General features: G+C 62.2%; 221 protein-coding genes, 1 tRNA gene and 2 pseudogenes (2 of these 224 only partly in view). 119 read left to right on the top strand and 105 right to left on the bottom strand.

The window, feature by feature from the left end:
- Positions 1 to 639, bottom strand: the 5' portion of a protein-coding gene (locus tag ACEN84_RS14155; protein WP_413711307.1) for a LysR family transcriptional regulator. The gene continues 216 nt to the left of window position 1, outside the view; 639 of the gene's 855 nt are visible here — the first part of the coding sequence; the start codon lies at positions 637 to 639; the stop codon falls past the left edge of the window.
- Between the two features lie 89 nt (positions 640 to 728).
- Between ACEN84_RS14155 and ACEN84_RS14160 the strand changes: the two genes are divergently transcribed.
- Together ACEN84_RS14160 and ACEN84_RS14165 are read left to right on the top strand one after the other, a co-directional pair.
- A complete protein-coding gene (locus tag ACEN84_RS14160) occupies positions 729 to 1,430 on the top strand; it encodes a haloacid dehalogenase type II (RefSeq protein ID WP_413711224.1) in 702 nt (233 codons plus the stop codon).
- A 20-nt stretch (positions 1,431 to 1,450) separates the two neighbouring features.
- On the top strand, positions 1,451 to 2,242 hold the full coding sequence (locus ACEN84_RS14165) for an aldolase (protein ID WP_413711225.1): 792 nt from the start codon (positions 1,451 to 1,453) through the stop codon (positions 2,240 to 2,242).
- Positions 2,243 to 2,291: 49 nt separating this feature from the next.
- Here ACEN84_RS14165 and ACEN84_RS14170 read toward each other — a convergent pair whose 3' ends face one another.
- The gene (locus ACEN84_RS14170; protein ID WP_413711226.1) at positions 2,292 to 3,107 is read right to left on the bottom strand and encodes a hypothetical protein; all 816 of its coding nucleotides are present in this window, start codon (positions 3,105 to 3,107) and stop codon (positions 2,292 to 2,294) included.
- Positions 3,108 to 3,262: 155 nt separating this feature from the next.
- Here ACEN84_RS14170 and ACEN84_RS14175 point away from each other — a divergent pair, with 155 nt between their 5' ends.
- Complete coding sequence (locus tag ACEN84_RS14175) at positions 3,263 to 3,622, top strand: ribbon-helix-helix domain-containing protein (RefSeq protein ID WP_413711227.1); 360 nt, start codon at positions 3,263 to 3,265, stop codon at positions 3,620 to 3,622.
- Positions 3,623 to 3,913: 291 nt separating this feature from the next.
- Here ACEN84_RS14175 and ACEN84_RS14180 read toward each other — a convergent pair whose 3' ends face one another.
- A complete protein-coding gene (locus ACEN84_RS14180; RefSeq protein ID WP_413711228.1) occupies positions 3,914 to 4,777 on the bottom strand; it encodes a hypothetical protein in 864 nt (287 codons plus the stop codon).
- Positions 4,778 to 5,058: 281 nt separating this feature from the next.
- Complete coding sequence (gene arr / locus ACEN84_RS14185) at positions 5,059 to 5,487, bottom strand: NAD(+)--rifampin ADP-ribosyltransferase (protein ID WP_413711308.1); 429 nt, start codon at positions 5,485 to 5,487, stop codon at positions 5,059 to 5,061.
- 150 nt (positions 5,488 to 5,637) lie between these two features.
- Here arr and ACEN84_RS14190 point away from each other — a divergent pair, with 150 nt between their 5' ends.
- The 3 genes from ACEN84_RS14190 to ACEN84_RS14200 all read left to right on the top strand — a co-directional run bounded on the left by ACEN84_RS14190 (position 5,638) and on the right by ACEN84_RS14200 (position 7,475).
- Positions 5,638 to 6,084 (top strand): DUF2721 domain-containing protein, encoded by a 447-nt coding sequence (locus tag ACEN84_RS14190; protein ID WP_413711229.1) that lies wholly within the window; start codon positions 5,638 to 5,640, stop codon positions 6,082 to 6,084.
- Positions 6,085 to 6,137: 53 nt separating this feature from the next.
- Positions 6,138 to 7,109 carry a DMT family transporter gene (locus tag ACEN84_RS14195; RefSeq protein ID WP_413711230.1) on the top strand — a complete coding sequence of 324 codons (972 nt, stop codon included), beginning with the start codon at positions 6,138 to 6,140 and terminating at the stop codon, positions 7,107 to 7,109.
- A 90-nt stretch (positions 7,110 to 7,199) separates the two neighbouring features.
- Positions 7,200 to 7,475, top strand: coding sequence for a hypothetical protein (locus tag ACEN84_RS14200; RefSeq protein WP_413711231.1), 276 nt, complete (start codon positions 7,200 to 7,202; stop codon positions 7,473 to 7,475).
- 83 nt (positions 7,476 to 7,558) lie between these two features.
- Here ACEN84_RS14200 and ACEN84_RS14205 read toward each other — a convergent pair whose 3' ends face one another.
- Positions 7,559 to 7,966, bottom strand: coding sequence for a hypothetical protein (locus ACEN84_RS14205; protein WP_413711232.1), 408 nt, complete (start codon positions 7,964 to 7,966; stop codon positions 7,559 to 7,561).
- Positions 7,967 to 8,261: 295 nt separating this feature from the next.
- On the opposite strand from ACEN84_RS14205, the gene ACEN84_RS14210 reads away from it, so the two are divergent.
- Positions 8,262 to 8,582, top strand: coding sequence for a DUF3592 domain-containing protein (locus tag ACEN84_RS14210; RefSeq protein ID WP_413711233.1), 321 nt, complete (start codon positions 8,262 to 8,264; stop codon positions 8,580 to 8,582).
- Positions 8,583 to 8,607: 25 nt separating this feature from the next.
- Here the strand turns inward: ACEN84_RS14210 and ACEN84_RS14215 are convergent, their stop codons facing one another.
- Positions 8,608 to 8,982, bottom strand: coding sequence for a VOC family protein (locus ACEN84_RS14215; protein ID WP_413711234.1), 375 nt, complete (start codon positions 8,980 to 8,982; stop codon positions 8,608 to 8,610).
- Positions 8,983 to 9,095: 113 nt separating this feature from the next.
- Positions 9,096 to 9,452, bottom strand: a complete 357-nt coding sequence (locus ACEN84_RS14220) for a hypothetical protein (protein ID WP_413711235.1) — start codon at positions 9,450 to 9,452, stop codon at positions 9,096 to 9,098.
- Between the two features lie 202 nt (positions 9,453 to 9,654).
- Here ACEN84_RS14220 and ACEN84_RS14225 point away from each other — a divergent pair, with 202 nt between their 5' ends.
- Both ACEN84_RS14225 and ACEN84_RS14230 read left to right on the top strand, forming a co-directional pair.
- Positions 9,655 to 10,461 carry a class I SAM-dependent methyltransferase gene (locus ACEN84_RS14225; RefSeq protein WP_413711236.1) on the top strand — a complete coding sequence of 269 codons (807 nt, stop codon included), beginning with the start codon at positions 9,655 to 9,657 and terminating at the stop codon, positions 10,459 to 10,461.
- Positions 10,462 to 10,577: 116 nt separating this feature from the next.
- Positions 10,578 to 12,170: an EAL domain-containing protein gene (locus ACEN84_RS14230; RefSeq protein ID WP_413711237.1), complete on the top strand. Its 1,593-nt coding sequence runs from the start codon at positions 10,578 to 10,580 to the stop codon at positions 12,168 to 12,170.
- A gap of 10 nt (positions 12,171 to 12,180) precedes the next feature.
- Here the strand turns inward: ACEN84_RS14230 and ACEN84_RS14235 are convergent, their stop codons facing one another.
- The gene (locus tag ACEN84_RS14235; protein WP_413711238.1) at positions 12,181 to 13,086 is read right to left on the bottom strand and encodes a DUF1003 domain-containing protein; all 906 of its coding nucleotides are present in this window, start codon (positions 13,084 to 13,086) and stop codon (positions 12,181 to 12,183) included.
- A gap of 184 nt (positions 13,087 to 13,270) precedes the next feature.
- Here ACEN84_RS14235 and ACEN84_RS14240 point away from each other — a divergent pair, with 184 nt between their 5' ends.
- From ACEN84_RS14240 to ACEN84_RS14250, 3 genes are all read left to right on the top strand, one after another.
- On the top strand, positions 13,271 to 14,992 hold the full coding sequence (locus tag ACEN84_RS14240; RefSeq protein WP_413711239.1) for a diguanylate cyclase: 1,722 nt from the start codon (positions 13,271 to 13,273) through the stop codon (positions 14,990 to 14,992).
- A 133-nt stretch (positions 14,993 to 15,125) separates the two neighbouring features.
- Entirely contained in the window at positions 15,126 to 16,541 is a 1,416-nt protein-coding gene (locus ACEN84_RS14245) for a DUF1254 domain-containing protein (RefSeq protein ID WP_413711240.1), read from the top strand.
- A 299-nt stretch (positions 16,542 to 16,840) separates the two neighbouring features.
- On the top strand, positions 16,841 to 17,125 hold the full coding sequence (locus tag ACEN84_RS14250) for a hypothetical protein (RefSeq protein WP_413711241.1): 285 nt from the start codon (positions 16,841 to 16,843) through the stop codon (positions 17,123 to 17,125).
- Between the two features lie 95 nt (positions 17,126 to 17,220).
- On the opposite strand, the gene ACEN84_RS14255 is transcribed toward ACEN84_RS14250, so the two are convergent.
- Complete coding sequence (locus ACEN84_RS14255; RefSeq protein ID WP_413711242.1) at positions 17,221 to 17,535, bottom strand: hypothetical protein; 315 nt, start codon at positions 17,533 to 17,535, stop codon at positions 17,221 to 17,223.
- A gap of 107 nt (positions 17,536 to 17,642) precedes the next feature.
- Positions 17,643 to 18,371 (bottom strand): SDR family oxidoreductase, encoded by a 729-nt coding sequence (locus ACEN84_RS14260; protein ID WP_413711243.1) that lies wholly within the window; start codon positions 18,369 to 18,371, stop codon positions 17,643 to 17,645.
- 166 nt (positions 18,372 to 18,537) lie between these two features.
- Between ACEN84_RS14260 and ACEN84_RS14265 the strand changes: the two genes are divergently transcribed.
- Positions 18,538 to 19,431, top strand: a complete 894-nt coding sequence (locus ACEN84_RS14265) for an AraC family transcriptional regulator N-terminal domain-containing protein (protein ID WP_413711244.1) — start codon at positions 18,538 to 18,540, stop codon at positions 19,429 to 19,431.
- Positions 19,432 to 19,435: 4 nt separating this feature from the next.
- Here ACEN84_RS14265 and ACEN84_RS14270 read toward each other — a convergent pair whose 3' ends face one another.
- Both ACEN84_RS14270 and ACEN84_RS14275 read right to left on the bottom strand, forming a co-directional pair.
- Complete coding sequence (locus ACEN84_RS14270; protein ID WP_413711245.1) at positions 19,436 to 19,858, bottom strand: SufE family protein; 423 nt, start codon at positions 19,856 to 19,858, stop codon at positions 19,436 to 19,438.
- 208 nt (positions 19,859 to 20,066) lie between these two features.
- Positions 20,067 to 20,582 (bottom strand): DUF5330 domain-containing protein, encoded by a 516-nt coding sequence (locus ACEN84_RS14275; RefSeq protein ID WP_413711246.1) that lies wholly within the window; start codon positions 20,580 to 20,582, stop codon positions 20,067 to 20,069.
- A 452-nt stretch (positions 20,583 to 21,034) separates the two neighbouring features.
- On the opposite strand from ACEN84_RS14275, the gene ACEN84_RS14280 reads away from it, so the two are divergent.
- From ACEN84_RS14280 to ACEN84_RS14295, 4 genes are all read left to right on the top strand, one after another.
- Positions 21,035 to 22,576, top strand: a complete 1,542-nt coding sequence (locus ACEN84_RS14280; protein ID WP_413711247.1) for a sensor histidine kinase — start codon at positions 21,035 to 21,037, stop codon at positions 22,574 to 22,576.
- Positions 22,548 to 23,480, top strand: coding sequence for a peptidoglycan-binding protein (locus ACEN84_RS14285; protein WP_413711248.1), 933 nt, complete (start codon positions 22,548 to 22,550; stop codon positions 23,478 to 23,480). The genes ACEN84_RS14280 and ACEN84_RS14285 overlap by 29 nt, the downstream gene beginning before the upstream one ends.
- A gap of 475 nt (positions 23,481 to 23,955) precedes the next feature.
- The gene (locus ACEN84_RS14290; RefSeq protein ID WP_413711249.1) at positions 23,956 to 24,717 is read left to right on the top strand and encodes a hypothetical protein; all 762 of its coding nucleotides are present in this window, start codon (positions 23,956 to 23,958) and stop codon (positions 24,715 to 24,717) included.
- 395 nt (positions 24,718 to 25,112) lie between these two features.
- Positions 25,113 to 26,207 (top strand): porin, encoded by a 1,095-nt coding sequence (locus ACEN84_RS14295; protein ID WP_413711250.1) that lies wholly within the window; start codon positions 25,113 to 25,115, stop codon positions 26,205 to 26,207.
- Between the two features lie 126 nt (positions 26,208 to 26,333).
- Here ACEN84_RS14295 and ACEN84_RS14300 read toward each other — a convergent pair whose 3' ends face one another.
- Positions 26,334 to 26,969 carry a TetR/AcrR family transcriptional regulator gene (locus ACEN84_RS14300; protein ID WP_413711251.1) on the bottom strand — a complete coding sequence of 212 codons (636 nt, stop codon included), beginning with the start codon at positions 26,967 to 26,969 and terminating at the stop codon, positions 26,334 to 26,336.
- A 224-nt stretch (positions 26,970 to 27,193) separates the two neighbouring features.
- Here ACEN84_RS14300 and ACEN84_RS14305 point away from each other — a divergent pair, with 224 nt between their 5' ends.
- From ACEN84_RS14305 to ACEN84_RS14315, 3 genes are all read left to right on the top strand, one after another.
- A complete protein-coding gene (locus ACEN84_RS14305) occupies positions 27,194 to 27,760 on the top strand; it encodes a TetR/AcrR family transcriptional regulator (protein WP_413711252.1) in 567 nt (188 codons plus the stop codon).
- A 97-nt stretch (positions 27,761 to 27,857) separates the two neighbouring features.
- Positions 27,858 to 29,294 (top strand): methyl-accepting chemotaxis protein, encoded by a 1,437-nt coding sequence (locus tag ACEN84_RS14310; RefSeq protein ID WP_413711253.1) that lies wholly within the window; start codon positions 27,858 to 27,860, stop codon positions 29,292 to 29,294.
- Between the two features lie 33 nt (positions 29,295 to 29,327).
- A complete protein-coding gene (locus ACEN84_RS14315) occupies positions 29,328 to 29,684 on the top strand; it encodes a DUF1491 family protein (protein ID WP_112719138.1) in 357 nt (118 codons plus the stop codon).
- Positions 29,685 to 29,690: 6 nt separating this feature from the next.
- On the opposite strand, the gene ACEN84_RS14320 is transcribed toward ACEN84_RS14315, so the two are convergent.
- Both ACEN84_RS14320 and ACEN84_RS14325 read right to left on the bottom strand, forming a co-directional pair.
- On the bottom strand, positions 29,691 to 30,761 hold the full coding sequence (locus tag ACEN84_RS14320; RefSeq protein WP_413711254.1) for a DUF2336 domain-containing protein: 1,071 nt from the start codon (positions 30,759 to 30,761) through the stop codon (positions 29,691 to 29,693).
- A 243-nt stretch (positions 30,762 to 31,004) separates the two neighbouring features.
- Positions 31,005 to 31,211, bottom strand: a complete 207-nt coding sequence (locus ACEN84_RS14325) for a hypothetical protein (protein ID WP_112719136.1) — start codon at positions 31,209 to 31,211, stop codon at positions 31,005 to 31,007.
- A 511-nt stretch (positions 31,212 to 31,722) separates the two neighbouring features.
- Between ACEN84_RS14325 and ACEN84_RS14330 the strand changes: the two genes are divergently transcribed.
- Positions 31,723 to 31,893 carry a hypothetical protein gene (locus ACEN84_RS14330; RefSeq protein ID WP_165402615.1) on the top strand — a complete coding sequence of 57 codons (171 nt, stop codon included), beginning with the start codon at positions 31,723 to 31,725 and terminating at the stop codon, positions 31,891 to 31,893.
- A 3-nt stretch (positions 31,894 to 31,896) separates the two neighbouring features.
- Here the strand turns inward: ACEN84_RS14330 and ACEN84_RS14335 are convergent, their stop codons facing one another.
- The gene (locus ACEN84_RS14335; protein ID WP_413711255.1) at positions 31,897 to 32,448 is read right to left on the bottom strand and encodes a DUF1254 domain-containing protein; all 552 of its coding nucleotides are present in this window, start codon (positions 32,446 to 32,448) and stop codon (positions 31,897 to 31,899) included.
- On the bottom strand, positions 32,441 to 33,028 hold the full coding sequence (locus ACEN84_RS14340; protein WP_112719134.1) for a DUF1214 domain-containing protein: 588 nt from the start codon (positions 33,026 to 33,028) through the stop codon (positions 32,441 to 32,443). Before ACEN84_RS14340 ends, ACEN84_RS14335 begins: the two co-directional genes overlap by 8 nt.
- A 563-nt stretch (positions 33,029 to 33,591) precedes the next feature.
- Here ACEN84_RS14340 and lpxK point away from each other — a divergent pair.
- Positions 33,592 to 34,632: a tetraacyldisaccharide 4'-kinase gene (gene lpxK, locus ACEN84_RS14345; RefSeq protein WP_413711256.1), complete on the top strand. Its 1,041-nt coding sequence runs from the start codon at positions 33,592 to 33,594 to the stop codon at positions 34,630 to 34,632.
- Here lpxK and ACEN84_RS14350 read toward each other — a convergent pair.
- The 3 genes from ACEN84_RS14350 to mutL form a co-directional block, all read right to left on the bottom strand.
- Positions 34,627 to 35,310, bottom strand: coding sequence for a GNAT family N-acetyltransferase (locus tag ACEN84_RS14350; protein ID WP_413711257.1), 684 nt, complete (start codon positions 35,308 to 35,310; stop codon positions 34,627 to 34,629). The genes lpxK and ACEN84_RS14350 overlap by 6 nt on opposite strands.
- A gap of 9 nt (positions 35,311 to 35,319) precedes the next feature.
- Positions 35,320 to 35,550, bottom strand: coding sequence for a DUF2093 domain-containing protein (locus tag ACEN84_RS14355; RefSeq protein WP_112719132.1), 231 nt, complete (start codon positions 35,548 to 35,550; stop codon positions 35,320 to 35,322).
- A gap of 81 nt (positions 35,551 to 35,631) precedes the next feature.
- A complete protein-coding gene (gene mutL, locus ACEN84_RS14360) occupies positions 35,632 to 37,458 on the bottom strand; it encodes a DNA mismatch repair endonuclease MutL (RefSeq protein ID WP_413711258.1) in 1,827 nt (608 codons plus the stop codon).
- 181 nt (positions 37,459 to 37,639) lie between these two features.
- Here mutL and ACEN84_RS14365 point away from each other — a divergent pair, with 181 nt between their 5' ends.
- From ACEN84_RS14365 to ACEN84_RS14375, 3 genes are all read left to right on the top strand, one after another.
- Positions 37,640 to 39,361, top strand: a complete 1,722-nt coding sequence (locus tag ACEN84_RS14365) for a response regulator (RefSeq protein WP_413711259.1) — start codon at positions 37,640 to 37,642, stop codon at positions 39,359 to 39,361.
- 125 nt (positions 39,362 to 39,486) lie between these two features.
- Positions 39,487 to 40,845 (top strand): putative bifunctional diguanylate cyclase/phosphodiesterase, encoded by a 1,359-nt coding sequence (locus ACEN84_RS14370; RefSeq protein WP_413711260.1) that lies wholly within the window; start codon positions 39,487 to 39,489, stop codon positions 40,843 to 40,845.
- A gap of 98 nt (positions 40,846 to 40,943) precedes the next feature.
- A complete protein-coding gene (locus ACEN84_RS14375; RefSeq protein WP_413711261.1) occupies positions 40,944 to 42,989 on the top strand; it encodes an FAD-dependent oxidoreductase in 2,046 nt (681 codons plus the stop codon).
- A 71-nt stretch (positions 42,990 to 43,060) separates the two neighbouring features.
- On the opposite strand, the gene ACEN84_RS14380 is transcribed toward ACEN84_RS14375, so the two are convergent.
- The 5 genes from ACEN84_RS14380 to ACEN84_RS14400 form a co-directional block, all read right to left on the bottom strand.
- The gene (locus ACEN84_RS14380; RefSeq protein ID WP_199626503.1) at positions 43,061 to 43,678 is read right to left on the bottom strand and encodes a PRC-barrel domain-containing protein; all 618 of its coding nucleotides are present in this window, start codon (positions 43,676 to 43,678) and stop codon (positions 43,061 to 43,063) included.
- A 244-nt stretch (positions 43,679 to 43,922) separates the two neighbouring features.
- Positions 43,923 to 44,813: an SMP-30/gluconolactonase/LRE family protein gene (locus tag ACEN84_RS14385; RefSeq protein WP_413709048.1), complete on the bottom strand. Its 891-nt coding sequence runs from the start codon at positions 44,811 to 44,813 to the stop codon at positions 43,923 to 43,925.
- Between the two features lie 5 nt (positions 44,814 to 44,818).
- The gene (locus tag ACEN84_RS14390; RefSeq protein WP_112719125.1) at positions 44,819 to 45,451 is read right to left on the bottom strand and encodes a 2-dehydro-3-deoxy-6-phosphogalactonate aldolase; all 633 of its coding nucleotides are present in this window, start codon (positions 45,449 to 45,451) and stop codon (positions 44,819 to 44,821) included.
- A gap of 13 nt (positions 45,452 to 45,464) precedes the next feature.
- On the bottom strand, positions 45,465 to 46,382 hold the full coding sequence (locus ACEN84_RS14395; protein ID WP_112719124.1) for a 2-dehydro-3-deoxygalactonokinase: 918 nt from the start codon (positions 46,380 to 46,382) through the stop codon (positions 45,465 to 45,467).
- Complete coding sequence (locus ACEN84_RS14400) at positions 46,382 to 47,152, bottom strand: SDR family NAD(P)-dependent oxidoreductase (RefSeq protein ID WP_413709049.1); 771 nt, start codon at positions 47,150 to 47,152, stop codon at positions 46,382 to 46,384. The genes ACEN84_RS14395 and ACEN84_RS14400 overlap by 1 nt, the downstream gene beginning before the upstream one ends.
- A 111-nt stretch (positions 47,153 to 47,263) precedes the next feature.
- Here ACEN84_RS14400 and ACEN84_RS14405 point away from each other — a divergent pair, with 111 nt between their 5' ends.
- Both ACEN84_RS14405 and ACEN84_RS14410 read left to right on the top strand, forming a co-directional pair.
- Complete coding sequence (locus ACEN84_RS14405) at positions 47,264 to 48,058, top strand: IclR family transcriptional regulator (protein WP_413709050.1); 795 nt, start codon at positions 47,264 to 47,266, stop codon at positions 48,056 to 48,058.
- Positions 48,059 to 48,285: 227 nt separating this feature from the next.
- Positions 48,286 to 49,014: a helix-turn-helix transcriptional regulator gene (locus tag ACEN84_RS14410; RefSeq protein ID WP_112719121.1), complete on the top strand. Its 729-nt coding sequence runs from the start codon at positions 48,286 to 48,288 to the stop codon at positions 49,012 to 49,014.
- A gap of 45 nt (positions 49,015 to 49,059) precedes the next feature.
- On the opposite strand, the gene ACEN84_RS14415 is transcribed toward ACEN84_RS14410, so the two are convergent.
- The gene (locus tag ACEN84_RS14415; protein WP_413709051.1) at positions 49,060 to 50,034 is read right to left on the bottom strand and encodes a small ribosomal subunit Rsm22 family protein; all 975 of its coding nucleotides are present in this window, start codon (positions 50,032 to 50,034) and stop codon (positions 49,060 to 49,062) included.
- 477 nt (positions 50,035 to 50,511) lie between these two features.
- Here ACEN84_RS14415 and apbC point away from each other — a divergent pair, with 477 nt between their 5' ends.
- The 9 genes from apbC (at position 50,512) to ACEN84_RS14460 (ending at position 59,294) form a co-directional block, all read left to right on the top strand.
- Positions 50,512 to 51,681: an iron-sulfur cluster carrier protein ApbC gene (gene apbC, locus ACEN84_RS14420; protein ID WP_413709052.1), complete on the top strand. Its 1,170-nt coding sequence runs from the start codon at positions 50,512 to 50,514 to the stop codon at positions 51,679 to 51,681.
- A gap of 417 nt (positions 51,682 to 52,098) precedes the next feature.
- Positions 52,099 to 53,076 (top strand): magnesium transporter CorA family protein, encoded by a 978-nt coding sequence (locus ACEN84_RS14425; RefSeq protein ID WP_130278700.1) that lies wholly within the window; start codon positions 52,099 to 52,101, stop codon positions 53,074 to 53,076.
- Positions 53,077 to 53,095: 19 nt separating this feature from the next.
- Entirely contained in the window at positions 53,096 to 54,994 is a 1,899-nt protein-coding gene (locus ACEN84_RS14430) for a potassium transporter Kup (protein ID WP_112719117.1), read from the top strand.
- 171 nt (positions 54,995 to 55,165) lie between these two features.
- A complete protein-coding gene (locus tag ACEN84_RS14435) occupies positions 55,166 to 56,347 on the top strand; it encodes a cell wall hydrolase (protein ID WP_413709053.1) in 1,182 nt (393 codons plus the stop codon).
- Positions 56,348 to 56,623: 276 nt separating this feature from the next.
- Positions 56,624 to 56,965: an AtpZ/AtpI family protein gene (locus ACEN84_RS14440; protein ID WP_112719115.1), complete on the top strand. Its 342-nt coding sequence runs from the start codon at positions 56,624 to 56,626 to the stop codon at positions 56,963 to 56,965.
- Between the two features lie 72 nt (positions 56,966 to 57,037).
- A complete protein-coding gene (locus ACEN84_RS14445) occupies positions 57,038 to 57,790 on the top strand; it encodes a F0F1 ATP synthase subunit A (RefSeq protein ID WP_112719114.1) in 753 nt (250 codons plus the stop codon).
- Between the two features lie 67 nt (positions 57,791 to 57,857).
- Positions 57,858 to 58,085 (top strand): F0F1 ATP synthase subunit C, encoded by a 228-nt coding sequence (locus ACEN84_RS14450; protein WP_003588243.1) that lies wholly within the window; start codon positions 57,858 to 57,860, stop codon positions 58,083 to 58,085.
- Positions 58,086 to 58,163: 78 nt separating this feature from the next.
- Positions 58,164 to 58,805, top strand: coding sequence for a F0F1 ATP synthase subunit B (locus ACEN84_RS14455; protein ID WP_112719113.1), 642 nt, complete (start codon positions 58,164 to 58,166; stop codon positions 58,803 to 58,805).
- A gap of 3 nt (positions 58,806 to 58,808) precedes the next feature.
- Entirely contained in the window at positions 58,809 to 59,294 is a 486-nt protein-coding gene (locus ACEN84_RS14460; RefSeq protein ID WP_112719112.1) for a F0F1 ATP synthase subunit B, read from the top strand.
- A 653-nt stretch (positions 59,295 to 59,947) separates the two neighbouring features.
- Here ACEN84_RS14460 and ACEN84_RS14465 read toward each other — a convergent pair.
- Complete coding sequence (locus tag ACEN84_RS14465) at positions 59,948 to 60,637, bottom strand: ribonuclease HII (protein WP_413709054.1); 690 nt, start codon at positions 60,635 to 60,637, stop codon at positions 59,948 to 59,950.
- A gap of 213 nt (positions 60,638 to 60,850) precedes the next feature.
- Positions 60,851 to 62,008, bottom strand: coding sequence for a PA0069 family radical SAM protein (locus ACEN84_RS14470; protein WP_413709055.1), 1,158 nt, complete (start codon positions 62,006 to 62,008; stop codon positions 60,851 to 60,853).
- A gap of 138 nt (positions 62,009 to 62,146) precedes the next feature.
- Here ACEN84_RS14470 and ACEN84_RS14475 point away from each other — a divergent pair, with 138 nt between their 5' ends.
- Entirely contained in the window at positions 62,147 to 62,665 is a 519-nt protein-coding gene (locus ACEN84_RS14475) for a glycosyltransferase family 2 protein (protein WP_413709056.1), read from the top strand.
- A 2-nt stretch (positions 62,666 to 62,667) separates the two neighbouring features.
- Here the strand turns inward: ACEN84_RS14475 and moaB are convergent, their stop codons facing one another.
- From moaB to ACEN84_RS14495, 4 genes are all read right to left on the bottom strand, one after another.
- On the bottom strand, positions 62,668 to 63,213 hold the full coding sequence (moaB, locus tag ACEN84_RS14480) for a molybdenum cofactor biosynthesis protein B (RefSeq protein ID WP_413709057.1): 546 nt from the start codon (positions 63,211 to 63,213) through the stop codon (positions 62,668 to 62,670).
- Position 63,214: 1 nt separating this feature from the next.
- Positions 63,215 to 64,096 (bottom strand): 4-(cytidine 5'-diphospho)-2-C-methyl-D-erythritol kinase, encoded by an 882-nt coding sequence (locus tag ACEN84_RS14485; protein WP_413709058.1) that lies wholly within the window; start codon positions 64,094 to 64,096, stop codon positions 63,215 to 63,217.
- A gap of 6 nt (positions 64,097 to 64,102) precedes the next feature.
- Positions 64,103 to 65,935 (bottom strand): tetratricopeptide repeat protein, encoded by a 1,833-nt coding sequence (locus tag ACEN84_RS14490; RefSeq protein WP_112719106.1) that lies wholly within the window; start codon positions 65,933 to 65,935, stop codon positions 64,103 to 64,105.
- Between the two features lie 129 nt (positions 65,936 to 66,064).
- Positions 66,065 to 67,081 (bottom strand): polyprenyl synthetase family protein, encoded by a 1,017-nt coding sequence (locus ACEN84_RS14495; RefSeq protein WP_413709059.1) that lies wholly within the window; start codon positions 67,079 to 67,081, stop codon positions 66,065 to 66,067.
- Between the two features lie 108 nt (positions 67,082 to 67,189).
- On the opposite strand from ACEN84_RS14495, the gene ACEN84_RS14500 reads away from it, so the two are divergent.
- Both ACEN84_RS14500 and ACEN84_RS14505 read left to right on the top strand, forming a co-directional pair.
- Complete coding sequence (locus ACEN84_RS14500) at positions 67,190 to 67,417, top strand: DUF2007 domain-containing protein (RefSeq protein ID WP_112719104.1); 228 nt, start codon at positions 67,190 to 67,192, stop codon at positions 67,415 to 67,417.
- A 4-nt stretch (positions 67,418 to 67,421) separates the two neighbouring features.
- Complete coding sequence (locus ACEN84_RS14505; protein WP_413709060.1) at positions 67,422 to 68,198, top strand: tRNA1(Val) (adenine(37)-N6)-methyltransferase; 777 nt, start codon at positions 67,422 to 67,424, stop codon at positions 68,196 to 68,198.
- Here ACEN84_RS14505 and ACEN84_RS14510 read toward each other — a convergent pair.
- Positions 68,195 to 69,535: an Nramp family divalent metal transporter gene (locus ACEN84_RS14510; protein WP_112719102.1), complete on the bottom strand. Its 1,341-nt coding sequence runs from the start codon at positions 69,533 to 69,535 to the stop codon at positions 68,195 to 68,197. The two genes, ACEN84_RS14505 and ACEN84_RS14510, sit on opposite strands and share 4 nt — an antisense overlap.
- Before the next feature lie 188 nt (positions 69,536 to 69,723).
- On the opposite strand from ACEN84_RS14510, the gene ACEN84_RS14515 reads away from it, so the two are divergent.
- A complete protein-coding gene (locus ACEN84_RS14515; RefSeq protein ID WP_199626518.1) occupies positions 69,724 to 70,584 on the top strand; it encodes a S49 family peptidase in 861 nt (286 codons plus the stop codon).
- Positions 70,585 to 70,605: 21 nt separating this feature from the next.
- Positions 70,606 to 70,797 (top strand): NfeD family protein, encoded by a 192-nt coding sequence (locus ACEN84_RS14520; RefSeq protein ID WP_112719101.1) that lies wholly within the window; start codon positions 70,606 to 70,608, stop codon positions 70,795 to 70,797.
- A gap of 19 nt (positions 70,798 to 70,816) precedes the next feature.
- Here the strand turns inward: ACEN84_RS14520 and ACEN84_RS14525 are convergent, their stop codons facing one another.
- Positions 70,817 to 71,122, bottom strand: a complete 306-nt coding sequence (locus ACEN84_RS14525; protein WP_413709061.1) for a hypothetical protein — start codon at positions 71,120 to 71,122, stop codon at positions 70,817 to 70,819.
- The gene (locus ACEN84_RS14530; RefSeq protein ID WP_112719099.1) at positions 71,119 to 71,394 is read right to left on the bottom strand and encodes a type II toxin-antitoxin system ParD family antitoxin; all 276 of its coding nucleotides are present in this window, start codon (positions 71,392 to 71,394) and stop codon (positions 71,119 to 71,121) included. The genes ACEN84_RS14525 and ACEN84_RS14530 overlap by 4 nt, the downstream gene beginning before the upstream one ends.
- A 101-nt stretch (positions 71,395 to 71,495) precedes the next feature.
- Here ACEN84_RS14530 and ACEN84_RS14535 point away from each other — a divergent pair, with 101 nt between their 5' ends.
- The 8 genes from ACEN84_RS14535 (at position 71,496) to ACEN84_RS14570 (ending at position 82,765) form a co-directional block, all read left to right on the top strand.
- Entirely contained in the window at positions 71,496 to 72,455 is a 960-nt protein-coding gene (locus tag ACEN84_RS14535; RefSeq protein ID WP_112719098.1) for a glycine--tRNA ligase subunit alpha, read from the top strand.
- A 104-nt stretch (positions 72,456 to 72,559) separates the two neighbouring features.
- On the top strand, positions 72,560 to 73,111 hold the full coding sequence (locus ACEN84_RS14540; RefSeq protein ID WP_413709062.1) for a LemA family protein: 552 nt from the start codon (positions 72,560 to 72,562) through the stop codon (positions 73,109 to 73,111).
- 74 nt (positions 73,112 to 73,185) lie between these two features.
- Positions 73,186 to 74,448, top strand: coding sequence for a 3-phosphoshikimate 1-carboxyvinyltransferase (locus ACEN84_RS14545; RefSeq protein ID WP_413709063.1), 1,263 nt, complete (start codon positions 73,186 to 73,188; stop codon positions 74,446 to 74,448).
- 40 nt (positions 74,449 to 74,488) lie between these two features.
- Positions 74,489 to 76,420: a DUF2207 domain-containing protein gene (locus ACEN84_RS14550; RefSeq protein ID WP_413709064.1), complete on the top strand. Its 1,932-nt coding sequence runs from the start codon at positions 74,489 to 74,491 to the stop codon at positions 76,418 to 76,420.
- A 239-nt stretch (positions 76,421 to 76,659) separates the two neighbouring features.
- Positions 76,660 to 77,931 carry a phosphoribosylamine--glycine ligase gene (gene purD, locus ACEN84_RS14555; protein ID WP_413709065.1) on the top strand — a complete coding sequence of 424 codons (1,272 nt, stop codon included), beginning with the start codon at positions 76,660 to 76,662 and terminating at the stop codon, positions 77,929 to 77,931.
- Between the two features lie 107 nt (positions 77,932 to 78,038).
- Positions 78,039 to 78,506, top strand: coding sequence for a plant virulence effector HPE1-like domain-containing protein (locus tag ACEN84_RS14560; protein ID WP_112719274.1), 468 nt, complete (start codon positions 78,039 to 78,041; stop codon positions 78,504 to 78,506).
- 348 nt (positions 78,507 to 78,854) lie between these two features.
- Entirely contained in the window at positions 78,855 to 80,675 is a 1,821-nt protein-coding gene (locus ACEN84_RS14565; protein WP_413709066.1) for a methyl-accepting chemotaxis protein, read from the top strand.
- 266 nt (positions 80,676 to 80,941) lie between these two features.
- The gene (locus ACEN84_RS14570; protein ID WP_199626536.1) at positions 80,942 to 82,765 is read left to right on the top strand and encodes a methyl-accepting chemotaxis protein; all 1,824 of its coding nucleotides are present in this window, start codon (positions 80,942 to 80,944) and stop codon (positions 82,763 to 82,765) included.
- 66 nt (positions 82,766 to 82,831) lie between these two features.
- Here ACEN84_RS14570 and ACEN84_RS14575 read toward each other — a convergent pair whose 3' ends face one another.
- Positions 82,832 to 83,752, bottom strand: a complete 921-nt coding sequence (locus ACEN84_RS14575) for a LysR family transcriptional regulator (RefSeq protein ID WP_413709067.1) — start codon at positions 83,750 to 83,752, stop codon at positions 82,832 to 82,834.
- Between the two features lie 95 nt (positions 83,753 to 83,847).
- On the opposite strand from ACEN84_RS14575, the gene ACEN84_RS14580 reads away from it, so the two are divergent.
- On the top strand, positions 83,848 to 84,057 hold the full coding sequence (locus ACEN84_RS14580) for a tautomerase family protein (protein WP_112719292.1): 210 nt from the start codon (positions 83,848 to 83,850) through the stop codon (positions 84,055 to 84,057).
- Positions 84,058 to 84,105: 48 nt separating this feature from the next.
- Here the strand turns inward: ACEN84_RS14580 and ACEN84_RS14585 are convergent, their stop codons facing one another.
- The 3 genes from ACEN84_RS14585 to glyS form a co-directional block, all read right to left on the bottom strand.
- Positions 84,106 to 84,483: a cupin domain-containing protein gene (locus tag ACEN84_RS14585; protein ID WP_413709068.1), complete on the bottom strand. Its 378-nt coding sequence runs from the start codon at positions 84,481 to 84,483 to the stop codon at positions 84,106 to 84,108.
- A 70-nt stretch (positions 84,484 to 84,553) separates the two neighbouring features.
- Positions 84,554 to 85,459, bottom strand: coding sequence for a hypothetical protein (locus ACEN84_RS14590; RefSeq protein WP_112719279.1), 906 nt, complete (start codon positions 85,457 to 85,459; stop codon positions 84,554 to 84,556).
- 22 nt (positions 85,460 to 85,481) lie between these two features.
- Positions 85,482 to 87,677 carry a glycine--tRNA ligase subunit beta gene (glyS, locus tag ACEN84_RS14595; protein ID WP_413709069.1) on the bottom strand — a complete coding sequence of 732 codons (2,196 nt, stop codon included), beginning with the start codon at positions 87,675 to 87,677 and terminating at the stop codon, positions 85,482 to 85,484.
- A 395-nt stretch (positions 87,678 to 88,072) separates the two neighbouring features.
- Here glyS and ACEN84_RS14600 point away from each other — a divergent pair, with 395 nt between their 5' ends.
- The 3 genes from ACEN84_RS14600 to ACEN84_RS14610 all read left to right on the top strand — a co-directional run bounded on the left by ACEN84_RS14600 (position 88,073) and on the right by ACEN84_RS14610 (position 92,398).
- The gene (locus ACEN84_RS14600) at positions 88,073 to 90,379 is read left to right on the top strand and encodes a Tex family protein (RefSeq protein WP_413709070.1); all 2,307 of its coding nucleotides are present in this window, start codon (positions 88,073 to 88,075) and stop codon (positions 90,377 to 90,379) included.
- A gap of 134 nt (positions 90,380 to 90,513) precedes the next feature.
- Positions 90,514 to 91,773: a class I SAM-dependent methyltransferase gene (locus ACEN84_RS14605; RefSeq protein ID WP_413709071.1), complete on the top strand. Its 1,260-nt coding sequence runs from the start codon at positions 90,514 to 90,516 to the stop codon at positions 91,771 to 91,773.
- 49 nt (positions 91,774 to 91,822) lie between these two features.
- Positions 91,823 to 92,398 carry a histidine phosphatase family protein gene (locus tag ACEN84_RS14610; protein ID WP_413709072.1) on the top strand — a complete coding sequence of 192 codons (576 nt, stop codon included), beginning with the start codon at positions 91,823 to 91,825 and terminating at the stop codon, positions 92,396 to 92,398.
- Between the two features lie 174 nt (positions 92,399 to 92,572).
- On the opposite strand, the gene ACEN84_RS14615 is transcribed toward ACEN84_RS14610, so the two are convergent.
- Entirely contained in the window at positions 92,573 to 94,699 is a 2,127-nt protein-coding gene (locus ACEN84_RS14615) for a transglycosylase domain-containing protein (RefSeq protein ID WP_413709073.1), read from the bottom strand.
- Between the two features lie 185 nt (positions 94,700 to 94,884).
- Here ACEN84_RS14615 and ACEN84_RS14620 point away from each other — a divergent pair, with 185 nt between their 5' ends.
- Positions 94,885 to 95,361 (top strand): YcgN family cysteine cluster protein, encoded by a 477-nt coding sequence (locus ACEN84_RS14620; protein WP_112719293.1) that lies wholly within the window; start codon positions 94,885 to 94,887, stop codon positions 95,359 to 95,361.
- Between the two features lie 17 nt (positions 95,362 to 95,378).
- Here ACEN84_RS14620 and ampC read toward each other — a convergent pair whose 3' ends face one another.
- Both ampC and ACEN84_RS14630 read right to left on the bottom strand, forming a co-directional pair.
- Positions 95,379 to 96,554, bottom strand: coding sequence for a class C beta-lactamase (gene ampC / locus ACEN84_RS14625; protein WP_413709074.1), 1,176 nt, complete (start codon positions 96,552 to 96,554; stop codon positions 95,379 to 95,381).
- Between the two features lie 119 nt (positions 96,555 to 96,673).
- A complete protein-coding gene (locus ACEN84_RS14630) occupies positions 96,674 to 97,240 on the bottom strand; it encodes a TetR/AcrR family transcriptional regulator (protein ID WP_413709075.1) in 567 nt (188 codons plus the stop codon).
- 104 nt (positions 97,241 to 97,344) lie between these two features.
- Here ACEN84_RS14630 and ACEN84_RS14635 point away from each other — a divergent pair, with 104 nt between their 5' ends.
- Positions 97,345 to 98,259 carry an SDR family oxidoreductase gene (locus ACEN84_RS14635; protein ID WP_413709076.1) on the top strand — a complete coding sequence of 305 codons (915 nt, stop codon included), beginning with the start codon at positions 97,345 to 97,347 and terminating at the stop codon, positions 98,257 to 98,259.
- Positions 98,260 to 98,281: 22 nt separating this feature from the next.
- Here the strand turns inward: ACEN84_RS14635 and ACEN84_RS14640 are convergent, their stop codons facing one another.
- The 3 genes from ACEN84_RS14640 to ACEN84_RS14650 all read right to left on the bottom strand — a co-directional run bounded on the left by ACEN84_RS14640 (position 98,282) and on the right by ACEN84_RS14650 (position 100,536).
- Positions 98,282 to 98,614 carry an MmcQ/YjbR family DNA-binding protein gene (locus ACEN84_RS14640; protein WP_413709077.1) on the bottom strand — a complete coding sequence of 111 codons (333 nt, stop codon included), beginning with the start codon at positions 98,612 to 98,614 and terminating at the stop codon, positions 98,282 to 98,284.
- A 67-nt stretch (positions 98,615 to 98,681) separates the two neighbouring features.
- Positions 98,682 to 100,040 (bottom strand): HD-GYP domain-containing protein, encoded by a 1,359-nt coding sequence (locus ACEN84_RS14645; protein ID WP_413709078.1) that lies wholly within the window; start codon positions 100,038 to 100,040, stop codon positions 98,682 to 98,684.
- Between the two features lie 208 nt (positions 100,041 to 100,248).
- A complete protein-coding gene (locus ACEN84_RS14650) occupies positions 100,249 to 100,536 on the bottom strand; it encodes a DUF3892 domain-containing protein (RefSeq protein ID WP_413709079.1) in 288 nt (95 codons plus the stop codon).
- Positions 100,537 to 101,343: 807 nt separating this feature from the next.
- Between ACEN84_RS14650 and ACEN84_RS14655 the strand changes: the two genes are divergently transcribed.
- The 3 genes from ACEN84_RS14655 to ACEN84_RS14665 all read left to right on the top strand — a co-directional run bounded on the left by ACEN84_RS14655 (position 101,344) and on the right by ACEN84_RS14665 (position 104,318).
- The gene (locus tag ACEN84_RS14655; protein WP_413709080.1) at positions 101,344 to 101,985 is read left to right on the top strand and encodes a hypothetical protein; all 642 of its coding nucleotides are present in this window, start codon (positions 101,344 to 101,346) and stop codon (positions 101,983 to 101,985) included.
- Between the two features lie 103 nt (positions 101,986 to 102,088).
- Positions 102,089 to 103,378 (top strand): DNA-packaging protein, encoded by a 1,290-nt coding sequence (locus tag ACEN84_RS14660; RefSeq protein WP_413709081.1) that lies wholly within the window; start codon positions 102,089 to 102,091, stop codon positions 103,376 to 103,378.
- A 91-nt stretch (positions 103,379 to 103,469) separates the two neighbouring features.
- Positions 103,470 to 104,318 carry a hypothetical protein gene (locus ACEN84_RS14665; protein ID WP_413709082.1) on the top strand — a complete coding sequence of 283 codons (849 nt, stop codon included), beginning with the start codon at positions 103,470 to 103,472 and terminating at the stop codon, positions 104,316 to 104,318.
- A 138-nt stretch (positions 104,319 to 104,456) separates the two neighbouring features.
- On the opposite strand, the gene ACEN84_RS14670 is transcribed toward ACEN84_RS14665, so the two are convergent.
- Positions 104,457 to 104,588, bottom strand: coding sequence for a hypothetical protein (locus ACEN84_RS14670; protein ID WP_281438210.1), 132 nt, complete (start codon positions 104,586 to 104,588; stop codon positions 104,457 to 104,459).
- A 170-nt stretch (positions 104,589 to 104,758) separates the two neighbouring features.
- On the opposite strand from ACEN84_RS14670, the gene ACEN84_RS14675 reads away from it, so the two are divergent.
- The 24 genes and pseudogenes from ACEN84_RS14675 (at position 104,759) to ACEN84_RS14790 (ending at position 126,454) form a co-directional block, all read left to right on the top strand.
- Positions 104,759 to 105,442: a hypothetical protein gene (locus ACEN84_RS14675; RefSeq protein ID WP_413709083.1), complete on the top strand. Its 684-nt coding sequence runs from the start codon at positions 104,759 to 104,761 to the stop codon at positions 105,440 to 105,442.
- Between the two features lie 20 nt (positions 105,443 to 105,462).
- Positions 105,463 to 105,774 (top strand): Dabb family protein, encoded by a 312-nt coding sequence (locus ACEN84_RS14680; RefSeq protein WP_199626581.1) that lies wholly within the window; start codon positions 105,463 to 105,465, stop codon positions 105,772 to 105,774.
- Between the two features lie 266 nt (positions 105,775 to 106,040).
- The gene (locus tag ACEN84_RS14685) at positions 106,041 to 107,189 is read left to right on the top strand and encodes a phage portal protein (RefSeq protein WP_413709084.1); all 1,149 of its coding nucleotides are present in this window, start codon (positions 106,041 to 106,043) and stop codon (positions 107,187 to 107,189) included.
- Between the two features lie 54 nt (positions 107,190 to 107,243).
- Positions 107,244 to 107,810 carry an alpha-ketoglutarate-dependent dioxygenase AlkB gene (locus ACEN84_RS14690; RefSeq protein ID WP_413709085.1) on the top strand — a complete coding sequence of 189 codons (567 nt, stop codon included), beginning with the start codon at positions 107,244 to 107,246 and terminating at the stop codon, positions 107,808 to 107,810.
- 59 nt (positions 107,811 to 107,869) lie between these two features.
- Positions 107,870 to 108,130: a CopG family ribbon-helix-helix protein gene (locus ACEN84_RS14695; RefSeq protein ID WP_413709086.1), complete on the top strand. Its 261-nt coding sequence runs from the start codon at positions 107,870 to 107,872 to the stop codon at positions 108,128 to 108,130.
- Between the two features lie 42 nt (positions 108,131 to 108,172).
- Complete coding sequence (locus ACEN84_RS14700) at positions 108,173 to 108,433, top strand: type II toxin-antitoxin system RelE/ParE family toxin (RefSeq protein WP_413709087.1); 261 nt, start codon at positions 108,173 to 108,175, stop codon at positions 108,431 to 108,433.
- Positions 108,434 to 108,559: 126 nt separating this feature from the next.
- Positions 108,560 to 108,682, top strand: a pseudogene (locus tag ACEN84_RS14705) (phage tail assembly chaperone); the annotation flags it as partial.
- A 47-nt stretch (positions 108,683 to 108,729) separates the two neighbouring features.
- The gene (locus ACEN84_RS14710; protein WP_413709088.1) at positions 108,730 to 109,737 is read left to right on the top strand and encodes a serine hydrolase domain-containing protein; all 1,008 of its coding nucleotides are present in this window, start codon (positions 108,730 to 108,732) and stop codon (positions 109,735 to 109,737) included.
- Between the two features lie 25 nt (positions 109,738 to 109,762).
- Positions 109,763 to 110,308 carry a phage tail tape measure protein gene (locus ACEN84_RS14715; RefSeq protein WP_413709089.1) on the top strand — a complete coding sequence of 182 codons (546 nt, stop codon included), beginning with the start codon at positions 109,763 to 109,765 and terminating at the stop codon, positions 110,306 to 110,308.
- A 7-nt stretch (positions 110,309 to 110,315) separates the two neighbouring features.
- Positions 110,316 to 110,450, top strand: a pseudogene (locus tag ACEN84_RS14720) (DUF2460 domain-containing protein); the annotation flags it as partial.
- A 7-nt stretch (positions 110,451 to 110,457) separates the two neighbouring features.
- On the top strand, positions 110,458 to 111,582 hold the full coding sequence (locus ACEN84_RS14725) for a hypothetical protein (RefSeq protein WP_413709090.1): 1,125 nt from the start codon (positions 110,458 to 110,460) through the stop codon (positions 111,580 to 111,582).
- Positions 111,583 to 111,603: 21 nt separating this feature from the next.
- A complete protein-coding gene (locus ACEN84_RS14730) occupies positions 111,604 to 111,810 on the top strand; it encodes a hypothetical protein (RefSeq protein WP_413709091.1) in 207 nt (68 codons plus the stop codon).
- A 192-nt stretch (positions 111,811 to 112,002) separates the two neighbouring features.
- Positions 112,003 to 112,251 (top strand): hypothetical protein, encoded by a 249-nt coding sequence (locus tag ACEN84_RS14735; RefSeq protein ID WP_025555383.1) that lies wholly within the window; start codon positions 112,003 to 112,005, stop codon positions 112,249 to 112,251.
- A 49-nt stretch (positions 112,252 to 112,300) separates the two neighbouring features.
- Entirely contained in the window at positions 112,301 to 112,963 is a 663-nt protein-coding gene (locus tag ACEN84_RS14740) for a response regulator transcription factor (protein ID WP_025555382.1), read from the top strand.
- Complete coding sequence (locus ACEN84_RS14745) at positions 112,963 to 114,366, top strand: ATP-binding protein (RefSeq protein WP_025555381.1); 1,404 nt, start codon at positions 112,963 to 112,965, stop codon at positions 114,364 to 114,366. Before ACEN84_RS14740 ends, ACEN84_RS14745 begins: the two co-directional genes overlap by 1 nt.
- A 118-nt stretch (positions 114,367 to 114,484) precedes the next feature.
- On the top strand, positions 114,485 to 114,910 hold the full coding sequence (locus ACEN84_RS14750) for a membrane protein (protein ID WP_025555380.1): 426 nt from the start codon (positions 114,485 to 114,487) through the stop codon (positions 114,908 to 114,910).
- 229 nt (positions 114,911 to 115,139) lie between these two features.
- Entirely contained in the window at positions 115,140 to 116,273 is a 1,134-nt protein-coding gene (ccmI, locus tag ACEN84_RS14755; RefSeq protein WP_413709092.1) for a c-type cytochrome biogenesis protein CcmI, read from the top strand.
- Entirely contained in the window at positions 116,270 to 116,722 is a 453-nt protein-coding gene (gene ccmE / locus ACEN84_RS14760) for a cytochrome c maturation protein CcmE (RefSeq protein ID WP_025555378.1), read from the top strand. Before ccmI ends, ccmE begins: the two co-directional genes overlap by 4 nt.
- Complete coding sequence (locus ACEN84_RS14765; protein WP_413709093.1) at positions 116,719 to 118,716, top strand: heme lyase CcmF/NrfE family subunit; 1,998 nt, start codon at positions 116,719 to 116,721, stop codon at positions 118,714 to 118,716. The genes ccmE and ACEN84_RS14765 overlap by 4 nt, the downstream gene beginning before the upstream one ends.
- 173 nt (positions 118,717 to 118,889) lie before the next feature.
- Positions 118,890 to 119,363, top strand: coding sequence for a cytochrome c-type biogenesis protein CcmH (locus ACEN84_RS14770; RefSeq protein ID WP_246777501.1), 474 nt, complete (start codon positions 118,890 to 118,892; stop codon positions 119,361 to 119,363).
- Between the two features lie 179 nt (positions 119,364 to 119,542).
- Positions 119,543 to 121,141 carry a Do family serine endopeptidase gene (locus ACEN84_RS14775; protein ID WP_112719650.1) on the top strand — a complete coding sequence of 533 codons (1,599 nt, stop codon included), beginning with the start codon at positions 119,543 to 119,545 and terminating at the stop codon, positions 121,139 to 121,141.
- A gap of 103 nt (positions 121,142 to 121,244) precedes the next feature.
- Positions 121,245 to 121,991 (top strand): response regulator transcription factor, encoded by a 747-nt coding sequence (locus tag ACEN84_RS14780; RefSeq protein ID WP_281438209.1) that lies wholly within the window; start codon positions 121,245 to 121,247, stop codon positions 121,989 to 121,991.
- On the top strand, positions 121,988 to 123,397 hold the full coding sequence (locus ACEN84_RS14785; protein WP_112719649.1) for a sensor histidine kinase: 1,410 nt from the start codon (positions 121,988 to 121,990) through the stop codon (positions 123,395 to 123,397). The genes ACEN84_RS14780 and ACEN84_RS14785 overlap by 4 nt, the downstream gene beginning before the upstream one ends.
- 102 nt (positions 123,398 to 123,499) lie before the next feature.
- Positions 123,500 to 126,454 carry a bifunctional [glutamine synthetase] adenylyltransferase/[glutamine synthetase]-adenylyl-L-tyrosine phosphorylase gene (locus tag ACEN84_RS14790; protein WP_413709094.1) on the top strand — a complete coding sequence of 985 codons (2,955 nt, stop codon included), beginning with the start codon at positions 123,500 to 123,502 and terminating at the stop codon, positions 126,452 to 126,454.
- On the opposite strand, the gene ACEN84_RS14795 is transcribed toward ACEN84_RS14790, so the two are convergent.
- Together ACEN84_RS14795 and pepN are read right to left on the bottom strand one after the other, a co-directional pair.
- Positions 126,451 to 128,769, bottom strand: coding sequence for a PAS domain-containing sensor histidine kinase (locus ACEN84_RS14795; RefSeq protein WP_413709095.1), 2,319 nt, complete (start codon positions 128,767 to 128,769; stop codon positions 126,451 to 126,453). The genes ACEN84_RS14790 and ACEN84_RS14795 overlap by 4 nt on opposite strands.
- A 182-nt stretch (positions 128,770 to 128,951) precedes the next feature.
- On the bottom strand, positions 128,952 to 131,600 hold the full coding sequence (gene pepN, locus ACEN84_RS14800; RefSeq protein WP_413709096.1) for an aminopeptidase N: 2,649 nt from the start codon (positions 131,598 to 131,600) through the stop codon (positions 128,952 to 128,954).
- Positions 131,601 to 131,881: 281 nt separating this feature from the next.
- On the opposite strand from pepN, the gene ACEN84_RS14805 reads away from it, so the two are divergent.
- Together ACEN84_RS14805 and ACEN84_RS14810 are read left to right on the top strand one after the other, a co-directional pair.
- Positions 131,882 to 132,814, top strand: coding sequence for a DMT family transporter (locus tag ACEN84_RS14805; RefSeq protein ID WP_112719645.1), 933 nt, complete (start codon positions 131,882 to 131,884; stop codon positions 132,812 to 132,814).
- 209 nt (positions 132,815 to 133,023) lie between these two features.
- A complete protein-coding gene (locus ACEN84_RS14810; protein WP_413709097.1) occupies positions 133,024 to 133,914 on the top strand; it encodes a hypothetical protein in 891 nt (296 codons plus the stop codon).
- Here ACEN84_RS14810 and ACEN84_RS14815 read toward each other — a convergent pair.
- The 8 genes from ACEN84_RS14815 to ACEN84_RS14850 all read right to left on the bottom strand — a co-directional run bounded on the left by ACEN84_RS14815 (position 133,911) and on the right by ACEN84_RS14850 (position 143,236).
- Entirely contained in the window at positions 133,911 to 134,060 is a 150-nt protein-coding gene (locus tag ACEN84_RS14815) for a hypothetical protein (protein WP_165402614.1), read from the bottom strand. The two genes, ACEN84_RS14810 and ACEN84_RS14815, sit on opposite strands and share 4 nt — an antisense overlap.
- Before the next feature lie 41 nt (positions 134,061 to 134,101).
- Positions 134,102 to 134,293, bottom strand: coding sequence for a hypothetical protein (locus tag ACEN84_RS14820; protein ID WP_112719643.1), 192 nt, complete (start codon positions 134,291 to 134,293; stop codon positions 134,102 to 134,104).
- Positions 134,294 to 134,427: 134 nt separating this feature from the next.
- Entirely contained in the window at positions 134,428 to 135,312 is an 885-nt protein-coding gene (locus tag ACEN84_RS14825; protein WP_413709098.1) for a uracil-DNA glycosylase, read from the bottom strand.
- A 57-nt stretch (positions 135,313 to 135,369) separates the two neighbouring features.
- Complete coding sequence (locus ACEN84_RS14830) at positions 135,370 to 136,665, bottom strand: Hsp70 family protein (protein ID WP_413709099.1); 1,296 nt, start codon at positions 136,663 to 136,665, stop codon at positions 135,370 to 135,372.
- 142 nt (positions 136,666 to 136,807) lie between these two features.
- A complete protein-coding gene (locus tag ACEN84_RS14835; RefSeq protein ID WP_112719640.1) occupies positions 136,808 to 137,689 on the bottom strand; it encodes a LysR family transcriptional regulator in 882 nt (293 codons plus the stop codon).
- 109 nt (positions 137,690 to 137,798) lie between these two features.
- A complete protein-coding gene (locus ACEN84_RS14840) occupies positions 137,799 to 140,930 on the bottom strand; it encodes an efflux RND transporter permease subunit (protein ID WP_413709100.1) in 3,132 nt (1,043 codons plus the stop codon).
- A complete protein-coding gene (locus ACEN84_RS14845; protein WP_413709101.1) occupies positions 140,927 to 142,258 on the bottom strand; it encodes an efflux RND transporter periplasmic adaptor subunit in 1,332 nt (443 codons plus the stop codon). Before ACEN84_RS14845 ends, ACEN84_RS14840 begins: the two co-directional genes overlap by 4 nt.
- Positions 142,259 to 142,447: 189 nt before the next feature.
- Complete coding sequence (locus ACEN84_RS14850; RefSeq protein ID WP_413709102.1) at positions 142,448 to 143,236, bottom strand: SDR family oxidoreductase; 789 nt, start codon at positions 143,234 to 143,236, stop codon at positions 142,448 to 142,450.
- A gap of 256 nt (positions 143,237 to 143,492) precedes the next feature.
- Here ACEN84_RS14850 and ACEN84_RS14855 point away from each other — a divergent pair, with 256 nt between their 5' ends.
- Positions 143,493 to 145,157, top strand: a complete 1,665-nt coding sequence (locus ACEN84_RS14855; RefSeq protein ID WP_413709103.1) for an electron transfer flavoprotein-ubiquinone oxidoreductase — start codon at positions 143,493 to 143,495, stop codon at positions 145,155 to 145,157.
- A 68-nt stretch (positions 145,158 to 145,225) separates the two neighbouring features.
- Here the strand turns inward: ACEN84_RS14855 and ACEN84_RS14860 are convergent, their stop codons facing one another.
- Complete coding sequence (locus tag ACEN84_RS14860) at positions 145,226 to 145,453, bottom strand: type II toxin-antitoxin system VapB family antitoxin (protein WP_413709104.1); 228 nt, start codon at positions 145,451 to 145,453, stop codon at positions 145,226 to 145,228.
- Between the two features lie 174 nt (positions 145,454 to 145,627).
- On the opposite strand from ACEN84_RS14860, the gene ACEN84_RS14865 reads away from it, so the two are divergent.
- Entirely contained in the window at positions 145,628 to 146,242 is a 615-nt protein-coding gene (locus ACEN84_RS14865; protein ID WP_413709105.1) for a L,D-transpeptidase, read from the top strand.
- Between the two features lie 49 nt (positions 146,243 to 146,291).
- Here ACEN84_RS14865 and ACEN84_RS14870 read toward each other — a convergent pair whose 3' ends face one another.
- Complete coding sequence (locus ACEN84_RS14870; protein ID WP_413709106.1) at positions 146,292 to 147,194, bottom strand: DMT family transporter; 903 nt, start codon at positions 147,192 to 147,194, stop codon at positions 146,292 to 146,294.
- Positions 147,195 to 147,337: 143 nt separating this feature from the next.
- Between ACEN84_RS14870 and ACEN84_RS14875 the strand changes: the two genes are divergently transcribed.
- From ACEN84_RS14875 to ACEN84_RS14895, 5 genes are all read left to right on the top strand, one after another.
- Positions 147,338 to 147,811 (top strand): Lrp/AsnC family transcriptional regulator, encoded by a 474-nt coding sequence (locus ACEN84_RS14875; RefSeq protein WP_112719631.1) that lies wholly within the window; start codon positions 147,338 to 147,340, stop codon positions 147,809 to 147,811.
- Positions 147,812 to 147,913: 102 nt separating this feature from the next.
- A complete protein-coding gene (locus ACEN84_RS14880) occupies positions 147,914 to 148,843 on the top strand; it encodes an ABC transporter substrate-binding protein (protein ID WP_413709107.1) in 930 nt (309 codons plus the stop codon).
- Positions 148,844 to 148,890: 47 nt separating this feature from the next.
- Entirely contained in the window at positions 148,891 to 149,865 is a 975-nt protein-coding gene (locus ACEN84_RS14885) for a FecCD family ABC transporter permease (protein ID WP_413709108.1), read from the top strand.
- Entirely contained in the window at positions 149,862 to 150,863 is a 1,002-nt protein-coding gene (locus ACEN84_RS14890) for a FecCD family ABC transporter permease (protein WP_413709109.1), read from the top strand. Before ACEN84_RS14885 ends, ACEN84_RS14890 begins: the two co-directional genes overlap by 4 nt.
- Positions 150,856 to 151,665 carry an ABC transporter ATP-binding protein gene (locus tag ACEN84_RS14895; protein WP_413709110.1) on the top strand — a complete coding sequence of 270 codons (810 nt, stop codon included), beginning with the start codon at positions 150,856 to 150,858 and terminating at the stop codon, positions 151,663 to 151,665. Before ACEN84_RS14890 ends, ACEN84_RS14895 begins: the two co-directional genes overlap by 8 nt.
- On the opposite strand, the gene mgtE is transcribed toward ACEN84_RS14895, so the two are convergent.
- Positions 151,646 to 153,019, bottom strand: a complete 1,374-nt coding sequence (gene mgtE, locus ACEN84_RS14900; RefSeq protein WP_413709111.1) for a magnesium transporter — start codon at positions 153,017 to 153,019, stop codon at positions 151,646 to 151,648. The genes ACEN84_RS14895 and mgtE overlap by 20 nt on opposite strands.
- Before the next feature lie 295 nt (positions 153,020 to 153,314).
- Entirely contained in the window at positions 153,315 to 154,328 is a 1,014-nt protein-coding gene (locus ACEN84_RS14905) for a zinc-binding alcohol dehydrogenase family protein (RefSeq protein WP_413709112.1), read from the bottom strand.
- Between the two features lie 103 nt (positions 154,329 to 154,431).
- On the opposite strand from ACEN84_RS14905, the gene ACEN84_RS14910 reads away from it, so the two are divergent.
- Positions 154,432 to 154,827 (top strand): winged helix-turn-helix transcriptional regulator, encoded by a 396-nt coding sequence (locus ACEN84_RS14910; RefSeq protein ID WP_413709113.1) that lies wholly within the window; start codon positions 154,432 to 154,434, stop codon positions 154,825 to 154,827.
- Here ACEN84_RS14910 and ACEN84_RS14915 read toward each other — a convergent pair.
- Positions 154,795 to 156,012, bottom strand: a complete 1,218-nt coding sequence (locus ACEN84_RS14915; protein ID WP_413709114.1) for an MFS transporter — start codon at positions 156,010 to 156,012, stop codon at positions 154,795 to 154,797. The genes ACEN84_RS14910 and ACEN84_RS14915 overlap by 33 nt on opposite strands.
- 303 nt (positions 156,013 to 156,315) lie before the next feature.
- On the opposite strand from ACEN84_RS14915, the gene ACEN84_RS14920 reads away from it, so the two are divergent.
- Positions 156,316 to 157,260, top strand: coding sequence for a diacylglycerol/lipid kinase family protein (locus ACEN84_RS14920; protein ID WP_413709115.1), 945 nt, complete (start codon positions 156,316 to 156,318; stop codon positions 157,258 to 157,260).
- A 269-nt stretch (positions 157,261 to 157,529) separates the two neighbouring features.
- On the opposite strand, the gene ACEN84_RS14925 is transcribed toward ACEN84_RS14920, so the two are convergent.
- Positions 157,530 to 158,882, bottom strand: a complete 1,353-nt coding sequence (locus ACEN84_RS14925) for a glutamine synthetase family protein (RefSeq protein ID WP_413709116.1) — start codon at positions 158,880 to 158,882, stop codon at positions 157,530 to 157,532.
- Positions 158,883 to 158,965: 83 nt separating this feature from the next.
- On the opposite strand from ACEN84_RS14925, the gene ACEN84_RS14930 reads away from it, so the two are divergent.
- Positions 158,966 to 160,333 carry an aspartate aminotransferase family protein gene (locus ACEN84_RS14930; RefSeq protein ID WP_413709117.1) on the top strand — a complete coding sequence of 456 codons (1,368 nt, stop codon included), beginning with the start codon at positions 158,966 to 158,968 and terminating at the stop codon, positions 160,331 to 160,333.
- Here ACEN84_RS14930 and ACEN84_RS14935 read toward each other — a convergent pair.
- Genes ACEN84_RS14935 through ACEN84_RS14945 form a run of 3 tightly spaced genes read right to left on the bottom strand, consistent with a single transcriptional unit; the run spans position 160,330 to position 164,351 of the window.
- Positions 160,330 to 161,841, bottom strand: a complete 1,512-nt coding sequence (locus ACEN84_RS14935) for a glycosyltransferase family 39 protein (RefSeq protein WP_413709118.1) — start codon at positions 161,839 to 161,841, stop codon at positions 160,330 to 160,332. The two genes, ACEN84_RS14930 and ACEN84_RS14935, sit on opposite strands and share 4 nt — an antisense overlap.
- A 1-nt stretch (position 161,842) precedes the next feature.
- Entirely contained in the window at positions 161,843 to 163,363 is a 1,521-nt protein-coding gene (locus ACEN84_RS14940; protein WP_413709119.1) for an ArnT family glycosyltransferase, read from the bottom strand.
- Complete coding sequence (locus tag ACEN84_RS14945; protein WP_130278611.1) at positions 163,347 to 164,351, bottom strand: glycosyltransferase family 2 protein; 1,005 nt, start codon at positions 164,349 to 164,351, stop codon at positions 163,347 to 163,349. The genes ACEN84_RS14940 and ACEN84_RS14945 overlap by 17 nt, the downstream gene beginning before the upstream one ends.
- Before the next feature lie 83 nt (positions 164,352 to 164,434).
- Here ACEN84_RS14945 and ACEN84_RS14950 point away from each other — a divergent pair, with 83 nt between their 5' ends.
- Positions 164,435 to 165,397: a lysylphosphatidylglycerol synthase domain-containing protein gene (locus tag ACEN84_RS14950; protein ID WP_413711309.1), complete on the top strand. Its 963-nt coding sequence runs from the start codon at positions 164,435 to 164,437 to the stop codon at positions 165,395 to 165,397.
- Here ACEN84_RS14950 and ACEN84_RS14955 read toward each other — a convergent pair.
- Genes ACEN84_RS14955 through ACEN84_RS14970 form a run of 4 tightly spaced genes read right to left on the bottom strand, consistent with a single transcriptional unit; the run spans position 165,365 to position 167,701 of the window.
- Positions 165,365 to 166,603: an RNA polymerase sigma factor gene (locus ACEN84_RS14955; protein ID WP_413709120.1), complete on the bottom strand. Its 1,239-nt coding sequence runs from the start codon at positions 166,601 to 166,603 to the stop codon at positions 165,365 to 165,367. The two genes, ACEN84_RS14950 and ACEN84_RS14955, sit on opposite strands and share 33 nt — an antisense overlap.
- A gap of 3 nt (positions 166,604 to 166,606) precedes the next feature.
- Complete coding sequence (locus ACEN84_RS14960) at positions 166,607 to 166,966, bottom strand: YciI family protein (protein WP_413709121.1); 360 nt, start codon at positions 166,964 to 166,966, stop codon at positions 166,607 to 166,609.
- 4 nt (positions 166,967 to 166,970) lie between these two features.
- The gene (locus tag ACEN84_RS14965) at positions 166,971 to 167,330 is read right to left on the bottom strand and encodes a YciI family protein (protein ID WP_413709122.1); all 360 of its coding nucleotides are present in this window, start codon (positions 167,328 to 167,330) and stop codon (positions 166,971 to 166,973) included.
- On the bottom strand, positions 167,327 to 167,701 hold the full coding sequence (locus ACEN84_RS14970; RefSeq protein WP_413709123.1) for a YciI family protein: 375 nt from the start codon (positions 167,699 to 167,701) through the stop codon (positions 167,327 to 167,329). The genes ACEN84_RS14965 and ACEN84_RS14970 overlap by 4 nt, the downstream gene beginning before the upstream one ends.
- A 152-nt stretch (positions 167,702 to 167,853) precedes the next feature.
- Here ACEN84_RS14970 and ACEN84_RS14975 point away from each other — a divergent pair, with 152 nt between their 5' ends.
- Positions 167,854 to 168,072, top strand: coding sequence for a hypothetical protein (locus ACEN84_RS14975; protein ID WP_413709124.1), 219 nt, complete (start codon positions 167,854 to 167,856; stop codon positions 168,070 to 168,072).
- A 2-nt stretch (positions 168,073 to 168,074) separates the two neighbouring features.
- Here ACEN84_RS14975 and ACEN84_RS14980 read toward each other — a convergent pair whose 3' ends face one another.
- The 3 genes from ACEN84_RS14980 to ACEN84_RS14990 form a co-directional block, all read right to left on the bottom strand.
- Positions 168,075 to 169,577, bottom strand: coding sequence for an AMP nucleosidase (locus ACEN84_RS14980; protein ID WP_413709125.1), 1,503 nt, complete (start codon positions 169,575 to 169,577; stop codon positions 168,075 to 168,077).
- A 62-nt stretch (positions 169,578 to 169,639) separates the two neighbouring features.
- The gene (locus tag ACEN84_RS14985; protein ID WP_112719611.1) at positions 169,640 to 169,819 is read right to left on the bottom strand and encodes a hypothetical protein; all 180 of its coding nucleotides are present in this window, start codon (positions 169,817 to 169,819) and stop codon (positions 169,640 to 169,642) included.
- 360 nt (positions 169,820 to 170,179) lie between these two features.
- On the bottom strand, positions 170,180 to 170,518 hold the full coding sequence (locus tag ACEN84_RS14990) for a DUF2147 domain-containing protein (RefSeq protein WP_112719610.1): 339 nt from the start codon (positions 170,516 to 170,518) through the stop codon (positions 170,180 to 170,182).
- Between the two features lie 440 nt (positions 170,519 to 170,958).
- Between ACEN84_RS14990 and ACEN84_RS14995 the strand changes: the two genes are divergently transcribed.
- Complete coding sequence (locus tag ACEN84_RS14995) at positions 170,959 to 171,225, top strand: sel1 repeat family protein (RefSeq protein ID WP_112719609.1); 267 nt, start codon at positions 170,959 to 170,961, stop codon at positions 171,223 to 171,225.
- Between the two features lie 127 nt (positions 171,226 to 171,352).
- Here the strand turns inward: ACEN84_RS14995 and ACEN84_RS15000 are convergent, their stop codons facing one another.
- The 3 genes from ACEN84_RS15000 to ACEN84_RS15010 form a co-directional block, all read right to left on the bottom strand.
- A complete protein-coding gene (locus ACEN84_RS15000) occupies positions 171,353 to 172,462 on the bottom strand; it encodes a pyridoxal phosphate-dependent aminotransferase (protein ID WP_413709126.1) in 1,110 nt (369 codons plus the stop codon).
- A gap of 89 nt (positions 172,463 to 172,551) precedes the next feature.
- Entirely contained in the window at positions 172,552 to 172,959 is a 408-nt protein-coding gene (locus tag ACEN84_RS15005; RefSeq protein WP_112719607.1) for a PilZ domain-containing protein, read from the bottom strand.
- Positions 172,960 to 173,113: 154 nt separating this feature from the next.
- Positions 173,114 to 173,515 (bottom strand): DUF2177 family protein, encoded by a 402-nt coding sequence (locus ACEN84_RS15010; RefSeq protein WP_413709127.1) that lies wholly within the window; start codon positions 173,513 to 173,515, stop codon positions 173,114 to 173,116.
- A gap of 162 nt (positions 173,516 to 173,677) precedes the next feature.
- Between ACEN84_RS15010 and ACEN84_RS15015 the strand changes: the two genes are divergently transcribed.
- On the top strand, positions 173,678 to 174,124 hold the full coding sequence (locus ACEN84_RS15015) for a host attachment protein (protein WP_203429214.1): 447 nt from the start codon (positions 173,678 to 173,680) through the stop codon (positions 174,122 to 174,124).
- A gap of 65 nt (positions 174,125 to 174,189) precedes the next feature.
- On the opposite strand, the gene ACEN84_RS15020 is transcribed toward ACEN84_RS15015, so the two are convergent.
- Positions 174,190 to 174,522, bottom strand: a complete 333-nt coding sequence (locus ACEN84_RS15020; protein WP_112719681.1) for a hypothetical protein — start codon at positions 174,520 to 174,522, stop codon at positions 174,190 to 174,192.
- 351 nt (positions 174,523 to 174,873) lie between these two features.
- On the opposite strand from ACEN84_RS15020, the gene ACEN84_RS15025 reads away from it, so the two are divergent.
- Positions 174,874 to 175,311: a glyoxalase superfamily protein gene (locus tag ACEN84_RS15025; protein WP_413709128.1), complete on the top strand. Its 438-nt coding sequence runs from the start codon at positions 174,874 to 174,876 to the stop codon at positions 175,309 to 175,311.
- Between the two features lie 29 nt (positions 175,312 to 175,340).
- Positions 175,341 to 176,708, top strand: coding sequence for an MATE family efflux transporter (locus ACEN84_RS15030; protein WP_413709129.1), 1,368 nt, complete (start codon positions 175,341 to 175,343; stop codon positions 176,706 to 176,708).
- Positions 176,709 to 176,900: 192 nt separating this feature from the next.
- Here ACEN84_RS15030 and ACEN84_RS15035 read toward each other — a convergent pair whose 3' ends face one another.
- The 8 genes from ACEN84_RS15035 to ACEN84_RS15070 form a co-directional block, all read right to left on the bottom strand.
- Positions 176,901 to 177,056, bottom strand: coding sequence for a hypothetical protein (locus tag ACEN84_RS15035; RefSeq protein WP_165402613.1), 156 nt, complete (start codon positions 177,054 to 177,056; stop codon positions 176,901 to 176,903).
- Between the two features lie 87 nt (positions 177,057 to 177,143).
- The gene (locus ACEN84_RS15040; protein ID WP_112719602.1) at positions 177,144 to 177,980 is read right to left on the bottom strand and encodes a helix-turn-helix domain-containing protein; all 837 of its coding nucleotides are present in this window, start codon (positions 177,978 to 177,980) and stop codon (positions 177,144 to 177,146) included.
- A gap of 38 nt (positions 177,981 to 178,018) precedes the next feature.
- Entirely contained in the window at positions 178,019 to 178,246 is a 228-nt protein-coding gene (locus tag ACEN84_RS15045; protein ID WP_130278597.1) for a DUF1127 domain-containing protein, read from the bottom strand.
- Positions 178,247 to 178,337: 91 nt separating this feature from the next.
- Complete coding sequence (gene iolB, locus ACEN84_RS15050; protein ID WP_413709130.1) at positions 178,338 to 179,132, bottom strand: 5-deoxy-glucuronate isomerase; 795 nt, start codon at positions 179,130 to 179,132, stop codon at positions 178,338 to 178,340.
- A gap of 197 nt (positions 179,133 to 179,329) precedes the next feature.
- The gene (gene iolE, locus ACEN84_RS15055; RefSeq protein WP_413709131.1) at positions 179,330 to 180,250 is read right to left on the bottom strand and encodes a myo-inosose-2 dehydratase; all 921 of its coding nucleotides are present in this window, start codon (positions 180,248 to 180,250) and stop codon (positions 179,330 to 179,332) included.
- Between the two features lie 200 nt (positions 180,251 to 180,450).
- Positions 180,451 to 182,301, bottom strand: coding sequence for a 3D-(3,5/4)-trihydroxycyclohexane-1,2-dione acylhydrolase (decyclizing) (gene iolD, locus ACEN84_RS15060; RefSeq protein ID WP_413709132.1), 1,851 nt, complete (start codon positions 182,299 to 182,301; stop codon positions 180,451 to 180,453).
- 88 nt (positions 182,302 to 182,389) lie between these two features.
- The gene (locus ACEN84_RS15065; protein WP_413709133.1) at positions 182,390 to 184,324 is read right to left on the bottom strand and encodes a bifunctional 5-dehydro-2-deoxygluconokinase/5-dehydro-2-deoxyphosphogluconate aldolase; all 1,935 of its coding nucleotides are present in this window, start codon (positions 184,322 to 184,324) and stop codon (positions 182,390 to 182,392) included.
- A 92-nt stretch (positions 184,325 to 184,416) separates the two neighbouring features.
- Positions 184,417 to 185,292 (bottom strand): MurR/RpiR family transcriptional regulator, encoded by an 876-nt coding sequence (locus tag ACEN84_RS15070; RefSeq protein ID WP_413709134.1) that lies wholly within the window; start codon positions 185,290 to 185,292, stop codon positions 184,417 to 184,419.
- Between the two features lie 209 nt (positions 185,293 to 185,501).
- Here ACEN84_RS15070 and ACEN84_RS15075 point away from each other — a divergent pair, with 209 nt between their 5' ends.
- The 7 genes from ACEN84_RS15075 to ACEN84_RS15105 all read left to right on the top strand — a co-directional run bounded on the left by ACEN84_RS15075 (position 185,502) and on the right by ACEN84_RS15105 (position 191,636).
- A complete protein-coding gene (locus ACEN84_RS15075; RefSeq protein WP_413709135.1) occupies positions 185,502 to 186,614 on the top strand; it encodes a Gfo/Idh/MocA family protein in 1,113 nt (370 codons plus the stop codon).
- A gap of 76 nt (positions 186,615 to 186,690) precedes the next feature.
- On the top strand, positions 186,691 to 187,908 hold the full coding sequence (locus ACEN84_RS15080; RefSeq protein WP_413709136.1) for an NAD(P)/FAD-dependent oxidoreductase: 1,218 nt from the start codon (positions 186,691 to 186,693) through the stop codon (positions 187,906 to 187,908).
- 84 nt (positions 187,909 to 187,992) lie between these two features.
- A tRNA-Ser gene (locus ACEN84_RS15085) sits at positions 187,993 to 188,082 on the top strand.
- A 291-nt stretch (positions 188,083 to 188,373) separates the two neighbouring features.
- Positions 188,374 to 188,949, top strand: a complete 576-nt coding sequence (locus ACEN84_RS15090; RefSeq protein ID WP_413711310.1) for a DUF4145 domain-containing protein — start codon at positions 188,374 to 188,376, stop codon at positions 188,947 to 188,949.
- A 453-nt stretch (positions 188,950 to 189,402) separates the two neighbouring features.
- Complete coding sequence (locus ACEN84_RS15095; protein WP_413709137.1) at positions 189,403 to 189,687, top strand: hypothetical protein; 285 nt, start codon at positions 189,403 to 189,405, stop codon at positions 189,685 to 189,687.
- A 165-nt stretch (positions 189,688 to 189,852) separates the two neighbouring features.
- Positions 189,853 to 191,136, top strand: coding sequence for a DNA sulfur modification protein DndB (locus ACEN84_RS15100; protein WP_413709138.1), 1,284 nt, complete (start codon positions 189,853 to 189,855; stop codon positions 191,134 to 191,136).
- A gap of 89 nt (positions 191,137 to 191,225) precedes the next feature.
- Positions 191,226 to 191,636, top strand: a complete 411-nt coding sequence (locus ACEN84_RS15105; RefSeq protein ID WP_413709139.1) for a hypothetical protein — start codon at positions 191,226 to 191,228, stop codon at positions 191,634 to 191,636.
- Between the two features lie 5 nt (positions 191,637 to 191,641).
- On the opposite strand, the gene ACEN84_RS15110 is transcribed toward ACEN84_RS15105, so the two are convergent.
- The 13 genes from ACEN84_RS15110 to ACEN84_RS15170 all read right to left on the bottom strand — a co-directional run bounded on the left by ACEN84_RS15110 (position 191,642) and on the right by ACEN84_RS15170 (position 204,417).
- Positions 191,642 to 191,956, bottom strand: coding sequence for a phage head closure protein (locus tag ACEN84_RS15110; protein WP_413709140.1), 315 nt, complete (start codon positions 191,954 to 191,956; stop codon positions 191,642 to 191,644).
- 317 nt (positions 191,957 to 192,273) lie between these two features.
- Positions 192,274 to 193,929, bottom strand: coding sequence for an IS66 family transposase (gene tnpC / locus ACEN84_RS15115; RefSeq protein WP_413709141.1), 1,656 nt, complete (start codon positions 193,927 to 193,929; stop codon positions 192,274 to 192,276).
- Positions 193,930 to 193,974: 45 nt separating this feature from the next.
- Positions 193,975 to 194,322 carry an IS66 family insertion sequence element accessory protein TnpB gene (tnpB, locus tag ACEN84_RS15120; protein ID WP_008536653.1) on the bottom strand — a complete coding sequence of 116 codons (348 nt, stop codon included), beginning with the start codon at positions 194,320 to 194,322 and terminating at the stop codon, positions 193,975 to 193,977.
- Complete coding sequence (gene tnpA, locus ACEN84_RS15125; protein WP_413390885.1) at positions 194,319 to 194,726, bottom strand: IS66-like element accessory protein TnpA; 408 nt, start codon at positions 194,724 to 194,726, stop codon at positions 194,319 to 194,321. Before tnpA ends, tnpB begins: the two co-directional genes overlap by 4 nt.
- 191 nt (positions 194,727 to 194,917) lie before the next feature.
- Entirely contained in the window at positions 194,918 to 195,382 is a 465-nt protein-coding gene (locus ACEN84_RS15130) for a hypothetical protein (protein ID WP_413709142.1), read from the bottom strand.
- Positions 195,382 to 195,987, bottom strand: coding sequence for a hypothetical protein (locus ACEN84_RS15135; RefSeq protein WP_413709143.1), 606 nt, complete (start codon positions 195,985 to 195,987; stop codon positions 195,382 to 195,384). The genes ACEN84_RS15130 and ACEN84_RS15135 overlap by 1 nt, the downstream gene beginning before the upstream one ends.
- A 45-nt stretch (positions 195,988 to 196,032) precedes the next feature.
- Complete coding sequence (locus tag ACEN84_RS15140) at positions 196,033 to 197,286, bottom strand: phage major capsid protein (RefSeq protein WP_413709144.1); 1,254 nt, start codon at positions 197,284 to 197,286, stop codon at positions 196,033 to 196,035.
- Between the two features lie 10 nt (positions 197,287 to 197,296).
- A complete protein-coding gene (locus ACEN84_RS15145) occupies positions 197,297 to 197,968 on the bottom strand; it encodes an HK97 family phage prohead protease (protein WP_413709145.1) in 672 nt (223 codons plus the stop codon).
- On the bottom strand, positions 197,965 to 199,212 hold the full coding sequence (locus tag ACEN84_RS15150; protein WP_413709146.1) for a phage portal protein: 1,248 nt from the start codon (positions 199,210 to 199,212) through the stop codon (positions 197,965 to 197,967). The genes ACEN84_RS15145 and ACEN84_RS15150 overlap by 4 nt, the downstream gene beginning before the upstream one ends.
- Positions 199,213 to 200,877: a terminase TerL endonuclease subunit gene (locus tag ACEN84_RS15155; RefSeq protein WP_413709147.1), complete on the bottom strand. Its 1,665-nt coding sequence runs from the start codon at positions 200,875 to 200,877 to the stop codon at positions 199,213 to 199,215.
- A gap of 61 nt (positions 200,878 to 200,938) precedes the next feature.
- Entirely contained in the window at positions 200,939 to 201,259 is a 321-nt protein-coding gene (locus ACEN84_RS15160) for a hypothetical protein (RefSeq protein ID WP_413709148.1), read from the bottom strand.
- A 468-nt stretch (positions 201,260 to 201,727) separates the two neighbouring features.
- Complete coding sequence (locus ACEN84_RS15165) at positions 201,728 to 202,054, bottom strand: hypothetical protein (protein WP_413709149.1); 327 nt, start codon at positions 202,052 to 202,054, stop codon at positions 201,728 to 201,730.
- Positions 202,055 to 202,068: 14 nt separating this feature from the next.
- On the bottom strand, positions 202,069 to 204,417 hold the full coding sequence (locus ACEN84_RS15170; RefSeq protein ID WP_413709150.1) for a tape measure protein: 2,349 nt from the start codon (positions 204,415 to 204,417) through the stop codon (positions 202,069 to 202,071).
- 204 nt (positions 204,418 to 204,621) lie between these two features.
- On the opposite strand from ACEN84_RS15170, the gene ACEN84_RS15175 reads away from it, so the two are divergent.
- Complete coding sequence (locus ACEN84_RS15175) at positions 204,622 to 205,230, top strand: hypothetical protein (protein WP_413709151.1); 609 nt, start codon at positions 204,622 to 204,624, stop codon at positions 205,228 to 205,230.
- Here the strand turns inward: ACEN84_RS15175 and ACEN84_RS15180 are convergent.
- The 5 genes from ACEN84_RS15180 to ACEN84_RS15200 form a co-directional block, all read right to left on the bottom strand.
- Positions 205,208 to 205,510 (bottom strand): DUF6074 family protein, encoded by a 303-nt coding sequence (locus ACEN84_RS15180; protein ID WP_413709152.1) that lies wholly within the window; start codon positions 205,508 to 205,510, stop codon positions 205,208 to 205,210. The genes ACEN84_RS15175 and ACEN84_RS15180 overlap by 23 nt on opposite strands.
- A 78-nt stretch (positions 205,511 to 205,588) precedes the next feature.
- On the bottom strand, positions 205,589 to 206,176 hold the full coding sequence (locus ACEN84_RS15185; RefSeq protein WP_413709153.1) for a hypothetical protein: 588 nt from the start codon (positions 206,174 to 206,176) through the stop codon (positions 205,589 to 205,591).
- 12 nt (positions 206,177 to 206,188) lie between these two features.
- The gene (locus ACEN84_RS15190) at positions 206,189 to 206,662 is read right to left on the bottom strand and encodes a hypothetical protein (protein WP_413709154.1); all 474 of its coding nucleotides are present in this window, start codon (positions 206,660 to 206,662) and stop codon (positions 206,189 to 206,191) included.
- Positions 206,663 to 206,693: 31 nt separating this feature from the next.
- Positions 206,694 to 206,885: a helix-turn-helix transcriptional regulator gene (locus tag ACEN84_RS15195; protein ID WP_413709155.1), complete on the bottom strand. Its 192-nt coding sequence runs from the start codon at positions 206,883 to 206,885 to the stop codon at positions 206,694 to 206,696.
- A gap of 209 nt (positions 206,886 to 207,094) precedes the next feature.
- On the bottom strand, positions 207,095 to 208,312 hold the full coding sequence (locus tag ACEN84_RS15200; protein ID WP_413709156.1) for a tyrosine-type recombinase/integrase: 1,218 nt from the start codon (positions 208,310 to 208,312) through the stop codon (positions 207,095 to 207,097).
- 710 nt (positions 208,313 to 209,022) lie between these two features.
- Here ACEN84_RS15200 and ACEN84_RS15205 point away from each other — a divergent pair.
- Positions 209,023 to 210,129 (top strand): porin, encoded by a 1,107-nt coding sequence (locus tag ACEN84_RS15205; protein ID WP_413709157.1) that lies wholly within the window; start codon positions 209,023 to 209,025, stop codon positions 210,127 to 210,129.
- Between the two features lie 104 nt (positions 210,130 to 210,233).
- Here ACEN84_RS15205 and ACEN84_RS15210 read toward each other — a convergent pair whose 3' ends face one another.
- Together ACEN84_RS15210 and ACEN84_RS15215 are read right to left on the bottom strand one after the other, a co-directional pair.
- Complete coding sequence (locus tag ACEN84_RS15210) at positions 210,234 to 211,121, bottom strand: alpha/beta fold hydrolase (RefSeq protein WP_413709158.1); 888 nt, start codon at positions 211,119 to 211,121, stop codon at positions 210,234 to 210,236.
- A 56-nt stretch (positions 211,122 to 211,177) separates the two neighbouring features.
- Positions 211,178 to 213,244, bottom strand: a complete 2,067-nt coding sequence (locus ACEN84_RS15215) for a lytic transglycosylase domain-containing protein (RefSeq protein ID WP_413709159.1) — start codon at positions 213,242 to 213,244, stop codon at positions 211,178 to 211,180.
- 216 nt (positions 213,245 to 213,460) lie between these two features.
- On the opposite strand from ACEN84_RS15215, the gene dapA reads away from it, so the two are divergent.
- On the top strand, positions 213,461 to 214,345 hold the full coding sequence (dapA, locus tag ACEN84_RS15220) for a 4-hydroxy-tetrahydrodipicolinate synthase (protein ID WP_112719588.1): 885 nt from the start codon (positions 213,461 to 213,463) through the stop codon (positions 214,343 to 214,345).
- Between the two features lie 111 nt (positions 214,346 to 214,456).
- Entirely contained in the window at positions 214,457 to 214,936 is a 480-nt protein-coding gene (gene smpB, locus ACEN84_RS15225) for an SsrA-binding protein SmpB (protein ID WP_413709160.1), read from the top strand.
- Between the two features lie 136 nt (positions 214,937 to 215,072).
- Here smpB and ACEN84_RS15230 read toward each other — a convergent pair whose 3' ends face one another.
- Complete coding sequence (locus tag ACEN84_RS15230; RefSeq protein ID WP_112719586.1) at positions 215,073 to 215,657, bottom strand: NYN domain-containing protein; 585 nt, start codon at positions 215,655 to 215,657, stop codon at positions 215,073 to 215,075.
- Positions 215,658 to 215,950: 293 nt separating this feature from the next.
- Between ACEN84_RS15230 and rpoZ the strand changes: the two genes are divergently transcribed.
- The 8 genes from rpoZ to era all read left to right on the top strand — a co-directional run.
- Positions 215,951 to 216,355, top strand: coding sequence for a DNA-directed RNA polymerase subunit omega (rpoZ, locus tag ACEN84_RS15235; protein ID WP_112719585.1), 405 nt, complete (start codon positions 215,951 to 215,953; stop codon positions 216,353 to 216,355).
- Between the two features lie 126 nt (positions 216,356 to 216,481).
- Positions 216,482 to 218,716: a RelA/SpoT family protein gene (locus ACEN84_RS15240; protein WP_112719584.1), complete on the top strand. Its 2,235-nt coding sequence runs from the start codon at positions 216,482 to 216,484 to the stop codon at positions 218,714 to 218,716.
- A gap of 165 nt (positions 218,717 to 218,881) precedes the next feature.
- Entirely contained in the window at positions 218,882 to 219,031 is a 150-nt protein-coding gene (locus ACEN84_RS15245) for a DUF3563 family protein (RefSeq protein WP_413709161.1), read from the top strand.
- 160 nt (positions 219,032 to 219,191) lie between these two features.
- On the top strand, positions 219,192 to 219,782 hold the full coding sequence (locus ACEN84_RS15250; RefSeq protein ID WP_112719582.1) for a DUF2062 domain-containing protein: 591 nt from the start codon (positions 219,192 to 219,194) through the stop codon (positions 219,780 to 219,782).
- 25 nt (positions 219,783 to 219,807) lie between these two features.
- Positions 219,808 to 220,212 carry a holo-ACP synthase gene (gene acpS / locus ACEN84_RS15255; RefSeq protein ID WP_112719581.1) on the top strand — a complete coding sequence of 135 codons (405 nt, stop codon included), beginning with the start codon at positions 219,808 to 219,810 and terminating at the stop codon, positions 220,210 to 220,212.
- 115 nt (positions 220,213 to 220,327) lie between these two features.
- Positions 220,328 to 221,071 carry a signal peptidase I gene (lepB, locus tag ACEN84_RS15260; RefSeq protein ID WP_112719580.1) on the top strand — a complete coding sequence of 248 codons (744 nt, stop codon included), beginning with the start codon at positions 220,328 to 220,330 and terminating at the stop codon, positions 221,069 to 221,071.
- Positions 221,068 to 221,787, top strand: a complete 720-nt coding sequence (rnc, locus tag ACEN84_RS15265; protein ID WP_203429198.1) for a ribonuclease III — start codon at positions 221,068 to 221,070, stop codon at positions 221,785 to 221,787. The genes lepB and rnc overlap by 4 nt, the downstream gene beginning before the upstream one ends.
- Before the next feature lie 7 nt (positions 221,788 to 221,794).
- Positions 221,795 to 222,278: the 5' portion of a GTPase Era gene (era, locus tag ACEN84_RS15270; protein ID WP_413709162.1), read on the top strand. It continues 458 nt past the right edge of the window; the window shows 484 of its 942 coding nt (coding positions 1-484); the start codon lies at positions 221,795 to 221,797; the stop codon falls past the right edge of the window.

Genomic DNA, 222,278 nt, shown 5'->3' on the forward strand with positions numbered 1-222,278 from the left:
GCTGGTATAGGCGATCCGCCAGCGCCGTCCGCTGCGCTCGATGGCGCGGATTGCCCGCTCGCGGTAGATGCAGCCGACCGGGAAGACCGCCAGCGGCACCGGATCGCCCTCCGCCGCCCGCGTTTCACCCTCCACCCAGATTAGCTCTTCCTTCCAGCTTGCGAGTGCCGCGCCATCGCCCGGCTCCCGCTTGATCAGCGCCAGATCGATCTCGCCGGCTTCGAGCAGCCGGCGCAGCTCCGTGCTCCAGCCGCTCACCGTATCCAGCCGGATATGCGGCGATGCGGCCGAAAAGCCCGAGAGCAGGCCAATCAGCCGCCGCCCGGCAAAATCCTCGGGCACGCCGAGCCGCACCGTGCGCGGCGCCGCCGGCCTGCGCATCGCCTCGGCCGCTTCCTCGGCGGTCGAAAGCAGCCGCCGGGCATAGCTGAGCAGCAGCTCGCCCGCCTCCGTCGTCTGCACCCCGCCCGTCGTGTCGCGCAACAGCAGCGCATGGCCGATATTGGTCTCCAGCTTCTTCACCTGCTGGCTGACCGTCGATTGCGTCAGATGCACCCGCTCGGACGCCCGGGTGAAGCCGCCGGTATCGACGACGGCGGCAAAGGTCTTGAGGAGATCGAGATCGAAACCGTAGCCCATTTGATTTTTCACTGAGGGAAATTTTCTTATTTAATTTCTCAATGGTGCCGGCCTTTGTCAATCTGCCCCCACACAAGGAGACGACGGATATGACCCTTCCCGGAAACCGCCCGAGCTGGCTGACCTTCGATTGCTACGGAACGCTGATCCAATGGGACGAGGGCCTGCTCGCCGCCATGGACAGGATCCTGTCAGCGAAAGGCGGCGATATCGATCAGACCGCCTTCATCGCCACCTATGACCGCCACGAACACGCGCTGGAAGAGGAGCGTCCGCACCGCTCGTTCAGGGAGGTCAGCGCCATCGCGCTGGAGCGGGCGATGGGCGAATTCGGCCTCGCCTTCACCCCTGACGATGCCGAAATCCTGACCTCCTCGATCGGCAGGATGCCGCCATTCCCCGAAGTGGTGGAGACGCTGCGGCGCCTGAAGGCGGCGGGCTTTCGCCTCGCCATCATCTCCAATACCGACGATGCGATCATTGCGGACAATGTCGCCCAGCTCGGCGGCCATGTCGACCGCGTCATCACCGCAGAGCAGGCCGGCGCCTACAAGCCCACCACCCAAATCTTCCATCATGCCTGGAAAGAACTCGGCATCGGCATGAATGATCTCGTCCATATATGCGCAAGCCCGCATCTTGACCTTGCCGCCGCCCGCAGATTGGGCTTTCGTACCGTCTGGGTCGATCGCGGCACCGGGCGCAAGCCGCTCAGCGATTACAGCGCCGATGCGGTCGTCCCCGATCTCGAAAAGGTACCCGGCGTGCTCGCTGCCGCCGGCTGGATGTAACCGCTGCTCAGGAGGCAAACATGGCTCACGAACTGAACATCACCAATGGCGGGCCTGCCCTCCTGCGCAATGTTTCGCTCGATACCGAAGAGATCTGGAAGGCGCGCGCCGATCTCGCCGCCTGCCTCAGGATGGCGGCGAAACTCGGCCTGGAGGAGGGGATCTGCAACCATTTCTCCGCCGTCGTCCCCGGCCATCCCGATCTCTTCATCGTCAACCGCCTCGGCTGGGCCTTCCAGGAGGCGACGGCCTCCTCGCTGCTGATCTGCGATTTCGACGGCAATGTCGTCGCCGGTGACGGCGTGCCGGAGGCGACCGCCTTCTATATCCACGCCCGCCTGCACAAGATGTCGCCCCGCGTCGGCGCCGCCTTCCACACCCACATGCCGAATGCCACGGCGCTCAGCATGGTCGAGGGCGAGCCGCTGGTCTGGGCTGGCCAGACCGCGCTGAAATTCTACGGCCGCGTCGCCGTCGACGAGAATTACAACGGCCTGGCGCTCGACGAACGCGAAGGCGACCGCATCGCCGGCGTCCTCGGCGGCAACGACATCCTGTTCATGAAAAACCACGGCGTCATGGTCTGCGCTCCCAATATCGCCGAGGCTTGGGACGATCTCTACTACCTCGAACGCGCCGCCGAAGTGCAGCTCAAAGCCATGAGCACCGGCCGCCGCCTTCTGCCTGTTTCCACAGACGTGGCAGCCGCCGCGGCACGGCAGATGCGCGAGGGGGACCCGGAGAGTGCGCGCATGCACCTGGAAAGTGTCAGGCGGGTGCTGGACCGGGAGGGGTCGGGCTATCGGGATTGAGGGAGAGGGTGCCGGCGATTGATGTGACGGAGCTTTGGGCCAAGTATCCTTACTGGTTAGACAGTGACTGATAACCAGTCGGAGGCTGAGGCGGGATGAATCCAAGCATAGCGGTAACAACACTTCGGGCCATGCCAACCACGGCAAGGACTTCGTCGCGGCTTAGGAACACGTCAGCGTGAGCAAGAGGATTTCGATGGAGCTTCGACATCTGCATTAGCGATTCCCACACCTTTTCATCGCCGTAGGCCTTGGCTTTTAGTTCACGAGCCAAATAGCCAATTGTTCCAGGCGCAGGCACCTCCACACCGTTCGATGCCACGCCCCAATATCGACGGAGCACTGCTTCAACGATCCTGAATGTGTGGAAGCCGCATGCTGTATAGGCCTCATAAGCAAGACAACGTCCGCACTCCATAGCGTCATTATAAGTTTGCGGGACTTTCTCCACCATATCACGCGGGAAAAGCCCTACGCCGGAATCAATCAAACGCTCCGTATCGTAGTTTTCTTTTTGCGTAATAAGATAAGAGGGAAGCGACGCAAGTTCCGCGATAAATATCGTTCGGAATTGCTCGTAAGTATTCTTTATTACCCACACATCGTAGTCCGTGAGCTTATAGTCCATAGGATAGACTTCTGCATCAGTGTATTGTCCTGCTCTTTCTGCGAATTCAAACGCCTTTTGACGCGATATTCGTAGGTGACCCGCATAGACACTTTTGTTGAACAGCGTCTCGACTTGGGATTTTCCGTTGAATAGAACATACCAAGTATCATTGACGGTCGTTCCTGGCGACAGATTTCGCACCCCATCTAGCCCTGCCAGTGTATCCAGCAACCAAGGTATGGTGACTCTCTGCACACGCCTCTCCCTCTTTTAACGAAGGGTTGTATTGTAGCAGGCGTAATACTTCTTAAAAGGGTCAGCGCCGCGCGGGCCTCTGTATTCACATATATTGTTAACCAGATCCCGGCATCTTGAGCTGCATGGGACGCCCGCCACTAAACCTCGCCAGGATGCACGCCAACCTCCAGCCGGAGGATCTGCTTCGCATTGATGCGATCGTCGGGCCGCACGGTCGATCCAAGTTCATCCGCGATGCCATCCGCATGCAGCTCGATCAGATCGCGCCAGGCGACGAAAAGGCAGGCGAGCCATACTTTGAGGATGACGGCCTGCACGAGCCGCACCTATCAGCATCCGGCCGCGCCACCGTCTTCCGCGTTCTGCGCAAGAAGCGCCGCAGTCTCGATGAGTTGCAGCGCGCCTTTGGCTTCGATGATCCGATCGATTTCCTGCACGCCCTGCTCGGCTTCAAGCCGCTACCGAACCGGGCTGCAAGCGTGGTGGTTGCGGAGCTGCTCTCGAAAGGATGATATACGTGCTGCCATCGCAGACAGACGGCCTAGGGATATTCCTAGCATTCTTTTTCTACGTTGCTGTTTTTCAAGGCATGCGGTTTGGCGGCCAAGGCTTCTTCGCCAGTCTTCTATGGCCAGTCATGCTTGGTACCGCCATTGGCGAAATATTGAAGCAGCACGATGCTCGACTGATGTCGAACAGACGAGACACCGACCCTTGATAAACGGCCCACAGAAGATGATGGGGCGGTGGGGTCCTGCCGGCTGAACAGCAGTCCATTTCGTGGTATAGGCGATGCTTTCGCATCATTGATCCCGCTTCCGCGTACTGCGAGTGGCTGCTGCCAAGTCATCCATCCACTTACGCTTGCCATGTTCGTAATTCAATACGGCGAAGACCGATCCGTAGCCAATCATGAGGGTGTCGCCGGACTGGAAATATTCGATGGTTGCTATGAAAGGAAATGTCACCAACGTAAGGGTATAGACGTGCATTAACTTAGTGATGACGCCTTCCGTAGCCTTCGGCACGATGAAGACGCTGTACAATAGACATAAAACCAGCATCACCTTTTCGCTTGGGTCAAAGCTGTACGAGACGGCGATAAGCACGACTATCGGCGCGGCGAAAAGGATGGCCTTCCGCGATAACGGCTTTCTCCATATACGCCCGATCTGCTCAGGGTTGAAGACCTTCTGAAAGTTCACCGCCGCTCCGCCAAAGTAGATACTTATTGCAGACCGGCTCAGGTAGGGTTGAGCCACCACTGGTCCTTTCGTCGCATGGTGTGCTCTTGGCATGCGCGATGGGGAGCGGTTATTGTGTTGCTTGGTCCATAACTGCATATCTGCTGGGAACGTCGCTGCGAGATTCAGATGAGCAAGTTGAATATCTACCGAGCGTTTCTGCTGACTATGCTGATGAGCGCTGCATATGGTTGGCCAATCATCGGGATCGTCATTATAGGCTGGTGGGCAGGTGCCTTGATCGGCTTTTTGACAAAGCGCGCTACTCCACCCGAGTGGCAAAATCAGGCCTTTCAGATCGGAAACAGCGCCATACTGGCCCTTTTGAGCGTGTGGCTTGGCCTTTGGAATGGCTTCTACGTCTGGAAAGGTCTGAACCACGAGTATTGGAACAAAAGTTAAATAGGCCGCCCATTTCTGCACGCGAAAAGAGCAAACGCTGCTGGCACGATCTCAAGAGAAAATGACAGCTTCTGGCGCAAGGCAGACCTGATCATACCCCACCGCCCTGTGCCTGGAGAGCAACCCACCTCCCTCATTCCTGTTGCCTTAGGGCTGCGCCCACGGGACGTCACAGGAATCCAGTCAGCCCAAGTCCTTGGGCTGAAACGACTCTTTTGCCGCTTACGCGAAGGCGGCCGCACAGCACGACGTAGCGCTCTGGCGACAGCCGTGGCCGCCCCACACCTCCACGTCACCCCGCATCAGTTGATAATCTCGGCCCGTTCATCTGAAAGCAGCACGGCCAGCCGTTCTCTCCACGCCTGCAGGGCTTCAGGCGTCAACCTTGTCCACTGCGTGATTTCGCCGATGACCTTGAGCGGTGCGCGGCTGCGGTAGGACCGGGTCGGGTTTCCGGGGAATTTCTTGTCTGTCACATTCGGGTCGTTCTCGAATGGCCCCGTCGGTTCCACAGCGTAGACATGCGGAATGCTGCCGCCTTTGATGAGTTCGGCCGCAATTTCGGCGGCAAGCCCGGCGCCGTCCACAAGGCTTGTGAAATAGATATGGTTCATGACGACATCAGGATGGTAATTCGACCTGTACCCCGCGGTGAGCAGATCACCCGCGCGCAAGGCCGCGACTGTGCCATGAAAGAAAGGTCCCTCGTCGAGCACGTCCGTCATCGCAATCCTCCTTCGCTTGTTCCTGTCCTTCTAGTCGGCGGGCCAAGCCGTGCCAACGTCCCCTCTGGCTGAGCCTCCACCTTTCACATTGCCTCCGTGGAAGCCCCCGTCATATCCTGATATCCTGTTGCAGCATCGAACTGTTAGGGAATCCGGATGGACACCCCTCCGATCATTGTCGACTATGCAGAGGTCATCCAGACCTCGCTTGCCCCGGTTTTCCTGCTCGCCGGCACCGCGGCCTTTGTCGGGATCTACGTCACCCGCCTGGGGCGCGTCTCGGACAGGCTGAACGAGGTGACGGACACCCACCTGCCGCGCGAAAACCGCTCGCGCCAGCTCGTCTATCTCCGCAGCCGGACCTTGATCCTCGAGGCCGCGGTCATCCTTGGCGTCTTCGCCGGTATCTGTACCTGTTGCGCAATCCTCAATCTTCTCTCGGGCGCGCTTGCCGTGCGTCTCAGGCCAGAAAATCTGGTGTGGTTCTTCGGCGGCGCCATCGTTTCGCTGATGGCCTCGCTGGCCGCCTTCCTGCTCGAGCTCCTCGTCTCCGGCCACAGCATGCTGCGGCAGATCAGGATGGATCGCGATCAGGGCGTTTGAGGGCGCGCCGCCATCATCTGTGCAGCGCAGGGGAATTGTGGCATAACTCCTCCATGGCAATACATGTCTTGGCGGTCCATCGCGACACGGTCGGGACGGAACAGGGCGCGGGCAGCTCGCTTGCCTCCGCCTATTCCGTGGGCGTCTTCTGCTGGCTGCTGTCGGCGGGCGTCTATATCGCCGCGAAATGGGTCTCGGTGGAGATGCCGCCCTGGGCGCTGTGCTTCTGGCGGGTGCTGATCGCCTGGGCGATCCTGATGCCGATCGTCTACCGGCATTTCCCTGCCATGATCGCGCTGGCGCGGGCCCGCGGCCTGGAGCTGCTCGCCATCGGCGGCATCGGGCTCGGGATCTGCCAGGGCCTGATCTTCGTCGGCCTCGAACATGCCGATGCCACGACCGCCGGCATCATCATCGCGCTGATCCCGATCATCACCATGATCCTCGCCCGCTTCATCCTGGCCGAGCCGATGGGGCGCTGGCAGGTGATCGGCTCGATCCTCGCCTTTCTCGGGATACTGGTCATCATCGTCAAGGGCAACCCGGCGGCACTCCTGCGTCTCGATCTCAATCCCGGCGAGCTGTGGATCGTCGCCGGCGCCTTCTGCTTCAGCCTCTATACGGTGCTGCTGCGCCGGGCGAAATTCGATCTGAACCGCCTGGCGCTCCTGGTTCTGCTGCTCGGCGCCGCGGTCGCGACGGCGCTGCCCTTCTACCTCTTCGAGCTTGCCTCCGACGAGCGCTCGGCGCTCAATTCCAGCGGCCTACTGGCACTCGGCTATGTGGCGATCCCGGGCGGCGCGATCATGTATTACCTCTTCAACCGCAGCATTGAGGCGCTGGGCGCGGCGCGCGCCGGCGTGCTGCTCTACATCCAGACGATCTTCATCGCCGTGCTCGCCTATTTCATCCTCGGCGAGCAGCTGCAGCGCTATCATCTCGAAGGCGCAGCCCTCATCGTCGCCGGACTGCTTCTCATCATCCTGCTGAAGTCGAAGGCCGGAGCGGAAGCGACGAAGGCCTGACGCGGGCTGTCGTGATTGCGGCGAGCCCTTGGCAGACAATTTGCTTTCCAGGTGTATTCTCGTGGCGAGCAACATGATGGAAGGTCAAAGATGCCCGAGCAGAGTGAAGAACCGTGGGGCGTGTTCAGCCTGACCGCAGCCTCGAATTTCGCCTTGCGTTGCGCCGAGCTCTCCAGGCAGGAGGGTCATCCAACAGAGCCGCTGCGTGATATCATGACGACACTCATGACCGAGCTATGGGACCGCAACTTCAGCCAATCTGAAATTCGCGATGCATTTGCCGCGGCTGTCGGTCACCTTCCTCGATATGCGGCAGGAGAAGAGCGTCGAAGCAGCGTTTCCAGCGAGCCGTTTACGCATTTCTGATCGAGAGCAATGCCCACTCAACGCCTAACGCCGCCGAGGCCGCATCGCCGCCGAGCGGTTGCTCCCGGAAAAGAGCCACATCCCTAGCTAGGTTGAGGTCCAGTGAGAGTCGGCGATGCTTCCTCATAATCCTCGCTAAACCGGCCTCGCGACAGAAACAGTTCAAGAACGTGCTGCGCCACAGGCTTGATCCGTTCAGCGCATCCCGACCGAATATACTCTGCCTCGCTCTGGAACTGCAGCGTATCCTTTGTGATGCCTTCCAGCATACGCCCCAGCGCATTCACCGCCTGTTCTTCCTCGGCCGAGAAGGCACTGTTCGGCCACACGAGCAGCTGCCCATCGTCCCAGCAGTCATAAAACCCCAGGAAGTATTCGTTGTAATTTACCGCAATGAGCCCTTCGTTCCCCCGAGCAAGAACTTCGACAGCTTCGATAACCCGATTTCGCCACCTTTGTTCAACGACGCGATCTGAGACTTCCTCATCCATAGCGGCCCTCTTCAAGCCAATTCCAGGCGGAGATTAGTGGTTTTTGTGGCGGCTGTAATGACCGCTCCTAGCGGAGGCGGCCAAAACCTGACGCATGCCCATTTCACTTCGTCGCCTTGGTGCGCGCCGTCAGCTTGTTCTCGTGTGGATCACTTAGATCGGCCAGAAGCGCCTCTTCCGGCACTCCGAGGGAGGGGCTCGATCGCCGTGCCGTGTCGCCCCTGCATGCGGCGTGTGGCTAGATGTCGCTCGCAGGGCCGTTGACCGGGCGGAAAGCCCGTATCACGCTGGACAGATGGGACAGAATACACTTTGGCCAGATCTGTTTGTGGCGGGGATCATATTCCTCTTTGTCCTTGATAATACTCTCTATGCGCGGAAGGCCCGGACTTGGGTCGAGACGCCTGCTGAAGTGCTACTATGCCGCTCTCGCGGGGAGGATCAGGTCTTGCTTCACCTCTCCTATGAATTTCGCGGAACGCAGCAAAAGATCGGTCTCAACACTTTTGGCGTCACTAACGATTTCGTCGTGGGGCGGAAAATCATTCTCCTGGTCAATCCGGAGAAGCCGGATCAATGCGTTGTAAGGCGTTGGCCTAGCGCTCATCCGCGATGATATCTGCGCTCGCAGTTGCCCTGCTTCACCTCACCGCCTGCGTCCGCGCCGTCAGCTTGTTGCCGTCGGGATCGCGGAGATAGGCGACGAAGGCGCCATTCGGGCGTTCCGTGGGCGGGGTCTCGATTGCCGTGCCGCCATGCGCGGCACCGGCGGAATGCCAGGCGAGAACATGGGCCTGGCTTGCGGCAGCCATGCCGATCGTTCCGCCATTGGCGGCGGTTGCCGGCTTGCCGTCGATCGGCGTGGTGATCATCAGCCGGCCGCCCTCATGGTCATAGATCAGCCTGCCTCGCGCATCCATCTCGCCGGGCTTGCCGCCCAATGCCGTGAAGGTGGCGTCATAGAAGCGGCGCGACCGCTCCAGGTCGTTGCTGCCGATCATAACGTGGGTGAACATGTTTCATCTCCATAAGCGGGGCTATTCCGGGCTAGCCTAACCGCAGAGATGCGCAGCCGGAAAGCCAAATCAAGGTGGACCTTGCTTTCGCAGCTTTGCGGCACATGTGGCCGTTAGTAGGGAGCGGCATCACGGGCGGCAATCACAACGAGACACACCTTTAGCGCCACCGCGCCAAAAGCGCAGCCGCCGATCAACATGCCGAGGATGGGGTAGAACCGCAATCCAAGGGTCCATCCTATCAGCCAGGTGAACGTCACGCCGACGAGGACTTGACCGGCAATCAGCGATGCCGGCGACCCGCGTCCTTGCATTAGAAAGAACACCACCACGGATAATGGAACGCCGACGAAGACTGCGATCGCGCTTTTCCAAGCGGGGCCACCACCGATCTTTCCACCGAGTGTTCCGCCAACTAATATGGCAAGAAAGACCGCGGCCGAAATGCGCAATAACTCGAGAAACAGCATGGGCGACCTCCCTAATCGCGTGGGTGCTACCGATGTTCGTGTGCAACTCAGGATATGGTGGCACGATTAAGATTCCGCCATGCGCGGCAACACCGGCATGCCAGACGAGAACATAGTCTTGGCTTGCGGCGCCGACGCTGACCGTTCCGCAACAGTCGCCGGCCCGCTGTCGAGAAGGGAGCGGTATGATGGAGGATCACGCTTGCCGGTCTACGACGAAAAAACCGACGATGAGAAGGCGCGCTGGTATTCCAGCGGTGCACGGTTTTACGTGGAGGGACGGCCGCGTTATCCGGCTGCGCTGATAGCCGCAGCCGCAGCCGTCGCGGGGTGGCGGCCGGACAGCCGTATTCTGGAGGTCGGCAGCGGCCCAGGCACCGCCACGCAGGATTTCGCCGCGCGCGGCGGCCGCTTTACCTGCGTCGAGCCGAATGCCGATTTCGTGGCGATTGCGCGTGAAGTCCTCGCCCCTTTTCCCGATGTCTCCTTCCAGACGAGCACGCTGGAGCAGGCCGATCTCCCGGTCCCGTTCGATATCGTTCTTGCCGCATCCTCCTTCCACTGGATCGATCAGCAAAGAGGCGTCCGGCGCATCGGCGAAGTGCTGGCGCCGGGTGGATTTGCCGTGCTGCTGTGGAACAAGGAGCCCCAGCCGGCGGCCGGGCAGGCCGAGGCAGTGGAGGAGGCGTTCCGGCGCTCCGGCTATAAGCAGCCGATCGCGAGACAATCGCGGGATGATGTCGCCGCGGTGTTCCGCGGGCTTGCCAGGCCCTTGCAGACAGAGGCTTTCGAAGAGAGGCTCTTTTGCCATGTCGAGCTTGCCGAAGACTACGGCATCGAGCGCTTCGTCGCCCTGCATCGCAGCCTCTCACCCTTCCTGGCGCTCGCCCCGGAACGGCAGGAACGTGTCGCCGAGGCGTTGACCGGAAACCTTCACGCGCTTCTCGGCCCGGTCATCCCCACGACCCGCATATCGGCCGCCCACATCTTCCAGAAGGCGGAGCGCTGAGGCAAACCGCGGTGCGCGCGAATTCGACCCGATAAAATACTTAAAATTGCAATCCCGGTCTAAGACCTGCGTTAAGCGATTTGTGGCTGAATGGGGCTCTGTGGAGGGTCATCCGCATGCAGGCAAGGCGTTCAAGGGTCATCGTACTAAGCGTCGTGCTGGCAACCGTCGGCGCGCTTATCCCTCTCGCGGTCATGGGCTATGCCTCCTGGAAACTGGCGATAAACAAGGAGCTCCGGGTTCTCGACGAAGCCGGCAATGACGCGATCGCCCGCGCACGCTTCACCTTTGCCGATGCCCGCAAGGCGCTGGTCGATATGGAGGCCTCCGGCGCCGCCCGCTGCTCTCCCGCCCATCTCGCGCTGATGCGCACGCTGACGATCAATACGCCCTCCGTCGAGGAGATCGGCTATTTCGACAACGGCAAGCTCAAATGCACATCCTGGGGCCTGACCGAAGGCGATATCGGCAAGGCTCGCGTCGATTACGTGACGCCTGATGGCGTGGAAGTCACGCTTCGCCTCCAGCCGGCCGTGACCCACGCCAAGCCGATGGTCGCCCTGCATCTGGGAAGCCACAATGTGCTGGTGACGCCGTCCCGCTTCGTCGATGTCGGCCTGCCGCCTGATGTCTCGCTCGCGCTCACGAATTCCACCGGGCTGTTGATCGATGGTAAGAACAGCCCCGATGTCGCCTTCGCGCGCCGCCACCTCGAACAAAAGGCCGATGGCATCGACGGCAGCGACATGTTTGCCACCGTTGCCGATGGCGGCCTTGCCGCCGTGGTCACCGAGCCCGTCACCAAAGTTTATTCACGGCTGCGCGGCGAGCTGCTTCTGCTGCTCCCGGCCGGCCTGTTCATCGCCGCCTTCATCGTCGGCATTGTCGTCTACTTTTCGCGCCGCAGGCTCTCGCCGCGCGGCGAGCTCGAGATCGGCATCCACAAGCGCGAATTCCTCGTGCATTACCAGCCGATCGTCGAGCTTTCGACCGGGGTCTGCGTCGGCGCCGAGGCGCTGGTGCGTTGGAAATGGCCGAGCGGCACGATGGTGCGCCCGGACCTCTTCATCCCGCTCGCCGAGGAAACCGGCCTGATCACCGCGATCACCGATCAGGTCGTCGATGGCGTCATCAGCGATCTCGGGCGCACGCTGGAGCGGGACCGGTCGCTGCACGTCGCGATCAACATCTCCGCCGATGACATCAAGACCGGCCGCTTCCTCGACATGGTGTCGCTGAAACTCAAGAAAACCGGCATCCGCAACGAGCAGATCTGGTTCGAGGCCACCGAGCGGGGTTTCATCGATATCGATGCCGCCCGCATCAGCCTCGATCGCGCCAGAAAGGCCGGCCATTCCGTCGCGATCGACGATTTTGGCACCGGCTATTCCAGCCTGCAATATCTCCAGGGGCTGCCGATGGACGCCTTGAAGATCGACAAGTCCTTTGTCGACACGATCGGCAAGGGCACCGCAACGAGCGCCGTCACCTCCCATATCATCGAGATGGCAAAGGAGCTCGGGCTGTTCACCGTCGCCGAAGGCGTGGAAACCGAGGAGCAGGCGAGCTACCTGCGCGAACACGGTGTGACCTTCGGGCAGGGATGGCTGTTTTCGAAGCCGCTGACGGCGGCCGATTTCATCAAGTTTCACGCAGCCTCGGTGGCACGATACGGCCGCGCCGCCGAGGTCATCCGCGTCGCCGCCTGAGTGCCTGCAATTAGTTATCCGTCTCGTCCGCCTTCGAGGCATTGAACAGGTTCTTCAGAGCGCTGGTCTTGGTCTTCTGCGCTTTGCTGAGCTTCAGGGCGCGGTTGGCGGCCTTGGCCTGTTCCAGCATCATCTCGATCTGGATCTGCTGGATCTCGGTCAGCCGCTCCCACTGCCGGTTCAGGAGGTGGTCGACCTTTTCGTGCAGGTGGCGGATTTCCAGTTCGGCCTTGAGATTGACCTTGTAGTCGTTGAGCGCCCGCAGCCGGTCCTTCGATTCCTGGCGGCGCTGGCTCATCATGATGATCGGCGCCTGCAGCGCGGCGATGGTCGAGAGGATGAGGTTCAGCAGGATGAAGGGATAGGCGTCGAAGGCCCGCTGCTCGCCCATCAGGGCGTTGATGCCCATCCAGACGGCGAGGAACAGGCAGAAAGAGATGATGAAGGTCCAGCTGCCGCCGAAGGTGGCGACGACATCGGCGACGCGGTCGCCGATCGAGCGGCTCTCCTCGTAATCCTCTTCGATGTTTTCGGCCAGCGTATCGTGGCTTCTGAGGCTTTCGACGACCTCGTCCTCGAGGTTGGACAGCTCGCCGCGCTCGTCGCGCAGCAGCTCGGCGATATACTGGCCGCGATAGTCGTCGACGACCTTGCGGTTGATATAGTCGTCCGAGCGCAGGCCGGGATGCTTCTGGCGCATGAAATCGGCAAGGGCGGGGCGCAGGTCGTCGAAATGGATGGCGTCCTTCTTCTTCAGCGCAGCACCGGTGATCGCATCGACGAGGCGCACCGACTTCGCCTTGGCCTGCGCCAGACTGTCGCTGTAGTCCTTCATCTCGACGGTGGCGGCCTCGCCGTGCCCGGCATCGAAATCCACGATCCCGCCTGCGAATTCAAGGGGCTTTTCTTCTGCCATCCGACGATCCTCTGTACCGTTTTTCTGCGCTCTAAACATCAAATCGAACAGGATTGTGACACTATCCGGCGATCCCTGCGAGGCCATTTGCCGCCCCTGCGGCGCTGCTGCATGACATCGGTGATAGCAGCTTCTTGGGGCCGCGATTAACGGCATCAAAAGCTTTTTGCCGTAAGGGAAAGTCATGACTACGAGTGGACTTCGAAACCTGCTTTCGCTGGCCGTTCTGCTTCTGATGATGCTGCTGCCCTTCGCCGCCGCATCGGCTGGTGAAGCGGAGCCATCAGGGATTCCAAGCTCCTGCTGGGCGCCCGCCAACCTCTCGGAAGACATCGCCACCGTGGCCGGCGACGAGAAGCGATGGTCCTGCGATACCCGCGAATTCTCGATCGATGCCGAGCGTGTCCTGCTGCGCTTCGACATTGCCCCCGGCGAGCCGCTTCCCCGTTATTTCCTCTCGCGCCGCGCAGCACTCGACGCCGTCCATCTCCTCGCGATCGACCGCGATGGCGCGATCCGTCAGGATACCATTCCCGCCGCCGCACTCCGGAGTTCCATGGCCGGCGGCTATTTCAAGGCGCACCTGCCTGAGGTCACAGCCGAAACCCGGCAGATCGTCGCCGCCATCGACCTGCCGAGCCACAAGATGACGCTGGAGCGCGCCTATCTCGCCCCGGTCGATGCCGCAGGCGATGTCAGCGACATGCGCTTCGCGCTGCTTCTCGCGGGGCTCGCCGGCATGCTTGTCATGCCGCTGATCTTCAACGCCGCCTTTTACCGGGCGCTGCGCGAAACCTTCGTTCTCTGGCACACGGCGCTCACCTTCTCGCTGCTGGCGACCATTCTCGTCACATCCGGCCTCTCGGTCCTGCTCTTCGATCCGCCGGCGATGACGCTGAGCTGGATGACGACGGTGATCTTCGGCATGACGGTCGCCTCGGGGGCGATGTTCACCTACAGCTTCGTCGAGCCCGGCCTGATGCATCCGCTGCTCAGGCGCGTGCTGCCCTGGTGCGCCGCTTGGGCGATCTTCCTGAGCGTTTTCCACGCGGCCTTCCCCTTCGTCGCCCGCCCCATCCAGTCGAGCGCCTATACGGCCGCCTTCGCTCCCGTCCTTGCCATCTTCATGCTGTCGATGATCGATGCCTGGCGCCGCGGAAGCCGCGCTGCGCGCTACCAGGCGATCGGCTACGCGCCGATGGTCGCGGTCGGCCTGATCCGGCTGGTAACCGGCCTCGTTCCCTGGCTGCACAGCACCGATGCGGCGCTGCTCTTCTATGCCGGCTGCGTCTGCGAAGTGGTCTTCACCACGCTCGGCGTCGCCGAACGTTTCGTCACCATGAAGCGCGAGCGTGACCGCGCCCGCAACGAAGCCGAGCTGCTCGAACGCCTCTCCGAGACCGATGCGCTTACCGCCCTCCTGAACCGCCGCGCCATCGAGCGCCAGTTCGAGCAGCTGCGCGCCGAAGGTTTCTGCGCACTCGCCGTCATCGACATCGATCATTTCAAGGCGATCAACGACGTCAACGGCCACAGCATCGGCGACGAGGTGCTGAAAGCTGTGGCCAACGCCCTCCAGCCCGGCCCGCACGCCCGTGCCTACCGCCTCGGCGGCGAGGAATTCGTCCTCCTGCTGCGCGGCGAGGATGCCGAAACCCAGGCCGAGCTCCGCCGCCAGGCCATCCCCGCCATCGTCGCCCACACCGTCCCCGGCCTCGGCCGCCCGGTCACCGCCAGCATGGGCCTCACCACGCTCGCCGGCTGCGAGGACTTTGCGGCGATCTACGAGCGGGCGGACAAGCTGCTCTACGAAGCCAAGAGCGCCGGGCGGAATCGGACGCGTGGCGGGTGCGTCGGGGCGGCTGTGGGGCAGGGGTTTGCGGGTGAGCGGGCGATGAGGGCGTGAGGGGGCAGCCCCTCCAGAACCTCGTTTACGGGCCCATTACTGTAACGTACTTGCGCAACAGCTAAATCAGAGCACGATCCTCACGGACCCCAATGACCGCGTGCGGTCTTGGTTTCACGGGAGGGAGAGAGCGATGCTAAAGATACTTGGGCTCGTCGTCGCGTCATGGCTGGTATCGGGAATAGCTGTTTTCGCCGCGAACAACGCTGCTAAGCCATCAGCAATAACGCCAGAAGAGGCTCACGAGATAGGTGTCGAAGCTTACATCTATTTCTATCCCTTGATTTCCATGGATGTGACGAGGCGGGTCGGCACCAATGTCCCGCCGGACGCATCGCCTGGCTTCGGCCCGATGAACCGCTTCTCGAACTTTCTGGCTTATCCCACCGCAGATATGCGCGTTGTCGTGCGTCCTAATTTCGATACCCTTTATTCGAGCGGATGGCTGGATCTGACAAAGGAGCCGATGATCGTTTCGGCTCCGGATACCAATGGCCGCTACTACCTGCTCCCGATGATCGATATGTGGACCGACGTCTTTGCGGTGCCTGGCAAACGCACCTCTGGAACTGCCGCCGGCCATTGGGCTGTCGTGCCTCCCGGATGGACGGGACAGCTGCCGGATGATGTTTCGCGCATCGATGCTCCAACGCCATATGTGTGGATCATTGGAAGAACGCAGACGAATGGTCAGAAAGACTATGGGGCCGTCCATGAGATTATGAATGGCTACGCTATCACGCCACTATCGCAATGGGGCAAGCCGCCTGTTCCTGTTCAGGCTACGATCGATCCGGCTGTCGACATGAAAACGCCGCCGTTGGATCAGGTCAACAAGATGCCGGGGCTCGACTACTTCAAATATGCAGCCGAACTGATGAAGGTGAATCCGCCGCATGTAAGCGACTGGTCGATGATCGCCAGATTGAAGCGTATCGGGATTGTGCCCGGAAAGAGCTTCGATCCGGAAGCTCTCGATCCCGCGGTTCGGACGGAATTGGCCAATGCGGCCAGCGATGGGCTGAAAGCGATGCGGGAAAAAAGCCCGACGATATCCCGTGTCGTAAATGGTTGGCAGATGGGCACCGACACGATGGGCGTCTACGGAAATTACTACATGAAGCGCGCGATTGTTGCGTTGGTGGGAATTGGCGCAAATCAGCCAGAAGATGCGGTATATCCCAACAATCTCACCGATGCAGACGGAAAGCCGGTTGTCGGCGGCGACAAGTATGTCATCCACTTTCCGAAGGGCCAATTGCCCCCAGCCGATGCCTTTTGGTCTTTGACCATGTACGATTCCGATGGCTTCCAGGTCGCCAACTCGATGGATCGCTTTGCTATCGGTGACCGCGACGAGCTCAAGTACAATTCTGACGGTTCGCTCGACCTGTACATTCAGCACGACAGTCCCGGCGGAGACAAAGAAAGCAATTGGCTACCGTCGCCAGATTCCGGCGTTCTCGGCATGACGATGCGACTTTACGCCCCAAAAGCCGAAGTGCTGAATGGTAGCTGGGCCCCGCCGCCCGTTCGCAGGCAGCCTTGATGGAAACCTTTGTCTAAGATCGCTGCGAAACTCGACCGCCTAGCGTTACGACAAACGCTGTTGGCATGATCTGAAGATGAAGTGAGTTGTCGGGAACGGGCTTCATCGCAGCCACCGGAACAAGCGCCGCAGCCCCAAAATCAAACAGCTTTCCCCAATGCCGCCAACAGCTTAAACCCATCCTTATCCAAGATTATCCAAATCACAGGATGTAGCGCCTGATGCCGCTGCAATCCGGAACGTACGCCAGGTTGTGGATTTTGTCCTCAGAGGGGTAACAACCTCGAAAGGAAGAGATCATGACAATGCGTTACACGCTCTGCATCCTGCCTTTCGTCGTCATCGCAAGCGGTTGCGTGGCGACGGATCAGAACAGGCACCGTGGGTGTGACGGCAATCGCTTCGTCACATCGGAACAGCATCGCAATCATCGTACTCAAGGTTGCCAGGCAGGCGGCTTCTTCAGCGATTCCCGCACCGACCAAGGGAGTGACAGGAAAGGCGGCCCGTCGCTTCGCACGGCACCGGCGGCCGTTGCTCCGCCGCCACCACCGCCCCCGCCGCTTGACGTTTCCGTCCTATAATCAACTGGACCGGTAAGCCAGAGGCCTTCCGATGCCTCTGGCCGCCGCCGCCCCGGGGGCGATGGCTCAGGCGGAAGGCATCTGCCGCGAAGGCCTCAAAGCGAGACGCAGTCGAGGCAGACCTTTAGGACGCCCGTCAATGCCAGCACGACGCCGGCCACCATGCCCAAGCTTATGATGACGATAATCGGCCAAGCGATCACCAGCTTCTGCCACGGTGTTACGACAAATCGTTCATCGTCGATTTCAGACATATAGATCTTCGGACCGAAATCGATGCTGAAATCGAAGTCGTTTCTCATGTAGAAGATGATCGACCGGATAAACCAGTACCAAGACCAACCGCTGAAGCTGCTCAAGAAGATCAACGCTATCCAAAGCAATGGCCGCCCGTCGCCGCTGTGATCCAATACTTATACCCCACAATGCGTCTTCGCGATTAGGGTTTGTCCCGCGCTATCTGGCAATAGCGCGGAGTGACGCATCATAGACCGGCGGGGAAGCCAAGCCTCAAAGCCTACCACGGCAACACCCCATTATGGTTGAAATACCCAGCCGTCGGCCCGTCTTCGCCGACGGTGGCGAGCTTGACTGCCACTTCGGCGGCCTGTTCCACCGTGCGGTAGCCGCTATTGCCGTTCATCTCGGTCGCGGTATAGCCGGGGTCGGCGGCGTTCACCTTGATGCCGAAGGGTTCGGCGGCCTTGGCGATCGAGACGGTGGCGGCGTTCAGCGCCGATTTCGAGCTGTTGTAGCCGAGCGCATTGATGGCGTAGAACTCGTTCTCCGGATCGAGCAGCGACTGGATGGAGCCGAGCTCGCTGCTCATCATGACGATCCGCCCGGCCTTCGAGGCCTTGAGGAGCGGCATGAAGGCCTGGGTCACGCGGATCGGGCCGAAGACATTCACTTCGTAGACCTTCTTGGTGATCTCGATCGGCTCTTCCAGCGGCGAGATGCCGAAGCCCTCGGCAATGCCGGCATTGTTGACGAGCACGTCGAGCGTGCCGGTCTGTGCGGCAAGCGTCTTGGCCGCGGAGGCGGCGCTCTCGTCGTCGGTGACGTCGAGTTCCAGCCAATGGGCGTCGAGGCCCTGTGCCCTGAGCTTGGCGGCGGCCGCTTCGCCGCGGTCCCGGTCGCGGGCGCCGAGCCAGACGCGGTATCCTTCCGCGGCCAGCCGCCGGGCGATTTCGAAACCGATGCCCTTGTTGGCGCCGGTCACCACTGCAGTCTTCGTATGGGTCATGTTCTCACTCCGTTAGTGGAGCAACAGAGATCGTGTCGATCGCCCCTCCGGCGTGAGCCCTAAAGTCCCGGCTTCTTGCCTATTCCTCCTGACGTGTGATGCGCGCCCGCTGCGCGCCTTGTCTTGCGTCCGGCCGCCATGTCACCATATGTCCATGATGGATGTGATGGACGAATTGCGCGATCGCGCGCTGAAACACGCGGACGGCCGCCTGACGCAGACGCCGGTGCCGCGGGTGACGATCACCCGGGATTCGGCGCGCACCCCGATGATCGCCGGCATCTACGAGCCGATGCTCTGCCTCGTGCTGCAGGGCTCGAAATGCGCCATCATCGGCGACAGGGCGCTGCATTATGACCGCGCCAGCTATTTCGTCGCCAGCATCGAGGTGCCCGGCGCCTGCCAGATCGTCGAGGCGGCCCCCGATCATCCCTATCTGGCGCTGGCGCTGACGCTGGATATCGCCGTGGTCAGCGACATCATCCTGACCATGCCCGATCTGCCGCCGCCTGCCGATGGCCCGGGTTTCGGCATCAGCCCGGTGACGCCGGAGCTCGCCGATGCCTGGCTGCGGCTGGTGAAACTGTTCGACAAGCCGGCCGACATTCCGGTCATGGCGCCGATGCTGGAGCGCGAGATCATCTACCGGCTCTTGCAGGGGCCGCATGGCCCGGCGCTGCGCCAGCTCGTCGTCAGCGACAGCCGCCTCTGCCAGATCCGCCGCGCCATCGGCCATATCCGCGAGAATTTCGACAAGACAATCACCGTTGAAATGCTCGCCTGCATCGCCGGCATGAGCCCGTCGGTCTTCCACAAGCACTTCAAGGACGTGACGGCGATGAGCCCGATCCAGTACCAGAAGAAGCTGAGGCTCCACGAAGCCCGCCGCCGCCTGCTCGCCGATCCCGGCGATACGGCCCGCGTGGCATTCTCGGTGGGCTACGAAAGCGCCACCCAGTTCAGCCGCGAATATACCCGCCAGTTCGGCCGGTCACCGGCGCGCGATGCGGGGCGGCTGCGGGGGCGCGGAGCAGACGCGAGCGAGCTGCTCGAAGGCTGACGCTTCAAGCCGCAGCCCGAACCCGTGCCTCTTCCCTGATCCTGTTGACCATCGAGCGCAGGCCGTTGGAGCGCTGCGCCGAAAGGTTCTCGACGAGGCCGATCTTCGAGAAGGTTTCGAAGGCGTCGAGCGATGCGATTTCCGAGGCGGTCTTGCCGGAATAGGTGGCGAGCACGATGGCGACGAGGCCGCGCACGATATGGGCGTCGGAATCGCCCTCGAAGGTCATGACGGGATTGTCGGCATTGCCGTCCGTATGAGTCACCAGCCACACCTGGCTGGCGCAGCCCATCACCTTGTTCTCCGAGGTCTTCTTGTCGTCTGCAAGATCGGGCAGCGCCTTGCCGAGTTCGATGACATAGCGGTAGCGGTCTTCCCAGTCGTCGAGGAAGGAGAAGTCGTCGATGATTTCGTCAAGCGATGCCATGGGAGCGCGGGCCTTTCCGTGATGCCCTGCATATAGGTGAAGTGGCCGCCGTTTTGAACCATTAAAAAGAAAACGCCGTGAAGGATGGGCATCCTCACGGCGCAGCAAAATGCTGAAATAAACAGGGCAGGCACGTCAGGCACGGGGCGTTCCCTCAAGGGAAGACCGGTGTGCAAGCTTGGTTGCGGGCCGGAGCCCGCGGAATTGGTCAGGAAACCGGGCGTGGCTTCGGGGTCGGGATGACAGCCGGAACGGTTCCGGTGACGACCGCGTCGGAGGCGGCCGCATCATCGATCGGCGGGCGGTACGGCATCGGCTGGTTCAGCGCGGCGGTCTTTTCTTCCTTTGCGGAAGGGGCGAGCGCTGCGGCAGGCGCCAGGGTGGCGAGCGGGGCGACGGCCTTTGCCGCTTCGGCGATCTTGGCGGAAGGCTTGTCCTTCTCGTCGCCGGAAAGCTGGCTGTCGATCAGCTGATAGGCGACGCGGGCGCCTTCGCGGGCCCGGTAGCCGAGCGCGGTCAGCGTTTCGCCGCCCTTGCTGCAGACTTCCGGCTTCTCGCCGCACATGCCGGTAATATAGTCATAGGCGCCGCTGACGGCGGTGAAGGCGTCGGAGAACTGGACCTGGGGGTCGTTGGCGAGGCGCGTCGAGCTTTCCGAGCTGAAAAGCGGCAAGAGCACCAGCACAAGTCCGAACCAGAAGCTTCCTTTGATCAGTAGTCTCATTGTCGTTGCCCATCCTGTTTTCCCGTCCGGTCTTGTTGCCGAATCAAGGTCCGTTTCCGGTGTGCTTTCACCCTAGCGCGGAAGTGCGAATGCCACTTTTCGAAACTCCGCGGCATTTGCGGCAAATTTAATTCGAATTTTAAATAAAGGCCGTTGGACCGTATTTCAGTCAAATTGTAGCCATCGGCGTTAAGCATGGCGGGACCTGCCGCCTGTAATTGCAGGGAATCTCAATGGCGGGCTCGCCGCAAAAGTTAACGCGAAGCTGAAATGCGAGCGAAATCCATCGCTTACCCCCTATTAACCACAAAAAACAAAGGAGCTTCCGGATGGTCCAAAATGGGACTTTTGCCGCCTTCCGGCTGTGGAGGTGGCCTTTGCCTTATCCTTTCTTTAAGCGGCCAGGGCCTATTGTCCGGTCTTGTTAAAGAGCCTTTTCGGGCGGGTATTGCGTGCGAGTATTGAGTGACATCGGCAACCGGGCAGCAGCCCTCGTGGACCGGGCAGCGGCAAGCTGGCTTTCCCGCACGGGCAGCGGCGAGGCCGTGGCCGAACGCGAACTTGCTATTCTCCGCCGCCTCGCTCTCCTGTCTTCGGGTGCGCTGATTGCGGCGCCCGCCGGCCTCTCCTTTATAACCAGCCCTGCCGTGGCGCTGCCTGCCGGTGTCGCCACCGTCTGTGCCGCCTTCCTGTTTTCGGCCGTCGGCAGCATCGCGCTGTCGCGCCAGACGCAGGCGACGGTTTCGATTGCCTCGCAGCCGGCCGAAGACTTCTTCCTGGAAAACAGCGCCGGCCTCGTGCTCTTCCTCGATGCGCAGGGCAACGTCACCGCGTCCGGCGGCCGCGATATCAGCGACTATCTCGCCTGGATGCGCGAGCCGAAGGGCCGCGGCTTCATCGAGCAGGTGCATGTCTCCGACCGCATCCTCTTCCTGCAGGCGCTCGATCAGCTGCGCCAGGGCGATGAGTCCGTCAGCGTCGATCTCAGGCTCGACCGTCCCGGCGTCTCGCGGGATCTGCGCCAGTTCGCCTATCTGCGCATGGATATGACTGCGCGCCGCGATGGCGAGGGTCAGCTTGCCGCCGTCATCGCCCAGCTGCACGATGTCTCGGTCGAGCAGCAGCTGCGCATGGATGCGCAAAGCCGCGCCGCCGATGCCGAATCGGCGAATGACGCGAAATCCCGCTTCCTCGCTGCCGTCAGCCACGAGCTGCGCACGCCGCTGAACGCCATCCTCGGCTTCTCGGATATCCTGCTCGGCGAGTATTTCGGCAAGTTCGAGAACGAGCGCCAGCGCGAATATGTCGGCCTGGTACGCGATTCCGGCGCCCATCTGCTGTCGGTCGTCAACACCATGCTCGACATGAGCAAGATCGAAGCCGGGCGCTACGAACTGATGCTCGAGCCCTTCGATATCGGCGCCTCGATCCGCTCCTGCGAGGCGATGCTGGCGCTGCAGGCGAAGAGCAAGGGCGTGACGTTGACGAGCCGCATCCAGCGCGATCTCGACGAGGTCGTTGCCGATCAGCGCGCCATCCAGCAGATCCTCATCAATCTCGTCGGCAATGCCGTGAAGTTCACGGAGCAGGGCGGGGCGGTCACTATCGACGCGTCGGTGCGTGGCGGCATCCTGCAGCTCAGCGTCAGCGATACCGGCATCGGCATTCCGACGGACAAGCTCGCCATGCTCGGCCAGCCGTTCATGCAGATCCAGAACGATTATACCCGCCAATATGAAGGCACAGGCCTCGGCCTGTCGCTGGTCAAGGGGCTGGTGGCGCTGCATGGCGGCCACTTTGCGCTGGCCAGCGCGCCGGGCGAGGGCACCATTATCACCATATCGATCGCGGCGGATGGTTCCGGCGCCTCTGCCGCCGATGCGGCACGGGAGACGGCCGTCGAGTTTCCGCCGCGCCTGAAGACTGCGGCAGCACCGGCTGCCGGTTTGGAAGAGGGGCTGTTCGATGGCCGCGCGCAAGCGAAAATCGCCTAAGGGGAAGAGGGGCCGGCAGCAGCCGGGTCTGCTTCTCACGGGGGCAGCCGCCTTGGGCGGCGTTGGCATGACGGGCGCTTCGATGCTCGGCGGCGTCGTTGCGCGCAATCCTTCGGTCGCGGGCGGCACCGTCGCCTTCGTCGTAATCTTCTCCTTCGTTGCCGCCAATGCGCTCTGGTATCAGCCGGGCAACCACCCGCATCCCTTCTTCCGCACCCGCGATCTGACCTCGCCCTTCTCGATCGGCCGCCCGTCGATAGAGGAGCCGCATCCGGGCGACGTCACCACCTTCAAGATCGAGCGCCCGGGCGAAGAGGGCGATGCCTCGACAACCAACGCCACGCCGCCCGCCAATGCGGCCGCCGGCCAGCAGCCGAATCAGCTGGTCATGGACATCCAGAAGGAGCTGATCCGTCGCGGCCTCTATAACGGCACCGCAGACGGCGTCATCGGCCCGCGCACCAGCGCCGCCATCCTGTTCTTCGAGGAAACCGTCGGCATGCCGCAGAGCGGCGACGCGACGCCGGATGTGCTCGCCGCCCTGAAGACCGATTCCGTCGGCCCCTCGACCATCCCCGCCGAAAAGCCGCGCGAGGACGTCACCTCCCAGGCCTCGGCGGAAGACCCGGTCGCCGCCGCAATCCGCAGCGCCGAAAAGCAGGTGAAGACCGCACCCGCCGCCCCCAAGCAGGTCACCTCCGGCGAGCTCACCAGCGTTGATCTGGTCCTGAAGATCCAGAAGGGCCTCGCCAACATGGCCTACGCCAATGTCGGCGTCGACGGCGTCGCCGGCGAACAGACCCGCGCCGCCATCCGCCACTTCCAAAAGCACTATAATCTGCCCGAGAATGGCGAGCCGAACGAGGCGGTGCTGAGGAAGCTCAAGGAAATCGGCGCGATTTAACCCGAGTCGAAATTCTCGTTTTGATTGAACTGAATGCAGGCCGACCCGTCATGGGAGGTGTGGATTTGGTAAAATTGGTACGTATGCGTTTCGCAACTAATGACAGATTGTCGCAGGTTCGACCCTTTTCAAGGGTGCAGAAATACTCCAATTTTGCCCTTTTTTCTATTTAAGTTGCTGTAAATATAGAGAAACGGCGGCGGCTTCACTGAACTGCGCTCGTATCCATGGATGCTTTATTAGCGATTAATGGATGATACTCACAAAAATATGATGTAAATTCCGGGTGCTCTTGGTGCTATTCATCCAAGTGCGACCGGGGGGCCAGTGAGGAGCATAACACTGTGACCGATTTGTCACTTTCCCGCAGTTGAAAGATACCAGTCGGATGGTATCTTTCTCTCGTCGCCACGCAGCGGGCAGCCAGGCACGTCCTTTCACCGGGTCGCAGCCGTCCCCCGCCAGGATCAATCAAATGTTGCGTGAACCTTCTTATGGCGGGTTGGGCGAACAGGACGGCTCAGACCGCGCCATGTATCGCTCGATCGCCTCGATCACCGATCTTGAAAATCCCCGGCTCTACAAGGCCCTTCATGATCACTTCGCGGCGGTCTATCCCGTCACGGCCAAAACCGGCGCTTCCGAGTTTCACCTCGGTGGAGGCCAGACCTTCCGCCTGCACCGCGGGCTGAACGACCTCAATTTCGAGATCACCTACACGGATATTTCCCGTTTTGCGGCAGTTACCCGTTCGCTCAACTCCAGAACGAAGAAATACGCCAAGGGTGGCCTGCAGTGGAGTACGTCGCGGGTTGCTGCTCCCAAGCAACTTCTGGCGCTCCCGCGTCCACTCGACGAGCCGCGTGCTCCCGAGGACGTGCTGATGTCGATCTTCCATCTCGATCTGAACGACTCGGCCGAGACGGAACGCAGAATCACCACATGCATTGCCGCTCTCTATCCATCCGGCCCGCGTTTGGGCGGCGGACAGCAGAGCAATGATGCCCAGACCACCATGTCCAATCTGGCCGACTGGCTCTCCTTTCAGGATGTCCGGCAGATTCTCCAGATCGACGACGCCGATCACGCCGCCACCATGCTGATCTCGATGATGTTCGGCGGCTTTGCTTCCCGCATGAGCGCGGGCGAGGGCCTGCCCGACAGGGCCGCTCTCATCGGCTATCTGAAGAGCTGCATCCAGCTCTTCGTCCGCGGCTGCCGCCGCCACGACGCCTGAAATCGCTGAGGTCCGGCCGCTTCTCTCGCGGCCGGCTCACGACCCTGCATTCCCCAATGAAGCCATAGTTCGGCAAGATCGGCCACCAGGAAGGAGCTCGTCTAGCTCGTTGCTTTTGTTAATTTTTTCTTAATGAGGCCACCCGGTTATGCACAGCAAACCCGCTCCGGATGGTCGAAATGTGGTAAAAATACAACGAGCGGAACTTCCGGCATAATTTTGGTACGAAGACGTTTATTAAATAATTGACGACTCCGGGGTCCCCTGTTCATATCCAGCCCGTGACCGAAGCAAATGTTCGGAAACGCATGGCGGACTGAAATTTCAGGGGACCGCATCCATCGCGCTAAGCAAAGAGCCAACCTTGGGGTTGGCCTCTGGAACGGAGACAGAAAATGAACATCAAGAGCCTCCTTCTCGGCTCCGCTGCTGCTCTCGCAGTAGTATCCGGTGCACAGGCTGCCGACGCTATCGTCGCCGCTGAACCGGAAGCAGTAGAATACGTCAAGGTTTGCGACGCTTACGGCACCGGCTACTTCTACATCCCGGGCACCGAGACCTGCCTCAAGATCGGCGGCTATGTCCGCTTCGACGTCGGCTTTGGCGCTGGCGACGGCTATGACAACAACGGTGGCGAAGACTGGGAAACCCACACTCGCGCACACGTCTCGTTCGACGCCAAGAGCGACACTGAATACGGCCCGCTGACCAGCCGTATCGTTCTCGAAGCTAACCGTTATGCGGGTGGCCCGAACCTGACGAACGACGCTGACTTCCCGGGTGCTGCCAATGCTGCATACGGCGGTTCTGACGGCATGAACATCGACGAAGCCTACATCGATTTCGCTGGCTTCCGCGTTGGTCGCTTTGCGAGCTGGTGGGATAACGACTTCTCGGGTGAGTCGGATATCATGGGTAACGTCACCAAGACGAACTCCATCCGCTACCAGTACGACAGCGGCAGCTTCTACGCTGGCCTCGCTCTTGAAGACGTCGGCGCTTATGACGGCCGCGGCTTTGCTGTAAACGACAACAACGGTCTCGGCATCGACGGCAGCATTGGCGGCCAGGTCGGCGGCTTCACCTGGGCGGTTTACGGCGGTTACGACGCTTCGGTTCAGGAAGGTGCTGTAACGGCACGTATCGGCGCTGATATCGGTCCGGGCAAGTTCGAACTGGCCGGCATCTACTCGAGCGATCCGTCTGCTTACTACAACGCCGGCGAATGGGCGATTGCAGCTCAGTACGCTCTGAAGGCCACTGACAAGCTGACGGTTACCCCGGAAGTTCAGTACACCGACAAGATCGATCTGGACTCCACGGGCAGCTACGACAACGGCAACATGTGGCGTGCTGGCGTAACGCTGAACTACCAGATCGTCGAAAACCTCTCGACCGAACTGACGGCTACCTACGTCAAGGAAGACCACGATGGCCGTTCGGACGACGACTACGTCGAAGGCTTCTTCCGCCTGCAGCGCGACTTCTAATCATACGACATAACCGATTTGGTGACCTCCAATCGGTTTCGAAGGAGAGGGCCCGGTATCCCAGCTGGGCCCTTTCTTCTTTTGAAGATCATGAATGCGCGACGTGGAAGACCAACGCTCGCGATTTTACGGCAGCAAGCCGTTGGCAAAAATCTTCAGGCTTGATCCCAGATAAGCCTTCGTGCGCTTGGCGCGTACATCGAGATCGGCGCCGGTGCGGTCGATGCTGAGGCTGCCGAAGACGATGCCGATCAGCATCGTGGCTGCGGCATCGGCATCGATGGAAATGATCCGGCCCTTGTCGCTCAGCCCTCGCAGCCAGCTGGCGAGCTCGGCGCGTGCCATGTCGAAATCCTGGCGCAGCTGCGGCACGAATTCGGTGGCTTCCCAGGCGACTTCGGCGAGGAAATACTGCCGCATGTTGGCGGGGCTCGGCGCCTCGTTGTCATCGACAGCGAAGACCTGGCCGAGCAGCGTGTCGAGTGCCGCGCCGTCCGCCGCTTCCGGAAAGTCGAAGACAGAACCGCTCCGCGCCTTCAAGGCTGCGGAGAGCAGGTCGCCCTTGGCTTCATAGAAATCGTAGAAGGTCCGCTTGGAGATGCCGCAGCGCGCCGCGATGATGTCGACGGTCGTGTTGGCGTAGCCGAGTTCGATGAAGACATCGGTGCCGGCCTCGATGATGTCGGCCTGGCGCTGGTCTAGATCGATGCTCTTCGGTCGCCCGCGCGGCCGCTTCTGCTTTTCTTCGGTGTTCGAGCTCACATTTCCCCTGCGCGCGCACGTGTTATTTTCATCCCTGCGGCACTGATACATGAAGAGGCGCGGCGGGTACAGCGCCTCAATGTCGCGAATATGTTACAGGGATTTGACTGCCTGCGTGAATATCGTTGCACCGAAAAATATTGCGTGCGATCCGTCAGGTGATAAGTTCCCTGACGACAAGGCGAGAGGGCGATTTTCGATTGGCCTCCGCTCCGGGGGATTGAATGGAAAGCGCCTACAGACGCCGCAAGCAGCCTGAGCTCGTCAGGCGCAACCTGCTCGATGAGGCAAGGAAGCTTGCCGTCACCGAGGGTCTTGCCGCCGTCACCATGCAGGCCGTCTCGGAAGCCGCCGGCGTCACCAAGGGCGGTTGCATCCACCATTTTCCGAGCAAGAAGGACCTGATCGAAGCCGTCTTCGACGAGCTGCTGCAGGCGATCGACAAGGATATCGAGGGGCGCATGGCGCGCGATCCCGAGCCCTATGGTTCCTTCACCCGCGCCTATATCAATTCCGTCTTCGACAAGAACGAACGGATGAACGGCGGCCATTGGGCGCCGCTGACGATCTCGGCACTGACCGACCCCTATCTGCGCACGCTGGTTGCCGATTGGGCCAATGCCCGCGCTGAACGCCACAGCGCCACCGATGGCGACATGCATCTGCGTATTGCCCGCTTTGCCGCCGACGGCATCTGGCTCGCCAATCTCTATAGGGTCGATATCTCCGACGCGGAGAAGATCAAGGCCGACCTTCTCTCGGTCACCGAAAGGCCACGGGCAAAGGTCTGATACCGCCGCCTACAACCTAAGTCTAAGTCCCCGGAATTTTTGCAACTTGTTAACCATAATGCCTGACGCTCCGCTAATGTACCGGGGGAGCTTTGTCATGCAGGCAATGAGGGCGGTCGATGTATCTGAAGAGGGGAATGCGAAGCCGGAGGACCCGGCGTTGCGGCATATCCTGTCGAAGCTGGCCGAGGAGGCATCGACGCTCGGCATAGACCTCGTCGATATTGCCGGTGCCATTCAGGACATGGCGGCGATGTCCGCTCGCCACGCCAATGCCTTCGACGACGTGACGCGCACGGCGCTCTCGATTGCCGAAACCAACCGGGCGGTTGCCGTGTCGCTGCGCGAGACCGACCAGACCGCCGCCGATGCCCGCCACATGCTGAAGGAATCGGCCGGGCGGCTCTCGGGGTCGGTCGAGGAGATCGGCCATATGCTGCGCTCCTCAGAGGAGATCAGCGCCGAGATCAGCACGTTTGCCCGCTCGCTCTCCGATGTCGACGCCGTCGCCGGCGAGATCGGCACCATCGCCCGCCAGACCAACCTGCTTGCCCTCAATGCGGCGATCGAGGCGGCCCGCGCCGGTGAGGCAGGCAAGGGCTTTGCCGTCGTCGCCTCCGAGATCCGCGCCCTCTCGCTGCAGACCTCCAAGGCAACCGGCCTGATCCAGGAAACGCTCGATCAGCTGCGCGCCAAGATCGGCAGGCTCTCGGCCGCCGGCAGCGGCGCGCGCGATAGTGCCGCCAGCGTCAAGGAGAAGTCGCAGGCCATGCACGGCGCCTTCCACAGCATGGAGCAGGTGATCACCCAGATCCTCGACAGCTCCTCGGTCATGGCCAACACGACCGAAGCGGTCGATCGCCAATGCGCCGGCTTCGTCGCCGCGCTTGGTGAAATGTCGGCCGAGGTGCTGGAATCCAACGGCAAGCTGCAGCACGCCGCCAAGCGTGTCGATAGCGTCGTCGGCCTGTCGGAAAAGCTGGTGCAGCTGACGGCGAGCGCCGGTGTCGAAACCGCCGACAGCCGCTGGATCGCCCGCGCCCAATCGGTCGCCGCCGACATCTCCACTGCCTTCGAGCGGGCTCTGTCATCCGGCCAGATCCGCCTGGAAGCGCTCTTCGATCGAAACTATCGGCCGATCCCCGGCACCGATCCGGTGCAGCTGATCGCAGGTTTCACCGAACTCACAGACCGCCTTTTACCGCCGATCCAGGAGCCGGCCGCTACCTCCGACGAGCGCATCGCCTTCTGCGCCGCGATCGACGAAAACGGCTACCTGCCGACCCATAATCGCAAGTTCTCCGAGCCGCAGCGCCCCGGCGACACCGCCTGGAACACCGCCAACTGCCGCAACCGCCGCATCTTCAACGATCGCGTCGGCCTCTCGGCAGGCAGGAGCACCGCACCCTTCCTGGTGCAGACCTACCGGCGCGACATGGGCGGCGGCAATTTCGTGATGATGAAGGACATCTCCGCCCCGATCACCGTCCGCGGACGGCATTGGGGCGGGCTGAGGCTGGCGGTCAAGGTCTAGCGTAACCGCCGCCTGTTGCCCTATACGAAGCATATGAGACTCCGCACCGACATCTTCGTTTCCGCCCTGCTGCGCCGGGTCTTCGCCATGGGCGATTTCGCCGCCGTGGAGAAGAAGGGCGCGGAAGAGGCGGGCGCGGTCTTCATCCGCCAGCATTTCCGCGACGGGCTGGAGACGCTGTACGGCCCAGCGCCGCAGAGCTTCTTCGATGAGGAGGAGAGTGCCGGACGGCTGTTCGAGATCCGCCTCGACCGGCAGGAGCCGGATGCCGTGCGCGAATTGCTGGAGCGCGAGCGCAGGTTCGATCCCGATCTGTGGATCGTCGAGCTCGAAACGGCAGATGCGGCATCGCTGCTGCCGCTGGCGGTAGAAAAGAAGAACCCGCTCTGAATGAGATCAGCGGCGGCCGACGGTCTTCAGGTCGCGGGCCGGCGGTATCAGGCGTGCTGTGCGGGAGATCGTGCCGGCGGCGGCAGGCGCGGCAGGGTTTTCGCCTTCTTCCGGCTTGTAGGTATAGCTGTCGGCGCGCCGCCAGGCTTCCACCCGCTCATGGCATTCTTCCGGATCGAGCGCATCGAGCACCATCCAGGCGCGGGTCACGCTGTGCTGCGGTTCGGCGAGATGCGGATAGAGCTTTTCCAGGACGAAGACGGCATCGAGAAAGCCCATGCCGAGGCTGACGAGCGTGGTGGCCAGCTGCTGGCCGGAGAGATCGAGCATGATGCGCTCGGCCAGCCAGCGGCTGGCGGACAGCGCATCGGCAAGCGTGCTGGCAAAGTGGCTCGCCTCGCGCGAGCGGGCAAAGCGCACCAGCAGCGCGTCCTGGATGTCTGAGATCGTCCTGAGGCCAAGCCGGTCGTCGTCATCGCGGCCGAGATGATTGGCGAGACCGCGAATCTTCTGGCGCATCGCCTCTTCATTGGCGAGGCGCTCGGCAAAGTCAGGATCGACGGCCGGCGGTTCGGTTGCGACGGGCGCAAAGACCGGCGCCGGTGCCGCGGCCAGCTGTTCCTCGATGGCCGGAAGCGGCAGGTCGGCGGGCGAGGGGCGGGCGGTCGCTTGGCGCAGCGCCACCAGCGCATCGATCACCTTCGGCGAGAGGTTGTCGCGGCTGACGATGGCGCGGATATGGGCGGTGCCCTGCGTGCGGGCGATCATGATCAGCGTATCGTCGCTGACCGCCTGCGAGGCCGTCAGAAACGGTGCGGCAACGGCGATCGGCAGGTTGCCGATGAAGAGAGCCACGGCCTGCGGAATGACCGGGCATTGCGAGAGCGCGGCGACGGCCTGGCGGCGGGCTTCGTCGGAAGAGGCCTGGAACAGCGGAGTAAAGAGCTCGGCGAACTGGCGCAGCTCGGATCGCGTAGGATGCGCCAATCCCTCGAAGCTGCTCACGGTTGCCATCAACACCACGTCCTTCTTGCGGCTGGCCATAGGCCCTTCTAGGTCTCTAAACCGGTCACGCACAAAGAATACCCCGGAAACGCCGATACTGAGGGATCGAATGTGCCGGCTGGACGGAGGCCGGGCTCAGACGAATATGAACAAATCCTACACCGGCAGGGTTAATGCTTGCTGAAGATTTTAATCAAATGCGCAGCAATGATACACGCAGAACGTGTTCAGCTGTGGATGGCGCACAAAAAGAAAGCGCCCCGCAGATACGAGGCGCCACCGTCTTTCCGGATCGCTCCGGCCTGGAGATGAATGTCAGAGTCCCTTGTGGGCACGCAGAGCCAAAAGCAGCTTTTCGCCGTCGTTATGGCCGGCCTGATAGAGGTCGAGCGCAGCCGAAGCTGCAAACTGGGCCTCGGGGCTTTTGATATCCAGACGCTTTTCCGAGCACCACGCATCGAGCGCGCCGCGCAGCACATCCAGGTCTTCAGGAGAGAATGTCGGGTTCATGAATAAAGACATTTTCTGCCCTCCGTATCTACGGCAAGAGCATGGGTTGTCTCTCAAGCGGTCATCGCCATAAAACTTTTGACCGATGCGCCGACCATACGCCTATTCACCTGAACTGCAATTGATATTTCGGTGACGCAAATCGGCAACACATCCTTATGACGTAAAGGTGATCGGCTGTACTTGGTCAAGCCTATGAGTTCATAAGTCTTTCCTAATTAAATCTGACTTATTGCCGATTGAAACTAAAAGCCAGCTCGCAGCGTTTATTGAACAGCCCTACAACAGGGCTGAAATATTAGGAGACTGTTAACTATCGTATGTCTCAATTCGGACAGGAACGGCGCGGTTCGATGCTTCGGCCGTAAAGATTCCACATCACGGTATTCAAACAGGTGCCGTGAGAAAGGCGCGAATGACCTCGGTTCCGGTTTCCGGCATTGCAGGACGCGCTGGCCCGCACAGGCGGGCAGGGTGAAATCCGCTTTGCTTCATCCGTCTCGGGCAGTGCATGGAGACGAGAATGGCCACTATAGTCGCATTGGCTGACAGGCGCTCGCAACAGCCGCGCCGAAAAGACCGGGAGCCCGTCGAGGCTCAGATATTGCTGTTCACCGGCGTTCGCTACGAGCGTCTCGTGGAGAGCCCGAAGCGCCGCGCCCCGTCGCGCGCATCGCGTGTAAAGACCAAGTAGGCGTCAGTTGTCCGAACCGTAGGTCTCGCAGCCTGCCTCGGTCAGAAAATTCTTGGCTGCGTCATCGAAGCTCGCCTGCGGCGCAAGAGTGCGCAGCACCGCATAGCCCTCATTATGCGTCATCTCCACCAGGATGGTCTGCTGCAGATCCTGCGGTAGCGACTTGCGCAGCTCCGTCAGCTTGATCGGGCTTGCCGCCAGCACATCGAGCGCACCACCCACCGACGTCCTGTCATTCATGCTGAACACCTCGTTCGAGGCGCCGTCATAAACGGCGATCGACCAGAAGGGCACGCTGCCCTTGGCGGTGAAGCGCACCGGCCCGTCCTCGATATCGAAGGAGCACACGGCGGTGCGCACGAAGGGATCGCTGTTGGAAAGCCCGGCATCGTCGTAGTTCGACGACAGCAGATAGAAATTGTTCGGATCGCCCTCGGCAATCACCCGCGTCTCGGCATCCTTGCCGGTGAAATGCGGCAGCGCCAGAATGATGATCAGGTGCAGCAGGGCGGCGCCGAACAGGCCGGTAATGATGGCAAAGACGATCCTAAGCATTGCCGCACCCGGTCTTCTCGAGCTTCGGCATCGAAAGATCGATAACCCCGGAACTGCCGGCCGTCGGCGTATCGAACAGCGTCAGCACCAGCCGGAAGGTGCCGGCGGCCGGCAGCGCCAGCCAGTTGCCCGGCCGGGCATTGGCCGAAACGTCGATCACGAAGCTGCTGTCGGGCTGGCGCAGCACAGTCCAGGAATTCAGCGCGCCCGGCAGACCGGGACGCACGGAAGCCGGATTGCCGCCATTGTCGGACGTATAGAGCGTCCACAACCGCGCCGCCGGCGTCTGCCCGCTGATCCGGTAGCTGCAGCCCGCATTCAGCCGCTCCCCGCCATCATCGACGCTCGCCGTAAAGGTCAGCCCCTCGGCGCTGCCGTAAAGCAGCTTGCCCGCCCGCGCCCGGTGCGATTTCGCATAAGGATCGGCATCAGCCGTCTGCAACTCCGGAAACGCCTCCCAGGCGCCGAGCTTGATGGCGCCAAACCCCTGCGTCACATCGAGCGCATACCGCGAAACCATGATCCCGCCGCCGAAAGCGACGATCAGCGTGATCGCGATAAATAGCGGAAATCGAAACACTGCATGCCCTTGAGATCAAATCAGGTGAAAGGGTTAGCACTGATTCTGGCGGGGTGGAATGGTGAGCAACGTTTTCGCGGTGGAGGTTGGCGCGTGAGTCTCTCGCCGCGCAGACGCACGCCGGGTGGATTTCTGTAACGAGCACAGGAATGAGGGAGGATTGGGGATGTGCCTTAGGGGCAAGCTGTCCGGTGGAGAGTGTTGAACGACTCCTTGTCCCTCAGCACGCTCGACATCGCCGTTGCTCGCTGAAACCAACCCCAAACTCCCTCATCCCTGTGCTCGTCACAGGGATCCAGCCACGGCGCGTCCGCGCGGTGAATGACTCCTTTGAACGGGCTGGGTAAGCGTCTCTTACCGCCGTGTTCTCTGGCAAGCGCCCATACTCACGACGTCCCGCGCCCCAATCGCCAATGCGACGAACCACCTCCACCGTCCACCCGCCCCACCCATCAAAATCCGGCAAAGGCTTGCTTTTTCTTCTATTTTGCCCTTTCTTTGCCGCCAGTCGAAGGGGATAGCCGGTTGCCGTGGGTGCCGGAAGAGCGCAGGGCAGGCACATCATGGTATCCGAAGCGCCGCCGTTCTGGTGGACGAAAGCCGATTGGCGGGCCTGGACGCTATCGCCCTTTTCGCTGATTTACGGGCAGGTCGCCGGTTATCGCATGAAGCATGCGCGCCGGGCCTCGGTGCCCATCCCCGTCATCTGCATCGGCAATTTCACCGTCGGCGGTGCCGGCAAGACGCCGACGGCGCTGGCGATCGCTCAGGCGGCCAAGGCGAAGGGTTTGAAGCCCGGCTTTCTGAGCCGCGGGTACGGCGGCTCGCTCGATGTGACGACGGTCGTCGATGCCGCTCATCACCGCGCCATGGCTGTCGGCGACGAGCCGTTGCTGCTTGCCCGCGAGGCGCTGACCGTGATTTCCCGCCGCCGTGTCGAGGGTGCCGAGCGTCTCGTCAAGGAAGGCGCTGACCTGATCATCATGGATGACGGCTTCCAGAGCGCGCGGTTGGCGCTCGACTATGCGCTGCTGGTCATCGATACGACGCGCGGCCTCGGCAATGGCCACACCGTGCCCGGCGGCCCGGTGCGCGCGCCGATCCCGGTGCAGATGCGCTATGCGACGGCACTCCTGAAGGTCGGTAACGGCAATGCCGCCGATGCCATCGTCCGCATGGCCGCCCGCGCTGCAAAACCCTATTTCACGGCGTCGCTGAAGACGGTCGGCATGAACGAGCTTTCCGGCCGCCGCGTGCTCGCCTTCGCCGGTATCGCCGATCCCAGCAAATTCTTCCGCACGGTGGAATCGCTCGGCGCCGAGATCGCCGCCACCCGCTCCTTCGGGGACCACGAGCACCTGAGCGATGACGAGATCGCCGATCTCATCGCCGTTGCCGAACGCGAAGAGCTGCAGATCGTCACCACCTCGAAAGACTTCGTCCGCCTTGCCGGTCATCACGGCCGGGCGCAGGAGCTTGCCGAAAAGTCGAAGGTGATCGAGGTGGAAATGGCCTTCGAGGACCCGCAGGCACCTGGCCTGATCATCGACCGGGCGATCGAGGCCTGCCGTGCCCGCCGGTTGAAAGAGCAGTCCGGCCTATAGCGCCAGCCGTTTGCGGATATCGGCAAGCCCGGATGCCGCGCGGCCATCGGCGTCGAAATTGCCGTCGTCGAGCCAGGCTTCCAGAGCGGCCCGGTGCGCCGGCCATTCGTCTTTCAGGATACTGTGCCAGGCGACGTCGCGCTGATAGCCCTTGGCGATGACAGCATTGCGCCAGATGCCCTCGAACACGAAGCCATAGCGCAGCGCCGCCTTGCGCGACGCCTCGTTGAGCGCGGCGCAGCGCCAGACGAGCCGCTCATAGCCGAGATTGTCGAAGGCGTGGCGCATCAGGAGAAAGATCGCCTCGGTCGCCGCGCGTGTGCGCTGCAGCGCCGGTGAAAACCAGATGCTGCCGATCTCGATCGAGGAATCCGCCGGATAGACATCGCAGAGCGACAGCCATCCCGCAGGCTTTCCGGCGCCGAGCGGTTCGACGGACCAGAACGGCTGGTCGGCCCGCCCGGCGAGGTCCGCGACGAAGGCGGTGAACGGGTCGAGGCTCTCGAATGGACCATAGCGCAGATAGCCGAAGCTCTCCGGCGAGGCGCCAGCAAGCGGCCAGAGTGGCTCGGCATGCGCCGGTGTCAGCGGATCAAGCCTGACCGAACGCCCGCGATGGACGATCCGCTCGGGAAAGGGGCGTGGCGAATGGACGATCGGCCGGCCGAAGTCACGCATCAGGGAAAGTCAGCGCTTCTGCACCGGCAGCACGCCTGCGCGCTTGTCGGCCTCGAAGGAGGCGATGACGTCGGCATAGGGTTCCTGGCGGGCGACGCTCCAGTAGCGCAGCTCGTCGAGCGGGATATGCTTGCCGGTCATGGCGCAGACAACGTAGGAGCCCGGCGACAGGATCTGGAAATCGGCGTCGAGATAGCGGATTTTCGCCTCGCGGTTTCCGTGACCTTCAAACAAGTTCATCCTGCTCCATTCCTGCGGCTCTGATCGTCCTGCCATAGCGCGCGGCACGGGCGATTGCCAGTATTTTTCGGCTTGCTGCCGTCAGCTCCGGCCGAACAGCCGCTCGATGTCTGAAAGCTTGAGCTCGATATAGGTCGGCCGGCCGTGATTGCACTGGCCCGAACCCGGCGTCACTTCCATCTGTCTCAAAAGCGCGTTCATCTCCTCCGGCCGCATGCGCCGGCCGGAGCGCACCGAGCCGTGGCAGGCCATGGTCGCCGCGACATATTCGAGCTTCTGCGACAGGCCCGACGCCGTATCCCATTCGGCGATCTCGTCGGCGAGCTGGCGGATCAGGCCGTTGGCATCGACCTCGCCGAGCATCGCCGGCGTTTCGCGCACCGCAATGGCGCCCGGCCCGAACCGCTCGATCGCCAGGCCGAGCTCGCCGAGCCCTTCGGCATGTACCATCAGCCGGTCGCAATCCTCTTCCGGGAGATCGACGATCTCCGGGATCAGAAGCACCTGCGAGGGCAGGCGCTTGGAATGCAGCGCCTTGCGCATTTCTTCGAAGACCAGCCGCTCATGCGCCGCATGCTGGTCGACGATGACAAGACCGTCCTCCGTCTGCGCCACGATATAATTCTCGTGCAGCTGGGCGCGGGCAGCCCCCAGCGGAAAGCGCTGCTGCGCCTCTTCGCGTGGCGCAGCCGCGGGCTGCTGCCAACTCTGCGGCTGCGGTTCGGAACGCGCCGTCGGCGTCACCAATCCGTCGAACGATGCCTGCGGCCGCTCGGCAAAGCCGCTATTGGCAGCCTGATAGGGACGGGACGGCGAGGTCTCCGGCGACCATGGCGCCTGCGCCGGGCGCTGATAGGCATTCGGCTGGAAGCCCGGGCGGAACGAGCGCAGCATGCCATCGGCACCCGTCGTCGCGGCACGGCTGCCGTCGCGGGCGAGCGCTTCGCGCACCGCGCCGATGATCAGCCCGCGGATCAGCCCGGGATCGCGGAAGCGCACATCCGATTTTGCCGGATGCACGTTGACGTCGACAAGCGCCGGATCGAGTTTGAAGGACAGCACCGCGACCGGGTAGCGCCCGGCCGGGATCGTCTCGGCATAGGCGCCGCGGATCGCCGAGAGGATCAGTTTGTCCTGCACCGGGCGGCCGTTGACGAAGGCATATTGGTGGCCGGAATTGCCGCGGTTGAAGGTCGGCACCCCGGCATAGCCCGTCAGGCTCACATCCTCGCGCTCGGCATCGATCTCGATCGCATTGTCGCGGAAATCCTTGCCGAGGATCTGCGCCATGCGCGCCAGATGGTCGTCGCCGGTCGCCGGAAATTCCAGCGTGCTGCGGTCGGTGCCGGAGAGCACGAAGCGCACGCCCGGAAAGGCGATCGCCATGCGCTTGACGATTTCGGTGATCGCCGCCGCTTCCGCCTTCTCGGTCTTCAGGAATTTCAGCCGCGCCGGTGTCGCGAAGAACAGGTCGCGCACCTCGACGATCGTGCCGGGGTTCAGGGCCGAAGGCCTCAAATGCAGGAACTTGCCGCCGGAGACGGCGATCTCGCTGCCGCCGGCGCTATCCTTGCGGCGGCTCGATATGCTGAGCTTGGCGACCGAACCGATCGAGGGCAGGGCCTCGCCGCGAAAGCCGAGCGTGCGGATATCGTCGAGCGTTTCCGAAATTTTCGAGGTGCAGTGACGTTTTACCGCAAGCTCGAGATCGGCAGCATCCATGCCCGAACCGTTGTCGCTGACGCGAAGCAGACCCTTGCCGCCGCCCGATGTGGCGATCTCGATGCGCGTCGCGCCTGCGTCCAGAGCGTTTTCGATCAGCTCTTTCGCCGCACTTGCCGGGCGTTCGATGACTTCGCCGGCGGCGATCTGGTTGATGAGCGTTTCTGAGAGCTGTCTGATGGCCATGCGCCATTTTCGTGGATTCGCAGGCCCGATGGAAGGGTGAAAAAGCCGGTCTCCAAAGCCGCGTCTCAGACCCCAAGATTTGGGTAGATTAATGTTAAGCGACCGTTAGGAGAAAGCTGGCATTTTGGACGCATACCACCAAATAGTGCTGTTAAATCGGATAGATGTGGGATTTTGAGGAATGAGTGCCGGCTTTGAAGAGACGGACGCATCATCCGTGAGCGGGGAGCTGCCGGCCGAGCCCGATCTCCAGTCGTCGCTTTTCGATGCCGTCTCCGATGGCCTCGCCGCCGCCCTCATCGTCTATAACAAGAACGACCAGATGATCTTCGCGAGCCGTCAGGTTCTCGATTTCTTCCCGATTTCGCCGTCCATGCTGAAGCCCGGCACGCGCCTGCGCGATTTCCTGGGCGCCGTCTTCGATACCGGCGTGCGCCAGCAATATGCCGCCAAGCAGCCGGGTGGCGTGCTCGGCCGCGAGGACTGGCTGTCGCAGAAGATCGCCTCGCATTGGCGCGAGCGCTTCGAGATCGTCGAGCGGCATGGCCCGGATCGCTGGATCCGCCTCGTCAAGCGCCGTCTGCCGAGCGGCTATTGCGTGTCGATGATCTGCAACATTTCCGAAGAGCGCAAGCGCGAGGAGCAGTGGCGCGCCGATCTCGAGCGCGTGCAGCTGACCGAGGATATTCTCGACAACCTGCCGTTCCCGCTCTTCGTCAAGGACCGCAATCTCAATTACGTCGCGGTCAACATTGCCTTCTGCGAGAAATATCAGACGACGCCGGACGAAGTGCTCGGCCGCAAGAGCGGCGACCTGTTCTCCGCCGATATCGCCAAGCGCTTCGAGGAAAGCGACCGCCACGTTCTGGAAACCGGCGAGATGTCGATCTCCCGCCAGCGCCAGGTCTCGCGTGACGGTGCTGAGCGCGACATCGTCAGCCGCAAGCACCGCATCGGCAAGCCGGGCCGTTATTTCCTGGTTTCCACCATGCAGGACCTGCCGCGCGATGGCGCCGATCTCGACGAGTTCGACCGCGCCACCTCGGTGACCGCCTCCAGCCACCAGTCCTATCGCCGCGCCTATGTGCCGCTGAACGGCGATGCGCAGCGCCGCGAGCCGGCGGCAATGGAAGCGATCGTCCCGGAGAATTTCTCCGGCCGCAAGATCCTGGTCGTCACCGGCGATCTCGCCGCCGAGACTGCGGCGCTGCGCACGCTCGCCAAATACGGCTTCGAAGCCTGTGCCGTGCGCGGTGAGGACGAGCAGGAGCATTTCCTCGAAATCGCCTCTTCGGCCGGTATCGATCTCGACCTGATCATCATCGACAACCAGATGGGCATGCGTTGCCTGGAGCTTTCGGGCCAGCACGGCATTCCGGCGCTCGTCATGGACGGTTTCCAGCTGGCGAACGAGCTGACCTTCCAGGTCGCCCGCCACTTCAACCGCAACAACCGTATCAATAACGAGCCGGAAGCCGACTGGGAGATCTCGACATCGGCCGATAGCGACACGCTGCAGGTTCTGGTCGCCGAAGACAACGACATCAATCAGATCGTCTTCTCGCAGATCCTCGAAGGCCTCGGCTATCGCTACATGATCGCCTCCAGCGGCGATGAGGCGGTGCGTCTGTGGACCGAGCACAAGCCGCAGATCGTGCTGATGGATATCTCGCTTCCCGGCCTCAACGGTTTCGAGGCCGCCCGCATGATCCGCGGCATCGAAGAAGGCGGCAGCGTCAGGACGCCGATTATCGGCGTGCTCACCCAGGCCTTCGAGCGCGACCATGCCGAATGCGCAAAAGCCGGCATGGATGATGTCATCATGAAGCCTGTCAGCCCGGATATACTGGAGACAATCTTCCAGAAGCATCTGAAGCGCGAAGAGATGCGCGCGGTCTGCTGATCGAAACTCTGGTCAACTCCCCAGATTTTGGGGCGCCAACAATCCCAAACATCGCTTTTCCACTATCGGTTTATTAAGACTTGGCCGCCATTCTCCCCGGAGGGAGTGAAATCTCAGGTCAAAATATGAAACCGGTGGACGTACCTTTTATGCCCGTGAGCCAGAATGAGCTCCAGGCCATGGCCTATACCGATCCGTTGACCGGACTCGGTAATCGCCATCGTATGCGCGACCGGGTCACCAAGATTTCGGCCGAGCGCGCCAACGATCCGGCGCCGTTCACCATCGGCATCGCCAATCTCGATTCCTTCAAGCCTATCAATGACCTGTTCGGATCCGCCGCCGGCGATGAGATCCTCTGCCAGGTCGCTCATCGCCTGAAGGCCTGCATCCCCGACGGCGCGCTCGTCACCCGCCACGACGGCGATGAATTCGCCTTCGTCCTGCCGCTGATCTTCGAGCGTGCGAGTGCGGAAAAATTCGGACAGATGATCCGCGAAGTGCTGTCGGCACCCTATGATCTCGGCGACCGGAACGTGCGTCTCTCTGCATCCTTCGGTTTTGCAATCTATCCGTTTGCCGGTGAGGAGTTCGACGAGCTCCTGAAGAGCGCCGAGACCGCGCTCTACCGTTCCAAGCGCCGCGGCCGCAGCCAGATCACCGTCTATTCGCGCGAGATCGCGCAGGAGATGAAGCGGGCGACGCAGCTGGAGCAGGCGCTTCGAAACGCCATCATCTCGGATGCGATCGACGTGCACTTCCAGCCGATCGTTTCGCTCGCCAACAATCAGGTCGTCGGTTTCGAGGCGCTCGCCCGCTGGAACGATCCGGATCTCGGCTTCGTCTCGCCGGGCGTCTTCGTACCGCTCGCCGAAGAGCGCGGCTTTATTGACGCGCTATCTGAAACGTTGCTGCGCAAGGCTGCGGAGGCCGCACTTTCCTGGCCGCGCGAGCTTTTCCTCTCCTTCAACCTGTCTTCGGCGCAGCTGATGGACCCCGGCACCAGCGCCAACGTCCTCTCCATCCTCGGCCGCGTCGGTTTCGATCCCCACCGCCTGGAGCTGGAGATCACCGAAACCGCAGTGATGAGCTCCGCCGACACGGCGCACCGCATCATCTCCGATCTGCGCCAGGCCGGCGTTCGCGTCTCGCTCGATGATTTCGGCACCGGCCAGTCGAGCCTCGGGCGCCTGCGCGACTTCATCTTCGACAAGGTGAAGATCGACCGCGCCTTCGTCTCGCGCATCAACAATGACCGTGCCTCCGAGCATATCATCAAGGCGATCCTGACGATGTGCGAGGGCCTCGATCTCGAGGTGGTCGCCGAAGGCATCGAGGATTATTCCGAGGCCGTGAAGCTTCGCGCGCTCGGCTGCGGCATGGGCCAGGGCTACCATTTCGGCAAGCCGGCAGACAGCATCGCCACGCTGCGCTTCCTGCACGAGAATTACGACTCGGCAGGCACCGACCGCATCCCTGCATAAGCCGCATCGAGGCTAGTCCACGGCGTCATCAGACATTTCTATTTTAGCGCCGCTGCGCCATGATCCCCGCTTGCTTCGGCGCGAAAAGCGAGTGTCTCATGACGTCATCCAAAGACCCCTTGTTACAGCCCTTTCAGCTCAAGCACCTGACGCTGAAGAACCGCGTCATGTCGACGGCGCATGAGCCGGCCTACTCCGAAGACGGCATGCCGACCGATCGCTACCGGCTCTATCACCGGGAGAAGGCCAAGGGCGGCATTGCGCTGACGATGACCGCAGGTTCCGCCGTCGTCTCGGCCGACTCTCCGCCGGCCTTCGGCAATCTCCACGCCTATCGCGACGAGATCGTGCCGTGGCTGAAGAAGCTCGCCGACGACTGTCATGAATACGGCACCGCCGTGATGATCCAGCTCACCCATCTCGGCCGCCGCACCGGCTGGAACAAGGGCGACTGGCTTCCGGTGCTGGCACCGTCGCCGATCCGCGAGCCCGCCCACCGGGCCTTTCCGAAGGAAGCCGAGGAGTGGGATATCGAGCGCATCATCGCCGATTACGTCTCCGCCTCGCAGCGCATGAAGGAAGCCGGGCTCGATGGTATCGAGTTCGAGGCCTACGGCCACCTGATGGATGGCTTCTGGTCTCCGGCCACCAACCGCCGCGACGACGAATTCGGCGGCTCGCTCGAAAACCGCATGCGTTTCTCGCTGATGGTCACCGATGCGGTGCGCAAGGCCGTCGGCCCCGATTTCATCGTCGGCATCCGCATGGTGGCGGACGAAGATTGGGAGAAGGGTTTTTCACGCGAAGAGGGGATCGAGATCGCTCGCCGCCTCGTCGCCTCAGGCGGTGTCGATTTCCTCAACATCATCCGCGGCCATATCGATCACGATGCCGATCTCAACAACGTCATCCCGATCCAGGGCATGGCCGCGTCGCCGCATCTGGATTTCGCCGGTGAAGTCCGGGCCGCGACCCGCTTCCCGGTGTTCCACGCCGCCCGTATCGCCGATATCGCCACCGCCCGCCATGCGATCGCCGAGGGCAAGCTCGACATGGTCGGCATGACCCGCGCCCACATCGCCGATCCGCATATCGTGCGCAAGGTGATGGCGGGCGAGGAGGCGCGCATCCGCCCCTGTGTCGGCGCCACCTACTGTCTCGACCGCATCTATGAGGGCGGCGAGGCGCTGTGCATCCACAATGCCGCAACCGGCCGCGAGGCCGAGATGCCGCATGAGATCGAGAAGGCAGCAGCCAAAAGGAAGGCCGTCGTCATCGGCGCCGGTCCCGCGGGCCTGGAGGCAGCGCGCGTGCTCGCCGAGCGCGGCCATAGCGTCGATGTTCTCGAAGCGACCGGTAAGGCCGGCGGCCAGATCAACCTGCTCACCCGCAATCCGCGGCGCAAGGAAATGATCGGCATCATCGACTGGCGGCTGGAAGAGCTCGAGCGCCTCGGCGTCACCATCCATTACGATGTCTATGCCGGTGCCGATGAAGTCCTGGAATTCGCTCCCGATCTCGTCGTCGTCGCCACGGGCGGCATCGCCCAGTCGCCGGAGCTGGAGGCGGGCGAGGAGCTCGTCACCTCGTCCTGGGATATCCTCGCCGGTGCCGTAAAGCCCGAGAGTTCGGTCCTGCTCTTCGACGACAATGGCGGCCATCAGGGCATGTCGGCCGCCGAGGTCATCGCCAATGGCGGCGCCGATCTGGAGCTCGTCTCGCCCGAACGCTTCTTCGCCCCCGAAATGGGCGGCATGAACCATGTGCCCTATGCCAGGACCTTCGCCGAGAAGGACGTCCGCGTCACCATCAACACGCGCCTGAAATCGGTCCGCCGCGAGGGCAACGGCCTCGTCGCCGTCCTCGGCTCGGATTATGCCGGTGCGGTAACGCGCGAGCGGCGTGTGGCCCAGGTCGTCGTCGAGCACGGCACCATGGCCAATGCCGATCTCTATCTGGAGCTGAAGCCGCTGTCGCGAAACCTGGGGGCTGTGGATTACGCATCGCTCATCGCCCGCCAGCCGCCGATCCCGATGAAGAACCCGGAAGCCGCCTTCGACCTGATCCGCATCGGCGATGCCGTCTCCAGCCGCAATGTCCATGCGGCGATCTACGACGCCCTGCGCTTCTGTTCGCTGCTCTAGAAACAGGAATGGCGGCGCCCCGAAGGGCGCCGCCATCTACGCTATACTCCCGTGCGGTTTCCCGTCCGGTATCACTTGGTGGTGGTCGAGCCGGTTGCCGTCGAGTCGGTCGGCATCGTGCCACCCGTTGCGGCCGGAGCCTTTTCGGCTGCCTGCATCTGCAGGGTCTTGAACTCCGGTGCAGCCTTCAGGCTGTCAGCCGTTTCCGTAGTCGTCAGCTTGACGCTGCCGTCCTGGGTGTTCTGGGCAACGGTGATCTTTTCCATCGGCACGGCGACGTTCTTCTGGCCGATACCAAGGAAGCCGCCGACACCGACCACGGCAGCAACGAGGCCGCCATCCTTCTTCATGATCAGGTCGGTGACGTTACCGATGCTTTCGTTCTGACCGGTATAGACCGACTGGCCGATATAGGTGTTGGCGCTGACCTGATCTGCACCCTGTTCGGTGAGATAGGTGCCGCCACCGGCCTGTGCGGTGTCAGTGGACGCTGCAGGCGCCGGAGCCTGGGCTGCGTCACCGGCCGGAGCCGTCGCATCAGGCATCTTCGGTGCCGTCGCATCGGCCGGAGCCGACTGGGTAGCGCCCGGGGTCGCGGGCTGCGGAGCACTCTGCGAAAATGCCACCGGTGCGAAAGCCGTGGCAAACAGGGCGCCAGCAGCAACGGTCGTCAGGAGTTTGCGTGTCATTTCGAACCTACCTTTGTGTTCCCTAGTGTGATCCTCTGGCGCGGCTGCCGCTTCTGTTCGGGCGTCTCTGCCGTGCCGGTTCGAAAGGGAAAATGGGTGGGTAGGCTATTGGTTCCTCTCAAAAATCTCTAAAATTTCGCGATTTTTCGGGAACATTTATCGCATCGGCTGCAGAATTCTGCCGCCGGAATAGAAAAAGGGCACTCCCGCCGGGAGTGCCCTTCGTCAATGGTTCTGACCCGTTTCAGATCACAAAGGCAGGGTCGAAGACGCCCTTGACGGCAACGCCGAGTTCCAGAAGCGCACCGGCCTGCGGCTGCGTGGAGCGGGCCGTCTCGTCGAGACCTTCCCATGCCGTCGTCACTGCCAGCCGATCCGCGTCCTTGCCGATGAAGGCGGGGCAGGAGGGCTGGGCGGCCGGCACCTTGTAGCGGGCGATCCGCAATCCGTCCGGGCTGTAGCGGTCGACGACACCGGCGCCCCAGCGGGCGTTCCAGATATAGCCGTCGGCATCGCAGACCGAGCCGTCGATGCCACCGGGATCTTCCATGCTGTCGACCATGACGATCGGCTCGCCGGAGGGCAGGCCGGTCTGCGGATCGACCATCACCCGCATCAGGCGGCTGATCCGCGTATCGGTGTAATAGCCGATCGTGCCGTCGGGCGAGAAGCAGATCGAGTTCGGAATGCTGATCCCGGCAAAGATCTTGGTGACCTTGCCGCCGGAGGCGACGTGATAGATCGAGCCCGCCTGGTTTTCGGCGCGCTTGCTCATCGTGCCGATCCACAGCGCGCCCGACGGATGCGTGCGCCCGTCATTGGAGCGGTTCTCCGGCATGTCGTTTTCGAGCGCCGCATAGAAAGTGAGCTTGCCGTCGGCGAGATCGCGCACGAACAGTCCTTCTTCGGTGGCGAGCAGCTGCCGCTTGCTGTCGATCCGCGCCAGAACGCTCGCCATCATCGGCAGCGCGTGCACTTTCTTCGCGCCGCTCGACAGCGTCAGTTCATGCAGTTCCTTGCCGAGGATATTGAACCACCAGACGGTATCGGTCGCCGGATCATAGGTCGGGCCTTCGCCAAGTACGGAATTGGTGTCGCAAAGTGTTTTGCCTTCAAACTCATAAATAGCGGTCATAATGCCTATGCTCCTACGGCTGCGTCATAGGCTAAAATGGTCGCCTTGGCGCGCTCGGCAACCTCTGCGGCAGTCATTCCCGGCTTGTAGATGCTGGTGCCGAGGCCAAAGGCCTTGATGCCGGCATCGGTGTATTCGGAGAAGTTCTTGTCGGAAACGCCGCCGACGGCGGCAATGACGAGCTCCGGCGGCAGGATGGCGCGGATCGCATTGATGCCGGACGGGCCGAGCACGCTTGCCGGGAAAAACTTCAGGCCGGTGGCGCCGGCGCGCGCTGCGGCAAGCGCTTCCGTCGGCGTGAAGACGCCGGGCATCGATACCATGTCGTAGCCGCGGGCGCGGATGATGACGTCGGGCTCGACATTCGGCGTCACCAGCAGCTTGCCGCCGGCATTGTGCATGTTGTCGACCGCTTCGACCGTCAGCACGGTGCCGCCACCGATCAGCACGTCGGCCGGTGCCATCTTCGCGGCGATCTCGATCGACTTGAAGGGCTCCGGCGAGTTCAGCGGGATCTCGATCGCCTGCAGGCCGTTTTCGATCAGCGCGCCGACGACGCCAGCGGTTTCTTCCGGCTTGATGCCGCGCAGGATGGCGATCAGCGGGCGCTTCATGGAGGGGAAAGGAATACGGTTCATGGCTTTAACTTTCTTATTTTGACCAGATGGCGGCAGCAGCGGCCGAGAGGCCGCGAAGAACGGCCGTATCGGCATCTATCGTCGTGAATTTAAGAGACAGGGATTTGAAGGCGGTTTCGTAAAGCGTCTGCAGGCGGCCGGAGGCAACGAGCGCGATCGGCGTATCGTTGGCGGCATCCGACAGCGCCCCGGCGATTTCGAGCCCGATCAGCGTGCCCGAAATCTTCGCCTGTGCCGCAGCCGGCGTCACGCCATGCAGCAGCTGGCCGGAGCGGGCGGTGAAGAGCAGGTTGGTCGCCATCGCCGGCTGGCGGAAGGCGGCGGTGACGGAAGCCTTGAAGGCGGAGTTGTCGGCCGGCGACTGGTCGGCGCCGGCAACGGCATGGGAGAGGATCGTATGCTTGGTGATCGCGTCGAAAAGCTCGCCGGTCATGAAGGTCGAGAAGCCGATGACCTCGCCGTCCTGCACATGCACCCATTTCGAATGCGTGCCGGGCATGCAGACCGCCTGCGCGCCGCTGCTCTCCGCGCCAAGTGCGCCGAGCAGCTGGGTTTCCTCGCCGCGGATGACATCGGGAGATGCCTTGTCGCGCTGGGCAAGGCCCGGAAGAATGCGGATATCGCGGCTCTGGCCGGGAACGGAGACGGCTCCCGTGAGGATCGACGAGAGCGATGCCGGCACATCGGTGTAACCGGCTTCGACCCAGCCTTGCTTGGCGCCGACCATGCCGCAGGCGATGACCGGCAGATCGGCCGGTGCCGAAACCTTGTCGAGATGTGCGGCAAGCACTTCGGCAAAGCCTGTCTTCGCCGCCACCGTCATGCCCTCGCTGCCGCGGCTTTCGCCGAGCACGCTGCCATCGTCGGCGATCAGCCAGAGCCGGAAACTGCTCGTACCCCAGTCAACCGCGACATATGCGGGTTTTGCCATCAGAAAATGCCTCCATCGACAATCATGGACTGCGCGGTCACTGCCGCCGCGCAATCGGATGCAAGAAATAGACAGGGACCGACGATCGCATCGGCGTTCAGCACCCTTTTCAGGCACTGCCGCTCGACGGTCTTGGCGATCCCTTCCTCGGTGAGCCAGAGCTTCATCTGCCGCTCGGTAACGATCATGCCGGGCAGGATGCAGTTGACGCGGATATTGTCCGGCCCGAGCTTGCCCGCCATGCTCTTCGTCAGGCCGATCACGGCGGCCTTGGCGGTGGAATAGGCCGGGAAATCGGGCATGTTCAGCAGATAGGCGATCGACGACATGTTGACGATCGCCCCGCCGCCCGCTTCGCGCATCGAGGGCGCCACGGCTTGGGCGGTGAAGAACACATGGCGCAGATTGGTCGCCTGGTTGTTGTCCCAGTATTCGGGCGTCACCGTATCGAAATCGTGCCGGTCGTCGCGCGCTGCATTGTTGACGAGAACCGTGATCGGCCCCGACTGCGCCACCACCGCGTCGACGGTCTGGCGGATCGCCTCGATGTCGCGAAGATCGGCCTTGAAGAAGTGCACGGGATGCTCGCTGTCGCGCGAAAGCCGCAGGGAAAGCGCGCGGCTCCCGTCTTCGGCGACATCGATGAAGGATACTTTTGCACCCTGACGCGCGAAGCCCTCGACGATCGCCGCGCCGATGCCCGATCCGCCGCCGGTCACCAGAACCGTGCGATCCCTGAATTCCGGAAACTGTGCCGATACGCCCGTCACCGCATTCCTCCCGAAGTTCCATTATTTGGAACTTAATTTGACTATGTGGAATTATCGATTTACGCTGGCCTTTCTGTCAAGACCGCAGGCGGTCACAACGGTAGGCGATCGATGGCTCCGCGAAAAGGCACGGAAGGCGAAAACGACACCGGAACCCTCGGCAAGCTGATGGTTCTGCTCGATCTGGTGACCCATGCCGAAAGGCCGCTGCGCTTCACGGACATTTTGGCGCAGGCCAACCAGCCGCGCGGCACGCTGCATCGCCAGCTCGGGCATCTGGTGGAGGAGGGGCTGCTGGAGCTCGATGGAGACGGCCGCTACTCGCCGGGACTGCGCCTGCTCGATCTCGCCGCCCGCAGCTGGGCGAAGAACGAATTCCGCCTGATCGCAGAGCCGCATCTGCGCGCCCTGCAGGCGATGAGCGGCGAGACCGTCCATCTCGGCGTGCTGCGCGGCACCTCGATCATCTATCTCGACAAGGTGGAAGGGCAGCAGTCGGTGCGCATGTATTCGCAGATCGGCAATGCCTCGCCGGTCTATTGCACCGGCGTCGGCAAGGCGGCTCTCTCCGTGCTCCCCGACGCCACCGTTGCCGCGCTTGCGGCCGCCATCCCGTTCCAGCGCTTCACCGAACACACGCTGGCTTCAGCCGAAAGCCTGCTCGCCGAGCTTTCCGATATCCGCAGGAAGGGCTGCGCCTTCGACCGGGAGGAGCACGAACAGGGCATCCGCTGCGTCGCCGCGCCGATCTGGACGGCCGATCACAGTCTGGTCGGCGGCGTCTCGATCACCGGCCCCGCCTACCGGCTGACGATGGAGCGGCTTGCCGAGTGGGCCGGCCCCGTCCGAGCGGCGGCCGAAAGCATCATGGAAGGCATGCGCATCCGTCTCGGTCCGCGCCGGTAACGCGGGCGTGATGGCTTCATCGGGTGGACGCAAAAGAAGAGCATGCTTATGATGAGGACCATATTGAGATTTGGTGGCGAATCACACCAACTGCGATAACTCGCAAAAGAGATACAAGCTTCGACCGGCCGTGCATTTTAAGGCCGGGAGACCATATTTTTTCAATAGGTTTAGCAATTTAGCAGCGCAGTTGATCTGAACCGCAAGCTCGGGAAGATGAAGAATAGATGGCCTTGTCTCAAGCATCCGATCAGACGGATGAATACGTCCAGGAGATAGCGGGTCTGAAGACCCAGTTCGATATCTTCCGTTTCATGAAGCGCGTGACGGATGCTTTCGGCAGCCGCGCCTTCATGGTCCTCAACCTGCCGCCGATTACCTCCTTCGAACTGCAGAGCACGACCGTCATTACCAGCTGGCCGGCAGAACTTCTGTCGCTGTACGATCAGGAAGGGCTGATGATGAACAGCCCGGTGCTGCGCCGCCTGCGCACCTCGTCGCTGCCCTTCTTCCATGACACCTCGAAGGGCTGGGTCCGCGACGACGGCAAGTCGGCGATGGTGGCTGGGCTTTTCGAGCGTTTCCGCATGGTGCGCTGCGCCTATTTCCCGACGCACGAGCCGTCGGGCCTGCGCGGCGCCGTCTCCTTTGCCGGAGATCGCGAGCCCTACACGCCGGAAGAGATGCGTAATCTCTCCTATATCGCCATCCACGTCTTCGACCGGCTGGCCGAGATCCGCAATCTCGACAACCGGCTGACCGATACGCTGACCGATCGCGAAGTCGATTGCCTCAACTGGACGGCCGCCGGCAAGACCAGCGCCGAAATCGCCGATATCCTCGGCCTCTCCGAGCATACGGTGAACCACTATCTGAACCGCGCGACGAAGAAGCTCGATACCGTCAACCGCACCCAGGCGGTCGCCAAGGCGCTGCGCATCGGCCTGATCAAGTAAGCTGCCGAAAAAATCGGCAGCGCGTCTCAAAGATGGGCAGCCGGATCAGCCGCTGTCCTTTTCCCGGGCATCGCCCCAATCCGCACGGCGGGCCCATTTGAAAGCGGCGCCGTCTCTCTTCGAATAAATCTGCTCGGCCGCGCTGCCATCCTCGCGGCAGAGCTTCAGCCGGATGACGCTGCCCGAACCCTGCGGCGGCGCAATGACGCGTGCCTCCGGCAGGGGCGAGGGGACGCGGCTGGCGGCGATGAAAATATACTTCTCGTCTTCCCATGGCACGTCCGCATCCTTGACCAGCCGGTGGATTTTCGAGCGGGCGACGCGGCGCGAGAAGTGGCACCAGTCGGGCGCCACGATCGGACAGTCCTTGGCATGCGGGCAGGGCGCCACGATATGCGCGCCCTTCGACAGCAGCACGTCGCGTGCCGCCAGAATCCGCTCCCACCCTGCCGGCGTCCCCGGCTCGATGATCAACAGCGTATCCGATGTCAGCGTCCACAGCTTGCCGATCGACGCGGCGATCTGATGCGGCTCGATCTCGTCCAGTACATAGGCGAGGGTGACGAGATCGGCCGGCGCGATGTCAGGCAAGGCCTTGATAAGATTGCCATCCAGCCAGGTGGAGGCAACTTCCAGACCTTCGGAAAGGCTTTTCCCGGTCTGCCGGATCGCGTCGCTTGCCTCCACCATCGTCGCCTGCTCGATATCGGGCCAGCAGTCGGCGGCCGCCCACAGCGCCGAGCCCGGACCGGCGCCGACATCGATGAGCTGGCGGGGTTCGAAGCCGGGCCGCACCTCGGCGATCATCTCCATCGCCGCGCGGATCGCTGCATAGGTGGCAGGCAGCCGGGCCGCGAGATAGGCCTGCGCCGCCAGCTGGTCGCTGATATGGAAGCTGCCGTCGCGAAGCTCCTGCCGGTAGCGGCTCGAAAGCCGCGCCGAGGCGCGCTTCAGCGCATCGAGCGGCTGGCCCTCCAGCATCGTTTCCACCCGTTCGCGCAATTGTCTCGGCAGTTCCATCGTCGTCGTCCGTTTCGGTTCCGCTGGCCATACAGCCGTGTACCGGTAAAGCCAAGCGCGGCACTTGGCATGCACCTTGCTTCTTATTTGGCAGAGGTCCAGAGGGGACTTTGAAAAGAGCGCCAAAAATGGCGCCGTTTCGGCCAGCCGCCGTCCAGCATTGTCGATGCGTTTCCTCATGCATCCGGTCGCTAGCGGCGGCTGTTGCTTTTTTGTGACGGCAGGTTCGGGATCATCGCCGCCCCCCAATTATTAGTGTGCTTTAGGCTCTGGTCATTTTGGGCCATTGCGCTAGGTGGGTCTGATCGCTTTGGTTTTCGGGGAGACCGTTGCGGCCATCTAGGCGAAAGCCTGGCGGACCAGATGGCCGCAACGGAATTCGATTGCGCGATTTCCGTTTCCCTCAATGATGATTTCGTTTGGCGAAGGCGCAGCCCTCCACTATCTACGTGTCACAAAGATACGCGTGAGGAATGCATGACTGAGGTCACCAAGGAACAGGTTCTCGAAACGCTGAAGACCGTGCGCGGTCCCGATCTCGAACATAATATTGTCGAGCTCGGCATGGTGTCGGATGTCTTCATCTCCGACGGCAAGGTGTATTTCTCGATCACAGTGCCTGCCGAACGGGCAAAGGAGCTTGAGCCGCTGCGTCAGGCCGCCGAGCGCGTCATCAAGGAAATGCCGGGCGTCAAGGGCGCGCTGGTGGCGCTGACGGCGGACAAGAAGGCCGCCTCGGCATCTGCTCCCGCCGCCCGTCCGGCTGCCGCATCGCATGCCGGCCACGATCACCACGGCCATTCCCATTCGCACGCACCGCAGGCCCAGCAGCCGCGCTCCGGCAAGATCGGCGTTCCCGGCATCGGCGCGATCATCGCCGTCGCCTCCGGCAAGGGCGGCGTCGGCAAGTCCACCACCGCCGTCAACCTGGCGCTCGGCCTTCTCGCCAACGGCCTGAAGGTCGGCATCCTCGACGCCGATATCTACGGCCCGTCCATGCCGCGGCTCCTGAAGATCTCCGGCCGCCCGACGCAGCTCGATGGCCGCATCATCAACCCGATGGAAAATTACGGCCTGAAGGTCATGTCGATGGGCTTCCTCGTCGATGAGGAGACCGCGATGATCTGGCGCGGCCCGATGGTCCAGTCGGCACTGATGCAGATGCTGCGCGAAGTCGCCTGGGGCGATCTCGACGTTCTCGTCGTCGACATGCCGCCCGGCACCGGCGACGCGCAGCTGACCATGGCCCAGCAGGTGCCGCTCGCCGGCGCCGTCATCGTCTCGACGCCGCAGGATCTGGCGCTGATCGACGCCCGCAAGGGCCTCAACATGTTCCGCAAGGTGGAAGTCCCGGTTCTCGGCATCGTCGAGAACATGAGCTACTTCATCGCCCCCGATACCGGCACCCGCTACGACATCTTCGGTCATGGCGGCGCTCGCAAGGAAGCCGAGCGCATCGGCGTGCCCTTCCTCGGCGAAGTGCCGCTGACCATGAATATCCGCGAAACCTCGGATGCCGGCACCCCGCTCGTCGCCTCCGAGCCGAACGGCATCGTCGCCGGTATCTATAAGGAGATCGCTGCGAAGGTCTGGGCGGAAGTCGGCGGCCAGCCGCAGCGCGCTGCCCCGGCCATTGTCTTCGAATAGGACAGACGCGGTTTCGTGAGCGCGCGCCGCATACCCCAAATTGCGGGGGAAATGTGGTGAAACCGCGCAGTTCACGTAACACGTCTTGATTATTTCACCGCTTTCCGTCATATGCCCCGCCGTCGCCATGAGGGCGGCTTCTGCAGATGCTCGATGACGGCCGCCTTTTGCCCCAGGGTTCCCGGCCAGCCTGCATGTTCGGAGTTGACTTGTCGGTTGAAGGATTGGTGACTGCGATGCGGTTGAGCACAATGCGCATCCGGCAAATGGCCGGACGCAGCCGGAGTGGTATGAACTTTTTTTATCCGTTTCCGTTAGGCTACAGGGCAGGCGCTGCCCTATCGGCGGCCGCGTAATGGAAGGGCGTGCGATGATGCCGATCATGGCAAGGCGCGAACGCGGCTGGAGACCGGCCCGTTGATCACCGCCTATTGCTCCAATTGCAAATCCGTCGAGATTGGCGATCTGTCGCAGACCGCCGCATTTCCGGATGACGTCGTCTGGATCGACATGGTCGAGCCGACGCGCGAAGAAGAGCTCTACGTCGAAAAAGTGATCGGCATCGAAGTGCCGACCCGCGACGACCTCAAGGACATCGAACCGTCGGCCCGTCTCTATACCGAGGGCGACGCCGTGTTCATGACCGCCTCGCTCGTCTGGCAGGCCGATACATCCTCTCCGACGCTGACCGATGTCGCCTTCATCCTGGCCGGCAACAAGCTGATCACCATCCGCTACGCCCACCCGAAATCCTTCAAGCTGTTCATCGCCGCCCTGCATCGCGTGCCCGAGCAGTGGCGCAACGGCGCTTCCCTGCTTGCCAAGCTGCTCGAGACCATCGTCGACCGCACCGCTGAGATCCTCGAGCTTTCGGTCTCCCGCATCGATATTCTCTCGACCCATGTCTTCGGCGATCGCGCCAAGAAGGTCCGCAAGCCGTCGAACTATCTGGAAGAGAAGCTCCGCGACATCGCCGCCCATCACCGGCTGGTCAGCAAGGTGCGCGACAGCCTCGCGTCGCTGTCGCGTCTGTCGAGCTTCTTCTATGCGCTGCCGGCCGTGCAGCAGGACCAGGCCACCAAGGAACTCTGCCGCACCGTGTCGCGCGATATCCAGTCGCTGAACGAGCACGCATCCTTCATCGCCGGCAATATCACCTTCCTGCTCGATGCTTCGCTTGGCCTGATCAACATCGAACAGAATTCGATCATCAAGATCTTCTCGATCGCATCGGTGGTGTTCTTGCCGCCGACGCTTGTCGCATCCATCTATGGTATGAATTTTGAATTCATGCCGGAATTGCATTTCGCGGCGGGCTATCCCTATTCGCTGGCCCTGATGGTCATCTCCGCCGTCATTCCGTTTTTCTTTTTCCGCTGGAAAGGCTGGCTCTGAGGAGCCTGTTTGTTACTTCATGTCCGACGAAAGTCATTCGCACGACAGCAACATGACGCCGCGCAAGCTCTTCTATCTTGCGCTCGGCTCCGTTGGCGTCGTCTATGGAGATATCGGTACCAGCCCGCTTTACGCCTTCCGCGAAGCGCTGAAGCCGGTGGCCCAGGACGGTCTCACCCGCTTTGAAGTCATCAGCCTCATTTCGCTGATGATCTGGGCGCTGACCATCATCGTCACCATCAAATACGTGCTGCTGCTGCTGCGCGCTGACAACGAAGGCGAAGGCGGCACGCTGTCGCTGCTCGCCTTGCTGATGAAGACGGCCAATGGCCACACCGCGATCCTCGTCGCCCTCGGCCTGACGGGCGCCGCGCTCTTCCTCGGCGACGCGATGATCACGCCGGCGCTGTCGGTTCTGTCGGCGGTCGAAGGTATCAAGCTCGTGGCGCCGAATGCCTCGCCCTATATCGTGCCGATCTCGGTGGCGATCCTGGTTGGCCTTTTTGCCTTTCAGTCACGCGGAACGGGCACCATGGCCCGCTTCTTCGGCCCGATCACCGCGCTGTGGTTCATCGTCATGGCGGTCGTCGGCCTGTCGCATATCTCCGACGACTACGGCATTCTCGCCGCCTTCAATCCCTATTATGCCGTCAGCTTCCTGCTGAACGAAGGCTTCTACGGCATCGTCGTGCTCGGCGCCGTGTTCCTGACGATCACCGGTGCCGAAGCGCTCTACGCCGACCTCGGCCATTTCGGCCGCCGTCCGATCCAGTGGGCCTGGTTCGCGCTCGTCTTCCCGGCGCTGACGCTGAACTATCTCGGCCAGGGCGCGCTCGTGCTCGGCAATCCGGAGGCGATGTCCGATCCCTTCTATCTGATGTTCCCGAAATGGGCGCTGCCCTTCGGCGTCGTGCTCGCCACCTGCGCCACCATCATCGCCAGCCAGGCCGTCATCACCGGCGCCTTCTCGCTGGTGCGCCAGGCGATCAACCTTGGTTTCCTGCCGCGCATGGAAATCCTCTTCACCTCGGAAACCAATACCGGGCAGATCTTCCTGCCGTCGGTCAACGCCATCCTCTTCCTCGGCGTCATGTTCCTGGTGATCACCTTCAAGACCTCGGATGCGCTGGCAACGGCCTATGGCATCTCGGTTACCGGCGCGATGGTCGTCACCACCATCATGGCCTTCGAGTTCGTCCGCACCCGCTGGAACTGGTCGATCCTGGTTGCCTCGATCGTGCTTCTGCCGCTGCTGGCGCTGGAGCTGATCTTCCTCGGCGCCAACCTCTTGAAGATCCACGATGGCGGCTACATCCCGATCCTGATCGCCAGCGCCTTCATCGTCATCATGTGGACCTGGCGCCGCGGCACCGGCATTCTCACCGAGAAGACCCGCCACACGGATATTCCGCTCGCCTCCTTCGTCAGCTCGATCGAGCGCAAGAGCGACCACTCGCCGGCCCATGTTCCGGGCACCGCGATCTTCCTGACCAGCGATCCGGAATCGGCACCCGCTGCACTGCTTCACAATCTGAAGCACAACCACGTCCTGCACGACAAGAACGTCATCCTGACGATCCGCACCGTCAACAAGCCGCGCGTTCCGAGCGTCGACCGCTACAAGGTCGAGCCGATTTCCGAGCGCTTCTCGCGCGTCGAGCTGCAGTTCGGCTTCATGGAAACGCAGAACGTCTCGCAGGCGCTCGCCACTCTGCGCAAGACCGGGCTGAAGTTCGACATTATGTCGACCTCCTTCTATCTCGGCCGCCGCAAGCTGGTGCCGGATGCGAAGTCGGGCATGCCTTACTGGCAGGACCGTCTCTATATCGCGCTCGCCAACGCGGCCGCCAATCCGTCGGATTACTTCCGTCTGCCGGCCAATCGCGTGGTCGAGCTCGGATCGCACGTCATCATCTGACGCGACGCAAAGACATCTTTCAAAGCCCGGCCATCGCGCCGGGCTTTTTGCGTTTCGCTATATGAAAAAATGCTCATGGGAGATTCTGGGACGGCAAATTAACCAACCATCAAGGTTAATGAGAGATTTTCGATACAAAGTTCATGCGTCCCGTGTTCCCGGAGTCTGGCGTTGCGTCGAAAGAGCGTTTCCCTCGGCAAGCTGCGTATTGTGCCCAAAAACTGGGTCTCACCCGCCATCTTCGGCATCTGCGGGTGGCTCGCATTCCCTTCCATCGTCTCGCATGCGGATCTTGCCGCCATGCTCGCCGGCCTCGATGAGAGCCGCGAGAACTGGCGCATGGTCATGACCAATTCGCCGGCCGGCTCCATCCACCAGGCCGAACTCACCTTCGCAGACCCGATCGTGACGGGCACGGTCGCCGCCGGTGCCGGCATGGTTCTGCCCGATGGCCGCAAGGTCGCCTTCGTCGCCGAAGGGAAGGGGCATGAGGACACGACCGATGAGGAGCGCGTCAACCGCAGCCTGAAGAAGGGCCGCATCGTCGCCGTCGAGAAGATGCAGCCGCCGAAGGATTTCACCGCCGGCTCCATTCTCCAGCGCACCAGATTGCTCTTCCAGCCGACCTTCAATCTCAAGGACAAGTCGGCCTTCGTGAAGCCGAAGATCAAGGGCAAGGAAATCGAGATCGCCACGGCCTTCTATAAGAAGGAGCCGATCAAGCCGGAAACCGTGGTGCCGACCTTCCTTGCCGATCTCGTCAACAACGACAAGCCGGATGTGCTGGCAACCGCCTATGCACCGGCAGCACCCGACTATTCCCGCCAGTCCCCCTTCGATTCGATTCTTGCCGACAAGGGCGCCAATGACGGCCGCTTCGTGCCGCAGATCGGCGCCAGGGATCATGCCTGGGCCGCAAGCGTTCTTCCGCCAACGGTGTTTTCCGCCGCCGAGCAGCAATGTCTCGCGTCCGGCATCTATTTCGAGGCCCGTGGAGAATCGGTGAAGGGGCAGGCAGCCGTTGCCCAGGTCATCCTCAACCGCGTTCGCAACCCGGCCTATCCGAAAACCATCTGCGGCGTCGTCTATCAGAACGAAGACTGGCGCAACCGCTGCCAGTTCTCCTTTGCCTGCGACAACATCAAGGATCGCGTGAACTCGCAATATCATTGGCGCATGGCCCGCGAAGTGGCGATGGCGGTGACGGCCGGCAAGATCTGGCTGCCGCAGGTCGGCTCCGCCACGCATTATCATGCGGTCTATGTCCGCCCGAAATGGGCCAAGACCATGGAGAAGGTCGGCCGCATCGGTCTGCACGTCTTCTACCGCACCTATGGCGGCGGCTGGAGCTGAGCGCTGCTAATCTGTGGATTCTCTGCAGCTTCCACCGGCTATAAAGCTGATTCTCCCGCTCGAATTTTGCCAAGCGGCCGAGATTGAGATCAAGTGACTGATATAAAACGATTATTTTATGTCCGGGCACGGGCGCCCTATGCCTTGACTATACCAATCCCTAAAACTATGTTGCGCGCGACTTCAGAACGGGCCGAAAGGTTCTATATTCCATGTCTCTGACGTCCGCGGGACCGGGGTAGCGGGATTGCGGATAGGGATGTAGGAGGAGGAACCATGTCGGATGACCGGGAAGAAAGTCTGGACAGGCGCCGCACGCAGCTGGGAGCAGAGCTCAAGGCAAAGCGTGTAGAGGCGAGAGAGGAACAGGCGAGCGAGGCCCGCGCCGAGGAAAGCCGTAAAGGCTATGCCCAGGCGATGAAGCTTTCGAGCGAATTCATCTCCGCTATCATTGTCGGCGCGCTTCTGGGCTATCTCCTCGACCGTTTTGTCGGCACGGCGCCTTGGGGTTTGATTATTCTTCTGCTTCTCGGATTTTGTGCCGGTGTTTTGAATGTTCTCCGTGCCGCAGGCAAGGTTGCAAAGCCGGAGCCTGGAAACGGAAACGGCAGCAAATAGGGCAGGGCGCGCCAGCGCCTCGTTCATTATGAATGATCCCGCGCCCGCGGGCCAAAGAAGAGAGAACAAGCGGTGTCTAACGATCCGACCCATCAGTTCCTGATCCAGAAGATTGTGCCGATCGAAGTCGGCGGGATTGATTTCTCGTTCACCAACGCTTCGCTCTTTATGGTCGCTTCGGCTGCCGTTGCCGCAGGCTTCCTGTATTTCTCGACCTCGAACCGCGCGATCGTTCCCGGCCGCTCGCAGTCGGTCGCTGAAATGTCTTATGAATTCATCGCCTCGATGCTGAAGGAAGGCGCGGGCACCAAGGGAATGAAGTTCTTCCCGCTGGTCTTCTCGCTCTTCATGTTCGTGCTGACTGCAAACCTGCTCGGCATGTTCCCGTACTTCTTCACCATCACCAGCCAGATCATCGTCACCTTCGCGCTGGCGCTGCTCGTCATCGGCACGGTTCTGGTCTACGGCTTCTATAAGCACGGCTTCCACTTCCTGAATGTGTTTGTCCCGCAAGGCGTTCCCGGCATTCTTCTGCCGCTGGTCGTGGCGATCGAAATCATTTCGTTCCTGTCCCGTCCGATTTCGCTCTCGGTTCGTCTCTTCGCAAACATGCTCGCCGGTCACATTACGCTGAAGGTGTTCGCAGGCTTCGTCGCCTCGCTCGGAGCCCTTGGCGCGCTTGGCATCGGCGGTGCCATTCTTCCTCTCATCATGACCGTCGCCCTGACCGGTCTCGAGTTCCTCGTCGCCTTCCTCCAGGCTTACGTCTTCGCGGTACTGACTTGCATGTACCTCAACGACGCGATCCACCCTGGCGGGCACTAAGGATAACGACATCGACGTCAAAGGGCGTCAGTCATTCGCCGCAACAACCATTTCAAAGGAGTTCAACATGGAAGCGGAAGCAGCAAAGTTCATCGGTGCAGGTCTGGCTTGCTTTGGTATGGCCGGTACGGCTCTCGGCCTCGGCAACATCTTCGGCAGCTACCTGTCCGGCGCTCTGCGCAACCCGTCTGCCGCTGACAGCCAGTTCGGCCGTCTGGTTTTCGGCTTCGCCGTTACGGAAGCTCTGGGCATCTTCTCGCTGCTCGTCGCTCTCCTCCTGCTCTTCGCCGTTTAATTTCGGTGGATTGAGGGATCACGGCCTGCAGACCGCAAGCCGTGATCCTTTGCATTTGCAGTACACCTGGAGGTGAGCATGTTTTTTGTGACCCCGGCCTATGCTGAAGAGGCTCCGGCGGGAACGGCAGAAACGGGTGCAGCCACTGGTACGGATCCGCACGCCGCCCCGGCTGCTGGCGAGGTCCATACCGAAACCGGCGTTGCCGGTGGCGAGCATCATGGCGGCGTTTTCCCGCCGTTCGATTCGTCGACCTACGCATCCCAGCTTCTCTGGCTGGTGATTACGTTCGCTGTTTTCTTCGTGCTCATGCAAAAGGTCATCGCACCGCGCATCGGCGGCATCCTCGAGCAGCGCCATAACCGGCTCGCTCAGGACCTGGACGAGGCAGCCCGCCTCAAGTCCGAAGCCGACGCCGCAGTCGCAACCTATGAAGGCGAACTCGCCGCAGCCCGCGCCAAGGCCAATCAGATCGGCTCTGCCGCTCGTGACGCCGCCAAGGTCAAGGCCGAAGCCGATCGCCGCGCCGTCGAAGCCAGCCTTGCTGAAAAGCTGAAGGCTGCCGAAGGCCGCATCGCCGATATCAAGGCGAAGGCATTCGCAGACGTCGGCACGATCGCTGAAGAAACGGCAACCGCCGTCGTCGAACAGCTGATCGGCGGCACCGCTGCCAAGACCGACGTTGCCGCTGCCGTTGCAGCCGCCAAGAAGGAGGCTTGATCGATGGCACTTGACGCAACATTCTTTGCGATGATCGGCCTGTTCCTCTTCCTGGGGCTGGTTGTCTATCTCAAGGTTCCCGGCATGATGGCAAAGTCGCTCGACGACCGCGCCGATCAGATCCGCAACGAACTGGCGGAAGCCAAGCGCCTGCGCGAAGAGGCCCAGCACCTGCTGGCCGAATACCAGCGCAAGCGCAAGGAAGCCGAAGCCGAAGCTGCCAACATCGTAGCGGCTGCCGAGCGCGAAGCAGACATGCTGACCGCCGAAGCCAAGAAGAAGACGGAAGAGTTCGTTGCCAACCGCACCGCGCTTTCCGAGCAGAAGATCAAGCAGGCGGAAGCCGATGCGATGAAGGCCGTCCGCTCGGCCGCCGTCGACCTCGCGATCTCTGCAGCCGAAGCCGTTCTCGCCAAGAAGGCGGACGCCAAGGTCCAGACCGACCTCTTCAAGGCCGCCGTCGGCGAAGTGAAGACGCGCCTGAACTGAGGTTCGGACATTGAGTTTGAAGAGCCCCGCCATTGTGCGGGGCTTTTTGTTTTTGGGTGGTGGCTTTAGCAGCCGCGCAATCTACTGCGACAGTTGTTCACCGTGGGGGGCCTCTCATGCCGCGCAGCCAACGCAGACCGTCAATCGGATCACCGAGACCTCCCCAACGACCCTCATTCCTGCGGTCGTCACAGGAATCCAGCCACGGCGCGTCTGCGCCGTGAATGACACGAGACGACTTCCAGCGCACCAATGAGTCTCTCGCGCCCCACGACTGGGGCGCACTGGATTCCTGTGACGAGCACAGGAATGAGGGAGGAGAAGTTGGTGGCCGCGGAGCGAGGTGGCACATGAGGCAGCGTCTAGGGGCGGTCCATAGAGGACGTGTGAAACATCAAAGGCTGGTGCCTGCAGCCCCCTCATCCGGCGCTATCGGGCCACCTTCTCCCCGAGGGGAGAAGGGAGGGAAGAGAAGGCTGTTCGCCCTTTCCCAGCCAAGGGCCGGAGGGTGTGTCGAGACGTTGCGGCAATTCCCTTTTCCCCAGCGGGGGTCCGAAGGACGGGTCGAGACCAGTGGCTCGACCCCGGTAGGTGCCCGCAGGGCGGATGAGGGGGCTCCGGGTGCAATCGCATCGGGGGAACCACCCCACACCTCAATCCCGCAACATCTCCTCCGTCACCGCAACCACCCCATCTTTCCGCAACGGCCGGAACGTCATGCGGTGCAGCGGGCACGGGCCGTGCGCCTCGATCCCCGCACGGTGCTGCGCCGTGCCGTAGCCGGCGTGGGCGGCGAAGCCGTAGTTGGGGAAGACGAGGTGGGCGCGGGTCATCATCCGGTCGCGGGTGACCTTGGCGACGATCGAGGCGGCGGCGATGGAGACGGAGCGGGCGTCGCCCTTGACCACCGCCTGGCCGGGACAATCGAGCCCCTGGGGCACGTCGAGGCCGTCGGTCAGCACGTAGGCAGCCGGAATGGAGAGGCCGCAGATGGCGCGGCGCATGGCGTCGAGGCTCGCCTTGCGGATATCGGTGTCGTCGATACGCGTCGCGCTGGACGAGGCGATGGAAACCGTCGCCGTTGCCAGGATCTGCACGAACAGCTCCTCGCGCCTGGCGGCGGACAGCTGCTTGGAATCGTTCAGCCCCTCGGGGATGCGCTTCGGATCGAGAATGACGGCTGCGGCAACGACAGGGCCGGCGAGCGGCCCGCGTCCGGCCTCATCGGCACCGGCGACCGGCCAGTGACCCGCCTTGCGGGCCTTCAGCTCCAGCTTGAAATCCGGAGTGAGCGGGACGTCTTCGAAAAGCAGAGGAGAATCGGGTGGCGTGCGACGTTTCATGCGGCTGAACCTCGCACGCCAACCCGATTTCCTGCAAGCCCCCGGAACAGGGCGGCGGCCGGGGGCTAGGGCCGCGAAGGGGCAGGGGACCCATCCGCGGTGTGCAGGCAGCCAGGGCGGCGGCGGCCTGCGGGTATTGCGTCATTGCCGGCGGCATACCCGCCAGCCGGTCGAAACGCTCCTCACGCGCCCGTGCCAGCGGGCGCGAAGTCTTCAAAGCAGCGACAGCTGCACGCCGCTGCCATCCGGCGGCACGAAGAGATCGTCGCGCAGCGGCATGCTGCGTCTGATCATGCCGAGCCGCTTGGTGGCCATCTCGAAGCGGCGGGAAATCTGCCAGGCATAGGGGCCGGCACCCTTCATCCGCTTGCCGAACTCGGCGTCATAATCCTTGCCGCCGCGCATCGAGCGCACCAGCGACATGACGTGCCGGTAGCGGTCCGGATAATGCTGCAGCAGCCAGTCGCGGAACAGCGGCGACACTTCGAGCGGCAGCCGCAGCAGCACGTAACCCGCCTCGCGGGCGCCGGCGGCATGCGAAGCCTCCAGAATGCGCTCCAGCTCGTGGTCGTTCAGCGCCGGGATGACGGGTGCCGCCATCACCGAGGTCGGGATGCCGGCCTCGCTCAGCGCATGGATCGCCTCCAGCCGCCGCGGCGGGGTCGAGGCGCGCGGCTCCATGGTGCGGGCGAGCTTGCGGTCGAGCGTCGTCACCGAAAGCGAGGCGCGCACCAACCCCTTGGCGGCCATGTCCTGGAGGATATCGATGTCGCGCATGATCATCGCCGACTTGGTGACGATCGAAACCGGGTGGTTCGCCTTGTTCAGCACTTCGAGGATCTGCCTCATGATGCGCCATTCCTTCTCGATCGGCTGGTAGGGATCGGTATTGGTGCCGATGGCGATCACCCGCGGCTTGTAGCCGGGCTTGGCAAGCTCGCGCTCCAGAAGCTTGGCGGCATCGGGCTTGGCAAACAGCTTCGCCTCGAAATCGAGCCCGGCCGACAGCCCCATATAGGCGTGGCTCGGCCGCGCGAAGCAATAGATGCAGCCATGCTCGCAGCCGCGATAGGGATTGATCGATCGGTCGAAGGGAATGTCGGGCGACTCGTTGCGAGTGATCGCCGTGCGCGGCTTCTCGATCTGCACTTCGGTGCGGAACGGCGGCAGCTCTTCCAGTGTCTGCCAGCCGTCGTCGAACGTCTCGCGGCTCTGAGGCTCGAACCTGCCGCTCGGATTGAGCCCGGCGCCTCGTCCGCGGCGGCGCTCGCCATCCACCCGCAGGCCGGACTGGGCGATCAGCGCTTCGGCAATATCTGCCGTATTGGCAGGCGCGAATGCGGCCTGCCCTGCAAGGGACTGTTCGTTCATCGGATTCTCCCGCAGCGGAGGCGTTGCCTTCGCCCGTTCTTGATGATTAAATTCCTAATCAGAAAATGAGAACAATGCAAGAACAAAATGAGGAAAGTCGCGCTGGCAAAATTTTGTGCGGCGCATTATAAATAGGCAATGTTGACGGTTGTTCTGGAGTGCCAGGATCAGGAACCTGAGCTGGCGCAGACTTTATCGGTGCTGGTCGCGGGCGCGGTCGAAGGGCTTGTAAGTGATGTCGTGGTGCTCGATCACGGCTCGCGCGACGGCACCTCTCGGGTGGCGGATGCTGCCGGCTGCCGTTTCCATTCGCAATGGGATATCAAGGACATATTGCGCTCGGCCCGGGGCGAGTGGCTGCTCTTCGTCGAGCCGGGTGCGCGCCCGCAAGCAGGCTGGATCGACGAGATCGCCGAATATGTGGCGCTGAACAAACTGCCCGCCCGCTTCACCGCCTCGCGCGCCTACCGCCGTCCGTTCCTGCAGCGCGTCGGCCGTGGCTTGCCGCCGCTGGAGCTTGCCTATCTTGTCCCCAAGAAACAGGCGGTCGCCTCGGCAAAGAGTGGCATGCGGCTGGCGGAGTTCCCGAAGGGCCAGAAGCTGCGTCAGCTTTCCAGTGAATTGATTCCTTCCTGGGTGGCGCGGGCCGCCAGATAGAATCAGCCGCCGCGCTTCAGGTGCTCGTCAAGCCGCGGCATGATTTCCACGAAATTGCAGGGCATGTGCCGGTAGTCGAGCTGCGCCTTCAGGATCCCGTCCCAGGCATCCTTGCAGGCGCCGGGCGAGCCGGGCAGCACGAAGATGAAGGTGGCGTTGGCAACACCGGCCGTGGCGCGCGACTGGATCGTCGAGGTGCCGATCTTGTCGTAGGAAATCCGGTGGAAGACTTCCGAGAAGCCGTCCATGCGCTTCTCGAACAGCGGCTCCAGCGCCTCCGGCGTCACATCACGGCCGGTAAAGCCGGTCCCACCGGTGGTGATGACGACGTCGATGCCGTCGGTCTCCGTCCAGGTCTTCACCCGCGCCGCGATCGCCTGCTTGTCGTCCCGCACGATGGCGCGGTCGACCAGTCTGTGGCCGGCCTCAACGATGCGGCCAGCGAGCGTGTCGCCCGACTTGTCGTCCTGGAGGGTGCGGGTATCGGAGACGGTCAGCACGGCGATGCCGACGGCAATGAACGGCCGGTTCTCGTCTAGGCCAGGCATGTCACTCTCCCGAAACAGTTTCCGTCGCCTGGAAATACCAGTCCGGCCGCTGGCTGTGAAGCTGCTGGGCCGCCACCTCTGCCGCCGGCAGGGAGGGGAAGAGGCCGAAGCAGGTGGCGCCGGAGCCGGACATGCGCACGAGATCCGCGCCACTCCTGGCAAGCAGGGCCGAAATCTCGGCGATCTCGGGCGTCAGGCTGCGCGCCGGTGGCTCGAGGTCGTTGCGATTGGCCTCGATCACCCGCATCCAGCCGCCGGCCGAAAGATCGAGCGCCCGGTTGTTCTTCTGTGCCAGCGCGCGAAAGATCTGCGGCGTCGAGACGCCCTTTAGCGGATTGGCGAGCACGAGGAAGAGCCGCGGCAGCGCCACCCGCTCGATCTCCTCGCCAATCCCGCGCGCAATCAGCGGACGGCTTTCCAGGCACATCGGCACATCGGCGCCAAGCTGCAGCGCAAGCGCCGAAAGCATATCGGCGGGCACCCGCACGTTCCAGAAGCGCTGAAGCCCGCGCAGCGCCGCAGCCGCATCCGCCGATCCGCCGCCGATCCCGGAGGCCACCGGCAGGTTCTTGTCGAGATGGATCGAAACCGCAGGCGCATGGCCGCCCTGGGCAAGCACGGCCTGGCGCAGAAGATCGCGTGCCTTGAGAACGAGATTGCTGCCGGGATCGCCACCGAGGTCGGCGGCAAAGCGTCCGCCGATCGCGAAGCCATCGGCATCGGCGGCGGTGAAGCTCAGCCGGTCGCCGTGACTGGTGAAGGTCACCAGCATGTCGAGCAGATGATAGCCATCGTCTCTCTGGCCCGTCACATGCAGGGCCAGATTGATTTTTGCAGGCGCGTCTTCAGTCACCGTGAAACGGCGGCTCTCCGCATCGGGCATCCGTTATCAGGACTTCTTGTCGACGGGCGGCGGGGTCACCGGCGCCGGGTCCGGCTGCTTCTTGTCGGCAGACTTGGCCTCGTCGTTCTCGGGCTTCAGGCCGTTGGCGATCTTGTCCTTGATCTTCGGGATCTCGGCTTCCTCGGGCTGCGAGTTCAGCGCCCGGTTCCACTGATAGACGGCCTCGAGCTTGCGCCCCACATGCCAGTAGGCATCGCCGAGGTGATCGTTGATCGTCGCGTCGCCGGCCTTGATTTCGGCGGCCTTTTCGAGCTCGGCAACGGCATCGTCGAAGCGGTTGAGCCGGTAGTAGGCCCAGCCCAGCGAATCGATGATGTAGCCGTCGTCAGGGCGCAGATCGACGGCCTTCTTGATCATCGTCAGGCCTTCGTCGAGGTTCTTGTTCATGTCGATCCAGGAATAGCCCAGATAGTTCAGAACCTGCGGCTGGTCCGGATTGAGCTCCAGCGCCTTGCGGAAGTTCGGCTCGGCCTGATCCCACTTCTTCAGGCGCTCATAGGCAATGCCGCGCTGGAAGAACACGGTCCAGTCGGCGCGGCCCGGCAGGGAGCCGATCGCCTCGACGGCCTTATCGTAATTCTCGGCCATGGCCGGATAGTCCTTGGCATCGGAAAGGACGCTGCCATAGGCGAGGTAGCTGCGAATATCCTTCGGGTCGGAGGCGATCAGCTGCTGCAGATGCTTGCGGGCCTCTTCCACCTTGCCACCCTGGGCGAGCGCCAGGCCGAGCTGCAGTTCGGAGATGCGGCGCATCGGCGAATCCGCCGGAACCTTCTGGTAGAATTCGATGGCGCGGTCCATCTGTTCCTGCTTCTCGGCAATGCCGCCGAGCAGAACCAGCGTGTCGGCGCTGTCGGGATCGAGCGCATTGGCGGTCTGCAGGTAGAGCGAGACTATGTCTTCGGCGCCATCCCGGTTCAGCGCGGCGCCGACGGAAAACAGCACGGCGGCCGCACCCTGCGCGGCATTCTCGACCTGCTGCTTCGGCTTCTCGCCGCTTTCGATGCTCTGGCGCAGTGCCTTCAGCGGTGCGTAGTTCGGCAGCAGGTTGTCGCCGACGGAGATTGCGTCCAGCGCCTTCTGCTTGTTGCCCTGCGATGCCTCCAGGCGGGCAAGCGCCATGATCGAGCGCATGAAGGTATCGGGCGCGGTGGCGCCGCCATCCTTGTCGAGCACGGCATCGTTCAGATGCTTGCGGGCCGAGGCGACATTGCCGTTGACGATGGCGATCGCGCCGGCATGGTAGTTCTGGAAGATGCGGAACCAGTCCGGTCCCTTCATCTTCTCGACCATCGCCAGCGCTTCCTTGCCGCGTCCGGCGCCGAGACGCGCCCAGGCAGACAGCAGGTCGTTCATCATCCGGTCGAGATCGTTCGGACCGTCATATTTCAGGATCGCTTCGGCGCCCTTGTAGTCGCCGCGGCCGACGGCATCCATCGAGCGTACGACCGTCGTCACGCGCTCGATGCTCGGGTCCAGTTTCAGCTCGTTGGCGTATTTGACGCCTTCCTTGAAATCGCCGCTGAGCAGCAGCGAGATCATCAGGCGCTGGCGGATCTCAGGATTGCCCGGCTCGATCTGCAGTGCCTTCTTGTAGAGTTCGATCGCCGTCTTGTAGTCGTGGTCGACATCGGCGGTGCGGGCAGCGAGGAAGGCGCCGGAGAAGGTGGAAACCGTATCCGGGTCGAACATCACGGTCTTGCTGGCATCGTCGGGCTTGGCCGCGTCTTCCGCATGCGCGCCGGTCAATGCGCCGAACGAAAGAACGGCTGCAAGGGCTGCGCTCGAAAGAAGACGGATGGCAAATCTCTGCCGCATTAGAAAACCTCTCTTCAATGCAGCCAGCAAGCTCCGGCTGCGAAATCAGTTGCAATGACTGATTCACAACAGGATGGCTTTTTTGAAGCGGCCCTGCAACAAAATCAGCCCGCGATCAAAGACCTTTGATTAGTTCACGCGCTCGATGCAGAAGTCGATGACTTCCATCATGGCCGATTTCCAGGGCGTATCGGGAAGCGGCGCCAGGGCGTCGCGCGCGATCGTGCCATAGTGGACCGCCCGGGCGATCGTATCGTTCAGCGTGCCGTATTTGGTGATCAGGCCGAGGGCCTTTTCAAGGTTGGCATCGCTGCTGTTTCCGCCCTCGATCGCATCGCGCCAGAAGGCACGCTCTTCCTGCGTGCCGCGGCGGTAGGCGAGGATGACGGGAAGCGTGATCTTGCCTTCGCGGAAATCGTCGCCGACATTCTTGCCGAGATCGGCAGCCTTGCCGCCGTAATCCAGCGCATCGTCGACCAGCTGGAAGGCGAGGCCGAGATTCATGCCGTAGGACTTCATCGCGTTGCGGCCGGACTTGCCGGCATCGGCAACGATCGGGCCGACTTCGGCGGCAGCGGCAAAGAGTGCTGCCGTCTTGGCGCGGATGACCGAGAGATAGTCGTCCTCGGTCGTTTCCATGTTCTTGGCGACCGAAAGCTGCAGCACCTCGCCCTCGGCGATGACGCAGGCAGCCGAAGAGAGAACGTCGAGCGCATCGAGCGAGCCGACATCGACCATCATGCGGAAGGCCTGGCCGAGCAGGAAGTCGCCGACGAGGACGCTGGCCTGGTTACCCCAGATGGTGCGGGCCGTGGACTTGCCGCGGCGCAGGTCGCTTTCATCGACCACGTCGTCATGCAGAAGCGTCGCCGTATGCATGAACTCGACCGAGGTCGCGAGCTTGATGTGGTTTTCGCCCTTGTAGCCGAACAGACAGGACGAGGCGAGCGTCAGCATCGGGCGCAGGCGCTTGCCGCCGGAAGAGATCAGATGGTTGGCCACCTCCGGGATCATCTGCACGTCGGAACCGGCCTTCGAAAGGATAAGCTGGTTGACCCGCTCCATGTCCGCCTTTGTCAAATCGACCAGCGGCTTGACGGATGCCAGTTTGTTTTTGCTTTCTTCAAGCGGTATGACCACGCCCAACGACCCGGACTCCTGTTCACTCTTTGAATTTGACAATAGAAAGGGGCGGCAGAAGCGGCAAGGGGTGAATTGTCGCGTAGCGCAAATTTGAAACGGAATTGACCGCAAATGCATGAACTTATCCGTGCCAACGATCCCGTCCTGCTCTCGTTTGCGCAGAGCCTGTTAAAGGATGCCGGAATTCATTGCTTCGTAGCCGATCAGGGCATGAGCATTCTGGAGGGTTCGCTCGGCATGCTGCCGCGCCGCCTGCTTGTCGATGACGAGCGCGCCGTTCAGGCCCGCCGCATCCTCACCGATGCCGGCCTGGCGGACGAGCTGCGCGCGGAAAAGTGAGCCTATGACGAGCCCGGTTTCCGAAACGATCGATGCCTTCCACCGCGGCGGCTTCCACATCGTCCAGCCGAAGGGCAGGGGCCACCGGTCGGGCATGGATGCCATGCTGCTGGCCGCTCTGGTTGCGGATGACAGGCCGGTCAGGGTTGCCGATCTCGGTGCCGGGGCCGGTGCGGCAGGTCTCGGCGTCGCCTCGCGGCTGCCGAAGGCGGAAGCCGTTCTCTTCGAGCGTTCGGCGGAGATGGCGGATTATGCCCGCCGCAGCATCGCTCTGCCGGAGAACGCCCATATGGCCGGGCGCGTCTCGGTAATCGAGGCCGATGTGACGCTGACTGCCAAGGCGCGCAACGATGCCGGCCTTTCCGACGAGGTTTTCCACCACGTCATCATGAACCCGCCATTCAACGATGCGGGCGATCGCAAGACGCCGGATGCCCTGAAGGCCGAGGCGCATGCGATGACCGAGGGCCTATTCGAAAGCTGGATCCGCACCGCCGGCGCCATCATGATCCCCGGCGGCCAGCTGTCGCTGATCGCCCGCCCGGAATCGATCGCCGAGATCATCGCCGCCTGCGGGCGCCGCTTCGGCGGCATCGAGATCACCGCCATCCATCCCCGCCAGGGCGAAAACGCGGTGCGCATCCTGCTGACGGCGATCAAGGGTTCGCGTGCGCGGCTGTCGCTGCGCGCGCCGCTGATCATGCACGAAGAGGGAAGCCACAAGTTCTCCCCCTTCGTCGACGATCTGAACAATGGCCGCGCGGCCTATGAGCGGCTTTAGCCGATCACGAAGTCGAAGAGCAGCTTGATGTTCAGTCCGGCAATGACGATGGCGATCAGATAGGCGATCGCCGAGAGCCAGCGCGGAGCGACGAGCTCGCCCATCTTTGCCTTGCTGGCGGTGAACATTACCAGCGGGAAGACGGCGAAGGACAGCTGCAGGCTGAGCACGACCTGTGTCAGGATCAGCAGTTCCGCCGTTCCCGCATCGCCGTACCAGATGGTGACGAAGGCGGCCGGGATGATGGCGATCGCCCGGGTGATCAGGCGGCGCACCCATGGCTGGACCTTCATCTTGATGAAGCCTTCCATGACGATCTGGCCGGCAAGCGTTGCCGTCACCGTCGAATTCAGGCCGCAGCAGAGCAGCGCGATGCCGAACAGGGTCGGCGCGATTGCCAAGCCGAGCAGCGGCGCCAGCAGCGAATGCGCTTCGCCGAGTTCGACGATATTGGTCTGGCCGTTGGCGTTGAAGGCGGCCGCCGCCAGGATCAGGATCGAGGCGTTGATCAGCAGCGCAAAGCACAGCGCCACCGTCGAGTCGATCGTCGCGAAGGTCAGCGCCTCGCGCTTTTCAGGAAGCGTGTGGCCGAAGTCGCGTGTCTGCACGATGCCGGAATGCAGGTAGAGATTATGCGGCATCACGGTGGCGCCAAGAATGCCGAGCGCCAGGTAGAGCATCTCAGGATTGGTGACGATCTCGGTCGTCGGGAAGAAGCCCTTGAGAACCGCGCCCCATTGCGGATCGGCAAGCAGGATCTGCACGCCGAAGCAGAGCGCGATGACGCCGAGCAGGGTGATGATGAAGGCCTCGACCCAGCGGAAGCCCATCTTCTGCAGATAGAGGATGAGGAAGACGTCGAGTGCGGTGATCAGTACGCCAAGCTCCAGCGGTACGCCGAAGATCAGGTTGAGGCCGATCGCCGTGCCGATAACCTCAGCAATGTCGGTGGCGATGATGGCGATTTCAGCAAAGGCCCAGAGCGGAACGGAAACCCACTTCGGAAAGGCATCGCGGCAGGCCTGTGCCAGATCGCGGCCGGAACCGATCGCCAGGCGGGCGCAGAGAGACTGCAGCACGATCGCCATCAGGTTGGAAAGCAGCGCCACCGTCAGCAGCGCATAGCCGAACTTCGAACCGCCGGCGAGCGAGGTCGCCCAGTTGCCCGGATCCATGTAGCCGACGGCGACCATGTAGCCCGGGCCGGCAAAGGCGGCGATCCTGCGGAGTTTCGATCCGTCGCGTCTCGTATTGACGCTGCGATAGACGTCGGAGAGCGAGGCTTCCTGGCGTTCATACCGCCAGCCGCCTTTTCTCTGCGGATTCAAAACATCCATGTCATTTCCACCTGTTGCTTATATTGGCACTATGACCGATTAGAATGATAATGCAAGTCATTCGCAATAAGAAAATGGAGTGTGCATTTTTCCGGTCGTTCCGAAGCGGTTTTCGGCGCTCTCCCATTGTGTTTGCCGTTGCGCTGCATACATGGATTGCGACGCCGAAATGCGAAGAAGGATTTGAAATGGCCGGATTTTTGAGAAAGCTGATGCCGAAGCGCTTCCGCAAGGAAGGGGTGGTGATCCCCGTCGTCAGGCTGCAGGGCGCCATCATGAGCGGCGGCAACCAGTTCCGCCCGGCGCTGAATCTCGCCTCGGTCGCCCCGATGCTGGAAAAGGCTTTCTCCGCCAAGGATGCACCGGCTGTGGCGATCTCCATCAATTCGCCGGGCGGCTCGCCGGTCCAGTCGCGCCTGATCTTCACCCGTATCCGCGAGCTGGCGCGCGAAAAGCAGAAGAAGGTGCTCGTCTTCGTCGAGGATGTCGCGGCGTCCGGCGGCTACATGATCGCGCTGGCCGGTGACGAGATCATCGCCGATCCGACCTCGATCGTCGGCTCGATCGGCGTGGTCTCCGGCGGCTTCGGCTTTCCGGAACTCCTGAAGAAGATCGGCGTCGAGCGCCGCGTCTATACCGCCGGCGAAAACAAGGTGATCCTCGATCCGTTCCAGCCGGAGAAGGAAAAGGACATCGAGTATCTGAAGACCTTGCAGCTCGAAATCCACCAGGTCTTCATTTCGATGGTGCGCGAACGCCGCGCCGGCAAATTGAAGGATGACGCGACCGTCTTCTCCGGCCTCTTCTGGACCGGCACCCGCGGCCTCGAACTCGGCCTCATCGACGGCCTCGGCGACATGCGCCAGGAATTGAAGAAGCGCTACGGCCACAAGACGAAGCTGGAGCTCGTCACCGCCGCCCGAGGCCTCTTCGGCCGCCGCGTTCCCGGCATCTCCACCATGTCGCTCGAAGGTGCGGCATCTGGTCTTGCGGCGGGACTTGTCGAAACCGCCGAAGAAAAGGCATTGTGGAGCCGCTACGGGCTATAAGAAGAGATAGGCGAGGGGGCCATGGCGCAGCTTGTTACGATTGCAATCCTGATATGCGCCGGCTGGTGGCTCTACCGCCGCTTCATCTCCGACGCCCAGCGCCTCCAGGAAAAATCCCGCCGCACCGAAAGGGAACGCCAGACCGGCGCCGTCGGCACGCTGGTGAAGGATCCGGTGACCGGGGAGTACCGGGTGAAGCGCGAGGATGAGTAGGCGCCTTAGCGCCGCTCTTTCACGCGTGCTTCCCAGTCCGAACCGGCATCGCCGATCGCCAATATAAGAAGGGACTTGTCAGCTTCGTCGATCGTGAAGCAGATGACCGCCTTTTCGGCGGCCGGAATGATGCGAAGTCCCTGACAAACCTCGTCCCGAGGGGCTGCCTTATACGGAAAGTCGACCAGGCTTTCGTCACCCGTTCGATCTCGGAAAACTTCCGGTTGGCGATATCCGTGCCAGCATAGTCTTCGATCAGCGTGAAAATATTGAAGAGATCGTCGGTCGCGCCTGGGTGATAACGCAGGCGGTAGCGTTCGCTCATCGCGCGGGCCTGGAGTTCAGCCGTTTGCGGACGCGCTCGAAGAGGTCGTCGTCTTCCATGTTGATGAACTGATCCCGCGGCAATTCCATCCGCCGCCGGATTTCATCCGCCATCCCCGCAACCGGATCGTCCTCGCCGCTCTCTTCAAGCCGCAGCCGCGCCAGCCCTTCGCCGATCACGTCGGAGACGCTCGGAAACCGCCCGGCTTCCACCAGTTCCTCGGCAAAGCGGAGGTCTTCATCCGATAGCGTCACTGTGGTCTTGACGTTCATGGCCTGTATCCATTCGAAACCATTGCGATCATACGTTATCTATTGACCCTTGTCCCCCGCCGTGGCACCTGTCCCGGCAAAATAAGCAACGGTGAATTCCCATGTCTGCATCGATCCCCGACCATATGAATCCGAAGCGCTCCTTCCAGGCGCTGATCCTGACCCTGCATAACTATTGGGCGGACAAGGGTTGTGCGGTTCTGCAGCCTTACGACATGGAAGTCGGCGCCGGTACCTTCCATCCGGCAACCACGCTGCGCGCCCTTGGCCCGAAGCCGTGGAAGGCCGCCTATGTGCAGCCGTCGCGCCGCCCGTCCGACGGCCGCTACGGCGAAAATCCGAACCGCCTGCAGCACTATTACCAGTATCAGGTGATCCTGAAGCCGAACCCGCCGAACCTGCAGGAACTCTATCTCGGCTCGCTCGCCGCCATCGGTCTCGATCCGCTGCTGCATGACATCCGCTTCGTCGAGGACGACTGGGAAAGCCCGACGCTCGGCGCCTGGGGTCTCGGCTGGGAGTGCTGGTGCGACGGCATGGAAGTCTCGCAGTTCACTTATTTCCAGCAGGTCTGCGGCATCGAATGCGCGCCGGTTGCGGGCGAGCTCACCTACGGCCTCGAGCGCCTCGCCATGTATGTCCAGGGCGTCGATAACGTCTACGACCTGAACTTCAACGGCCGCGAAGGCGACGAGAAGATCAGCTATGGCGAAGTCTTCCTGCAGGCCGAGCAGGAATATTCCCGCCACAATTTCGAATTCGCCAATACCGAGATGCTGCATCGCCATTTCATCGATGCCGAGAAGGAATGCCAGGCGCTGCTCGCCGCCGGCGCCCCCGGCGATGCCGACAACCAGCGCCTCCACAAATGCGTCTTCCCGGCCTACGACCAGTGCATCAAGGCGTCCCACGTCTTCAACCTGCTCGACGCCCGCGGCGTCATCTCGGTCACCGAACGCCAGGGCTACATCCTGCGCGTCCGCACGCTCGCCAAGGCTTGCGGCGAAGCCTTCCTGCTGACGGATGCCGGTGGTGTGAACCTCGCCAAGGACGCCGCGTAAATCACCGCTTTGGGGAGCTCACGGTCGCGTGAGTTCCCGGATGACAATTCTTCGCAACATGCATAGTCTCGCCGCAACTCTATTTCCGTTGCGGGGGATTCGCGATGTATATCATTCTCGGCTTGATCGTCCTGATCGCCCTCTACGCCATCTTCATCTATAACGGCCTCGTCCGTGCCCGGCAGATGGCTGAGGAAGCCTGGTCGGGCATTGATGTGCAGCTGAAGCGGCGTGCGGATTTGATCCCGAACCTGATCGAGACGGTGAAGGGATATGCCACGCACGAGAAGACCACGCTGGAAGAGGTCGTGGCATTGCGCAACAAGGCGCAGGCCGTGCCTTCTGGCGATGTGGCCGGCAGGGCGCAGGCGGAAGGTCTGCTTGGGGCCGCACTCGGGCGTGTCATCGCGCTTGCCGAAGCCTATCCGGATCTGAAGGCGAACGCGAATTTTGCCGAGCTGCAGAGCTCGCTCGAAACCATGGAAAGCGAAATCCAGATGGCCCGCCGCTATTATAACGGTGCTGCCCGCGATCTGAACGTCAAGGTCGAGAGCTTCCCGTCCAATCTGGTCGCCGGTCAGTTCGGTTTCCAGAAGAAGGACTATTTCGAGATCACCAACGAGGCGGATCGCGCCGTCCCGCAGGTCAAATTCTGACGTTTGTCTTTGCGCAAAAGCTGCTATGAGCAGGGCCGGTCACGGCTGCAGCGCAATGGATGGAATACAGCGTAATGGGTACAGACAAGAAACTCACGATCATCCCGGTCAAGGCTCCGCTCGAAGGGCGCGCCGTGGCGCCGGGTTCGAAGTCGATCACCAACCGGGCGCTGCTGCTTGCCGGTCTCGCCAAGGGCACCAGCCGGCTGACCGGCGCACTGAAGAGCGACGACACGCGCTATATGGCCGACGCCCTGCGCGCCATGGGCGTCAAGATCGAAGAGCCCGATGATACGAGCTTCGTGGTAACAGGCAGCGGCAAGCTTCTGCCGCCGAAGGAGCCGCTGTTCCTCGGCAATGCCGGCACTGCAACGCGCTTCCTGACGGCCGCTGCCGCACTCGTCGATGGCACCGTCATCGTCGATGGCGACCAGCATATGCGCAAGCGCCCGATCGGCCCGCTCGTCGATGCGCTGCGCACGCTCGGCATCGATGCCAGCACCGAAACCGGCTGCCCGCCCGTCAAGATCAATGGCACCGGCACTTTCGACGCCACCCGCATCGAGATCGATGGCGGCCTTTCCAGCCAGTATGTCTCGGCCCTCCTGATGATGGCCGCCGGTGGCAGCAAGCCCGTCACCATCGAGCTGCTCGGCGAGGATATCGGCGCGCTCGGCTATATCGACCTGACGACGGCTGCGATGCGCGCGTTCGGCGCCAAGGTCGAAAAGACCAGCCCCGTCACCTGGCAGGTCGAGCCAACAGGCTACACTGCCGTCGATTTCGTCATCGAGCCCGATGCCTCCGCCGCCACCTATTTCTGGGCGGCCGAAGTGCTGACCGGCGGAAAGATCGATCTCGGCGTGCCCAACGCCGCCTTCACCCAGCCGGATGCCAAGGCCTACGACGTCATCGCCAAGTTCCCGAACCTGCCTGCCGAAATCGACGGCTCGCAGATGCAGGATGCGGTGCCGACGCTCGCCGTCCTCGCCGCCTTTAACAACACGCCCGTCCGCTTCGTCGGCATCGCCAATCTGCGCGTCAAGGAATGCGACCGCATCCGCGCGCTGTCGACCGGCCTGACGCAGATCCGCGCCGATCTCGCCCGCGAGGAAGGCGACGACCTGATCGTCAATGCCGATCCTGGTCTCGCCGGCCAGCATCTGCCTGCCGCGATCGATACCTTCGCCGATCACCGCATCGCTATGAGCTTTGCGCTGGCGGGCCTGAAGATCGACGGCATCACCATTCTGGATCCGGATTGCGTCGGCAAGACGGTTCCTGCCTATTGGCGCATGCTCGCAGCACTCGGCGTCACCTACGCCAACGAAAGTTGAGATAGCAAAGCGGCAGCTGCCGCGATCGGGGAGGGGTGGAATGATCCTGCGGTCTTTCGGTGTGTGCCTGGCGCTCTTCATGGCGTTGACGGTGCGCACGGCACTTGGCGCCGAGATCATCTCCTCCTTCAGTTCCGATATCCGGCTGGAAAAGAGCGGGGCGATGACGGTGGCCGAGACCATCACCGTCAATGCCGAAGGCAACCGCATCCGCCGCGGCATCTTCCGCGATTTCCCGCTGACCTTCACCGATGAGAACGGTCGCCTCCGCAGCGTCGATTTCGACGTTGTCTCGGTCACCCGCGACGGTCAGGACGAGCCCTGGAAAACGGAATCGATCACCGGCGGCATCCGCATCTATGCGGGCTCGGAAGACGTGATGCTCTCGCCCGGCCGCCATCAATATGTCTTCACCTACCGGACGAACCGGCAGATCCGCTATTTCCCAGATCATGACGAACTCTATTGGAACGTCACCGGCAATGGCTGGATCTTCCCGATCATGGCGGCGACGGCAACCGTCAATCTGCCGGACGGTGTGACCGCCACCGACACCAATGTCTTCACCGGGCCGCTCGGCGCGAAGGACAGGAACGCCCGCGTCTCCGGCGGCAACACCCGCCCGGTCTTCTCGACGACGCAGCCGCTGAATGCGCAAGAGGGCCTGACGATCGCCGTCAAGTTCCCCAAGGGCGCCATCGATCCGCCGAGCTCATCCGATCAGAACATGTGGTGGCTGAAGGATAACCGCGACTACTTCATCGGCTTCGGCGGCCTGCTGCTGGTCTTCCTCTATTACACCCGCTCCTGGCTGAAGGTCGGGCGCGATCCGGCCCGCGGTGTCGTCGTGCCGCGCTGGGATGCGCCCGACAATATCTCGCCGGCGCTCGTCAATTACATCGACAACAAGGGCTTCTCCGGCCAGGGCTGGACGGCGCTGTCGGCCACGGCACTGAACCTTGCGGTGCGTGGCTTCGTCGTGCTCGAGGATTTGAAGCAGTCGATCGTCATCCGCCGCACCGACAAGCCCAATGTCGGCCAGAAGTTCGAGGCGGGCGAGGCGAGCCTGCTGAATGCCGTCGGCAGCCGCGGATCGCTGACCATCGACAAGGCCAATGGCGAGCGGGTCAAATCCGTCGGCCAGAATTTCCGCTCGGCGATCGAGCGCGAGCATCGCGGCAAGTATTACAACGCCAATACCGGCTATGTGATCGGCGGCGTCGTGCTCAGCGTCGCGGTGCTGATCATCCTCTTCGTCTTCGGCTCGCTGCAGCCGGATACGATCGCGCTGATGATCGTCCCGATCGCCGTCGTCGCCTTCCTCTCGCTCTTCGTCGCCGGTTTTGCCAAGTCGTTCAGGCGCGGTCATTCGCTCGGTGCGAAGATCATGTCGGTCGTGGCGATCGGCATTGCCGGTTTCATCGGCTTCTCGATCGTTTCCTCATTGGCGCTGGCGCTATTCTCGTCGCTGATGGAGTTTCACGAAACGCCGATGCTCTTCGCCGTCGGCGGCATCGTCTTCCTCAACATGCTCTACGTCTTCATCATGGGCGCGCCGACGATGCTCGGCGCCAAGATGATGGATGGCATCGATGGCCTCAGGCAGTATCTGACGCTCGCCGAAAAGGACCGCATGAACATGGCGGGCGCGCCGGAGATGTCGCCGCAGCATTTCGAAAAGCTCTTGCCCTATGCGGTGGCGCTCGGCGTCGAAAAGCCCTGGAGCCAGACCTTCGAAACCTGGCTGGCGGCTGCTGCAGCCGGCGCCGTCGCCTATAGCCCGGTCTGGTATTCCGGCAATTTCAACAGCGGCAGCTTCTCCGATCGCATCGGCGGCTTCTCCTCCTCGATGGCCTCGACCATCGCCTCGACCATCCCGTCCCCGCCACCTTCCAGCTCCTCCTCCGGCTTCTCCGGCGGCGGCGGCTCGTCGGGCGGCGGCGGGGGCGGCGGTGGCGGCGGGGGGTGGTAATGCGCGTTCTACCGGGCAGCCCCCTCATCCGGCCCTAACGGGCCACCTTCTCCCCCAGGGGAGAAGGGACGGAGACGCTGCGGCTTTCCCCTTCTCCCCTGGGGGAGAAGGTGCCCGAAGGGCGGATGAGGGGGCCACACGGCAGAACCTCAGCGATTACGCCATCGATCAGCCCTCCAACACTTGACCTTTCGCCTCCCGCCCCTTAACCGCCAAGCGGAAAACGGAAAGGATCGGGCATGAAGGTTCTGTTGATCGGTTCGGGTGGCCGCGAGCACGCTCTCGCCTGGAAGCTGGCGCAGTCGCCGCTGTTGACGGAATTCTATGCCGCGCCCGGCAATCCCGGTATCGCCGAGCATGCGACGCTCGTTGCCGTCAACACCGAAGACCAGGATGCCGTCGTCGCCTTCTGCCGCGAAAAGTCGATCGATTTCGTCGTCGTCGGCCCCGAGGCGCCGCTCGTCGCCGGGCTCTCCGATACGCTCCGTGCTGCCGGCTTCAAGGTCTTCGGTCCGTCCGCCGCCGCCGCACAGCTCGAGGGCTCCAAGGGTTTCACCAAGGATATCTGCGCCCGCTACGACATCCCGACCGGCGCCTATCAGCGCTTCAACAATGCCCCGAAGGCCAAGGCCTATATCCGCGAGCAGGGTGCCCCGATCGTCGTCAAGGCCGATGGCCTGGCGGCCGGCAAGGGCGTCACCGTGGCGATGACCGTCGATGAGGCGCTCGCCGCCGTCGACGATTGTTTCGAAGGCGCATTCGGCGCTGCCGGTGCCGAAGTCGTGGTCGAGGCCTATCTCGATGGCGAGGAAGCAAGCTTCTTCTGCCTGTCCGATGGCAAGCATGCGCTGGCGCTCGCCACCGCCCAGGATCACAAGCGCGTCGGCGAGGGGGATACCGGCGTCAATACCGGCGGCATGGGCGCCTATTCCCCGGCGCCGGTCATGACGTCGGAAATGGTCGAGCGCACGATGAAGGAAATCATCGAGCCGACGATGCGCGGCATGGCCGAGAGCGGCTATCCGTTCCAGGGCGTCTTCTTTGCCGGTCTGATGATCACCGCCAAGGGCCCGGAGCTCATCGAATACAATGTCCGCTTCGGCGATCCGGAATGCCAGGTGCTGATGATGCGCCTGAAGAGCGATCTGCTGCCGCTGCTGCTTGCCTGCGCCGATGGCACGCTCGATCAGGTCTCCGCCGAATGGAGCGATGATCCGGCTCTCACCGTCGTCATGGCTTCCAAGGGCTATCCGGCCGCCTACGACAAGAACACGCCGATCGGCTCTCTGCCGGCAGCAGGCGAGGGGGCAAAGGTCTTCCATGCCGGTACGGCGCTGAAGGACGGCCAGCTGGTCGCCACCGGCGGCCGCGTGCTGAACGTCACGGCCACGGGCGAAAGCGTCAGCGATGCCAAGCGCCATGCCTATGCGCTGCTCGATCAGGTCGAGTGGGACAACGGTTTCTGCCGCCGCGATATCGGCTGGCGCGCGGTCGAGCGCGAAAAGGCCTAAGGCTGGCCCGAAATCGGGTCAGTTCGTTAAATTTTTACCCTTTCCCCTGACCGGATGGAAATAAAGACGCGCTATTCTCCTGTTCATAGTCAGACGGAGTAGCGTTCATGCGTCAGTTCATCCTCGGTGCGGCAATCGCCCTTATCGCCGGTTCGGCCATGGCATCGTCCATCGATGTCGTGCGTCCTTCCGCGCCGGAAGGCAATGGCAGCATCCTCAAGGAAACCTGCACCAGCTGCCCGCCGCTCGCCGTCTCCGAGCGCAAGAAGGATTACACCGTCCCGACGCTGGCGCCGGGCGCGCTGCAGGCGAGCGAACTGCGCGATATTGACGGCCAGAAGAAGCTCTACCGCACGGAAGGCTGGATGGGCGGCTCGCCCGTCGTCTTCGTCACCAAGGCGACGCCTGATGTCGTCCAGGCCTTCAACAAGACCGGAACGCCCGCAGATGGCATCGACCCGACCTCCACGACCTCGGTGATCGGCCTCGACGCCAAACCGGCGATGGCAGGCATGGCGGCTCCGGCGGAACAAATCGCGCCGTTGGACATTTCTGATTTCAAGCTGCGTGATTGAGCAGCCACAAGTTCCCTGCCCCTGATCCGGTCAAGGTTTGATCGCTGGGGTCCGCTTAGCGCGGATTGAATGCGCTCCTGAGAGAAGCAGGGGCGCATTCTTTATTTTGATTGAATGATAAATTACTCATGCAACGCATGCGCTTATGCGAAAAAACGGGACTCATAATTGACCGTTCCCGGCCCCGATATCGTTAATTCATCGTTTAACCATTGACCATAATTCTAGCCACCGGAGGACCGGAGCGAGCATGATTGCGCTTGCTGAAAGTGCGTGGTGACACGCGCAAAGGACGGGAGTTTACCCGATCCGGTGTTTTTGCGAATTCACCACTTTCACGAGACAATTATGAAAAAGCTCAAGATTGCCCACCAGCTTTTCGCTCTTGTCGGTGTGCTCATGGCGGCCTTCGCCGTTGCCACCTATTTTCAGATCCGCACCACGTCCCAGTCGATCTATGACGACCGCTTCGATCTGCTGCGCACGCAGGTCGAAAGCGCCATTTCGGTGCTGAATACCTATTACGAGCGCGAACAGTCCGGCGAGATGACGCATGAGGCCGCCCAGGCCGAAGCCTTCAAGGTTCTCTCCAAGGTCAAGTTCGAGCCGGCCGGTTATGTCTTCGGCTTCGATTACGACGTCGTCCAGCGCTTCCATCCGAGCCCGGTCAATATCGGCAAGGACATGAGCGGCCAGGTCGATAAGCGCGGCACCCACTTCAGCCAGGAAATGGTCGACAAGGGCAAGGCAGGCGGCGGCGAAACCATCTATTTCTGGAACAAGCCCGGCCAGCCGGACAGCGACGTCTTCCTCAAGGGCGCCTATTCCAAGGCCTTCGCCCCCTGGCAGCTCGTCGTCGGTTGCGGTGTGTATTTCGATGACCTGCAGGCGCAGATCAACGCAACGATGTGGAAGGCCCTGATTGCCTGCGGCATCGTCTTCCTCGCCGGCATCGGCGCTGCCTTCTACTTCATCCGCGGCATTTCCAGCCCGCTCAAGGATGTGCATCAGGCTCTCGAAGCCGTTGCCGATGAGCGCGTCGATGCCGCGATCCCGCATACCGGTCTCAACAACGAAGTCGGCATGATGGCCCGCGCCACCCGCTCGCTGCAGGAGAAGGTGCGCGAACGCCACGCCATGTCGGAGCGCGAAGCCGCCCAGCAGGTGGCGCTCGACAATGAGCGTGAAGCCAACCAGCGCGGTCAGCGCGACGAGGCCATGGCCCAGACGCGCGTCGTCACCACCATCGGCCAGGCGCTCGAACTGATCGCTCGCGGCGACCTGACGGTCCGCTGTGGCGATATTGGCCAGAAATACGCTGCACTCCGCGACAATTTCAACGACGCCCTGCAGCATCTCGAAGCTGCGATGGCCAAGGTCAGCGCCAAGGGTGGCGACATCGGTGTCGCCAAGGAAGAAATCCGCCGCGCCTCCAACGAACTGTCGCAGCGCACCGAGCGTCAGGCCGCAAGCCTGGAAGAAACCTCGGCCGCTCTCGACGAGCTCACCGTCGCCGTTCGCCAGACCGCGGAAGGTGCGCACGAAGCCAGCCAGCGCGTTCGCGAAGTCAGCACCGAAGCCTCGCGCAGCGATGCAGTCGTCACCGAAGCGATCACCGCGATGAGCGGCATCGAGAAGTCGTCGGATGAAATCGGCAAGATCATCGGTGTCATCGACGAGATCGCCTTCCAGACCAACCTCTTGGCTCTGAATGCCGGTGTCGAAGCAGCGCGTGCCGGTGAATCCGGCAAGGGTTTTGCTGTTGTCGCCCAGGAAGTCCGCGAACTGGCCCAGCGCTCGGCCGCTGCCGCCAAGGAAATCAAGGATCAGATCGCCCGTTCCTCCAGCCAGGTCGATCATGGCGTCCGTCTGGTCGGCGAAGCAGGCGAAGCCCTGAAGCGCATTTCGGATCAGATCAAGTCGGCCAACGAAATCGTCGCCAAGATCGCCCACAGCGCCTCTGAACAGGACTCGACGCTGCGCTCGATCTCGTCCTCGATCAACCAGCTCGATGCGGCAACCCAGCAGAACGCGGCGATGGCGGAAGAAACCACCGCTTCGGCCGAAACGCTGGCTGCCGATACCGACGAACTGCTCGGCCTGATCCGCGGCTTCCGCATCGGCAATGCTGCCCATGCCGCCCCGGTAACGGCACGCCGCGCGGCCTGATTCAGGTCGCCGAAGCATCCGAAATCCGCTGACCTGATATCACCGGGCATTTGCCCGGTGAATCGAGTTAAGCTCATGATTTATAATGATTTTTCTGAGAACGCCTACTGATTTTTAAGGATTTTTTAGCCGTTCGCATGCCATTGTCCACCTGCCGGCCGCTGCATGTTCTTGAGCAGCGGTTTAAGCGGTCGTCCAGACCTGCTGACACAGGCGGTATCACACCGCGCCGGAGTCCTTTTCGTCCTTTTCCGCTGCGGGGCATTATGAAAAAATTGCAGATTTCAAAACAACTGATTTTGCTGGTTACCGGCCTGATGCTCGCCTTTGCGATCGCCACCACGCTGCAGGTCCGGTCCTCGGTCAACGCGATCTATAAGGAGCGTTACGATATGCTCCGTTCGGAGGTCCAGTCGGCTGTCTCCGTTCTCAAGCAGTACCAGGCGAAGGTCGATTCCGGTGAGCTGAAGCTGGAAGACGCCCAGAAACAGGCCTATACCACGCTGAACGCCATGAAATACGATCCGGATGGCTATTTCTTCGGCTATAGCTACGACATCCAGATGATGTTCCACTACGACGCCTCGAAGGTCGGCCAGTTCAACAAGGGCCAGCCGGACAGCAAGGGCAAGCTTTACCGCGAAGAACTGGTCAAGCTCGGCCAGCAGGGCGGCGGCCTCGTCGAATATTACTCGACCGCCAAGCCCGGCCAGCCGGCCGGCGATTTCCGCAAGACCGCCTATGCGCTCGCCTTCGACCCCTGGAAGGTCGTGGTTGTAACAGGCGTCTATATGGACGATCTCGACGCGCAGATCCGCGGCAAGGTCTTTGAGGCCCTGACTGCCAGTCTCATCCTCTTCGTTCTGGCCGTCATCGCTGCCTATGTCGTCATCCGCGGCATTTCCGGCCCGCTCAAGGACGTCCACAAGACGCTGCAGGCCGTTGCCGACGAGAATGTCTCGGTCGTCATTCCGCATACCGGCATGAACAACGAGATCGGCATGATGGCCAAGGCCACCCAGTCGCTGCAGGAAAAGATCCGCGAGCGTCATGCGATGGCTGAGCGCGAAGCGGTTCAGGCCCTGGCGCTGGAAACCGAGCGCGAGACCAACCTGCGCGGTCAGCAGGACGAAGCCTCGGCCCAGGCCCGCGTCGTCTCCACGATCGGCGAAGCCCTCGAGCAGATCGCTCGCGGCGACCTGACCGTCCGTTGCGCCGATATCGGCCAGAAGTATGCAGCACTCCGCCACAACTTCAACGATGCTCTCCAGCATCTCGAAGCGGCGATGGCCAAGGTCAGCGCCAAGGGCGGTGACATCGGCGTCGCCAAGGAAGAGATCCGCCGCGCCTCGAACGAACTGTCGCAGCGTACCGAGCGCCAGGCCGCCAGCCTGGAAGAAACCTCGGCCGCTCTCGACGAGCTCACCGTCGCCGTCCGCCAGACGGCGGAAGGTGCGCACGAAGCCAGCCAGCGCGTTCGCGAAGTCAGCACCGAAGCCTCGCGCAGCGATGCAGTCGTCACCGAAGCGATCACCGCGATGAGCGGCATCGAGAAGTCCTCCGAAGAGATCAGCAAGATCATCGGCGTCATCGACGAGATTGCCTTCCAGACCAACCTGCTCGCTCTGAACGCAGGTGTCGAAGCAGCACGTGCCGGTGAATCCGGCAAGGGCTTCGCCGTCGTCGCTCAGGAAGTCCGCGAACTGGCCCAGCGCTCTGCCGCTGCCGCCAAGGAGATCAAGGACCAGATCGCCCGTTCCTCCAGCCAGGTCGACCAGGGTGTCCGTCTGGTCGGCGAAGCAGGCGAGGCCCTGAAGCGCATCTCCGACCAGATCAAGTCGGCCAACGAAATCGTCGCCAAGATCGCCCACAGCGCCTCCGAACAGGACACCACGCTGCGCTCGATCTCGTCCTCGATGAACCAGCTCGATGCGGCAACCCAGCAGAACGCGGCGATGGCGGAAGAAACCACCGCTTCGGCCGAAACGCTGGCTGCCGATACCGACGAACTGCTCGGCCTGATCCGCGGGTTCCGCATCGGCAATGCTGCCCATGCCGCCCCGGCCGTTCAGCACCGCCGCGCAGCCTGAGTTTTTATTACAGACATTTTCATCAAGACCAGCATTAGCGGCCGCCGGAGCAATCCGGCGGCCGTGTCATTTTGGAGAAGCGTCCGCAACCGGCAGTGCCGCAATCGTCTCGCGAAACCAGCGCTGTGCAGGATGGGCGTCGTTGCGCCGGTGCCAGGACATGACGAAGGGCACGGGCGCCAGCTCGACCGGCGGCTCCAGCAGCCGCAATTCGCTCTCCCGCCCGGATGCCTTGACGACACCCGCCATCAGCGTCGCGATCATGTCGGACTGCGCGACGAGGAGAGGGGCCGCATACATATGCGGCAGCGTCAGCGCCAGCCGGCGCTTCAGGCCGTGTTTCGCAAGCGCCGTATCGACATGCCCGAACCGGTCATTCTCCGGCGAGACCAGCAGATGCCCGAGCGTCAGGAACGTATCGAGATCGAGTGTCTCCGCCGCTGCCGGATGTCCCTTGCGCAGGATGCAGACGAAGCGCTCCTCGAACAGCGGCTGGTTGAGGATCCGCCCCGCCGATGCCGGGGGCACGCCGATCGTTACATCCGCTGCACCTGAATCGAGCATGTCTACGGCATCGTCGCGGGCGCTGAAATTGCGGACCTGCAGCGTGATGCCGGGCGCGATCTCCTGCAGGCGCTGGACGAGCTGCGGTAAGAGCACGAAGGCCGGATGATCGGAAAGCCCGAGCGTGAAGGTGAGGCGGGCCGTCCCGGGCTCGAAGCTCTGCGTGAAGGAGAGCGTGCTCTGGATCTCCGTGAGTGCCTGCTGCAGTGGCCCCGCCAGATCCACGGCGCGCGGCGTTGGCTGCAGTCCATCCACGCCGCGCACGAAGAGCTCGTCCTGAAACAGCGCCCTCAGACGCGAGAGCGCGGCGCTCATCGCCGGCTGCGTCCGGCCGATGCGGATGCCTGCTTTGGTGACGCTGCGCTCCTGCATCAGCGCATCGAAGGCGACGAGCAGGTTGAGATCGATGCCGTGCAAATCCATGAAATGGATGAATGCATATATCGACTATCGATTTCAAGTATGCGCAGCACAGCCGTAACGTCTGGTCATCAACCGGTCCAACCAAGGAGACGACCATGCCATTCGCCAATTTCAAGGTTCCGCAGGGGACGATGAGCGCCGAGCAGAAGGAAGACCTCATCCACAAGACCACCGCCATCTTCGTCGGCTATTTCGGCGAGGGCGTGCGCCCCTACACGATGGTCCTCGTCGACGAAGTGGCCGACGGCGGCTATGGCCGCGCCGACGAAACGCTCACCATCGCCAAGATGCAGAAGGAGCGGTGATATCAGCTGCAACAGCAGGCTGGCGGTTTTTGCCGCCAGCCGCTTTTCTCAGATCCAGAGGTCGCTCTTTGCCGTGCGCTCTCCGCCTTCCTCTCCGGTGTTCAGCGTGCCGCGCGGCTCGATCAGCAGCATCTTCACCTCGGATGCGGCATAGGGCTTATGCTTGATGCCCTTCGGCACGACATACATTTCGCCCGGCCCGATCGAGACGGCGCCGTCAGGCAGATCGATCCGCAGCACGCCCTCGAGCACCAGGAATGCCTCATCGGTCGTCGGATGATCGTGCCAGATGAAATCGCCCTCGATGCGGACGATCTTGAACTGGTAGTCGTTCAGCTCCGCGATCACCCGCGGCTGCCACTGGTCGCTGAATTTCGAGAGTTTCTCGGCGAAATTGATAGCGCTATATGTCTTGGTCTCGGCCATTTTGATCTCCATCTTGCCGGGCAGTGGTAGATCAGGGCGGTGGCGCGGTCTTGAACGTTTGTGCCGGTGCCTACTGCGCCCAGTCGAAGCTCATTGTCTGCAAATCCAGCCAGGCATTGCCACCGCCGAAATTGAATCCTCCCAGATATTCCTCGAACTCGATATAGTACGGGCTGATATCGGGAATGTTCTGCGCCGGGCGCATCGAGCCGCCGATATGGTCTGGAAGGTGATCGGCCGCCCAGGCATGCTCGCGGTAGTTCTCTTCCTCCACCTCGTCGCCCTCCCAGTAATAGAAGGCCTGGTAGCCGGTCTCGGCCGCTGCCCATTCGTCGCGCGGCGCAATGCCGGCATTCGGGTCTTCGGCGCGCGGTGTCACATCGAGAGCGCGGTTATAGAAGAGATCGGCACGATCTGTGTCGCCGAGCATCTGCAGCAGGCCGTAATTCTCGGTCTGATCGTCGAGATAGACGGCGGCAGCACCGCGCGCCAGCCATTCCGGGCGGCGGATGCGGTCGCGATACTTGTTCGGCCTCAGCCGCGGCGGCTGGCAGAACGGCGCGTTGAACTCCGCTTCGGTGAGCAGGATCACCGCATGCGAGCGCCCGAGGAAATCGGCGATCCGGTAAAGCCGCGGATGGCTCAGCCGCTCGCTCATCCAGAAGGGATAGAGATCGCTGTCGCTGGGTTCCTTCGCGTCGGCATCGGCGACCAGCGCCGCAATCTCGCCAACCCGTCCTTCGTCTTCGTCATGGGCGCTGCCGAAGAAGGAGAGGGCGACGATATCGGGCCCGAAGCCGCGGTATTCCGCAGGCAACAGCAGCGTGAAACCATGCTGCAGTGGATAGCCGGTATTGGCATCCAGCGGCCACTGTTCCTCAACGATGCCAGGCGGCAGGCCGAAACACCAGCCACCGCCACGCGGCCCTTCCTCGGAAACGGATTGCGGCAGGACTTCGATATTATAGGCCTTCATGGCAGTCGTCCCGCCGTTGGGGTTAGCCGGAGATCTTCGAGAAGTCGGCAACCGTACCCGTCGCTTCGCGGATCAGCCGCAGCAGCGCCAGGCGGTTGGCGCGGATCGCGGCGTCCTCGTCGTTGACGAGCACGTCTTCGAAGAAGCGGTCGACGGGTGCGCGCAGCTTCGACAGCGCAGCCATCGCCGAGCGGAAATCCTCGTTGACGATCGCAGCCGAAGCCTCGGCGGAGGCGTGGGCGACAGCCGCAAACAGCTCCTTCTCGGCATCGAGCTTCAAGAGCGGTTCGGAAACGCCGTCGGCAACCACAGTGCCCTTCTTCTCTTCGGCGGCGAGCAGCTGCGTGGCGCGCTTGGTGCCGGCGAGCAGGTTCTTGCCGTCCTCGGAGGTGATGAAGGCCGTCAGCGCCTCGACGCGGCGGGCGATCATCAGGAGATCGTCCGTCTCCGGCGTCAACACGGCGTCGATCAGGTCGTAGCGGGCGCCCTGATCGCGCAGATAGACCTTGAGGCGGTCGTGGAAGAACGACAGCAGGTCGAGCTGGCGGGAGAGGTCCACGCCTTGCTCCGCCTTCGGCACTCCAGCCTTATCGGCGATGTCGTCATCGATCCGGCCCATATGGCTGACGATCCGCGGCAAGAGCGTCAGGCGAACGTTGCGCTCCAGAATGATGCGGATGACGCCGAGCGCGGCGCGGCGCAGCGCAAACGGGTCCTTGGAGCCGGTCGGCTTTTCATCGACGGCCCAGAAACCGATCAGCGTGTCGAGCTTGTCGGCCAGTGCGACGCTGATGGCGATCTTGTCGTCAGGCACCCGGTCGGATGGGCCCTGCGGCTTGTAGTGGTCCTCGATCGCCGTCGAAACGGCGGTATCTTCGCCCTGGAGTGCTGCGTATTTCCGGCCCATGACGCCCTGCAGTTCCGGGAATTCGCCGACGGCTTCGGTGCGCAGATCCGCCTTGGCGAGCACGACGGCCCGGTCGACCAGCTTGTGGTCGGCGCTAAGCGGAAAGGCGATCTTCGCAGCCATGGCCCGCATGCGCTGCACCCGCTCGCCCTGCGTGCCGAGCTTTGCCTGGAAGGTCACGTTCAGCGCATCGAGCTTCGCCATGCGCTGGTCGAGCGGCTTCTTCAGGTCGAGATCGAACGCCTTTGCCGAAGCTTCCAGCGTTTCGAGGTCCGGCAGGTTGCCCTGGTCGCGCTTCCAGAAATGCAGCGCGTCGGAAAGGCGGGCGCGCACGACCTTGCCGTTGCCGTGGATGATTTCCTTGCCGCCATCGGTCGCCTGGATGTTGGAAACCAGGATGAACTTGTTCGAAAGCGTCTCCTCACCCTGTTTGCGGGTGACGAAGCACTTCTGGTTCGTCTTGATCGTCAGGCGGATGATCTCGGAGGGGATCGACAGATAGTCTTCCTCGAAGGCGCCCATCAGCACCTGCGGCCATTCGACGAGGCCGGAGACCTCTTCGAGCAGGCCTTCGTCCTCGACCAGCTCAAGGCCGCTGGCAAAAGCCAGATTGGCGGCGTCGGAGGCGATGATCTCCTTGCGGCGCTCGGCATCGAGAATGACCTTGGCCTTCTCCAGATTGGCCGCATAGTCGTCGAAACGCTTGACGGTGATGGCATCGGGCGCATGGAAGCGGTGGCCGTAGGTGACGTTCGACGCGACGATGCCTTCGATCTCGAAGGGGATGACGGTCGTTTCTTCATGCTCGGTGCCGAAGGTGCAGACGATCGACTGCAGCGGGCGCACCCAGCGCAGCGAACCGGGCTTGGCGGAAGCCTTGCCCCAGCGCATCGGCTTCGGCCACGGGAAATCGCGGATGATGCCGGGCATCACGCCTGCAATGATCTCTTCCGCCGCGCGGCCGGCGCGTGAGATGACGGCAATATAGAAATCGCCCTTCTTCGGATCGCTCTGAACCTGTGCCTCGGAAATGGAGGAAAGCCCGGCGCTGCGCAGAAACCCTTCGATCGCCTTCTCGTTGGCGTCGGTGCGCGGCCCCTTCTTCTCCTCGCGCACATCGGCGGAGCGCGCCGTCAGGCCGCGAATATCGAGCGTCAGGCGCCGCGGCGTCCAGTATTCGCGCGCACCTTCATAGGAAAGACCGGCTTCGACAAGCGCATCGGTAACGAGCTTCTTCAGGTCGCCGGCAGCCTTGCGCTGCAGACGGGCCGGAATTTCCTCGGAGCGGAGTTCTAGAAGCAGATCAGGCATGTCACTTTTCCTTGCGTCACCGGGTTCGGGACGGTCCAAAACGGTCGCCTCTGCTACCAAAGAATGCCGCATCTGCACAACCGCAAAAACGCCGCGCGGTGGGGAGGGGAGGGCATTTCGTCAGCCTTCTGCCGTTGGCCCCCTCATCCGGCTGCCGCCACCTTCTCCCCGCGGGGGAGAAGGGACATGCCGCGCCGCCTCCGTTCCCTTCTCCCCAGCGGGGAGAAGGTGGCCCGAAGGTTTCAGGTGCAACTCGTTGCACCTGGGATGAGGGGGCTCCGGGCGAAAACACTTGTGAACAGGCGGCACTCCCTTGTGGAAACCGTCCTCGGGCATTGCCTTGCCGTTTTTCGCCGCTATGGTCCCGCAACTTTCGTCAACGCTCAGGACATCCCATGGCCGCAGATCTTCGTTCGCTCTCCGCAGTCATCGCCTCGGAAATCAATGCCCGGCCGGATCAGGCCAAGGCGGCGATCGAGTTGCTGGACGAGGGCGCGACCGTTCCGTTCATCGCCCGCTACCGCAAGGAAGTGACCGGCGGGCTTGACGATACACAGCTTCGCGACCTCGCCGAGCGGCTGGTCTATCTGCGCGAACTCGAAGCGCGCCGCGATACCATCGTCGAATCCATCACCTCGCAGGGCAAGATGACCGACGAGCTGATGGGCAAGCTCTCGGGCGCCGCCACCAAGGCCGAGCTCGAAGACCTCTATTTGCCCTACAAGCCGAAGCGCCGCACCCGCGCCGAGATCGCCCGCGAACGCGGCCTCGGCCCGCTCGCCGAAGCGATCCTTGCTGATCGCTCGAAGGAGCCGGCAACGCTCGCTGAGGCCTATATCAACGCGGACGTCCCCGACGTGAAGACGGCGCTCGAAGGCGCCCGCGACATCGTCGCCGAAGGCATCGCCGAAAATGCCGACCTGCTCGGCAAGCTGCGCGCCCATATGCGCAGTGCTGCCCTGCTGAAGGCCAAGGTCGTCGATGGCAAGCAGGCGGCCGGCGAGAAGTTCTCCGACTATTTCGACCATTCCGAACGCTGGGCGACGGCGCCGGGCCACCGCGCGCTCGCCATGCTGCGTGGCTGGAACGAGGAAGTGCTGACGCTGACGATCGAGGCCGATGCCGAGACTGCATCGCCGAACAAGCCGGTCGAGCGGATGATCGCGGCAGCCTACGAGATCGGCTCAAGCCGCCCCGGCGACCGCTGGCTGATGGATGTCGCCAGCTGGACCTGGCGCGTCAAGCTCTCCATGTCGCTGTCGCTCGACCTGATGCGCGAGCTGCGTGAGCGCGCCGAGGAAGAGGCGATCCACGTCTTCGCCCGCAATCTCAAGGACTTGCTGCTCGCAGCTCCGGCCGGTTCGCGCGCCACGATGGGCCTCGATCCGGGCATCCGCACCGGCGTCAAGGTCGCCGTCGTCGATGGCACCGGCAAGGTCGTCGCCACCTCCACCGTCTATCCGTTCCAGCCGAGAAACGACGTGCGCGGCGCCCAGATCGAGCTCGCCTCGCTGATCCGCAAGCACAATGTCGAGCTGATCTCGATCGGCAACGGCACCGGCAGCCGCGAGACGGAAAAGCTGGTGGCCGACATGCTGGCCGAGCTTCCGGGCGCCAAGCCCACCAAGGTCATCGTCTCCGAAGCCGGCGCCTCCGTTTACTCGGCTTCGGCGACAGCCGCCGCCGAGTTCCCCGATCTCGACGTTTCGCTGCGCGGTGCCGTCTCCATCGCGCGCCGCCTGCAGGATCCGCTGGCCGAGCTCGTCAAGATCGAGCCGAAGTCGATCGGCGTCGGCCAGTACCAGCACGATGTCGACCAGGGCAAGCTCTCCCGCTCGCTCGATGCCGTCGTCGAAGACGCCGTCAATGCCGTCGGTGTCGATCTGAACACGGCATCGGCGCCGCTGCTCGCCCGCGTGTCCGGTCTCAGCCGCTCGATTGCCGATTCCATCGTCGTCCACCGCGATCAGAACGGCCCCTTCGAAAGCCGCAAGGACCTCCTGAAGGTCGCCCGCCTCGGCAATCGCACCTTCGAACAGGCCGCCGGCTTCCTGCGCATCCCGAACGGTAAGGAGCCGCTCGATGCTTCCTCCGTGCACCCGGAAGCCTATGGCGTAGCCAAGAAGATCGTCGCCGCCTGCGGACGCGACCTGCGCTCGCTGATGGGCGACAGCGTGCTGTTGAAGGGCCTCGATCCGCGCAAGTTCATCGACGAGCAGTTCGGCCTGCCGACCGTCAAGGACATCATCGCCGAGCTCGACAAGCCCGGCCGCGACCCGCGCCCGAGCTTCAAGACCGCGACCTTCGCCGAAGGCATCAACGAGATCTCCGACCTGAAGCCCGGCATGACGCTGGAAGGCACCGTCACCAATGTCGCGGCCTTCGGCGCCTTCGTCGATATCGGCGTCCATCAGGATGGTCTGGTTCACGTCTCCCAGCTCGCCGACCGTTTCGTGAAGGATCCGCATGAGGTCGTCAAAGCCGGCGATGTCGTCAAGGTGCGCGTCGTCGAGGTCGATGCCAAGCGCAAGCGCATCGCTCTTTCGATGCGCAAGGACGATGCCGGCGCACCCCCGCCGCGGGGCGAGTCGCGGGCAAACAACGCGCCCCGGTCGCAAAATTCTTCGCGCTCCGCACCGTCAAAACAGGAAAGTCAGGGCGCATTCGGCGCTGCCCTGGCCGAAGCCATGAAGCGAAAATAAGCACTTAGGACTAGAATTTGCAAAAATGTCACACTTTGGCAGCGTTGTTGCCGGAGTGCTAAACTGTGCGCTTGTCAGACGAAAGGGACGCATTAAGTTGATGTGACCGTCCTGTCACATTGCGAGGCCTTATCATGGCGTCGGGATTTCTATCGATTGTCCAGAAAATCATCCGCAAGGGTAATCTGAAGCTTACACTCGCCAACGGCGAGACACATACGGTCGGGGATGGCAGCGGCGATTTCGTCGCTGTGCGCATCGCCGACGAGGAGGCGGAAAAGCTGATCCGCCGCGACCCCACCCTCAAGCTTGGCGAAATGTATATGGATGGCCGGTTCATTCTTGAACACGGCAACATCTACGACTTCCTCGCCATGGTGAAGCAGAACACCACCAACGAGATATTCGATATCCCGATGGCGGCGCTCCTCATCGGCCGCATTGCCCTGCAGCAGCTGAAGAGCCGGCTTCCCGTCAATCACAACAAGCGCAACGTCGCCCATCATTACGATCTGTCCGAGCGCCTGTTCGAGCTCTTCCTCGATGAGGACTGGCAATATTCCTGCGCCTATTTCGATCCGCCGGGTATCAGCCTGGAGGAGGCCCAGGTCGCCAAGAAGCGCCATATCGCCGCCAAGATGCTGCTTGAGCCGAACCAGCGCGTCCTGGAGATCGGCTCCGGCTGGGGCGGCATGGGGCTCTATATCGCCGAGGCGACACCGGGTCTCGATCATACCGGCATCACGCTCAGCGAAGAGCAGCTGAAGATCTCGCGCGACCGGGCCGAAAAGCGCGGCATCGCCGATCGCGTCCGCTTCGAGCTGCAGGACTACCGGACGATGAAGGCCGAGCCCTTCGACCGCATCGTCTCGGTCGGCATGTTCGAACATGTCGGCATCGGCAATTTCCCCGGCTATTTCAAGAAGGTGCACGAGCTGCTCGCCGATGACGGCGTCATGGTCCTGCACTCGATCGCCCGCCCGAAGCCGAGCTTTGCCACCAACGCCTTCATCGAGAAATATATCTTCCCGCAGGGCTATATTCCCTCGATCGGCGAAACCATCCCGGCGATCGAAAAGGCCGGGCTTTTGGTGCGCGATGTCGAGGTGCTGCCGCTGCATTACGCCTACACGCTGCGTGCCTGGCGCGAGCGCTTCGTGGCGCGCAAGGCCGAAGCCGTTGCGCTTTACGACGAGCGCTTCTTCCGCATGTGGGAATTCTATCTCGCCGGTTCCGAGATCGGCTTCCGCTGGGACGAGCTTTTCATCATGCAGATCCAGATCACCAAGAACCAGTATTCGACGCCCGATAACCGCAACTATATCCCGGCCGCCGAAACGAAGCTCAAGGAATTCGAGGCGGTCCGCCCGCCGCTCGAAAAGATCACGTTCTGACCATCAGGCGCGGCTTCAAGGCCGCGCTTTTGCTTTTCAAGGTGCAGTCATGGCCTATCCCGAGATCACCCTTGTGCGCCACGGCGAAACCGAGTGGAGCCTCTCCGGCCGCCACACAGGCCGCAGCGACATCCCGCTGACCGCAAAAGGCGAGGAAGCCGCCCGCGGCCTCGCCTCCCGTCTTGCCGGGATCACCCCCGCCGCCGTCTGGTCGAGCCCGTCAGGGCGCGCCCGCAACACCTGCGCCCTCTCGGGCTTCGGCGCCAGTGCCGTCATCAAGGACGACCTCGCGGAATGGGACTACGGCGACTACGAAGGCATCACCACCAAGGAAATCCTCAAAACCCGCCCCGGCTGGCAACTCTTCCGCGACGGCTGCCCCAACGGCGAAACCGCCGCCGCCACCGGCACCCGCGCCGACCGCATCATCACCGAACTCCGCTCCCTCGACGCCCCGGTCCTGATCTTCTCCAGCTCCCACTTCCTCCGCGTACTCGCCGCCCGCTGGCTCGGCCTGCCGCCGGAGGGTGGCGAGAAGTTCGTGCTGGATACGGCAAGTGTCAGCGTGCTCGGCTATGAGCATGACCTGACGGAGCCGGTGATCCGGCGCTGGAATGGGCGCTAGGGGTTACACTGTCGAGGCGGGCTGCGTTCTTGTGCCGAAAAGAGTCCTTCGCCGCGCAGACGCGCGGCTGCTGGTTGCCTGTGACATCCCGTGGGCGCAGCCCTAAGACCACAGGAGTAAGGGAGTGTTGGGTGGGCGCTGCAGGGTGTCACCTACGCGTGCCGGCCCCCAACCTCACTCCACGCTCGCAACCTTCTGCGCCTCGAGGGGCGCCGCATCCTTCAGCTTCTCGCCGAGGTCCTTCAAGATCTTCGTGCTCTCCACCGAGAGCATCCGCGGGCGGACCAGCTGCGGGGTACCGTCGGCGGGTTTGGCGGCGGCGGTCTTGGGGGAGGGCAGCGGGTTTTCGATGCCGGGGATCGGGCGCAGCACGACGCCCTGGTGGGCGTAGTCCATGGCGCGCTTGAAGGTCATGGCCGGCAGCGAGCCGCCGGTCATGTTGTTGGTCGAAGTATAGTCGTCGTTGCCGAACCAGACGGCGGTCGTATAGTTGCCGGTGAAGCCGACGAACCAGGCGTCGCGATAGGCCTGGGTCGTGCCGGTCTTGCCGGCGGTGACGATGCCGTTGTCGAGTGCCGCCTTGCGGGCGGTGCCGACATAGGGAATGCGGCTCAGCATCTGGTTCATCTCGTCGTCGGCCTTTTCGGAGAGCACCCGCTTTGCCGGCGGCTCGTCGCGGTCGAAATCGTAGAGCACGTCGCCGTCGTAATCGAGGATCTGGGTGATGCCGTGGCGGCGCGACTGGTAGCCGCCGGCCGGGAAGACGGCATAGGCCGTCGCCTGGTCGAGGACGGTGACCTCAGATGTGCCGATCGGGATCGTCACGTCGTCGCGCACCGGCGATTCGACGCCCATCGCTTTCGCCATGGCGCGGATCGGCTGGATGCCGAGCTTCTCCTTGGCGAGACGCACCGGAATGGTGTTGATCGACTGGGCGATCGCCGTTTCCAGCGTCACGCGTCCGGCATAGCGGTTTTCGTAATTGTGCGGGCTCCAGTTGCCCCAGGAGATCGGCGCGTCGATGATCGTCGTCTTCGGCGTCATGCCGCTCTCCATGGCCACCGAATAGGTGTAGACCTTGAAGGAGGAGCCCGGCTGGCGCAGCGCCTTGGTGGCGCGGTTGAACTGGCTTTCGCCGTAATCCCGGCCGCCGACCATGGCGCGCACGGCGCCGCCGTTTTCGATCATCACCATCGCGCCCTGCTTGGCGTGATAGCTCTCGCCATATTCGCGCAGCGACGTCTCGACCGAATCCTCGGCCGCCTGCTGGATGCCCATGTCGATGGTGGTGCGCACGACGAGCGAATGCTGGTGGAAGCGCGAGGCGAGCCGCTGCACTTCGTCGAAGGCCCAGTCGAGGAAGAAATCGGGGGCTTCCTGCTCGTTGCGGTCGATCGCGGTCGCCGGATTGCGCCGGGCAGCGATCACCTGGCCCTCGGTCATCAGCCCGCTCTGCACGAGATTGGTGAGAACCTCGTTGGCGCGGGCACGCGCGGCCGGAAGATTGACATGCGGCGCATATTTCGCCGGCGCCTTGAAGAGACCGGCAAGCATGGCGCTTTCGGCCAGATTGACGTCGGTGATGCTCTTGCCGAAGTAGAATTGCGAGGCCGCCGCCGCACCGAACGTGCCGCCGCCCATATAGGCGCGGTCGAGATAGGTGGAGAGGATTTCCTTCTTCGAAAGATTGGCCTCCAGCCACAGCGCCAGGAAGGCTTCTGTGATCTTGCGGTCGATCGAGCGTTCGTTGGAAAGGAACAGGTTCTTCGCCAGCTGCTGCGTCAGCGTCGAGCCGCCCTGCACGACTTCGCCGGCCTGGGCATTGGTGACCAGCGCCCGGAACAGGCCGATGACATCGATGCCGAAATGGTCGAAGAAGCGGCGGTCTTCGGTGGCGAGCACCGATTTGATCAGGCTGTCGGGCAGCTCGTCGATCGGCACCGAGTTCTGGTGGATGACGCCGCGATGGCCGATGACATTGCCGTAGCGGTCGGTGAAGGTGACGGCGAAATCGCCGCGATTGCGCCAGTCTTCCTTGGTCGCCTCGAAGGCGGGCTGGGCGAGCGCCAGCATCAAGACGGCGCCGACCGAGCCGAGCGTCAGGCCTTCGCCGCCGAGTTCGAAGACGATGCGCTTCCAGCCGCGAACGCGGAAGCGGCGGAAGAAGATGGTGATGTCTTCCCAGATTTCGGCAGAGCGGAAGCCGGCATTCCAGACCGTGGAATCGATCCAGGAATCGATCTTCAGCAGAAGATGTTTGCTCTTCTTCGGCTGCTTTTCCGGAGTTTCAGGATCCTGCACGTTGTTCTTCCCGCCCGATCGCGCTTGACGGCTGGCCCCCCAGGCGTCAGAGCAACAGCCTAACTTGGCATTGCGCTCTTCGATAAACGAAGCATGCTGAATGTTTGATTGATTTGCCCGACGATAACAAGAGACGCAGCCGGCCTCACGCGAATTTGCGGAACGGCTGTTGCAGAAACGAAATGATGGAAGATACGCCCTTCTGGAAGCGCAAGACGCTGCCCGAGATGACCAAAGAGGAATGGGAAAGCATCTGCGACGGATGCGGGCTCTGTTGCCTCAACAAGCTCGAGGAATGGGACTCGGGCGATATCTATTTCACGTCGGTCGCCTGCAAGCTGCTGGACGGCGAAAGCTGTCGCTGTTCCAACTACGAGAAGCGCTGGGACTTCGTGCCCGATTGCGTGCAGCTGACCAAGGAAAACGTGCCTGAGATCGCCTGGCTGCCGCCGACCTGCGGCTACCGGCTGATCAACGAGGGCGAGGACCTCTACTGGTGGCACCCGCTGGTCTCCGGCGACCCCGAGACCGTGCACCAGGCCGGCATTTCCGCCCGCGGGCGGACGATCAGCGAGACGGAGATCGATCCGGAGGCGCTGGAGGATTACGTGGTGGATTGGCCGCTGACGGTCGGCAACGATGCGAAGGAGCGGCCGGAATAAACCGGCCGCGGCCCGACTTACTTCGTATATTTTTCCAGCGCCTCAATGAGCTTCAGCCCGGCTTCGGCGCGCGCCGTGTTCGGATAGTTGCGGTTGGCGAGAACCGTCAGGCCGATGCCTGATTTGGGGGCCAGCACGACATAGGCGCCGAAGCCGCCGGTGGCGCCGGTCTTGTTCATCAGCACGGATTTCTGCGGGGCGAGCGGCGTCTTCAGCGCTTTGACCGGCTGACTTTCGAGGCTCATCTTGTTGGAATTGCCGTCGGTGAGCTGCTTGGCCTTCACCGGCCAGGGATACTGCTCCCAGACCATGTCCTGCGTATAATAGGCGGTGGTGAAATAGCCGGTATGGGTCTGGCGGATGGCGGCGGCGAGGTCGGGTGCCAGGCCCTGCTGGTCAAGGTTGAGCGCCATCAGATGCGTCATGTCGCGGATGGTCGTCTTGACGCCATAGGCCTCGTCGTCGAGGACGCCGGGATTGACGCGGATCGGGCGGTTGTCCTTGGAGTAGCCGTATGCATAGCGGTCCTTGGCAGCGTCGGGCACGCTGATGAAAGTGCTCTTCAGGCCGAGCGCCGGGAAGAGCTGCTTCTCGGCGGCTTCGCGGTAGCTGCCGGCAAGGCGCTGGCCGGCGATGCGGCCGAGCAGGCCGATGCTGACATTCGAATAGGAGCGCATCGTGCCCGGCTTGTAGGGCGGTTTCCAGCTCTTGAGATAAGCCGTCAGTTCGGCGTCATTGGTGACTGCGTCGGGCACCTGCAGCGGCAGGCCGCCGGACGTGTGGGTGGCGAGATTGACGAGGGTGATCTTGTCGAAGGCGCTGCCCTTCAGCTCCGGCAGGTAGGTGGAGGCTGGGTCCTTGAGGGAGATCAGGCCGCGCTCGGCGGCAAGGGCGGCGAGCGTCACGTTGAAGACCTTGCTGACCGAGCCGAGCTCGAAGATCGTATCGGTGGTCACCGGCGTCTTCGCCTCGCGCGAGGCCTCGCCCGACACATAGAAAAATTGCTTGCCGCCGATCGAGACGCCGATCGCCATGCCGGGGATATCGTAGGTCTTGATGACAGGCTGGAAGGCGCGGGCGGCGATTTCCTGGAAGGCCTTTTCGGTCAGCTCGGCAGCGTGGAGCTGTCCCGCGGCAAGTGAAAACGGGCTTGCGGAAAGGGAAAGCGCGATCAGGCAATGTCTCATCTTCATGGGCGGCTCCTTGCGATGCATCCGGATAAATCTCCGGTGCAGGCTCGATAGCGCGCGCCGATGCCCCGTCACAAACGATAAGAACTCGCGGGAGACCCTAGATAAATTTGGGCTTGGGGTCAGCTCCGGTGCAGAAGCGTCTTCAGGAACAGCCTGAGTTCGCGCTCGACATAATCGGCGACGCGGCCCTCCGAGGTGAAACCCCACCAGAGCAGCGAGCCCTGCCATTGCGACAGCATCAGGCGGGCGGAGGTTTCGGCGTCGGGCGAGGAAGCGAGGCATTCGGAGAGGGCTGCGGTCAGCGCCTTGGCCCATGCCGCACCCCGGGCGCGCAAGACCGGATCGCGGAAATCCTCGCGCAGCACGAGGAGGCCCTGGGCATAGGCGGCGGGGTCTTCGCCGTAATCCTGCGAGAGGGCGGTGAGCAGGCCGACGGCGCCTTCGGGGGTCTTGTCCGCGGCGCTCGCGATCCTTGCTGTCTCGGCATCCAGCCGGTCCCAGGCATGCAGCAGGGCGGCGCGCAGCATGCCGGCCTTGGTGGCGAAGCGCTGGACGAGGGTGGAGCCGGAGAGGCCGCTGACCTTTGCCACTGCGCCGAAGCTCGCGGCATCCGGACCCTCGGCATGAATGAGGGCGAGAACCATCTCCAGAAGCTGCTCGTCCGGCAGGGTGCGGGTGCGCGGCATGAAATTTCCTCTTGCGTTCGCATCGATTATGAACGAACGTTCGTTTATATTCAATGGCCCGTCGCGAGGCGGGCGAAATTGCTTCTAGCGTGGAGGATCGGATTATGACAGCGGAGCTCAAGGGAAAGGTGGCACTGGTGGCGGGCGGCACGCGCGGCGCCGGACGCGGGATCGCGATCGAGCTCGGGGCTGCAGGCGCGACCGTCTACGTGACCGGCCGCTCGACGCGCGGCCAGCGCTCCGAATACGACCGCCCGGAGACGATCGAGGAGACCGCCGAACTGGTGGAAGCGGCCGGCGGCCGGGCGATCGCGCTGAGGGTCGATCATCTCGTGCCCCAGGAGGTGGAGGCGCTGGTGGCGCGCATCCGCGGCGATCAGGGCCGGCTCGATATTCTCGTCAACGACATCTGGGGCGGCGAGCATCTGACCGAATGGGAAAAGCCGGTCTGGGAACATTCGCTGGAAAACGGCCTGAAAATGCTGCGGCTGGCGATCGACACGCATTTCATCACCGCCCGCTACGCCCTGCCGCTGCTGATCGAACGGCCGGGCGGGCTGCTCGTCGAAATGACGGACGGCACGGCCGAATACAACGCCACGCATTACCGGCTGAACCCCTATTACGACCTCGTCAAGACCGGCGTGACCCGCATGGCCTGGGCGCATGGCAGGGACCTGGAAAAGCACGGCTGCATGGCGGTTTCCCTGACGCCCGGCTGGATGCGCTCGGAAATGATGCTGGAGATCTATGGGGTGACCGAGGCGACCTGGCGGCAGAGCACCATCGCCCCGGCGCATTTCGTCATCTCGGAGACGCCGCGCTTCGTCGGCCGGGCGGTGGCGGCGCTGGCGGGGGATGCGCAGATGGGGCGTTTCAACGGACAGTCGCTCTCGAGCGGCGGGCTGGCGAAGGTCTATGGGTTCGACGATGTGGACGGGTCGAGGCCGGATTGCTGGCGGTATATGGACGAGGTGGTGGAGACGGGGAAGGAGGCGGATGCGGTGGGGTATCGGTGAGGGGGTGGTGGAGTGTGCCCACCTATCCCTCCAGCAGCCCATGCAACCCCTTCGGCGCCACATTCAGCCAGGCCTTGCGCACGAGGTCGCGGGTCAGCGTGTCCTCGGCGAGCGTGTGATAGAGGCGGGTGGAGCCGCGCAGGCCCCAGCCGCCGGGGACGGGGAGGGTTTCCTTCGGGGCGATTTCGAGGGTGAGTTTCTGCTGGTCGGGGGTGAGGCGGACGACGCAGTAATCCTGGTCGGGAAAGGTCAGAAAGATCTTGCTGCGCACGCGAAAATCGCGTGTGCCCATATGGGCGCTTTCGACCGCTTCCGTCAGTGAGAGCGCAAAGGCTGCAAGCTGTTCCCGGTCCATGGCGGATTATAGCATGGATGGGGTGGCGGACAAATGTCGGCGACGGTTTTGGCGTGGCCGGCCGCTTCTACGCGGCCGCCTTCTTTTCGATGGCGGTGCGGTCGAGCGCGCGTTCGAGTGCGGTGATGCAGACCGGATCGTGGCTTTGGCCCGCACCCTCCCAGAGGATGCCGAGCGCCTTGGCGATCGGCATGGCGGCGCGGTAGGGGCGATCGGCCGTCAGCGCATCGAAGACATCGGCGGTCGAGACGATGCGGACTTCCATGGGGATGGCTTCGGCGGTCAAGCCGCGCGGATAGCCCTTGCCATCAAGCCTTTCGTGATGGGCGCCGCCGATGACGGCGGCTTCGGAGAAGGCATGGATGCGCGACAGGATGAGCTCGGAAAATTCCGAATGGCGCTTCATCTGTTCCCATTCCTCGCCTTCGAGCTTGCCGGGCTTGTCGAGCACGGAATTGGAGACGCCGAGCTTGCCGATATCGTGGAGCAGGGCGGCACGCTTCAGGAAGCGTCGGCCCTCGGCATCGATGCCCATTTCCTCGGCGATCAGATCGGTAAACAGCGCGACACGATCGCTATGGCCCGACGTATAGGGGCTCTTGGCGTCGATCACCTTGGCGAAGGCGGCGGCGATATCGTCGAGGTAGTCGTCATCGGCCATGATCGCCTGCTGGCCGGGCTCGCTGCTCAGCACGACCTCTTCGAGCGCCTCAGAACGCAGGATTTCCCAGAAATCGGGGCGCGCGGCGACGCGGGCAAAGGCAGCCGTGAGATCGGGATCGAACCATGTGCCGGAGCGTTTGGCGATCTCGGCCTTCGACGCCTCCGGGCCGCCGCTCGCCTGAAAGATATCGGCGATCTGCGACAAGAGCGCGATGCGCGAAAACAGCGGGATTTCGGTGCCCGACAGGCCGATCGGCCGGCCGCCGCCATTCCAGTGTTCGTCGAGGCCGAGAATGCCGTTTGCCACCGCTTCGGAGAACCGCATCATCCGGGCGATCTCGGCACCGCGCTGGCAGCGCGTCTGGATCAGGTCGGTGACGATCTCGCCGCCATTCTGCAGAATGTTGAGAATGCCGCGAAAGCGTTCGGCGAGGCCGGCCTGCATGCCCGTGTGGCCGATGACGAAGCGCAGTACCTGGCCGAGGCTGCCGTCGACCAGCTTGAAATCGCGCTTGAAGGCGAGATCGTCGGCCAGATAGATTTCGCAGATGCGGGCGGCATTGCTGCTGCAGCCGAGGTCCTTCAGGAGCAGTGTATAGTAGAGATCCTGCAGGGCGCTGTCGGGCAGGCCGAGCTCGCGGCCGATATGCGTGCCGATATAGCAGGCGCGGATGCAATGGCCGGGCGGCTGCCCCTCGGTGAGATCGAGCGCCTTGCTGAGCGCTTCGATGATTTCCGCAAGCCGGATCTGGATGCCGCTCATGATGTCCTGCCTATGTGGGTTTGAGCCAGATAAGCGCCGGGGGAGGTTGAAGAAGGGTTCAGGAAGGTGGTTAAGATGGGGGATTGTGGAAGGATTTCAGTGTATTAGAGAATATTAATGCACGCCATAATTTTAAATTGCTGGGAGGCATTAGTCAGCGCTACTCGGTGTTGTGGCGCTGACTAACGAAGTATGGGAAGCCAGACGCCTATCGGCAGCTGGCAAGGCTCAGTAGGTTATTCGGTTCCGCACCATCGGCTTCGGTTTTCAAGTATTTGCGGCCATTGCGTGTTGCAATGACTACCCAAACCGATTTTCCATTGCCATTTGTCCAGAAGCGCCACCGCCCGTCCTCTATTCCGGCAATAGCAACATCGAGCTTGATACACCAAGCTCCACCACTCTCAGATCCGGTCGCACCGCCCACGCTGTCGATCCGCCGGTCCGCATCATTCTCATCTGGGATTATGCAAGTTATTTGGTGATCTGTTGGCATTTTGGTTTCCTGTGCAAAATCGAGGAAACGCTTGACGTGAATCGCGTAACGCGTAACTTGAGGACGTGATCACAAACCAAGCGGTTCTATCGCTTGTTTCGGTTGAGGCGACGGTTGTAGCTAACCGTCGCCTTTCACGTTTCCCGAGACATCTGAGTCGGGCAAGCGTTGCTTATTGTTTACACAAGGCTAGTGCCGTGATCTCCACAGGTTTTTCTCACGTTCTTACGCTAAGCTTGTTTGCGGCGTCCTCGCAGACTGCGGCTCGGTCTGGTTTTTTGAGGTCATAGGAAAATAATCCTTGACGGCGTGACGGTGATTTGGTAGGGTTGTGGCATAGTCGGAAAGTTGCGGGATGCGGTTGGGCTTTCTGGTGGTGGCGCTTCTGCGATGTCGGCGGCGCCTGTTTGACGGTAAACGTGCCGTTCACTCCCTCATTCCTGTGCTTGTCACAGGAATCCAGTGCGCCCCAGTCCTGGGGCGCGGAAGACTTACTCTTAAGGGCATGAGTCATTCACGGCGCGGACGCGCCGTGGCTGGAACCCTGTGACGAGCACAGGGATGAGGGAGACTCAGCGTTGGCGGCCCCCTCATCCGCCCTGCGGGCACCTTCTCCCCGTTGGGGAGAAGGGACTGTCGAGATTGCCTCTGGCGCCAACATTCCCTCTCCCCTCGGGGAGAGGGTAGGGTGAGGGGGCTCCGGTCTCGGCATCTATTTTCTGGCGACTGACTTTCATGTGGGTTCGTGTGGGCCTTCCCGCCCCTTTAGTCTCGCACTTTGCGGCACCTCGCCGAAAGGACCTTCCAATGAGCACTGGTGAATTCGCAGCCGAGCTTTGCGGCGTCTGGCCGGAGCGGCTCGTCTATGGCGGCGGGCAGCTGCTGGAGACCAAGTCGGAGGGGGTGCCGGGGGATGAGCTGCGGGTGTTGCTCAACCAGATGACGGCGGAGATGCGGGAGCAGTTTGCGGCTTTCGTCGAGCTGCGCAAGGGTGCCGAGATTGCGGCGCTGAGCGGTGACGAGGCGGCGGAGAAGTTGGCGCGGGCGGATCTGAAGGCGGCGGCCGATGCCATGGGGCTGATCGTCCGCACGCTCGAGAAGATCGACCAGCTGCAGCGCCAGCTCGCCCGCGACCGCGAGATGGAGATCGAAAGCCGCGAACAGGCCGAAGGCTATGCGGCGGCCAAGGGGCAGCTTCTTGCGATCATCGAGCAGCGCGCCGAGGAGAAGGCGGCGCTGATCGTCGAACAGCGGATCAGGGCTTGGCAGGCGGAGGCGGGCGGACGTGACGGGATTTCCTTTGCCGGGACGGACGATGCGGCCGCGATCGGCGCGCCAGAAGCGGCGGGCCGAGGCGGCGAAAGTGCGCTCGGCGATGGCGCAGGCGCTGTCGGCGGCGGGAATGCTGCGGCAGGGGCTGGAGGCGATCGGTGCGGGCCGGGCGGATGAGCGGGAGGCGGCGGGTTGTCGCGTCTCAGGCGCGGAGCCTGCATCGGCTACTGCTCCCTCCCGACGAACTCCACCCGCTCACCCACCAACGGAGGTCTGGCCGATGTGGCTTGAACCGGGGCTTTCGGCGCTTGAGAGGCTGGAGCGGATCGGCGGGCCGTTGCTCGAAGGGTTTCCGGGGGCGCTCAGGGATTGGGCGCTGGCGGGGCGGCTGGAGCAGATGGCGCCTGTTGGCGACTGGCGGACGTGGCTGCTGCTTGGCGGGCGCGGGTCTGGCAAGACGCGGGCGGGGGCGGAATGGGTGCATGGTCTGGCGAGCGCCGGGCAGCGTTCCGATCTCAGGATCGCGCTGGTGGCGGAGACGCTGGGCGATGCGCGCGAGGTGATGATCGACGGTATTTCCGGGATCTGCAGGATCGCGCGGCGCAACCGGCCGGACTTCGAGATTTCGCGGCGCAGGCTCGTCTGGCCGAATGGCGCGGTGGCGCAGGTGTTTTCCTCCGAGGACCCCGAGAGCTTGCGCGGGCCGCAGTTTCATCTCGCCTGGTGCGACGAGCTGGCGAAATGGAAGCATGGGCAGGAGACCTTCGACATGCTGCAGTTCGGCCTGCGCCTCGGCCCTGCGCCGCAGCAGCTGGTGACGACGACGCCGCGGCCGGTGCCGCTGTTGAAGGCGCTGATTGCCGATGAGGGCACGCGGCTGACGCGGATCAGCACGCTTGCCAATCGCGCCAATCTGGCGCCGGGTTTCATCGATGCGCTCTCGGCGCGCTATGGCGGCACGCGGCTGGGGCGGCAGGAACTCGATGGCGAGCTGATCGAGGATCGCGAGGACGGGCTGTGGAAGCGCGGCCAGATCGAGGCGCTGGTGACGCGGGTGACCGGTGCCCTGAGGCGCATCGTCGTGGCGGTCGATCCGCCGGCAGCGGCCGGCGCGCAATCCTGCTGCGGCATCGTCGTGGCGGGGATCGAGGTTTCCGGGCGGGCGGTGGTGCTGGCGGATTGCTCGGTCGAGGGCCTGAGCCCGGCCGGTTGGGCGGGTGCGGTGGTGCGCGCCTATCAGCGCTTCGGCGCCGACCGGGTGATCGCCGAAATCAACCAGGGCGGCGACATGGTTTCGGCCATGCTGAAGAGCATCGATGCGACGCTGCCGGTGTCGACCGTGAGGGCGACGCGGGGAAAATTTCTGAGGGCCGAGCCGGTGGCGGCACTCTACGAGCAGGGACGGGTGGTTCATGCCGGGCGCTTCACGGCGCTGGAGGACCAGATGTGCGATTTCGGCCCGGACGGGCTCTCGAACGGCCGCTCGCCGGACCGGCTGGATGCGCTGGTCTGGGCGCTGACGGCACTGGTGCTTGATGGCGGCGGCGAGCCGCGGGTGAGAGGTATATAAAGGTGAGTAGCAATTTAAAATTGTGGACAAGCGTGAGAGGCCGTTGAGCAAAGCAAGCGGGCTTGAGACCCTTCGGCAAAGGGGATCGAGGATGAAGAAGATGCTTGCTGTACCGCTGCTTCTGGCTGGTCTCTCCGGCTGCATATCCGGCGATCATGTTGCCCAAATCAGTCGCATGACAACCGCCGCCTTGATCCACAAGGAGCGATGCGAGCTCTACAACCTCACGAAGCAATATCCCTATCTGAAGAAAGACAAGTGGACGGTCTATTCAGTCATGACCTTGCGCGGGACGGCGTCGGATTATGTCAACCCCGAATTCACCACCACCGATGCTCTGGCTGCACCCAGCACCTCCTTTGTGATGAAAGCTCCGTTCTCGGTCGGGCAGAAGAAGGAAGTTCTTTTCAGCCAGAGCTACGCGATTTCACTCGAGGACATAACGGAGTCGTCCTGCACCTACCTTCACAAGGATGCCCCGCCGATTCTTGGCGATCTGGGCGTTGCAGCCCTTGTCGCAGAGAAACAGGGTGTGCAGAACTCGTTCGCGGGAGTGACGGATGTCAAATTCGGCCTCGGCAGTACCGGCGCATCGGGCAAAGGAGACTTTTCGGGCTCGATCGAATTTACCGTCGAGGCCAAGATAACAGGCCTCGGGCCGCTGTGGACGCTTGTGCATTTCAGCGGACCGGGCGGTCTTCTCAACGTTGCACGTACGGATGTAAGCAAGCTGGAACTTGCCTTTCTCGGACCCGCACAACAGGCAGTTCGCCTTCCCGTGAAAGCGACGAAGGGTGGAGATGGCAAAAAGGGCGAACACGCTCAACCCGAAACCGGAACTGCTTTCAGGCCACTCAGCGATAGCGAGATTCTCAAGCGTGGAAACGATGCAATCATACAGCTTCGGCTTCTCGACCTGAACAATCATCTCGAGCGCTAGCACAGATGTGATCACGACCAAGTATGGGCCGGACGGGATGCGTTCGGCCTAGGCCGCGGTGTGCCGATCGAGAGCGGCGGCGAGCCGCGGGTGAGAGGTATATGACGGTTCGTCGCTCGCCTTTTGCGCCTTGGCAGTTTATCGCTGCTTCGGCGGTTCTGCAGGGCGCGGTGCTTCGCGAACCGGGCGGACCTGGCGCCACTCGTTTTCCATCTGGTCGACGAGGTGCTGGGGAATGATGGGCTGCTGTTGGGTATCGGTCGTTTGCATCGGTCTCCTCTCCGGCTTGACGGCCAATCGGCTGGGCCAAGGCTTTCGAAAGCCTTTGGCGCTGCGGCGATAGGAAACGCATGACACAGCTTAAATATGCTGTAAATCAGGGGCTTAAACGCTTTAAACGATTGAAATTATTTTAATCGATTAAGGCCGGGACGATTTTCATGGTTATCCACATCGACCGCCGATACTTCTTCGATCAGGTGCGCGGCACGCTCTTCAAGGGCAGCCTGCAGCAACAGCAGGTGGAGGGCATCAATGCCATCCTCGACTATTGGGAGCGGCATCACGACCGCGCCGATCGACGCTGGCTCGCCTATATCCTGGCGACCGCCTTTCACGAGACCGCCTACACGATGCAGCCGGTGCGCGAGACGCTGGCGGCGAGCGACGAGAAGGCGGTGGAAATCCTCGACCGTGCTTATGCGGCGGGTAAGCTTTCCTGGGTGAGGACGGTCTATTGGCTGCCCGACGAGGACGGCAAGAGCTGGCTGGGGCGCGGGCTGGTGCAGCTGACGCACAAGCGCAATTACGAGGCGATGAGCAGGCTGACGGGGATCGACCTGGTGGCCGATCCGGCGCGCGCCATGGAAATGCAGACGGCAGTGACCATTCTCGTCGAGGGGATGATCTCAGGCAGCTTCGCGCCGCACAAGCTTGCCGATCACCTGAATGCCGAAAAGGCGGACTGGGTGAACGCCAGGCGCATCGTCAACGGGACCGACAGGGCGGAAAAGCTCGCGGATTACGGCCGGACCTTCCATGCGGCCTTGCGCCGCGACGGCGTCTGCGGGCTGTGGCAACGGTTGATGGCCTGGCTTTCGCATGCTATCGCGCGGCGCACTTGAAAAAAAGAGGGAGAGCCCGCGTGATCCGCCACATCGTTTTCTTCACCGCACCGGAAGAAAATCGCGAGGCGGTGCGCAACGGCCTGTCGCGGCTGACGGGCATTCCCCACGCGCTGACGCTGGAGATCGGCGAAAACCTGAAATCCGACCAGTGGGGCAATGCCGTCGACTTCATCGTCTACGGCGAGTTCGCCGACGAGGCGGCACTAGCGGCCTACAAGGCGCATCCGGATTACGAGCTTTCGACCCGGACGGTGAAGCCGCTGCGCGAGACGCGGGTGGCGGCGGATTTCGACAGCGGGCTGGCGGTGAAGGTGCCGGTTGTAGGGTAGGTACTGGCTGGGTGCAGCCCTAAATCCTTCCCTCATTCCTGTGCCTTAGGGCTGCGCCCACGGGATGTCACAGGAATCCAGTGCGCCCCAGTCCTGGGGCGCGGGAGACCCTTCTCAGACGTATGAGTCATTCTCCTGCAGTAGGCATGTGAGTCATTCACCGCGCCGACGCGCGGTGGCTGGATTCCTGTGACGAGCACAGGAATGAGGGAGGGTGGGGTGGCTTTCGCCCTCTCATCCCCAGCCTTTCAACAAGGGACATCATCATGAACATCCGGTCTTTCCTGCCGTGGGCGGGGCGTAATGCCGTGGCCGAGAAGAAGGCGGCGGGGTCTTTGTTGTCGCTGGCGGCGCAGGGGCAGGCGAGCTGGACGGGGCGGTCTTACGCCGCACTGTCTCGCGAAGGGTTCATGAAGAACCCGGTGGCGCATCGCTGTGTCAGGCTGGTGTCCGAGGCGGCCGCCGCCGTGCCGTGGCTGATCTATGAGGGCGAGCGGGAGCGGCCGGAGCATCCGGCGGCGACACTGCTGCGCCAGCCGAACGGGCGGATGGGCGGGCCGGATTTTTTCGAGGCGCTCTATGGGCATCTGCTGCTGTCGGGCAATGCCTATGTCGAGCCGCTGATGGTCGGCGCGGCGCTGCGCGAACTGCATCTGCTGCGGCCCGATAGAGTGAGCGTCGTCGAGGGGCGGGACGGGTGGCCGGAGGCTTATGATTACAGGGCCGGTGGGTCGGTGAGGCGCTTTGCGGCGGAGGCTGAGGGGATGGCGCTGCTGCACCTGAAACTCTTTCATCCGCTCGACGATCACTTGGGTTTTCCGCCGCTGGCGGCGGCGCAGGTGGCGCTCGATCTTTCCAATGCGGCGGCGACCTGGAACAAGGCGCTGCTCGACAATTCAGCCCGTCCCTCCGGTGCACTGGTCTATCAGCCGAAGGAGGGCGGCAATCTTTCGCCCGATCAATATGAGCGGCTGCGCCAGGAGCTCGACGACGGCTATTCCGGGCCGATGCGCGCTGGGCGGCCGCTGCTGCTCGAGGGCGGGCTCGACTGGAAGGCGATGGGGCTTTCGCCGAAGGACATGGATTTCGTCGAGGCCCGCAATGGCGCCGCCCGCGACATCGCGCTCGCCTTCGGCGTGCCGCCGATGCTGCTCGGCATTCCCGGCGACAATACGTTTGCGAATTACCAGGAGGCAAACAGGGCTTTCTACCGTCTCACGGTGCTGCCGATGCTGATGCGGACGGCGGCCTCGCTTTCGGCCTGGCTCGGCGGAGCCTATGGCGAGGGACTGCGGCTAGAGCCGGATCTGGACAGGGTAGCCGGGCTTTCGGCAGAGCGCGGGGAGCTCTGGGCGCGGGTGGGAGCGGCGGCGTTTCTGACGGATGAGGAGAAGCGGGAGGCTGTGGGGTATTGACCTCTAACGGTCGGCCTGTGAAGCCTATGGCGATTTTGCAGGCTGGGGGGCGCTGTGGATTTCGAGGGCATCGAGGGGCTGAGCTATGTGCCTGGCTTTCTGGCCGGGCCGCAAGCGGACGCGGTTTGCCTTGCGCTTGATACCGGCGATTGGGACACGACGCTGAAGCGGCGGGTGCAGCATTTCGGCTATCGCTATGACTATAGGGCGCGGACGGTGGCCGATGATGCGAGGCTGGGGCCGTTGCCGGATTGGTTGGGGGAACTGGCGCGGCGGCTGGTGGGGGGTGGGCACTTTGGTGCGCTGCCGGATCAGGTGATCGCCAATGAATATCTGCCGGGGCAGGGGATCAGTGCGCATGTCGATTGCGAGCCGTGCTTCGGCGGCGTGATTGTGTCGCTGAGTTTGCTCTCGGCCTGCGAGATGGTGTTTCGTCATCGCGGCAGCGGTGAACGTCGCAGCGTGATGCTGGAGCCCGGGTCGCTGCTGGTGATGCAGGGGGCAGCGCGCTACGACTGGACGCATGAGATACCGGCGCGGGCTTCCGATGTCGTCGATGGCGTGAAGCGGATGCGCGGGCGGCGGGTTTCGCTGACCTTCAGGACCGTGGTGCTGGGATAGGCAATTGAGGCTCGGCGGTGATTTTGTTATACGTCGTATTACAAAATGGAGATAACGCCGTGTCCAAGCCTGTTCTTTCCGATCCGATCGCGCTGCGCCTTCCTGAAGATATGCTCAGAGATATCGAGACGATCGCAAAGGCGACCGAGCGGACGCGCAGTTGGGTGATCGTGCGGGCGTTGAAGTATTATCTGCGGCAGGAGGGTAGCGACATTCTCGAGATCGTCGAGGGTGAGAAGCAGATCAGGAACGACGAAATTGTCGAGGCTGACGATCTGTTTGCGCTGCTGCTTGCCGATGCCAAGGATAACGCTGCTTGAAGCGGATCGTCCTGTCGGCCGATGCGCGAGAAGGCTTACCTTATGAAGGCCAATCCTCGCGCGGCGACGACGACCTTGCGGCGTTTGCAGGCGGCCTTTCGAATGCTGGCGGCGCATCCGAATGCGGTTAGCCCCGTGTTGCCGCTTGCCGGGCGGCGGCGTTTTGTCGAGACGCCCTATGTCATCGATTATCGTGTCGAGGCCGACGCGATCCTGATTTCAGCGATCCGCCACGGGCGCCAGCAGGGCACGGTTCTGGACGTCGACGAAGACGACGATTTCGAGGTTCCTGGCGACAGTTGATGCGCCATTGAATCAACCTCTCAAGCGCCTGATTCGATCTGAGAAGTCTCAGGCGTAAGCGATTCAAACAATTCGGGGAAATTGGGCCTGCCGGGGCGCGCGTGATGCGCCGGGCGGGTTCCTCCCGAGATATTCTGGTCGATGACGCCGGTGGAGCTGCATGCCGCCGCCGGCGGGCTGGCGCCGCGCGCGTCGGGGCTTTCGCGGGCGGGGCTGAGCGAGATGATGGCGCGGTTTCCGGATGGGTGAGGTGATCTCTGCCCGTGCTATGCTCGGCACCGAGATTCGGAGCGGCGATGGCGCAGTCGGACAACATGTTTGCGAAGGGAATGGTCGTCTTCCCCTTCGGTGACTGGGACGAGCGGCCGGCTTCGCTGTTCGGCTGGTCCGAGGCGCGGCTGGCGACGCTTTCCGCAGAATTGGCGAAGGGCGAGAGCAGCGCCTTCATGATCGTCCAGGGCGGGCGCATGATCTACCGCTGGGGCGATATCGCCTTGAAGTCGAGCATCGCTTCGGTGCGCAAGAGCCTGGTCAATGTGCTCTACGGCATGCTGATCGCCGAGGGGCGGATCGATCCGCTGCAGACGCTGGCCGATTTCAACATCGACGACATGACGCCGCTGACGGCAGGCGAGCGCAGCGCGACGGTGATGGATCTGCTGCGGGCGCGCTCCGGCGTCTATCTGCCGTCGGTTTACGATACGGCGAACGGCAGGCCTGACAGGGGCAGCCATCCGCCGGGGGAACACTGGTTCTACAACAACTGGGATTTCAACGTGCTTGGCACGATCGTCGAGCGGGCGACCGGCGAGAGCGTGCTGGATGCGCTGGCGTCGCGCGTGGCCCGGCCGCTCCGGATGCAGGATTGCGTTGCCGGCGACGGCTGGTTTCAGCATGGGCCGGAATCCATGCATCCGGTTTACAAGATCCAGCTCTCGGCGCGTGATCTGGCGCGGGTCGGGCTTCTCTATCTCAGGCATGGACGCTGGGGCGCAACGCAGCTGGTGCCGCAGAGCTGGGTGCGCGACAGCGTGCGCCCGCATTCGGCGGTTGGTGAAGGATGGGCCTATGGCCTGCTGTGGTGGATCACGCAGGCGAATGCGCCTGGCGATGCCATGGCCGTGCATGTGCCGATGTTCTACGCCAGCGGCTGGGGCGGCCAGTATCTGATCGTGCTGCCGGATCTCGATCTCGTCGTCGTCCACCGGTCGGCGACGGCGCTCAGGGTTGGTCCGGGCGTCAGCCATGTCAGGATGGGAGAGATCCTGCGGCTGGCGCTTTCGGCAATGCCGGACAAGGGCTGACGGCCCACATATTCAGGAGACATCGATGGAAGACGATGACACCGGGCTCGCCGAGATGGCGGGGCAGGCCGATGAACTGCGCCGGGCGCTGGAGGATCTGGAGGCGCGGTCTCGCTCCTTCGGCTCGGCGTTGAGCGGCGCCCTGCGGAGCGCCGTCAGCGGCGGCAAGGGGCTGGACGACGTGTTGCGCTCGCTGGGCAACCGGCTCGCCGATATCGCGCTTTCGGCGGGGATGAAGCCGCTCGAGGGGCTGATCGGCGGGGCGGTGTCGGGGATCGCGGGTGGGATCGGCAAGGTTCTGCCTTTTGCCGATGGCGGCGTGGTGTCGGCGCCGAGCTATTTTCCGATGGGTGGTAATATCGGGCTGATGGGCGAGGCGGGCAGCGAGGCAATCCTGCCGCTGCGGCGCGGGCCGGATGGGGCGCTTGGGGTTGCTGCCGCCGGTAACGGTGGCGGGCCGCAGATCGTTTTCAACGTCACGGCGACGGATGCGCAGAGCTTTCAGAAGAGCGAGGCGCAGATTTCGGCGATGCTGGCGCGCACGGCGATGCGCGGCCAGCGCAACCTGTGAGGCTGAGATGGCCGGTTTCCATGAGGTACGGTTTCCGCTGCGGCTGTCGCTGTCGACGAGCGGCGGGCCGGTGCGGCGGACCGATATCGTCAATCTCTCCAATGGGCGCGAGAGCCGTAACAGCCGCTGGCGCTCAGAGCGCATATGGCATGGATGAAACTTTTCTCCCCGGCAAAAATGCCCGCATGCTTGGCCGCCACATCCGGCCGCCAGCGCGCTTTCTGATCGGCTCGATCGAGGACGGTGCGGTGAGGCAGGTCGAGGCGCGCGAGTTCGCGCCATCGGCGGGTGCCGCGCCGCCAGGCGAGACCGGCGGCAAGAATGGCGCCGGCGATCCTTCCAGCCTGTTTGCACCGCTGGTGGAGTTGATGGATCTGCCGCGCTTTGCGGCGGGCGAGGCGGCGAGTTTTGCGCGGGCGGCGGTTTTTGCCAGGCCCTGGCGGATGATCGGGCTGTCCTCCTCGGTGAGCGAGGAGGGGTATCGCGGGCGGGCGCTGGTCGAGCGCCCGGCGCGGATCGGGACGCTTACCGGGCCGCTGACGGCGGGTGTGCGGGGGCGGTTCGACTGGTCGCAGGTGCTGGAGATCGAGCTGCCGTTCGGTGCACTGTCCTCGGCGGTGGCAGTCTCGGTGCTGAATGGTGACAACCTGATCGCGGTGGCTTCGTCCGACGGCGGCTGGGAGGTGATCGGGTTCCGGCAGGCCGAGGAGATCGGCGCCGGGCGCTGGCGGCTTGGCGGATTGCTGCGGGCGCTGGCGGGAACCGACGATGCGATGGCGGCGGGTGCCGTTTCAGAGGCGTCCGTGGTGATGCTCGACGATGCCGTTGTGCCGCTCGGCCTCACGGCCGATGAGATGGGGTTGCGGCTCAATTGGATCGCCGAGGCGGCCGGTGTGAGCGGCAAGGCGGGTCCGTTCGCCTTCGAGGGCGGGGTGCGGGCGGAGACACCGCTTTCGCCGGTTCATCTGAGGGCGGCGCGGGGCGAGGCGGGGGCGGTGACGTTTTCGTGGGTTCGGCGCGGACGGGTCGATGCCGACAACTGGATCGCGGCCGATATTCCGCTCGACGAACCCTCCGAGCGCTACCGGATCGAGGTGATGGCTGATGGTGTGGTGCGGCGGCAGGTGGAGATCGGCGTGCCGCGATGGACCTATCCGCTGACAGACGAGCTTGCCGACTTCGGCAGTGTGCAGAGCGCGCTGACGATACGGGTGAGGCAGATGGGGCAGCGGATGCCGCTCGGCATTCCCGCAGTCGCAACGATGACGATGTGATTTTCAACGGAAGGAATGGTCATGGGTGACTGGAAGAACTGGTATCATTCGAAGACGATCTGGGGAGCGCTGATTGCGATCGGCGCTTCTGTTCTGCATGCGGCGGGCATCGATATCGACGCCGGCGACCAGAGTCAGATCGTCGATTCTCTCGTCAATATCGCCGGTGCGATCGGCGGGCTTCTGGCCGTCTATGGACGGCTGACGGCGAGCACGGCGATCCGCTGATCGAGCATTTCGGGAGGGCGGCGGCAGCGATATCAAGAGCTTCTGCCGCCTCGTCTTTTGGCTGTGAATATCGTTGCGGCAATACAGTCGAGAATTGTTCTAAACCACCGTCATTACAGTGCATTCATTTGCCATTCAGGTCACGTGAGTACATAGTCGGCCCAGGTTGGAATTACGTTGGAAGCATTGCACATGGCCTCTCCTCTGAGCGTCGTAGCCTTGGCCGCAGGGCTGGCTGTATCGGCGCCCTCACCGGACGACTCGCGCACGCTTGTGGTGCGCGTCGCTGGCGATTGCAGCGCCGCCGCGCAGCAGGTCGTCGAGCAGACGGGCGGCCAGCTTCTTTCCGTGCAGCCTTCGGGCGATTCATGCATCATCACCGTGCTCGTTCAGGGCAATGGCCAACGCCCCCGCAAGGTAACCGTCAAGGTTCCGATGTAGGCGGAATCGGCCTATAAAGCACTGACTGAAACAAGGTGAAAGCGGACCGATGCGCATTCTGGTAGTCGAAGACGATGTCAATCTGAACCGTCAGCTGAGCGATACGCTGAAGGAAGCCGGCTATGTCGTCGATCAGGCCTTTGACGGCGAGGAGGGACACTTCCTCGGCGATACCGAGCCCTATGACGCGATCATCCTCGACATCGGCCTTCCCGAAATGGACGGTGTGACCGTATTGGAAAAGTGGCGCGGCGCTGGACGCGGCATGCCGGTTCTGATCCTGACGGCGCGCGACCGCTGGAGCGACAAGGTCGCGGGCATCGATGCCGGCGCCGACGATTATGTGACGAAGCCTTTCCATGTCGAGGAAGTGCTCGCCCGCATCCGCGCGCTGATCCGCCGCGCTGCCGGTCATTCATCCTCCGAGATCGTCTGCGGTCCTGTCAGGCTCGATACCAAGACCTCCAAGGCTGTCGTCAACGGCGTGGCGCTGAAGCTCACCTCGCACGAATACCGGCTGCTCTCCTATCTCATGCATCACATGGGCGAGGTCGTGTCGCGTTCGGAGCTTGTCGAGCATATGTACGACCAGGATTTCGACCGTGATTCCAATACGATCGAAGTCTTCGTCGGGCGCCTGCGCAAGAAGATGGGCGTCGATCTGATCGAAACGGTGCGCGGTCTCGGATACCGCATTCAAGCGCCGGCCTGATGCGAATAAAATCGCTCACCGCACGCGTTCTGCTACTGACGACCGTATGGTCGACGGTGGCGCTTGTGGTGATCGGCCTGCTGATCTCGACGCTCTATCGCCGCAGCGCCGAGCGCGGCTTTCAGGACCTGCTCCGCGCGCAGCTCTATAACGTCATCAATTCCGTCACCATCGGCGACCAGGGCGCGCTGGCCGGCAGCCCGCAGCTCGGCGACCTGCGTTTCGCGCAGCCGCGCACCGGCTGGTACTGGGTGGTGGAGCCGCTCGGGACCTATACGACCGCGCCGCTGGTTTCTCCATCGCTGGGCTCGGCGACCATTCCCGTTCCCTCCGTTCTCGAAGCGCCTTTCGACAAGAATTACGAGCGCTACTACCAGGTGACCGATGCCAGCGGGAACCGGGTGCAGGTGGCCGAGACCGAGGTCGTGCTCGATACCGACGGCCGCGCGGCGCGCGTTCGCGTCACCGGCAATGTCGAAGTCGTCGAATCCGACGTCAGCAACTTCTCTCACAGCCTCTATCTGGCGCTCGCCGGCTTCGGGGTCGGCAGTCTGATCGTCAATGCGCTTGCCATTCTCTTCGGCCTGAAGCCGCTCGACAAGGCGCGTGCGGCGCTGGAGCGTATCCGCGCCGGCGAGAGCGAGCAGCTGAAGGGCGATTTCCCGCGCGAGATCCTGCCGCTGGCCAATGAGGTCAATGCCCTGATCGACAGCAACCGCCGCATCGTCGAGCGCGCCCGCATGCAGGTCGGCAATCTGGCGCATTCGCTGAAGACGCCGATTGCCGTGCTCTTGAACGAGGCGCGGGTGTTGGAGCGTTCGCATGGCGAGCTCGTCAAGAACCAGGCGGAAGCGATGCAGGGGCAGGTGCAATCCTATCTCAACCGCGCCCGCATTGCCGCGCAGCGCGAATCCGTGCTTGCTCGCACCGACGCGGAACCGGCGCTGGAACGGCTGGTGCGCGTCATGCGCCGCCTGAACGTCGACAAGGAATTCGAGCTTTCCGTCACGCAACCGCATCTGGCCGTTGCCATGGAGCAGCAGGACCTCGAGGAGACGGTCGGCAACCTTCTGGAGAATGCGGCGCGCTTTGCCGTTCACAAGGTCAAGGTGAGCGCATCGGAAGCCGCCGAGGACGTGAAGGGTGCCGAGACCAGCGGCCGCCGGCACTGGGTCGAGCTCATCGTCGAGGACGATGGGCCGGGGCTGGAGCCCGATCAGATCAAGGAAGCGCTGAAACGCGGCAAGCGTCTCGACGAAAGCAAGCCCGGAACCGGGCTCGGTCTTTCGATCGTCACCGAGATCGCCAATGAATATCAGGGCCGCCTGGAGCTTTCCCGCGGTGCTGCCGGCGGGCTCAAAGCAAAGCTAATTTTGCCCGGTCTCACAAAGGATGTTGCGTGACCAATTGCTTGATGTCACAAAGACATAGGCAGTTGCATAGCATGCTTTGCCTTAAAGCCGACAAGTGCCTGTGCGCATCTGCCGGCATTGATTTGTTTCTTTCTGCTGGTTCGACCGAATGATATCACGCGCGAATGCCATGATCGTTTCCTCGCTTTTCGTTGCCGTTGCCTTGAGCGGCTGCACGACGACGAAGAGCGCCAGCTCGACCGGCGTTTTCTCCCGCAAGCCTTCGGCCTCGGCACAGTTCATCACCGCGCTTCAGGGCGGCATCGTCGGCCGTACCGGCATCGAACTCAGCGACAGCGACAAGCAGCGCGCGCTCGAAGCCGAATACCGGGCGCTGGAAGGGGCGGCCGTCGGCCAGCCGGTCGTCTGGAGCGGACGCAATGTCAGCGGCAAGGTTATCGCCGCGGCACCCTATCAGGTCGGCTCGCAGAACTGCCGCCAGTACACGCATACGCTGACCGTCGACGGCAAGGAGACCGTGGCGCGCGGTTCGGCCTGTCGCAACGATGATGGCAGCTGGTCGCCGCTCGGCTAGGACATTCGGCCCATACTGGCCTGCAAATGGCGCCTTTCCACGCTTCCGGTGCTCACGTACCTTTAGTACGCTGCGCTGCGGGTCGTGGAAAATCACCATTTTCGGCTCAGCCTGCACTGAATGCCGTGTGTCGTAAGCCGTAGCGAATATTGCGGCGAAACGCCTCAAATCTTCGTCATTCCGGCTTTGCCAGTTGGAATGGCCGCGCGCTTCAAGTATTGGGGCCGTTATGCTTTTCTGGATTCTTGTTGCTGCAATGACGGCGGCTGTGGCCGCGCTGCTGCTTTACCCGCTCCTGCGCGGCGGAAAGACGCTCGACGACACGCGCGCAGGCGAGGCGGCGGTCTATCGCGACCAGCTGCGCGAACTCGACCGCGACCTCTCGGGCGGCCTGATCACCTCCGATGAAGCCGACTATGCGCGCGCCGAGATCGGCCGCCGGTTGATCGCCGTTTCGGCGACGGGTCCTGCCGCCGAGCCGAAGGCGGCGCGCCATCACCGCTTCAGCGAGGCTTTCATCCTGCTACTGCTGCCAGCCATCGGGCTCTGTCTTTACGTTGCGATGGGACGGCCCGGCCTGCCATCGCAACCGCTCCAGGCACGGCTCGAAAATCCCGGCAACGACATGGCAATCTTGGTCTCCAAGGCGGAGCGCCATCTGGCGCTCAACCCGGATGACGGCAAGGGCTGGGACGTGCTGGCGCCGATCTATTTCAATGCGATGCGCATCGCCGATGCCGAGAAAGCCTATCGCAATGCGATCCGCCTGCTTGGACCGAGCGCGATCCGCCTCGACGGCCTGGCGGAGTCGCTGATGGCCGGTTCCAACGGCATGGTGACGCCGGAGGTGCGCCAGACGCTGGAACAGTCGCTGTCGATCGAGCCCGACAACCCGCGCGCCAAGTTCTACGTGGCGCTGAGCCTGGAACAGGCCGGACAGACCGGGCAGGCCAAGGCCGCCTTCGAGGCGATCGCCAAGGAATCGCCTGCCGATGCGCCGTGGCTGCCGCTGGTCAACGATCATATCGCCAAGAATGGCGGCGCGCCGATTGCCTCCAACAAGACGCCGGGCGGACCGACGCAGGAAGACGTGGCCGCGGCCCAGAACATGAGCCCGGCGGATCAGCAGCAGATGATCCGTGGCATGGTCGATAGCCTGGACGCCAAGCTGAAGGCCGATCCCAACAATTTCGAGGGCTGGGTGCGGCTCGTCCGCTCTTATGCCGTATTGAACGATAAGGATCGCGCGGCCGACGCGCTGAAGCGCGGGCTGGCCGTGTTCCCGGCCGGCGGCGATCAAGGCAAGCAGCTGCTCGCACTGGGGCGCGAGCTGGGTATTGCGACCGAGGGGGTAACGGAATGACGCGCAAGCAGAAGCGCCTGGCGGTAATCGGCGGCGGCATGGGCTTTATCATTGCCGCGGTGCTGCTCGTGATGTTCGCCTTCAGCCAGTCCGTCGCCTATTTCTACATGCCGGCCGATCTTGCCAAGACGCCGGTGGCGCCGGAGACGCGCATCCGCCTGGGCGGTCTCGTCGGCGAGGGCAGCGTCGTGCGCGGCGTCGGCTCGACCGTCGAATTCGCGGTGACCGACGGCGGCGGCCAGCCGGTGAAGGTGAAATATACCGGCATTCTTCCCGATCTCTTCCGCGAGGGGCAGGGCGTGGTGACCGAAGGCAAGTTCGAGGCATCGAGCCACGAATTCATTGCCGATACCGTGCTTGCCAAGCATGATGAGAAATACATGCCGAAGGAAGTGGCCGACCGGCTGAAATCCCAGGGGCTGTGGAAGGAAGGCGAGGGCGCGCAATGATCATCGAGATCGGCCATTACGCACTCGTGCTGGCGCTGGCGACGGCGATCATTCTCTCCGTCGTCCCCGTCATCGGCGCGCGCCGCCGCGACCAGGCGATGATGGACGTCGCGCCGCTCGGCTCGATCGTGCTCTTCGGCCTCGTCGCCTTCTCCTTCGGCGTCCTGACCTATGCGCATGTCGTCTCCGACTTCTCGGTCGAGAATGTCTGGGAGAACTCGCACTCGCTGGTGCCGCTGATCTACAAATATTCCGGCGTCTGGGGCAATCACGAGGGATCGATGATGCTCTGGCTGCTGATCCTGGCGCTGTTCAGCGCCATGGTGGCGCTGTTCGGACGCAATCTGCCAGATACGCTGCGGGCCAATGTGCTGGCGGTGCAGGCATGGGTCTCGGTTGCCTTCATCCTCTTCATCCTGCTGACCTCCAACCCCTTCGTGCGCCTCGATCCGGCGCCGGCCGAGGGGCGTGACCTCAATCCGGTATTGCAGGATATCGGCCTCGCCATCCATCCGCCGCTTCTCTATCTCGGCTATGTCGGCTTCTCCGTCTGCTTCTCCTTTGCCGTCGCGGCGCTGATGGAAGGCCGGATCGATGCTGCCTGGGCGCGCTGGGTGCGCCCCTGGACGCTGGCCGCCTGGACCTTCCTGACGCTTGGCATCGCCATGGGCTCCTACTGGGCCTATTACGAGCTCGGCTGGGGCGGCTGGTGGTTCTGGGATCCGGTCGAGAACGCTTCGTTCATGCCCTGGCTGGCGGGCACAGCGCTGCTGCATTCGGCGCTCGTCATGGAAAAGCGCGAGGCGCTGAAGATCTGGACAGTGCTGCTCGCAATCCTGACCTTCTCGCTGTCGCTGATGGGCACCTTCCTGGTGCGCTCCGGCGTGCTGACCTCGGTCCATGCCTTTGCCAGCGACCCGAGCCGCGGCGTCTTCATCCTCTGCATCCTGATGATCTTCATCGGCGGGGCGCTGTCGCTCTTCGCCTTCCGCGCGCCACTGCTTTCGGCAGGCGGTCTCTTCGCGCCGATCTCGCGCGAGGGCGCGCTGGTCTTGAACAACCTGATCCTGACGGTTGCCTGCGGCACGGTGCTGACGGGCACGCTCTACCCGCTGCTTCTGGAAACGCTGACCGGCGACAAGATCTCCGTCGGCCCGCCCTTCTTCAACATGACCTTCGGGCTGCTGATGATCCCGCTGCTGCTGGTCGTGCCGTTCGGGCCGCTGCTCGCCTGGAAGCGCGGCGATCTGCTCGGCGTGCTGCAGCGGCTCTATGTCGTCGCAGGCCTCGCTTTCGTGGCCGCGCTGGTCTTCTTCTATATCGAGCATGGCGGGCCGGTTCTTTCGGTTCTCGGCCTTGCTGCCGGTCTCTTCCTCGTCTTCGGCGCTGCGGCTGATCTCTGGTATCGCGCCGGTATCGGCAAGGTTGCGGCGAACGTCGCCTGGCGGAGATTGAAGGGTCTGCCGCGCTCCGCCTTCGGTACCGCACTTGCGCATGCCGGTCTTGGCATCACCGTTCTCGGTATCGTCGCGGTCTCGACCTTTGCGACGGAACATGTGCTGGAAATGAAGCCCGGCGAGACCACGGATGCCGGCGGCTATTCGCTGCATTTCGACGGCATGCAGCCAGCGACCGGTCCGAATTACAAGGAAGACCGCGGTCACTTCAGCATTCGCCGCGGCGGTGTCGAAGTCGCCGACGTCTGGTCCGCCAAGCGGGTCTATGTCGCCCAGCAGATGCCGACGACGGAAGCGGGCATCGTGACCTTTGGGCTGAGCCAGCTCTACGTCTCTCTCGGTGATCCCACCAATGACGGCGGCATCGTCGTGCGCATCTGGTGGAAGCCGTTCATTCTCTGCATCTGGGGCGGGGCGCTGATCATGTCGATCGGTGGCTTTGTGTCGCTGAGCGACCGGCGTCTGCGCGTTGGTGCGCCGCGGCGCAAGGCCAAGGCGGCGAAGCCATCGGCTCCGGCGATGGAGCCTGCGGAATGAGACGCTCGTGGTTTCTCCCTTCTCCCCAGCGGGGAGAAGATGCCCGAAGGGCAGATGAGGGGGATGAGCAGCGCAGCTGGGAGGCCTACGAGCATCAGCGAGAAGCAACCGGCAGCACGCGTGGCCCCCTCATCCGTCCTGACGGACACCTTCTCCCCGAGGGGAGAAGGGGATTGTGGCGCTCGCTGCGGCTCTTCCTCGTACTTGCCGCGTTCCTCTCACCACTCCCGGCCTTCGCCGTAAACCCCGACGAAGTGCTCCCCGACCCCGCGATGGAAAGCCGGGCGCGGACGTTGTCGGCGGAGTTGCGGTGCATGGTGTGCCAGAACCAGTCGATCGACGATTCCAATGCGGATCTCGCCAAGGATCTGCGTCTGCTGGTGCGCGAGCGCATCAAGGATGGCGACAGCGATGAGCAGGTGTTGAACTATATCGTCTCGCGCTATGGCGAGTTCGTGCTGTTGAAGCCGCGGTTCAGTATCCGCACGGTGATGCTCTGGGGCGCGCCCATCGTGCTGATCCTGGCAGGTGGCATTTCGCTCATCGTCTTCGCACGCCGCCGGACCGGCAAACCGACCGGCAGCCGTCTTACGGCAGACGAACAAGCCAAGCTCGACGAGTTGATGCGGACTGACCGCCAGGCCTGAGTCCTGCGGAAATCCGGCCCGTTGCGTGCGTTGCAGCCGAAAGCTGTAGCGCTCTCAACATTACAAATTTTTCATTGCCCAGACAGTTCGCAGTAAGGTCTCGCATCCTATATCTTCCTTCATCAGCCGATCCCGACCGGGGGCCGGACCGACTAAATGAAGAAGAGAAGGTGCCTATAATGTTCAAGACTCCCTCCCTTGCCACTGCGCTCAAGGCTTCGACCGTCGCAGGTCTCGCAGCCGCCGTGCTTGCCACTGGCGTGCCGCTTGAGATCACCCGTTCCTATGCCGAAGCCGTCAATGTTCAGGCGCCGCAGGTTCCGAGCTTTGCCAATGTCGTCGACGCCGTTTCGCCGGCCGTCGTTTCCGTCCGCGTCGAATCCCGCATCAAGCCGGCTTCCGACGACGGCAACGGTTTCTCCTTCGATTTCAACGGCCGCGGTTTTGACGACCTGCCGGACGATCACCCGCTGAAGCGCTTCTTCAAGCAGTTCGGCGAGCAGGGTCCGAACGGCGGTGACGGCCAGGATGGCCAGCAGCGTCCGCCGCGCCACTTCGGCGATCGCGGTCCGGGTGGCCCCGGTGGTCCTGGCGGCCCCGGCCGTCTGCGTCCCGTTGCCCAGGGCTCCGGCTTCTTCATCTCCGAAGACGGCTATATCGTCACCAACAACCACGTCGTTTCCGACGGTTCGGCTTTCGTTGCTGTCATGAACGACGGTACCGAGCTTGACGCCAAGCTGATCGGCAAGGACCCGCGCACCGACCTCGCCGTGCTGAAGGTCGACGGCAAGGGCAAGAAGTTCACCTACGTCAACTGGGCCGACGACAACAATGTCCGCGTCGGCGACTGGGTTGTCGCAGTCGGCAACCCGTTCGGCCTCGGCGGCACGGTGACCGCGGGTATCGTCTCCGCCCGCGGCCGCGACATCGGCTCCGGCCCGTATGACGACTACCTGCAGGTGGATGCCGCCGTGAACCGCGGCAACTCCGGTGGCCCGACCTTCAACCTCAATGGCCAGGTCGTCGGCATCAATACCGCGATCTTCTCGCCGTCGGGCGGCAGCGTCGGCATCGCCTTCGCCATTCCCGCCTCGACCGCCAAGGACGTCGTTGCCGACCTGATGAAGGACGGTACGGTGTCGCGCGGTTACCTCGGCGTGCAGATCCAGCCGGTGACCAAGGACATCGCCGACTCTCTCGGCCTTTCCGAAGCCAATGGCGCGCTCGTCGTATCTGCTCAGGACGGCACGCCCGGCCAGAAGGCCGGCATGAAGGCTGGTGACGTCGTCACCGCCGTCAATGGCGAGCCGGTCAAGGATGCCCGCGATCTCAGCCGCCGCATCGGTGCGATGCAGCCCGGCAAGAAGGTCGAAGTGTCGATCTGGCGCGATGGCAAGGCGCAGTCCCTCAACGTCGAGCTCGGCACGCTGCCGGCAGACCAGAAGGACGCTGCCAACGACGACAGCGACCAGCAGCAGGAGCCGCAGGCACCGGCTTCCGAGAAGGCGCTTGCCGATCTCGGCCTGACGGTCGGCCCGGCCGATGACGGCAAGGGCCTGGCGATCACCGGTATCGACCCGAATTCCGACGCTGCCGACAAGGGCATCAAGGAAGGCGAGACGATCACCTCGGTTAACAACCAGCAGGTTTCGAGCGCTGACGATGTCGTCAAGGTTCTGAACCAGGCGAAGAAGGACGGCCGCACCCGGGCGCTCTTCCAGATCCAGTCGAAGGACGGCAGCCGCTTCGTCGCCCTTCCGATCAACAGCCAAGGCTGACCCCCCACAGCCTTGACCGGCGCATCCCCATGATGCGCCAGAGAAGGGGAGCCGCGCTTCCAGCCCAGCGCGGCTCCCTTCCATTCCATCCACAGGTGCCGCGATGACCCAAGCGCAACAGGAAGACGTATTGAGCCTTGCCGAAACAAAACCGGCAGGTAATGTCAGCCGCATGAAGATTCTCATCATCGAGGATGACCTCGAAGCTGCGGTATACCTGACGAAAGCCTTTCGCGAGGCCGGGATCGTCGTCGATCACGCAAGTGATGGCGAGAGCGGTCTCTTCATGGGCTCGGAAAATACCTACGACGTCATTGTCATCGACCGCATGCTGCCGCGCCGCGACGGCCTCTCCGTCATCAGCGAGCTGCGCCGCAAGGGCGTTCACACACCTGTTCTCATTCTTTCGGCTCTCGGCCAGGTCGATGACCGTGTGACCGGCCTGCGCGCCGGCGGCGACGACTATCTGCCGAAACCCTATGCCTTCAGTGAACTGCTCGCCCGCGTCGAGGTTCTCGGCCGCCGCAAGGGCACGCCGGAGCAGGACGTCGTCTACCGCGTCGGCGATCTGGAACTCGACCGGCTTTCCCATGAAGTGCGCCGCGGCGGCAAGGAAATCCCGCTGCAGCCGCGCGAATTCCGTCTTCTCGAATATCTGATGAAGAATGCCGGTCAGGTCGTGACCCGCACCATGCTTCTCGAGAATGTCTGGGATTACCATTTCGATCCGCAGACCAACGTCATCGACGTGCATGTCTCGCGTCTGCGCTCGAAGATCGAGAAGGACTTCAGCCAGCCGCTGCTGAAGACGATCCGCGGGGCGGGTTACATGATCAAGGATGAGGGATGAACCGTTTCTGGTTTCTCTTCCGATCTACCGCAGTCCGCCTTTCGGCCCTTTACATCCTGCTCTTCGCCATCTGCGCCGCGACGCTCGTTATCTATGTGACGGCGATGTCGCAGCGCCTGCTGACGGGGCAGATCCGCGAGGCCGTGCAGCAGGAAGTCGATCAGGTCAAACGCGCTTATGACACCGGCGGCATCAACGCGCTCTTGCGCTCAATGGAGCGCCGCTCCCGCCAGCCGGGCGCCAATCTCTACATCATCGCCGGCCCTTCTGGCGACATCCTGGCGGGTAACGTAGCCTCGGTGCAGCCCGGTGTCTTCGAGGAGACGGGCTGGACCTCGGTTCCCTTCTTCTACCAGCGCTATGCCGAAAGCGGTCTCGACCGCAGGCATATGGCAATCGCCAATATCTTCGTGCTCGACAATGGCTTGCGCATTCTCGTCGGCCGCGACCTCGGCGAACCCGAACGCTTCCGCGTGCTGGTGCGCCAGGCGCTGATGGTGGCGCTGGCGATCATGGGTCTCGGCGCGCTGATCATCTGGTTCGGCATCGGCCGCAACGCACTGAAACGCATCGACCGCATGTCGGCGGCGAGCAAGAAGATCATGGCCGGCGACCTCTCGCAGCGCCTGCCGGTCGGCGGCTCCGGCGACGAATTCGACCGTCTGTCGGTGTCGTTGAACACCATGCTCGAGCGCATCGAGAAGCTCAACGAAGGCCTGCGGCAGGTCTCTGACAACATCGCCCACGACTTGAAGACGCCACTGACGCGGCTGCGCAACAAGGCGGCCGACGCGGTCGATACCGATGACGGCGAGCAGCGCCGCGTGGCGCTCGAAGGGATCATTTCGGAATCCGACCAACTGATCCGGACGTTCAACGCGCTGCTGATGATCTCGCGTGTCGAGGCGGGGTCGGTGGCTGCCGAGATGTCGACGGTGGAGATTTCGGCGATCGTCGCCGACAGCGCCGAGCTTTACGAGCCGGTGGCCGACGATGCCGGGCTGACGCTGACCTCGGATATCGAGCCCGGCATTTCCGTGCAGGGTAACCGCGAACTCATCGGCCAGGCGCTGTTCAACCTGATCGACAATGCGATCAAATATTCCGTCGATTGCGACGGCCACGGCCAGATCGCCATCAAGCTGGCGCGTCGGCAGGACGCGATCTGCCTTTCGGTGGCCGACAGTGGCGCCGGTGTGCCCGCCGACAAGCGCGAGGCGGTGATCAAGCGTTTCGTGCGGCTGGACGAGAGCCGGTCGAAGCCGGGGACCGGGCTTGGCCTGTCGCTGGTCGAGGCCGTCATGGAACTGCATGGCGGTACGCTCGAGCTTTCCGACACCTATCCCGACAAGGAAGAAGGGCGTGGCCTGACGGTGACCATGCATTTTCCGGTCAAGCCCGCCTGAGTTTTCAGCACTGAAAGACGGTATTGGCTCCCGGCGTTTGCCGCTCTAGGTTAAGCGCATGCGAGACAACGCGAATCCGGCGCGTTGCAGCAGGGAGGCGGGATGCTGAAGAAGTCGACACATCTCTTGAAGGACGCTGGCGAGGTGGCGCTGAAGCCGCTGAACCAGGCCGAATTGAAGCTGGCGCTGAGCGATCTCGCGGAGATCGGCCGCGAAGAGCCCGCCGTTGCCGCGATGGCGAAATCCGGTGGGCCGCTGCTCGATTTCATCGCCGCCGCCTTCACCCTGTCTCCCTATCTGCGCGAGGTCGCTAATATCGACAATGCCGTTCTGGCAGCGGCGATCTCGGCACCGCTGGAACCTGAGATCGAAGGGCTGATCGAGGAGGCGCGCGCCTGCTGGAAACCTGTCGACGGCGCATTGCCGGCCGAATCCGCCGTCATGGCGAGGCTGCGGCAGATCAAGCGCAAGGTCGCCTTCCTGATCGCGCTTGCTGATCTCGCCCGGATCTTCGACGGCCGCCAGACGACGGGCTGGCTGAGCGCGCTCGCCGAGGCCTCGGTCGCCGCTGCGATCGACCATCTGCTGATGTCGGCGCATGAAGCCGGCAAGCTGGTGCTGAAGGACGTCGCCAAGCCGAGCGAGGGCTCCGGCCTGATCGTGCTCGGCATGGGCAAGCTCGGTGCCTCCGAACTCAACTATTCCTCCGACATCGATCTGGTCGTCTTCTTCGACGAGCAGGCGGGCATCGTGCCCGATCCAGATGACGCGATCGAGATCTATCCGCGGCTGATGCGGCGGCTGGTGCGCATCCTGCAGGAACGGACGGCCGACGGCTATGTGTTCCGCACCGATCTTCGGCTGCGTCCCGACCCCGGCTCGACGCCGCTGGCGATCTCGGTCGATGCGGCGATGATCTACTATGAGGGCAGGGGACAGAACTGGGAGCGGGCGGCCTTCATCAAGGCGAAACCGGTTGCCGGTGACCTCGCTGCCGGTGAGGATTTCCTGCGCGGCCTCGTGCCCTTCGTCTTCCGCAAGTATCTCGACTATGCGGCGATCGCCGATATCCATTCGATCAAGCGGCAGATCCATGCCCACAAGGGGCACGGGGCGATCGCGGTGAAGGGGCACAACGTCAAACTCGGCCGCGGCGGTATCCGCGAGATCGAGTTCTTCGCGCAGACGCAGCAGTTGATCGCCGGAGGGCGGATGCCGGTGCTGCGCAGCCGCGGCACCGAGGAGACGCTCGCCGAGCTCACAAAGGCGAAATGGATCGATGCGGAGACCCGTGACGAACTGACGGATGCTTACTGGTTCCTGCGCGATGTCGAGCACCGCATCCAGATGGTGCGTGATGAGCAGACGCATCTGTTGCCGGAAACGGAAGCCGATCTGAAACGCATCGCTTTCATGATGGGCTTCAGCGATACGCCGAGCTTCTCCGAGAAGCTGGTGGAGGTGCTCAGGACGGTGGAGCGGCGCTATGCGCGGCTCTTCGAACAGGAAAACAAGCTTTCGACCGATACCGGTAATCTTGTCTTCACCGGCCAGAACGACGACCCTGACACGCTGGAGACGCTGAAACGTCTCGGCTTCGAGCGCCCGTCCGACATTTCCCGCATCATCCGCACCTGGCACTATGGCCGATACCGGGCCACGCAATCGGTGGAGGCGCGCGAACGGCTGACGGAGCTGACGCCGGAGCTCCTGCGTGTCTTCGGCGAGAGCAAGCGGGCCGATGAGGCGTTGCTGCGCTTCGACAGCTTCATCTCCGGCCTGCCTTCGGGCATCCAGCTGTTCTCGCTGCTCGGCAGCAATCCGGCGCTCCTGTCGCTGATCGTCAACATCATGTCCTCGGCGCCGAAGTTGGCGGAGGTGATCGCGGCCAAGCCGCATGTCTTCGACGGCATGCTCGATCCCGGCCTGATGGCGGAACTGCCGACGCGCGACTATCTCGGCGAGCGTCTCAAGGCATCGCTGGTGCAGGCGCGTTACTACGAGGAGCTTCTCGACCGGCTGCGCATCTTCGCCGCCGAGCAGCGTTTCCTGATCGGCATCCGGCTGCTGACCGGGGCGATCAACGGAGCCATGGCGGCGCGCGCCTTTACCCATCTTGCCGATCTGATCATCGAAGCGGCGCTGGACGGCGTGCTGAAGGAGATCGAGGCGGCGCATGGCCGTTTCCCGGGCGGCAGGGTTGCCGTTGCCGGCATGGGCAAGCTCGGCAGTTTCGAGCTGACGGCCGGCTCCGATATCGATCTCATCCTGCTCTACGACTACGACGATACGGCTGCCGAATCCGACGGCGAGAAGCCGCTCGATGCGCTGCGCTATTTCACCCGTATCACCCAGCGCCTGATCGCCGCTTTCTCGGCGCCGACGGCGGAAGGCATTCTCTACGAAGTCGACATGCGGCTTCGCCCCTCCGGCAACAAGGGACCGGTGGCGACGCGCATCAATTCCTTCGAGAAGTATCAGCGTGAGGAAGCCTGGACCTGGGAGCATATGGCGCTCAGCCGCGCCCGGCTGATCTGCGGCGATGCGAGCCTAACGGAAGCTGCAGAGCGGATCATTTCCGATGTCCTGTCTGCCAAGCGCGATACGGCCAAGGTCGCCCGCGATGTCGCCGAGATGCGCGATCTCATCGACAAGGAAAAGGCGCCGGGGAGCGGCTGGGATCTGAAGCTGATCCCCGGCGGCGTCATCGATATCGAGTTCATCGCGCAGTATCTGGCGCTGGTGGCGCCGGCCAAGGCCTCGGTAGTGAAGGTCAACGGGATGAATACCGGCGAGGCGCTGAAGGCGCTCGGCGGCAAACTGATGGCGCCTGCTGATCTCGACACCTGCCTCGAGGCGTTCAATCTCTATACGGAGCTGTCGCAGCTGATCCGGCTCTGCATCGATGGTCTGTTCGATCCGAAGGAGGCGCCGTCTGGCCTCGTCGAGCTCGTCTGCCGCGCCGGCGATTGCCCTGATATCAAGACGCTGGAAGGCGAAGTGAAACGGCTGTCGAAGGCTGTGCGGAAGATCTTTCAGGTAACCGTTAAAGCTTAGCGGGCAGCATCCGGGATGCGGAAGGTGACTGCAGTGCCAACGCCTTCGCGGGAGCGGATGCGCATGTTGCCGCCATGCAGCGAGGTGAGCGAGCGCGAGATTGCCAGGCCAAGACCTGAGCCGCCCTTGCTCTTGGCATACTGGCTCTGGACCTGCTCGAAGGGCTGGCCGATCTTGGTCAGCGCCTTGCGCGGGATGCCGATGCCGGTATCGGCGATGGTGACGATCAGGCCCTTGGCGTCGCGGCGGGTGCGAAGCGCGATGCGGCCGCCGTCATTGGTGAACTTCACGGCATTGGAAAGCAGGTTGAGCAGGATCTGCTTCATGGCGCGGCGGTCTGCGGTCAGCGTCATGCCATCGCAGAGGCGCTGCTCGATGACGATGTTCTTCTCGGCAGCCGGAATGGCGGTGAAGCGAAGGCTCTCTTCGATGAGCGGGGCGAGATCGACGGTCTCGCGGTGCAGCTTCATGTGGCCGGCTTCGATCTTCGACATGTCGAGAATGTCGGTGATGACATTCAGCAGGTGCTGGCCGCTATCGTGGATATCGCGGGCATATTCATCGTATTTCAGCGAGCCGAGCGGGCCGAACATCTGGTTCTGCAGGATTTCCGAGAAACCGAGGATGGCGTTGAGCGGCGTGCGCAGCTCATGCGACATGTTGGCGAGGAATTCCGACTTCGCCTTGTTGGCGGCTTCGGCGCGTTCCTTCTCGACGAGGTAATTGGCGTTGGCGACTGACAGTTCGGCCTTCTGGTGTTCGAGCGTCTGGCGCGATGCCTTGAGGTCGCCGATGGTCGCGACGTGGCGGCGCTCGGAGTCGCGCAGGCGCTCCTGGTTGCGCTTCAGAAGGGTGATGTCGGTGCCGACCGAGACCATGCCGCCGTCGCGGGTGCGGCGCTCGTTGATCTGCAGCCAGCGTTCGTCGGCGAGCTGCACTTCGGCGGTGCGCGAGTGACCGGCGCCGTTCGGATCGACCATGCGGCGCTCGATGACCGGGCGGGCGGCTGCGGCATTGACGACGCTGCGCTCTGTGCCGGGAACCAACACGCTGTCAGGGAGGCCGTAAGCCTGCTGGAAGTGGGCGTTGCACATGACCAGGCGGTCGTTCTTGTCCCAGAGGACGAATGCCTCGGAGGTGCATTCGATCGCGTCTGCGAGGCGCTGGTCGGCTTCGGCATAGCGCTGAGCCAGCCGGTGCTGCTCGGTGACATCCATGGCGATGCCGATCATGTGCATGCGGCCCGAATTGCTGCGGATCATCTGGGCGCGGGCGCGCATCCAGACATAGTGACCGGCGGCATGGCGCATGCGGAAAATCTGGTCGACCTGGCCGGAGGTGCCCTTGGCGATCGAGCGGGCGATCTCGTGCAGGCCGCCATCTTCAGGATGCATCAGGCGGGCAGCCTCGTTGAAGGACATGGTCTTGTCGGAAGCCGGCAGGCCGAGCATGTCGTACATCGAGCGCGACCAGAAGAATTCGCGGTTTTCGAAATCGAAATCCCAGAGGCCGCAACGGCCGCGCGACAGCGCGGTTTCGACGCGCTGGTTGGATTCGACGAAAATGTCGTCGGCATCACGGGCGCGGCGGACCTGCATGTAATAGGCATAGAGAATGACGAGCAGGATCGAGGAAATACCGGCAAACAGCGTGACGTTCAGCGTCAGTTCCTCGCGCCAGAGCTTGCCGATCTGATCGAGCGAGGTGGCGGCGACGATATAGCCGCCCGCACCGCCGACGAGGCTGATCTCGGCATAGTGGGGATCGCCGCTGATCGTCGTTTCGATGACGCCGGCGCGGTCGCCGAAGCGGCGGATGGCGGAGACTTCGGGGAAGAAGTCTGCGACGTTGGAGCCGACATAGGAGACGCCCGCAGCCGATGCGGCAAAGACCTTGCCGCTCGCCTGGACGAGGAGAATGAACGAGCCGCTGTCGAGGCGGTCCTGCGGCAGGAACTTCGAAAGGCGCGCCTGCGCCTCGGCGGCATTGCCGGCCTCGAAGAGCTGACCGGCATCGGTGAAGACGGCGGCGGCCGCAGCAGCCGAGAGCGACGTTGCGTGGCGGGCGGCTGCGCCCATCCGCGAATATTCCGACATCATCCCGAAGATGTGCGAGGCGGCAACGACGGAGAGAAAGGCAACGATCAGCGCCGGGATGGCGCGCTTGAGGATGGTTTCGACCTGCGGAAGACGCGGAGCGCCGGAGCGGCTGACAGCCGGACGGCTGCCCTGAGTGGCCCGAGACCAACCCCGCAACGCCCCGAAATCAACACGCAGCCGTCCCTCGGCCGCAGTTGCCCGCCGCACGTTCATCATCGCTATAACCTTGATCCCTCGTGTGATTCGCAGCGCCGCCGCTCGAACCTGACCCAATGAATCACTCCTGATTCGCTGTGTCCAGAGGCAAAGGTAAAAATCTGTTAACTATTTATAAGTGCTGATTTTTTGGGGATTCCCAAAAGGCTCCGCCGATAGCGGCGAAGCCTTTCGCTTGCAAATCACCCCTTGAGCGTACGTTCGACAATGTCGCGCACGTCGGTCGAGAGACCGGGCGCCCGTTCGATTTCCATCAGGGCCGCACGGGCGAAATCGGCGCGTGCCGGCTCCAGGGAGCGCCACGACCGCATCGATGTCAGGATACGCGCCGCGAGCTGCGGGTTGCGCTGGTCGATGTCGAGGATCTCGCGGGCGAGGAAGCGGTAGCCTTCGCCATCGGCGCGGCCGAAGCCGGTCGGGTTGGTGAAAGCGAAGGTGCCGATCAGCGAGCGCACGCGGTTCGGATTGGTGCGCTTGAAGAGCGGGCTGTCCATCAGCTTCTTGACGCGGTCGAGCGTGCCGGCACCCGGGATCGTTGCCTGCACCGAGAACCACTTGTCGACGACGAGGGCGTTTTCGGAGAAGCGGTCGCGGAAGGCGGTCAGCGCGCTGATCGCTTCGGCGCTGTCGGGGAAGCGGTGCGCCAGCAGCGTCAGGGCATGCAGGAGCTCGGTCATGTTGTTGGCGGCGTCGAAGGCGGCCTTGGCACGAACCGGCGTGTTCTCCGCATAGGAGAGATAGGTGAGGGCGGCGTTGCGCAGCGCGCGGCGGCCGGCGCTCTTGGCATCCGGGCTGAAGGCGCCCGGTGTCGTCATCGTCTCGAACAGCGTGGCGAAGATGGCAGCACCCTGATCGGCGATCTGCTTCATCACCGCCTGGCGGCCGGCATGGATCGCGTCGGGATCATTGTTGCCGCCGAGTTCGCGGGCGATGTCGGCTTCGCTCGGAAGCGCCAGCGCCTGGGCGCGGAAGGCGGGCTCAAGGGCGTCGTCGGAGGCGGCTGCAAGCAGCGTGTCGACGAAGGTCTGTTCGCAGGCGACCGCCTTGCCGTCACGCGCATCGCGGGCGGCCTTGAGAAGGTTCGGCAGCGCCAGATCGGTCAGCGCCTGCCAGCGGGCGAAATGATCGGTCTCGTGGCGGGCAAGCAGCGCGAGATCGGCCGGTGCCTGATCGAAATGCAGGTTGATCGGCGCCGAGAAGCTGCGGTTGATCGAGACGACGGGGCGCGAGGCGATGCCGTGGAAGACGGCGGTCTGCGTGCGGCCGGTCAGGTGCAGGACCTCATCGGCATATTCCGCACCATCGACCGACTTCGGCTTGATCGCCTTGCCGCTTTCGGCAAACAGCGCCAGGCTGAGCGGGATATGCATCGGCTTCTTGTCGGCCTGGCCGGGTGTGGCCGGAACCATCTGCTCGAGCTGCAGCGTGAAGGTCTTGGCCTTGGCATCATAGGTGCCGGAAGCGGTGACCAGCGGCGTGCCGGCCTGATGGTACCAGAGCGAAAACTGCGAGAGATCGCGGCCGCTGGCTTCCTCGAAGCACTTGACGAAATCCTCGATCGTGACGGCCTGGCCGTCGTGGCGATCGAAATAGAGATCCATGCCCTTCTTGAAGGCCTTCTTGCCGAGCAGCGTCGCGATCATGCGCGTCACTTCGCTGCCCTTCTCATAGACCGTCGTCGTGTAGAAGTTGTTGATTTCGCGATACTTTGTCGGGCGTACCGGATGGGCGAGCGGGCCACCGTCCTCCGGGAACTGCTCGGACTTCAGATGGCGGACTTCGGCAATGCGCTTGACCGGGCGCGAGCGCTGGTCGGACGAGAACTCGTGGTCGCGATAAACCGTCAGACCTTCCTTCAGGCAGAGCTGGAACCAGTCGCGGCAGGTGATGCGGTTGCCGGTCCAGTTGTGGAAATATTCGTGCGCGATGATCGCCTCGATGTTGGCGTAGTCGGCATCGGTCGCGGTTTCCGGGTCGGCAAGGACGTATTTGTCGTTGAAGACGTTGAGGCCCTTGTTCTCCATCGCGCCCATGTTGAAATCGGAGACGGCGACGACCATGAAGATGTCGAGGTCGTATTCGCGGTGGAAGACCTCTTCGTCCCACTTCATCGAGCGCTTCAGGGCGTCCATGGCGTAGGCAGCGCGGGGCTCCTTGCCGTGTTCGACATAGATCTTCAGCGCCACTTCGCGGCCGCTCATCGTCGTGAACGTGTCTTCGATGACGCCGAGGTCGCCGGCGACCAGTGCAAAGAGGTAGCTCGGCTTCGGATGCGGATCGAACCAGGCGGCGAAATGCTTGCCTTCGCCGTAACCGGCGCCGCCGAGGAAGTTGCCGTTGGAGAGCAGCAGCGGGTTCTGCGCCTTGTCGGCGATGATGTTGACCGTATAGGGCGCCAGAACGTCAGGGCGGTCGGGGAAATAGGTGATGCGGCGGAAGCCCTCGGCCTCGCACTGGGTGCAGTAGATGCCGCCGGTACGGTAGAGGCCCATCAGCTGGGTATTCTCGGAAGGATTGATGATCGTGGTGATCGTCAGTTCGAACGGTTCGCTCGCAGGGAGATCGCGGACCGTCAGACTGTCGGCCGTTGCGGTATATTGCTCCGCCGGCATTTCCATCTGATCGAACAGCAGGCTGGACAGGGAAAGCTCGTCGCCATCGAGGATCAGCGGCGTCTTCGGATCGACACCTTCGCGGCGATGGAAGATGAGCCGCGCCTCGACCTTCGTTTCCGTCGGGTCAAGCTCGAAGGTCAGGTCCACGCGCTCAAGGACGAAATCGGTGGGCCGGTAGTCTGCCAGATTAATGACCTGGCCTGTGTCTGTACGCATAAGTGTTCCCTGAAGACCTTTATCGATATGACCGAGACAGGGACGGAATCCCCGCCGTAAATTTTGGGGGCGATGATTACATTAAAGTCTGAACTAAACTTAAAGCAAAGACCATTGATCTTTCTTTTCCGCATGGCGTGCGGACTTTTCCTGGCACGTCCGCAAAATTCGCTTTTCTTCGGAAATTTTTCCCAACGCCTGATCTCTTTGGTTACGATGGTACAGCACTTCGATGTGCCGCCGAGTCGGCGGCCTCCTCCCGCAAGCGAGCATTGGAAGACATGGAATCGGTACTGAGAAACCCGATGAGGGGGATCCTGATGAAGGTCTCGTCGGTGGTCGTGTTCCTGGGCATGCAGACCTTCATCAAGCTTGCGGGAACCGACGTCGCTCCGGGGCAGGTCACGTTCTACCGTTCCTTTTTCGCGCTCTTTCCGATCATGGCCTATCTCGCCTATCGCGGGCAGCTGAAGGCGGCCTTCTACACCGCCAATCCTATCGGCCATGTGAAGCGCGGCACGATCGGCATCGTTTCGATGGGTTTCGGCTTTTACGGCCTGATGCATCTGCCACTGCCCGAGGCGATCGCGCTCGGCTATGCGACGCCGCTGATCGCCGTCATCTTCGCCGCCGTCTTCCTGCGCGAGCGCGTGCGCCTCTATCGCTGGAGCGCGGTGTTCTTCGGCATCGTCGGTGTGGCGATCGTCTCCTGGCCGAAGCTGACGCTGTTTCGCGCCGGCGGCATCGAGGCCGAGCAGGCGCTCGGTGCCATCTGCGTGCTGATGTCGGCAGTGCTGGCCGGCATGGCGATGATCCAGGTGCGCAAGCTGGTCGAGGAGGAGAGGACGGCGACGATCGTACTCTACTTCTCGATGATCGCCTCGCTCTGCTCGCTGCTGACGCTGCCTTTCGGCTGGTATTCGCTCGATCTGGAAACGACGCTCTATCTCATCGTCGCCGGTTTTTGCGGCGGGGTGGCGCAGATTCTGCTGACCGAGAGCTATCGCCATGCCGATGTCTCCACCGTTGCCCCGTTCGAATACACATCGATCCTGCTTGGTGGCGTGATCGGCTATGTCGTCTTCGGCGATGTGCCAGGCGGGCACATGATGGTCGGTACGGCGATCGTCGTTGCTGCCGGTATCTACATCATCCACCGCGAGCACCAGCTCGGTCTGGAACGGCGCAACGCCCAGCGCGCCGGCGGCGGCTAGGCTTTCCGGTTGTTTTAGCTGTCGATTCGCGCTTTTGGCGGGAATGTACTGGCGAAATCTTGGGATACACATGACCCGCTGAATATGGTTGATGAAACTGACGAAGTTTCATTTATTCAAAGCCTTGCATATGCGAATGGCCACTGACGCCGGACGGAAATGTCCCTGAAGTGGTAGCTCCGGAAGCTGGCTTGCGAGCGGGGGCGCTTATGGCATTTTCGGCGGACGAACTGGCTCAGCATCCGAACTTCCTCGCCGCTATCCGCCTGCTCGCAGGCAACATGCGCGGTATGTTCGACGCTGCCCCGCGCCTGGCGCGGCTGCTTGCCTCCCACCAGCGCTGGCTCCTGACGCAGACGGCCTATGGCCTGAGCCTGCGGCATGACCTTTCCGACCCGTCATCCGGCTTTACCGCCGTGGCACTGACGGGGTGCATCACCGAGCACAGGGTCGCCAGCCGCAACACCGTTCTCAATTTCATCGAAGAATTGATCACCTACCGCTTCATCGCCCATACGCCGGGCGAGGAGCGGCGCCGGCCCCGGCATTTCGAGCCTGCCGATGTCAGTCATCAGGCGATGGCGGGGTGGTTCCTCTCGAACCTTGCGGCACTCGATGTTCTCGATGGCGGCAACCGCGCTGCCTGTTTCCAGGCGAACCCCGAATTGATTCGCATCGCCCAGCCGATGGTTGCCGAAAACTGCCTGAAGGATGCCCGCTGGCGCGAGCCGCCGGAGCAGGTGGCACTCTTCATGTGGACCGAAGCCGGCGGCCTCGTCGTCGATCACCTCGTTTCAAAGATCGATCTGGAGACCTGCGAAGGCGAGCGCTATGACGCCGGCCGTATCGAGACGCGCAATCTGGCAGGCGACTTCATGATGTCGCGCACGCATCTGCAGCGCCTGTTCGCCAAGGCGGTACAGACGGGATGTCTCGGCTGGTACGACGAGCCGAAGAAGACGCAGCTTTGGATTTCGGGCGCATTCCTGAGGGAATATTGCGGCTGGCAGGCGATCAAGTTCGCCTATATCGACCAGGCATTCGAAGCCGCCAAGATGCAGATCGAGCGCGATCCGGTCAGGTTCGCGGTCTGTGCTTAGAGCGCGATCGCGGCGACGTCGGTCGCCTTGCGGTCCGTCTGTGTCGAGCAGAGCTCGCGCTCATATTCCTTCGCAGCACAGACGGCAGCGCGGATATGCTCGATCGTTTCGATATTGCGCAGAAGCGAGATGATGACGGCAGACATGCTTTACTCCATCCGCGCGCCCGGCTGGGCGGCGCGGTTACTCAATATTCCTGGAAATCGGCGAAGATGGCGGCCGGACGCGTCGTGCGGCCGGTGATGCCGGTGCCGCGGGCGATCATCTGTTCGTTGGTCGCGAAGCCGAGACGGCTGTAGCCTTGCGTCGTGCGAACCGCGTCGTTCGCGAGGCGGAGGGTTTCAAACCCGCAGTGTATAGGACGAAAACGTGTGTTCATTGCCTTGGTTCCTGTCAGATTCCTCCCAAGACACGAGTATATATTGCCGCGCAGCATCGATTCTGCAATGCACCTAAATGAGACGCAGCCATGCATAATGTGCATGGGTCGTTTCATAAAATCTTTAAGATTGGCTATTTTGTAATCAGATCGAGATCGCGCAGCTTTTGCTGAAACGCTAAAAGATCGTTCCAGGCCAAGCGCTTATTGACCGGCGCGGTCAACAGATCCTGCGGATGCAATGTGGCGATTGCCGGGATCGTAAGCCCGCCGGCGCCGATTTCCTTCCACTGGCCGCGCAGGCCGTGGATCGTATCCGTCTCCCCGAAAAACACGCGCGCGGCGAAATTTCCAAACAGCAGGATGGCTTTCGGCTCCGCGAGCGCGATCTGCCGCTCGATGAAGGGACGGCAGATATCCATCTCGGCGGGCGACGGCACGCGGTTGCCCGGTGGGCGCCAGGGAATGACCTGCGTCAGCAGGATGCCGGAACGGTCGAGGCCGATCGCAGCCAGCATCTTGTCGAGAAGGGCGCCAGGACGCCCGGCGAAGGGTTGCCCCTCGCGGTCGTCTTCGGCGCTCGGCGCCGAGCCGATCACCATGATGCCGCTCGCCGCATCGCCGCTCGCAAAGATCGTCGAGCGGGCGCTGTGTTTCAGATTGCAGCCGTTGAAGGCTTCGAGCGCGGTCTTCAATTCCGCAAGCGAGCGGGCGCTCTCGGCGGCAAAGCGCGCCTGCTGGACGGCTTCGCCATCGGGAATGGCGGGTTGCGGGCGGACTGCCGGAGCGCTGGCGGCAGCCGGTGCCTGGCGCTGGGGCGCCGTGGCGCGGCTCTGCTGCTGCGTGTTTTGTTGCGGAGCCTGCTGAGGTGCCGCCGCGCGGCGCGCCGCCTTCATCGCCTCGAATTCGGCAAAGCGGTCGACCGCCTCTTCCTCCAGCAGCCACTCGACACCCGCATCTGCATGGAAATGCAAAAGCGCGGCAAGTTCGGCCGGGGAGAGGTCGTTGGCGGAGATCATGCGGCAACCTTAACGGACGAGTGGCGGCAATGAAAGTGCAGCCGCCGGCCTAAGCGGCTATTGCACAGTCCATTGCGCGATGTCGTCGCGCTCGCCGATCAGCGCCAGGCCGTGGGCGATGGACAGCAGCTCGCCGCCCGTCTCGATCTTGTCCTGGTCGAAGCGCTCGGTGAAGATGCGGCGCACGGCAGGCACGAAGGACGTGCCGCCGGTGAGAAACACCTTGTCGATGCCATCGGCGCGCGTCTGCGTCTTTTCCAGCACCTCGTCGAGCGCGCCTTCGATGCGGGCGAGGTCTTCGCCGATCCAGCCTTCGAAATCGCTGCGCTTGATCGTGCGGTGACCGCTGCGGCCGAGCGGGCCGAAGTCGAATGCCGCTTCCTCGTTCGCCGAGAGCGCCATCTTGGTGGCAGAGACCGCCTGATAGAGCGGGTAGCCCTCGTCGTGATCGACGAGATCGACGAAGAGCTCGAGCTTTTCCGGCTCGAGGGCAGTGCGCACCAGCTTCCTCAGGTCCTCGAACTCGCGCGAGGTTTTGAAGATCGACAGCTGGTTCCAGCGGCCGAAGCTCGAATAGTAGTTCGACGGCACCTCAAGGATCTTGTCGAAGCTCTTGAAATGACTCCCCTTGCCGATCTGCGGCGCGACGACATTGTCGATCATCCGGTAGTCGAAATGATCACCGGCGATGCCGACACCCGAATAGCCGATCGGCTTCGCCGTCAGCTTGCCGGCGACGGTCTCGAAGCGGATCAGCGAGTAGTCGGTGGTGCCGCCACCGAAGTCGGCGACCAGAACCGTGGCATCGGCCTTCAGGTTCTGCGCGAAGTAGAAGGCGGCGGCAACGGGCTCATAGACGTAATGCACTTCCGGGAAGCCGAAGCGCGACAGCGCCTCGTTGTAGCGCTGTGTCGCGAGCGCCGGATCGGCGGTGGTGCCAGCGAAATGCACCGGGCGGCCGGCGACGATGCGGCTGACATCGGACGGCCAGTTGTCGCCGGCATAGGCGCGCAGGCGGCGGATGAAGACTTCCATCAGATCTTCGAAGCTCTGGCGCTTGCCGAAGACGATCGTGCCCTGAAAGAGGGCGCTGGCGGCAAATGTCTTGATCGACTGCAGGAAGCGGCAATCGCCGGGATTGTCGATGAACTGGCGGATTGCCGCCGCACCCGCCTCGACCTTCAAGGCCGATGCGCCGAGCTGCGGATCCTTCATGAAGGACAGCGCCGTGCGCATGCTGTCGGCAGTGCCTGCCGCGCTGGTGAAGCTCATCGAATGTGTGGCATTGGCGCCATCCGCCATTGCCAGAACCGTATTGGTCGTGCCGAAATCAAGCCCGAGCGCCCGTGCCATGGCCGTGCTCCTTAAATCAGTAAAAATGCTTTGAACCGGGAAGAGATGACCCGGATGTGACAAAGGGCGGCAAATGCGCGCCCGCGAATTTTTGAGAGGGCGGGTGATCGCACAGGACGGAGGCGAAAGCAACCCGCCGGGATCAGCTGCCGCGGGTCTCCGCCGACATCTCCTGCAGCCAGCGCCGGAAGTTTTCCATCGCCGGGGTCACTGGTCGCGACTTCAGCCGCGTCAGCCAGTAGCTGCCCTTGGAAATATAGATGGGGAAGGGTTGCTCGATCTCGCCGGATGCCAGCTGGCGCGAGAACATCAGTGGCGGGGCGAGGGCAACGCCCGCACCCTGCATCGCCGCCTCGACCATCAGCACCGAGGAATCGAAGACCATGCCGAGGATCGGCGGCGCCGAGAGCCCGGCCTCCTCGAACCAGCTTGGCCATTCGTCGGAGCGGTAGGAGCGCAGCAGCGTCTGGCCCGCGACATCCTCCGGCGTCTTCAGCTGCCGCGCGATCGGTGGGATGCAGAGGACGGAGAGCGGCGCCTCGAACAGCGCTTCCGCCTCGATATCGTGCCAGGCGCCGTTGCCGAAACGGATCGTATAGTCGAGGCCCTCGGCGGCGATATCGACACGGTTGTTGTTGGTCGACAGCCGCAGGTCGATATAGGGAAAGCGGGTGCGGAAATCGGCAAGCCGCGGCAGCAGCCAGCCGACGGCGAGCGTCCCGACCGCGCCGATCTTTAGCACCTCGCGCAACTGGCCGCCTTCGAAGCGCTCCAGCATGTCGGCCATCCGGTCGAAAGATTCGCGCAGCACCGGCAGCAGCGCCAGACCCTCCTCGGTGATCATCAACCCGCGCGGCAGGCGGCGGAAGAGCGTGACGCCGAGCCGTTGCTCCAGAAGCTTCACCTGATGGCTGACAGCCGCCTGCGTCACGCAGAGCTCGATCGCCGCGCGAGTGAAGCTCAGATGCCGGGAGGCGGCCTCGAACGCCCGCAAGGCGTTCAGCGGCAGGTAGGGTCGAACCATGCTGTGGCCTAATTCAATTCATGTCTGACCGGAGATAGCATCGCCGGATTGGCCACAGCAAGGCTCAGGCCACCAAATGAAAAGGGCGCCCCGGAGGCGCCCTTTTGTCTTATTCGGCAGCGACCGCCCGTGCCTCGGGCTCGCCATCCTCGTTGGCCGGCGTGTCATGCTTCTTCTTGCGGCTGAACAGCCGGCCGAGCCAGTTTTCGAAGCGGCCCATCTCGACGAAGATCACCGGTGTGATGAACAGCGTCAGCGCCTGCGAGACCAGCAGGCCGCCGACAACGGCGATACCGAGCGGCTGGCGCAGTTCCGAGCTGGCGCCGGTGCCGAGCGCGATCGGCAGGGCGCCGAGCAGGGCGCAGAAGGTCGTCATCATGATCGGCCGGAAACGGCGGACGCAGGCTTCGTGGATCGCTTCTGAGGCCGACATCGATGTCGACCTCAGGTTTTCCAGCGCCACGTCGATCATCATGATCGCGTTCTTCTTGACGATACCGATCAGCATCAACAGGCCGATGAGAGCGATGATCGACAGATCGAGGCCCATGACCTTCAGCGCCAGGAGCGCGCCGAGTGCCGCGGCCGGCAGGCCGGACAGGATCGTCAGCGGATGAATGAAGCTCTCGTAGAGAACGCCAAGCACCACATAGATCGTCAGGACCGCCGCCAGGATCAGGTAAGGCGTATTGCCCTGTGACTGCTCGAAGATCTGCGCCGTGCCGCCATAGCTGGTGAACACGTCGGCCGGCATGTTGATATCCTTCTTGATCTGATCGATCGCCACGGTGGCATCGCCGAGCGATTCCCCTGCTGGCAGGTTGAAGGACACGGTGGTCGAGACCAGCTGGCCGGTCTGGTTGATGGTGACAGGGCCGGTGGTCCGCTGCACATGCGCAAAGTTCGACAGCGGTACGAGGCTGCCATTCGACGAGGCAACACGGATTTCGGCAAGCTTCTGGTCGTCCCATGGCTTGCTCGTGTCGTATTCGACGATGACGTCGTAGCTGTCGCCGGTCGACTGGATCTCGGCGGCCGTGTAGCTGCTGAAAGCTTCTTGCAGCGTCGTGCGCAGGTCGTCATTGTCGATGCCGTAGGCGGCAGCCTTTTCGCTGTCGATGACGATATTGGCCTGCAGCGCGTTGTTCTGGGCGTCGGTCGTCACATCGGTGAAGCGCGGATCCTGGCGCAGCGCGCTCTGGATCTTGCCTGCCCAGAGATTGGTCTGATCGGCGTTGAGAGCCTGAACGACCAGCTGGTATTGGCTGGCAGTCTGGCGGCCACCGAAGCGCAGGCTCTGGTTCGGCGTCACGAATGCCTGCAGGCCTGGGATCTTGTTGATCGCCGTGCGCAGTTCACGCAGCGTCTGGTCGAGTGGCGGACGCTTGTCTTTGTCCTTCAGCTCGACATAGATCGTGCCGCTGTTCAACGGCTTGCGGGCATTGCCGCCGACTGTCGACATGACGTGATTGACGGCCGGGTTCGCCTGTACGACGGCGGCCGCCTGCTTCTGCAGCGCTTCCATCGCCGGATAGGAGATATCCTGACGTGCCTGGGTGGTGACCTGCAGGCGGCCGATATCTTCCTGCGGGAAGAAGCTCGCCGGCAGCGTCATGAACAGGTAGATCGTCAGCGCGATCGACGCGAAGAATACGCCGATGACCGTCATGTGGTGCTTCAGGCACCAGCCGACGGCGCGGTCGTAACCGCGCAATGTCCGCTCGAATCCGGCGTCGAAGATACGAACCAGGAGGGGTGGACGGCTGTGGTTGTTGGAGAGTCGCGAGCCGAGCATCGGCGTCACCGTCAGTGAGACGATCGCCGACGAGACGATGGCGATGGCGACGACCATGCCGAATTCGTTGAAGACGCGCCCGACGACGCCGCCCATCAACAGGATCGGGATGAAGACCGCGATCAGCGAGACCGACATCGAGATGATCGTATAGCTGACTTCAGCCGCCCCCTTGATCGCCGCCTCGCGGACCGGCATGCCGTCCTCGACGTGTCGCAGGATGTTTTCCAGCATGACGATGGCGTCGTCGACCACGAGGCCCACCGCGAGCGTTAGCCCCAAGAGTGAGATGTTGTCGATACTGTAGCCCAGCACATACATCATGCCGAAGGTCGAGATCAGCGACAGCGGTACGGCGAGGCCCGGAATGATCGTTGCGGTCAGATGGCCGGTGAACAGGTAGATGACGAGAACCACGAGGCCGATCGTCAGAAGCAGCGTGAACTTGACGTCGGAAATCGCTTCTCGGATCGGCGTTGCCGCGTCGTTCATGACGACGGTTTTGACCGATGGCGGGATTTCGGCATGCAGCTGCGGCAGCTTGGCGTTGATCGCATCGACGACATCGACGGTATTGGCGTCGGGCTGGCGCTGGATCGCCAGAATAATGCCGCGCTGGCCGTCATACCAGCTGCCGGTGTTCTGGTTCTCGACGCCATCCTGCACGTCTGCGACATCGCTGAGGTGGATCGCCGCGCCGTTCGGCGAGGCGATGACCAGCGAGCGAAACTCGGCAGCGTTCGTGCGCTGCGTATTGGCATTGATCGTCAGTGTCTGTGCATTGTTCTGCAGCGTACCGACGGGGTTCTGGTTGTTGGCAGCAGCAATCGCCTTGTTGACGGTATCGATGCCGATCCCGCGAGCCTGCAGCTTGTTGGGATCTGCCTCGACGCGCACAGCGTAGGTCTGTGCACCGAAGACCGTTACTTCAGCAACGCCTGGAAGTGTCGAGAGCGACGGCGAGATGATGTCTTCGGCGATTTCGTCGAGCTTGCTGCGGGGCAGGGTGTCGCTCTGCACCGACATGAGCATCACCGGCGCGTCGGCCGGATTGGTCTTGCGGTAGCTCGGCGGCGTCGTCAGATTGTCGGGCAGCTGGCGTGTCGCATGCGAGATCGCGGCCTGCACGTCCGCGGCCGCCGCATCGATGTTACGGTTCAGATCGAACTGTAGCACGATGCTGGTATTGCCGAGCGAGCTGGAAGCGCTGATTTCGCTGATGCCGGGGATCGTCTCGAACTGCTTGATCAGCGGCGTGGCGACCGAAGTCGCCATCGTCTGCGGCGATGCGCCGTTCAGCTGTGCGGAGACGTTGACCGTCGGAAAGTCGACCTGGGGCAGGGCGGCAACCGGAATGAGCTGGTAGCCCGCGAGACCGGCAAGGACGGCGCCGATCGCCAGAAGCGTCGTGGCGACGGGGCGCTGGATGCAGAAATTCGGAATCATTCCTCAGTCCCCGCGGTAGCATTTTGGGTTTGCTGCTGCATCGTGTCGGCGGCTGAAGCAACGTTCAGCGCCTTGTCGTCGAACTGTTCTGATATTGCCTGCTTGTCGTTCAGCTGGCCCTGGCCCTCGATTACCACGTGGTCACCGGCCGAAATGCCTGCCGAAATCGCCGAGAAATCGCCGTTGGATCGGGCCACCGTGACAGGCGTCAGCTGCGCCTTCCCGTCCTTGACGACAAACGTAAAGAAACCGTCCGGGCCGGGGCTGACGGCGACCGTCGGCACGACCACCTGCTGCTGCTTGTTCTCGAAGTGGACGACGACATTGACCGACTGGCCGGGCCAGAGGGCGCCGGAGGCATTCTCGAACCGCGCCTTGACGGCGATCGTGCCCGAAGCCTTGTCCACGGTATTGTCGTAAAAGCTGACTGCACCCTTGCGGACTTCGCCCTTTGCGGAATCGGGCGCGGTGCTGACATCGACCGGGCCTGCGGCAAGTGCCGTCTTCATCTCCCGCAGATAGCGTTCCTGCAGATTGAACTGCACATAGATCGGATCGTACTTTGCGATCGTCACGATCGCCGATCCCGCATTGACGAAAGCTCCGTCGCTGATCGCCACGTCGCCAAGGCGGCCATCGAATGGGGCGCGGATTTCCGTATGATCGAGAGTGATCTGGTCGGCGGCAAGCGCCGCCTTGTCGGCCTCGACGGTGGCGGCTGCGCTATCGCGGGTCGCCTTGGCCTGATCTGAACTCTGCTGCGTGCCGGCCTTCTGATCGGCAAGGTCCTGAGCGCGTGCAAGTGCGATCTCGGCGCCGTTCAGCGTCGCCTGATCTCGAACGATCATCGCATTGTCCTTGTCGACGGCGGCCTTTGCCGAGCGGTCGTCAAGCTTGGCGATCAGATCGCCGGATTTGACGGTCGCGCCATCCTGGACATTGATGCTGACGATCAGCCCCTGTTCCTGCGCGGCGATCGTCGTATTGTCTTCGGCAACCGCCCAGCCGGATGCGCCAACATCGATCGGCAACGCAGCCTGCGCGGCGGCAACTGTCTTGACGACAGTCGGGCCGCCGGCGCCACGGCGATGTCCGCCATTGCCGCCGCCGCCGCCCTGGTGGCCGCCGCCATCCTGCGATGCACCGGCCGCAGCCTGCTGGTCGCCGCCAGCTGCGCCGCCGTCTCCCTTGCCGCCGCCATGGGCGGGCTGTTTGATCAGTTTCGAAAGATAGGGAATCTGCTGTGCATAGGGAATGCGATTGCCGAACTGCCAGAGGCCGACTGCGGCAATTGCAACGACGCTGACTGTGATCCAGAATTTCTTCATGAGCGAGACCGGTTTTAAACAGAATGGGGCGAATTCTATGCTCTAACTGAGCCGCTTATTTTGCGGCGCAAAAAAGACATTATTCGCCGCTTACGATCACTAAGCGTTTATAACAGCTTAAATTTTCGTAATGAACATTCCGTAATATTAGTCCGTGACTAATATATACTGGGTCGCTACATCAGTCGACTACACTGAGCGGGCCGCTCCACCATCACAACGGATCAATGACCCCGTGATGTAACTTGCTGGTTCGCTGCACAAAAACGCCGCCGTCGCCGCAAACTCATCGACCTTCCCGTAGCGCCCAACTGGAATGCGCGCTTCCTTTTCCGAGCGGATTTCGTCCATCTTTTTGCCGGTGCGTCTTGCTGCCGCACCATCGAGTTCGTCGAGGCGGCCGGTCAGAATGCTGCCCGGCAGCAGCAGGTTGGTGGTGACGCCATGGCTGGCGATCTCGGAAGCCAGCGTCTTGCTCCAGCCCGCAAGGGCAGGGCGCAGCGTATTGGAGAGCGCCAGGTTGGCGATCGGCTCGATGACCCCGGAGGAGGCGACCGTCAGGATGCGGCCCCAGCCCTGCTGCTTCATGCCGGGAAGCAACGCGTTGGTCAGCGTGATGACGCGCAGCACCATCGAGACGAAATAGGTCTCGAGCTTCTCGGCGCTCATCTCCTCGGTCGTGCCGGGCGTCGGGCCACCGGTATTGTTGACGAGGATATCGAGGCCACCGAACTTCTCCTTGCCCGCCGCCGTCACCGTCGCGACGAAGTTCTCGTCGCCGAGATCGGCCCAGATCCAGTCGGCCTTGCCGTTGCCCTCGGCATTGATCGCCTTGCAATTGGCTTCCAGCTGCTCGCCGCTGCGCCCGCAGAGCAGCACGTTTGCGCCCTCGCGCGCCAAAGCCACTGCGATCCCCTGGCCAAGGCCGCGGGATGAAGCCAGAACGAGTGCGCGTTTGCCCTTGATGCCGAGATCCATGATGTCCTCCTGATGTCGTGCTTCTGTATAAGGCGCCGCCAGTGGGAAAGGAAAGCGCAGAGAGACGCAAAATCGGCGTCGCATAATTGACGTGAACGTAAACGTTAAATAGGTTTATGAGCACGGAGGAAATCATTGTGCGAATTGGGGGATTGGCTGTCGCTTCCCGGCTCGACAATGCTTTCCGGTTTTGACAAGAGATTACCCCAGATGGGGAATATGGCCGGACGAACGGCCGAGCGGAGACCTGACTGATATGACCGAGACGACTGAGCTTCCGGAACGCGAAAGCATGGAATTCGACGTGGTGATCGTCGGCGGTGGACCGGCCGGCCTGTCGGCCGCGATCCGCCTGAAGCAGGTCAATCCGGATCTTTCGGTCGTCGTGCTGGAGAAGGGCGCCGAAGTCGGCGCGCATATCCTCTCGGGCGCCGTCGTCGATCCCGTCGGCATCGACCGTCTGTTACCGGACTGGCGCTCGGAAAGCGACCATCCCTTCAAGACCGAAGTCAATGCCGACCACTTCCTGGTGCTCGGCCCCGCCGGCTCCATCCGTCTGCCGAATGCCCTGATGCCGCCGCTGATGAACAATCATGGCAATTACATCGTCTCGCTCGGCAACGTCTGTCGCTGGCTGGCGGGCCACGCCGAAGCGCTCGGCGTCGAGATCTATCCGGGCTTTGCCGCCACCGAAGTGCTTTACAACGACGAGGGCGCCGTCATCGGCGTCGCCACCGGCGACATGGGCATCGAGAAGAACGGCGAGCCCGGCCCGAACTTTACCCGCGGCATGGAGCTGCTGGGCAAATATGTGCTGATCGGCGAGGGCGTGCGCGGCTCGCTCGCCAAGCAGCTCATTGCCAAGTTCGATCTGCAGAAGGATCGCGAGCCCCAGAAATTCGGCATCGGCATCAAGGAACTCTGGCAGGTCAAGCCCGAGAACCACAAGCAGGGTCTGGTGCAGCACTCCTTCGGCTGGCCGCTCGGCATGGCGGCGGGCGGCGGCTCGTTCCTCTATCACCTCGAAGACAACATGGTCGCCGTCGGCTTCGTCGTGCACCTGAACTACAAGAACCCCTATCTCTATCCCTTCGAGGAATTCCAGCGCTTCAAGACGCACCCGGCGATCCGCGGCACCTTCGAGGGCGGCAAGCGGCTTTCCTACGGCGCCCGCGCCATCACCGAGGGCGGCTACCAGTCGGTGCCGAAGCTGACCTTCCCGGGTGGTGCGCTGATCGGCTGCTCGGCCGGTTTCGTCAACGTTCCCCGCATCAAGGGCAGCCATAACGCCGTGCTGTCGGGCATGCTCGCCGCCAAGAAGATCGCCGATGCGATCGCTGCCGGCCGCGCCAATGACGAGGTCGTCGAGATCGAGAACGAATGGCGCAAGACAGCCATCGGCAAGGACCTGAAGAAGGTCCGCAACGTCAAGCCGCTCTGGTCGAAGTTCGGCACGCTTGTCGGCATCGGCCTCGGCGGTCTCGACATGTGGACCAATACGCTGTTCGGCTTCTCCTTCTTCGGCACGCTCGGCCACGGCAAGACCGACGCCGCCTCCCTGGAACCTGCCTCGCAGCACAAGAAGATCGATTATCCGAAGCCGGATGGCGTGCTCACCTTTGACCGCCTCTCCTCGGTGTTCCTGTCGAACACCAACCACGAGGAAGACCAGCCGGTGCATCTGCAGGTGAAGGACATGGCGCTGCAGAAGTCGTCGGAGCACGACATCTATGCCGGTCCCTCGACCCGCTACTGTCCGGCCGGCGTCTACGAATGGGTGGAGAAGGACGGCAAGGATACCTACGTCATCAACGCCCAGAACTGCGTCCACTGCAAGACCTGCGATATCAAGGACCCGAACCAGAACATCAACTGGGTCCCGCCCCAGGGCGGCGAGGGGCCGGTTTATCCGAATATGTGAGGTGTGGGACCGGTCGCGATCGGTCCCTGGATCTCGGCGCCGAGGGGATCAGAACCTGACGGCGCCGCCTAATCCTGATTGTCGTTGTCACCCCAGGTGCCGTCCAGATTCCAGCGGCGGCGGGGCGGGGCCTCGAGGTTGGGCGCACTGCTGCCCAGCATGAAGACTCGCTGCGCAGCGTCCTGTTGAATGAGCCTTGTTAGCGCTTCCTTCAGCAGCGCTGATTTTTCGTGGATGCCAGTGACTTCCTGTGCCCGCTCGATCAGGGCGTCATCCAGCGTAACGGTTGTTCTCATCTCCCGTCCCTCATCGAAAACGACAGCAAATGATGCGCTTTCCAGTGCGCCATGTCGAGGCGAGCCCTTATTTCATGCTCTTCGAACTCAACTTCCACGGTCGCGCTTAGCAGTTCATTAACCATAATCTCATTAACTTCGGTCGCAACAACCGAACGTTAAGGACCTGTTTCGATGTCGATTTCCCGCCGCGGTTTCGTTCTGGGCGTTTCCGCACTTCTTGCCGGATGCGCGTCGAGCGGTCCTGATCATCGCGCCAACTATGCGGCCCTTCCGGCCGAGAAGTTTCCGCTTCCGGCCATGCCGCTCGACAAGGTCGAGCCGGAACTGCGCCGTCAGGAAGTGTCCTACGTCTCCAATTATGATGCCGGTACCGTCGTCGTCGACACGCCCGCCCGCCGCCTCTACTACATCCTCGGCGATGGCAGGGCGATGCGCTATGGCGTCGGCGTCGGCCGCGAGGGGCTCGCCTTTGCCGGTGGCGCCTATGTCGGGCGCAAGGCGGAATGGCCGAGCTGGACGCCGACCGAAAACATGCAGCGCCGTGAAGAGCGCTACCGCAGGCTCGCCGGCGGCATGCCGGGCGGCCCGAACAACCCGCTCGGCGCCCGCGCCATGTATCTCTACCGCGGCGGCAACGACACCCATTTCCGCATCCACGGCACCAACCAGCCGCAGTCGATCGGCCTTGCGATGTCGAGTGGCTGCATCCGCATGCTCAACCATGATGTCATCGATCTCTATGATCGCGTCGCGCCTGGCGCCAAGGTCGTAGTGATGCAGGCTTGAATGCAAAAAAAGCCCGGCGTCTCAGCCGGGCTTTTCATGTGAGGAATGACTAGCGGCGTCTGGCCGCAATGCCCGTCGAGAGCGCGACGCCGATGCCGGTGATGACGGCGGCGGCGATCTCCGCCATGCCGACGGGTTCGCCGAGCAACATGCCGCCGCCGATCGTGGCGAGAACGGGCGTGAGTGCGGTGAAGGCTGCGGCCTGTGTGCCGCCGAGCGTCTTGACCGCAGTGCCATAGGCGACCATCGCCACCAATCCCGAAAGCACGCCCTGGCTCAGCACCTGCAGGCCGAGATCGGCAGCGCTTGCCTGTGCCAGCGAGGTGCCGAAGACGAGGGCAAGGACGGCGATCACCAAGAACGACCAGATGGCGACGAGGGCGCTTGCTTGCAGGGCCGTCAGGCCGCTGCGGCGGAAGGCATGGGTATAGCTTGCCCAGAGCACGGCACCGGCAGGAAGCATGACGAAGCTTGTCCAGGGAAGCGATGCATCGGCAAGGCTTTCGATCAGCAGGATCAGCACGCCGCCGACGATCGCCGCAAGGCCGAGCTTGCGGGTGATGTCGGGCCGTTCGCCGAAGAGCAGGATGCCGATAACGGCTGTTGCAAGCGGCATCGAGCCGCCGAGCAGGATGCCGGATGAGGCGGCAGGCGTCGAATGGATCGCCAGCGTCGTGACGAGGAAGAAGACGGCACCGGCACCCGCAACCATCAGCGCCAAGAGATGCAGCGGCAGGCCCTTCGGCAGCAAGCCGGTCTTCAGCCAGACCGGCGCCAGCACGAGTGCTGGAATGCCGTAGCGGATCAGGCCGATATCGATCGAGCCGAGCGGCGTCGCCGCGCTATGGCGCGTCGCGAGGAACCACGAGGCCCAGATAAGCACGGTCACCGTACCGCCCGCATAGCCGGGAAGCAGGGACGGGGACTTGTCGTTGGTGAGGCTGATGGCCATGGCTCTATCCTTTCCGTGGTCCGGATGATCTCCGGCTGGAAAGAAGATAGGCCGGAAGGCCCCGGCATGTCCTTGCTATCTATGGCAAGGAAATCGTGATACTGGCAATTATCTGCCAAGATCATCTCTAAAAGTTATCGGATATGCCAAATCTCGATAAATTCGATATCGCCATCCTCAAATGCCTTCAGGAGGATGCGCGTGCCACCAATGTGGAGATCGCCGAGAAGGTGAACCTCTCTCCGTCGCCCTGTCTGCGCCGTATCCGCAACCTCGAAAAGTCGGGCGTCATCCGCGGCTACCGCGCCGATATCGACCGCAAGGAGGTCGGGCTTGGGCTCACCGTGTTCGTCGAGTTCAAGGTGGCGCATCATACCCGCGAGAATTCCGAGGCGCAGCAGGCCGCGCTTCTGGCAATCCCCGAAATCGTCTCCTGCTTCCTGATCTCAGGTACGGCCGATTTTCTGGCCGAGGTGGTGGTCGAGGATCTCGCCGCCTATGAGCGTCTGCTGACCGAAACGCTGCTGACCTTGCCCAATGTCAGCGACATCCGCTCGAACTTCGCGATCCGCAGCATGAAGACCCACGGCGCCCTGAAACTGCCTGAGAAAAAATAAGGTGAGAGTTTTTGTAAACTTTACTTGAAGTCTGCACGTCAATTCTGTAGCGGAATTTTGAAGCGGGACCCGCCTCCCGCAATTTTCAGCTGGGAGTTTGATGTGAGCCTGTTTCAGAACCCGATATCCCGCCGCAATTTCGGCCTTCTCCTCGGCGCCGCCGGTACTGCGCTGGTTGCCCGCCCGGCTTTTGCCGATGACGCCGCCCGCACGATCGAGCATCGGCTCGGCTCCACGGAGATCAAGGGCAAGCCGCAGCGCGTCGTGGCGCTCGAATTCTCCTTCGTACAGTCTCTCGATGCGATCGGCGTCGTGCCCGTCGGCATCACCGACGACAACCAGCCGAAGCGCATCGAGCAGCTTCTCGGCAAGAAGATCGCTTACAGCTCGGTCGGCACCCGTCTGGAGCCGAACCTCGAGCTTGTCAGCGCGCTGACGCCCGATCTCATCATCGCCGACGAAATCCGCCATTCGGCAATCTATGCGCAGCTCAGCGCCATCGCGCCCACCATCGTCCTGAACAGCTGGGAAGGCAGCTACCAGACGATCAAGGAAGGCGTCGTCACCATCGCCGATGCGCTGGGCGACAAAGCGAAGGGCGAGAAGGCGGTGGCCGATCACGAGGCAGTCGTCGCCGCGCTGGTCGCCAAGATCCCGGCCGGTGAAAAGCGCCGCTTCCTACTGGCCGTCGCGACGCCCGATTCCATGAGCCTCCACACATCCTCGTCCTTCACCGGCTCCGTCTTCAAGGCGATGGGCCTGACGCCTGCGGTCGATTCTTCCGACGCAGTGGAAAGCGGGGCGGGCCTCGAGCGCCTGATCGCCGTCAATCCCGATGTGCTTCTGGTCGCGACCGATGCCGGTGGCACGGTGCTCGACCAGTGGAAGGGCAACAGCGCCTTTGCAAACATCTCGGCCGTCAAGGACAGCAACATCTTCGAGGTCGATCGCAACCAGTTCTCGCGTTTCCGCGGGCTGAAGACCGCCGAGATGATCGCCCGCGAAATCCTCGCCAAGGTCTACAAGGCCTGACAGCGGTGAGCAAAGCGGCGGCAGCACGAAGCGTTGAAGAGCGGCGGATGCAGCCGCTCGCGCTCGGCTGCCTGCTGCTTGCCGCGCTCGCTGCGGTCATCATTGCCGCCATATCCTTCGGCGTTTCGGAGCTGCCGGTTCTCCGAGCTCTGTCGCTTTTCTTATCTCCCGATGGCTCGCCCGATAGCGCGCTCGTCTGGGATGTCCGCCTGCCGCGGGCGCTGCTCGCCGTCATGGTCGGCGCCAACCTGGCGGTCGCCGGCGTCCTGATCCAGACGCTGACGCGCAATCCACTCGCCTCGCCGCAGACCTTCGGCATCAATGCCGGTGCCTCGCTGGTCATCGTCCTCTGCCTCATCGCGCTGCCGGAGTTGAAGGGCGCGGGCACCGTCTGGCCCGCTTTTGCCGGTGCGGCGGCCGTCGGCCTCGCCATGTGGGCGTTGTCGGTCTCGGGCGCCATGAACGACATGAAGCTGGCGCTCGCCGGCATTTCGATCCAGCTCGTGCTTGCCGCACTCGTCCAAGCGATCCTGATCGCCAACAATGCGGCGCAGGATATCGTCTATTGGCTCGCCGGATCGATCAACGGCGCGCAATGGGAGAAGGTCTGGATCGTCCTGCCATTCTCGATCCTCGGTGGCGGCACCGCGCTGCTGGCCGGCCGCCATTTCGGCGTGCTGGCGCTCGATGACACGACCGGCGTGTCGCTCGGCCAGAATGCGCGCCGCGTCGGCGGGCTGGCTGCGGCGCTGATCGTCGTGCTCGCCGGTTCCGCCGTTGCCGTCAGCGGGCCGATCGGTTTCATCGGCCTGCTTGTGCCGCATATCATCCGCAGGCTCGTCGGCGGCGACCAGTTCACCGTCATCGCGCTCAGCGCCATTGCCGGTCCGCTCTTGCTGAATGCCGCCGATCTTGCGGGCCGCATCGCTGCCTTTCCCTCTGAGATGCCCGTCGGCATCGTCACCGCACTGGTCGGTGCTCCGGCCTTCCTGCTGATCCTCTGGAGGCAGCGGGTCCGATGAGTGCGCTTGCCGCAAGAAATACCCGGGCATTGACGGTCTGCCTCACCATCGCCGTCCTGATCGCCGTTCTGGCCATCCTCGGCATGACCGTTGGCGCGGTCACGCTCAGCATCGCGCAGGTGCTCGATGGCATCAGCGGCGGCAAGAATGCCTTCATCGTCATGCAATACCGGGCGCCGCGCGTCGCAGTCTCCATTCTCGCGGGCGCATCCTTCGGTCTCGCAGGCGTCTTCCTGCAGGGCGCCTTGCGCAATCCGCTGGCGTCGCCCGATGTCGTCGGCATCACCAAATGCGCCGGTCTCGGCGCTTTCCTGGCGGGCATGCTGACGCCACCGGCCTGGGCGATCTGGTCGATCCCATCAGGTGTGGTTCTCGGCGCCGTCATCGGCGCCGGTCTGCTGCTCGTCATCGGCCGCGCCTTCGGCGGCGGCATTGCGGCGCTCGCACTCGTCGGCGTGGCGCTCGGCATGCTGGCCCAGGCACTGATGCAATATGTCATGGTGATCTTCCCGACCCGCGCCGATCAGTCGATGGTCTGGCTGGCGGGCAGCGTCTATGGCAGTTCCGCCACCGATGTGCTGATCCTCAGCCTGTGGCTTGTCGCCTGCCTGCCGCTGATCCTGATCGCCGCCTCCAGGCTTGATGCCGGGGGCTTCGGCGACGATACGCTGATCAGTCTGGGCATGTCGCCGGGCGTGCTGCGCGGCGGCCTGATCGTCGTCTCCGTTCTGCTCTGCGCCGGTGCGGTCGCCAGCGTCGGCAGCATGGGCTTTCTTGGCCTGCTGGCGCCGCATGCGGCAAGGCTGATGGTCGGTCCGCGTGCCCGCCATCTCGTTCCCGCCAGCGCACTGATGGGGGCGGTCGCACTCTCCGCTGCCGATCTGGCGGGGCGGCTGGTGGCGCTGCCGAATGAGATCCCGGCCGGCATCGTCGCCGCCGTCATCGGCGGTCCCTATCTGATTTTCCTGCTCATCAAGGAGACCGGCCGCCATGAGTAGCGCCGCGCAATCCCGCCTTGCCGGAGAGAAGCTGACGCTCGGCTACGCGGCCATCCGCGTGCTTGAGAATGTCGATGTCTCGATCCCCGATGGCAAGATCACCGCGCTGATCGGCGCAAACGGCAGCGGCAAGTCCACGCTGCTGAAGGCGCTCGGCCGCATCATCGAACCCGCTTCTGGAACGGTCTATCTCGACGGCAAGAAGATCTCGGCGATGCAGGGCAGGGCGATCGCCCAGGCGCTGGCGCTGCTGCCGCAAAGCCCGGTCTCGCCCGATGGATTGACGGTGCGCCAGCTCTGCCGCTTCGGCCGCCATCCGCACAAGGGGTTGCTGTCGCGTACCTCAGCACATGACGAGGAGATCGTCGACGGGGCGCTTGCCGCTACCGGTCTTTCCGATCTCGCTTCGCGCCCGCTCGAGCGTCTCTCGGGCGGTCAGCGGCAACGTGCCTGGATCGCCATGGCGCTGGCGCAGGAAACGCCGATTCTGCTGCTCGACGAGCCGACCACCTATCTCGATATCGCCCATCAGCTGGAAGTGCTGGAACTGCTGCGCGACCTGAACCGCAATCGCGGCCGCACCGTCGTCATGGTCGTCCACGACCTGAACCACGCGGCACAATATGCCGATCACATCATCGCCGTTGCCGATGGCGGCATCCACGCATCGGGAAGCCCCGGCGCGCTGTTGACGCCGGAGCTTATCAAGGCGGTGTTCGGAGTGGATGCGGCGGTCGTGCCGCACCCTGTCGACGGCACGCCGCTCTGCCTGCCGATCGCTTCTAGAGAAGCGTCCCGGTGAGGATCATCAGGGCGACCGAGAAGTAGATCACCAGTCCGGTCACGTCGACCAGCGTTGCGACGAACGGAGCCGATGCCGTTGCCGGATCGAGCTTCAGCCGCTGCAGCACGAAGGGCAGCATCGAGCCCGATACGGAACCGAAGGTGACGATGCCGATCAGCGCTGCAAACACGGTGATCCCGACCAGAACCCAGTGCGGGCCGTAATCGTAGAGCCCAGCGCTCTGCCAGAAGAACACGCGCAGCATGCCGACAAGGCCGAGGATGGCGCCGAGCACGACGCCGGTCGGCAGTTCGCGGATCAGCACCCTCCACCAGTCGGAAAGCTTCAGCTCGCCCACGGCCAGCGCTCGGATGATCAGCGATGTCGCCTGCGAGCCGGAATTGCCGCCGGAGCTCATGATCAGCGGGATGAACAGCGTCAGCACGACGGCCTTCTCGAGCTCTCCCTCGAAATGCTGCATGGCGCTTGCCGTCAGCATCTCACCGAGGAAGAGGGCACAGAGCCAGCCGGCGCGCTTGCGGATCATGCCGCCGAAGCTGATCTTCATGTAGGGCTTGCCGAGGGCCTCCATGCCGCCGAAGCGCTGGGCGCCATCGGTCGTATCGGCAATCATCGTATCGATCACGTCGTCGACCGTGACGATGCCGAGGATCAGGCCGTGATCGTCGACGACGGGCAGCGCCAGCAGGTCGTGCTTGCGGATCAGCCGTGCCACGTCTTCCTGCTTCATCAGCGGATCGGCGGCAACCGGCGTTCCCTTCTGGGCGACGGTCAGGATCGAGGCGTCTGGTTCGCCGGTGATCAGGCGGCGCAGCGTCACGACATGCAGCAGCGCGCCGGAATTCTCATCCAGCACATAGATCGCATAGACCGTCTCGCGCGAGCGCTCGACATGGCGCACATGCGCAAGCGTCTGCTCGACCGTCCAGTTGCCGGGCACGCTGACGAACTCGGTCGTCATGATGCTGCCCGCGGTGCGGGCCGGATAGCCCATCAGGTGCTGGATGGCGACGCGCACCGGCTCTTCCAGGCTGTTGAACAGCCGGGTGCGGGTATCGGTGTCGAGCTCGAGCAGAACGTCGGCGACACGGTCGTTGGACATGCCGTGCAGCAGGCGTGCAGCATCGGCGCGGTCCATCAGCGCCAGCACGGTGGAGGCGTTGCGCAGTTCCGGCCGGTCGAGAATGTTGACCGCGTATTCCTGCGGCATGCGCGACAGGATGCGTGAAACCTCGGCCGGGGCGAGTGCATTCAGCGACTCGACGCGTTCGGCGATGGTCGCAACTTTATTGTTGGTCATGAAAGCGCGCGCGGCATTGCCGGCCCGCAGGGGGAAGCGATTGATATTCATTAGCTCGCCTTTCCGTCGATCCGCCGTAGCGTCCGATCGGGCGAGCCCGGAGCATCCAGGTCAGCGCGAAAGGGCCGCGTACGGCAAAGGCAATCGACTGCTACTGTCGCTTGGCATCGTGATGATGGCTCCGTTGATATCCGCGTCCAGCGCAGCGCCGTCCGCGTCAGAAACAGGTGGTCCTGAACGCTAAAAAAGTCAACTGGGATATGTGCTTAATGGCAGAATGCCGCACCATCCGGCGCGGCATTCTTTGCGATTATGATTTACCGGATATTTCCGGACGAAAAGCCGATCAGAAACCTGCCAGGACGACCTTGCCCCTGGTCTTTCCGGTCTCGATCATCGCATGCGCCTTCTTCAGGTTCGCGGCGTTGATCGTGCCGACTGTGTCGGTCAGCGTCGTGCGGATCTTGCCGGCATCGACGAGCTCGGAAATCGTGTTGAGAAGCTTGTGCTGCTCGACCATGTCAGGCGTGCCGAAGATCGGCCGGGTGAACATCAGCTCCCAATGCACCGAGATCGCCTTGCGCTTGAAAGGCATGATGTCGAGCACCTTGGGATCGTCGATCAGCGCGAACCGGCCCTGCGGCGCGATCACTTCGACGATTTCGGCCAGATGCTGGTCGGTATTGGTGGTCGAGAAGACGAAGCCGGGTGCGCCGATACCGAGGGCGGCCACCTGCGCGGCGATCGGCTTCGAATGGTCGATCACGTGATGCGCGCCGAGTTCCTTCACCCACTCCTGCGTTTCCGGACGCGAGGCGGTGGCAATGACGGTGAGATCGGTCAGCGCGCGGGCGATCTGGATGGTGATCGAGCCGACGCCGCCAGCGCCGCCGATGATGAGCAGGGACCGGGCGGCACCCGGCACGGCATCCTGCACCTTGAGCCGGTCGAACAGCGCTTCGTAAGCGGTGATCGAGGTCAGCGGCAGGGCTGCTGCTGGGGCAAAATCGAGCGTCTTCGGCTTGCGGCCGACGATGCGCTCATCGACGAGATGGAATCCGGCATTGGAGCCGGGGCGGGTGATCGAGCCGGCATAGAAGACCTCGTCGCCCGGCTGGAACAGCGTCACATCCGGGCCGACCGCCTTGACGATACCCGCCGCATCCCAGCCTATGACCTTCAGCTCGCCTGATGGAGGCGCGACATTGGCGCGGATCTTGACGTCGACAGGGTTGACGGAGACGGCCTTGATCTCGACCAGCAGGTCATGCCCCGTGGCCTCGGGAACGGGCAGCTCGACATCGACGAGCGAGGTTTCTGCCGCGATCGGCTGTGGGGTCTTGTAGGCGACGGCGCGCATGGGAAACTCCTGTGTTTGTTGCACAGTGGCTAGATGCGTCTTATGCTCTGTTAACGCAAGAATGCACAAATTCTGTACGTAGTACCCAAAAGGATACCGTGAAATGTCTCTGCCCCGCGCCAAGCTGACGAAGAACTTCCCCGGCTGCCCGGTGGAGGCGACGCTGAGCTTTCTCGATGGCAAGTGGAAAGGCGTGATCCTGTTCCATCTGATGGATGGCACGCTGCGCTTCAACGAGCTGCGCCGCAAGCTTCCGGCGGTGACGCAGCGCATGCTGACCAAGCAGCTGCGCGAGCTTGAGGATTGCGGCCTGATCTCGCGAAAGGTCTATCCGGTCGTGCCGCCGCGCGTCGAATATACGATGACGCCGCTCGGTGAGACGCTGAAGCCGGTCATCCGGGCGCTGGCTGCCTGGGGCGACGAACATGTGTTCTGCCGCCCCGATGGCATGGAATTGCGCGAAGCCTCAGGCGCTGCGGCTGCGGCGGTCCAGGCGTAGCGACGCCGCGAAGACGAAGATACCGAGGAACGACAGGAAAGCGCCGACATAACCCGTCGAGGCGTAGCCGTAGCCCCAGGCGATAACGAGGCCGCCGAGCCAGGCGCCGAGCGCATTGGCGATATTGAAGGCCGAGTGATTGGAAGCGGCCGCCAGCGTCTGCGCATCGGCGGCGACATCCATCAGGCGGGTCTGCAGGGCAGGGCCGGCCGCAAAGCCGCAGCCCGTCAGGAACACGCAGGCGGCGAGCATGACCGGATTGGCGGCCGTCAGCGAGAAGCAGCTGAGCACGACGATGTTGAAGATCAGCGAGCCGCCGATCGTGCCCATCAGCGACTTGTCGGCGAGCCAGGAGCCGAGCACGTTGCCGACATTCATGCCGACGCCGAAGAGCACCATCATCACCGCAACCATGCTGGCCGGCAGCATCGCCACCTTCATCGTCGTATCGGCGATATAGCTGAACATCGCGAACATGCCGCCGTAGCCGACAGCGGCGATGGCGAGCGTCAGCAGCACCTGCGGGCGCTTGAAGGCGCCGAGCTCGCGCATGAAGCTTGCGCCTTCCTCCACCTGATCGCGCGGCACGTAGGTCCAGATCAGCGCCACGGTCACGAGGCCGATGACGCCGACGGTGGTGAAGGCGATGCGCCAGTCAAGCGACTGGCCGAAGAAGGTGGCAAGCGGGGTGCCGAGCAGCGTGGCGATCGTCAGGCCGAGCATGACGCGGCCGACGGCGCGCGCCCGCTTGTGAACCGGCACCATCGACGCGGCAACGATCGCCGCCACGCCGAAATAGGCGCCATGCGGCAGGCCGGTGATGAAGCGCAGCAGCGTGAAGCTCTCGAAGGTCGGCGCCATCGCGCTCAGGATATTGCCGATGGCAAAAATGCCCATCAGCAGCAGAAGCAGTGAGCGCCGCGCCATCTTCGCCGCAAGCACGGCGATGACCGGCGCGCCGATGACGACGCCGAGCGCATAGGCGCTGATCACGTAACCCGCCTGCGGCGTGGTGACCGAGAAGGTGCCTGCCACATTCGGCAGCAGGCCCATGATCGCGAATTCACCGGTACCGATGCCGAAGCCGCCGCAGGCAAGCGCCAGCTGCACCAGCGCAACCGCCATCGGCGAAGGCGCCTCCGCAACCGGTGCATCGAGGGAATCGTCTACGGCGATCTGGCTCACGGGAGCTCCTTGGGCATGTATCAAAAAGCGGTTCACCGGAAGCGTTCGGCTCCGGTGTCGGCCTGTCTATGGCGGGAAGGGAGGTACGTGCCTCCATCTTGCATTCTATCCCTGATTGGCGGCAGAGCGTCGAGTGCATTTTTTGCAGTGCAGCGTCCTGTTATCGGCATACGTCCATTGCATTATTAGCATTTGCCAAGGCTTGCCGCCGCACTGCGCAAACTAGCTGCGCGCTTGAAATCGCCCATCGCAAAACCATCTCTAGCTGTGATTTGTAACTCGCCGTGGGGGCATGGATACAGCATGAAGCTTGTCGGTTTTTTTAACAAGGATGGCGGCACGTTCCGCACCACGGATATGGAAGCCTATGAGCGGCAGGCCGAGGCGACATTCCGCGAGGCTGGCCATGACTTCGAAGCCATCGTCTTTCCCGGCAAGGAGATCGTTCCGGCCATGGAACGCGCCGCCCGCCGCGACGATATCGACGGCATCGTTGCCGGTGGCGGCGACGGCACGATTTCGGCCGCCGCCTCGATCGCCTGGAAGAACGGCGTGGCGCTCGGCGTCATTCCGGCGGGCACGATGAACCTTTTCGCCCGCTCGCTGAAGGTACCGCTCGATATCTGGCAGGCGCTGGATACACTGGCCTTCGGCGAGGTCGATCATGTCGATATCGCCAGCGCCAACGGCCGCCCGTTCATCCACCAGTTCTCTGCTGGTCTTCACGCCCGCATGGTGCGCTACCGCAATTCCTACAGCTACCGCTCCCGCCTCGGAAAGATGCGCGCCAGCACCCGCGCCGCCTTCGGCGTGGTGATGAACCCGCCGGAATTCGAGGTCGAGTTCGAGGCGCTGGGTGTCCGCGAGCGCCGCCGTGTCTCCGCTGTTTCGGTCTCCAACAATCCCTTCGGCGAAAACGCGCTGCTCTATGCCGACAATCTGCGCAGCGGCGAGCTCGGCTTCTATACTGCGAAACCGCTGCGGCCGATGGGCGTCGCGAGGCTCGCCTTCGACATGCTGCGCGGCAAGGTGCGCGACAACGCCGACGTCATGGTGATGCATCCGGCCGAAGTGCATCTGCATTTCCCGAAGATGCGCGCCAAATCCAATTGCGTCATGGATGGCGAATTGCTGCCGCTCGAGCGCGACATCCGCCTGCAGCTGCACCCGGAAGAACTCAAGGTTCTCGTCCGGCAGGGGCTCGCCGCGCAGAACGACGAGACGGAACGGCGCGAACCTGCCGCCTAGAGCGTTTCCTGGTTATATTGAAGCATTCTGTTGGCTCAAACGGAGTCGGATGGTCAACCGGCTGGCGCGCGTCGTAGCCCAGATCTACGGCCAAGCCAGCCGGTCGATCAGGCGGCCCGTTTCAGCCAACCCCGCAGGGGCCAGGCATCTTTCCGCCAGGATCAAAGGCGATTGGCTCGACCGTACCTAGGGATATGCCCTTCGCCAATCGCCTTTGCGCTGTCGAAAACCTGCTCCGGCAGAATGCTTCAATATAACCAGGAAACGCTCTAGATCCGCGGCAGGTAGGTGCAGTAGTCGAAATCCGACACGGTGCGCAGATAGGCCAGCGCTTCCTTGTACTTCGTATCGCCGTAGAGCTTCTGATAGCGCTCGCCGAAGATATCCTTGATGAAGGTGGAGGCGCGGAAGGCTTCAACCGCCGTCAGGAAATCATGCGTCAGCCGCTCGGTATTCTCAGGCACATGCGAGGGCGTCGTCTCTTCGCCCGGATCAAGCTCGCCATCGAGACCGAGCAGCATGCCGCCGAGGATCGCCGCAAGCAGCAGATACGGATTGGCGTCGGCACCGGCGACACGATGTTCGACACGCGCCGCCGGGCCGTTCATGTCAGGAATGCGGATCGCCGTACCGCGATGCCCATAGCCCCAGGTGAGATCAACAGGCGCGAACGAGCCCGGCTGGAAGCGGCGGTAGGAATTGGCGAAGGGCGCAAAGATCAGCTGCGCCTCGCGCATCGATTTCAGCATGCCTGCGGTGACTGACTTCAGCAATTTCGGCTCGCCGCCCTTGGCGTCCAGAATGTTGCTGCCATCCTTGTCGACGATGCTCGCATGCACATGCAGGCCGGAACCGGCATGGTCGGAATAGGGCTTGGCCATGCAGGTGGATTTCAGGCCGTGCCGCTTCGCTGCCTGCTCGGCCACGCGTTTCAGATAGATGCAGTCGTCTGCGGCTGCCAGCGCATCCGGCCGGTGCAGCAGATTGATCTCGAACTGGCCGGGGCCGAATTCCGCCGTCGTCGCATCGGCAGGCAGTTCCATCGTGCTCGCATAGCCGCGCACGGTCTTGAGATAGTCGTCGAGCGCATCCGTCGCGCCCATGTCGTAGAGCTGGTAGCCGTTCGGCTCGCCGCGATAGGTCAGCTTCTTCGGCGGGGAGGGGCGGCCGGTCTCCAGCCAGTCCTGTTCCACCACGTAGAATTCCAGCTCGGTGGCGACGACGGGCGTCAATCCGCGCTCGTCATAACGCTTCAGCACCGAAGCCAGGATGGCGCGCGGATCCATGAAGCTCGGGCTGCCGTCGAATTCGTGCATCGTCGCCAGCACCTGCATCGAGCCCTCGGGCGCCCAAGGCAGCGGTGCCAGGCTGCGCTGGTCGGGGATGCAAAGGCCGTCGGGATCGCCGATCGTCAGCGACAGGCCGGTAATGTCGTCATTGTCGTCGCCCCAGATATCCAGCGACTGCGTCGAGGAGGGCAGGCGCACCTCGCCGGCCCAGACCTTCTTCTGCGCGTCGAGCGGAATGCGCTTGCCGCGCAGGTCGCCATTCATGCCGACAAGCATGATTTCGATCCAGGGCTCGTCAGTTGCAGCTTTGCCGTGCATCTTGTCAGCCGTCATGATCTTGAAAATCCCCTCTGAGCAGGCCAAGGTCGTAACCCATTGGGAAGATCCTTTCAATCTCTGCAGGTGTTTCGCAAATCATGTCCGATACTTACCAGCGCTCTAATCTCGCCGCCCTCGACGCCGCCCATCATCTTCACCCCTTCTCGGACATGAAAAAGCTCAACGCCGACGGCACGCGCATCATCGAGCGCGGCGAAGGGGTTCACATCTGGGATAATCAAGGCAAGAAATATCTGGATGGTTTCGCCGGCCTCTGGTGCGTCAATGTCGGCTACGGCCGCAAGGAAATCACCGATGCGGTCGCCCGGCAGATGAACGAGCTGCCCTATTACAACACCTTCTTCGGCACCACGAGCACGCCAACTACGCTGCTCGCCGAGAAGGTGACCGCCCATGCCGGCGATCGCTTCAACCACGTCTTCTTCACCGGCTCCGGTTCGGAGGCCAACGACACCTGGTTCCGCATGGCGCGCGTCTATTGGAGCGCCGTCGGCAAGCCTTCGAAAAAGACGGTCATCGCCCGCCGGAACGGCTATCACGGCTCGACCGTCGCCGGTGCCAGCCTCGGCGGCATGAAATACATGCACGAGCAGGGCGACCTGCCGATCCCGGGGATCGTCCATATCGGCCAGCCCTACTGGTACGGCGAGGGCGGCGATCTCTCGCCCGCCGAATTCGGCCTGAAGGTCGCCCGCGAGCTGGAAGCGAAGATCGACGAGCTCGGCGAGGAGAATGTAGCCGCCTTCGTCGCCGAGCCGATCCAGGGTGCTGCCGGTGTCATCGTCCCGCCGGAGACCTACTGGCCGGAGATCGCCCGCATCTGCAAGGCGCGCAACATCCTGCTGGTCACCGACGAGGTGATCTGCGGCTTCGGCCGCCTCGGCGAATGGTTCGGCCATCAATATTACGGCGTCGAGCCCGATCTTGCCCCGATCGCCAAGGGCCTGTCCTCAGGCTACCTGCCGATCGGCGGCGTGCTGGTGTCCGACCGCGTCGCCGATGTCCTGATCAACGATGTCGGCGATTTCAACCACGGCTTCACCTATTCCGGCCACCCCGTCTGCGCCGCCGCCGCGCTGGAAAACCTGCGCATCATCGAGGACGAGAAACTGGTCGAGCGCGTCCGCGACGACATCGGCCCCCATTTCGCGAAAGCCTGGGGCGCACTCGCCGATCACGACCTCGTCGGCGAAGCCGCAAGCGTCGGCCTGATGGCCGCCTTGCAGCTCACCGCCGGCAAGAAGACCCGCACCCGCTTCGAAAAGCCCGACGCCATCGGCTCGCTGGTGCGCAACCACGCGCTCGCCAACGGCCTGGTGCTGCGCGCCACCGCCGACCGCATGCTCGCCTCGCCGCCGCTGATCATCAGCCATGCGGAGGTCGACGAGATGGCGCGGATCACGAAGATCGCGCTGGATGCGGCGTGGAAGGAATTGCGGGGTTAGGGGGCAGGCGGCGCGATCAGCGCATAGCCGAACCGGTAGGTGTCGCCCTTGTGGGCATAGAAATAGGGAACGTCGATGGTCGAGATCTCGGGAATCGCACCCGCGAGATCCGGTCTCTGCTTCAGCCATTCCGTAGCCTTCGCCGACAGCCCGCTTTCACCCGCAGTGCCCATTGGCCAAACGATCAGCAACGGATGTTCCTTCGATATCGCAATATCCGGCTTGAAGCCCGGATAATCGAGCGACACGACGGTAACGGGGTAGAGGTCCTTGCGGAGGTTGCCTGCAAGGAGGCTTCCTTCCGCGACGATTGCTGAGGGATCGGCCTTCTGCCGCAGCGCTTCGGCAGCGCGCAGGAACGGCGTGTTCAGCCGCTCGTAATCGCCATTGAAGCTCGCCATCGCGACCCGGCCGAAGAGGATCGACGGGACGGCGATCATGATGATCGCGACGATCGGCATGAAGCGGCGCAACGCCTGGCCAGCGTCGATCTTCGATGCCTCGATCTTCAGCGCCAGATAGAGCGGCATCACGAAGAACAGCGGCACAAGCCACCGGTCCTTGACCTGCGAGGCGCCGCCGAAGAAGACCAGCATGAGAATGCCGAGCATCGAAAAGAGCATCATGCGTCCGAACAGCCGCGTCCATTCCGAGCTCCCCGAAAAGGCAGTGAGCAACGGTTTGCGGAAGACGATCGCGAAGACCACCATCGTGACGGCGCAAAAGCCGATGACTGCCAACAGCAGCGAGCCGGTGCCGGTCAGAACCTGCAGGATATAGCTCGCATGGTCGTTATCCGTCAGCTTCTCCAGGGTGCGAGCCGTGGCGAAGCCGAGATTGTCCTTGAGCCAGAACAGGTGCGGCGTGGCAATCGCGATGGTGACGAGTGCCGTCAGGCCAATACGCCAGTCGAACACCCGCTTGCGCATCTGCTGATCGAAGAGAACGGCAAGCAGGGCGGAAATCGGCAGAAGCGCGAAATTGTACTTCGAGAGGAAGCCGAGGCCGATGCCGACACCGGTAATAAGATAGGCCAGCGTATCGCCCTTATGCAGCGCGCGGATGAAGCCGTAGAGGAAGAGGCATCCGGAAAAGAACACGGCGACCGTATGCGTCAGGTCGCGCTGCATCTCGAACGCCACCTGCGGCAAGGTAATAAGCCCGAGCGTCGCCATAACCGCGAGCGCATCGTTCCGCAGCAATCGGCGCGCCGTCAGGCCGTAAAGCAGATAGGAAATGAAGAGCAGCGTATTCTTCGTCGCCGCAAGCGCCAGCACGGAGACGCCGCTGAACGAGAAGATGGCATATTGCAGCCAGTTGTAGAACGGCGGCTGTGGCCCGTATCCAGCGGCCAGCCATTGTGACCGAAAGGATTGCTCCGCTTCGTCGAGGCCGAGCGTTGGCGGCATGGCGATGCGGACGATAACCTGCAGCACGAAATAGAAAGCCAGCAAGCCGAAGACCCAGCCGATCCCGCTTTTGCCGGCCTTGTTATCAGTGCTGTCCATTTTATTTGCGCCCAACCCAAGCGTAACCAAAGGCGAAAGTGTCGCCGCTCTTGCCGAAATAATAGGGAAGCGCGAGCGTGCCGATGCCCGTCACCTCGCCATTGTTATCCGTGATCCAGGTCGAAAACTCTGGCGGCATTGGCGCCTCTTTGCCCTCAGGTCCGCGCCAGATGAAGAGCAGCGGCCCCTTCGTCAGCAGATCGTTCGGCAGGCCGGGATCAGGGAAGCCGGGCATCATGATCGGCGTGTCGGGGAAGACGAGCCTGAGGTTCCCGCCGACGTGGCGGTCGCCTGCGATGATCAGCCCCGGGCGCGGCTGGCCCTCGAGCACGCGGCCAAGACCGGCAAAGGGAATGTTCAGTTTGGTGTAGGAGCCGATATGCTCCCCGGCCACGACGCGCACCGTGAGGATGGCAACCACGACCGCCATCAGGATCGGGACGGCGCGCAGGAAGCGGCGCAGCGGCAGGCCGAAATCGGCGCCGGATACTTCCAGCTTGCGGAAGATGTAGAGCGGCAGGATGAGCAGGAACGGGTCGAGCCAGCGTTCGCGGATGTGCGTCGTGCCGGTTACCAGGATCACGCCGACGATCGCGATCAGGCTGATGGCGATCATCCGCTCCATCAGCAGCGTCCAGCGATCCCCGGCTTTGAGTGCGCGGATCAGGTCGCGCCGGAAGGATGCTGCGAAAATCACGATGGTCAGCGCCGAAAACGCGATGAGCGCAACGACAAATGAAAGCAGCCCTTCGCCGGCCGGGAAGATGTCGGTTGCCTCACGGCTATCGACCATCTTGCTGAGCGTCCCCGCCGTTGCCTGGTCGACATTGCCGTAGAGCCACAGCAGATGCGGCATGGCAATCGCGAGCGAGACTGCAAGCGCCGGCAAGATCCGCCAGTCGAAGAGGCGCTGCCGCCACTCGCGGTCGGGAATTGCGGCGGCGATCGCGATCAGCGGCATGAGCGCGAAATTGTACTTCGAGATGACGGCAATGCCGGTGGCGATGCCGAGCAGCATGTAGCTGCCGAAACTCGGCTTTTCGAGCGTCCGGAAGAAGCCGAACAGGAAAAGCGAGGTAGCGCAGAGCAGGGCGACCGTATGCGTCAGGTCCTGCTGCGGCATGTAGGAGACCTGCGGCAGCGTCAGGAGCGCCAGCATCGAGGCCGCCTGCACGGAGCGGTCCTTCAGAACCTCGCGTCCCGCCAGCCCGTAGAAGACGTAGCAGAGAAACAGCAGGATGTTCTTGGGCACGGTCAGCGCCCAGATCGACGGTCCGACGACCGCGACGATTGCATATTGCAGCCAGTTATAGAACGGCGCCTGCGGTCCATACCCGGCGAGCAGATATTGCGAGTAGAAGATCTGCTCTGCCTCGTCGAGCTCCAGCGAATGCGGCAGCGCGACGCGAAGGGCAATGTTCAGCAGAAAGTAGGCGGCAAGCAGGATGAGTGCGTTGCCGATCGATCTGCCGAACGATTGGACCGGGTGGATGCCCGGCTGAGCCTTAACTCTGGCTTCCATCGAAGATCTGCCGGACGATGTAGTTCGGCGAGGCGTCGTCGCGGTAGTAGGTGCGGGCGATCATTTCGGCGAGGATGCCGGTGGTGATCAGCTGCACCGAGGACAGCAGGAAGACGACGCCGACCATCAGCATCGGGCGGGTGCCGATGTCATTGCCGAGAATGAACTTGTCGAAGAACAAATAAAGCAGGATCAGCGCCGCGATCGCCCCGAAGCCGAGACCGAGCGAACCGAAGAAGTGGCCCGGGCGCGCCTTGTAGCGCATGAAGAACATCACCGACAGCAGGTCGAGGATCACACGGAAGGTGCGCGAAATGCCGTATTTCGACACACCGTGCTGACGCGCGTGATGCGTCACCGGCACTTCGCCGATGCGCGAGCTCGGCACGACGCCGGCGACCCATGCCGGGATGAAGCGGTGCATTTCGCCCATCAGCTTCACCTGCTTGATGATCGAGGCACGGTAGATTTTCAGGCTGCAGCCGTAATCGTGCAGCTTCACGCCGGTGATGCGGCCGATCAGATAATTGGCGCACCAGGAGGGGATCTTGCGCAGCAGCAGGCCATCCTGGCGGTTCTTGCGCCAGCCGACCAGCAGGTCGAGTTCGCGGCGCTCGAGTTCGGAGACCATCGAAGGAATGTCCTTCGGGTCGTTCTGCAGGTCGCCGTCCATGGTGGCGATCAGGCGGCCACGGGCCGTATCGATACCGGCCTGCATGGCGGCCGTCTGGCCGAAATTGCGCTGCAGCTCGACGATGCGCAGCGTGAGCCCGGCGCGGCCGGCATATTTCTTGGCGTTGACGAGCGTCGCATCGGTGCTGCCGTCATCGACCAGGATCAGCTCCCAGCTGCTCGGATACTGGGCCATTGCCTCGCAAATGCGCTCAACGAGCGGGCCGACGCTTTCTTCTTCGTTGAAGATCGGAACCACGAGCGAAAGCTCAAGCGGCGCTCCGGCATCATTTGCGCTCGAAAGCGACTCTGACATTGTCTGCAACTCTTATTGCTCCTAAAAGGCCGTTCATGGCCAAGCAGGCGGCCGTCGCCGCCCAAAGTCAGGATGCCTACTACATGAACTCTCCGGTTGGCGCTAGCCGACAATCCTGGTTCGCACGCAATCGCATGACGTTGCTCACCGTCGTGATCGTCGCAGCCTATGCTCTCTTCATCGAATGGTTTTGGGGCTGGTCCTCCATCCTGGCGCAATGGGCAGCCGTCGGCGTCCTGCCGATCGTCATCGCGCTCGTTCTCCTGACCAGCACCTATTTTCTGCGCACCTGGCGCATCCTGGATTACTTCCCGCGCGAGACATCGGGCCAGTTCCGCACGCTGTTCCGCGTCACCCAGATCCATAACCTGCTCAACATCATGCTGCCCTTCCGCAGCGGCGAGACCAGCTTTCCGCTGCTGATGCGCACCGAGTTCGGCATTCCACTGGCGCGGGGCACCTCGGCGCTTCTCGTCATGCGCCTGCTCGATCTTCATGCATTGCTTGCGGCTGCCGGAATCGGTTTGGCAAGCGAAGCGGGTAACGGCTTGATTGCATGGATAATCTGGGCCGCTTTCCTGGCGCTTCCCGTTGCAGCCTTCATCGTCCGCAAACCGCTGCTGCGCTTCGGCTTCAAGCTGGCGCCGAAGAAGGCGCAGGGCTTTCTGGCCGAGATCGAGAACGGCCTGCCGGTCGATGGCATCGCCTTTGCGCGCGCCTGGGCGATGACCGCGGTGAACTGGCTGGTGAAGGTTCTGGTCCTTGCCTGGGCTCTCAGCTTGATGGGCGTGCTGCCGCTGGCCGCGAGCTTCGGCGGCGCGCTTGGCGGCGAGCTCTCGTCCGTTCTGCCGGTTCATGCACCGGGCGGCGTCGGCACCTATCCGGCCGGCATCACCGCCGGTGCAGTCGCTTTCGGCGCCTTGGGCGGGAAGGAAGCGCTGGCGGCACTGGCGCAGGCGAGCATCAATGCGCATCTGCTGATCATCGTCTCGGCCCTGACGGGGACGGCGATCTCACTGCCCTTCGGCCGCCGCCGTCAGCTCTGAAATCCGCTTCCTCAGGAAGTTCTGCTCCGGCTCCTGCTGGCAGAGCGACAGCGCACGCTCATAGGCCTCGATTGCCTCCGCGATCCGCCCGAGGCGGCGCAGGAAATCGGCGCGCGCCGAATGCGCCAGATGATAGCGCTCGAGATCGCCGGATCGCAGGATGCCGTCGATGATCGCCAGACCCTGTTCGAAACCCTCGGACATGGCGATCGCCACCGCCCGGTTCAACGCCACGATGGGCGAGGGCTGGGCTGCCGCAAGCAGATCGTAATAGCGGGCAATCTGCCGCCAGTTCGTGGCTTCTGGCGTCGCCGCTTTCGAGTGCTCGGCGGCGATCGCCGCCTGCACCGTATAGAGCCCGACCTCTTCGCCAGTCATCGCGCGCTGCAGCAGCTGCAGCCCCTCGACGATCTTGCCGCGATCCCATGCGGAGCGGTCCTGGTCGTCGAGCAGCACCAGGCGCCCGTCATCGCTCGACCGCGCCAGCCGCCGCGAATCCTGCAGCAGCATCAACGACAACAGGCCATCGATATCCCTATGCGGCAGCAGCTCGCCGACGAGCCGCGCCAGCCGGATCGCTTCGCCCGTCAGGCCGCTGCGCACGACCGCACTGCCTGACGAAGCCGAATAGCCCTCGTTGAAGACCAGATAGATGACGTGCAGTACCCGGTCGAGCCGCTCCGGCAGTTCAGGTTTCTCCGGTACCTCGTAGGGGATCTCAGCCGCGCGGATCCGGTTCTTCGCCCGCACGATCCGCTGTGCCACCGTCGGCGCGGGGACGAGGAAGGCATGGGCGATCTCTTCGGTCGTCAGCCCGCAGACTTCGCGCAGCGCCATCGCCACCTGCGCCTCGGCAGGAATGACGGGATGGCAGCAGGTGAAGATCAGCCGCAGCATGTCGTCGGCAATCGCGTCCATGTCGTCTGCCTCCTCTGTTGCGGGATAAAGGCTGTCCTCGATGTCCTGCGTGGACGCGTCGGAACGCGCCCGGCGGCGGATATGGTCGATCGCCCGGAAGCGCCCGGCTGAAACCAGCCAGGACACCGGATTGCCGGGAATGCCGTCGCGCGGCCAGGTGCGCGCCGCCTCGGCAAAGGCGTCGTGCAGCGCTTCCTCCGCCCGGTCGAAATCGCCGAGCAGACGGATCAGCGTCGCCAGAACCCGGCGCGACTGCGAGCGGTAGATGTCCTCGATGACCCTGTCCAAGCGCTACTCCGGCAATGTCAGAAGCCGCACCGGCCGGATCTCGACCGCTCCGAAGCGCGCCGACGGGATCCGCGCGGCGATCTCTTTTGCCGCTTCATCATCGGGTGCCTCGATGACGTAGAAACCGGCGAGATGCTCCTTGGTCTCGGCATAGGGGCCGTCGGTCGCCTGCAGCTGGTTGTCCCGCACCCGCAGCACCGTCGCCGTCTCCGGCGGCTGCAGCGCATCGGCATGGATCATCGTCCCGTCGGCACGAAGCTCCTCGTCGAAACGGAAATGCGCGGTGACCAGCTGATGCCCTTCGGCTCGTGTCAGCGTTCCGTCGCGGTCGGCGGAGTTGTAGATAAGGCAGAGATAGCGCATCGGCTCACACCCCATCTTCGATCGAATAGGCAGGCCGCACCTCGATCGAGGCATATTCGACGATCGGGAAGGCCGAGGCGATCTCGGTCGCTTGGCCGATGTCCCGGGCTTCGATCAGCACGAAGCCGCCGAGATGTTCCTTGATCTCGGCGAACGGCCCGTCGGTGGCGCTGAGTGCACCGTTCGTGACGCGCACCGTCACCGCGCTCTCCGGCTCGCGCAACGCGAGCGCGGTCAGCAGATGGCCGCTGTCGCGCCAGCGGTTGTCGCTGAGGATGCATTGCTCCGTCAGCCTGTCCCATTCGGCCTGGGTCACCTGTTTGCTCTTTTCGGTATCGAACCAGATCTGGCAGAGGAATTTCATCGCGCGGCCTCCTGCAGCTTGCTCTTGAAGTCATGGACCGGCCGGACTTCGATCGAGCCGTATTTCGCCAGCGGAATGCCGGCCGCGACCCGGATCGCATCGTTGAGATCCTTGGCTTCGATCAGGATGAAGCCGCCGAGCTGTTCCTTGGTTTCGGCAAAGGGACCATCGGTCATCGCCATCTCGCCGTTGCGGACCTTGACGGTCACCGCTGCGCTCGGCGCCTGCAGTGCTTCAGCATGGACCATGTGGCCGCTGACCTCCAGGTCGAGATCGTATCCGGCCGAATCCCGGTCGAGCGTCCGTTTCTCCTCGTCACTCATCCGTTCGAGCACCGATGGCTCGAACCATACCTGGCATAGATATCGCATTGCGGCTTTCCTCCTGGCTGCCTCTCACAGCCCTTGGACGAAGAGACTAAGCGGAAATCGACAGGCACGGGAAAAATCTTTGTCAGGCTCCGGCTGTCGAAAGCGCCAACGTGCAAACGACCATGATCGTCGAAACCATTGGAGTCACGATCATGGGAATTCTGGAGATTGGAATTGCAAGCTGGGCCGCGCGCAAAAGAGCGCCGGTCAGCGCTGACGAATATTATGACATGCAGGGCTTCGATCTGCGCGGCCTGCTCGTGCGCCTGATGTTTGCTGTCGCGGTCTTCGCGGCCGTCATCTCCGGGCTCGAACTGTCGAGCCCCGCAGACAGCGGTCCGCAGGTGATTGCGGACCGCGATGTCAGGTAGGCTTACTGGAAGGCCGTCTCGAAGAAGCTGCGCAGCTTGCGCGAATGCAGCGCCTCTGGCGGCATGGCGGCCAGCTTCTGGATGGCGCGGATGCCGATCTGCAGATGCTGGTTCACCTGCGTCCGGTAGAAGGCCGTCGCCATGCCCGGCAGCTTCAGTTCGCCATGCAACGGCTTGTCGGAAACGCAGAGCAGCGTGCCGTAGGGAACGCGGAAGCGGAAGCCGTTGGCGGCGATCGTCGCCGATTCCATGTCGAGCGCGATGGCGCGGGCCTGCGACAGGCGCTTCACCGGGCCCGCCTGATCGCGCAGTTCCCAGTTGCGGTTGTCGATCGTGCCGACGGTGCCGGTGCGCATGATGCGTTTCAGCTCGAAGCCTTCGTAGCCGGTGATCTCGGCCACGGCTGCTTCCAGCGCCACCTGCACTTCGGCCAGCGCCGGGATCGGCACCCAGACCGGCAGGTCGTCGTCGAGAACGTGATCCTCACGCATATAGGCATGCGCCAGCACATAGTCGCCAAGGCGCTGACTGTTGCGCAGGCCGGCGCAGTGGCCGAGCATCAGCCAGGCATGCGGGCGCAGCACCGCGACGTGGTCGGTGATCGTCTTGGCGTTGGAGGGGCCGACGCCGATATTGATCATGGTGATCCCGGCATGGCCCTTCTTCTTAAGGTGATAGGCCGGCATCTGCGGCAGGCGGCCGGGTGTCGCATCGCCTTCGGGCGTGCTGGAGCCGGCATGAGTGATGATATTGCCGGGCTCGACGAAGGCCGTATAGCCATCGCCGCCATCGGCCATCAGCTTACGGGCCCAGGTGCAGAACTCGTCGATATAGAACTGGTAGTTCGTAAACAGCACGAAGTTCTGGAAATGCTGCGCGCCTGTTGCCGTGTAGTGGGCGAGGCGGGCGAGCGAATAGTCGATGCGCTGTGCCGTGAAGGGCGCAAGCGGCGAGGGCTCGCCGGGCGGCGGAATATATTCGCCGTTGGCGATCTCGTCGTCCGTCGTATTCAGATCCGGCGTATCGAAGAGATCGCGCATCGGAATATCCATGAAGGCCGATGCGGAGGCCTCGACATGGGCGCCTTCGCCGAAAGCGAAATGCAGCGGGATCGGCGTCGAGGATTCGGAGACGACGACAGGAACGTTGTGGCTCTTCATCAGAAGCGCCAGCTGCTCCTTCAGGTAATGGCGAAACAGCTTCGGACGCGTCACGGTCGTCGTATAGACGCCGGGCGAGGTCACGTGGCCGTAGGAAAGACGGCTGTCGATATGGCCGAAGCTCGTCGTCTCGATGCTGACCTGCGGATAGAAGGCCCGGTGCCGGGCGGTGATCGGCGCGCCCTTGGCGATCGCCGTGAAGCTCTCGATCAGGAAGGCCGTGTTGCGGTCGTAAAGCTCTGTCAGCGCGTCGACGGCCTTTGCCGGGTCGTCGAAGCTTTGCGGTTCAAAGGCTGGCGGAGAGGAAATATCGAGGGGTGCTAATGGAGAGATTCGTTTGCTCATGGCGCATTATAGGTTGCCATATGCAACACGCAAGCGACGGCGGGCGGGCTCGCCCGCGGTACCTACTTGTGCTCGCCCGAGCAGAAGGGGCTGGATGATTCCAGGCAGGTATAGTTGGCGCCGAAATGCGACTGCGCGCCACCGCCGCCGCCATGCACGACCGCCGCCGAAAAGCTGATCGCAAACAGCGCCGCAAACAGCGTGATGATGGTGAAACGTCTTGCCAAGATTTGCACGTCCATATTCCCTAACCCATAAGCCCCTTCATCTTGCCTCCCTTCTGACACAGGGCGGCTGAACGAGTGCTGAGATGCCGGTTCATATGGCGTTCAGGAATATTGACGGGTTTTTGGGGGGAGGCATTGGGCGCGCTTGCCTTCGCCCTCATCCCTGTGCTTGTCACAGGAATGAAGGAAGGGTGGTGGCTGGAGCCCCCTCATCCGGCCTTCCGGCCACCTTCTCCCCCAGGGGAGAAGGGAAAGTCGAGGATGCCGCTTGCGCCAACTTCCCCTCTCCCCCGCGGGGAGAGGGTAGGGTGAGGGGGCTCCGGCTTCGACGGGCCGTTCTAACTCCTGATCCAGAAGCGACCAGGAGAGTAGCCCTTACAGCCGCGTCCAGGTCTGCGACTTGCAGAGAACCTTCAGCACGCAGCCCTTCATCTTCAGCGAGCTGCCGGAAACAGTGCCGGAGCCGCTATAGGTCTTGTCGTTGGCGGGGTCGGTGATTTCGCCGGTATAGGTGCCGCCGGTGCCGGATAGCGTTCCGATCTTCTTGCCGGCGAACTTGCCGGTCTTCAGCGTCACGCAGAAGCCGCCGCTGCAGGGGGCGATCTCTGCCGTATCGCCGGCGACCGTCTTCCAGTTGCCGACGATCACCTCGTCGGCATGCGCGAGCCCTGCCGAAAGTGCCACCGCGCCTGCGAGAATAAGTGTGCGGATCATCCATTCCTCCCTGATGTCCAAAACGCCGGCGGAAAATAACTGACGCGAACGTAAAGGTAAATAAGATTGAGCCGCAAAAGCCCGGTTTTCCGGGGGTGCCGGCAGCCAATATTTCCGGTTTCCCGATTTGCCAGCTCGTTTCGTGGTGAACGAAGCGTTGATTTCGAAATCTGAATCTTTCGTAAAATTGTCTCGAAACTCCTTAATTTGCAGGCTTCGCGATGTTTAACAAAAACCCAAGTTTACCAAGCATTTGGACTTTGTTTGTCTCAAATTAATCATGCATTTTAGGCGTTTTTTGAAAGGCCTGGAGCATAGTGGAGCCATCAAACGAGCGGGGCAAACCCGCCGCACCGAAGGGACCGAAAGCTGCGATAGACGGCACGGCCCGGAAGGTAAAACAGGGCAAGTCGACAACAGGCTAAACAGGGATAAAACCGATGGCACGCTTTGAAATGCACAATGCTGAAATGGCCACCATGGGTGGCGACAAGAACGCCGACGTCTTCTGCGAAATGGGTCTGATGTATGCAACCGGCCGCGGCTGCGATGTCGATCTGGTCGCCGCGCACAAGTGGCTGAACATCGCCGCCATCAAGGGCAGCGACCGTGCCGCCGAACTGCGCGCCGATGTCGCCGCTTCGATGAACAAGATGCAGATCGTCGAGGCGCTCCGTGCGGCTCGCGAGTGGATGACCATCCACTAAGCTGCATCGAAAAATCAGACAAGAATAACAACCTCAAAAAGAGGGGCTGGCGGGGCACTTTGGACGGGGCCGCAGCCAGGAGAACGAAACCGCGACCGGCAGAAACAAGGCCGGCGCGGTTTTTCGTTTAGAGCGTGCGCAGCACCTGCGGCAGCGATTGCTCGAACAGCGCCATATCGGCTTCCGGCCCGACGCTGACGCGGATGCAGCGGTTGAGCGGCGCCACACCCGGCATGCGGATGAAGACGCCATGCTGCATCAGCCCGTCGACGATCGCCCGCGCATAGGTGCCGTCGCGCCCGGCATCGATTGCCACGAAATTGGTGGCCGAAGGCAGCGGCGAAAGCTGGTTTTCCCGGGCAATGTCCGAGATGCGTTCGCGCGCCGCCTGGATCTTGCCGACGACTTCGGCGAGATAGGCCTGGTCCTTCAGCGCGGCGAGAGCGCCGGCCGTCGCCAGCCGGTTCATGCCGAAATGGTTGCGGATCTTGTCGAAGGCTTGCGCCGTGCCCGGCGTCGAGATGACATAGCCGACGCGGGCGCCGGCGAGACCATAGGCCTTCGAGAAGGTGCGGGTGCGCACGATGTTCGGCAGGTCGATCAGCGAAGAAATCGAGGGAAGCGAGCTTCCCGGTCCGGTCTCGCTATAGGCCTCGTCGAGAACCATCAGGCAGGTCTCGGGCAAAGCACGCGCGAAAGCGACGATCTTGTCGGCATCCCACCAGCTGCCCATCGGATTATCAGGATTGGCAAAATAGACGAGCGGCGCATTCTCGCGCTTAACCGCGTCGAGCAGCCCGTCCAGATCTTCCCGGTCGTTGACATAGGGAACGGTGACGAGGCGCCCGCCGAAGCCTGCGACATGGAAATTGAAGGTCGGATAGCCGCCGAGCGAGGTGACGACGGGCATGCCGGGCTCGATGACGAGACGGACGATCTGGCCGAGCAGCTCGTCGATGCCGCCGCCGATGGCGATATTCGCCGGGGTGACGCCGAGATGGGCGGCCAGTGCCTCGCGCAGCTCGAAATTCTCCGGATCGTTGTATTTCCAGATATCGCCGCCTGCAGCACGCATAGCCTCGAGCACGGAAGGCGCCGGGCCGAAGCCGTTTTCATTGGCGCCGATGCGGGCCGCGACCTTCAGGCCGCGCTGGCGCTCGATGGCCTCTGGGCCGACGAAGGGAACGGTGGAGGGCAGGGCGCTGACCAGCGGCGTGAAGCGCGAAAAGGCGGACATGGAAATGCGGGATCCCGAATAAGACAAGAGCGGCGCCAACAATAAGCGCCGCTCCCTTCATGGCAAGGAAGATTATTCCAGAATCCGGCCTATTGCATCGCCGTGATGCGTCCGCCGCGGCGCGCTTCCATGGCTTCGACATTACCGGCCATGAAGTCGGCGCGCACCACGCGGCGCAGCACTTCCGGATCGAGAACGTTGATGAAGCGGACGCCGATGCGTTCCTTGTTGCGGTAGACCTCGGCGCAGCCGATGCGATAGGCGAGGCCGAGAATGTTGAGGTAATAGTGCTTGGGAAGACCTGCGGTCGAGGAGACCAGGAAGGTGGCGCCGCCGCGCGAGATATCGAGGATCTCCGCACTTCTGAGCGACATGCCGGTGAGACAGGGGCGCACGGCGATGATCCGCGCCGGGCGGTTCACCTGAAACTGCTCCCAGCGCTGGTCGTAGACCTCAGATTTCACAGTCGCAAGATGCGTTGCCCGATCCATGGACATCGTGCAGTCCTCCGTCTGGGCCAAGCTCATCCCGGCCCGTTATGGCAGAGCCTCACACGAATGTTTTGCGCATTCGTCAAAGACATCAAGACAATTTTAGTGATTATGAATTTTGTGCTTACGTGGCACAGCCTGTGCCGCGGCGGGATGGGGATCAGCTGAAGGCGCGCGCCGCCGCATAGCCGCCGGCAGCCGTTGCCGCCGTCACGAAGGTGCCCCAGGCCATATCCACCAGGCTCATCGTCACCGGCCAGTTTTTCAGCGTCGAAAGATTGGTGATGTCATAGGTGCCATAGGCGGCCAGTCCCAGAATGGCACCATAGGCAAGCGCGGTGCCGAGCGAGGCGGCATTGACCGCCGGAAGCACGGCGAGCACGACGACGGCGACGGCGAAGAACAGGTAGAAGAGCGCGGCAATGCCGAAAGCCGGCTGCGGCAGCATCAGTTCGCCCAGCTGGTCGCGATAGAAGGTGCGGGCGACGAGGCCGAGCCAGATCGCATCGAGCACCAGAAGCGTGGCGAACGAACCGGCATAGGCGACGAGGGCGGTCTTCATGGCGTCTCTCCTTTTGCTGGTCTCTACGCGCCGTTCACAAATTGGATTGCCTGCGTGAATCGATTTATGCGCCCGGCGCGCGAACTCTTTCAATTCCTGCACGTTTTGCCCTAGTCGATGAGGCGCTTTGCCGCTTCAGCAAACAATCAAGAGGAAAGACAAATGGCCGACATCAGAGTGCCTTGGGAATCTTGGGTTGTGGTCTGCGATGGCGCGAAGGCGCTGTTCATGCAGAATGCCGGTGACGCGCAGATCATGAATCTGCAGGTGCAGGAAACCCTGACGCAACCGAGCGCACCGACCCGCGAACTCGGCACCGACAAGCCGGGCCGCTCCTATGCGCCCGACGGACTGAGCGGCAGCGCGATCGAGCAGACAGACTGGCAGGCACAGGCCGAAGCCGAGTTTCTGAAGCAGGTTGCCGCCAAGATGGACGATCTTGTGCACCGGAAGGATGCTCGCCGCATCGTCCTCGTCGCCCCGCCGCGTGCGCTGGGCACGCTGCGCCCGGTCTTGAGCGCCGACGCACAGGCCGCGATCTCCGCCGAGGTCGCCAAGGACTACACCAACCTGCCGGTCGACCAGATCGAGCGGCATCTGGCAGCCTGACCGGATATCTCCAGGCCATGTAATATGCGGGCAGCCGGGGCTGCCCGTATTTCGTTTAGGGGAAGTTAGACGCCGGTTTCGAAGCTCAGGCGCAGGACATGGTGCAGGAATTCCGCGTTGATCAGCATGTTGAAGCTGATCGTCACCAGGTCGCCCTCGCGCTTGACGACGGTCGAGCCGATCTCGTCGTGGATGCCGAGGATTTCGAGGAAGAAGTGGTTGGGCATCTCCACCGAAGGGCTCACTTCCAGCACCGCGCCGCCGAGATTGATCGTGCGGATCAGGCAGCGCACCTGCGTGCCGGTGCTGAGGTGGTGGCCGACGAAGATGATCTTGCCGGGCCGGTCCAGAGTGAAGTCTCGGTAGGATTGCTCCTGGTTGCCGTCATTGAGGTGCATCTGAAAGGCCACGTCAGCCTCCGCTGGTTGTATGATTGAAATGTAACACGCGAATGCTGATAAGTTCTGAAAAGCATTGGTAAATTTTGAGCCTTATGCGTGGCTGGCGGCAAAAAGCGCTTTGTTTCCGGTGGTTATGCCCCGCCGCGCGTGGTCATTATGGGGCATTCTTGACAGGAAAGCCGTTTTCCCACATACAGAAGGCGGTTCGAGGCACCGGCCGCTCGCGGATGAAAGTCCATGGTGAAGCCTCGTTTTTGATAGTCACGGCCATCCGGTGCATGCTGACTGACGGCAAGGCGAGCTCCCATTCACAGTCGATAATGGCATGCCTTCCGAAAGGCTGAACCTGTGACGACGACCTATCCATCCATCGACGAGCTGAAGGCTCAGGCCAAACGCCTGCGCCAGGCCATGGAAGCCCGCGGCAGCGCGCTCTCCCATAGCGCCGCGCTCGAACTCATTGCCCAGCAATATGGCGCGCGTGACTGGAACACGCTCTCAGCGCTCGCCACCCGCCCGAATGCCGAGCCTATCTCGCTCCTTTCGGTGGGCGCGCAGGTGCGCGGCCGCTATCTGAATCAGCCCTTTTCAGGCAAGATCCTGGCGCTGGCGCAGACCAATGGCGGGCTGCACAAGATCACCATCCATTTCGACGAACCCGTCGATGTCGTCACCTTCGAGAGCTTCTCGGCCTTCCGCCAGCGCATCAACGCGCAGGTGGACGGCAACGGCATCTCGCCGCGCAAGACCTCGAACGGTCTGCCGCAGCTCGTCCTCGACATCTGATCTTTCATTTCGATAGCCGGACTCCATCGATGAAACCCGTATCCGCAACCAATCCGTTTCTCACTGCGCCGCTGCCTAGGGTCTTTGCCCGCACGGCAGCACCGATCATTCTCATCACCACCATCAACGGCCTGTTTGCCGTGGTGGACGCCTATTTCCTCGGCGCCTATGTCGGCGCCGGGGCTCTCTCGGCCGTAACCCTGATCTTCCCCGGCCTGATGATGGTGGTGGCGCTGCAATCGCTCGTCTCCAACGGGATGGCGAGCATTCTGGCCCGCGAGCTCGGCGCCGGTAACCGCGATGCCGCGCGACGCACCTTCGCGGCCGCCCATGTCCTGGCGATCGCCGTCGTCCTCATCGTCAACGTCATCTATTGGACGATAGGCTGGCGGATCGTCGGCAATGCCGCGGCGGGCGACATGGCGGTTGCCGAAAATGCCCGCACCTTCATGGGCATCATGGTGGGCGCAGCACCCGTCGCCTTCTTCCTGTCGCTCAATATCGATGCGCTGCGCAGCGAAGGCCGGATCGGCTTCATGACGCTTGTCATGCTGGCGGCATCCGCCCTCAATATCGCCGCCAACTGGTTCTTCATGGCGATCCTGCATTGGGGTGTTGCCGGTTCGGCGCTCGGCTCGGTGCTGGCGCAGGCGATCTGCCTGATCGCGGTGCTCGCCTACCGCTGGCGAAACGCCGCGGCGCTGCGGCCGGCCACCCGCTTCCCGCTCTCGGACTGGAAGCCGATCCTGGCGCTCGGCGCGCCGATGAGCCTCGGCTTTATCGGCATCTCGCTCTGCTCGGCTGCGGTCATCTTCAACCTGTCGATCTGGGGCGAGGGGGATTATGTCGCGACCGTCGGCGCCTACGGCATCATCACCCGCGTCATGACCGTCGCCTACCTGCCGCTGCTCGGCCTCAACATCGCCTTCCAGACGATCGCGGGCAATAATTATGGAGCAGGGCTTAGCGATCGCGTCGGCCGCAGCCTGCAGATCGCGCTGATCTCGGCGCTCGTCTATTGCGCCGGCGTCGAACTGATCGTCGAACTTTCGGCGACGAGCCTCGGCCACATCTTCGTCGCCGACCCCGTCGTCATCGCCGAAGTTTCCCGCATCCTGCCCTGGACTGTCGGCGCCTATTTCCTGTTCGGCCAGATGATCGTGCTGTCCGGCTATTTCCAGGCGATCGGCGATGCCAGGCGGGCGGCGATCTTCGGCCTGTCGCGCGCCTATCTCTTCACCCTGCCGCTGACCTTCCTGCTGCCGCATGCCTTCGGCGAAATGGGCATCTGGATGGTTCCGGTCTTCGCCGAGGCCTGCATGTTCATGCTGGCCTTTGCGGTGCTGGCACGGAATGCGCGGCGGTTGGGGTGGCGGTATGGGTTGCTGCCGGTGTGAAGAGGGTGCTGCCCGAGAAGGCGGTCGGCGAGGTGTTGTAGCGCCAACCACATACTCCCTCATCCCTGTGCTCGTCACAGGGATCCAGCCAGCCCAAGTCCTTGGGCTGGAAAGACTCTCTTCGCCGCGCCGACGCGCGGCGGCTGGATTCCTGTGACGAGCACACGAATGAGGGAGTCTATGGCTTGCCCCTCAGTCCTTCTTGCCCGCCGTCGCCGCCGTATCGGCCTCCTTCAGCGCTTTGGCGCATTCCTCGCAACAAACCTCGACGGTCGTGCCGCCGAGCTTGACGCTGATGGCGTCGTGGCCGAGTTCGCAGTCGCATGCGGCGCATGTGGTCTTCTTCATCTTCCGGTCCTCCGTTGGTGATCCCGTTCGGGACGGGACCATAGAACCACCGGAGGCACCCGCCTCGCTGTCGAATTCTTTAGCGACTTATCGCGGACGCAGCCGTGCCGCGCGCTGGAATTCGCCGGGCGTCTGGCCATAGGCCTGGCGGAAGGAGGAGGTGAAATGGCTGTGGCTGGAAAAGCCGAGATCGAGCCCGAGCGCCGTCAGGTCGTCGTACTTGCCGAGCAGATCAAGCGCCCGGGCAAGCCGCAGCCGCAGCTGATAGCGATAGAGCGGCGTCGCCTCCACCTGCTGGAAAACCTGCGTGAGATAGACGGGCGAGACGCCGACTTCGGTGGCGATTTCCGCCAGCGTCCAACGCCTTGCGAGATCGGAGGAGAGCACCAGCTTGGCGCGATCGACGAGCTTCTGCCGCCCGGTGGTCGCGGCTGCCGCATGCGAGGTCCGTTCGCCGAGCGAGCGGCGCACGAGCGTCAGCGCCAGCGTTTCCGCTTCCAGCGTCTCGGCCGCATTCTGGCGCAACCCGTGACGGAGGAGCGCGACGAGCGCCTGCGCCCGCGGATCGATCCGGCGGCGCTGGCGGCGGAAGCCGAAAAGCTCGCCCGCCTGGATCTGGTCACGGGGCGCGAGTTCGGCAAGCAGGGCATCATCGACGGAAAGATCGATGCAGGCATCGCCGCCATCGACGGGGTGGCTGATCTGATAGCCCTGGCCGGCATTGAAGAACAGCATCTGGTTGGCTTCCGCCACCGTATCGTTGCGCCCGACATGGCGCATGAAGACGCCGCGATAGGGATAGACCAGGCTGGTCTTGTGGGCGCATTCCTCGCCGCTGCGATGACGGCATTCGCCATTGCAGACAACGTCGCGGATGGCGACGGTGTCCGTCTTCAAAAGCAGCGCTGTCGAAAATTGCGGCATCACATCGTCCGGAGATTGGAAGGGCACACTAGCACAGTTCAGTCGCGGCAATAGACGTGCACGTCGCTTTCCGTCTGGTAGCGCGAAAGCCCGATATCCTTCAGCTGCGCGTCGGAGAGTTCCATGACGGCATTGAGGTTGCGCCGCTCCCTGAGCTTGCGCGCCGTCCAGCGATAGAAGGAGAGGAGAGTGGCCAGCAGGCGCGATTGCGCCGTCTGCGGCAGGCGGCCGTCGCGGCCGGAAAAGAGGGTGGTCGAGCCGTGCATGATATTGCTCCATCGGTGTTGTTTCGATGGAGGCATTCAACCATGTGCACGGCCCGCCCGCTGTCAGATTATTTAGCGATCGAGCAGCAGATTATTTCAGCAGCCACTCGTGTTCCGGCGCATTGTAGAATTTCCAGACGCGCTTCGGGCCGGCCATGACGTTCAGATAGTAGAGGTCGTAGCCATGCGTGGCGGCGCAGGGGTGGTAGCCCTTCGGCACCAGCGTGACGTCGCCGTCTTCGAGCACCATCGCCTCGTCAAGCGACCGGTCGTCGGTATAGACGCGCTGGAAGCCGAAGCCCTGCGGCGGGTTGAGGCGGTGGTAATAGGTCTCTTCCAGGAAGCTCTCGTTCGGCAGATTGTCCTGGTCGTGCTTGTGCGGCGGGTAGGAGGAGGTGTGTCCACCCGGCGTGATCACCTCGACGACGAGCAGCGAATGCGCCGATGCATCGTCCTCGGGCATGATGTTGTTGACGTAGCGGACATTGGTGCCCTTGCCGCGGGTCAGCGCTGGATGCGTGCCCGGCGGGATCGCCTTCGCCTCATAGGTGCCGCCGCCGGGTGCCGAGCAGACGGCGAGCTCGAGATCGGTCTCGGCCGTCACCGACCATGCCGATTCCATCGGGATATAGAGGGCATGCGGCGCACCGTCGAACGGGCTCATGCGCTCGCCGAGCGAGCCGAAATCGCGGGTGCCTGACGATGCCTTGCCCTTGCCGCTGACCCAGACGAGGCAGACCTCGCGCTCGCCTGTTTCGCCGGACACGGTCTCGCCGGGCTTCAGCCGGTGCATGTCGAAACCGACATAGGTCCAGCCGGCGCTTTCAGGCGTCACATGCGTGACGCGGCCGCTGGTGCCGGAGGGTTTTACCTTGAGGTTTGGCATTGGTGTTTCTCCTCGATGTCTGTCGCGAATTTCCCCTCCCCAACCCCTCCCCACAAGGGGGAGGGGCTAACCCGCTGCACTCTCCCGTTCTGACGGATATGTCTCATCCGCGAGAACGGTTTTGGTGGCGAGGCGCTGCCGCAAGGTAAGTCCCTCCCCCTTGTGGGGAGGGGTTGGGGAGGGGTCTTTCTTTAACTTCAAGCCCCCTTCGGGAAACCTTCCGTCTCGACCGTGTAACCGGCCGCCGTCATCACCCGCATCAGTTCGGCATGGCCGATCTCGGCCATCTTCTGCGGCGGTGCCTTGCGCGGATCCTGCTCTGCCTCGACGACGAACCAGCCTTCGTAGCCGTGGTCGGCAAGCCGCTGGACAATGGCGGCGAAATCGAGCGAGCCGTCGCCGGGAACGGTGAAGGCGCCGAGTGCCACCGCGTCGAGGAACGACTGCCTGCTGCGGTCGAGACCGTCGACGACAGCCTGACGGATGTCCTTGACGTGAACGTGGTTGATGCGGGCGTGGTGATTGTCGATGGCGCGCAGCACGTCGCCGCCTGCAAACGCCAGATGCCCGGCATCGAGCAGCAGCGGAATGCCGGCGCCCGAATTCTTCATGAAGGCGTCGAGTTCCGGCTCGGTCTCGACGACGGCCGCCATGTGGTGGTGATAGGAGAGCGGCATGCCCTGATCGGCGCACCATTCGCCGAATTCGGTGACGCGGCGGCCATAGGCCTTCATCTCGTCATCGGAAAGCCGCGGCTTGGTGGCGAGCGGCTTGGAGCGGTCGCCCTGGATCGAGCGGCCGACTTCGCCATAGACGATGCAGGGCGCGTTGACGGCCTTGAAAAGCTCGATCATCGGCGCGATGCGATCCTTGTTGGCCGCCAGCTCCTCATTGACGAGCGTGCCGGAGAACCAGCCGCCGCAGAGCGTCACGTCGGCGGCGCGCAGGATCGGCAGCATCTCGCCGGGATTGTTCGGGAAGCGGCGGCCCTGTTCCATGCCGGTGAAGCCCGCACTGCGCGACTGGCGCAGGCATTCTTCGAGGGACACGTCGTCGCTGAGCTCAGGAAGATCGTCGTTCCACCATGCGATGGGCGACATGCCGAGTTTGGCCTTCATTGTAAATTTCTCCTCGTCATTCTTTTAAATCGGTGAGCCCGGAGCCCCCTCATCCCCGGTGCAAAACTTGCACCTGACTACCGCCACCTTCTCCCCGAGGGGAGAAGGGGATTTGCGGCGCGCTCCGGTTTTCCCTTCTCCCCTTGGGGAGAAGGTGCCCGTAGGGCGGATGAGGGGGCTCCGGGCTCTAATCTCTCAAATCAACCGGCCCGCTGCGCCGCACGCGCCTTCAGATAGGCCTCATGCGCCTTGTTGACCTCGCCGCGCGGGCTGACTTCGGGAACTGCGACATCCCACCAGTGGCCGCCGGCTTCCGTGGTGATCAGCGGATCGGTGTCGATGACGAAGACCGAGGTGCGGTCGTTCTTCTTCGAATCGGCGATCGCCTTTTCCAGCTCGGCAATCGAGGACACCTTGACGGCGACGGCGCCCATCGCTTCGGCATGGGCGCGGAAATCGATATCCGGCATGACCTCGTGATAGGAGTCCTTCAGGAGATTGTTGAAGTTGGCGCCGCCGGTTGCCATCTGCAGGCGGTTGATGCAGCCGTAGCCGCGGTTATCGAGCAGCACGATGTTGACCTTCAGGCCCATCATGACGGAGGTCGCGAGCTCCGAATTCAGCATCATGTAGGAGCCGTCGCCGACGAGGACGAAGACCTCCTTCTCGGGATGCGCCAGCTTGGCGCCGAGACCGCCGGCGATCTCGTAGCCCATGCAGGAGAAACCGTATTCCATGTGATAGCTGCCCGGCGCCGTCGCCGGCCACAGCTTGTGCATTTCGCCCGGAAGACCGCCCGCAGCGCAAAGGCCGATCGCCTTTTCGAGCTCGATCGAGCGCGTCACGGCGCCGATGACCTGCGCGTCGGAGGGGAGCGCTGCATTGGTGGAGGCCATCGCCTTGTTGGCGGCATCCATCCAGATGTTCTTTTCCTTTGTCGCCTTCTCGGCAAGTGCTGCCGGCGCCTTCCAGCCGGAAAGGCCCTTGGACAGTGCCTTCAGGCCTTCGCGGGCATCGGCGACCAGCGGCTGCGCGTCATGCTTGACGGCGTCGTAGGCGGCGATGTTGAGGCCGAGCATCTTCAGCTTGTCGTTCTTGAACAGCGCCCAGGAGCCGGTGGTGAAATCCTGGCAGCGGGTGCCGACGGCGATGATGAGATCGGTCTCTTCGGCCAGCGCATTGGCGGCAGAGGTGCCGGTCACGCCGACCGAGCCGAGCGCCAGCGGGTGGCGCTCGTCGATCGCCGACTTGCCGGCCTGGGTCAGCAGAACCGGAATGCCATGCGCATCCGCAAAGGCCGCAAGCTCCTTGGTCGCCTGCGAATAGAGCACGCCGCCACCGGCGATGATGACGGGCTTCTCGGCCGTCTTGATCAGCGCGATTGCCGAAGCCAGCTCATCGGCATCCGGCTGCGGTCTGCGGGTAGACCAGACCTTCTCTTCGAACAGGCTTTCCGGATAGTCGAAGGCTTCCGCCTGGACGTCCTGGCAGAGCGACAGCGTCACCGGGCCGCAATCGAGCGGATCGGTCAGCACCTGCATGGCACGCTTCAGCGCCGAGATGATCTGTTCCGGGCGGGTGATGCGGTCGAAATAGCGCGACACCGGGCGGAAGGCATCATTGGCCGAAACAGTGCCATCGCCGAAATCCTCGATCTGCTGCAGCACCGGATCCGGCGCGCGGTTGGCGAAGACGTCGCCGGGCAGGAAGAGAACCGGAATGCGGTTGACATGCGCCACACCGGCGGCTGTCACCATGTTGAGTGCGCCGGGGCCGATCGAGGTCGTGCAGGCCATGAAGCGCTGGCGGAAGCTCGCCTTGGAAAAGGCGATCGCGGCATGCGCCATGCCCTGTTCGTTATGGGCGCGATAGGTCGGCAGTTCGCCGCGCACCTGATAGAGCGCTTCGCCCATCCCCGCCACGTTGCCATGGCCGAAGATTGCCCAGACGCCACCGAAGATCGGAACCTTCTTGCCGTCGATCACGGTCATCTGCTTCTTCAGGAAATGCGCAACAGCCTGCGCCATCGTCAAACGGATTGTCTTACCCATCGGGTCCTCCCGAACCTTCGCTCTGTCTTTATTCCTCTCCCAGCCCTCATCAGTCGAGAGGGCTGGGAGGGGTCTAATCCTCAAACTCTCAATTCAGCCCGCGCGTCTTCAGCCAGGCTTCCGTCAGCTGGCGGAAACGTCCCGCCATGTCCGATATCGCGTCCTCGTCGCTCATCTTGCCGGACAGCCAGCCACGGGCGGCATCGGCAAAGATCGTCCGTCCGACGGCAAAGCCCTTGACCGACGGGGCGGCAAGCGTCGCCTCGAAGCCCTTGAGCAGCTCGTCCGCAGGCGCCTCAAGCCCAAGCAGCACGATACCGCGGCACCATGGATCATTTTTGGCAATGACGGCGTCGATCTTCTTCCAGGCGGCGCTCGAAGCCTGCGGCTCGAGCTTCCACCAGTCGGGCTTGATGCCGAGCGCGTAGAGCTCTTCCATCGCCGTCGAGACGGTATCGTCGGTCAAGGGTGCGTTCTTGCTGGCGATGATCTCGACCAGCAGCTCGCGGCCGACCTTGCGCGCGGCCTCGAACAGCGTGCGCAGCTTTTGCTGCTGCTCCGCCTTCAGTTCCGCCGGATCATCCGGGTGATAGAAGCACAGGCACTTGATGCAGTGGTTGAGCGGCCATTCGACCAGCTGCGAGCCGATATCCTGGCTGAATTCGAAGCGCAGCGGCTTGGAGCCCGGCAGTTCGACGGGACGGCCGATCCAGGAGAAATTCTTGGTCGCGGCATCGAAAAAGGCATCGCGGCCGAAGCGCTCGTCGATCAGCATGCCGTAGCCGCTGCGGTTGTTGGCAACCCGGGCGGCGGCTTCGACGGCCAGCCGCTTGAAGGCGACGATCTGCTTGTAGTCAACGCCGAGTTCGTCGCAGACGCTGGTCAGCTGCGAACGATGATCGATCGCCAGCGCCATGAGGAGCGGGATGTCGCCCTTGCGGGTCGACGCCCAGTGAATGTGGTTGATCGCCTCGTCCTTGCGCAGTGCGCGGTGTTCGCTGCCCTTGGTCAGGAAGAAGTCGAGCTCGGCCCAGGTCGGATATTCGGGCGAGCAGAGCAGGCGGGAGACGGCGAAGGCGCCGCAGGCATTCGCCCAGGTGGCGCAGGTCTTCAGCGGCTCGTCCTTCAGCCAGCCGCGCAGGAAGCCGGACATGAAGGCATCGCCGGCGCCAAGCACGTTGAACACTTCGATCGGGAAGCCCTGGCCGACGATGCCGTCTTCCAGATTGTCGCTGATCGGGCCGTCATAGACGACGCAGCCCATGGCGCCGCGCTTCAGGACGATGGTGGCCGGCGAGACGCGGCGGATTTCCTTCAGCGCCGCGAGCACGTCATCGGCGCCGGACGCGATCAGGATCTCTTCTTCCGTGCCGACGATCAGGTCGCAGTCCGGCAGCGTTTCCTTCATCTTGGAAGAGACGCGGTCGGACTTCACATAGCGCTCGAAGCCCTCGGCATGGCCGGCAAGGCCCCAGAGGTTCGGGCGGTAGTCGATGTCGAAGATCACCTTGCGGCCGTTCGCCTTGGCGATACGAATCGCCTTGCGCTGTGCCGCCTCGGTGTTCGGACGGGAGAAATGCGTGCCGGAAACAAGAACGGCGCGCGACGACTTGATGAAATCCTCGTCGACATCGCCTTCGTCGAGCGCCATATCGGCGCAGTCGGAGCGGTAGAAGATCATCGGCGAAACGCCTTCGGCCTCGACCGCCAGAAGCACGAGCGCCGTCAGCCGCTCCTTGTCCGTCGTGATGCCCTTGGTCTCGACGCCTTCGCGCGCCGACTGCTCGATGATGAAGCGGCCCATCTGCTCGTTGCCGACACGGGTGATGAGGGCGGACTTCAAACCGAGCCGCGCCGTGCCGATGGCGATATTCGCCGGGCAGCCGCCGACGGACTTTGCGAAGGAGCCGATATCCTCCAGCCGCGTGCCGATCTGCTGGCCGTAAAGATCGACGGACGAGCGGCCGATGGTGATCACATCGAGAGCTGCCTCGGGCTGCGAACCCGGATTCGATTGTACCATAGTATCCTCCCGCTCATTTTTGTGCGGCGTCCAGCGCCTGCGAATTGGCAATAATGAAACAATGGTTCCGTCTTGTTGTCAATTCGGAATATTTATTCCATTTTGCTTTTCTCAGGCTTTTGGCTCTGCGTTTTGCGCCGCCGCTCGGCGATGGCAACCGGAAGCGCCATCGTCAGCGCCATCGAGGCCGAGAGCGAACGGAAACCGGCGAAATCGGCCTCGGCAACCTCGAACCAGCAGGTGGCGCGCGATGCGAGCGGCGAAAAAGCCGAATCGGTAATGGCGATGACAGGCACGCCGCGATCCGCAAGCTCCTCCGCTTGCGAAAGGCTGTCGGCCGCATAGGGCGAGAAGCTGGCAGCGATCGCTGCATCCTTCGGCGTTGCGAACTGCACCATTTCCAGATCCACGCCATTCGGCGAGGCGACGATCTGATGCCGGATGCCGAGCTTCGAGAAGGCATAGGTCATATGCGCCGTCAGCGGATAGGAGCGGCGCTTGGCGATCAGATAGATGGTCTCGGCAGCGGCGAGAATATCGACCGCCTTCGTGAAGGTTTCGCTCTGCACCGTCGACGCCATGCGGGCGATCGACTGGCTGGCCGCGCCGATGAAGCCGGCCAGCAGATTGGCATCGTCATCATCGCCGCCGGATTGCTCCAGCGTCACCAGCCGCTCTTCATAGCTCAGCGTGCGGTCGCGCAGGCGCTCGCGGAAAATGCTCTGCAGATCCGAAAAGCCCTCATAGCCGAGGTGATGCGCCAGTCGCACGAGCGTCGACGGCTGCACTTCCGAGGCGGCGGCAATGCTCGCCGTCGTGCCGAAGGCGATCTCGTCGGGATTGCTGAGCGCGAAGGCCGCGACCTGCGCCAGGCGCTTCGGCATGCTTGCCTTGCGTTCGATGATGGTGCTGCGCAGGCTTTCGAAATCGCGGGGCACGCGCGTCAGCGTTTTTGCGTCTTCATCCATGCGAGCAACCCAAGAAATGAAACATATATTCCATAATTTGCACCATAAATGATTTCTCCCGTCGATCCTAATTGTTTTTAATATGCTGAATTTTCAGTATTTTAGACATTAAAGCGGGTCGAATGCCACAAATGTCGCAACATTAGCACCTTGTCAAAATGGTCTAAATATTCCAAAAATCGCCTCGCTTTCGGAGGAGGATACGCAAAATGAAGCCACTTGGCATAGGTCTGATCGGTACGGGCTACATGGGCAAGTGCCACGCGCTGGCCTGGAACGCGGTCAAGACCGTCTTCGGCGATGTCGAGCGGCCGCGTCTTGTGCATCTGGCGGAGGCCAATCCCGAGCTGGCGAAATCCCGTGCCTCCGAATTCGGTTTCGAGAAGGCGACGGCCGACTGGAAGGCGCTGATATCAGATCCCGAGGTCGATGTCGTCTCCGTTACGACCCCCAACCAGTTTCACGCCGAAATGGCGATCGCAGCGCTCGAGGCCGGCAAGCACGTCTGGTGCGAAAAGCCGATGGCGCCCGCTTACGTCGATGCGCAGCGCATGCTCGAGGTCGCCAAACGATCCGGCAAGGTCGCCGTACTCGGCTACAACTATATCCAGAATCCCATCATGCGTCACATCAAGGCGCTGATCGAGGAAGGCGCGATCGGCGCCGTCAATCATATCCGCGTCGAGATGGACGAAGACTTCATGGCCGATGCCGATGTCTTCTTCTATTGGAAGAGCGAACTTTCCGCCGGCTACGGCGCGCTCGACGACTTTGCCGTCCATCCGCTGTCGCTGCTCTGGTATCTGTTCGGCCATGTCGAAGCCGTCATTACAGATATGGTGAAACCCTATGCCGACCGCCCGCTGAAGGAAGGCGGCCGCCGCGCCGTCGAGAACCACGATGCGGCAAACGTCCTGATGCGCCTCGGCGGCGGCATCTCCGCCGTGCTGATGGCCAACCGCGCCGCCTGGGGCCGCAAGGGCCGCATCGCCCTGCAGATCTACGGCTCGAAGGGGTCGGTCGCCTACGATCAGGAGCGGATGAACGAATTCGATCTCTATCAGGCGACGGGACGCGGCACGGAGCAGGGCTATCGCAAGATCCTTGCGGCTCCGGCCCATCAGCCCTATGACCGCTTCATCCCGGCGCCCGGCCACGGTCTCGGCTTCAACGATCTGAAGATCATCGAATGCCGCGAGCTGATCCGCGCAATATCCGGTGAGCCGTCGTCCTTGGTCACATTTGAAGACGGTCTTAGGATAGAGAAGTCTGTTCACGCCATGGCACAGTCGTTCCACGAGCGCCGCTGGATCGAGGTCTGAGACAATCTCTTCCTGTTGACGGCGCAAGGGGCGGGGACTACCTCTCGCCCCAATAACGAATGCAGGGAGCGGGACCGTGACGGACAGACTGGTAATCATCGGCGCAGGGCAGGCAGGCTTCGCCATGGCGGCAAAGCTGCGGGCCCTGAAGGACACCCGCCCCATCACCATTCTCGGCGCCGAGGATGTCCTGCCCTACCAGCGCCCGCCGCTCTCCAAGAAATATCTCCTCGGAGAGATGAGCTTCGACCGCCTGCTGTTCCGTCCCGAGCAGTGGTACCCGGACAATAATGTCGAGATTCGCCTCTCGACCTGGGTCGAGCAGATCAAGCGCGACAGCAAGCAGGTCGTGCTGCAGGACGGCTCGACAATAGACTATGGAACGCTGGCGCTGACGACCGGCTCGACGCCGCGCCAGCTTCCGGCTTCGATCGGCGGCGATCTCGAAGGCGTCTATGTCGCCCGCGACAAGCGCGACGCGGACCTGCTCGCCGGCGAAATGCGCCCCGGCCGCCGAGTCCTTATTATAGGCGGCGGCTATATCGGCCTCGAAGCGGCGGCCGTCGCCCGCCATCTCGGCCTCGAAGTCACCGTCATCGAAATGGCCGACCGAATCCTTCAGCGCGTCGCCGCCAAGGAAACCGCCGATATCATCCGGGTGATTCACGAAACCCACGACGTCATCATCCGCGAAAAGACCGGCCTGAAGCATCTGATCGGCACGAACGGCCGCGTCACCGGCGCCGAGCTCTCCGACGGATCGGTCATCGACATCGATTTTGCCATCGTCGGAATCGGCGTGGTGCCGAACGACCAGCTCGCCAAGGAGGCCGGCCTCGAAGTCGCCAACGGCATCATCGTCGACGAGTTCGCCCGTACCTCCGATCCCTCCATATATGCTGCAGGCGATTGCGCCGTGCTCCCCTGGCAGGGCGGCCGCATCCGCCTCGAATCGGTGCAGAACGCCGTCGACCAGGCCGATGCCGCAGCCGCCGTCATCGCCGGGGGCAATGCTCCCTACGATCCGAAGCCGTGGTTCTGGTCGGATCAGTATGACGTGAAGCTGCAGATCGCCGGCTTCAATCTCGGCTACGACCAGACACTGCTGCGCCCCGGCGCCCGCGAAGGCGCTCATTCGATCTGGTATTTCAGGAACGGCCAGTTCATCGCCGTCGACGCGATCAACGATGCCAAGGCCTATGTGACGGGCAAGAAGATGCTGGAAAGCGGAATCAATCCCGACAAGGCCATTCTGGCCGACGCTTCGGCCGATCTGAAGCAGCTGTTGGCATAAAGACCGCGAGACTGTTGATCTCGACTGTGAAAAGCCGAAAAACCGCTTGCTTCACCAGTCGAATGACTCTATCAGGCTCGCACCGGAGAGGTGGCCGAGTGGTCGAAGGCGCTCCCCTGCTAAGGGAGTATACCCGAGAGGGTATCGTGGGTTCGAATCCCATCTTCTCCGCCATTAACTTTCATTAGTGCGCTGATTTTAAAGTGAAATCTCGATAGGTGGATTTCAAATCCCCAATCTCATCCCAATTTCAAATTCTGTGGAAAACCACATTTCCTCAGTTGTGCCAGCCGTATTCGCCTTCACGGCCTAGTGGAATCCAAGCGAGGTAGCGTTTGGTAACCGGTCGGAAAATCAACAGATCGCTGGGAGATTTGAATGAAATGCCCTCATTGTGGAGTCGAGGCTACCTTCGAGTGGCATGAAGACAACATTTACGTCAGCACAAACAGATATGCCTGGAGGATGACTCGCAGTGCTTTATGCCCGTCCGAGGCTTGCCGAAAACTAGTCGTGTATTACTGCGCGAACGCGGAAAAGAAGCACGATGATGAGAATTGGACAGTGAGGCTGATAGAGCCATTGGGCGCAAACCGCGGCCCGGTACCTCCTGTTGTTCCCTCAATCATTGCGGGTGACTATGTTGAAGCCTGCAATGTCTTGCCAATAAGCCCAAAAGCGTCCGCTGCACTTTCGCGACGTTGCCTACAGGCAATGCTGAGAGCCCACGGATACATTGCAAAAGACTTGGCCAAGGAAGTTGATCTGCTGTTAAACGAGCCAGACTCAAGCAAGGCCATTCCCGCATCACTGAGAATGATGGTCGACGCCATCAGGAACTTTGGCAATTTTTCTGCCCATCCAATTACTGATGTCACAACGCTTCAGATCATCGATGTCGAGCCTGAAGAGGCCGAGTGGTGTCTTGAGGTAATCGAAGAATGCTTCCAACATTTTTACGTCAGACCTTCTGAAGCCGCCAAGCGTAAAGCAGCCTTAGATGCTAAACTTGCCCGAGCAGGCAAGCCTCCCTCCAAATGATGTTGTACCGAGCATCGTCCGTGATCGGTCACGGCAGCTTTCTGCCGAGCCGAAGCCTAATCAGTCCGAATACCCAACCTACAAGATACTCTGGAAGTTGAGCCCATTATGGCGAGGAAGCCAGCTAATGCGGTGAAGGATTGGACCGCACTTCGAGTGGTATCCAGGCAAGGCTACCAAGATGGCCTTGAATGCCTGGCATCCATAGATCTGCTTGAACGCATGAACACTGCCGAGGTAGTTGCTGGGATCAATCGAGGGCGTCTCGCGCAAACGCTTCGCCTGCTGGTCAACGGAACCCTTTTTCGGCTCCATATCTATATTGTTCGAGCGTTTGCGCCCGTTAGGCACGAAGATGATCGACACTTAGCGGCAGCAATAGAGTTCCTTCGTCAACCCAATCGGCTGGAGGAGACGCCGTGGCCGGCCTCTCGGGCCCGCCTGGAGAACGCCATGAGAATTTTCGACCTTGCCGCCACAGATGGCAGGCTCGCCAGGTTGAAGCTTATGCGGGACAAGCAGCTTGCCCACTTTGCCGTCTACGAAACAGAGGGCGGTCCAACCTATGTCGATCTCTATGAGTTTGCCAAACTGACTGCCTCCATTTGGGAGGATTTGGCCTACGGTGCGCAAGACATAATGATTGAGATGGAATTGCAGATGAAGGCATATCGCCGAAGCAACGAGGACTTCTGGTCGGCATTTTTGGCAGCCGCCGAAGCTAAACCGCGAGCTTGAGACAGTCGTCGAAGATGGCCGGCGTGAGATAGATGACGAGCTTAATCCAAAATATAAATCGGTTAACCAGTTCGCCGAGGAAACACACACAAACTTCATAATTGGGCATTGTACGATGTCCGGCGGTTGATTATTGCTAGAGAAATCTCACCTTCAGGATGCAGCATGAGTCAGGTCCGCCCCGCAGGATTTATTTCCAACCCTAAGAAGAATGCGCAGCAAAAAGCATATCGAGGTCGGTTCACGTGTCCCGACGTGCAATGGACAGAATCGTCCAATCAAGTTTTTTGCACTTTCACAATCACCGCGGGTCAGCTGGCAGACGCTGCCGAAAGCGGTTTGCTTTGGACCGATCAGGATGTGCAGCGTGGTATACAGCCGGGAGCGCTACCTCCACCACCGCGTGAACTCTCTCTGGCCCAAGGTTATCCACCTGAAAAACTATACGTTTTCAATTCCGAGAACGCTGATCAGATGGTCGATAAGCTGCTTAGCGGCGGCACTCTGTTCCTGAATCCGTTAATCTGGAACCTCAGACCCGGTACCTTCGAGGCGTACTGGGACGAGGATGACCGCGAGATATTCCTCTATAACGGCAAGGTGTATCTTCCCGACTCTCACCACCGTCATCAAGCTATCGCTAAGGCCGTTAAAATTTGGCGAGAGTCCCCACGTGAATACCCAAAGTTTTCCGAAGATTTGCAGTTCAAAATTGACCTTTATTTTCTTTCTCGGGAGGACGAAGGAAACTACTTTTACGATAAGAATCAGAGGCCGAGGCCAACGGCAAAGAGCAAGGCTTACGACCTCACTACCCAAGATGATCTCTCTCTTCTTGCGAAGCGATTTATCGAGAACTCTTCCAATCTACTAGAGAACGTGAACCGAGTAACGGACCGATTGGACAGCCGCAACCCTCAAGTGGTCACGCTGTCAACCGTGCGCGAGATGATGCGGACATTTGCGTCAGCGGACGCCATCGATACTTCCGAGATGGATGGAATGGCTGCAATTGCAGCGGAATTCTATGACCTTCTAGTTATTGTAAGACCAGAACTCGGACGTCTTCCTTTAGGGGAGCGCAAAGCGGTCCGTACAAATCTTGTAGTTGACGCAGCCACTATGATGCAGGGTTATGCGCACGTAATGCGTGACTTCAATGTCGATCTTGCCCGGCGGGGCGCCTCGCTAGCTAAAGAGGTTTGGGCGGAGCGTCTGGACACGCTTTCAAGACAGCACATTTACGAATTTGGGACTTGGCGAGGTGATTTGTTTGAAAAGCGTAACCCGCTCTGGGAGGCGGTGGGCGTGACACGAGGGAACTCATCTTCGGGTAAGATCACGGTTCTTAACACCGGCGCCGCAAGGAGCCAGGCTGGTCGCGTGCTCCGGCAGTTACTGCAGGTGTCGCCCAGGCCGACAGACTTGCAATTTTTGGCGGCGAGGTGATGCCCGTGCCCGGCCGAACTTCCCTTCTCGCGGGTAGGAACACAACTCCGCTCACCGATGATGAGCTCAAACGAGTCGCAAACACATTCGTGGGTCTCGATCGCGAGGCAGTGTTTGCATATGGCGAGGGTGAAGCAACTCGGTGCCGTGTCATAGAAATCGAGGGAGAGATAGTCTGCGAGATCAGGTATGGCGCCGACATCTTCCCTGGAAAGAGCGTTGTCGATCCAAATTCCGCTTTAAGCATGCGCGCTGCTGCTGCTCACGAGCTCACCCATTTCCACCGGTGGAAAGACAAAACCGAAGTCGATGGGGATCATCTCGTCGAAATTGATGAAGCTCTTACCGACTTAGAAGCGATCCTGAGATACTATGCCGATTTCAATGACAGCGAAATTCGACAGCTGGTCTCAGATGCTATTCAACGGCTTCAAATATTTGCCCAAAGACACGAAGGCGAATTTCAATCTGGAGAGGTCGAGAATCCGGAGGAGATCTAAATTCACTATGGCGAGCTTGCACTGATCTCAAGTCCCTCGCGAAATCCAAGCTCCCTGACGCCTTTGATGTCGTAAAGATCACCATCACTTTGAAGCCTGTCGGTTGGCAGGATGCCTTCCATCCAATAGGTCCGGAACGTCACCGTGCGGACGGCATATCGCTGCTCGGCCGCAAAGCGCTCGTCTTCAGTCTTGTGGATCTTTTCCGCCCATACCGTTGCGACCGGCACCTGCTCATAAATCGGCTGGAACAGGTCATCGCGCCCGATCTCGACGTCGCGAAGGATGGTGAGCTGTCGATCGAAGCTGCCAACTCTCATTCTGGTCTCTCCCAACGAACCCGCCAATCCAGGATGCGGCGGAAGACAGTCCGATCGTCGCTATAATCAGCCGTGTCAGTGCCTTCTTTCCAGCACGTCAGAATCCCAAGAGAGGCCGCTGGAGCGGCTGCAGTGATCTCGTGGCGGCGGATACCCTCCAAAGCCCTCTTGATGGCCTCAGCGAGGCTGTCTGCGTCCGCGGCGCTGCGAGCGTGGCATGCGAGGCTGAAACGGGCATCGAACGCGTCTGTGGCTCCTGCCAGGGCGAACTCCTGTGCCTCCCAGATGCAGGGTAAGCCTCCGGTGAAGGCCACAGGTCAGGCAGCTTGAGCGTTGACGGTCGGCGGCGTCCAATTCCACGGAAGCAACTGCTCCAGCCTGATAATCGGCGTGTCAGCTATGCGGGCAAGAACGTCGGCCAGCCACGCCTGCGGATCGATGTCGTTGAGCTTTGCCGTCATGATCAACGTTGCCATGAAGGCTGCACGATCTGCGCCGCGGTCTGATCCGGCGAAGAGCCAGGACTTCCTGCCGAGTGCGAAGCCTCTGAGCGCTCGCTCGGCGGCATTGTTCGTCAGGCAGATTCTGCCATCCTCCAGGAATGACGTGAAGCCGTCCCATCGTTTGAGCATGTAGTCGATGGCCTCCGCGACCGGTGAACTGCGTGATAGCTTTGCCCGCTCGGTTTGAAGCCAGTCCCTCAGATCATCGACGAGCGGCAGGCTGTCTCTCTGGCGACGCTCCAGGCGTTGATCGGCCGTAAGTCCGTTGATCTCGCGCTCGATATCGAAGAGGCCGTCGATCCGTTTGACGGCTTCAAGCGCCATAGGCGAGATCGGCGCAGCGTTCTTTCCACGCTTGGCGTTTGCGGCAATGTCGGCGAGCACGAAGAACTTGCGCCGCGAGTGCGCCCAGCACAACGCCTGCCTTAGCGGATTTGGATCGCGATCAGCCTTGAACAGCGGATTGTAGCCGCCATAGGCGTCCGCCTGCAAAATGCCGGTGAAGGTCTTCAGATGGCGTTCCGGATGCTCCTGCCGTCGATCTCGCGAGGCATAGTAAAGGGCCGCCGGCGGGGAAAGCCCTGCGAACGGCCGATCGTCCCGAACATAGGTCCAGATGCGGCCCGTATCGGTCTTTCCTCTGGCCAGAATTGGCACGGTCGTGTCGTCGCCGTGCAGACGTTCGGCAGCAAGGACATGCGTCTCGATCAGGGAGTGGATGGGCTTCAGCGCCGCTGCACATGCTCCAACCTGATCGGCCAGCGTCGACAAGCTGAGGTCGACGCCCTCGCGGGCATAGCGTTCGCTCTGGCGATTGAGTGGCTGGTGCTGGGCGAACTTCTCGAACAGGATCATCGCCAGCAGGTTCGGCCCTGCAAAACCGCGGGGCGTTACGTGGAATGGTGCCGGCGGCTGCGTGATCTTCTCACACTCGCGGCAGGTAAACTTCTCCCGCACCGTCTGGATGACCTTCCACTGACGCGGTACGACCTCCAGGGTCTCGGTGATGTCCTCGCCAAGCTTCGACAACTTAGCCGATCCGCAGCAGGCGCAATTGGCGGGAGCGGCGATAACGACGCGTTCGCGTGGCAGGTGTTCGGGGAATGACTTACGTGACGGACGCCTGCGCTCGAAGGCTTTGACGGTTGAAGCTTTGGCGGCGATTTCCGCGACCAATTCATCTTCACCGGCATCCGCTTCGAGCTCCTCGAGCTGCAGTTCCATCTGCTCAAGGAGCCGCGCCTTACGCTCGGATCGGCTGCCGTAGAGTTCACGTCGAACCTTGTCGATCTCCAGCTTCAGCCGTGCGATCAGCGCCTCGGAATGCGATACGAGTGCCTTGGCGCTGGCGGCTTCTGCCTTGGCGGCCGCCGCTTCTGCTTCGGCTGCGACACGGCGCGCACGTTCCTGGGCCAGCAGTGCGAGGGCACTGGCAAGGTCGTCCGGAAGCTCTTCGGTCGCATTGCTCATGACAGGATGGAATCATATTCGACCCCATCATTCCAGTGTTTTTGCTTATCCGGCCGACGTTGGCCGCCAGGTCTTTTGCGGCATCCGCCAGTCGATGCCCTCCAGCAGATAACCGAGCTGCGCAGGCGTGATCACTACCGTGCCATCGGCCGCTGAAGGCCAGATGAAGCGTCCTCGCTCGAGCTTCTTCGTGAACAGGCAAGCTCCCTGGCCGTCATGCCAGATCACCTTGATCAAGCCACCGCCTCGGCCGCGGAATACGAACAGGTGACCGCACATCGGGTCGCGCTTTAGCGCCTCCTGCACCATCAACGACAGACCGGGGAAGCCTTTGCGCATATCGGTGTGGCCCGTCGCCAACCAGACCTTCACTCCACTCGGAACCGGGATCATCGCAGCCCCAGCACGCAATCGAGTATCCGGCCAAGCGCTTCCGTGTCGATGTCGCTATCCACGCGGACGCGTCGGCCCCGACCAAGTTCGATTGTTACATCACTGCGCTTCCGACGAGGATGGAATTTGGTGGGTGGTTCCGGCTGAGCGGGGGAGACTGTCGAAGCGGCCTCGGACACGATCACCGGCACCAAAGCCGCAGTGTCAGATCTTGGCTCCTCGATCCGACAAAGCTCTTTGCGCCAACGGAACAACTGGCTGACATGGATGCCGGCCGCGCGGGCAATCTCGGAGATGACCGCGTCTGGCTCAAAGCACGCAGCGACGAGCCGCTCTTTATCTTCGCGTGACCAACGCCGACGGCGCTCCACAGACGTGATCACCTCAATTGGATGCTTCGTCATATGACTACTCCTAGTGTTACCACTAGGACTGGCAGTCAGCAGGCCGTCATCGCAAGACGGCCTTCACCGTGGGCTTACGATGCAGGCGACGGTTACGAAGGGGAGCGAGGCATTCTGTGGCGCCACGATTGGGTACACGGACGCATCCAGGTCCGCGTCAAACAGCACCTGCAGGAGGGCTCGAGTCGTACTCATGGCTTCCTCTTTCTTTCCAGCCTGGCGGCGCGCTTTTCGATCGCCGGGCCGATCGACTCGCCAAAGCGCTTGATCGCCCCGCCTTTGGTCTCCTCGAAGGCGGGCCGAAGGAACGGCTTGGCTTGCGCGCCTGGGTGAAGACGGTGGAGCTCCGGCTGGAAGTGGGGAGCCGTGCCGAACTCGACGAGATGCGCCTCGCGATAGGCGGGATTGGTCGTAGCCGGGCCGACGACATGTCGCGGCTTGTCCTTGGGGGCATCCGGATCCTTGCGGATCGTCATCAGCTTCAGGAGCTCACCGGATTCGACGCTCCCATTGGCCTTCAGGTTTCGCTTTGCTGCCTTCAGCGTGGGCTGGAGGGCTTTCCGGGACGCTTCATTGATCGGAACCGTCAATCCCGTGGAGATTTGCCGGAGTGAGCCGCGGAGCTGGCTACCTCCGGTGATGCGAGACTTTGCCATCAGCGATAGATCCTGTACCCGGCAAAGAGTGCCGAGGCGGTCATAGGAATTTCATGAGGGGTGCTAAAGGTCACCGGCTGACGCTCAAGATACCAGTGGGCTACCAGCAGCCGGATGCCGTGGAGGATTGGGGCTGGCACGTCGTCGATGTCATCGCCGTAGCCGGCAACGAAGGTCACCTCGACGGCGCCTCGGGAGCCGCCGATGGTGGGCCACCCGTCCGGCGGTGCCAGTTCGGCGGACCATGAGCCGGCGCCGAAGAGGCGGTAGCGATCGGACGCCAGCGTCTGCCAGATGCCATCCTGATCGATATAGCGAACCGACGTGATTGATTGGACTGGCGGAACGGGCAGCCGGAAGTCTTCAACGAATTCATCGGCGACGAGCTTCCACGTCTGGCTAAGCAGGCAACGGCCCAGCTTTCCAGCCGGGCCGTCAACCGCTTCCACGGCCACGCGCGTGAGCTCCCGGATATACGCGAGATCCGGAGGAGCAATCTGCGGTGAGGCAGCCAAATCGGCAAAGCGTCGTAAATGATCGCAAACACTTTGCAGCAAAGGCTCCACAAGGTCACCGGGAGGAGACACGCGTGTCAGTGTGGCCATGGTAAGCTCCAGACAAGGTGATAGCGGCCCGAAGGCCGCCGAGGGTTAGGCGTTCAGCGACGGCGAAGCGCCGATGTCGAAGTAGCCATGAACGAAGCACTCCGGCCGGTTGACGGCCAGCGCGAGACGTTCTTCAGCGCGGATCGCCACGAGGTTCTTGATGAAGAAATCCGCATGGTCGGTCGAAACTTCGACGGCGGACTCCTCACGATCGAACACCTGCGCGCCCATGGTGGCACCGACGAGGAACTCGCCAGGTTCAACGGCGGTGGTCTCGATCACAGCGAGCCGCCACATGATCATGGTGCCGCCAATCTGGACGTTCACCCAGATGTAGCGCCCGTCGGCATCCTTAGCTGTTTCGATATCCGCCCAATCGATCGGATTGAGCACGACAAAGGTTGGCTTGTACTCCGCCAGGCGGACCTGGAGGATTGCTCGGCGAATGGTGTCGATCTTTGTGTCTAGCGCCTTGGAGAGCGTCGACTGCATGAAGTCGGCGGCCTGAGGGATCAGACCAAGGATGTTCTGGCCGGTGCCCGTGCCGCGAAGCAGCTGCGTCTCTTCGACAAGCTTGAGACCGAAGATCGCGCGAGTGTTGATGTAGCTCATGAGCAGCGGCACGTCGGAGAGAACCTGCTTCGAGGCCGCAAACCAATGCGCGATGGTGCGGACATTGGTTGTCTTCAGCTCGAACTGGAGATCCGACTGCGGCTTTGTCGCACCCTCCGCCACCGGAGCGGCCGCGTTGGTGAAGCCGGTTTCCTGGACGAACTCGATCGCGTTCGACGACGTGGTGCCGGGCATCAACAGATCGCGGATGGTAAGCTCCCGAACCGGCGGCTGGATGATACCCGGCTGCCGCTGCGGCACGATCAGATCGCCCGCCGAGCCAGCGGAGTCCGTCGTCGCCGAGGTGATCGTGCTGGCCTTGAGGTTCATGCGAGCGGTGCCGGCGCCGCGGGTCTGAAGAGCTTTGAACTCCTCCGAGTCCGTGAGCTGGTGGCCGAGCGACTTCATTTCGCCACCGCCAAAGGTGCGACGAGCGAGCTTCTGCTCGACGCTCAGAAGGCGTTCCTGAAGCTCCGCACCGGAGGTGGATAGCTTTTCGAGGGCGCTCTTGGTCTCGCTGGACATGGCGCCGAGGTTCTTGATTTCCTCGGTAGCCTTCGACGCAAAGGCCGTAATCTCGGCATCGCGGGCCTTCAGAGCGTCCATGACGCTCTTCATTTCCATATGATCGTCAGCGCGTGCGCCGGCGTTCTTCCGCGAAAGCTCGCGGGACAGGTGCATGTTCATGATGTTTTCCTTAGAACTTAGGGAGGGTTAGACCGAAAAGCGCCTTCACAAGGTCGCTCGCGGCCGCGGCATTCGCCGGTTCTTCGGCATCACGCAGAAGATGCTTCAGACCGTACGCGGCGATCGTCGCGGCCTGGCTACGAGAGAACCCGGCATCGCGCAGGACTCTCTCAAATTCAGGAATGGTTGGAAGCCCGCCATGGGCTAACTTCAGTTTGACGGCCTCAACGCGGGCGTCGTCGTTTGCGGGAAACGTGACCAATGACACCTCTTCAAGGTCGACCTGTGTGAGCGTCCGAATGCCGGTCTTCTCGTCATAGGTCGACGCGCGCACCCAATAGCCGATCGACAGACCGGTCACGACGCCCGCCTTCATGAGCGCCAAAGACTCGCGAGCAAGAGCGACATCCTTCACCAACAGCTGGCCCTCCACATAGAGGCCCTTCTCATCTTCCTTGAAGACGTCATAGGCGCCGATCGGCATATCGGAACGATGCTGCCAAAGGGTCGGGAGCTTCCTGTTTTTCGACTTACGATCGGCGATGCTGTCGATAAAGGCGCCAGGCGCAACAATCTCGTTGTAGCTATCGACAACCCCGAATACCGATGCGTAGCCGGAAAAATGGCCGTTGCTGTCGACGGATTTTACCTCAAGATCAAAGTCGCGGATCTTCAAGCTCATTCGGGCTTCTCCTCGATGCCGAGCCACGAGCGTAGCGCCGCCTTGGCCTGGACATCCGGTTGCGCGCCGAGGGTCGAAATTGGCGCGAGGTTGACTTGAGCGGTGAGCGTGTCCCCACCCGCCATCGCCGGAAGATTGAGCTTCGCCCGGGCTTCGTTTCTGGTCATAAGAGCATTCTGGACGGCGCCGGAGAGGAAGGTCATCTTCGCGGCGCTGTCCGCCTGAAGCAGGCCTTCCCGGTTGAATTCCGGGTAAAGGCGACGGCGGTCGGCCGGTGACAGCAGCTGCTTCCGGACGCGCTTTTCGATCCGCGTCAGCAGCGGGTTGAGACCAGTGAGAAGCCATTGGAGAATGAGCTGCTCGATGCCGGAGCCCCACATCGTTTGCCCTTGCGAGGCGTGGCCGATGATAATGGGCGGCGTGCCGAACCAACGCGCGATCTCCTCGGTATTGAAGCGGCGAGTCTCCAGCATCTGCACCGCTTGCGGATCCAGCGACAGCTTCTCAAACTTAAGGCCGCTTTCGAGCACCATGATCTTGCCGGCATTCGTAGACGCCGCATACTGCTTCAGAAGACTCGAGAGCTGTTCCCGCTGCTCATCGTCGATCTCCTGATCCGTCGACAAGACGCCGCTCGGCATTGCGCCGTTTGCAAATGTCTTAGCCGCCGTCTCGTCCGCAGCAATGGCGGCGCCCAGCGTCTGGACGCCAAAACGGACAGCAGAGAGACCGAGATCCCCTCCGAAGCCGAAGCCGCGAACGTGGAGAACAGACTCGGCAGGTAGATCGTAGGCCTTGCCGCGATCGCTGAACCGGTAGCGTAGCTCATCGTATTGATCGCGCGACACGTCCACCTGATCAGCCGGTAGCAAGTTCAGCGCGTTGATGCGGCCGCCGGTGCGATCGATCTCGGCATAACCGTTTCCTCGCACAAGCATCCAAGCAGCGATTGCTCCCCAGAACTCCAATGCGGTCTGTTCGGAATTCGGTGAGTCGCTGATGATTTCTCCGAGGGGATGATCCACCGGATTTCGCCCGCCCTTGCCGTCCTTTTCGAACAACTGAAGGGGCAGGCTCGCCACGGCTTCCGAGTTGAGGCGCACGCATGCCCATACCGTCGCCAGGTTCAATGCGGTATGATCCGTGACCGCTTTTCCCGCTGCAGAGGAGCCGCCGTAAAAGGCCGTCCACGGCTCCACATTCGCCAGGCCGAACTTGCGGCCGATCCATGTCTTGAAACTCATTCAAATCACCATTATTGGCGCGCGAAGCATGCCGGAAAGCGTGGGTTTCGGAGGCGGAGGCTCGAAGCCTTTAGCGGCGCCCAGGGCCATAGTCAGCGCGACGGCACCGTCGATCCTCACCGGGCCACGCTTGTTGGACTTCGGCTTGTCGAGCATTGGGTTACCCGCTTTATCGCGGGTGACGATCGCGCCGGCGACCGAGGCAGTAAGAACAGGATGGCCGCCATGCCGAAGCCGACCGGTCAAGGCGCACTCAGCGAGAAATTCGACCGCCGGTGCCATGGCCTTGGAGTGGCCTTGCCCGAAGGAGTCCATCGGCAGCTTCACGTCGAGTTCCGCGAGATCGCGCTTCAGGAACTCGATATGCCAGCGGTCGTAGTTGATCGTCTGAATTTTGAACTCATCGCAGAGCGCGACGAGATCGGCTGCAATCGCTGCCGTGGTAACTACGTCCCCTGGCACCATTTTCATGAAGCCCTGGCCGATCCATTCTCGAAACCGTTCGCGTTCTGCCGGCGTACGCTTCTCCATCTGGCCCTCGGGTGTCCAGAAAAACGGCAGGATATCGTAGTGGGCCGGGCGATCGCCTGTCGGGAACGTAAGAACCAGCGCGGTCAGGTCGTGCTTGCTGGCGAGGTCGAGCCCGCCGAAGCAAGGCTTTCCTCTCAGGGCGCGGCGGTCGACATGCTGCGCATTTTCCTTCCAGACGGACGCAGTCACCAGCCTGTCTTCCGATCTCGAGTCGATACGTTGGTTGAGCCGGAGGCGACGATATCCGGGCTCGTAAGCAGGTATGCGCCGAGCGCGATCACGCGACTTCCGGAGAGCTTCCAGATCAAGAAACACGCCCCACGCTGGGTTCGCCATTTTCAGAGTTTCGTCGGCGAACGGATCTGCGTCCATCGGCGCCCGGTGAATCTGCAGGTATACCGACGGGTCGCTGTTGCTCTCGGCGTCGTCGATTAGGCGCGAGAGCGGGTGATCATCGGACTCCGCTTGCGTCGAAAGGACGATGCCAAGTGTGCTGTCGCGCTTGCCCTCGGATTCGAGCAGAACCGAAAGCAACTCACCATCGGGCGCTTCGCCCGCTTCATCGTAGGCCCAGAGTGTCGGGCTGAGACCCTGCGAACGGCTGGCATCGGCAGATAAGGCCTCGAACGTCGAGTCAAAGCCATCACCACTCAGAACCTGAATTTTCTTATGAAAATCCGTGATGTTGCATCGAGATGCGAACTCCGGCACGCGAAGGATGACAGCCTTCATCTCGTCGAAGATGAGGCCGGCCTTACCGCGGTCGATCGAAGCCGAAAATACCGCGCCGCGCTCTTCAGACAGCGGACCAAGAAGAGCCGCCAGACATACGCCAGATATGAGACCAGATTTTCCGTTTCCCTTCGGCTCGGACAGGATCGCTAGCGAGACCTTTTGCCTGCCCTTGCGGTCTGTAGCGAAAACGTTGGTGATGAATTCTCGCTGTGATGGCAGCAGTTTCATCTTCTTGCCGCGAAGCCGACCCTTCGTGATGGGCAGCCATTGCAGGAAGGCAATGACCTGTTCGGCTTTCGAGAGCCCACTCTTTTTCCACGGCAACCGCCGTTTCTTCGCTTCCGTCAGCTGCTGAGCGGCGCGCTTCTGCCGCGCGGCGCCTGGTCCGCGCAAGCCCATGCCGGCACCTCAAATTCAAAACTAATTCTGCGAACGGGACACCGGACCGGTCTATGGCCGATCAGGAGTCTGACTTTTGACCCGCCCTCCCGGTGTCGTCGGACAGAGTGCGGCCATGAATCCGGAGATAGAACGCGTCTGCAACGCGCATGCAGAGCTCGTCGAGAGGGAGTGCATTCAGCGCCTGATTGACGTCGCCGCCCTTCAACCCTGCGGTCAGGGCTCGTCGAAGCGTGGTGATGGCGCGGCGGTCAAGGCCTTCGAAGATACGAGCGACGTAATCCTCGCCGAGTTCAGCTTCGAGCAGCTCAAAGTCGCGAACGTCGAAAGTGAGGATGGCATGCTCGCCCGCCTCGGGGAGAGCAATCACGAATGATGTCATAATCTGTTCCTTTGAAGTGAAAGAGTACGGTCTGCTTCCTGTGCCTCGCCCAATGGGGCCGGAGAGCCTCGGCTGCCGAGGGGAAGCTTTCGCTATCCGCCGGACCGTGCGGCGTCACGCGCTGCAGCCGGCGCGCTTAGCGGTAAAAAGGGTGTCGCGGATCGGAGGGCAAACCATCCGATCCGATCTTCGTTGAGTATCCGAGCTTCTCACTCTGCTGCTTCGCCCGGTCATGGCACTGCTTGCACAGAGACTGGAATGGTCCAGCGAAGAAGCGGAAGCGGTTGCCGCGATGGGGGTCAATATGGTCGACAACAGTCGCGGGCGTCCGGACGCTTGCCTCCGAGCACAGTCGGCAGCTCGGCTCCTGGTGCAGCTGTCTGGCGCGAATCGATTGCCATTCTTTGGTTTGGTACCACGCCCGCCACGGCTGATTGAGCCGGCGCATCTTGTCGTGATGCTGGCTTCTCACGCCGCAACCCAAGCCAGTTTATCTCCCGGCTCCGCTTTAAGCACGATTGAGCCGCCCGCACTGAGATACAAGCGCTTGCTATCGTCAGCTGCATTTGGATTGCGGCCAATTGCGACGTATATCGCTTCTGCGTTATGCACGCGAAAGACAGGATCGCCATCAGCCGTGACCCGTACCGCTGTCTTCGTTGTGATCCCGGAAACTGCCGGGCTAGCGAAGCTTTGCGACCATTCTAGCAAGCCGGGCATGAGGTAGCTCCACCAACTGTCGCGGAGCACGGTCATCCCACGGTAACATTCGATGCGGACGCCTGAAAATGCCATTTGTGTTTCCTTCCCTATCGCCGACGCGGATTGCGATTGATCTGCTGGACGCGGTCCGGCATGTGCCGATCGTATTGGGTCACCGCTCCGTGACTTTCCTCGCGGGCAACCGACCGGACGAACGGCTGCAGGTTGCCGCTCTCATCGACACCGACGTCGACGGCAACGCGGATCTCCATCGCGCCAGCCTGCATCCGATCAACGGTACGCGACGCGTCTATCGACGGAATCGAGAGCGCCTGCGCCCTGCCGAGGCCGACAGCGCCGCCATCAGCGTAGCCTTTCAGAGCCATACGATGGATTGTCTCGAAATTGCCCGCACCGACGCGATCGACCGCACGCTTCGACATTACGTATTCGCCGCGGTGGACAATGCCGGCTGCTTGTAGACGCCCGCCAGGACCGGTGTAGCCACCTTGGTCGAAGCCGAGGAGCTTGCCTATGCCGGAGAATAGGCCGCCAAAGATACCGCCGGACGAACTGGAAGTCGCGGGTTTCAGGAAGCTGTCGAAAGCCGCATTTAGCAGAAGGTCCTGGAGCTTCTTACCAAGCGCTACGAGGGCGTCGCCGAATGAGTTCGCGCCCGTGATCGCGCCGATCGCCGACTCCTTGAAGGTGCCGTAAAAATCTTCGGCCGCTGCTTCGGCTCGCTGCTGCCTATCCTCTACGTTTCGCAGTTGGGCAGCCTGCTCGGCATATGCTGCGGCTTCTTTCTGGATCGCGGCGACCTTGTCAGGGGACAGGCGGATGCTTTCCAGGTCGGTCGCGCCTTTGCGGCGAGCTTCCTCGCGCAGATCGGCGAGCGCCTGTTGCTCAAGTTGCAAAGCTGTCTGTCGCTTCACCTGCTCTTGAAAAGACAGGCCGATGGTCGCAGCTTCTTGTTTCAGCGCTTCGGCACGGTCACGGATCGACTGCAGGTCCGCGTTGAACCGATCATCGGCAGTCGCGCGCGTCCCGCGGCTCTTTCCCGTGCCTGTCTTGGCCGTAGCTGGCGGCTTGTATTCGGGCGACGTGATATCGATGGGTTCGAGCGTGAACTTCGGACGCTCCGGCCCCTGCATCGGCCGCCGAGGCGTTGGCGTCATCGGGTGGGGCGGCTGCTCGAACTCTTTCTTCGAGGCGTTGAGACCATCGAGTGCGGCTTGCTCAAGCTTTAGATCGCGCTGTATGAGGGGGCTGTTCTGGTCGGGGGCGCTCTTCAGTTCGGCAATGCGCTGCTCAATCCGGAGCCGCTCTTGGGCATTCGCCTTCGCCTGGTCATCGGCGGCCGATGTGCCGTAAACCGCACGATGCAAGTAATCAGCTGTCGACTCGCCATCCTTCGGGATGATGGAGTCCGCGAGCTTTGAAACATCGATGCCCGCAACCTGGTTGCCCGCAGCGAACAGATTGCTCAGCGCCGTCGTCGCGGTCTCCATGATGGTAATCAGCTTAGCAAGCTGGTCGGCGACGTTGTCGAAATTCACGCCGTCTATGTACCGAACGACCCGATCGAGAATGTTGCCAAACGCGGCTGATGCGCCTGATGCCTCCGAAAACCTGCCTGCCGCATCCGTCAGGGCATTGTTGATGCGGGTCATGGCCTGGCCGACCGTTTCGGCCGATCCGGAAAGCCGCTGATCGATAACGCCGGCGCCGGCGGCAATGCCGTCGAACAGGGCCTTCGAAGAAATCTCGCCTGCCTTTACAAGGCGCGTGAGCTCCGCAACGCTGCCATTCGCTTGCTTGATGCCGGCGGCGGCGGCTTGCAGGAGAACCGGCATACCGTCAATAAGGCTGTTGTACTCCTCGGCCTGGACCTTCCCGGAACCGAGTGCCTGCGAAAGCTGCAGTAGTGCACCAGAGGCCTCCTCCGCGTTCGAGCCCTGCGCCTTCAGCGCCTTTGCGACGTTGGTTGTCAGGCCGATCAGTTGCGCCGACGAAGCGCCCAATTCCTTCTGGTTGATGGCTACGCGCCCGTAAAGCGTCGCGAGGCTCTCGATGGGAGCAGCGTTTTCCTGAGCAGCGCGATAAAGCCGGCCATACGTGTCAGTGAGCTCGTCGCCGGACAGGCCAGCGGATCGCAGCGAATTTCGGATCTTAGTTGCTGAATCGCTCAGGTCGGCAAAACTGCGAAGAGTGACATTGGAGACGGCGCCAACGGCCAACGCGCCGAGGCTTGCCTTCGCTGCTTTCGAGAGACCGCCAACTGATCGCGACATGCTGGCAAAGCGGGCCTGAAACTGCCGGTCCATTGTCGACAGCGAACGGCCGGTCCGACTCTCGAAGCGGTTAATATCGAGCCCTGCCGCCGCCAGGGCGCGGGACAGCAATATGCTGTCCGCCTGCAACTCGACAAGAAGACTTCCGACGACAGCGGCCAAGGCTGACCTCCAGACAACAAAAAACCCGCCGGGCTTGCGCTGGCGGGTTTTGATTCGGTCTCAGGCGGACCAATATGATTCGTGGTGAAAATGACTCCTCTCGACTTATTCGTCAAGAGTCCGGGGTCAACGGGTGCCCCTGACCACCGTAACTTTTTTCTTGATTGGAAACTGTTTCATCGCTCTAAAGCAGCGGGGGCCATCATGAATTATCTCGATTTTTTCGCATCGCTTTTTTCATCGTTAGTGTCTTTGGGTTGGCCCGCAGCGGTAGTGGCCAGCGTCTACATTTTCAGGAAAGAGATCCGACCGCTACTTCCGCACATGCGGTTGAAGCATAAGGACACCGAGGTGTCTTTCCGCCTGGACGCAGCGGAACGCGCCGTTGATCAGCTTCCACCTCCGGCACCGGACGCCGCGCCGCCGACCCCTGAGGAACTCTCGAATTTCGAAAGGTTAGCTCGGATTTCTCCCCGCTCCGCAATGATTGAAATGCGCCGCGAGATTGCAGACAACATGACGAGTTACGCGAGAGCGTTGGGGTGGAGTATCGGAGGCAACCTGTCAGGGCGATCAATCCTCAGGCGACTAAGAGAGAGCAATTCGATCGATTCCGTCGCCGCTAGTTTGCTTGACGACGCGTTGGCTGTCGGGAACGCCGCCGCTCATGACACAATGGCGGATTTTTCATATGAGGATGCGCTTCGTTACCGAGGCATTGTGGATCATGCTATCCGCATTTTGGAGGCCGGGCCAACAGCCAATCCGGTAATGGGAAGGCCCGACCCTTTCATCCAAGCTCCTCTGGACTGATCCCCGCTTGATAAGCCTGCCGCCGCGTTTCCTGGTCGACGAGTCGCCAGAATGACGCGATCTCTCGCTCGATATCCCGTTCCGGCACTGCAAGCTTTTGCAGTTGGGCGCACAATGCATCAGAAACCTGCGATCGGTAGTAGAGACGGTGACGGGAGGTCGCTTTATCGAGCAGCTTGCTAGCTGTGTCCCGAATCTTGCCGACCCGGCTCGTCAGGGGGAACACGAGGAAGCGGCAGGGTGGTGGCTTCCAGGTGAAGAGAGGAAGGTCATCCGACATCGGCATCCCCTCCCATACTATATAGAGCATTCCTAGAACCCGGAATTGGGTCGACACCAGTAAACATTGGAAGTCTAATCATCGGCGCACCTCAGAGAGACCGACGGATTCCGACAAGTGGGGGTGGACGGATTCCGACTTCTCGGACCGAGGTTTTTTCTTCCGGCCGACTTTTGAGCGTGCATCAAGTTTAAGCTGCCGAGTCGAGACCGACCAGCGACGGATATCGTCAGAGGTGATCTTTGCCCAATCGTTCGTCGCCGATAATCCATCGTGCGTTCCATCGAACGTAAGGGCGAATACATTTGGATGCGCTGTTCCGTTGCCGGCCCTTCCACGGGTAACCCGCACGAGGCCCTTGTGTACGAGTTCGTCGATCGCGTCCCCGACAAGATCCTTGGTGAGGCCGTATGCGATGAAATCGAGATGCGTCACGATCAAAAGGCCGTTACGCTTTCTGCCATGTGAGATGTGCTCAATTTTGAGCCGATCTAGCGCTCGCCGCGCGTTTAGGCTTAGCGAACGGTAAGCTGCGCTTTCCAGAAACTGCATGGTGACTGCGATCCAGCCCCCTTGATCCTTAGGGGGCTGAGTGTTCTTGGACCGCATCTGGTCAGCCTTCGTCGACGCGGTGCGGCTTTTGTCACGGGCGTTGAATTCGGCCACCGGCAGACCCCGCTACTCAAATTCTCGCATAAATGGCCCGCCCTGGTTTTTGAAGGCGGCCGTGATGGTTTCGAAAGAGTTGTTGACGCCGTGATCGTGCTCCAGGTCCGCGGCTGCGCTGCAATACTCTTGGTGTGCTGGGCCATCGTTCCAGTCTTCGCGGTCACCGCTAACTTGCCCGTTTCGTTGATCAATGAAGCTTGCAAAGGCCTGCGCCATTGGGTGCGGCGCTATTGTCGCAATGCGATCCCCATTCACTGCCGTGGTCACCGTCCGGGTTCTTGGAGAGAAGTTATGCGCGAATTGCACGAAACGCTTTGCGTCGACTTCGGGAAGGAATGCTAGCGCCAGCTCCTCGAAATCCACCCAGAGAAAATCGGGTTCGTTGTGCGGAGGGGTGAAAAAACTTACGGGCGAGCCGTTGATGAGTGTGGTGCCTACAAGCTTTGCGGGGCGCAAAGCTTCGCCGTTCACGGTATTGACCATGTGGATTTCCTTTGAATTTTTGGAGAGTTAGTTACCGCGCTTGAATGCGCGCGTTCATCCATTCGAGGACTTCCGTCCGAACGAATGCAATCCGTTTTCCGTCGAGCATAACCGCTTTGGGAAAGCGCCCGGCGGACCTTGCGTTGTTGACGCCGGTCCGGCTCAAGGAGGTCATTTTGCAGACCTCCTTGAGACTGATTAGTTTGATGTCTGTTTCTGTCATTGTTGCCATCCAAGTTAAGTGGGACGGCTATGTATTAATTATTGGAATTGCCGATTGGCAAGAACGCCTCATTATACGATCAGTATCGAACAAAGATTCGTTAGGCCAGTTTTCGTTGAAAACAAACGATTATACGAAGCGTATTGCGCAAACTTTGCTGCCAATCGCTGAAAACTTTGGGAATAAAATTTAGCTGAATCACAGGGCAACTATTTTTTTAATTGAATCACCTTCGCAGACTTGTTTCCGTCTAGGAAATTCGCCCATGCGTCCATGAGCCTGCGCCGCTTTTCGAGGGCGTCACTGCGGCGGTAGGCTCTTTCTGCCTCATCCCCAATGATGTGGGCGAGGGCGGCTTCGATTACTTCACGAGGGAAATTTGTCCGGTCTCCAGCCCAATCTCGGAATGCGCTTCGGAAACCGTGTACAGTGGCCCGGTCGGCATACTCAAGGGTCCGCAACACCTTCTGCAACGTCATGTCGGACAGAGGCGATTTCTCTTTCAGTCCGGGAAAGATGTAATCGCTGATGCGGACTTTCAGCATGGCCTTGAGGATTTCGATGGCGCGCGGGCAAAGCGGGACACGATGCTCTCGTCCTGCCTTCATCCGTTCTTTCGGAACCGTCCACACAGCGGCGTCGAGATCGATTTCGGCCCAAGTCGCTTTTAACACCTCTCCGGTGCGAGCGGCCGTTAGGATGAGGAATTCGAGGGCTCTGGCGCCGAAGCCAGTTACGCCAGCTGTCGCTTTCATAAAGTCTGGCATCTCGATATAGGGGAGGGCCGCGTGGTGCCCTCGCTTCAGCTTTTCCTCCGGCTTAGCCAGGAGGTGCTCGATATGCCCCTTCCACCGAGCCGGGTTTTCACCTTCGCGCCAACCGGCAACCCGCGCGTAATCAAGAACGCGCTCGAGTCGACCGCGAAGCCGGGAGGCGGTTTCGTTCTTCTCCTTCCAATGAGGTTGCAGGACGGCAACGATATCGTCTGTATCGATCGCCGCCACATTCTTCTTCAGGAGCCGTTTACAATAGGCGGCGCCAAGGGTCATCTTCCATTGGGCCTCGTGCTTTGGGTTCTTCCATTTTCCGTCGAGGCTCTTTAGGAGCGCGGCGACGGCTTCCTCGAATGTGTGGGGCTTCTTGCGAGCCTTGCGCTCTTCCATCTCAAGGAAAGGATCACCTCCGCGGCCAAGGATCGAGCGAGCCTCTTCCGCCTTCACTCGGGCGTCAGCCAGTGACACACGGCCCGTCCCGCTGCCAACGGCTCCGAAGCCCATCTCCTTCCGTTTGCCGTTACGCACATATATAAAGACCCAAGCCTTGCCGCCGTCCTTCCGGATCACGAGGTAAAGGCCGTCACCGTCGCCAAGCCGGCCGGGCTTTGTCGCTGCCTTCACTTGGGTCGCTGTGAGCTTGTTCCTTGCCATCGTCCTAACCTCGGTCCCAATTTGCGCGCTTGTCAGAAGAGACATCCAAGGCGCGATAGACCGAACGATTGCCAAAAAACGTCAGACAATCAAAGACCGCTTTGCATAGAAGTTACAAAAGACACGGACGCGGCGGTCATCTTCTCCGCCATCCTTCTTAGAGATTTCCCAGAATTGAATTCTGAATCGCCCGCCGCGAATCCTTCCGGCGGATTTTGTCGTTGATGGAATCGAATTCAGCGCGGCGTAGAATCAAAATCGGGAATCATCGGCGCCGGTCAGTGATTCACGGCGGCTCGGCAAGCTTCGAACTGCTTCGTCGTAGCATCGACACCTTTATAAGCAAATCGCGAAAAGCCCAGAATCCGGCCGAAAACCGGTATCATTGCGGCACATATCGCCGGCTTCTCCACATGCTCTATAGCGCTAAACCCCTGCAAAACCGGGAGTTTCTTAACGAAGTATAAAGAAGCCGATGGGGCGTATGTCGATTTTGTGTCCTTTGAGCAACAGGGGTCTGTGAAGGCAGATGCAAACAGCACAAAGGTGGCAGTTGGTGATTGCGTGACGGACGCCGTCTTGTATTTTCAACCTCGGAAGCGAGGGCGGTTGATCGTCCGACTTCTTGAAACATGGGGATGGGGCAGGGAACGCTGCTCTAACGGCGAAAAATCCCAGACCCGATCGAAACTTTGAATTGGAGGTCACCAATGACAATCAAGAGCCTTCTTCTCGGCTCCGCTGCTGCTCTGGCAGTAGTATCTGGCGCACAGGCTGCCGACGCAATCGTTGCAGCTGAGCCGGAAGCAGTAGAATACGTTCGCGTTTGCGACGCATACGGCACTGGCTACTTCTACATCCCGGGCACCGAAACCTGCCTCAAGATCGAAGGCTACGTTCGTTTCCAGGTTGATTTTGACTTCGGCGACGAAGACGGCACGGAAGACTGGTCTGCCCTGACCCGCGGTCAGGTTCAGTTCACGGCTAAGAGCGACACCGAATACGGCCCGCTCACCGGCGTAATCGTTTACCAGGCCAACCACCGCGGTGGTTCGGACACGACGGGCACCGACTTCTCGCTCGATACCGCTTACATCGACATCGCGGGCCTCCGCGTTGGTAAGCTCTTCAACTGGTGGGACGACGACTTCTCGGGCGAATTCGACGTAACCAACTCTGGCTACACCTCGTTCAACTCGATCCGTTATCAGTATGAGTCTGGCGACTTCTACGCTGGTATCGCTGTTGAAGAACTCGGTGACTCCGGTCTCAACGCTGAATTCGGCACGATCGACGCCCTCGGCGGCACGACGTACCAGGAACATGGCAACAACGTTGGCGTTGACGCTGCTGTTGGCGGCACGGTTGGTGGCTTCACCTACCAGTTGATCGGTGGTTACGACTTCGACGCTGAAGAAGGCGCAATCCGCGCTCGCATCACCGCTGATGTCGGTCCGGGCACCTTCGGCCTGGCAGGCGTATGGTCTTCTGGCCCGTCTGCTTACTACCTGAATGGCGAATGGGCGATTGCTGCTCAGTACGCTGTTAAGGCAACCGACAAGTTCACCATCACCCCTGGCGTTCAGTACACGGCTAACATCGATCCGGACGTATCCGGCACGGGCGTTGCTGGCGACTACGTCGGCGGCGGCTGGGACGGCGGTCACGAGTGGCGCGCTGGCGTAACGCTCGACTACCAGATCGTCGACAACTTCTCGGCTAAGGTAGCAGCGACTTACGTCAACCGCGACTCTGACATCGTCGGCAACGACGTCGATGGCGTTGAAGGCTTCTTCCGCCTGCAGCGTGCATTCTAATCTGATCTGACTTCGGTCTCATCAGGAAAGCCCGGCTCTCTGAGCCGGGCTTTTTGTATTGCGGGTGTTGCTGGGGTAGTTCGTTAGAAAAGGGCGTTGTTCGTCTATCCGCAGGCATTGACGAACTGCACGACGTGCTCGCCAACCCCATCGACATGCAGCAACGGCGCATGCCCTTGCCCGGCGGCGATTAGCCCCCCGCTGTTCGGATGCCGCTTCACCATCTCCCCGACCGTCTCTTCCGACAGCAGCGTCGAGTTCTCACCCCTCACGACCAGCAACGGCACCAGTCTCATCGCCTCGAATTGCGCCCACATATCCGGCAACGGTTTTGTGAGATCCGCCGCAATCATCGCTTCCGCAATCGCCGGATCGAAATCGCTGACGATCCGGTCGCCATCGCGGCGGTAGAGCGCCTCCGCCATCTCCCGCCAGTCATCGGTGCCGAGCGCCGGAAACGCCTTGCCGTGTAACTCCTGCAGGATGGCCGCTGCATCGTCCCAATCATGGGGCGCTCTGGCATGGCCGAGATAGTTTTGGATATGCCGCAACCCTTCGACTTCAAGCACCGGCCCGACGTCGTTCAGCACCACGCCCGCCAATAGCTCCGGCTTCATCACTGCGATCAGATGCAGAATCAGTCCGCCGCGGGAGGTGCCGATGAAGATGGCGCGGTGGATGCCGAGGGTCTCGCAGAGGGCAAGCACATCCTGCGCCTCGACGGCGATGTTGTAGTTGGTCTTGTTGTGATCCCAATCCGATTGTCCGCGGCCGCGATAGTCCAAGGCGATGACGCGGCGGGGGGGTCGGGGATCGTTCGAGAGGATCATCGCCAACTGGTGGAAGTCGCGGGAATTGCGCGTCAGGCCGGGCAGGCAGATGACGGGGAGCGCGTCTCCATGCGCGCTGCCATAGTCCCGGGCATGCAGCGTGAGGCCGTCGGCCGTGGTGATCGTCTGCGCTACGAAGCCGGTCTTGAAATTCGTCGTCATCGCCATCTCCCTGTTGCCAGGGAGGTTAGCGCCGGCGCGTCAATCTGCAAGCGGTCTCAGGAGGAGCGGCCGCCGACCAGGTCGCGCACGATGTCCGGCGTCTGCCCCAGCCGAGCCTTATACACTTCATAGTTCTCCAAAACCCGCTGCACATAGTTGCGCGTCTCGGGGAAGGGGATGCGCTCGATCCAGTCGACGATCTCGTCGATATTCTTGCCGCGCGGGTCGCCGTAGCGGGCGATCCATTCGGGCACACGCTTCGGTCCGGCGTTGTAGGCGATGAAGGTCAGAATGTAGGAGCCGCCGAAGGCGTCGATCTGTTCGCCGAGATAGTGGGCACCGAGCGTGGCGTTGTAGCCGGCGTCGGCCGTCAGCTTGTCGGCGGAGAAGGTGATGTTGTGGCGCTTGGCGACAGCTTTGGCCGTGCCCGGCAGCAGCTGCAGCAGGCCGCGCGCATTGGCGGCGGAGACGGCGGCAGGGTTGAAGGCGCTTTCCTGGCGGGCGATCGCATAGGCGAGCGCCTTGCCGGAGCCGGAAATATTGGCACTCGACGGGATGACACCGACAGGGAAAGCGAGTGCTGCGACATCGATGCCGCGCGAATAGGCAATCTTGCCGATCTGCAGCGAAAGGTGATGGTCGCCGGAGCGTTCGGCCTGCGCGGTCAGGATCGCAAGCTCGCCGGGGCTCTGGATCTGGTCGGCGAGCGCCAGATAAAGGGTCGCGGCGCGCCATCCATGGCCGGCGGCCTCAAGGCGGGAGATGGCCTGCACGGCTTCGCGGGATTGCAGGTTCTGCCGGTCGGCGGCGCTCGGCGAGGGATAGGCGACGTTCAGCGTCTTGCGGCCCAAGCGTTCGCTGGCGAGCTGACCGTAGAAGGTGCTCGGGAAGCTTGCGGCCTTGGTGTAGAATTCGGCGGACTTGCCGGGACCACCGGCTTCCGCGGCGCGGCCGAGCCAGTACCAGGCGCGCGAGACCGAAAGCGGGCCGCTGGAAACCTGCAGGATCTTGCGGAAATGCGTCTCGGCGGCTTCCGGCTCCTGAAGCCCGCGCAACGCATACCATCCGGCATGGAATTCGGCTTCGACGATATCGGCGGTGCTGGTCGCAACGCTGTTGGCGACGATCTTGTAGGCGGCGGCGAACTGACCCTGATCGACCAGGCCGCGGCTGACGATACGCTGTTCGTTCCACCATTCGCCGGCGTTCACGAGCTCGTCGCGCTTCGAGGGCATTTGCGCCAGAAGCTTGGCCGCTTCGGCATATTTGTCCTGCTTGCGCAGATATTCGATGCGGGCGAAGAGATAGCCGGGATCGGTACCCCACTTCGCATCGACGCCATTGAGTAGGGCAGCCGCGTTCGGTGCCTTGGCCGCGACGGCCGACCATGCCTTGTAGAGCGATTGCGCCTGGCCCATGTCTCCGAAGCGCTTGGCCTGCGCCGTGCGCCCGCGATACATGAGGTAGTCCATGCGCGCCTTGTGATCGGCGGGGGAAAGCAGGCCGGAGAACTCGGCGAGGACCTTGTCCTCGGTGTCCTTGTCTAGCCCTTCGCCGCGCCAGACCTTGCGGATATATTTGGCGGCCTGCTGCTGCTTTCCGGCTGAAATCAACGCGCGGGAGAGAACGATCGCGCCCTCCATCGTCTCCGGTGCCGTCTCGCCGAAGGCGGCGAGCACCGCTGCCGGATCGGGGTTCTCGTCGTAGAGCGCGCGCTCGGAATTGGCGCGCAGCCTGGAAAGCCCCGGCCAGCCCTTCAGTTCCTGGGAGGCGCCGGCGATTTCGTAGGAGGGCACGCCTTTGAGGCCCGACATGGCGATCGCCCAGGTCAGGATATGCCGGTCGAGCGTACCCTTGGCCATGCCGTCGCGGATGGAGATTGCCTGCTGCGGGTTCTTGGCCGAGAGCGCGTCGAGACCGCTCTTCAAGTCGCCGTTGATCGGCGCGACGGTGCGCGGAATGGCACCGGTCATGATCGCTTCGGGGGCGGAGGTCTGCGGCAGATAGCCGAGGGGCTTGGCGTCGGGTACCGGAATGTCCGTCTGCGGCAATGGCGACGCGGCGCTGCCCCACGCGGCGGCCGAAAGGCCGAGGGCGGTCAGGATCAGGACAGCTCTTTTCATTCGGGATACTCGCAACGAAAACGTGGCCCCAAGTCTCGCAAACGGCATCTTAATGAAAGCTTACCGGAACCGGTAAACTTCGTTCACATTTGATATCGGAATTTGCCCTAAACCGATCTCACCACGCTTGTCGCGGCGTTTTCACCGCTCTATGGTGCGCAACTCTTATCCAAAGAATGCGGCCGAAGCGTGGATTTCGGCCTTAGGGAGTTCTGCATGTTCAAGGGATCCATTCCCGCCCTCGTCACCCCTTTCACAGATGCCGGCAATGTCGATGAGGCGGCTTTCGCTGCTCACGTCGACTGGCAGATCAAAGAGGGAAGCAGCGGCCTCGTTCCTGTCGGAACGACCGGCGAATCGCCGACGCTGTCGCATGCCGAGCACAAACGGGTCGTGGAACTCTGCATCGAAGCGGCTGCCAAGCGCGTGCCCGTCATGGCCGGTGCCGGTTCGAACAACACCCGCGAAGCGATCGAGCTTGCCCAGCATGCCGAAAAGGCAGGCGCGGATGCGATCCTCGTCGTCACGCCCTATTACAACAAGCCGACGCAGAAGGGCCTGATCGCGCATTTCTCGGCAATCGCCGAAGCCGTCAAGCTGCCGATCTACATCTACAACATCCCGGGCCGTTCGGTGATCGACATGTCGCCGGAAACGATGGGTGTGCTTGCCAAGGCGCATTCCAACATCGTCGGCGTCAAGGATGCGACCGGCAAGATCGAGCGCGTCTCCGAACAGCGCATCGCCTGCGGCAAGGATTTCCGTCAGCTTTCCGGCGAAGATGCAACGGCTCTGGGCTTCAATGCCCATGGCGGCGTCGGCTGTATCTCGGTTGTTGCCAATGTCGCGCCGCGCCTCTGTGCGGAGTTCCAGGCGGCAACGCTCGCCGGTGATTACGTCAAGGCGCTGGAATATCAGGATCGCCTGATGCCGCTGCACAAGGCCGTCTTCATGGAGCCGGGCGTCTGCGGCGCCAAGTACGGCCTCAACAAGCTCGGCCGTATGAGCCGCAATGTCCGCTCGCCGCTGGTCTCCTCGCTGGAAGCCGGCACCGAAGCGGCCATGGACGCGGCGCTCCGCCACGCCGGCCTCCTGAACTAAACTGCTGGTGAGGGCAGGGGCGCCTGTCTTCACAAGCACTTGCAGTTCCCCTACATAATGGGCAGCAAATGAGGGCGCGCCGTTGCGCGCCCCGAGAATTGGAATTTCGTCATGGCCCCCAAAGGCAGCCAGCGTGTCGTCAAGAAGATCGTCGCCGAAAACCGCAAGGCGCGCTTCAACTACGAGATCATCGATACCTACGAGGCCGGGCTCATGCTGATGGGCACCGAGGTCAAGGCGCTGCGCGACGGCAAGGCCAATATCGCCGAATCCTATGCGTCGGACGAAGGCGGAGAGATCTGGCTGATCAATTCCTATCTGCCGGAATATCTGCAGGCCAACCGCTTCAATCACGAGCCGCGCCGCCGCCGCAAGCTGCTGCTTTCGGCGCGTGAAATCAATCGCCTGCGCTCCGGTATCAACCGCGAGGGCATGACGCTCGTGCCGCTGAAGATCTATTTCAACGAGCGCGGCCGCGCCAAGATGGAGCTCGCGCTCGCCAAGGGCAAGAAGCTGCACGACAAGCGCGAGACGGAGAAGGAACGCGATTGGAACCGGCAGAAGAGCCGGTTGATGAAGGACAATCGCTGATCTCTCAGAAGTGCCCCTGCAAGGCCTTCTTCAGCTCCTGCAAATTGCAACCGCGCGGTGCAGCCGGTCATGACCGGCTGCGAAATACCCAAATTTTCAGGAAATGATGAGGCCGGCAGAAACCGGCCGTCTTCGGTCAATCGTCGCTGTCGGCGGCAGCCGTGGTCTCGGCGACCGGCTTCTGCGGACGTTCGGACGGATCGCGGCCGATTTCGGCCTTGAGCGACAGAAGGTCGATGAAGTGATCGGCCTGGCGGCGCAGATCGTCGGCGATCATCGGCGGTTGCGTTGCCATCGTCGAGATGATTGAAACCTTGCGGCCACGGCGCTGCAGCGCTTCCACCAGGGTCGTGAAATCACCATCGCCAGAGAAGATGACCAGGTGATCGACGGTTTCGGACTGTTCCATCGCGTCTATCGCGAGTTCGATATCCATGTTGCCCTTGATCTTGCGGCGGCCCATGGAGTCGGTGAATTCCTTGGCAGGCTTGGTCACGACCTTGTAGCCGTTATAGTCAAGCCAGTCGATCAGCGGGCGGATCGAGGAATATTCCTGGTCTTCGATCAACGCGGTGTAATAGTAGGCACGCAGCAGATAGCCGCGCTTCTGGAAGGCTTTCAGCAGCTTCCGGTAGTCAATATCGAAGCCGAGGCTCTTGGATGCCGCATAGAGGTTGGCGCCATCAATGAAGAGTGCAATTTTTTCCCGTGGGTCGAACATCGCTTGCCAATCCAATTAGAGTAATCCAAATGGGCTCTCGCCAAAATCACATAAAAACAATGACTTGCCTGCCGAGAGGAATAATCCGTAATTTATGAATTATTCATATACAGGAGATTTAGGGCACGATTCGGCATATTCCAAGCAACTATTGGTGGAAATGTCATATTCCCTGTGTGATTTTAACAGGATAGCCCGGAAACTACGGGTCAACGCACGAAAAACTTGAATTCGCCGGGTTTTAATTGTATCGGGCGTGTCAATCCCGAGATCACGACCGCAAAGGACAGGCAATGGCCCGTGTCACAGTAGAAGATTGCATCGACAAAGTTGAGAACCGCTTCGAGCTGGTTCTGCTTGCCAGCCACCGCGCCCGGCTGATTTCCCAGGGTGCCTCGATCACCATCGATCGCGACAACGACAAGAACCCGGTTGTAGCCCTTCGCGAAATCGCCGACGAGACCCTGTCTCCCGACGACCTGAAGGAAGACCTGATCCATTCGCTGCAGAAGCACGTCGAAGTCGACGAGCCCGAGCCCGATCCGGCAAGCCTGATTGCTGCCGGCGGTGTTGCCGCTGCCGATGGCGAAGAGCAGGACGACCTGCCGGAAACCATCACTTTCGACCAGATGTCGGAAGAAGAACTTCTTGCCGGCATCGAAGGCCTCGTGCCGCCGGAAAAGAGCGACGACTACTAAGTCGCGCGGCTTTATTGACGATTACCAATCGTCAATCTTGCGCCTTTATTGCTAGGGCATATTATTGCCAATCTGTGCGCCAATCGTTGATTGGCGCGCTTTTATTTTTATCGGAGTTGTTGCGGCATGATGCGTCAGTATGAGCTCGTGGAGCGGGTGCAGAAATACAAGCCCGATGCCAATGAAGCTCTGCTGAACAAAGCCTATGTCTACGCCATGCAGAAGCACGGCCAGCAGAAGCGGGCCAGCGGCGATCCCTACATCTCTCATCCTCTCGAAGTCGCCGCCATTCTGACGGACATGCATCTCGACGAGTCGACGATCGCAGTCGCCCTGCTGCACGACACGATCGAGGACACGACGGCAACCCGCGCCGAGATCGACGAACTGTTCGGCGAAGATATCGGCCGTCTCGTCGAGGGCCTCACCAAGATCAAGAAGCTCGACCTCGTCACCAAGAAGGCGAAGCAGGCCGAAAACCTGCGCAAGCTGCTGCTCGCCATTTCCGACGACGTGCGCGTGCTGCTCGTCAAGCTCGCCGACCGTCTGCACAATATGCGCACGCTGGACCATATGGCTGCCGACAAGCGCGCCCGTATCTCGGAAGAGACGATGGATATCTATGCGCCGCTCGCCGGCCGCATGGGTATGCAGGACATGCGCGACGAGCTCGAGGAACTCTCGTTCCGCCATATCAATCCGGAAGCCTACGAGACCGTCACCAAACGCCTGGAGGAGCTCTCCCAGCGCAATGAAGGCCTCGTCAAGAAGATCGAGACCGAACTGCGCGATCTGCTCGTGGCGAACGGCATGGAGAGCGTCTACGTCAAGGGCCGTCAGAAGAAGCCCTATTCGGTTTTCCGCAAGATGCAGTCGAAATCGCTCTCCTTCGAGCAGCTTTCTGATGTCTATGGCTTTCGCATCCTCGTCGATGAGATCCCGGCCTGTTACCGGGCGCTCGGTATCGTCCACACCCGCTGGCGCGTCGTGCCCGGCCGCTTCAAGGACTATATCTCGACGCCGAAGCAGAACGACTACCGCTCGCTGCACACCACGATCGTCGGTCCGTCCTCGCAGCGTATCGAGCTGCAGATCCGCACCAAGCGCATGCATGAGATCGCCGAATACGGTATCGCCGCGCACACGCTCTACAAGGACGGTGCGACCAGCCCCGAGGGCGACATCCTCTCGCGCGAATCTAATGCCTATTCCTGGCTGCGCCATACGATCGAGGCGCTGGCCGAGGGCGACAGCCCGGAAGAATTCCTCGAACACACCAAGCTCGAACTCTTCCAGGACCAGGTCTTCTGCTTCACCCCGAAAGGCAAGCTGATCGCGCTGCCGCGTGGCGCGACGCCGATCGACTTCGCCTATGCCGTCCACACCAATATCGGCGACACCACGGTCGGCGCCAAGATCAACGGTCGCATCATGCCGCTGGTGACGCGTCTGGCGAATGGCGACGAAGTCGAGATCATCCGCTCCGGCGTGCAGGTGCCGCCGGCCGCCTGGGAAGAGATCGTCGTCACCGGCAAGGCGCGCGCCGCCATCCGCCGCGCCACCCGCATGGCGATCCGCAAGCAATATGCCGGCCTCGGCCACCGCATCCTCGAGCGCACCTTCGACCGCGCTGGCAAGATCTTCTCGCGCGATGCCATGAAGCCTGCGCTTCACCGCCTCGGCCAGAAGGATGTCGAAGACGCCATCGCCGCCGTCGGCCGCGGCGAGATGTCCTCGCTCGACGTGCTGCGCGCCGTCTATCCGGATCACCAGGACGAGCGCGTCACGGTCAAGCCGAGCGGCGATGAAGGCTGGTTCAACGTCCGCAGCGCTTCCGGCATGATCTTCAAGGTGCCGGGCAAGACCAAGGAAGGCGCCGAAGCCGGGTTGCTGGCAGGCGAAGCGGGCGTCGATGCCGTGCCGATCCGCGGCATCTCCAGCAACATCGCCGTGCAGTTCGCACCCACCGGCGCCGTGCCAGGCGATCGCATCGTCGGCATCATGGAGAAGGGGAAGGGGATCACCATCTACCCGATCCAGTCTTCGGCGCTCCAGCATTTCGACGATCAGCCGGACCGCTGGATCGACGTACGCTGGGATCTCGACGAGGCCAACAAGTCCCGCTTCATGGCCCGCATCATGGTCAATGCGCTGAACGAGCCAGGCACCCTTGCAAAGGTGGCGCAGACGGTCGGCGGTCTCGACGTCAATATCCGTGTCCTGAACACGGTGCGCGTTGCCGCCGATTTCACCGAAATGACGCTGGATATCGAGGTCTGGGACCTCCGCCAGTTGAACCAGATGCTCGCCCAGCTCAAGGAACTGGACTGCATTGCGACGGTGCGGCGCCTCTACGACTGAGGCGTCTGCACATTTTATGATCGTTTTGTGACCGAATTTGCACGACGAAAAGGCGAGATATGCGTAATGCGCATGGCTGCACCTGTATTAGAGCGTTGGTAATTGTGCGCTGCAGCACTTATCTTCCGTGTCATCAGAGAATGAACGAAAGAAAGAGGCAACGCTATGTTTGGTCCTATCAAGAAAATCGCCCGCGCTCTTCGCGCTCCGAATGCTCAGGAACGTGAAATGGCCTACCTGAACGGCTCGTACGACCGTATCGATCTTGAGCATCGTCAGCGTCAGGTTGATCGCGGTCTGTTTCGTACCCGTTAATACCGCGTTAATACTTGCGAAGATGTGATGGGGCGCCATGCATTATGTGTGCCCTGTGAGTAGACACTGAAAAGTGTGACGACAGCAAAGAGCGGCAGGCGGACCCCGTGATTTTTCGCCGCTCTTGTCATGGTGAGGTGCGCTGCGCTAAATAGCCGCGATGTTGTTCCGCCGTAGAAAACCTGCAGGATTTCGCGAGAGAATGCGGGAGGCCTTGTGGCCCCGCAAAGGCTTTCTGCGTCCCGCGCGCTATCTGAGAATGCGCGTCATGAGATTGACGGCCTCGCCGCATGCTGTTGCGGCGGGCGTGGCCGCTGGTGTGTTCGTGTCCTGGACGCCGTTCATCGGCGTGCATTTCATCATGGCCTTCGTGATCACCTATTTCCTCTCGGGAAACATGGTGGCCGCGGCACTCGGATGCGCCGCCTTCGGAAATCCGCTGACCTATCCCTTCATCTGGGGCATCACCTGGGAAATCGGCCATCTCGTGCTCGCCCGCAAGGATACGCTGGGCGGCCAGTCGATCGATCTCCACGAGATGTTCCACCAGCTGAATTTCACCGAGCTCTGGCGCCCCGTGCTGGAGCCGATGTTGATCGGCGCCATCCCGCCCGGTGCCGTCACCTCGGTTGTGCTTTACGCGCTGACGTTCTACACCGTCAGGGGCTTCCAGTCCCGCCGCCGTGCCCGCCTGATGGAGCGCGCCAAGCTGCGTCTCAGCCATCAGGTGCATGACGTGCCCACCGTCTGACGTTCCGCCCGCAGAAGGACCTTTCATGATCATCGGTATTGGCAGCGACCTCATCGACATCCGCCGCGTCGAAAAGTCGATCGAGCGTTTCGGCGAGCGTTTCACAAACCGCTGCTTCACCGATGTCGAGCGCGCCCGCTCCGACCGCCGGGCGAACCGCGCCGAATCCTACGCCAAGCGCTTTGCCGCCAAGGAAGCCTGCTCCAAGGCGCTCGGCACCGGCATCGCTCAGGGCGTCTTCTGGAAGGACATGGGCGTCGTCAACCTGCCGAGCGGCAAGCCGACGATGAAGCTGACGGGTGGGGCTGCCGTCATCCTGGAAGCGATGATGCCTGCCGGGCACCGTCCGGTCATTCATTTGACAATAACCGATGATTATCCGCTTGCTCAGGCATTCGTGATCATCGAGGCGCTGCCTGAAGCCGGCTGAGCCGCGGCCTGTCGTCGCTTTTAATGTTCGCGCCATTGCCGCCACCGGCCGAAGCCGCTAGAGAGAAGCAACTATAGAATTGCGCCGCTTCGGCGCCTTTAAGGAATAAGACTGCGTGTCCGAAAAAGCCGATACCAAGCCGAACGCTCTGTGGGAAAACATCAAGGTCATCATCCAGGCATTGCTGCTGGCGATGGTGATCCGCACGGTCTTCTTCCAGCCTTTCACCATCCCGTCCGGCTCGATGATGCCGACGCTCCTGGTCGGTGACTACATCTTCGTCAACAAGTTCGCTTACGGCTATTCGAAATACTCGCTGCCCTTCTCGCCGAACCTGTTCAGCGGCCGTATTTTCGGCAGCGAGCCGGCGCGCGGCGATATCGTCGTCTTCCGCTTCCCGCCGAACCCCGAGATCGATTACATCAAGCGCGTCGTCGGTCTCCCGGGCGACAAGATCCAGGTGACGAACGGCGTTCTCCTGATCAACGGCAAGCCGGTTCCGAAGGTCGCAGACGGCACCTTCAATTCCGACTATGCGCAGGATCCGGGCCAGGACGTTCCGGTTTTCCGCGAAACGCTGGATGACGGCAAGACCTACGACACGCTCGACCAGTCGCCGGTGTCCCGTGGTGACAACACCCAGGAATTCGTCGTTCCCGAAGGCCATTACTTCATGATGGGCGACAACCGTGACAACTCGCTGGACAGCCGCTTCGACGTCGGCTTCGTGCCGGCCGAGAACCTCGTTGGCCGCGCCAGCGTCATCTTCTTCTCGCTCGGCAACGACACCTCGTTCCGCGAAATCTGGAAATGGCCTTCCAACATGCGTTGGGACCGTCTCTTCAAGGTCGTTGAATGAGCAAGGCTCAGACGCTCTCGGCGGCAGACCGGACCAAGCTTGAAGCTTTGATCGGTCACGAGTTCGCCGAGAAGGAGCGCCTGGACCGCGCCTTGACGCATGCCAGCGCCCGAACGCAGAAGGGCGGCAATTACGAACGTCTCGAATTCCTCGGCGACAGAGTGCTCGGCCTCTGCATCGCCGAGCTGCTTTTCAAGACCTTCGGCACTGCCGCGGAAGGTGAGCTCTCTGTCCGGCTGAACCAGCTGGTCAGCGCCGACACTTGCGCGGCTGTCGCAGACGAGCTCGACCTGCATCTTTTCATCCGCACCGGCGCCGACGTGAAGAAACTCACCGGCAAGCGGATGATGAACGTGCGTGCCGATGTGGTCGAAAGCCTGATCGCCGCGCTTTATCTCGACGGTGGTCTGGAGACCGCCCGCCGCTTCATCCTGAAGTTCTGGGAGAAGCGGGCGGTGCGTGCCGATGGCGCCCGCCGGGATGCCAAGACCGAATTGCAGGAATGGGCCCACGCGAAATTTGGCGTGACGCCCCTATATCGTGTTGAAGAACGCACCGGGCCGGATCATGATCCACGCTTCACGGTGACGGTGGAAGTGGCCGGTGTCTCCCCGGAAACGGGTATCGACCGCTCCAAGCGCGCAGCCGAACAGGCCGCAGCGACAAGAATGCTCGAACGCGAAGCTATTTGGCAGAAGTCCTCTGCCGGGAATTGACGGAACGATGACCGAAGAAAACGACATGGCGCATGATGGCGCCCAAGAAACGCATGGCCCAACGCATTCCGGCTTCGTCGCCCTGATCGGGCCGACAAACGCCGGCAAGTCGACGCTGGTCAACCGGCTGGTCGGCGCCAAGGTGTCGATCGTCAGCCACAAGGTTCAGACGACGCGCGCCATCGTGCGCGGCATCGCGATCCACAACAAAGCCCAGATCGTCTTCATGGACACGCCAGGCATCTTCAAGCCGCGCCGCCGGCTCGACCGCGCCATGGTGACGTCGGCCTGGGGCGGCGCCAAGGATGCGGATGTCATCATGCTGCTGATCGATAGCGAGCGCGGGTTGCGCGGCGATGCAGAGGCCATTCTGGAGGGACTGAAAGAGGTCCCGCAGAGGAAGATCCTGGTGTTGAACAAGATCGACCGCGTCAACCGCGAACTGCTGCTGGCGCTGGCCGCGACCGCCAACCAGACCGTCCAGTTCGACC

Source organism: Rhizobium sp. Rhizsp82 (assembly GCF_047325115.1).
GTDB lineage: Bacteria > Pseudomonadota > Alphaproteobacteria > Rhizobiales > Rhizobiaceae > Rhizobium.

Excerpts from the sequence above, each read along its gene's own strand:
- ACEN84_RS14160 (WP_413711224.1), top strand. The coding sequence starts at position 729 with ATGACCCTTCCCGGAAACCGCCCGAGCTGGCTGACCTTCGATTGCTAC.
- ACEN84_RS14165 (WP_413711225.1), top strand. The coding sequence starts at position 1,451 with ATGGCTCACGAACTGAACATCACCAATGGCGGGCCTGCCCTCCTGCGC.
- ACEN84_RS14175 (WP_413711227.1), top strand. The coding sequence starts at position 3,263 with ATGCACGCCAACCTCCAGCCGGAGGATCTGCTTCGCATTGATGCGATC.
- ACEN84_RS14190 (WP_413711229.1), top strand. The coding sequence starts at position 5,638 with ATGGACACCCCTCCGATCATTGTCGACTATGCAGAGGTCATCCAGACC.
- ACEN84_RS14195 (WP_413711230.1), top strand. The coding sequence starts at position 6,138 with ATGGCAATACATGTCTTGGCGGTCCATCGCGACACGGTCGGGACGGAA.
- ACEN84_RS14200 (WP_413711231.1), top strand. The coding sequence starts at position 7,200 with ATGCCCGAGCAGAGTGAAGAACCGTGGGGCGTGTTCAGCCTGACCGCA.
- ACEN84_RS14205 (WP_413711232.1), bottom strand. The coding sequence starts at position 7,966 with ATGGATGAGGAAGTCTCAGATCGCGTCGTTGAACAAAGGTGGCGAAAT.
- ACEN84_RS14210 (WP_413711233.1), top strand. The coding sequence starts at position 8,262 with ATGGGACAGAATACACTTTGGCCAGATCTGTTTGTGGCGGGGATCATA.
- ACEN84_RS14215 (WP_413711234.1), bottom strand. The coding sequence starts at position 8,982 with ATGTTCACCCACGTTATGATCGGCAGCAACGACCTGGAGCGGTCGCGC.
- ACEN84_RS14220 (WP_413711235.1), bottom strand. The coding sequence starts at position 9,452 with ATGCTGTTTCTCGAGTTATTGCGCATTTCGGCCGCGGTCTTTCTTGCC.
- ACEN84_RS14230 (WP_413711237.1), top strand. The coding sequence starts at position 10,578 with ATGCAGGCAAGGCGTTCAAGGGTCATCGTACTAAGCGTCGTGCTGGCA.
- ACEN84_RS14235 (WP_413711238.1), bottom strand. The coding sequence starts at position 13,086 with ATGGCAGAAGAAAAGCCCCTTGAATTCGCAGGCGGGATCGTGGATTTC.
- ACEN84_RS14240 (WP_413711239.1), top strand. The coding sequence starts at position 13,271 with ATGACTACGAGTGGACTTCGAAACCTGCTTTCGCTGGCCGTTCTGCTT.
- ACEN84_RS14245 (WP_413711240.1), top strand. The coding sequence starts at position 15,126 with ATGCTAAAGATACTTGGGCTCGTCGTCGCGTCATGGCTGGTATCGGGA.
- ACEN84_RS14250 (WP_413711241.1), top strand. The coding sequence starts at position 16,841 with ATGACAATGCGTTACACGCTCTGCATCCTGCCTTTCGTCGTCATCGCA.
- ACEN84_RS14260 (WP_413711243.1), bottom strand. The coding sequence starts at position 18,371 with ATGACCCATACGAAGACTGCAGTGGTGACCGGCGCCAACAAGGGCATC.
- ACEN84_RS14265 (WP_413711244.1), top strand. The coding sequence starts at position 18,538 with ATGGACGAATTGCGCGATCGCGCGCTGAAACACGCGGACGGCCGCCTG.
- ACEN84_RS14270 (WP_413711245.1), bottom strand. The coding sequence starts at position 19,858 with ATGGCATCGCTTGACGAAATCATCGACGACTTCTCCTTCCTCGACGAC.
- ACEN84_RS14275 (WP_413711246.1), bottom strand. The coding sequence starts at position 20,582 with ATGAGACTACTGATCAAAGGAAGCTTCTGGTTCGGACTTGTGCTGGTG.
- ACEN84_RS14285 (WP_413711248.1), top strand. The coding sequence starts at position 22,548 with ATGGCCGCGCGCAAGCGAAAATCGCCTAAGGGGAAGAGGGGCCGGCAG.
- ACEN84_RS14290 (WP_413711249.1), top strand. The coding sequence starts at position 23,956 with ATGTTGCGTGAACCTTCTTATGGCGGGTTGGGCGAACAGGACGGCTCA.
- ACEN84_RS14295 (WP_413711250.1), top strand. The coding sequence starts at position 25,113 with ATGAACATCAAGAGCCTCCTTCTCGGCTCCGCTGCTGCTCTCGCAGTA.
- ACEN84_RS14305 (WP_413711252.1), top strand. The coding sequence starts at position 27,194 with ATGGAAAGCGCCTACAGACGCCGCAAGCAGCCTGAGCTCGTCAGGCGC.
- ACEN84_RS14310 (WP_413711253.1), top strand. The coding sequence starts at position 27,858 with ATGCAGGCAATGAGGGCGGTCGATGTATCTGAAGAGGGGAATGCGAAG.
- ACEN84_RS14315 (WP_112719138.1), top strand. The coding sequence starts at position 29,328 with ATGAGACTCCGCACCGACATCTTCGTTTCCGCCCTGCTGCGCCGGGTC.
- ACEN84_RS14325 (WP_112719136.1), bottom strand. The coding sequence starts at position 31,211 with ATGTCTTTATTCATGAACCCGACATTCTCTCCTGAAGACCTGGATGTG.
- ACEN84_RS14330 (WP_165402615.1), top strand. The coding sequence starts at position 31,723 with ATGGCCACTATAGTCGCATTGGCTGACAGGCGCTCGCAACAGCCGCGC.
- ACEN84_RS14335 (WP_413711255.1), bottom strand. The coding sequence starts at position 32,448 with ATGCTTAGGATCGTCTTTGCCATCATTACCGGCCTGTTCGGCGCCGCC.
- lpxK (WP_413711256.1), top strand. The coding sequence starts at position 33,592 with ATGGTATCCGAAGCGCCGCCGTTCTGGTGGACGAAAGCCGATTGGCGG.
- ACEN84_RS14350 (WP_413711257.1), bottom strand. The coding sequence starts at position 35,310 with ATGCGTGACTTCGGCCGGCCGATCGTCCATTCGCCACGCCCCTTTCCC.
- ACEN84_RS14355 (WP_112719132.1), bottom strand. The coding sequence starts at position 35,550 with ATGAACTTGTTTGAAGGTCACGGAAACCGCGAGGCGAAAATCCGCTAT.
- mutL (WP_413711258.1), bottom strand. The coding sequence starts at position 37,458 with ATGGCCATCAGACAGCTCTCAGAAACGCTCATCAACCAGATCGCCGCC.
- ACEN84_RS14365 (WP_413711259.1), top strand. The coding sequence starts at position 37,640 with ATGAGTGCCGGCTTTGAAGAGACGGACGCATCATCCGTGAGCGGGGAG.
- ACEN84_RS14370 (WP_413711260.1), top strand. The coding sequence starts at position 39,487 with ATGAAACCGGTGGACGTACCTTTTATGCCCGTGAGCCAGAATGAGCTC.
- ACEN84_RS14375 (WP_413711261.1), top strand. The coding sequence starts at position 40,944 with ATGACGTCATCCAAAGACCCCTTGTTACAGCCCTTTCAGCTCAAGCAC.
- ACEN84_RS14380 (WP_199626503.1), bottom strand. The coding sequence starts at position 43,678 with ATGACACGCAAACTCCTGACGACCGTTGCTGCTGGCGCCCTGTTTGCC.
- ACEN84_RS14385 (WP_413709048.1), bottom strand. The coding sequence starts at position 44,813 with ATGACCGCTATTTATGAGTTTGAAGGCAAAACACTTTGCGACACCAAT.
- ACEN84_RS14390 (WP_112719125.1), bottom strand. The coding sequence starts at position 45,451 with ATGAACCGTATTCCTTTCCCCTCCATGAAGCGCCCGCTGATCGCCATC.
- ACEN84_RS14395 (WP_112719124.1), bottom strand. The coding sequence starts at position 46,382 with ATGGCAAAACCCGCATATGTCGCGGTTGACTGGGGTACGAGCAGTTTC.
- ACEN84_RS14405 (WP_413709050.1), top strand. The coding sequence starts at position 47,264 with ATGGCTCCGCGAAAAGGCACGGAAGGCGAAAACGACACCGGAACCCTC.
- ACEN84_RS14410 (WP_112719121.1), top strand. The coding sequence starts at position 48,286 with ATGGCCTTGTCTCAAGCATCCGATCAGACGGATGAATACGTCCAGGAG.
- ACEN84_RS14415 (WP_413709051.1), bottom strand. The coding sequence starts at position 50,034 with ATGGAACTGCCGAGACAATTGCGCGAACGGGTGGAAACGATGCTGGAG.
- apbC (WP_413709052.1), top strand. The coding sequence starts at position 50,512 with ATGACTGAGGTCACCAAGGAACAGGTTCTCGAAACGCTGAAGACCGTG.
- ACEN84_RS14430 (WP_112719117.1), top strand. The coding sequence starts at position 53,096 with ATGTCCGACGAAAGTCATTCGCACGACAGCAACATGACGCCGCGCAAG.
- ACEN84_RS14440 (WP_112719115.1), top strand. The coding sequence starts at position 56,624 with ATGTCGGATGACCGGGAAGAAAGTCTGGACAGGCGCCGCACGCAGCTG.
- ACEN84_RS14450 (WP_003588243.1), top strand. The coding sequence starts at position 57,858 with ATGGAAGCGGAAGCAGCAAAGTTCATCGGTGCAGGTCTGGCTTGCTTT.
- ACEN84_RS14455 (WP_112719113.1), top strand. The coding sequence starts at position 58,164 with ATGTTTTTTGTGACCCCGGCCTATGCTGAAGAGGCTCCGGCGGGAACG.
- ACEN84_RS14460 (WP_112719112.1), top strand. The coding sequence starts at position 58,809 with ATGGCACTTGACGCAACATTCTTTGCGATGATCGGCCTGTTCCTCTTC.
- ACEN84_RS14465 (WP_413709054.1), bottom strand. The coding sequence starts at position 60,637 with ATGAAACGTCGCACGCCACCCGATTCTCCTCTGCTTTTCGAAGACGTC.
- ACEN84_RS14470 (WP_413709055.1), bottom strand. The coding sequence starts at position 62,008 with ATGAACGAACAGTCCCTTGCAGGGCAGGCCGCATTCGCGCCTGCCAAT.
- ACEN84_RS14475 (WP_413709056.1), top strand. The coding sequence starts at position 62,147 with ATGTTGACGGTTGTTCTGGAGTGCCAGGATCAGGAACCTGAGCTGGCG.
- moaB (WP_413709057.1), bottom strand. The coding sequence starts at position 63,213 with ATGCCTGGCCTAGACGAGAACCGGCCGTTCATTGCCGTCGGCATCGCC.
- ACEN84_RS14485 (WP_413709058.1), bottom strand. The coding sequence starts at position 64,096 with ATGCCCGATGCGGAGAGCCGCCGTTTCACGGTGACTGAAGACGCGCCT.
- ACEN84_RS14490 (WP_112719106.1), bottom strand. The coding sequence starts at position 65,935 with ATGCGGCAGAGATTTGCCATCCGTCTTCTTTCGAGCGCAGCCCTTGCA.
- ACEN84_RS14500 (WP_112719104.1), top strand. The coding sequence starts at position 67,190 with ATGCATGAACTTATCCGTGCCAACGATCCCGTCCTGCTCTCGTTTGCG.
- ACEN84_RS14505 (WP_413709060.1), top strand. The coding sequence starts at position 67,422 with ATGACGAGCCCGGTTTCCGAAACGATCGATGCCTTCCACCGCGGCGGC.
- ACEN84_RS14510 (WP_112719102.1), bottom strand. The coding sequence starts at position 69,535 with ATGGATGTTTTGAATCCGCAGAGAAAAGGCGGCTGGCGGTATGAACGC.
- ACEN84_RS14515 (WP_199626518.1), top strand. The coding sequence starts at position 69,724 with ATGGCCGGATTTTTGAGAAAGCTGATGCCGAAGCGCTTCCGCAAGGAA.
- ACEN84_RS14520 (WP_112719101.1), top strand. The coding sequence starts at position 70,606 with ATGGCGCAGCTTGTTACGATTGCAATCCTGATATGCGCCGGCTGGTGG.
- ACEN84_RS14525 (WP_413709061.1), bottom strand. The coding sequence starts at position 71,122 with ATGAGCGAACGCTACCGCCTGCGTTATCACCCAGGCGCGACCGACGAT.
- ACEN84_RS14530 (WP_112719099.1), bottom strand. The coding sequence starts at position 71,394 with ATGAACGTCAAGACCACAGTGACGCTATCGGATGAAGACCTCCGCTTT.
- ACEN84_RS14535 (WP_112719098.1), top strand. The coding sequence starts at position 71,496 with ATGTCTGCATCGATCCCCGACCATATGAATCCGAAGCGCTCCTTCCAG.
- ACEN84_RS14540 (WP_413709062.1), top strand. The coding sequence starts at position 72,560 with ATGTATATCATTCTCGGCTTGATCGTCCTGATCGCCCTCTACGCCATC.
- ACEN84_RS14545 (WP_413709063.1), top strand. The coding sequence starts at position 73,186 with ATGGGTACAGACAAGAAACTCACGATCATCCCGGTCAAGGCTCCGCTC.
- ACEN84_RS14550 (WP_413709064.1), top strand. The coding sequence starts at position 74,489 with ATGATCCTGCGGTCTTTCGGTGTGTGCCTGGCGCTCTTCATGGCGTTG.
- purD (WP_413709065.1), top strand. The coding sequence starts at position 76,660 with ATGAAGGTTCTGTTGATCGGTTCGGGTGGCCGCGAGCACGCTCTCGCC.
- ACEN84_RS14560 (WP_112719274.1), top strand. The coding sequence starts at position 78,039 with ATGCGTCAGTTCATCCTCGGTGCGGCAATCGCCCTTATCGCCGGTTCG.
- ACEN84_RS14565 (WP_413709066.1), top strand. The coding sequence starts at position 78,855 with ATGAAAAAGCTCAAGATTGCCCACCAGCTTTTCGCTCTTGTCGGTGTG.
- ACEN84_RS14570 (WP_199626536.1), top strand. The coding sequence starts at position 80,942 with ATGAAAAAATTGCAGATTTCAAAACAACTGATTTTGCTGGTTACCGGC.
- ACEN84_RS14575 (WP_413709067.1), bottom strand. The coding sequence starts at position 83,752 with ATGGATTTGCACGGCATCGATCTCAACCTGCTCGTCGCCTTCGATGCG.
- ACEN84_RS14580 (WP_112719292.1), top strand. The coding sequence starts at position 83,848 with ATGCCATTCGCCAATTTCAAGGTTCCGCAGGGGACGATGAGCGCCGAG.
- ACEN84_RS14585 (WP_413709068.1), bottom strand. The coding sequence starts at position 84,483 with ATGGCCGAGACCAAGACATATAGCGCTATCAATTTCGCCGAGAAACTC.
- ACEN84_RS14590 (WP_112719279.1), bottom strand. The coding sequence starts at position 85,459 with ATGAAGGCCTATAATATCGAAGTCCTGCCGCAATCCGTTTCCGAGGAA.
- glyS (WP_413709069.1), bottom strand. The coding sequence starts at position 87,677 with ATGCCTGATCTGCTTCTAGAACTCCGCTCCGAGGAAATTCCGGCCCGT.
- ACEN84_RS14600 (WP_413709070.1), top strand. The coding sequence starts at position 88,073 with ATGGCCGCAGATCTTCGTTCGCTCTCCGCAGTCATCGCCTCGGAAATC.
- ACEN84_RS14605 (WP_413709071.1), top strand. The coding sequence starts at position 90,514 with ATGGCGTCGGGATTTCTATCGATTGTCCAGAAAATCATCCGCAAGGGT.
- ACEN84_RS14610 (WP_413709072.1), top strand. The coding sequence starts at position 91,823 with ATGGCCTATCCCGAGATCACCCTTGTGCGCCACGGCGAAACCGAGTGG.
- ACEN84_RS14620 (WP_112719293.1), top strand. The coding sequence starts at position 94,885 with ATGGAAGATACGCCCTTCTGGAAGCGCAAGACGCTGCCCGAGATGACC.
- ampC (WP_413709074.1), bottom strand. The coding sequence starts at position 96,554 with ATGAAGATGAGACATTGCCTGATCGCGCTTTCCCTTTCCGCAAGCCCG.
- ACEN84_RS14630 (WP_413709075.1), bottom strand. The coding sequence starts at position 97,240 with ATGCCGCGCACCCGCACCCTGCCGGACGAGCAGCTTCTGGAGATGGTT.
- ACEN84_RS14635 (WP_413709076.1), top strand. The coding sequence starts at position 97,345 with ATGACAGCGGAGCTCAAGGGAAAGGTGGCACTGGTGGCGGGCGGCACG.
- ACEN84_RS14640 (WP_413709077.1), bottom strand. The coding sequence starts at position 98,614 with ATGGACCGGGAACAGCTTGCAGCCTTTGCGCTCTCACTGACGGAAGCG.
- ACEN84_RS14645 (WP_413709078.1), bottom strand. The coding sequence starts at position 100,040 with ATGAGCGGCATCCAGATCCGGCTTGCGGAAATCATCGAAGCGCTCAGC.
- ACEN84_RS14650 (WP_413709079.1), bottom strand. The coding sequence starts at position 100,536 with ATGCCAACAGATCACCAAATAACTTGCATAATCCCAGATGAGAATGAT.
- ACEN84_RS14655 (WP_413709080.1), top strand. The coding sequence starts at position 101,344 with ATGAGCACTGGTGAATTCGCAGCCGAGCTTTGCGGCGTCTGGCCGGAG.
- ACEN84_RS14660 (WP_413709081.1), top strand. The coding sequence starts at position 102,089 with ATGTGGCTTGAACCGGGGCTTTCGGCGCTTGAGAGGCTGGAGCGGATC.
- ACEN84_RS14665 (WP_413709082.1), top strand. The coding sequence starts at position 103,470 with ATGAAGAAGATGCTTGCTGTACCGCTGCTTCTGGCTGGTCTCTCCGGC.
- ACEN84_RS14670 (WP_281438210.1), bottom strand. The coding sequence starts at position 104,588 with ATGCAAACGACCGATACCCAACAGCAGCCCATCATTCCCCAGCACCTC.
- ACEN84_RS14675 (WP_413709083.1), top strand. The coding sequence starts at position 104,759 with ATGGTTATCCACATCGACCGCCGATACTTCTTCGATCAGGTGCGCGGC.
- ACEN84_RS14685 (WP_413709084.1), top strand. The coding sequence starts at position 106,041 with ATGAACATCCGGTCTTTCCTGCCGTGGGCGGGGCGTAATGCCGTGGCC.
- ACEN84_RS14700 (WP_413709087.1), top strand. The coding sequence starts at position 108,173 with ATGAAGGCCAATCCTCGCGCGGCGACGACGACCTTGCGGCGTTTGCAG.
- ACEN84_RS14710 (WP_413709088.1), top strand. The coding sequence starts at position 108,730 with ATGGCGCAGTCGGACAACATGTTTGCGAAGGGAATGGTCGTCTTCCCC.
- ACEN84_RS14715 (WP_413709089.1), top strand. The coding sequence starts at position 109,763 with ATGGAAGACGATGACACCGGGCTCGCCGAGATGGCGGGGCAGGCCGAT.
- ACEN84_RS14725 (WP_413709090.1), top strand. The coding sequence starts at position 110,458 with ATGGATGAAACTTTTCTCCCCGGCAAAAATGCCCGCATGCTTGGCCGC.
- ACEN84_RS14730 (WP_413709091.1), top strand. The coding sequence starts at position 111,604 with ATGGGTGACTGGAAGAACTGGTATCATTCGAAGACGATCTGGGGAGCG.
- ACEN84_RS14735 (WP_025555383.1), top strand. The coding sequence starts at position 112,003 with ATGGCCTCTCCTCTGAGCGTCGTAGCCTTGGCCGCAGGGCTGGCTGTA.
- ACEN84_RS14740 (WP_025555382.1), top strand. The coding sequence starts at position 112,301 with ATGCGCATTCTGGTAGTCGAAGACGATGTCAATCTGAACCGTCAGCTG.
- ACEN84_RS14745 (WP_025555381.1), top strand. The coding sequence starts at position 112,963 with ATGCGAATAAAATCGCTCACCGCACGCGTTCTGCTACTGACGACCGTA.
- ACEN84_RS14750 (WP_025555380.1), top strand. The coding sequence starts at position 114,485 with ATGATATCACGCGCGAATGCCATGATCGTTTCCTCGCTTTTCGTTGCC.
- ccmI (WP_413709092.1), top strand. The coding sequence starts at position 115,140 with ATGCTTTTCTGGATTCTTGTTGCTGCAATGACGGCGGCTGTGGCCGCG.
- ccmE (WP_025555378.1), top strand. The coding sequence starts at position 116,270 with ATGACGCGCAAGCAGAAGCGCCTGGCGGTAATCGGCGGCGGCATGGGC.
- ACEN84_RS14765 (WP_413709093.1), top strand. The coding sequence starts at position 116,719 with ATGATCATCGAGATCGGCCATTACGCACTCGTGCTGGCGCTGGCGACG.
- ACEN84_RS14775 (WP_112719650.1), top strand. The coding sequence starts at position 119,543 with ATGTTCAAGACTCCCTCCCTTGCCACTGCGCTCAAGGCTTCGACCGTC.
- ACEN84_RS14780 (WP_281438209.1), top strand. The coding sequence starts at position 121,245 with ATGACCCAAGCGCAACAGGAAGACGTATTGAGCCTTGCCGAAACAAAA.
- ACEN84_RS14785 (WP_112719649.1), top strand. The coding sequence starts at position 121,988 with ATGAACCGTTTCTGGTTTCTCTTCCGATCTACCGCAGTCCGCCTTTCG.
- ACEN84_RS14790 (WP_413709094.1), top strand. The coding sequence starts at position 123,500 with ATGCTGAAGAAGTCGACACATCTCTTGAAGGACGCTGGCGAGGTGGCG.
- ACEN84_RS14795 (WP_413709095.1), bottom strand. The coding sequence starts at position 128,769 with ATGATGAACGTGCGGCGGGCAACTGCGGCCGAGGGACGGCTGCGTGTT.
- pepN (WP_413709096.1), bottom strand. The coding sequence starts at position 131,600 with ATGCGTACAGACACAGGCCAGGTCATTAATCTGGCAGACTACCGGCCC.
- ACEN84_RS14805 (WP_112719645.1), top strand. The coding sequence starts at position 131,882 with ATGGAATCGGTACTGAGAAACCCGATGAGGGGGATCCTGATGAAGGTC.
- ACEN84_RS14810 (WP_413709097.1), top strand. The coding sequence starts at position 133,024 with ATGGCATTTTCGGCGGACGAACTGGCTCAGCATCCGAACTTCCTCGCC.
- ACEN84_RS14815 (WP_165402614.1), bottom strand. The coding sequence starts at position 134,060 with ATGTCTGCCGTCATCATCTCGCTTCTGCGCAATATCGAAACGATCGAG.
- ACEN84_RS14820 (WP_112719643.1), bottom strand. The coding sequence starts at position 134,293 with ATGAACACACGTTTTCGTCCTATACACTGCGGGTTTGAAACCCTCCGC.
- ACEN84_RS14825 (WP_413709098.1), bottom strand. The coding sequence starts at position 135,312 with ATGATCTCCGCCAACGACCTCTCCCCGGCCGAACTTGCCGCGCTTTTG.
- ACEN84_RS14830 (WP_413709099.1), bottom strand. The coding sequence starts at position 136,665 with ATGGCACGGGCGCTCGGGCTTGATTTCGGCACGACCAATACGGTTCTG.
- ACEN84_RS14835 (WP_112719640.1), bottom strand. The coding sequence starts at position 137,689 with ATGGTTCGACCCTACCTGCCGCTGAACGCCTTGCGGGCGTTCGAGGCC.
- ACEN84_RS14840 (WP_413709100.1), bottom strand. The coding sequence starts at position 140,930 with ATGATTCCGAATTTCTGCATCCAGCGCCCCGTCGCCACGACGCTTCTG.
- ACEN84_RS14845 (WP_413709101.1), bottom strand. The coding sequence starts at position 142,258 with ATGAAGAAATTCTGGATCACAGTCAGCGTCGTTGCAATTGCCGCAGTC.
- ACEN84_RS14850 (WP_413709102.1), bottom strand. The coding sequence starts at position 143,236 with ATGGATCTCGGCATCAAGGGCAAACGCGCACTCGTTCTGGCTTCATCC.
- ACEN84_RS14855 (WP_413709103.1), top strand. The coding sequence starts at position 143,493 with ATGACCGAGACGACTGAGCTTCCGGAACGCGAAAGCATGGAATTCGAC.
- ACEN84_RS14860 (WP_413709104.1), bottom strand. The coding sequence starts at position 145,453 with ATGAGAACAACCGTTACGCTGGATGACGCCCTGATCGAGCGGGCACAG.
- ACEN84_RS14865 (WP_413709105.1), top strand. The coding sequence starts at position 145,628 with ATGTCGATTTCCCGCCGCGGTTTCGTTCTGGGCGTTTCCGCACTTCTT.
- ACEN84_RS14870 (WP_413709106.1), bottom strand. The coding sequence starts at position 147,194 with ATGGCCATCAGCCTCACCAACGACAAGTCCCCGTCCCTGCTTCCCGGC.
- ACEN84_RS14875 (WP_112719631.1), top strand. The coding sequence starts at position 147,338 with ATGCCAAATCTCGATAAATTCGATATCGCCATCCTCAAATGCCTTCAG.
- ACEN84_RS14885 (WP_413709108.1), top strand. The coding sequence starts at position 148,891 with ATGCAGCCGCTCGCGCTCGGCTGCCTGCTGCTTGCCGCGCTCGCTGCG.
- ACEN84_RS14890 (WP_413709109.1), top strand. The coding sequence starts at position 149,862 with ATGAGTGCGCTTGCCGCAAGAAATACCCGGGCATTGACGGTCTGCCTC.
- ACEN84_RS14895 (WP_413709110.1), top strand. The coding sequence starts at position 150,856 with ATGAGTAGCGCCGCGCAATCCCGCCTTGCCGGAGAGAAGCTGACGCTC.
- mgtE (WP_413709111.1), bottom strand. The coding sequence starts at position 153,019 with ATGAATATCAATCGCTTCCCCCTGCGGGCCGGCAATGCCGCGCGCGCT.
- ACEN84_RS14905 (WP_413709112.1), bottom strand. The coding sequence starts at position 154,328 with ATGCGCGCCGTCGCCTACAAGACCCCACAGCCGATCGCGGCAGAAACC.
- ACEN84_RS14910 (WP_413709113.1), top strand. The coding sequence starts at position 154,432 with ATGTCTCTGCCCCGCGCCAAGCTGACGAAGAACTTCCCCGGCTGCCCG.
- ACEN84_RS14920 (WP_413709115.1), top strand. The coding sequence starts at position 156,316 with ATGAAGCTTGTCGGTTTTTTTAACAAGGATGGCGGCACGTTCCGCACC.
- ACEN84_RS14925 (WP_413709116.1), bottom strand. The coding sequence starts at position 158,882 with ATGACGGCTGACAAGATGCACGGCAAAGCTGCAACTGACGAGCCCTGG.
- ACEN84_RS14930 (WP_413709117.1), top strand. The coding sequence starts at position 158,966 with ATGTCCGATACTTACCAGCGCTCTAATCTCGCCGCCCTCGACGCCGCC.
- ACEN84_RS14935 (WP_413709118.1), bottom strand. The coding sequence starts at position 161,841 with ATGGACAGCACTGATAACAAGGCCGGCAAAAGCGGGATCGGCTGGGTC.
- ACEN84_RS14940 (WP_413709119.1), bottom strand. The coding sequence starts at position 163,363 with ATGGAAGCCAGAGTTAAGGCTCAGCCGGGCATCCACCCGGTCCAATCG.
- ACEN84_RS14945 (WP_130278611.1), bottom strand. The coding sequence starts at position 164,351 with ATGTCAGAGTCGCTTTCGAGCGCAAATGATGCCGGAGCGCCGCTTGAG.
- ACEN84_RS14950 (WP_413711309.1), top strand. The coding sequence starts at position 164,435 with ATGAACTCTCCGGTTGGCGCTAGCCGACAATCCTGGTTCGCACGCAAT.
- ACEN84_RS14960 (WP_413709121.1), bottom strand. The coding sequence starts at position 166,966 with ATGCGCTATCTCTGCCTTATCTACAACTCCGCCGACCGCGACGGAACG.
- ACEN84_RS14965 (WP_413709122.1), bottom strand. The coding sequence starts at position 167,330 with ATGAAATTCCTCTGCCAGATCTGGTTCGATACCGAAAAGAGCAAACAG.
- ACEN84_RS14970 (WP_413709123.1), bottom strand. The coding sequence starts at position 167,701 with ATGCGATATCTATGCCAGGTATGGTTCGAGCCATCGGTGCTCGAACGG.
- ACEN84_RS14975 (WP_413709124.1), top strand. The coding sequence starts at position 167,854 with ATGGGAATTCTGGAGATTGGAATTGCAAGCTGGGCCGCGCGCAAAAGA.
- ACEN84_RS14980 (WP_413709125.1), bottom strand. The coding sequence starts at position 169,577 with ATGAGCAAACGAATCTCTCCATTAGCACCCCTCGATATTTCCTCTCCG.
- ACEN84_RS14985 (WP_112719611.1), bottom strand. The coding sequence starts at position 169,819 with ATGGACGTGCAAATCTTGGCAAGACGTTTCACCATCATCACGCTGTTT.
- ACEN84_RS14990 (WP_112719610.1), bottom strand. The coding sequence starts at position 170,518 with ATGATCCGCACACTTATTCTCGCAGGCGCGGTGGCACTTTCGGCAGGG.
- ACEN84_RS14995 (WP_112719609.1), top strand. The coding sequence starts at position 170,959 with ATGGCACGCTTTGAAATGCACAATGCTGAAATGGCCACCATGGGTGGC.
- ACEN84_RS15000 (WP_413709126.1), bottom strand. The coding sequence starts at position 172,462 with ATGTCCGCCTTTTCGCGCTTCACGCCGCTGGTCAGCGCCCTGCCCTCC.
- ACEN84_RS15005 (WP_112719607.1), bottom strand. The coding sequence starts at position 172,959 with ATGTCCATGGATCGGGCAACGCATCTTGCGACTGTGAAATCTGAGGTC.
- ACEN84_RS15010 (WP_413709127.1), bottom strand. The coding sequence starts at position 173,515 with ATGAAGACCGCCCTCGTCGCCTATGCCGGTTCGTTCGCCACGCTTCTG.
- ACEN84_RS15015 (WP_203429214.1), top strand. The coding sequence starts at position 173,678 with ATGGCCGACATCAGAGTGCCTTGGGAATCTTGGGTTGTGGTCTGCGAT.
- ACEN84_RS15020 (WP_112719681.1), bottom strand. The coding sequence starts at position 174,522 with ATGCACCTCAATGACGGCAACCAGGAGCAATCCTACCGAGACTTCACT.
- ACEN84_RS15030 (WP_413709129.1), top strand. The coding sequence starts at position 175,341 with ATGAAACCCGTATCCGCAACCAATCCGTTTCTCACTGCGCCGCTGCCT.
- ACEN84_RS15035 (WP_165402613.1), bottom strand. The coding sequence starts at position 177,056 with ATGAAGAAGACCACATGCGCCGCATGCGACTGCGAACTCGGCCACGAC.
- ACEN84_RS15040 (WP_112719602.1), bottom strand. The coding sequence starts at position 177,980 with ATGCCGCAATTTTCGACAGCGCTGCTTTTGAAGACGGACACCGTCGCC.
- ACEN84_RS15045 (WP_130278597.1), bottom strand. The coding sequence starts at position 178,246 with ATGCACGGCTCGACCACCCTCTTTTCCGGCCGCGACGGCCGCCTGCCG.
- iolB (WP_413709130.1), bottom strand. The coding sequence starts at position 179,132 with ATGCCAAACCTCAAGGTAAAACCCTCCGGCACCAGCGGCCGCGTCACG.
- iolE (WP_413709131.1), bottom strand. The coding sequence starts at position 180,250 with ATGAAGGCCAAACTCGGCATGTCGCCCATCGCATGGTGGAACGACGAT.
- iolD (WP_413709132.1), bottom strand. The coding sequence starts at position 182,301 with ATGGGTAAGACAATCCGTTTGACGATGGCGCAGGCTGTTGCGCATTTC.
- ACEN84_RS15065 (WP_413709133.1), bottom strand. The coding sequence starts at position 184,324 with ATGGTACAATCGAATCCGGGTTCGCAGCCCGAGGCAGCTCTCGATGTG.
- ACEN84_RS15070 (WP_413709134.1), bottom strand. The coding sequence starts at position 185,292 with ATGGATGAAGACGCAAAAACGCTGACGCGCGTGCCCCGCGATTTCGAA.
- ACEN84_RS15075 (WP_413709135.1), top strand. The coding sequence starts at position 185,502 with ATGAAGCCACTTGGCATAGGTCTGATCGGTACGGGCTACATGGGCAAG.
- ACEN84_RS15090 (WP_413711310.1), top strand. The coding sequence starts at position 188,374 with ATGACTCGCAGTGCTTTATGCCCGTCCGAGGCTTGCCGAAAACTAGTC.
- ACEN84_RS15095 (WP_413709137.1), top strand. The coding sequence starts at position 189,403 with ATGAGAATTTTCGACCTTGCCGCCACAGATGGCAGGCTCGCCAGGTTG.
- ACEN84_RS15100 (WP_413709138.1), top strand. The coding sequence starts at position 189,853 with ATGAGTCAGGTCCGCCCCGCAGGATTTATTTCCAACCCTAAGAAGAAT.
- ACEN84_RS15110 (WP_413709140.1), bottom strand. The coding sequence starts at position 191,956 with ATGAGAGTTGGCAGCTTCGATCGACAGCTCACCATCCTTCGCGACGTC.
- tnpC (WP_413709141.1), bottom strand. The coding sequence starts at position 193,929 with ATGAGCAATGCGACCGAAGAGCTTCCGGACGACCTTGCCAGTGCCCTC.
- tnpB (WP_008536653.1), bottom strand. The coding sequence starts at position 194,322 with ATGATCCCGGTTCCGAGTGGAGTGAAGGTCTGGTTGGCGACGGGCCAC.
- tnpA (WP_413390885.1), bottom strand. The coding sequence starts at position 194,726 with ATGACGAAGCATCCAATTGAGGTGATCACGTCTGTGGAGCGCCGTCGG.
- ACEN84_RS15130 (WP_413709142.1), bottom strand. The coding sequence starts at position 195,382 with ATGGCAAAGTCTCGCATCACCGGAGGTAGCCAGCTCCGCGGCTCACTC.
- ACEN84_RS15135 (WP_413709143.1), bottom strand. The coding sequence starts at position 195,987 with ATGGCCACACTGACACGCGTGTCTCCTCCCGGTGACCTTGTGGAGCCT.
- ACEN84_RS15140 (WP_413709144.1), bottom strand. The coding sequence starts at position 197,286 with ATGAACATGCACCTGTCCCGCGAGCTTTCGCGGAAGAACGCCGGCGCA.
- ACEN84_RS15145 (WP_413709145.1), bottom strand. The coding sequence starts at position 197,968 with ATGAGCTTGAAGATCCGCGACTTTGATCTTGAGGTAAAATCCGTCGAC.
- ACEN84_RS15150 (WP_413709146.1), bottom strand. The coding sequence starts at position 199,212 with ATGAGTTTCAAGACATGGATCGGCCGCAAGTTCGGCCTGGCGAATGTG.
- ACEN84_RS15155 (WP_413709147.1), bottom strand. The coding sequence starts at position 200,877 with ATGGGCTTGCGCGGACCAGGCGCCGCGCGGCAGAAGCGCGCCGCTCAG.
- ACEN84_RS15160 (WP_413709148.1), bottom strand. The coding sequence starts at position 201,259 with ATGACATCATTCGTGATTGCTCTCCCCGAGGCGGGCGAGCATGCCATC.
- ACEN84_RS15165 (WP_413709149.1), bottom strand. The coding sequence starts at position 202,054 with ATGGCATTTTCAGGCGTCCGCATCGAATGTTACCGTGGGATGACCGTG.
- ACEN84_RS15175 (WP_413709151.1), top strand. The coding sequence starts at position 204,622 with ATGAATTATCTCGATTTTTTCGCATCGCTTTTTTCATCGTTAGTGTCT.
- ACEN84_RS15180 (WP_413709152.1), bottom strand. The coding sequence starts at position 205,510 with ATGTCGGATGACCTTCCTCTCTTCACCTGGAAGCCACCACCCTGCCGC.
- ACEN84_RS15190 (WP_413709154.1), bottom strand. The coding sequence starts at position 206,662 with ATGGTCAATACCGTGAACGGCGAAGCTTTGCGCCCCGCAAAGCTTGTA.
- ACEN84_RS15195 (WP_413709155.1), bottom strand. The coding sequence starts at position 206,885 with ATGACAGAAACAGACATCAAACTAATCAGTCTCAAGGAGGTCTGCAAA.
- ACEN84_RS15200 (WP_413709156.1), bottom strand. The coding sequence starts at position 208,312 with ATGGCAAGGAACAAGCTCACAGCGACCCAAGTGAAGGCAGCGACAAAG.
- ACEN84_RS15205 (WP_413709157.1), top strand. The coding sequence starts at position 209,023 with ATGACAATCAAGAGCCTTCTTCTCGGCTCCGCTGCTGCTCTGGCAGTA.
- ACEN84_RS15210 (WP_413709158.1), bottom strand. The coding sequence starts at position 211,121 with ATGACGACGAATTTCAAGACCGGCTTCGTAGCGCAGACGATCACCACG.
- ACEN84_RS15215 (WP_413709159.1), bottom strand. The coding sequence starts at position 213,244 with ATGAAAAGAGCTGTCCTGATCCTGACCGCCCTCGGCCTTTCGGCCGCC.
- dapA (WP_112719588.1), top strand. The coding sequence starts at position 213,461 with ATGTTCAAGGGATCCATTCCCGCCCTCGTCACCCCTTTCACAGATGCC.
- smpB (WP_413709160.1), top strand. The coding sequence starts at position 214,457 with ATGGCCCCCAAAGGCAGCCAGCGTGTCGTCAAGAAGATCGTCGCCGAA.
- ACEN84_RS15230 (WP_112719586.1), bottom strand. The coding sequence starts at position 215,657 with ATGTTCGACCCACGGGAAAAAATTGCACTCTTCATTGATGGCGCCAAC.
- rpoZ (WP_112719585.1), top strand. The coding sequence starts at position 215,951 with ATGGCCCGTGTCACAGTAGAAGATTGCATCGACAAAGTTGAGAACCGC.
- ACEN84_RS15240 (WP_112719584.1), top strand. The coding sequence starts at position 216,482 with ATGATGCGTCAGTATGAGCTCGTGGAGCGGGTGCAGAAATACAAGCCC.
- ACEN84_RS15245 (WP_413709161.1), top strand. The coding sequence starts at position 218,882 with ATGTTTGGTCCTATCAAGAAAATCGCCCGCGCTCTTCGCGCTCCGAAT.
- ACEN84_RS15250 (WP_112719582.1), top strand. The coding sequence starts at position 219,192 with ATGTTGTTCCGCCGTAGAAAACCTGCAGGATTTCGCGAGAGAATGCGG.
- acpS (WP_112719581.1), top strand. The coding sequence starts at position 219,808 with ATGATCATCGGTATTGGCAGCGACCTCATCGACATCCGCCGCGTCGAA.
- rnc (WP_203429198.1), top strand. The coding sequence starts at position 221,068 with ATGAGCAAGGCTCAGACGCTCTCGGCGGCAGACCGGACCAAGCTTGAA.